Below are 181,484 nucleotides of genomic sequence, written 5' to 3'. Positions count from 1 at the left end.
GCTCCTTCGCTCAACTGCCTCTCCAAAGAATCCTTTCTCAGCCTAAACTCAACCCCAAAATCGCCATATGCGATTCCCCTGCCCTCAAGGGGGGAGATCGGCAGCCTCGATATCCCCGCCAAGCTTGCGACGTTGAAGATTGGCGAAAACAGACGCGACAGCCAATCTCCCCCCTGGAGGGGGAGATGTCCGGCAGGACAGAGGGGGGCGCGACAGGACGCCGGCTTTGTGGATTGGCGATCTTTCTTGCAGTCCTCTTTGCCTTCCTCCTCGCCACTCCCGCCTCCGCCGCAAAAATCGACGGCCAGTTCCACGCGTGGCTCAGCAACGACCTCTGGCCCGAAGCCAAGGCCAAAGGCATCTCCAGGAAAACCTTCGATGCCGCTTTCGACGGCGTCAAGCCGAACCTCAGGCTGCCCGACCTGGTGAAGCCGGGCGAGAAGGCGACGACGCCGCAGAAGCAGCATCAGGCCGAGTTCGGTTCGCCGGGCGCTTATTTCGCTGAAAAGATAGTCCGAGCGGTGACCGCCGGCGGCCGCACCCGCGAGGCGACCAACACTAGGACGCTTGCCGCGATCGAGAAACGCTACGGCGTGCCTGGCGAAGTGCTGCTGGCGATCTGGGGCCGCGAGAGCGGCTTCGGCGCGGCGAAGATGCCTTATGACGCCTTCGAGGTGCTGGGCACCAAGGCGTTCATGTCGACCAAGAAGGAATTCTTCCGCACCGAGCTCTTGGCTGCGCTCGAGATCGTCGAGCGCGGGCTTGCCCCGGTCGGCGCGATGAAATCGTCTTGGGCAGGCGCGCTTGGCCAGCCGCAGTTCATGCCGACATCGTTCCTCAAGCATGCCGTCGATTTCGACGGCGACGGCCGCACCGACATCTGGAATTCGACGCCCGATATACTGGCCTCGATCGCCAATTATCTCGTCCATTATGGCTGGGTCAGGGGCCGCGGCTGGGGCTTCGAGGTGACTGTGCCGGACAGCGTCCCGTGCTCGCTCGAAGGTCCGGACCAGGGCAAGAAGATTTCCCAATGGGCTGATATGGGCATCAGGCGTGTGTCGGGTAAACCGTTCCCGGCGAGCGAACTGAAAGCCGAGGGCTTTCTTTTGATGCCGGCCGGGCGTAGCGGCCCGGCCTTCATCGTCACCCCCAATTTCTATGTGCTGAAGCAGTATAACACCAGCGATCTCTATGCCCTGTTCATCGGCCATGGCGCCGATCGCATCGCCCATGGCGACAGCAATTTCTTGGGCAATTGGGGCGCGGTCGGCGGGCTCTACCGCTCCGACATCGCCGCCCTGCAGCGGGCGCTGGAAGCCAAGGGCTACGATGTCGGCAGCGCCGACGGCCTGCCTGGCTTCAAGACGCGCCGCTCGATCGGCAAATGGCAGGCCAGCAACGGCCGTTCCGCTACCTGCTTTCCCGACGCCGACCTGGTTACCGCGCTGAAATAGCCGGATTTTCGCACCGCCGGTCTGGCCCAATCGACCGTTCTGCAAATGCTCGTTGCCGCGCTCGAAACCGCCGGATATGGTGAACCGGAACCGCACAAAAAATTGCCAAGACAACGGTCCGGGGATCACCGTTCGACGCGGCAAGAAATGCCACAACCCTGAGCCGGGAACTCAGGTCAACAAAAACAGGGAACAGTTAAAATGATGATGGAAAAGTTTGCTCTACGCTCCCGCTTCTTGCTCGCGGGCGCGGCCATGTCCGCGCTGCTCCTGGCCGGTGCGCCTGCCTTCGCGGTCACGCCCGCCGACACGCTGGTCGAGGGTTTCGCCATCGACGACATCATCACCATGGATCCGGGCGAAGCATTCGAATTGTCGACCGCCGAAATCACCGGCAACACCTACGATCTTCTGGTACGCCTCGACCTCAGCGACACATCCAAGGTCAAAGGCGATCTCGCCGAAAGCTGGAGCGTCTCCGACGACGGCCTGACCTACACGTTCAAGCTCAAGCCCGGCCTCAAATTCGCGTCCGGCAATCCGATCACGGCGGCGGACGTCGCCTATTCGTTCGAGCGCGCCATCAAGCTCGACAAGAGCCCGGCCTTTATTATCGGCCAGTTCGGTATCGATGGCGGCAACGTCACCGAGAAGGCCAAGGCCGTTGATGACACGACGTTCCAGTTCACCGTCGACAAGGCCTATGCGCCGAGCTTCGTCTTGAACTGCCTGTCGGCGACGGTCGCTTCGGTCGTTGACGCCAAGCAGGTCAAGGAGCATGTCGCCGCGGTCACGCCGAGTGCCGACTACAAATGGGACAATGATTTCGGCAATGCCTGGCTGAAGACCGGCTATGCCGGCTCCGGTGCCTTCAAAATGCGCGAATGGCGCGCCAACGAGGCCGTCGTGCTTGAGCGCAACGACAATTACTACGGCGAGAAGGCCAAGCTTGCCCGCGTCATCTATCGCAACATGAAGGAAAGTTCGGGCCAGCGCCTTGCGCTGGAAGCCGGCGACATCGACGTTGCCCGCAATCTCGAGCCGAACGACCTCGATGCCATTGCCAAGAATGCCGACCTCACCACCACCAGCGCGCCGAAGGGCACGGTCTATTACATCAGCCTCAACCAGAAGAACGCCAACCTGGCCAAGCCCGAGGTTCGCCAGGCCTTCAAATACCTGGTCGACTACGACGCCTTGAGCTCGACCATCCTCAAGGGCATCGGCGAGATCCATCAGACCTTCCTGCCCAAGGGCGTGCTTGGCGAGCTGGACGAGAATCCGTTCAAGCTCGACGTCGCCAAGGCCAAGGAACTGCTCGCCAAGGCCGGCCTCGCCGACGGCTTCAGCGTCACCATGGACGTGCGCACCGGCCAGCCGACGACGGGCATGGCGGAATCGATCCAGCAGACGCTGGGACAGGCCGGCATCAAGCTGGAGATCATCCCCGGCGACGGCAAGCAGACGCTGACCAAATACCGCGCCCGCAACCACGACATCTATATCGGCCAGTGGGGCCAGGATTATTTCGATCCGAACTCCAACGCCCAGACCTTTGCCAGCAACCCGGACAATTCGGATGAAGGCAAGACCAAGACGCTGGCCTGGCGCAACGCCTGGGACATCCCGGACTTGACCAAGCAAACCGAAGCCGCCCTGCTCGAGAAGGACGCGGCCAAGCGCGCCGCAATGTACCAGGATCTCGAGAAGAAGATCCTCGATACCAGCCCCTTCGTCATCATCCACCAGCAGCTGGAAGTGGCCGGCCTGCGAAAGAACCTCAAGGGTTTTGCGCTCGGCCCGAGCTTTGACACCAACTTCGTCGGCCCCGTCTCGAAAGAGTGACGCCGGGGAGTGATGCCGGCGGACGCGCCGTATGAGCGTAGTTGAAAGCGAAGTGACGGCAGGGCGCGGCGGCGCCCGCGCCGTTGCCGTGGCCTCATCTATCGCCCGGTTCCTGGTCATCGCGATAACGACCTATCTCGGTCTGCTCGCGGTGACCTTCTTCATCGGCCGCGTGATCCCGATCGACCCGGTGCTGGCGGTGCTCGGCGACCGGGCGCCGGCCAACGTCGTCGAACGAACGCGCCGCGAGATGGGCCTCGACCTGCCGCTGGTCGAGCAGTTCTACATCTATGTCAAACATGCCCTGAACGGTGATTTCGGCACCTCGGTGCTGACCACCAATCCGGTGATGACCGATATCCGCCGCGCCTTTCCGGCGACGCTCGAACTGGCGACGTTGGGAACATTGATCGGTTCGGTGATCGGCGTGCCGCTTGGCGTGCTGGCCGCCGTGCGGCGCGGCAGCGTCATCGACCAGATCGTGCGCATCATCGGCCTCGTCGGCTATTCCGTGCCGATCTTCTGGCTGGGGCTGCTGGCGCTGGTGCTGTTCTACGCCAAGCTGCAATGGGTCGCCTTTCCCGGCCGGCTCGACGTCGTCTACGAATACACCTTCACGCCGATTACCGGCTTTTACCTGCTGGATGCACTCTGGCAGCGGCAGTGGGACGTATTTGCCGATGCCTTCCGCCACATCATCCTGCCGGCCTCGCTGCTCGGCTATTTCTCGCTCGCCTACATCAGCCGCATGACGCGCTCGTTCATGCTGAACGAACTCACCCAGGAATACATCGTCGCAGCGCGCGCCAAGGGCCTGTCGGAAACGCGCATCATCTGGGGTCACGCGCTGCGCAACGCCGCGGTGCCGATGGTCACGGTGATCGCTCTGTCCTATGCCGGGCTGCTCGAAGGCTCGGTGCTGACCGAGACAGTGTTTTCGTGGCCGGGCATCGGCCTCTACATCACCAACTCGCTGCAGAACGCCGACATGAATGCCGTGCTTGGCGGCACGATCATCATCGGCTCGGTCTTCATCGCCATCAATCTATTCTCCGACCTGCTCTACCGGCTGCTCGATCCAAGGACCAAGGCAGGATGAGGACCAAGGCAGGATGAGCACAGAAGCGATTCAAACCCGCCGCGACTGGCTGCTCAGCGAGCGGCCGGCGTCGCGCGTGCAGGCGAGGCTCGGCCGCGCCTATGTGGCGTGGCGGCGCTTTTCCGCCAACCGGCTGGCGTTTGCCGGCCTGCTCATCATCGTCGCCCTGCTGGTGGTCGCGGCATTCGCCGATGTGCTGGCGCCCTATTCGCCGACATTCGGCGACCTCAAGGGCTCGCGGCTCCTGGCGCCGGGTGCGGCGCACTGGTTCGGCACCGACGATCTCGGCCGCGATATCTATTCGCGCATCATCTTCGGCTCGCGCTGGACACTCTACGTCGTCATTCTGGTTGCCATCATCGCCGCGCCCATCGGCTTGCTGGTCGGCACCGTCGCCGGTTACGCCGGCGGCTGGACCGATGCGATCCTGATGCGCATCACCGACATCTTTCTCGCCTTTCCGAAGCTGATCCTGGCGCTGGCCTTTGTCGCGGCGCTCGGCCCCGGCATCGAAAATGCCGTGCTTGCCATCGCCATCACCTCGTGGCCGCCCTATGCCCGCATTGCCCGCGCCGAAACGCTGACGGTGCGTAATTCCGATTACATCAAGGCGGTGCAATTGATGGGCGCCTCGCCGTTTCGCATCGTGCTTCGCCACATCATGCCGCTCTGCATCTCCTCGCTGATCATCAGGGTGACGCTCGACATGGCCGGCATCATCCTGACCGCGGCCGGCCTCGGCTTCCTCGGCCTCGGCGCGCAGCCGCCGCTGCCCGAATGGGGCGCGATGATCGCGTCGGGCCGCCGCTTCGTGCTCGACCAGTGGTGGGTGGCGGGTGCTCCGGGCTTTGCCATCCTCATCGTCAGCCTCGGCTTCAACCTGCTCGGCGACGGACTGCGCGACGCGCTCGATCCCCGAAGCGGTGACCAATGAGTGGCGACCAATGAGCACGCTTCTCGAAGTCGACGACCTGCGCGTTACCTTCCCGACGCGCACCGGCCTGATCGAGGCGGTGCGCGGCGTTTCCTTCTCGCTCGGCCGCGAGCGGCTCGGCATCGTCGGCGAGAGCGGTTCGGGCAAGTCGCAGACCGGCCGCGCCATCATGGGCGTCACCCCGCCGCAGGCCGAGGTGACCGCGACGACGCTCGCTTTTGACGGCATCGACCTGCTGGCCGCCTCGCCGCGCGAGCGCCGCGCGCTGCGCGGCAAGCGTATCGCCATGATCCTGCAGGATCCGAAATATTCGCTCGACCCGGTGATGAGCATCGGCCGCCAGATCGTCGAGACGCTGCGCACGCATGAGAAGGTCTCCAAGGCCGAAGCCCGCGACCGCGCGCTGGCCATGCTCGAGGCGGTGCAGATCCGCGATCCGGCCCGTGTCTTCGACCTGCATCCGCATGAGGTTTCCGGCGGCATGGGCCAGCGCGCCATGATCGCCATGATGCTGATCGCCGGGCCGGAGATGATGATCGCCGACGAGCCGACCTCGGCACTCGACGTCACTGTCCAGCTCGACGTGCTCGGCATCCTCGACCGGCTGGTCAGCGAGCGCGGCATGGGGCTGATCTTCATCTCGCACGATCTGCGCCTGGTCTCGTCCTTCTGTGATCGTGTCATCGTCATGTATGCCGGCAAGGTGGTCGAACAGCTCAAAGCCTCGGAGCTCGGCCGCGCCCAGCATCCCTATACGCGCGGCCTGCTCAACTGCATGCCCAAGATCGGCGCCGACCGTCACCCGCTGCCGGTGCTCGACCGCAAGCCGGAGTGGGCAGCATGACGGCAGCGCTTTCCGTCGACAGGCTGGAGGTGGTCTTCGACCGCTTCCGCGCGTTGAAAGGCGTCAGCCTCGAGGTCGAATCCGGTGAATCCTTCGGCCTGGTCGGCGAGTCCGGCTCCGGCAAGTCGACGTTGCTCAGGGCAATCGCCGGCCTGGCGCCGGCCGCATCTGGCACCATCGCCGTCAACGGCAAAACGCTCGGCGCGCGTCGCGACAAGGCGTTTTACCGCGAGGTGCAGATGGTCTTCCAGGACCCGTACGGTTCGCTGCACCCGCGCCAGACCGTCGACCGCCTGCTGCAGGAGCCGCTCGCCATTCACGGCTTCGCCGACGGTGAAAAGCGCATCCAGCGGGCACTCGACGAGGTCGGCCTCGGCACCGGGTTCCGTTTTCGCTATTCGCATCAATTGTCCGGCGGTCAGCGCCAGCGCGTGGCGATCGCCCGCGCCCTGATTCTGGAACCGTCGATCCTGCTGCTCGACGAGCCGACCTCGGCGCTCGACGCTTCGGTGCAGGCGGAGGTGCTGAACCTGCTGGAAGAGATCAGGCGCCGCCGCAAGCTGACCTTCCTGATGGTCAGCCATGACCTCGCCATCATCACCCACATGTGCGAGCGGCTGATGGTGATGCAGAACGGCGAGGCGATGGAGAATCTGACCGCGGACGATCTTGTCGAACGCCGTGTCACCAAGGATTATACGCGCAATCTGCTGAGGGCCAGCGAGGGATTCGTGCGGACGGCGTGAGTAGGCTTGCTTTCAATTCCCCGCGTCGTGTTCTTTCGCGCCCCCCTCTGGCCTGCCGGCCATCTCCCCCACGGGTGGGGAGATTGGCTGTCACCACTGATTTCGCCAATCGCCAACGTTATAGAAGGAACGCTGCCGACGAAGCTGCCAATCTCCCTCCTTGTGGGGGAGATGTCCGGCAGGACAGAGGGGGGCGCGAAGGAACGGGACTTGGCAACTTTGTGTCAGGTCGCCCGCCGGACGGGCAGGCCCAATCGCCCGCCGCCAGTGCCAACTTGAGGAAAACCTGAAATAAGCCCAGAAGAGTCTCAACAGCCATCAAACGAGAGCGGGCGCCGGCCCGGTGAGGGATACGATGACAAATTCAGCCATTTCCGAACGCAAGAGCCAGTCGATTTCGCGCGGCGTCGGCATGACCACTCAGATCTATGCCGATCGCGCCGAAAACTCGGAGATCTGGGATGTGGAAGGCCGCCGCTACATCGATTTCTCGTCCGGCATCGCCGTCGTCAACACCGGCCACCGTCACCCCAGGGTGATCGAAGCGGTCAAGGCGCAGCTCGACCGCTTCACCCACACCTGCTATCAGGTCGTGCCCTATGAGAGCTATATCAGGCTGGCCGAACGGCTGAATGGCATGCTGCCCGGCAAGTTCGACAAGAAGACGATTTTTGTCACCACCGGCGCCGAGGCGGTCGAGAACGCGATCAAGATTGCGCGCAACGCCACCGGCCGGCCGGCCGTCATCGCTTTTTCCGGCGGCTTTCACGGCCGCACCTTCATGGGCATGGCGCTGACCGGCAAGGTCGTGCCCTACAAGGTCGGCTTCGGCGCCATGCCGGCCGATGTCTTCCATGCACCGTTCCCGGTGGCGCTGCACGGTGTCTCGGTCGCCGATTCGCTGGCGGCGCTCGACCGGCTGTTCAAGGCCGATGTCGATCCGGCCCGCGTTGCCGCGATCATCGTCGAGCCGGTGCAGGGTGAGGGCGGCTTCTACGAGGCGCCGCGCGACTTCATGACCGCATTGCGCAAGATCTGCGATCAGCACGGCATGCTGCTGATCGCCGACGAGGTGCAGACCGGCTTTGCCCGCACCGGCAAGATGTTTGCCATGGACCACCACGAGGTGGCGGCCGACATCACCACCATGGCCAAGAGCCTGGCCGGCGGCTTCCCGTTGGCGGCGGTCACCGGGCGCGCCGAGGTCATGGATGCGCCGAACCCCGGCGGACTCGGCGGCACCTATGGCGGCAGCCCGATCGGCGTCGCCGCGGCGCATGCCGTGCTCGACGTCATCGACGAGGAGAAGCTCTGCGACCGGGCCAACACGCTGGGCAACCGTCTGAAGCAGCGCCTGCAAGCGATCCGCGACGAAGCCCCGGAGATCGTCGATATCAGAGGCCCCGGCTTCATGAACGCGGTCGAGTTCAACGATGTGGCGAAGGGCCTGCCGTCTCCGGAACTCGCCAATGCGGTCCGGCTGAAGGCGCTCGACAAGGGCCTGATCCTGCTGACCTGCGGCGTCTACGGCAACGTCATCCGCTTCCTCGCGCCGATCACCATCCAGGATGGCGTCATGAACGAGGCGCTCGACATTCTGGAAAGTTCGATGCGCGAGGCCCGCGCCGCCTGAGCGATACGATTATTCTGCAGCGCGGACAGGCTCTCCTTCCTGGAAGGCGGCGAGCGCCGCCTTCAGCCCGTCGGGCCCGGTCGCGACAATCTGCGGCGACGGCGAAAAGCCGGCGCCGAGCATCTTGCGGCCAAGCATGTGGTCGCCCGGCCGGTTGACCGATTCGATGCCGAGCAGCCGGCTTCCGGCATAGTGGTAGATGGAGAATTTGTTCTCGGCCACGTCGCCCAGCACGACATGGCTGTCGCCACCCGCAATCAGGCCGACCATCTGCAGCTTCATGTCGCCGATATCGGACCAGAACCACGGCACCGCCGAGTAATTGTCGGTGTGGCCGGCGATGGTGCGTGCGGCGAGCCGCGCCTGGTCAGTGGCGTTCTGTACCGATTCCAGCCGCACGTCGCCGCCGGTGAACCAGTGCCGGTAAGACGCCGCGTCGCCGATGGCGAGGATTTCCGGCACCGACGTGCGCATCTGCTGGTCGACGCGGATGCCGTTGGCGATGGCAATGCCGGCGGCTTCGGCCAATTCGACATTCGGCACGACCCCGATACCGATGACGACCATCTGCGCCGGCAATGTCTCGCCGGATGAGGTGATTGCAGCCGAAACACGGCCGTTCTCGTCCTCCAGCCGTTCGATGGTGGTGCCGGTAAGGATGCGCACACCGGTGGCCTCCAGCCGCTGGCGCACATGGCCGGCGATGACCGGTGCCACGGCGCGGCCGAGCAGCCGGTCGACCGCCTCGACCACCGTAACCTTGCGGCCTGCCGCGGTGAGCGTCGCGGCAATCTCCAGGCCGATGAAGCCGCCGCCGAGGATGACGACCTCCTCGCTTTGCGCGCTCAATTCGCGGATCAGGCGGGCATCGCCGAGCGAGCGCAGCGACACAACGCCAGAAAGCTCCGAACCCGGCAGCGGCAGCAGGCGCGGCCGCGCGCCGGTGGCGAGGATCAGCCGGTCAAACGGCAACACACCGCCGCCCGATATCTCCAGCCTGCGGCCGCCTACGTCGATCCGCTCGACCCGGATGCCTGGCCGGAAGTCGATGGCGCTGCCGGTATAAAAAGCCTCGCCGCGCAACGGCTGCGGCTTTGCTTGCTGATCCTTGATGAAGGTCTTCGACAGCGGCGGCTTGTGGTAGGGCAATTCGTTTTCGTCGCCGACCAGGATCACCGGGCCGTCATAGCCTTCTTCGCGCAGGCTGGCGGCCGCTTGCACGCCCGCATGACCCGCACCGACAATGACGACCCCGTTCTTCATAACAGCCCGATTCCTCATCCAAATCTAGGACGTCTCGCCAGGTGGCGATTGTCCGGCGCCGCCGCAAGAGCGCCGATCCGGGTCGCACCCGGAACGGCCGCCTGTCAACTGCGTCATGCGCCGGCATTCCTCATATGTCGGTGTTAAAGTTGACAGTTCTAGTTTAGAATAATTCTAAACTATTGTTTCAATTGAATTTTTTCTACGCCACCAGTTGACATCCGGCGTCTTCGCCGTTTTATGGAAGCTCGCGCGTCAGCGCATCCCTTTGATGTCTGGGCCTTGAACCCTTTCGATTGGAGGCATTTCGGTGTCTTTCTTCCGCGAACCGCGCGATGGCGCGACCCTTCTTTGCCCGCCGGCACTGCCCGCCGCGGCGCCGGCATTTCATTGATTCCCGAGGAGAGACAATCATGAGAACGATGATCACGGCGCGGTATGGCGGCAGGCTTGCGGCGATCGGCGCCACCGCGATGCTGACGGCGGCCGTGTTCGTGCTGCCGGCCAAGGCGCAAACCGATGCCAAGGCGGTCATCAAGACCTATTCCGACATTGCGCTCGCCAAATACGAGGATTCGCTGATCACGGCCGAGGCGCTCGACAAGGCCGTCGATGCGCTGCTCGCCAAGCCATCTGCCGAAACGCTGAACGCCGCCCGCGAGGCCTGGAAGGCATCGCGCGTTCCCTATCAGCAGACCGAGGTCTATCGCTTCGGTAACGCGATCGTCGACGACTGGGAAGGCAAGGTGAACTCCTGGCCGCTCGACGAAGGCTTGATCGACTATGTCGCCAAGAGCTACGGCACCGAGTCGGACGCCAACGCGCTCTACACCGCCAATGTGATCGCCAACAAGTCGATCGAGATCAACGGCAAGAAGATCGACGCCACCGACCTGACGCCGGAGTTCCTCTCCGGCACCCTGCAGGAGGCCGGCGGTATCGAGGCCAATGTGGCGACCGGCTATCACGCCATCGAGTTCCTGCTTTGGGGCCAGGACCTGCACGGCACCGGTCCGGGCGCCGGCGAACGGCCCTACACCGATTACGACCTCGCCAATTGCACCGGCGGCAATTGCGACCGTCGCGGACAGTATCTGAAATCGGCGAGCGACCTTCTGGTTTCCGATCTAAAGGATATGGTCGACGACTGGAAGGAAGGCGGCGCCGCCCGCAAGAACCTTGTCGATGGCGAGCCGAACGCCGCCATTTCGACCATCTTCACCGGCATGGGCTCGCTGTCCTATGGCGAGCTTGCCGGAGAGCGGATGAAGCTCGGCCTCTTGTTGCACGACCCGGAAGAGGAGCACGATTGCTTCTCCGACAATACCTACAACTCCCATCTTTACGATGCGATCGGCATCCGTGCCGCCTATCACGGCAGCTACAAGCGGCTCGACGGCACTGTCGTCGAGGGGCCGTCGGTGGCCGACATGGTCAAGGCGGCCGACCCGGCGGTTGACAAGGAATTGTCGGACAAACTGGACGTCACCGTCGCCAAGATGGAGGCCATCAAGGCGCGGGCGCTTGCCGGCGAGGCCTATGACCAGCAGATCGGAGAAGGCAACACGGAAGGCAATGCCACTGTGCAGGCGGCGATCGACGCGCTGGTCGATCAGACCAAGTCGATCGAACGCGCCGTCGGTACCCTGAAGCTCAATGCGATAGCCTTCGAGGGCTCGGACAGCCTCGATTCACCGGACAAGGTGTTCCAATAGACTATCGAAACCACCAGCCACGCGACGCAACGAAGCGACGTTAGCCAGAGCGACAAATGCTGATCTGCCATTGCAACATCATCACCGAAAAGGAGATAGAGCAGACGATCGTCGGACTGCTGGATGAGGACCCCTGGCAGCTGATCGTGCCGGCGAAGGTCTATCACGCCATGCACAAGCGCGGTCGCTGTTGCGGCTGCTTCCCAAATGTGGTCGAAACGATCATTCGGGTCACCGAAAATTACCATGCCCGCTCGGCGGCGAGTGGCGTGGACATCGTTTCACACCTGGATCGCGTCAGAGGCCTGCGCGTCCAATACGGGAGCAGAACCCATGAAAGGCGAACAGCAGATCATAGAGCGGCTTAACGAGGCTCTGTTTCTGGAACTTGGAGCGGTCAATCAATATTGGGTGCATTTCCGGCTGCTGGAAGACTGGGGATACGCCAAGCTGGCTAAGAAGGAACGCGCCGAATCGATCGAGGAAATGCACCATGCCGACCGGCTCGTGGCGCGCATCATCTTCCTCGAGGGCCATCCGAACCTGCAGTCCGTGGCGCCGCTGCGCATCGGGCAGAATGTCAAGGAAGTGCTCGAATCCGATCTTGCCGGCGAATATGACGCGCGCACCGCCTACAAGCGTTCGCGCGAGGTTTGTAACGAAGCAGGCGACTACGTGACGATGAAGCTGTTCGAGGAATTGTTGGCTGACGAGGAAGGTCACATCGACTTCCTCGAGACGCAACTCGACCTGCTCGCCTCGATCGGCGAAGAAAAGTACGGCCAACTCAACGCAGCGTCGGCCGACGAGGCGGAATAAGGACATGCCGGAATGCGGCGCCCCCTAGATTTCATGCGCCGCTTGCGGCCGGCCGAGCATTGTGGCCTGCCGCCTCAGAAGAAGCCGCGATACGGTATCCTTCGCGGCGCCTTTCTTGCCGTGGTGGCGACGCTCACAGCCTCGGCGCTGGCCGGGGCGCCGCAACCGGCGGGGCTTGCCACCAGCCGCACGGATCTGACGCCGAAGGATCTGGCGCGCGTCATCGCCATCACCAGGCCGACCAGCGATTTCTCCAAGCCCGAGCAATTCGAGCTGATGCAGGGCGGCGCCGGCACCTCGAAGAAGGACGTCAACAAGGACGCCTTCTCGCAATCCTCCGCCAACATCAGCTTCGAGGAAGAGGGCACCTTCAAGCTCGGCAACGCCATTTTCCGCAAGAACTGGGTGTCCTCGCCATCCTCGACACAAGCCTCGGATGGGCTCGGTCCGTTGTTCAACGAGCGCGCCTGCCAGAACTGTCATCTGAAGGACGGTCGCGGCCATCCGCCCCAAGGCGACAGCGGCACCACCTCGATGTTCCTGCGCCTGGCAAGGGAAGCCAGTACCGAGGAGGAGAAAGCCGCGCTCGCCGATCACAAGGTGCTCAACTTTCCCGACCCGGTCTATGGCACACAACTTCAGGAGCTAGCCGTTCCCGGCCTGCAGGGCGAAGGCAGGATGCATGTCGATTATCAGGAGCAAAAAGTAAAACTGGCGGACGGCAGCGTCGTGTCGCTGCGCAAGCCGAGCTATTCGGTCGAGGGTCTCGCCTACGGGCCGCTCGATCCGCACACCACGCTGTCGCCGCGCATGACACCGCCGATGATCGGCCTTGGCCTGGTCGAGCAGATCGCTCCCGCCGACATCCTTACGCGTGCCGATGCGGCCGACCGCGATGGTGACGGGATTTCCGGCAGGCCAAACATAATACGCGACGCCAGCAGCGGTGAACTGACGCTCGGCCGTTTCGGCTGGAAGGCGCAGGCGGCATCGATCCGCCAGCAATCGGCGGACGCTTTTGCCGGCGATATTGGCATTTCGACGCCCGAAGTGCCGAAGCACTGGGGCGATTGCAGCGCCGCGGAAAAGACCTGCCTTGGCCTACCTAACGGTGTACAGGAGCGCCTCGGTCCGGTCGAAGCGCCGCCGCCGGTCATGGACCTCGTGACCTTCTATTCGCAAAACCTTGCCGTGCCGGCCCGGCGCGATCTCGACAGACCGGACGTGCTCGCCGGCAAAAAACTATTCTACGATGTGGGCTGCATCTCCTGCCATACGCCGAAATTCGTCACCCGTCGCGGCACCCCGAACAAGGCGCAGGCATTCCAGCTGATCTGGCCTTATTCCGATTTCCTGCTGCATGACATGGGACCCGGTCTTGCCGACGGACAGGCGGTGGGCGAGGCCACGGGAAGCGAATGGCGCACGCCGCCACTGTGGGGCATCGGGCTCACCCAGACCGTCAGCGGCAACACCTTCTTCCTGCATGACGGGCGCGCACGAAGCCTGGCCGAGGCGATTCTGTGGCATGGCGGCGAGGGCCAGAAGGCGCGTGACCGCTTTGCCGCTGCCGATGCGGCCGACCGCGCCGCGCTGATCAAGTTTCTGGAGTCGCTCTGATGCGGAAGCGTCTTGCATTCGCTCTGATGCTGGTCCTCGCCGGTGCGCTGCCGGCATCCGCGGCGGTGAAGGCTTCGGATGTGATCCAGCGGGCGATCGACGGCTTCGTCCGCCCGGCCTATGCCAGACTGCATGACCATGCGGACAGCTTGGCCAAGACCATGCACGCGCTTTGCCAGGCGCCTTCGCAAGACACTCTCGATGCGGCACGCGCCGAATTCTCAGGCGTCGTGGATGCCTGGTCGGTGGTGGAAATCATCCGTTTCGGGCCGATCGCGGAAAACAACCGGCTTGAGCGCATGCTGTTTTGGCCGGATCGCAAGAGCATCGGCCTGAAGCAGGTGCAGGCAGCACTTGCCGGCAAGGATCCGACAGCCGCCGATCCGGCCCAGCTGGCTACAAAGAGCGTCGCCATGCAAGGGCTCGGCGCACTGGAATTCGTCCTCTACGGCGACGGAGCCGGTCAATTGGTCGGCAGGGACGACGCCTATCGCTGCGCCTACGGTGCGGCCATTGCCGGCAATGTCGAGACGATTGCCGGCGAGGTTGGCGATGCCTGGAACGAGCCCAACGGCTTTGCCGCGCTCTGGGCCAATCCGGGTCCGCAGAACGCGCTCTACCACGACGGCACCGAAGCGGTGACCGAACTGGTCGGCGTCTTCATCAACGAGCTGGAAATGGTCCGCGACGTACGCCTGAAAGGCTTCCTGGGCGCCAAGCCGGAGGCCGACAAACCGAAACAGGCGATCTATTGGCGCTCGCAAAACACCGCCCGCTCGCTGACCGGGAATCTGGCGGGCATGGACACGCTGTTCCAGGCCTCGCAGCTTGGCGACGCGCTGCCGCCCGATGCGCGCTGGATGGCAGAATCGGTCCACATCCAGCTCACCAACGGGATCGAGGCGGCCAAGGCGATCAGGGGACCGATCGACAAGGCACTTGCCGATCCGGCGCTGCGCCAGAAGCTCGACTATTTCTCGCTGGTGACATCCAGCCTGACGACCCTGATCGGCACCAGGCTGACCGCCGAATTCGGCCTGACCGCCGGGTTCTCGTCATTGGATGGTGACTGATCATGAGGACGCCGCTGATCGATCGGCGCGATTTCCTGAGGGCCGCAGGCGCTGGTTTCGTAGCGGCGATGGCGCCGTCGGCCTGGGCAAAGACAATCGACGCCGACGCGGTCTTCGCCACCGCTTTCGTCAAGCGCGACGGCAGCTATGGCGCGGCCGTCCTGTCCGAGGCCGGCAAGTTGTTGCACACGATCGATCTGCCCGATCGGGGCCACGACGTTACCTTCGACCCGGTGTCCAAGCGTTCGGTGGTGTTTGCCAGGCAGCCGGGCACCTTTGCTGTCGTCTTCGACCATACCGGCCGCGATAAACCCCACACCATTGCCAGCGTTGCCGGCCGGCATTTCTTCGGCCATGGTGTGTTCTCGGCCGATGGCACGCTGCTCTACGCAACCGAGAACGATTTCGACAATGCCGCCGGCGTCGTCGGCGTCTATGACGCGCATGCGAAATTCAAGCGCATCGGCGAGTTCCCGACCTACGGCGTGGGCCCGCACGAACTTCTGCTTCTCTCCGACGGCAGGACAATCGCTGTCGCCAATGGCGGCATCGAAACGCATCCGGATTATGGCCGCGCCGAGCTCAATATCGCAACGATGAAGCCTTCCTATGTTCTGGTCGACCGCCTTACCGGCGATCTCACCGAAAAGCACGAATTACCGCCGGCGCTGCACCAACTGTCGATCCGCCATATGGATGCCGACCGCTCCGGCACCGTCTGGTTCGGCTGTCAATACAGGGGGCCGGGTACCGATCGTCCGCCACTGCTCGGCCGCGCGGCGCGCGGCATGGACCTGAAATTACTCGACATGTCGCAGGACGTGCTCTCCGCCTTCAGGAACTATATCGGCTCGGTCGCCGCCAACCCTGCTGCCGGCACCATCGCGGTGTCTTCGCCTGAGGGCAATTCACTTGCCGTGATCGACGCGGCCAGCGGCCGCATCGTCGCCACCAAGGCGCTGGTCGAGGTTTGCGGCGTTGCAGCCGATGGGGAAAGCTTCATGGCGACGACCGGCGCCGGCGATATCGTCGAGTCCGGTGGCTCGATACATTCCGAGCCTGACTATGTCTGGGACAATCACGTGCTGCGTATCGAGCAGGTCGGCTAGTCCCGATACCTATTGTGGCGATTGCGTGCGTTGGAACTTACATTCTTGGACCCGCGCCGAAGCCAAGTCGCCTGACGATTTATCCATTATTCCCTTGCGGGGATCAGCCCTGGCGGGCAGAGGGAAGCTGTTTTCGAAACTGTCTCAACCGGCCGCTTCATGAAATTGCTTGCCATCGACTGTACCGCCAATCTCTGCGCCGCCTGCGTCTACGACGCGGCGGCCGGGAAAGAACTCGGCCGTTCGGTGCTCGATCTCGGTAAGGGTCATGCCGAGCATCTGATGGGTGTCATCGAAAAGGCGTTGGGGACCAGCAGAACCGACTATTCCGGCCTCGGCGCCATTGCCGTTTCGACGGGTCCGGGCTCTTTCACCGGTCTGCGCGTCGGCGTCTCGGCGGCGCGCGGCCTTGCGCTGGCGCTGAAAATCCCGGCGATCGGCGTGACGACTCTGGAGGCCCTGGCGGCGCAAGCGAGAGCGGCATTTCCCGGTCGCGCCGTGCTCGCCGCGCTCGATGCAGGTCGCGAGGAGATCCATGCGGCACTTTACGATGAGAGGTCGGTTCTGATCTTTGGTCCGGCCGTGACCACGCTCTCGCAAGCAGCCGCCATCGCGGTCGACAGATCTGCGGTTCTCGCCGGCACGGCGGCAACCCAAATTGCCGCGGCGGCCGGGCGCAGCTTCGATCTCGGCGGGACGGCGGCCACCGCCGACATCGCCGTCTATGCCCGGCTGGCCGCCGCCCGACGTGCCGGTAAAAAGGGCGAGGGCGAAAAGCCGAAACCGCTCTATCTGCGCGGCGCCGACGCCAAGCCGCAGGCCGGCTTTATTCTATCTAGGCAAAAAAACTGATGCGCATTCCATTCCTCCAGCCGCGTCGCAGGGACTATGCGATCGAGCCGCTGACGGTTGCCGACAGCGCGGCCATGTCGGTGCTGCATCGCGAGGATTTCGCGCGGCCGTGGACCGACGACGAATTCGCCGCAATGCTCGAGCAGGACACGGTGTTCGGCTATGCCGCGCGCGAGACCGGACAGGGTGCCAAGCCGCCGGTCGGCTTCGTGCTGGCTCGGCTGGCGGCCGGCGAGGGGGAGATCCTGACGGTCGCGGTGGCACGCTCGCATCGGCGCCGGGGGCTCGGCTGGCAATTGATGGATGCGGTGCTGCGTGAACTGCATGCACAGCGCGCCGAGGCACTTTTCCTCGAGGTCGACGAGACCAATGTCGCCGCGATCGCGCTCTACCGGCGGTTCGGCTTCCGCGAGGTCGGCAAGCGCGCCAACTATTACAAGTCGCCGGAGCACGGCCCGACCGGCGCGCTTGTCATGCGCCGCGATCTTCGCTAGCCAAACGCCGGGGTGGTGCGGATGATCGGAAAAATCAGGATTTTCCTGGCCCTGGGGCTGGTTGTCGTCGGCTCATTGGTGCTTGTGCCTTTGCAGATACTGTCGATGAGGACCGGACTCTGGCGCGAGACCTTCATCCTGAAGATCTGGCACAGAATGATCGTCAGGGCGCTGGGGCTGCGCATCCATGTCAAGGGAGCGCTGTCCGGCCAGCGCCCATTGCTGATTGCTGCCAACCACATCTCCTGGACCGACATCATGGTGCTGGGGTCGATGGTCGACGTGACGTTCATCGCCAGGGCCGATATGGCAGGCTGGCCGCTGATCGGCATGCTGTCGAAGCTGCAACGCACCGTCTTCATTGAACGTGAGCGCAAACGCTCGTCGGGCGACCAGGCGAGCGAGATCGCCGGCCGGATGGCCAAGGGCGACGCCATGGTGCTGTTCGCCGAAGGCTCGACCGGCGACGGGAACATGATCCTGCCGTTCAAGAGCACGCTGTTCGGCGCCGCTACAATGGCGATTGCGGAAGGGGCGACCGAACAGGTCTTCATCCAACCGGTGGCGATCGTCTATACGCGCCTGCATGGCGTGCCGCTCGGCCGCCGGCATCGGCCGGTTGCCGCCTGGATCGGCGATGAGGAGCTGATGCCGCACCTCAAGGTGCTGATGGCCGAGGGCGCCCTCGACGTCGAGGTGCATTTTGGCGAGGCGATTGCTTTCTCCAGGGGCTCGAGCCGCAAGGAGACGGCAAAGCAGATGGAACGCCAGGTTCGCGAGATGGTACAAGCGGCGCTCGCCGAACCGCGTCCGAGCCGGTAGGCTGAGCAGGTTCCGGCCAGATTCGTCTGTTTTTTGTCGGGGAAAGGCGCTAGAAGCCGCGAAATGGAATTGAACACGATAGAACGTGACGACATCGGCGCTGCCGCCGAAAACCTGGTCGTTCCGCCTGCCGCGACCAGAAAGGTCTTCGTCAAGACCTATGGCTGCCAGATGAACGTCTACGATTCGCAGCGCATGACCGATGCTCTGGCGGCCGACGGCTATGCCGCGACAGACGCCATCGGCGAGGCCGATCTGGTGCTGCTCAACACCTGTCACATCCGCGAGAAAGCGGCGGAAAAGGTCTATTCCGAACTTGGGCGCATCCGTGAGCTGAAGGCGGAACGTGCCAAGGCCGGGCGCGAAATGCTGGTCGGCGTCGCCGGCTGCGTGGCGCAGGCCGAGGGTGCCGAGATCATCCGCCGCTCGCCGGCTGTCGATCTGGTCATCGGTCCGCAGACCTACCACCGGCTGCCCGGGGTGCTGGCGAGGGCGCGGAGCGGCGAAAAGATCGTCGAGACCGATTATGCCGTCGAAGACAAGTTCGAGCATCTGCCGCAGCCGAAGCGCGCCGAACTGATCAGGCGCGGCGTGACGGCGTTCTTGACCGTTCAGGAAGGCTGCGACAAGTTCTGCACCTTCTGTGTCGTGCCCTATACGCGCGGCTCGGAAGTCTCGCGGCCGGTGGCACAGATCGTCGCCGAAGCCGAGCGCCTGGCGGATGCCGGCGTGCGCGAGGTGACGCTGCTCGGCCAGAATGTCAACGCCTGGCACGGAAGAGGTGAAGACGGCGAGGAATGGGGCCTTGGCCGGCTGCTGTTCAGGCTGGCAGAGATTCCAGGTCTGGCGCGGCTGCGCTACACGACCAGCCATCCGCGCGACATGGACGATGAATTGATCGCCGCCCATCGTGATTTGCCTACGCTGATGCCCTATCTACATTTACCGGTGCAATCCGGCTCCGACCGCATACTCAAGGCGATGAACCGCAGGCATATGGCCAAGGACTATCTGACGTTGATCGACCGCATCCGTGCCGCACGGAACGACATCGCACTGTCCGGCGATTTTATTGTCGGCTTTCCCGGTGAGACGGAAGCGGATTTCGAGGCGACGATGCAGTTGGTCGAAGACGTCAACTATGCCTCGGCCTTCTCGTTCAAATATTCTCCGCGCCCCGGCACGCCGGGCGCGGAGATGGGCGATCACGTGCCGGAGGCCGTCAAGGACGAGCGCCTGCAGCGGCTGCAGGCGCTGCTTCTGAAACAGCAGCAGCATTTCGGCGCAAGCCTGGTCGGCAGGACTATCGACACGCTGATCGAAAAGCCGGGCCGCCAGGCCGGCCAGAAGGTTGGCCGCTCGCCGTGGCTGCAGCCGGTTATTGTTGATGAAAAGGCCGGCGAAATCGGTGACATTATCCAGGTACGAATCACGAAGACGGGCTACAACAGCCTGTTCGCCGAATTGGCCTGAAGGCCTCGGCAGATGAGGAGAGACGGTTGAGCGCTGCTGAAGTCAAGAACCTGCCCCAGAATCTACCCTCCGGGGCCTCGGATATCGCGCACATCGTACTGACTTTCGACAATAACAAGCTTGCCAGCGCCCTTTACGGCCAGTTCGACGAGAATCTGGCCAGGCTCGAGCAGAAGCTCGGCGTCGATATCCGCTCGCGTGGCAACCAATTGACCATCAAGGGCTCTTCCTCGGCCGCCGAGCAGGCGCGCCGCGCCTTGGACAATCTTTACGGCATTCTGCAGAAAGGCACCGATATCGGCCAGTCCGATGTCGACGGCGCCGTGCGCATGGCGATCGCCACCGACGACCAGCTGACGCTGCCGACGCTGGAGCGCAAGGGCAAGGTGTCCGCCGCCCAGATATCGACGCGCAAGAAGACCATCTATGCCCGCTCGCTCAACCAGGACGCCTATATGCGCGCGCTGGAGCGGTCGGAACTCGTCTTCGGCATCGGCCCGGCCGGCACCGGAAAGACCTATCTGGCGGTGGCGCATGCGGCAATGCTGCTCGAACGTGGCATGGTCGAACGGATCGTGCTGTCGCGCCCCGCGGTCGAGGCCGGTGAACGGCTTGGCTTTCTGCCGGGTGACATGAAGGAGAAGGTCGATCCCTATCTGCGGCCGCTCTATGACGCGCTCTACGACATGATGCCGGCCGACAAGGTCGAGCGGGCGATTGCTGCTGAGGTCATCGAGATCGCGCCGCTGGCATTCATGCGCGGCCGTACGCTGGCGCACGCTGCCGTCATCCTCGACGAGGCGCAGAACACCACGCCGATGCAGATGAAGATGTTCCTGACCCGGCTCGGCGAGAACTCGCGCATGATCGTCACCGGCGATCCGACCCAGATCGATCTGCCGCCAAACACCAAATCCGGCCTGGTCGAGGCGCTGAGAATCCTCGACGGCGTCACCGGCATGGTGACGGTCCGCTTCAACGAAGGCGACGTCGTCAGGCATCCGCTGGTCGCCGAGATCGTCAAGGCCTATGACCGCGACGGCAAGCTGGCCAGGGGCCTGGGTGTCGAAAGCTGATATGATTATGCGGCCGCATGGCTGAGGAGCAAAAGGCGGGGGGACCGCTTCCCGTCGAAATCGATATCGCGATCGAGGCGGGCGACTGGCCCGACGAGGCAGCGCTGATGCGGCTTGTCGACGGTGCCGTCTCGGCCGCCTTTGCCGAAACCGGTGCGGACGGGCGTTCCGAGCTCAGCATCGTCTTTTCCGACGATGCCCATATCCGTACGCTCAATGCCGGCTGGCGCGGCAAGGACAAGCCGACCAACGTCCTGTCTTTTCCGGCTTTTCCGTTTGCCAGGGGCGGGCCTCTGCCGCCGATGCTCGGCGACATCGTGCTGGCCGCCGAGACTGTCGCGCGCGAGGCGGCACTGGAAGACAAGCCCATCGAGGACCATATCTCCCATCTCGTCATTCATGGCCTGCTGCATTTGCTGGGCTATGATCACGAAACGGATGCCGAAGCGGAACTGATGGAAGCGACAGAGCGCGCAGCACTTGCGAGGCTTGCCATTCCCGATCCCTACACGTAATTACAAAAGACCAATTGACCGGACGATGATGAACGACAAACCAGAGACTGCCGCCCGCTCCGACGCCGGCAGTGTGATCAAGCCTTCCGAAACGACGGAAGAGGGCTCGAGTCCGAGTACCACGACCGGCAGCTTCGCCAGCGAGGCATCGCCTGCCGGTCCTTCCCTGTTCGATCGCGTGCTCGGGCTTTTCAGGCACCGCAACGGCACCAGCCTGCGCGAGGAGATTGCCGGTGCGCTTGCCGAAACGGCGAGCGATGCAGAATCCTTCTCCCCCGGCGAACGCGCCATGCTTAACAACATCCTGCGCCTGCGCGAAGTGCGCGTCGAGGACGTCATGGTGCCGCGCGCCGACATCGAGGCGGTCGAGATCACCACGAAGCTGGGTGATCTTCTGGGGCTGTTCGAGCAGTCCGGCCATTCCCGCATGCCGGTCTATTCGGAGACGCTCGACGATCCGCGCGGCATGGTTCATATCCGCGACGTGCTGGCGCATATCACCAAGGTCGCCCGCGTCAGAAAGGGCAGGACGACCAGGAAAACTCCGGTCGCGACGGTTCTCGATCTCGCCCAGGTCGATCTGGCGCGCACCATAGGCGATCTCAGCCTGATCCGACCGGTGCTGTTCGTGCCGCCGTCGATGCTCGCCTCCGACCTGATGGGGCGAATGCAGACGACGCGCACCCAGATGGCGCTGGTCATCGACGAATATGGCGGCACTGACGGTCTCGTCTCGCTCGAGGATATCGTCGAGATGGTGGTCGGCGACATCGAGGACGAGCATGACGAAGACGAGCCGATGATTACCCAGGCCGGCGAAGGCGTCTTCATCGTCGACGGCAAGGCCGAGATCGACGACGTCGCCAAGATGATCGGCGAGGATTTCGCCGCCGGCGAGCACGGCGAATATGTCGACACGATCGGCGGCATGATCTTCAACACGCTTGGCCGGGTGCCGGCGCGCGGCGAAGTGGTGCAGGCCATACCCGGCTTCGAGTTCCATGTGCTCGACGCCGATCCGCGCCGCGTCAAGCGCGTGCGCATCGTCGAGACCCTGAAGGGCGAGCGCCGCCGCCGCGCCGTCCGCACCGAGCAGGCTTAGACGTCGAGTTTCGGCAAGCGGTGGAAACCGGTTAGCGTCTTAGCTGGCCGTTAGAGCCAACCCTGGACCATGGCTTGCAGCGAATGCGGTCCAAAGATCCGACACCGAAAGGGTTCCTTTCCAAGGCCGAGCCAGCGCGAACAGCAGGACTGCACTTGGGACGGAAACCATCAGCATGGCCAGAACGCCATTGAGCAGCGAATGTCGCCTCAAGTGAATTGTGCTCCCGTGATGACCAGCATCATCGCATCGCTGGGCAAGGTCTGCCAAGGTCGAGGCCGAAGTTAATGCTCGGCACCCCCAGCTGGGCGCCATTTGGAGCCAAGGCCGCGGCCTGATAAATCTTGCTTCCTGATTCGCACGACTCGGAAGCATAGATGGAGCGCCAGGCCGGCCGGATAATTCTGCTTTGGGGCTGGCGGCGCGCGCTGGTGGCGTTTCTTGCCGGCGCGCTGGCGGTTCTTGCCCAGGCGCCGTACGATTTCTTCGCCGTCTGTTTCGTTTCGTTTCCCCTGCTGGTGTGGCTACTCGACGGCGCGACCGGCGAAGCCTCGGACGGTTTTCTGCGGCGCTTGCGTCCGGCCTTCGCCATCGGCTGGTGGTTCGGTTTCGGCTACTTTCTTGCCGGTCTCTGGTGGGTCGGCTCGGCGCTTCTGGTCGAGGCCGACAGCTTTGCCTGGGCCTTGCCGTTCGCGGTGGTCGGCATCCCCCTCGCGCTCGCCTTCTTCTATGGTTTCGCCGCCGTGGTCGCCCGGCTGTTGTGGAGCAACGACATCGGACGCATCGCCGCGCTCGCCTTCGGCTTTGCGCTGGCGGAATGGCTGCGCGGCTTCCTGTTCACCGGCTTTCCGTGGAATGCCGTCGGCTATGCGGCGATGCCGGTACCTTTGCTGATGCAGAGCGTCTCGGTGACCGGCATGGTCGGCATGGACGCGCTTGCGGTCTTCGTCTTTGCGCTGCCGGCGCTGCTTGCGGCGCGCCGGCATCTCCGCCTCGGCGCGGCATTGCTTGTCGTGCTCGTCGCCGCCCATGCCGGCTTCGGCTATATCCGGCTCGCCGCCCCCGAAAAGCCGGCCGCCCGCAGCCTTGACGTCCGTATAGTGCAGCCTGCCGTCGACCTTACCGAAAAATGGGATACCTCGGTGCGTGACCGTATCTTCGCCACCATGATGGGGCTTTCGGCCAAGGCGCCGGAACCCGGCCATGACAGGCCGCAATTGATCCTGTGGCCGGAGACCTCCGTGCCGTTTCTGTTCACCGAACGTCCGGATGCCCTGCCTGCGATCGGAGAGATGCTCGGCGATGGCCAGATGCTGGTCGCCGGCGTCGTTCGCGAAGAAGGCGGCTCGGCGGCCGGCAGCCGTTACTACAACTCTGTGGTGGCGATCGACGAAAAAGGCGAAATCGTCGATGCCGTCGACAAGGTCCACCTGGTACCCTTCGGCGAATACCTGCCTTTTGCCGATCTGCTCGGCCGCTTCGGGCTTGAGCAGCTTGTTGCCGGTCCAATGACCTTCGCGGCGGGCAATGAGCGGCATCCGATCGCGCTGCCCGGCGGTATCCGGGCGCTGCCGTTTATTTGCTATGAGGTCATCTTTCCCGATCTGGTCGCAGTTGACGCAACGTCAGCCGAGCTTATTGTGAACGTCACCAATGACGCCTGGTTCGGCGACACGCCGGGGCCGTACCAGCACTTCAGGCAGGCGCAGATCCGGGCGGTGGAGAATGGGGTGCCCCTGTTGCGCGCGGCTAATAACGGCATTTCGGCCGTTGTCGACCCGCGCGGTCGCATCGTCGACGCGCTGGCAATCGATGCACGCGGCGCGATCGATGTGCGTGTGCCGATCTCCGACCAAGCCATCGTTTCATCCGGCCAACGACGCATTAACGGAATGCTGATCATGTTTTTGCTTGCCGTTGCGGCATGCATTTTGAACGTAAGGCAAAGGCTACGGGCGAATTGACAGCCGACACATTAGAAACTCATACTGTAAGCGCCTGAAAATTTTCGAAGTCGATAAGGTCGTTCTGTTGGGGCACGGGCCGCGGCGTCGTTTGGGCAGCAAAATAGAAAAAGCCGGAAAAATTCGGCGAGGAAAAAATGACAGAAGAAAACAAGAAAAAGCCGAATCCGATCGACATCCACGTCGGAAGCCGCATCCGGCTTCGCCGCAATATGCTGGGAATGAGCCAGGAAAAACTGGGTGAAAACCTCGGCATAACGTTCCAGCAGATCCAAAAGTACGAAAAGGGCACCAATCGCGTCGGCGCCAGCCGTTTGCAGGCAATCGCCTCCATACTCGGCGTCCCCGTCGCCTTCTTTTTCGAGGATGCGCCCGGTCAGGAGCCCGTGGGCAACCGTGGATTTGCCGAGGATGCTTCGATGACCTCCGCCGTCGAATTCTGCGGCAGCCCGGAAGGCCTCCAGCTGAATCGCGCCTTCGTCAAGATCGCCGATGTGAAAGTGCGCCGCAAGATCATCGAGTTGGTGAAGTCGCTTTCCACCGACGAAGTCGATTGACTGGCCCGTGAAGAGTTCAACAAGGAAGGGCTCGTCGTAGCTGGGCATGCAATTTCTCGCGGCTGCGCGCATTGAGGGATGTTCATTCCGCAGATGCGCTAAAGCGCAGATCGATTTCGCTCGACTCGCTTCCTGGAAGCCGTTTTCCTCAGTCTGTTGCGCAAGGGCTGATCGCAGTGCGCCCTGCCGCCGTCTCGGGATGCAAGGATAATAACGTCAAAATTCATGCCAGAACGGCTGCATGGCTTGACTAGCGACGCCCGGCACCGTTAACAACTGGCGCGCCAAAATCGGCGGCCTGCCGATATTTTTTTCAAGAGGGGACACCCGTGACGCGGCACAATTACTTCTTCACCTCGGAATCCGTTGCCGAGGGCCATCCCGACAAGGTCTGCGACCGCATCTCCGACGAGATTGTCGATCTCGTCTATCGCGAAGCCAGAAAGACCGGCATGGACCCGTGGAAGGTCCGCGTTGCCTGCGAGACGCTTGCGACGACCAATCGCGTTGTCATCGCCGGCGAGGTGCGCGTCCCCGAGACGCTGCTCAAGAAGGACAAGGAGGGCAACGTCCTGAAGGATGCGGCCGGCCATCCGATCGTCAACCCGGCCAAGTTCAAGTCGGTCGCTCGCAAGGCGATCCGCGAAATCGGCTACGAGCAGGCCGGCTTCCACTGGAAGACAGCCAAGATCGAGGTCCTGCTGCACGGCCAGTCGCCGGATATCGGCCAAGGCGTCGACAACGCCTCCGACCGGCAAGGCGAGGAGGGAGCCGGCGACCAGGGCATCATGTTTGGCTATGCCTGCCGCGAAACCCCGGACTTGATGCCGGCGCCGATCTATTACAGCCACAAGATCCTCGAATTGCTGGCGGCTGCGCGCCATGAAGGCAGCGGTGATGCCGGCAGGCTCGGGCCGGATGCCAAGAGCCAGGTCACCGTCCGCTATGTCGACGGCAAAGCGGCGGAAGTGACGCAGATCGTGCTGTCGACCCAGCATCTCGATGAGACGTGGGATTCGAAGAAGGTGCGCAACGTCGTCGAGCCCTATATTCGCGAAGCACTGGGCGACCTGAAGATTGCCGACAATTGCAACTGGTACATCAATCCGACCGGCAAGTTCGTCATCGGCGGGCCTGATGGCGACGCCGGCCTGACCGGCCGCAAGATCATCGTCGACACTTATGGCGGGGCTGCGCCTCATGGCGGCGGCGCTTTTTCTGGCAAGGACACCACCAAGGTCGACCGCTCGGCGGCCTATGCGGCGCGTTATCTCGCCAAGAACGTGGTTGCCGCAAAGCTCGCCGATCGCTGCACCATCCAGCTTTCCTATGCGATCGGTGTCGCCCAGCCGCTGTCGATCTACGTCGACCTGCACGGCACCGGCAAGGTCGACGAGGCAAAACTCGAGCGTGCACTGCGCGCCGTGATGGACCTGTCGCCGTCCGGCATCCGCCGCCACCTCGATCTCAACAAGCCGATCTATGCCAAGACGTCGTCCTACGGCCATTTTGGCCGCAAGGCCGGCCGCGACGGATCCTTCTCCTGGGAGAAGACCGATCTCGCCAAGGCGCTCAAGGATGCTCTCGCCGAACCGGTCGCCGAAGCAGTCGCCGCCTAACCGCGGCGCCTATGGATCCGAAGGACCGGCCAAGCCGTGCGACCGAGGCCTTTTTCGGTCGCCGGCGCGGCAAGACCATTCGACCACAACAGGCAGCGGCGCTGGAGAGCGGCTTCGCCGCCTACAGGCTCGATCTGACGGTTGAACCGCCGGCCGACCTGCGCAGCCTTTTCGAAGCCGAAGTTTCGGCTGTCCAGCTCGAAATCGGTTTTGGCGGCGGCGAACATCTTCTGCACCGTGCTACGGCAAGCCAGGCGACCGGCTTTATCGGCGTCGAGCCTTTCGTCAACGGCATGGCCAAGATGATGATGGCGGTCCGGGAGCGGCCGCTTGCCAATCTGCGCGTCTATGACGACGACGCCACACGTCTGCTGGACTGGCTGCCGCAGGCTTCGCTTGACGGCATTGACCTTCTCTATCCGGATCCGTGGCCGAAGAAGAAGCACTGGAAGCGGCGCTTCGTCAGCCCGGTCAATCTCGACCGCTTCGCGCGCGTCCTGAAGCACGGCGGAAAGTTCCACTTTGCGTCCGATATCGACAGCTATGTGAACTGGACGCTCCTGCATTGCCGGGCGCACGACGCCTTCACGTGGCAGGCAAGCGAAGCAGCCGACTGGCACCGGCCCTATGATGGCTGGCCGGGGACGCGCTATGAGGCCAAGGCCATTCGCGAAGGCCGACGGCCCGCCTATCTCACCTTCGTGCGGAAATAAGCGGGAAATTAGAGCTGAGCACAAGGCGAGCCGGCCGAAGGCTCTCGGCGGCCACCTGGCTCAGAAGCGACGGATCTTGTTGAAGGCTGCCGGCTCCATGCCGAGATTGCGCAGATCATGCGCACGCGGCTTGCGACCGCGTTCCACAGCCCGCGACGCGGCTACGGCGCTGCCGAACACGCTAAAGACATCGCCTATGGCTGAAAAAAATCCACGATTGTTCATGATGGGATCCTTTCGAGCGCAGTGAGCGCTCCAATTGTGCAATGCAACGTAGATAGTCGTGCGTGGCCGGTGCTCAAACGGTGATCACTGCATGGGCGCCATGCATTTGGAGCAGCGCTGCGGACTCGGAGCCTTGCCGTCATGCAGGACGGGCTTGAAACGAGGACCACGATCGTCTATATCAGCTTCAAATTCTTGGTCGGTATGACGAAGAGTGGGTCCACCCGGTCCCGCTCTTTTTTATTACCTGCCGACCAACAGAAATCGAGTGACAGGACCGAATGACAGTGACGGCAAGCGAAGGCGACGACCGCATCATCCGCGAAAGCGGCATCGATGCGCGCATCGCGCTGATCGTTCAGCCGGTACTGCGCGCCATTGGCTTCCGCTTGGTACGTGTGCACCTGTCGGGCCAGAACGGGCTGACGCTGCAGATCATGGCCGAGCGCGAGGACGGCACCATGACGGTCGAGGATTGTGAAGAGGTCAGCCGGGCGGTGTCGCCGGCGCTCGATGTCGATGATCCGATCGAGAAGACTTATCATCTCGAAGTGTCGTCGCCGGGCATCGACCGGCCGCTGGTCCGCAAATCGGACTTTGCAGCCTGGACCGGCCATCTGGTGAAGATGGAAACGTCGGTTCTCGTCGCCGACCGTAAGCGCTTCAAGGGCAAGATCGCCGACAGCGACGCGGACGGCGTGCTGATCGAGCGTGACAAGGCCGCTTACGGCGAGGAGCCGACGGTACGTGTTCCTTACGATGCGATTGCCGAAGCGCGGCTGATTCTGACCGACGACCTTATCCGCGATGCGCTGTCGAAGGACAATCGGGCGCGCAAGGAAGCCAGGAAACGCCGCGGCGAACCCGAAGACGCACCAGAGGGTGCGGAAGACGAAACCGAACAGGAAATGTGATTGGGCTGCCGGCCGTAAAGGGTCGGCAACAAGCTCGGGAGAAAGAAGATGGTTGTAAGCGCCAACAGGCTTGAACTGCTGCAGATCGCCGATGCGGTCGCGCGTGAAAAGTCGATCGATAAGTCGATCGTCATCGCCGCCATGGCCGATGCGATCCAGAAGGCCGCGCGCTCGCGCTACGGCCAGGAAACCAATATCCGCGCCGACATCAATGCCAACACCGGCGAGATGAAGCTGCAGCGGCTGATGGAAGTGGTCGAGAAGGTCGATGACTACGCGACGCAGATTGCCATTTCCTCGGCGCGCGAGCGCAATCCGGACGCCCAGCTCGGCGATTTCATTGCCGAACAGCTACCGCCGATGGATTTTGGCCGCATCGCCGCCCAGTCGGCCAAGCAGGTCATCGTGCAGAAGGTGCGCGAGGCCGAGCGCGACCGGCAATATGACGAATACAAGGACCGTATCGGCGAGATCGTCAACGGTACCGTCAAGCGCGTCGAATACGGCAACGTCATCGTCGATCTCGGCCGCGGCGAAGCGATCATCCGCCGCGACGAGCTGATTCCGCGCGAAAACTACAAGTATGGCGATCGCGTCCGTGCCTATGTCTATGACGTGCGCCGCGAACAGCGCGGCCCGCAGATCTTCCTGTCGCGCACCCATCCGCAGTTCATGGCGAAGCTGTTCACCATGGAAGTGCCGGAAATCTACGACGGCATCATCGAGATCAAGTCGGTCGCCCGCGATCCGGGTTCGCGCGCCAAGATCGCTGTCATCTCGCGCGACAGCTCCATCGATCCGGTCGGTGCCTGCGTCGGTATGCGCGGCAGCCGCGTCCAGGCGGTCGTCGGTGAATTGCAGGGCGAGAAGATCGACATCATTCCTTGGTCGCCTTCGGCGGCGTCCTTCATTGTCAATGCATTGCAGCCGGCGGAAGTCGCCAAGGTCGTGCTCGACGAGGATGCTGAGCGCATCGAGGTCGTCGTTCCCGACGATCAGCTGTCGCTGGCCATCGGCCGCCGCGGCCAGAACGTCCGTCTTGCCTCGCAGCTCACCGGCTGGGATATCGACATCCTGACCGAGCAGGAAGAGAGCGAACGCCGCCAGAAGGAATTCGTCGAACGGTCGTCGCTGTTCATGGAAGCCCTCGACGTCGACGAGATGGTCGGCCAGGTGCTCGCTTCCGAAGGCTTCACCAGCGTCGAGGAGGTCGCGTATGTCGACTCCGGCGAAATCGCGTCGATCGACGGCTTCGACGAGGACACGGCTTCGGAAATCCAGACCCGCGCCCGCGAATATCTGGAGAAGATCGAAGCCCAGCATGACGAGAAGCGCAAGGCGCTCGGCGTCAAGGACGAGCTGCGCGAGATCCCCGGCATCACCACCGCCATGATGGTGACGCTCGGCGAGGACGGCGTGAAGACGATCGAGGATTTCGCCGGCTACGCCGCCGACGACCTGACCGGTTGGAAGGAACGCAAGGACGGCGAGACGAAGGTATTCCCGGGTGTGCTCGCCAACCACGGCGTATCACGCGCCGATGCCGAGCAGATGGTCCTGGCCGCTCGCCTGAAGGCTGGCTGGATCACCGAAGACGAGCTTGCCGCCGAGGGCGTGCCGGCTGACGAAACCGTCGGTGCGTGAGGTGAAACCGCATCGCACCGAACCCGCCCTTGGACGAGATGAACGATCGCACCTGCATCGTCACCCGCAGGCAAGCCGAACCGGATGAACTGATCCGTTTCGTCGTCGGCCCGGGTTCGGCCGTCGTTCCGGACATCAAGAGAAACCTGCCCGGCCGCGGTTGCTGGGTGACGGCCGACCGCCTACATATAGAAAAGGCAGCGGCCAAAAATCTGTTTGCCCGTGCTTTTAAGGCGCAGGTGAGCGTGCCGGCCGATCTTGGCGGCATGGTCGACGCGCTACTTTCCAGGTCCGCTCTGGGCATGCTTGGCCTGGCCCGCAAGGCGGGCGCCATAGCGCTCGGAGCGACCAAGGTCGAGAGCGCCGTGCGCGGCGGACTTGCACTTTTCGTGCTCCACGCGACCGAGGCTTCCGACGATGGCGTCCGCAAGATAAGCCAGGCGCGACGGGCAACCGTCCACCTTGGCGGGCCTGCGATCCGCGCTTACAAACTTTTCTCCGAGGCCGAGTTGAGCTTGGCATTGGGGGGTACAAATGTGATACATGCTGCCGTTCTCGCGGGAGACGCGGGCAGGGCGGTCCAGAAGCGCATGGTTGCGCTCGACCGATATCGGGGCGGTTCCCCGGACGATCTGGCAATGCTTGCGGCCGTTGCTGACGAAGATGATGCCGCAGAGGATATGGAATGAGCGATACGAAATCGGGCGACGACAAGACGCTGAGTGTTACGCCGAAGAAGACCTTGACGCTGAAGCGCCCCGGCATGGAACAGGGCACGGTGCGCCAGAACTTCTCGCACGGCCGCACCAAGTCGGTGGTCGTCGAGACCAAGAAGCGCAAGTTCTCGCTGCCCGGCGACAAGCCGGAGCCGGCGGCAGCGCCTGTGTCCGTCTTCACGCCGAAGCCGGTCGCGGCAGCGCCTGCCGTGCAGGAAGCTCCCAAGGCGCCTCCCCCTCCGCCGCCGGTCGAACGCGGCGGCATGGTGCTGAACGAGTTGTCGCGCCAGGAAATGGAAGCACGCCGCCGGGCTCTCGAGGGCTCGAAGGTCCGCGATGTCGAGGATCGCCAGCGCGCCATCGAGGAAGCCAAGCGCCGCAGCGAGGACGAAGAGCGCCGCCGCCGCGAGCGCGAGGAATCGGCTCGCCGTCAGGCCGAGGAAGAGGCACGGCTGCAAGCCGAGGCCGAATCCCGCCGCCGTGCCGAGGAAGAGGCGCGCCGCCGTGCGCCGCTCGCCGCCGAACTGGCAACAGTCGATGACGAGGAAGAGGTCAAACCGAAGCGGACCGGTGCCGGCGCACCAGTGCGCCGTCTGGTTACGCCGGAAGTGGCGCGTCCGGCCAAACCGACCAAGGGCGAGGAAGACCGCCGCCGCGGCAAGCTGACTCTGAATTCGGCGCTTTCCGACGAGGATGCGCGCGCCCGCTCGCTCTCGTCGATGCGCCGCCGTCAGGAGAAATTCAAGCGCGCGTTGCATAACGAGCCACGCGAGAAAGTCATGCGTGAAGTGATCCTGCCCGAAACCATCACCATCCAGGAGCTGGCGCAGCGCATGTCCGAGCGCGCTGTCGACGTGGTCAAGTTCTTCATGAAGCAGGGCCAGATCCTGAAGCCTGGTGACGTCATCGACGCCGACACGGCCGAACTCGTCGCCACCGAATTTGGCCACACGGTCCGCCGCGTCGCCGAGTCAGACATCGAAGAGGGCTTGTTCAACATCGCCGATCGTCCCGAGGACCTGCGGCCGCGTCCGCCGGTGGTAACGATCATGGGCCATGTCGATCACGGCAAGACCTCGTTGCTCGATGCCATCCGCAATGCCAACGTCGTCTCCGGCGAGGCCGGCGGCATTACCCAGCATATCGGCGCCTATCAGGTCGAGAAGAACGCTCACAAGGTTACCTTCATCGACACGCCCGGCCACGCCGCCTTCACGGCGATGCGTGCCCGCGGTGCCCAGGCGACCGATATCGCCATCCTCGTGGTGGCAGCCGACGACAGCGTCATGCCGCAGACGATCGAATCGATCAATCATGCCAAGGCGGCCGGCGTTCCGATCATTGTGGCGATCAACAAGATCGATAAGCATGACGCCGACCCGCAGAAGGTGCGTTCGGAACTGCTGCGCCACGAGGTGTTCGTCGAATCGATGGGCGGCGAGGTGCTGGATGTCGAGGTGTCGGCGACCAAGGGCATCAATCTCGACAAGTTGCTCGAAGCGATCCTGCTGCAGGCCGAAATCCTCGACCTGAAGGCCAATCCGGACCGCACCGCGGAAGGCGTGGTCATCGAAGCCCAGCTCGACAAGGGCCGCGGCCCAGTCGCTACCGTGCTGGTGCAGACCGGCACGTTGATGCCGGGCGACATTCTCGTCGCCGGCAACGAATGGGGCCGGGTACGCGCGCTCGTCAATGATCGCGGCGAGCAGGTCAAGGAAGCGCCGCCGGCAATGCCGGTGGAAGTCCTCGGTCTGCAAGGTACGCCGCTGGCCGGCGACCGCTTCGCCGTTGTCAACAACGAAGCCCGCGCCCGCGAGATCACCGAATATCGCCAGCGTCTGGCGCGTGAGAAGGCGGTGGCCAGGCATGCCGGCCAGCGCGGCTCGCTTGAACAGATGATGTCGCAGTTGCAGACCAGCGGATTGAAGGAATTCCCGCTGGTCATCAAGGGCGACGTGCAGGGCTCGATCGAGGCGATCAACGCCGCGCTCGACAATCTCGGCACCGACGAGGTGCGCGCCCGCATCGTCCATGCCGGGGCCGGCGGCATCACCGAAAGCGACGTGTCGCTGGCGGAAACTTCCGGGGCTGCGATCATCGGCTTCAACGTTCGCGCCAATGCGCAGGCCCGCGCAGCCGCGGCTGCGGCAGGCATCGAGATCCGCTACTATTCGATCATCTACAATCTGGTCGATGATGTGAAAGCGGCGCTCTCCGGCCTGCTCTCGCCGGAGCGTCGCGAGACCTTCATCGGCAATGCCGAGATCCTCGAGATCTTCGACATCACCAAGGTCGGCAAGATCGCCGGCTGCCGTGTCACCGAAGGCAAGGTCGAGCGTGGTGCGGGCGTCCGCCTGATCCGCGACAACGTCGTCATCCACGAAGGCACGCTGAAGACCCTGAAGCGCTTCAAGGACGAGGTTTCGGAAGTTCCGGGCGGCCAGGAATGCGGCATGGCCTTCCAGAACTACGAGGACATGCGCGTCGGCGACGTCATCGAGTGCTTCCGCGTCGAGATGGTGACCAGGACGCTCTGAGCTCGAACGTTCGAGTTCGGGCATCCATCGAGACCGGGCGGTGGTCGAAAGACCGCCGCCCAAACCATATGAGACATGTGGTGCGGTCCTATCCCGCGCCCCACGATTTCAGGATAGAGAAAAAAATGCCCCGTTCAATCACATCAGGCCCATCCCAGCGCATGCTTCGCGTCGGCGAGCAGGTGCGCCATGCCCTGTCGGAAACCTTGCAACGTGGCGAGATCCTCGATCCGTTGATCGAGAATGCCGTGGTGTCGGTCTCGGAAGTGCGCATGTCGCCCGATCTCAAGATCGCCACCGCCTTCGTCTCGCCGCTCGGCGCCAAGGATGCCGGCGTGGTGGTCGAAGCGCTCAACAAGCATGCGAAGTTCGTCCGCGGCCGTGTCTCCGGCGCGCTGCGGCAGATGAAGTACATGCCGGAATTCCGCTTCCGGCTCGACACCAGCTACGACAATTTCCAGAAGATCAACGAATTGCTGCACTCGCCCGAAGTGGCGCGCGATCTCAGCGCCGACGACAAAGACAAAGACGACCGGAAGGACAGCGAATAGTGGCGCGTCGCGGCAAGAAGAAGGGCCGGCCGATCTCGGGCTGGCTGGTACTGGACAAGCCGGTCGGCATGGGCTCGACTGAAGCCGTCTCCAAGATCAAATGGCTGTTCCAGGCGGAAAAGGCCGGCCATGCCGGCACGCTCGACCCGCTGGCGTCCGGCATGCTGCCGATCGCGCTCGGCGAAGCGACCAAGACCGTGCCATACGTCCAGGACGGCGCCAAGGTCTACCGCTTCACGGTTGCCTGGGGCGAGGAGCGTTCGACCGACGACCTCGAAGGCCCGGCGACCAAAAGCTCGGACCGCCTTCCGGCGGAATCCGAAGTTCTGGCGCTGCTTTCGAAATATACCGGCGTGATCATGCAGACACCGCCGCAATTCTCGGCGATCAAGATCGCCGGCGAGCGCGCCTACGACCTTGCCCGCGATGGCGAGACGATCGACATTCCGGCACGCGAGGTCGAGATCGGCCGGCTCGATCTGGTCGAGCACATGGCCGATCGCACCATCTTCGAGGTCGAATGCGGCAAGGGCACCTATGTCCGCTCGCTGGCGCGCGACATGGGCCGCGACCTTGGCTGCTTCGGTCACATCGCCGAGCTGCGGCGGGTCGAGGTCGAGCCGTTCACGCAGGAAGATTTCGTTACCCTGGCCGAGCTGGAAGCCGCCCGCTTCGGCGAGCAGGGCGAGCCGCAAGCAGCAGACGCGCCGATCGACTTCGATGCCATCGATGCACTTCTGGTCGACACCGCCGCGGCGCTCGAATGCCTGCCGCAGGTCGCGATCAGCGATGATGCGGCAACCAAAATCCGCCTCGGCAATCCGGTCATCATTCGCGGCCGTGACGCGCCGGTAGAAGCGGAGGAGGCCTGCGCCACCGCGCGCGGCAAGCTGGTCGCCATCGGCGCCATCGAGCAAGGCATGTTCAAGCCAAAGCGGGTCTTTGTCGGGTAACAGCTGTCGCCCGGCGCATGATCTCCAAACCGGATTCTATTTTGGGAAAGGATCATGCGCTAAATCAACAGGCCTACGGCGTCGTTTGCCGTCCGAAAGGATGCGCTGTAGTGCCGTTCGACGCTGCACTCGAGGGGGCACATGGCAAAGGCTGACACGGTCAACAAACGAGCGGCGCTCAAAATACGGAGGCCGCCGGTCGGGGCTTCGCCCGGCACGCTGATCGCCGACCCGGCGGCACGCCGTTCCGAGCTCAGGCTGACATTGATCTCGCCCGAAAAGTTCAAGACCATCGACAATGCCAGCATCGACGACGTCAACACCCATTGCCACAATTGGCCGGTTATCTGGCTCGATTGCACAGGCCTCGCCAACATCCAGCTGATCGAGGAGATCGGCCGGATCTTCAACCTGCATCCGTTGGCGCTGGAAGATGTCGTCAACACCGGCCAGCGGCCGAAGGTGGATTTCTTCGAGGACCATGCCTTTGTCGTCGTCAGGATGATCGACGATGTCACCGCGCATCGCTACGAACAGATCGCCGTCTTCTTCGGCAGGAACTTCGTCGTCACCTTCCAGGAGCGCGAAGGCGACCCGTTCGATCCCGTGCGCAAGCGGATCGCAAGCTCGGTGCCCAACCGCTTGCGCTCGCGCGGCGCCGACTATCTCGCCTATGCTTTGATCGACGCCATCGTCGACAGCTATTTCCCGCCGATCGAGGCTGCCGGCGAATTGGTCGACAGCATTGAGGATCAAATGCTGAACCAGGCGCACAAGCATCAGATGCGGCAGCTTCACGAATTGCGGCGCGATGCCAATGTGCTGAAGGGCGTGCTTTGGCCGATGCGCGACGCGCTGGCGACCATGATCCGCAATGACGTCTCTTATGTGAAGGCCGAAACCAAGATATTTCTGAACGACACGCTCGATCATTCGCTGCGATTGATCGAACTGGTCGAAACCCAGCGCGACATGCTGACCGGCCTGATCGAGATGCACTTGTCGCTCAGCCAGGCGCGCACCAACGACGTCATCAGCTATCTGACGATCGTCTCGGTGATCTTCATGCCGCTTACCTTTCTCGTCGGCGTATGGGGCATGAATTTCGACCCCGACACCTCGCCCTGGAACATGCCGGAGCTGAAGGCCTATTACGGCTATCCGCTGTCGCTCGCCTTCATGGCGCTTGTGGCGGTCGGGCTCTTTGCGTACTTCAAATGGAAGAAATGGCTCTGACTAGGCGGAAGTGCCCGTTTATGCAGCAAAAAGCCGGCTTGTGAATTAGGCTGGCCTTTTTGTCGGAATTGCACTATATGCGCCGCAGCCTCGCGCTTTGACGCGTTGCTTGCACCGGCCCCTGCTGGACGACATCCCGGCTGAGGGCGTCCCGTTTCCTCAAACAGACAAGGAAAAACACGATGTCGATTACTGCCGAACGCAAGAAGGAATTGATGGGCGAATTCGCTACCGCCAAAGGCGATACCGGGTCTCCGGAAGTCCAGGTGGCCATCCTTTCGGAGCGCATCAAGAACCTGACCGACCATTTCAAGGACCACAAGAAGGATAACCATTCCCGCCGTGGTCTGCTCGCTCTCGTTTCCCAGCGCCGCAGCCTGCTTGATTATCTCAAGCGCAAGGACGACGCGCGCTATCAGACGCTGATCGAGAAGCTCGGTCTGCGCCGTTGACGAATTGACCGGCGGGTTCTTTCGAGAGCCCGCCGGTCGCGCATTGGAGCATCGGGTCATCCAAGGCTCCATGAAGGAAGTAGGAAGGAACTAGAGCGCCGCGCATCGGTTTGGATGCGCAAAGGACGCTCTGAAGTTTAGATTTGCGCAGGATATTTTCCGAAAACCTGGTTTTCGGGTTCACGCGCAAGGCCACTCGGATCGATTGGCCAACCCGGTTTCGAAACAGCAGAGGGCCGCTCGAAACCGCCCATGGACGGTCATGGGGCAGGATTGCAGGACGCTCGTGCGGCACCGCGCCGAATAAACCGAGCCTCCCGTTGTCTTGCCCGTGGCTGCCCGAGAAAGGAAGCCAAGGGAAAGGGGCATCCGCGCACGCTGAAACGGCGCGGCCCTTTCCGCATATGAAGGACAAGACATGTTCAATTACCACAAAGTGGAAATCGAATGGGGCGGCCGTCCGCTCATTCTCGAAACCGGCAAGATCGCACGTCAGGCTGACGGCGCGGTGCTGGCCACCTATGGCGAAACCAAGGTTCTCGCCACCGTCGTCTCGATGAAAGAGCCGAAGCCCGGCCTCGACTTCTTTCCGCTGACGGTCAACTACCAGGAAAAGACTTACGCCGCCGGCAAGATCCCGGGTGGCTATTTCAAGCGGGAAGGCCGTCCGAGCGAGAAGGAAACGCTGGTTTCCCGCCTGATCGACCGCCCGATCCGCCCGCTCTTCGCCGAAGGCTACAAGAACGACACCCAGATCGTCGTCACCGTCGTCCAGCACGATCTCGAAAATGACCCGGACATCCTGTCGATCGTCGCCACCTCCGCCGCCCTGACCTTGTCCGGCGTGCCGTTCATGGGCCCGGTTGGCGGCGCCCGCGTCGGCTACATCAACGGCGAATATGTGCTCAACCCGCATGTCGACGAGATGCAGGAATCGAAGCTCGACCTGGTCGTCGCCGGCACCGCCGACGCCGTGCTGATGGTCGAGTCCGAAGCCAAGGAACTCGGCGAGGACCTTATGCTTGGTGCCGTCATGTTCGGCCACAGGGGCTTCCAGCCGGTGATCGACGCGATCATCAAGCTGGCTGAAGTCGCGGCCAAGGACCCGCGCGACTTCACCGCGCCGGACTATTCCGCACTTGAAGCCGAGATGCTCAAGATCGTCGAAGGCGAGCTTCGCGACGCCTACAAGATCACCGACAAGCAGAAGCGCTATGCCGCCGTCGACGCCGTCAAGGCGAAGGTCAAGGCCGCGTTCGCGCCGGCAGAAGGCGAAGAAGCCAAATACACGTCCGAACAGATCGGCACCGTGTTCAAGGAGCTCCAGGCCAAGGTCGTGCGCTGGAACATCCTCGACACCGGCTCGCGCATCGACGGCCGCGACCTGAAGACGGTCCGCAAGATCGTCTCGGAAGTCGGCGTCCTGCCGCGCACGCACGGCTCGGCGCTGTTCACTCGCGGCGAGACCCAGGCGCTGGTCGTCGCCACGCTCGGCACCGGCGAGGACGAGCAGTATGTCGATTCGTTGACCGGCATGTACAAGGAGAAGTTCCTCCTGCACTACAACTTCCCTCCCTATTCGGTCGGTGAAACCGGCCGCATGGGTTCGCCGGGCCGCCGCGAAATCGGCCATGGCAAGCTCGCCTGGCGCGCCATCCGGCCGATGCTGCCGACCGCCGACCAGTTCCCCTATACGTTGCGCGTCGTTTCGGAGATCACCGAGTCCAACGGCTCGTCGTCGATGGCTACCGTCTGCGGCACCTCGCTGGCTCTGATGGACGCGGGCGTGCCGCTTGCCAAGCCGGTCGCCGGCATTGCGATGGGCCTGATCAAGGAAGGCGAGCGCTTCGCCGTGCTCTCCGACATCCTTGGCGACGAGGACCACCTCGGCGACATGGACTTCAAGGTTGCCGGCACCGCCTACGGCATCACCTCGCTGCAGATGGACATCAAGATCGAGGGCATCACCGAGGAGATCATGAAGATCGCCCTCGACCAGGCCAAGGATGGCCGTCAGTACATTCTCGGCGAAATGGCCCACGCGCTGTCCGGCGCACGTGCCGAGCTCGGCGAGTTCGCGCCGCGCATCGAGGTCATGCACATCCCGACCGACAAGATCCGCGACGTGATCGGCTCGGGCGGCAAGGTCATCCGCGAGATCGTCGAAAAGACCGGCGCCAAGATCAACATCGAGGACGACGGCACCGTCAAGATCGCCTCGGCCAATGCCAAGGAGATCGAGGCGGCGAAGAAGTGGATACACACCATCGTCGCCGAGCCGGAAGTCGGTGAAATCTACGAAGGCACGGTCGTCAAGACCGCCGACTTCGGCGCTTTCGTCAATTTCTTCGGTCCGCGTGACGGCCTCGTCCACATCTCGCAACTCGCCAATGACCGCGTCGCCAAGACCTCCGATGTGGTCAAGGAAGGCGACAAGGTCTGGGTCAAGCTGATGGGTTTCGACGAGCGCGGCAAGGTCCGCCTGTCGATGAAGGTCGTCGACCAGGCCACCGGCAAGGAAATCGTGCGCGACAAGAAGAGCGAAGGCGAAGAAAACGCCGCCTAAGCTGATCTAACTATGCAATCGAAGCGGGCGCGCCGGAAGGTCGCGCCCGTTTGCGTTTCAACAACAGCCTTGCAGTTCAAGAGTGGTGAATGTCCGCCGAGCCGCTGAAAACGCTTTTCCATCCGTTCGAGGCCGGTGCTGTCTCCCTGCCACGAAAGGATGAACGCATACTCTTTCTCGGTGCCGAGCCCGGCTTTCGCTTGCCCGAAAGTTTTGATGCCAAGCTTCATCTTGTCCAAGGCTTCAGGCCGCACTTTCGCGCCTTGCAGGCGTCCGGCTTCGCGGTCACGCCGCAGGTCGAAGGCGAGGCTTTCGACGCGGCATTTGTGCTCGCTGGCCGCCATCGCGGCCAAAACGAGTTGCGCGTTGCCGAAGCGGTCGAACGCGCAGCACCAGGCGGGTTGATCGTCGTCGCCGGCAGCAAGGACGATGGAATCGCCAGCCTGCGCAAGCATGTCGGCGCCCTTGTGCCGCTCGAAGGCCACCTGCCGAAGCATCACGGCATTGCCTTCTGGTTTCGCCGGCCGGCCGATACCGTTGCCGCGGCAACGCTTCGCGCCGCCAATCCGGACTTGGTGGTCGAGGACCGCTTCCGCACGGCCCCAGGCATGTTTTCCTTCGACAAGATCGATGCCGGATCGAAGCTGCTGGTCGAAAATCTGCCCAACGATCTGCGTGGCAGCGTTGCGGATTTCTGTGCCGGTTGGGGCTATGTCGCCGCCGAAGTCGCCGCCCGCTCACCCGGCATATCGGCGCTTGACCTTTACGAAGCGGATTTCGAGGCGCTGGAGGCGGCCAAGGCCAATGTCGGCAACACAGGCGTGGAGCCACATTTCTTCTGGATAGATCTTTTGAGCGAACCGGTCGAGCGCCGCTACGACGTGGTCGTCATGAACCCGCCCTTTCACCGCAGCCGGGCGACTGAGCCGGAAATCGGTGCCGGCATGATCCGCGCGGCAGGCAAGGCGCTGAAGCCCGGCGGCCGGCTGTTCATGGTGGCAAACCGTCAGCTTCCCTACGAACCGGTGCTGGCGGCCGCCTTCTCCAGCCATGCGGAGCTCGCTCGCGACGGCATGTTCAAGGTCTTATCGGCGCGACGCTGAAATCCTGCGGGGCAAGCCGGCGATACGTCGCTCGCGCTATTCCCGCCCGCCGTCGGTCTGCTTCAATTCGTCAAGCGTCGGCATGGAAACGATGTGATAGCCGGAATCGACATAGTGGATTTCGCCGGTGACGCCGGAGGACAGGTCGGACAGCAAATAGAGCGCGGAGCCGCCGACTTCGTCGATCGTCACTGTACGGCGTAGCGGCGAGTTGCGCTGCTGGTAGGAGAACATGTGGCGTGCGTCGGAAATCCCGGCGCCCGCAAGCGTCCGTACCGGTCCCGCCGATATGCCGTTCACCCTGATGCCGCGCGGGCCGTAGTCGTTGGCGAGATAGCGGACGCTGGCCTCCAGCCCCGCCTTAGCGACACCCATAACGTTGTAGTTCGGCATGACACGGACCGAGCCGGCATAGGTCAGCGTGATCATCGAACCGCTATCCTTCATCAATGTGGCGGCGTGACGGGCGATCTCGGTGAAGGAGTAGCAGGAGATCACCATGGTGCGGATGAAGTTGTCGCGGCTCGTGTCGGCGTAGAGGCCTTTCAGCTCGTTCTTGTCGGAAAAGCCGATGGCATGGACGACGAAATCCAGCCCGCCCCACGCCTTCCCCAAAGTCTCGAAAGTCGCGGCGACCGACACGCTGTCCTCGACGTCGCAAGGCACCACCAGGGATGCGCCCAATTTCTCGGCGAGCGGCTTGACCCGGCGCCCGAAGGCCTCGCCCTGATAGGTGAAGGCGAGGTCCGCGCCATGTTCGGACAGTTTGCGGGCGATACCCCAGGCGATCGAATGATCGTTGGCAACACCCATGACAAGCCCGCGCTTGCCCTTCATCAATCCGTCCATGGTCGGCAAATCCTTATGCGGAATAGCGCTGGAAAATCAGCGTTGCGTTGGTGCCACCGAAACCGAACGAATTGGACAAAACGGTGTCGATCCTTGCATCGTCGATGCGCTTGCGCACGATCGGCATGCCCTCGAATTCCGGATCGAGGTTCTCAATGTGGGCGCTCTCGCCGATGAAGCCGCCTTGCATCATCAGGATCGAGTAGATCGATTCCTGCACGCCGGCGGCGCCCAGAGAATGGCCGGTTAGCGATTTGGTCGACGTGATGAAAGGCATCTTCTCGCCGAACACCTCGCGGATGGCGCCCATTTCCTTGGAGTCGCCGACCGGCGTCGAGGTGCCGTGCGTATTGATGTAGTCGACCGGCGAGGACACCGTTGCGAGCGCCTGCTTCATGCAGCGCGTCGCGCCTTCGCCCGATGGCGCCACCATGTCGTAGCCGTCCGATGTAGCGCCATAGCCGACGATCTCGGCATAGATCTTGGCGCCGCGTGCCTTGGCATGCCCGAGCTCTTCAAGAATCAGCACGCCGGCGCCGCCGGCAATGACGAAACCGTCGCGATCGACGTCGTAGGCGCGTGAGGCGACCGACGCCCTGTCGTTGAACTTGGACGACATGGCGCCCATGGCATCGAAGAGATCCGACATCGTCCAGTCGAGATCCTCATGGCCGCCGGCGAAGACGATGTCCTGCTTGCCCCACTGAATCAGCTCGTAGCCATTGCCGATGCAATGCGCAGACGTCGAGCAGGCCGATGAGATCGAATAGTTGACGCCGTGGATCTTGAACCAGGTGGCAAGCGTCGCCGACGCGGTCGACGACATCGCTTTTGGCACCGCGAACGGCCCGATCCGCTTGGGGCTGCCGTTTTTGATCGTGGTCTCGGCCGCCTCGACGATTGCACGGGTCGACGGTCCGCCGGAGCCCATCACGATACCGGTGCGCTCATTGGTGATGTCGGCCTCGTCGAGGCCGGCGTCTGCGATCGCCTGGTCCATTGCGACATGGTTCCAGGCAGCACCCTGCGACAGGAAGCGCATGGCGCGACGGTCGATCATGCCCGATGGGTCCAGCGTCGGCGCACCCCACACCCGGCAACGGAAGCCATGCTCGGCGAAAGAGTCGGAGAAGCTGATGCCGGATCTGGCATCGTGCAGCGAGGTCTGCACCTCGTTGGCATTGTTGCCTATCGACGACACGATGCCGAGACCTGTGACTACGACCCGTCTCATTCGCAACTCCTTCCAGCGGACCCCGAACCTGAAATCAATTTCCGGAATGGAACCATGCGCAAAATTAAAGTGCTACAGCGTTCATCAGACGTCCAAGACGTCGTACTGCAGGGTCTTCGTTCAGACGGCGGCCGATTGCTTGGACAGACCGACCTTCAGATCCGTTGCCGCGTATATGGGCTCGCCATCTGCCTTCAGCCAGCCATCGGCGATGCCAAGCACAAGCCGACCGCGCATCACGCGCTTGAAGTCGACGCCATACTCCACCTTCTTGACCGAAGGCGTGACCATGCCTTTGAACCTCACCTCACCGGTCGACAGCGCCATCCCCTTGCCGGGTTCACCGAGCCATCCGAGATAGAACCCCGTCAACTGCCACATGGCGTCCAGGCCCAGGCATCCTGGCATGATCGGATTACCGATGAAATGGCAGGCGAAAAACCACAAATCCGGCTTGATATCGAATTCCGCGCGGATGAAACCCTTGTCGAACGCACCACCGGTCTCGCTGATCTCGGTGATGCGGTCGAACATCAGCATCGGCGGATAGGGCAGCTGCGCATTTCCCGGTCCGAACAGCTCGCCGCGGGCGCAGGCAAGCAATTCCTCGTAACCGTAGCTGGATTTCGAACCCGCCATCAATCTCGTCCCCGTGATCGTCCCGGGCGATAGGCGCCCTTGTCGGTGGTTTCCTAACACAATCTGTTTCAGGCCGGAAACCGGCGCTTGCGCTTAACCTGCCCGTCTGCCCGGGTCAATGCGCGCTATTGATCGCATTCGGTCGACAGAATATATGTCAGGACACGTCCAGTTTCGGCAGATGCTCAATTTCTGCCATTTTGGACCTGTCTGAGGCGGAACTGTGAGCGCGACGGATAGATGGATCTGGGTTGCCGGAAGGATAATGTCGCTGTGGACAAGCGGGTTCGCGAGGCCGGTCTGAGGCCGACACGCCAGCGCATCGCGCTGGCCGATCTGCTTTTCGCCAAGGGCGACCGCCATCTTTCGGCCGAGGAACTGCACGAGGAGGCGCTTGCCGCCGGGGTGCCGGTGTCTCTGGCCACCGTCTACAATGCTCTGCACCAGTTTACCCAGGCCGGTCTTCTGCGCATCCTTGCCGTCGAGGGATCGAAGACTTATTTCGACACCAACACCTCCGATCACCATCATTTCTATATCGAGGGCGAAAACAGGATCTTCGATATCGACAGCGGCCCGGTGACGGTTTCCAACCTGCCGGAACCGCCGGAGGGCATGGAGATCGCCAATGTCGATATCGTGGTGAGACTGCGTCCGAAACGCTGCGACTGACCGGCGCCTTATGAAATTCCTGGATTTGACGCTCCGGCTCGAATGGGTCGCTGTCGCGGTGGCGGCTCTTGTCTTCTATGCAATCGCCGGTGTTTCCTGGTGGCTGTTCGCCGTGCTCATTCTGGCGCCCGACCTGTCGATGCTGGGTTACATGGCCGGGCCGCGCGTCGGGGCGGTCGCCTACAACGCCTTGCACATACTGATCTTGCCCGTTCTGCTGGCGCTTGTCGGCAGCGTCTTTGACAATGCAATGGCGGTAGCTGTCGCGCTGATCTGGATCGCCCACATCGCCATCGACCGCGCTCTGGGCTATGGTTTGAAGCTGTCAAGCAGTTTCCAGGATACCCATCTCGGCCGCATCGGCCGCTAAACCATCCCCGAACCGAAGATCAGCGGAACAAATGCCGGATCCGGCGCTTGCAGCGCTGGCCCGACCTCCGGTTCGGAAAGTCAGTTCTTGACCTTTTCGCCGGGATAGGCACCCCAGACCAGCGACTGCGCGAGCCAGCCGGTATGGCCGTCGAAGGTCATTTCGCACCACTGGCCATCGCAGGACTTGATCGTGCCCATCACCCCCGGTTCGAGGATCGCGATGACGCCTGCATCTTTTGCCGGGTCGTCAAGGAGGTTGACGCGAGCGTCCTTGCCGCGCTGCCAGGGGGCGACGATCGCCGTGCGACGGCCCGAAAGCAGCGACTGATTGATCCAGCCCTCCGAGCCGTCGGCATCGCGCACACGGCGCCACGTATCGAACTCCTGGATGATCTCCATCGGCAGGCCTGGCTTCATATACATCCAGTCGACGGAATAATTGACGCCCGGCCCAACGCGCGAGTTGACGCGGCCGGATTTCAGGCTGACGAAGCGCGGCAGCGGCAAGCCGCTTGGTCCGAGCGTGACGCTCTGGGCGGGTGCGGCGGCACTTTGCGCCATCACCAGTGGGCTATGGATGAGAGCGCCGAGGAATGCTGCACTGAGGGTCAGGCGGAGCGACGCGAAACCAGACACTTTCGTTCCTTTCGGCGCCCGCCCATCGGCCTTCGCGCCCATTTTTCTTTGTCTTCGGCGGAACCGCTTGTTACATGGATGACGGTACCGCGATCGGCTCTCAGTTTCGCCGTTCTTGGTTAAAGAGGTCTCAACGAGATCGGGTTCGAGGAAACAATGACAGGCAAAAAGAAGCCCCTCGTCGTCATCACGCGCAAGTTGCCCGACGTAGTCGAGACCCGCATGCGCGAGTTGTTCGACGCCCGCTTGAATGTGGAGGACAGGCCGATGACGCAGCCGGAACTGGTGGCGGCGGTCAAGGAGGCCGACGTGCTGGTGCCGACTGTGACCGACAATATCGACGCGGCGCTGATTGCCCAGGCCGGCGACAACCTCAAGCTGATCGCCAACTTCGGTAATGGCGTCGACAAGATCGACGTTGCGGCAGCGGCCAAGAAAGGCATCACCGTCACCAACACGCCGAACGTGTTGACCGAAGATACGGCCGACATGACCATGGCGCTGATGCTGGCCGTACCGCGGCGGCTGGCCGAAGGCGCCAACGTGCTGACCGGCGATAAGAAATGGGCGGGCTGGTCGCCGACCTGGATGCTCGGCCGGCGCATTTGGGGCAAACGGCTCGGCATTGTCGGCATGGGTCGCATCGGCACCGCTGTCGCCAGGCGCGCCAAGGCGTTTGGCCTCTCGATCCACTACCACAACCGCCACCGCGTACTGCCGGCAATCGAGGACGAGTTGGAAGCGACGTATTGGGAAAGCCTTGACCAGATGCTCGCCCGCATGGACATTATCTCGGTCAATTGTCCATCGACACCGGCAACCTTCCACCTGCTTTCGGCACGGCGGCTGGCGCTTCTGCAACCGTCAGCTTACATAGTCAACACCGCGCGCGGCGATATCATCGATGAGGAATCGCTGGTCAAGCTCATCCATGACGGCAAGATCGCTGGCGCCGGCCTCGACGTCTACGAGCACGAGCCGGCGCTGAACAGCAAGCTGCTGAAGCTTGCCCACAAAGGCAAGGTCGTGCTGTTGCCGCATATGGGTTCGGCGACGCTCGAAGGCCGTGTCGACATGGGCGAGAAGGTGATCATCAATATCCGCGCCTTCTTCGATGGTCATCGCCCGCCCGACCGCGTGCTGCCGTTGAGGGCCTGACCTGCCGTCACGCCGGCACGGTCTTGCCGCGGCAACCGCGCGTTCGTCGTTGGATAGCTTTGGCTTACGAAAACGCCTTGCGCATGGTGATTGAGGTCGGCCGGTCGTAGCCCTTGTGCGCTGTCCGTTCGGTTTCACGAAAACCGAGGCGGGCAAAGGCTGCGTGATTTCCGGTCAGCTCGACCCGCGTCTGGAGCTCGATGGCGGTCCTGTTGTGGCTGCGGGCAAGATCTTCGACGGCCTGCATCAGCTGTTTTCCAATGCCTTGTCCCTGAAGAACCGGCTCGACCGCGAGCTTTCCAACATAGAGCTCGTCTGCGCGCTTCAGGATGAAGACGCAACCGACGATCTCGTTTTCCTTCAGCGCCAGGAATGCTGTTTCCTCCAGCGCTCTAGCCCTGAGATTTTCAACGGTGAGCCGATGCACCGAGGACGGCGGGTCAATAACCCCGTCCATAAAGGCGAAGGCGCGCATGACCAGCGCCAGCACCTCGTCCCAACGGTCGAAATCGGCCGCAAGCTGCACGATGGAAACGTCGGCAGGCAGGCTCACGGGCTGGTTCGCTTGTAGCGGATCGTGTCGAAGCGTGCCGCCAGCGCATCGTAGAGCAGCAGTCGTCCGACCAGCGGCTCGCCAATCCCGGTGATCAGCTTGATCGCTTCCATGGCTTGCAGCGTGCCGATGACCCCGGTCAGCGCGCCGACAATGCCGGCCACCGCGCAGGATGGCACCAGTCCCGGCGGCGGCGCCTCGGGAAAGAGATCGCGGTAGCTTGGGTTCAACTTGCCGTCCGGGCCGGTTTCGAATGGCTTCAGTACGGTGACCGAGCCGTCGAAGCGGCCAACGGCGGCATGCACGAGCGGCCGGCTTTCCGCGGCGCAGGCGTCGGCCACCGCGTAGCGTGTCTCGAAATTGTCGGAGCCGTCAACGATGATGTCATAACGGGCAATGAGGGTAGGGGCGTTGTCCACGGTCAGCCTGAAATTGTGCTCTTCCACGACGACGTTTGGATTGATGCGGATGATCGCCGCTCTGGCGCTGTCGGTTTTCGCCATGCCGACCATGTCCGTGGCGTGGATCACTTGTCGTTGCAGGTTGGAAAGCGAAACGATGTCGTCGTCGACGATACCGAGAGTGCCAATCCCTGCGGCGGCGAGATATTCGAGCACCGGCGCACCCAATCCGCCGGCGCCAATGACGAGCACCCGCGCCCGCTTCAGCCGCTGCTGGCCGGCGCCGCCGATCTCGGGCAGCACGATGTGGCGGGCGTAGCGTTCGAGCTCTTCATCGGTGAGGGCGGCTGTGATCATCGCCGGACCATATAGCGGAGGAAAAAGCTTGTCAGGTATCAATGCATGCCGCTCAGAAGTGCGCCATCAACCAAGTTCAAATGGTCGGCCTGACCGTGCCGTGATCGACGGTCAGGAATTGCGCGCGTCCCTTGAGGCTGTCAAACAACGCGGCATCGGTCCCGGTCATGAAGGCCTGGCAGTTTAGTTCCTCCAGGATCGAGAACAAGGCCGCCCGTCGACCGCCGTCGAGATGGGCGGCGATCTCGTCGAGCAGCAGGATCGGTGTCATGCCCGACATCTCGCCGGTTAGCCGCGCATGCGACAAGACAATGCCGACCAGCAGCGCCTTCTGCTCGCCGGTCGAACAGAGCTCGGCCGGCATCGCCTTGGGCCGGTGGCGCACCACGAGGTCGGAACGGTGCGGGCCGTCGAGCGTGCGTCCGGCGGTGCGGTCGCGGTCGCGCCCCTGGGCAAGCGCACGACGGAACCGTTCCTCTACGTCGACGGCCGGCAAAATACCGAGTTCGCCTTCCAGTTCGCCAGAGATGCCGATGTCGGCTTGCGGAAACGGTCCGTCGCCGGGCAGCCGGTCGATCATGGCGGCGAGCAGGCGCACCAGTTCGGCACGCGCCGCGGCAATCGCCACGCCGGTCTCGGCCATTTGCATCTCGATCGCATCGAACCAGGCACCGTCGCGTGAACCGTCGGCGAGCAGTCTGTTGCGGCCGCGCATTGCCTTTTCGTAGTCAAGCGCGCGCTGGCCGTGGCCAGGATCGATCGCCAGCACCAGCCGGTCTAGGAAGCGCCGGCGGTCGGCAGCCGGCCCGGGGAACAGGCCGTCCATGGCCGGTGTCAGCCAGACCACGCGCAGCCATTCCAGCATGTCTTCGGCTGAGCGTGCCGTCGCGCCGTTGATCCGCACCCGCCGGCCGGCTTCGCCGTCGCTGCCCGATATTCCGGTACCGATCTCGACCTGGCCTTCCGGCCCGTCAAGCCGGGCATGCAGCGCAAACCCACCGTCGCCGCCTTCGCGCGCCACCTCGGAATAGGGTGCGCGGCGCAGGCCGCGGCCCGGCGTGAGCAGCGAGATCGCTTCAAGCAGATTGGTCTTGCCGGCGCCATTGTCGCCGGAGAAAACGACAGCGCCGGGATCAAGGTCTATTGCCAACGCCGCATAGTTGCGGAAATTAGTAAGTGTGAGCTTACTTATGTGCGTCTGCTGCGGTTTTGCAGATCTGGTCACGACAGCAAGATGGCCCCGTTCGGGCCCTACACCCGCATCGGCATCAGCACGTAGAGCGCGGTCTCGTCGGCCATGTCGTGGATCAGCGTCGGGGAACCGGCATCCGCCAGCATGAACTTCGCCTCCGTGCCGGTCAGTTGCGCGGCAACGTCGAGCAGGTATTTGGCGTTGAAGCCGATTTCGATCGGATCGGACGAATAGTCGGCCGCCAGTTCCTCGGTGGCACTGCCCGAATCCGGGTTGTTGACCGCAAGCGTGACCTGCCCTTCGGCGATCGAAAGCTTCACCGCCCGGCCGCGTTCGGACGAAATGGTCGAAACGCGATCGACGGCAGCGGCGAAACTCTGGCGATCGATAATCAGCTTCTTGTCGTTGCCGGTCGGAATGACGCGCTGGTAGTCCGGGAAAGTGCCGTCGATCAGCTTGGAGGTCAAGATAACGCTGCCGATGGTGAAACGGATCTTGGTGTCGGACAACTCGGTAGTGACTGCAACATCGGGATCGTCGACCAGCTTTTGCAGCTCGCTGACCGTCTTTCGCGGGATTATGACGCCAGGCATGCCCTCAGAGCCTGCCGGCGCATCGATCTCGGCGCGCGCCAGCCGGTGGCCGTCGGTCGCGACAGAGCGCAGCTTCAGCTTGCCGCCGGCCTCGTGCGTGTGCAGATAAATGCCGTTCAGATAATAGCGCGTCTCCTCGGTCGAGATGGCGAACTGGGTCTTTTCGATGAGGCCCTTTAGTCCGACGGAATCGAGCCGGAAAATATGCGAGAACGACCCGGCTGAAAGCTCGGGAAAGTCGGACTGCGGCAGGCATTGCAGGCGGAAGCTCGAGCGCCCCGACGTCACCGTCATGGCGTTGCCGTCTTCGTCGGTCTTCAGCGCCACCTCCGCGCCGTCGGCAAGCTTGCGCACGATGTCGTAGAGCAGATGTGCCGGGACCGTCGTCGCCCCGCCACGTTCGACCTTTGCCGGCGTTGCTTCGGTCACCTCCAGGTCGAGGTCGGTCGCCTTCATTTCAAGGCTGGCCCCCTCGGCGCTGAGCAGCACGTTCGACAGGATCGGAATGGTATTGCGCCGCTCGACCACGCGGTGAACATGGTTGAGCGACTTCAGGAGATTTGACCGTTCCAGGATAACACGCATGACGAAACAGGCTCGCTTGAATGAATGAACGGGTCTCCGGCAAGCGGCGCCCCGCGAAAGGTCTGAACAGGCTCAGAATCTGCGTAAACTGACAGGAAAAACCCGGCAAACGCAAGCCCGCGCCACCGGTTCGGACCGGCTGCACGGGCTTTCCGGGGATAAAGGGGATAAAAAGGCCGGAGTCCGCGAGCCGGCGTTTTTCGGGCCGTCAGGCCTGGTCGTTGATCAGCCTTCTCAGCAATTCGAGTTCCTGCGCCAGTGTGTTGTCGGCACCGGAAAGATCCTCGATCTTGCGCACCGCATGCAGCACGGTCGTATGGTCACGACCGCCGAACCGCCGCCCGATCTCCGGCAGCGAGCGCGGCGTCATCACCTTCGACAGATACATGGCGACCTGCCGTGGCTTGACGATGGTGCGTGTGCGCCGGTTGGACAGAAGTTCGGTCTTCGACACGTTGTAGTGGCGCGCGACGATGCGCTGGATGTCCTCGATACGCACCCGCTTGGGTTCGCCCGAACGATAGATGTGGCCAAGGATCTCGTCGATGCGGTCGATGGTGATCTGCGGTTCGAAGGATTGGCGAAACAAAAGCTGGTTGAAGGCACCTTCGAGCTCGCGTCCGCTGCCGGTCACCGTGCGGGCGACGTGGTTGAGGATCTCTTCGGAAATATCGAGCGACGCATCGTCGAGCTTGGCGGTGGCAAGCCTGAGCTTGAGCATACCGATACGCATGGCGAAATCCGGGGCTGACATTTCCAGCGCGACGCCGCCGTTGAGGCGCGAGCGGACGCGTGGCTCCAGCGACTCCAATTCCGACGGCGGCCGGTCGGCAGCGACCACCACTTGCTTGGCGCTGTCGAGCAGCATGTTGATTAAATGGCAGAATTCGTGCTGGATCGACTTGCCCTGCAGGAACTGCATGTCGTCGATGATGAGGAGGTCGATGTCGCGCAGCTGTTCTTTCAGCGTCAGTGCGTTGTTGTCGCGGATCGCGGTGGCGAACCGCCACATGAAATACTCAGCCGTCAGATAGACGACCCGCGATTTCGGATTCTGCTTCAGCGATTCTGCGGCGATCGCCTGCAACAGGTGCGTTTTGCCCAGCCCGACCGTCGCGTGAAGAAAGAGCGGATTAAAACGCACCGCGCTCGACTGCGATTCCGCGACCGCCTTGGCGGCGGCAAAAGCCACTCGGTTCGATGGTCCTTCGATGAAGGAGGTGAAAGTATAGCGTGGATCGAGTGGCGAACCGAGAACATTGTGCCGGAACTCGGTTTCTGCGGGCATCCCCGGGCGGGGTACCGGGACCCGTTCGACCCTGCTGGGGCTCGCCGTGCCCGCAGAGAGCGCGGTTTGCGTCTGTCTGGTCATCTTGCGCGCCGGGGCCACTTCTGGCTCGACGCTGTTGCGGCCCTGCCGTGTGGCGGTGCGAACCACGATCTCGATCTTGAGGATCTCCGGATCCTCGTGCTTCCACAACTCGGTGATGAGATCGAGATAGTGGCCGTTGATCCATGAACGCAGGAATGCGGTTGGCACTGAGATGCGGACAATGCCCTTAGAGGATTCAGCGACCTTCATGCGCCCGAACCAGCTCGAATAGACCTCGGTTCCCAGACGCGCCTTCAACTGGGCCTTGACCCGATCGAACTTCTGTTCAGCTTCATTGGAAGCCGCCATGTCGTTCCTTCCGATTAACGTTCCAGGAAATGGGAGGTCGCCTGTAAGCTCCCTTTCGATGCCGCCGCTCTGCATGATCGAGTTCCTTGTCTCTTGTACCTGTTTTCCGCCGGGGATGCGCCTCCTGCATCCATGTTTCCGGCGACCGTGTCTTCGCTGCGACACCATCGCCGCCGCCGGGCTGATGAATCGCCTCGTTGTCGGTCCGGCGCCGAAGAGCCGATCCGCTTTGGTCATGTTAGGGCAACAAAATGCCGTCCGGCGAAAAACCGCCGGCGCACCGTCGACCTGCCATGTACAATTACGCCAGTCCCCTACCGTATCGAAAAGACAAACCAACCCCGTCCGCGGAGTTGAATCCGCGCTGTAAACTCTGCCAATTTGAGCTGGCCGGTTTCAGGCTGGTCAAGGGCCAAGGGCCCGTCCCTTCGATGGACAGACATTACCGAAATCGCTGTGGATAGGGCAAGGCCACCCCTAACGGATTTTTAAGGAATCTGACTAGCAAGGGACGTTTCGAACGCCATGCCGCAACAGTTGATTTTGACAAAGCCATTGTGATTCAAACCCTTTTCCGGCGAATGTGAAAAAGGCCACACAACGCGAAATTTTCTGAAATAATTCACTTGACAGCCAATTGCCGCCTATCGGCCACAGCCGATGTGAACAAGCTGTGGATCACCATCGGTAAGCCTCTGAAAAAAAACAGTAATCTGTGACGCTCGGAAATTTTCGCATTGACGGTTTCGAAGGCTGCGAATATCAGCGGGTATGTATACGCCGGCAAAGCATTTCGAACTTTGAAGTGCACCCGGAGCGCCATTTTGCGGGCTTTCTTTTAAGTACTTGCCGGCAAACGAAAAAAACCCGGCGCGATTGGCCGGGTTTGAAGAAGCGCAGTTCAGGAAAAGATATATTAGGCCGACAGCACCTTGACCCGTTGGGCCAGCCGCGACACCTTGCGCGATGCCGTGTTCTTGTGCACCACGCCCTTGGTCGCGGCGCGCATCAATTCCGGCTCGGCCACCTTGAAGGCAGCCTGTGCGGCCGCCTTATCGCCGGCCGCGAGCGCCTCTTCGACCTGGCGGATGTAGGTCCGGACGCGGGAGCGGCGGTTCTTGTTGATCGCTGCGCGACGGGCGATCTTGCGCGTTGCCTTTTTGGCCGAGGAGGTATTGGCCATGGTGCCTCTCTTCTGATCTGGTGGGCGCTTGCGGGATACCGCAGGGCGCAAAAAACAAACGGGCAGCCACAGGGCCGCCTCGGTTGGTGCGGCTTATAGTTCAGCTTTTCCGGCGCGTCAACGCTGCAGCGCTTTCTTTTTGACCGGCGCCTTCGTCATCTCATCGGTTCGTGAAATTCGGCTTCCGCTTGCCGGTGAAGGCCGCCATGCCTTCCTTCTGGTCATCCAGCGCAAACAGCGAATGAAACAGCCGGCGCTCGAACCGCAGACCCTCGGTGAGCGTCGTCTCATAGGCGCGGTTGACGGCCTCCTTTGCCATCATCACCGACGGCAAGGAAAAACCAGCGATCTTGGCCGCTGCCTTAAGCGCTTCCTCGATCAACTCGCCGGCTGGCACCACGCGCGAGACAAGGCCGGAACGCTCGGCCTCGGCTGCGTCCATCATTCGACCCGTCAGGCACATATCCATCGCCTTCGACTTGCCGACAAAGCGGGTCAGGCGCTGCGATCCGCCCATGCCGGGCATGACGCCCAGCGTGATCTCGGGTTGGCCAAACTTGGCGGTGTCGGCGGCGATGATGAAGTCGCACATCATCGCCAGTTCGCAGCCGCCCCCCAGTGCATAGCCCGCCACCGCCGCGATGATCGGCTTTCGTGCCCGCGTAAATTCTTCCCAGCCGACGAAGAAATCCTGCAGATAGGCATCCACATAGGAGATGGACTGCATTTCCTTGATATCGGCACCTGCCGCGAAAGCCTTTTCCGAACCAGTGATGACCATGGCGCCGATGTCGGCATTGGCGCCCATGCTATTCACCGACGCGACCAGTTCCGCCAGCACTTGTGAATTCAGCGCGTTGAGCGCCTGCGGCCGGTTCAGCGTAATCAGCCCGACCTTGCCGCGGGTTTCGACGATGATGGTTTCATAGCCCATGCTTTGCTCCTCCTCGCTTCTTGTTCAAGCCTGACAGGCCCGGCAGTGGAAAGTCGAACGACCGCTTTGCACGATACGCTCGATGTGGCCGCCACAACCAGGCTTGGAGCAGGCTTCCCCCTCGCGATCGTAAACCGCGAAGGAATGCTGGAAGTAGCCCAGTGATCCATCGGTCTTCATATGATCGCGCAACGACGAGCCGCCGGCGGCGATCGCATCGGCGACGACCGAGCGGATTGCTTCGGCCAGGCGTTCGCTCTGCTCTTTGGCTTTCTTGCCGGCTCTCGCGAGGGTGCCCGCTTCGCGCAGCGGCGACAGGCCGGCCCGCCAAAGCGCTTCCGAGACGTAGATATTGCCTAGCCCGGCAATCAGCCTCTGGTCCAGAAGTGCCGCTTTCAGCGGTGACTTGCGACCTTTCAGCAACGAAGCGAGCAGCGCGCCGTCCAGTGCGTTGCCTGTAGGCTCGACGCCTAATCCCGCCAGCATCGGATGCATGTCGGGCTCGCCTTCCGAAAACAGCATGAACCCGAAGCGGCGCGGGTCGTTGAAGATCACGCGAGAGCGGACGCCGGCAGGGGATGCGATGTCGAAGACGACGTGATCGTGAGCAGTGTTTTTCGAGCGTTCGTGGTGGAACACGCCGGGCGTTGCGCTCTCGTCGGCCGTTTCGATGCGAAACGAACCCGACATGCCGAGATGGCAGATCAGAACCGGGCCGTTGTCCATGTGCATTGTCAGATATTTGGCACGGCGGCCGAGCGCCGCAATCGTCTTGCCGGTCAGCCGCTCCGGAAATCTCTCGGGGAACGGAAACCGCAAATCCGGCCGGCGTGCCTCGACACCGACAATGCGGGCACCTTCAAGGGCCGGCTGCAGACCGCGCCTGACTGTCTCTACCTCCGGCAGCTCAGGCATGGCCACCTATCGTGGCATGGAAGGAGGTGCCGTGACGGCCGCGCGCCAGCCCGAGATGTTCGGCCACGGTTTCGCCGATGTCGGCAAATGTTGTCCTCAGTCCGATGTCTGCGCCTTTGAAACCCGGCCGTGTCCCGATAATCGGAATACGCTCGCGCGTGTGGTCGGTGCCGCGCCACGTCGGATCATTGCCGTGATCGGCGGTCAAGATGAGCAGATCGCCTGGCCTCAGCCGTGCGAATGCCTCGGGCAGGCGCCGGTCGAAAGCTTCGAGTGCGGCGGCATATCCCGCAACGTCGCGCCGATGCCCGAACTCGGTGTCGAAGTCGACAAAGTTTGCGAAGACGAGGTCGCCGTCGCGGGCGTCTTCCATGGCACCAAGCGTTTTGTCGAACATCGCCATGTTGCCGGCAGCCTTGCGGACTTCCGAGATCCCCCGATGGGCGAAAATGTCGCCGATCTTGCCGATCGCGATAACCCGGCTGCCGCGCGCCGTCAGCCGGTCGAGCAGCGTCGGTTCCGGTGGCGGTACGGCATAGTCGCGACGATTATGCGTTCGCTCGAACGTGGCGGCGGTTTCACCGATAAACGGCCGAGCGATGACGCGGCCGATATTCAGCGGATCGACGAGCCTGCGCACCACTTTGCAGAACTCGTAAAGCCGTTCCAGGCCGAAATGAACCTCATGCGCGGCGATCTGCAGGACGGAGTCGATCGAAGTGTAGCAGATCGGCTTGCCGGTGCGGATATGGTCTTCGCCGAACCGTTCGATAATCTCGGTGCCCGGAGCATGGCAATTGCCGAGGATGCCAGGCACCTTCCCTTCACGCACCATTGCTTCGGTCAACTCGGCCGGAAAGGCAGGAATCTTGTCTGGGAAGTAACCCCAGTCGAAACGGACCGGCAGGCCGGCTATTTCCCAATGGCCCGATGGCGTATCCTTGCCGCTCGAAACCTCTTGGGCCGCGCCGTGAAAGGCGGCGGCAAGCGGTGCACTGCCGGCATTCTCAAACCTGAAACCCGTTGCCGTTGCCGCGGCCTGGCCGAGACCGAGCGCGAGCATGTTTGGTACAAGAAGGGGTCCGGCACGCAGGCCTTCGCGGTCGGCGCGGCCTTCTGCGCAGGCCCGCGCGATGTGTGCGAACGTATTGGAGCCGGTGTCGCCATAACGTTCGGCATCGGCCGCGCCGCCGATGCCGAAGGAGTCGAGGACAAAAAGGAAGGCGCGTGCCATCGAAAGGTTCATCATTGCCTGTGTGTTGGCTCAGACATAGGGTTCCGCGCCGCCATTGGCAATTCGGAAACCCAAACAGCACGGCTTGGCGTGCTGGTCCCGGAGAGACGAATCGCGGCATGGTCGATCTGCGGATGGAAATGCGCGGCGCGGAGCTCGCATGAGGCTTGCCCTGACAGCATTCGCCGACGTACTGGCTTTGCTGCTGGATGCGTCTTGCACAAACCTGGCGCGAGCCGGTGGCGCGATATTATCGGAACGTTCCGTATCGGTATCGTCGTCGAACCGTTGCCGGTCCGAGGGATGTGCTGGCTGCAGCCATAGTGCGTCTAGTCTCGGCCCGCGGTCGCAAGCAATAGCAACAGACCGGTTAGCGGGCTTCAGGCGTCAGCAATCGCTGCACGGAATGGTCGGGCTCCTGCGCGGCCGCAGATAATATGTTTCCGCCATCGATATCGAATTGAAGACCGAGCTCAACCCGAACCGGCTTTGGCCGTCCGCCGACCAGGTGATGATTGGCTTGTAGGCGAGATCGCTTTCGACCCGGATGAGGAACGTGCCTTTGATCTTGAGCGCGCTCGGGACCGTTGTGGTGGAATCCTTGACAGCGTCGACGCTAGAGACGCCATCGACCAGTTTGCGCGACCACACGACCAGGACTTTCGGCGTCGTCTCGTTGGTCACCTGTATCGCCGTGATAATGATCTTCGGTTTCGAGCGGTTGTAGGGCTGGAGCGTGGAACTGCCGATCGCCATGATGGCATCGACATCGGCCGCCTTGACGGTCTGCTGCTGCGTGACGAGGTCCGCTACCATGCTGCCGATGCGGCTGACCTTCTTGCTGGTCTCGATGGCTTGCGAGGCCTCCATTGTCATAAAGTACATGATCAACAGGACAGGCACGATGAGGGCAAACTCGACAGCCGCAATACCGCGGCGGTCCGAGCAAAGCCGGACTGCTCTTGTACAAATCCCTGCGATGCCCAGCTGTGCCCCCGCACGAATCATGGCTTTGCCCTTTTCAAGCGACTACGTGGTTCAGTTGTCGAACGGCTCGTTCTGCCAAGTGATCGAAGCAAAATGCAGCGTTTTGCCGTCCTTCAGGTTGGCCATCGATTTGGCCATGAAGTCGGTCATCACCGGCCATTTGTAAAAAACACGCAGCATGTTTCTCGACTCCGCCAGGCCAGGTGCGACGGTGAAGGTCTGTGTGCTCGTGCCTTTGGTCAGCACGACGTCGCCATCCTGGATCTTGAAACCGGCCAGCGCCGCATCGGCGAAGGTCGGATATTCGCGCAAGTCCACCAGCAATCCGGGACAGGTCTTCGCGACCATGATCTCCAATTTGGTGCAGATCATATCCCGCAGCTTGGTGCCGGACACATCGGTCGGTCTTAATTGGCCGGTACGCAGCTGGCGCGCGATGTCGTCGGTTGCGTTTGCCATCACTTCCTGTGCGGCAAAAGAAATGCAGCTCTCCAGGATGGCGAAGACAAGAAGCGCGAAAGGAATTGCAAGCATGGCGAATTCGATCGCCGTGCTTCCGCGGCGGTCGCCCAAAAACCGTCTTGGAGAGCCTGCTCGTCCTGCCTTGCTCATGTCCGCTGCCCGCCGATGCCGCTTCTGTATCGGTCCACCCTTAGTCGGAACCGATTGAAGTCCGGTTGGAATGACCGTTAAATTCAACGGGAAGGCCTTAACCCGGCGATAACCGAAGCACGTTCCCGCCAAAGACGGAGACGTCGGCTAGCTAATGCACGGCGCTCATTTCGGCTTCAGAGGCCTTCTCGGCATCGCTCTTATACGAGCTTTCGCAATATGGCGCGCAGGACATGGTCTGTACTTCGGAACGCCGATAGATGCGCACCGACGACGCTGCCTGGCGCACGACGGTTATTTGCTCATCGACGATCGGATTGCCCTGCTGGTCGAGGACGACGAGATTGGTGACGCCAAATCCCTTGCCGGTCAGTACGATCGTCGATGCGTCCTGCACGGAGGCGTCGGCGATCGCCGGATTGCCGACGACAATCGTATCGGCGGCGCGCGACAATTTGATGATCTTTGCCTGGTTCATCGTCACCTCGATGCCGGCGCCGGCCTTGGCTGGAAAGGCGAAAGCCGCTGCGGCAAAAAGCACGGCAACTGGAAATGATGATCTCGGCCCGGCCATTGAGGCGCCCCCTGGCAAACTGTTCAACGGAACATGAACGAGATTGGTGAACCAACCGTTAAGCGGCTGGAATTCAGGATCAAGCCGGAACCGGCATTGGGCCTAGCCGGCACGGCTGAAACGTCTTTGCCGAATTGCGCCTGTTGCGCCTTTTGTCGGCCGAGGCCCTGGCGGCGGGTATTTTAGTTCTGGGTTAACCACGCAATGTCGTCGAAGCGGGAAAGGAATCGGTAAGCCTGTTTATTAAGCCGATTGAAACAGCTTCTCCTTAGATTCGCAGTATCCGATCAGCCACCAAGAGAAGTTGACGGAAGTGCTGTAACAATTGGAGTAGGAGCTCGAATGTCTAACCTCATCGCACGTTTTGTGAAGGACGAATCCGGCGCGACCGCTATCGAATACGGTCTGATCGCCGCTCTTATCGCACTCGCCATCATGGTCGGCGCCGGCCAGCTCGGCAACTCGCTGAACGCCAAGTTCACCGCCATCTCCACTAAGGTGAACGGTAGCTGACCGTAACGGGTTCGGTTGTTCTGAAATAAGGGCCGCCGCACTGGCGGCCCTTATTTAGTCCTGGTATGAATTGAAATTTGCGCCTCATCAGTCGTTAGTCGAATAGGATTGGGTTGGGGGCCAGATGCAATTGGGTCATAGGCGCGCCGATGCTTGAAGCCGTGATCTTCGTCGTATTTCCGTTCTGCATGCTTTTTGCCGCGATCTCCGACATGCTTTCGATGACGATCGCCAATCGCGTGCCGGTGTTGCTTGTGGTCGTCTTCGCCTTGGTTGCGCCTTTGACCGGTATGGACTGGGCCACCTATGGCTGGCATTTCGCCGCCGCCGGCCTGGTTCTCGCGGTGACGTTCGGCCTGTTCGCGCTGGGCGGCATGGGCGGCGGCGACGCCAAGCTTCTGGCTGCCACTGCCATGTGGATGGGACTGAACATCCATCTCATCGAATACCTCGTCGCCTCGACATTCATCGGCGGCCTGCTGACGCTAGCCATCCTCGCCTATCGAAAATCGCCGCTTGCCGCCGTCACAAGCCATAATCCGTTCCTGCGCCATTTCGCCGATGAGGCGACCGGCGTTCCGTACGGCATCGCGCTTGGCATTGGCGGTCTGCTCACCTATTCCGACTCGCCATTGATGGCCTGGGGACTTACCAGGCTGGCGGGCTGAAGTTCACTTTACGCGGTTGGCGCCGAGCAGGCGAGTTGGCCACGTTTTCCTTCGGGCCGGGCTTGTCGATCCAATTTATATAAACGTTAAATTAATCACGATCGTAAGTATAACATTAACCTTGTTTTGACGATTGCCGCTGCAAAGTCCCGCTTGGCTACGTGGTTTGCCAAGGCGAGGTTCGGACAGATGCCAGCATCCCGATTGATTATTCTGAGCGTGGCGATAGCCGCGGCCGGTGGTGCAGGCTATGTCGCGAAGAACATGGTCGTGGCTCCGCCGCCTCCGGTTGTCGATTCCGGTCCTCAGGCGCCGGCGATCGCGCTGCAGGATGTGCTTGTTCTTTCCGGCGACGTTCCGATGGGCAGTCCGCTTGAAAACAACATTTCCTGGGAGTCATGGCCGTCCGCAGGCATCAACGCAAATTTCATCACCCGCGCCGCCGAGCCTGAAGCGCTGGACAAGCTGAAGGGCGCCGTCGCTCGCGTGGCGCTCTACGCCGGCGAGCCGCTGCGGCGCTCGAAGCTGATCGGTGAAGGGCAAAGCTTCATGTCGTCGATCCTGCCCTCCGGCATGCGGGCCGTTGCCACAAGCATCTCGGCCGACACCTCGGCCGGTGGCTTTATTCTTCCCAACGATTTCGTCGACGTCATCATGACCCGCAGAGCCGATCCCGCCAACGGCGGTGGTCCGGGCTTCACGACCGAAACTATCCTGAAGAACATTCGCGTCCTGGCGATCGACCAGACCATTCAGGAGGACGAGGAAGGTAAGAAGACCAGGGTTGGCCAGACCGCCACCCTGGAACTGACGCCGCAGCAGTCCGAGATCATCACCGTCGCACAGCAGATGGCGGATCGCCTGACATTGGCGCTGCGCTCGATCAAGGACAGTCAGGACAAGAATGTGGGCGAAGCCGATTACCTGGTTTCCGGCAATGGCCGGCGCGGAACCGTGCGGTTGATCAAGTCGGGCGAAGTTTCCGAAGTGGGGGCAAGGAAATGAGGCTAAAGACCAAACTGCCGCCCATCCTGGCTGCGGCGATCGGCCTGTTTCTCCTTGGAACGAGTGCATATGGCATTGTCGATGCCAATGCGGCAGGCAATGCCAGGGTGACGGCTTCGACCGCCACCCAGCGGGTTAAGCTCGGACTGAACAAGTCGGTGGTCATCGACCTCCCGAGCGATGCCTACGACATTCTCGTCGCCAACCCCGCTGTAGCCGACGCGGTGACCCGCACCGCCAGGCGCATCTATCTGTTTGGAAAGGCGGTCGGCGAGACAAATATCTTCGTCTTTGGCCCGAATGGCGAGCAGATCGTCAGCCTTGACCTAGCGGTCGAACGTGACGTCGCCGGGCTGGAGGATTATATCAAGCGCTTCATCCCGTCATCGGAGGTCAAGGTCGAGTTGCTGAACGACAACGTCGTCCTGACCGGAACCGTGGACACTCCTCTGGACGCCAAGCGCGCGGCCGATCTGGCAACTATTTTCGTGTCCGGCGGCGAGGCAACCACGGGTCAATATTCGCAGACCGCTGCCGGCGGTTCGGCTGAAGCCGGCGTCGCGATCGATAACCCGGATGCCGAGCGCCGCGTCAGCAAGATCGTCAACCTGCTGCAGATCATCGGCGACGACCAGGTGACGCTGAAGGTGACGGTCGCGGAAGTCAGCCGCTCGGTGATGAAGCAGCTCGGCGTCAACATGGTGGGCAACGGCAGCAGCAACGGCATCAGCTGGGGCGCGGTAAGCGACAATTTCACTGGTTTGGGCAAGTCGCTGTCGAACTCGGGCCTCTCTATCGGGAGCTCGACGCTGCAGGCCTACATCAATGCCATGGAACAGTCCGGTGTCATGAAAACCCTCGCCGAACCAACATTGACGGCCGTATCCGGCGAGAAGGCGACCTTCAAGGTTGGCGGCGAATACAACATGGTGACCAGCGTTTCCCAAGCCGTATCAAACGATAACCAGACCGGTCTGAAGACGTATTCGGTCGAGAAGATCGAATACGGCATTGGCCTGGAATTCCAGCCTGTGGTGCTGTCTCCCGGCCGTATCAGCCTGAAAGTCAGAACCTCGGTTTCCGAGCCGACAACGGAGGGATCTGTGTCTTTGTCCGAAGGCGTAACGAGCCCGGGCATGAATGCCCTGTCGCTCCGCAAGCGCTTGGCCGACACAACAGTGGAACTGCCTTCGGGCGGCTCGATGATGATTGCCGGCCTTGTCCGCGATGATCTCAGGCAAGCTGTCAACGGCTTGCCCGGTCTGACAAAGATTCCAGTGCTTGGCGCGCTGTTCCGCAGTAGGGATTTCGTTCGCAACGAGACCGAGCTCGTCATCATCATTACGCCCTATCTGGTGAAGCCGGTGGCGCGCAACGATCTTGCCAAGCCGGATGACAATTTCAACGCCGCCAGCGATGGCGCCGGCATTTTCCTTGGCCGCGTCAACCGTGTCTACGGCACCATGCAGACCGACAAGCCCAACGGCCGTTACCACGGCGTTGTCGGCTTTATCTACAAGTAAGCGGGGAAGCGGTCATGTCTAAGGCAACATCGAAGGCACGGGCGATCACCGCGACGCGGTCAGTCCATTCGCGAATCTGGCGGCCGGCCGTTCCCATTATGGCGATCGCGATGGCGGCATTGCTGGCCGGCTGCGCCAATCGCGACAGCGTCACGGTGGGTGCCATACCGGACGATTATCGCACCACCCATCCGATCGTCATAGCCGAGAAGGTACAGAAGATCGACCTTCCGGTCGGCGCCGGCGACCGTGGCATGACCAGATCCCAACGTGACACGCTCCTGGGCTTCCTGGACGGATACGACAGGAGCGCGGCTCCGGTGCTGACGATCGAGATTCCGAGCGGCTCAGCCAACGAAATCGCAGCGGCCGCGGCCGGCCGCGATTTCGCCAGGCTGGCCATAGCCAGCGGCATCAGCCGGAAGCGGATCGACATGCGGTCCTATCAGTCTGTTTCGGCCGAAGCGTCTGCACCGGTTCGTGTTGCCTACGTCTCGGTGAAGGCTCAGACGGATAAATGCGGGCGCTGGCCCGAAGACCTGCTGCAGACTTCGGAAAACAAGCACTATGCCGATTTCGGCTGTTCGTATCAGAACAACCTGGCTGCCCAGATGGCCAATCCGTCCGATCTGATCGGGCCACGCAAGCCGACGCCGATCGACGCGGAAAATCGCGGCGCGGTGATCGACGTCTATCGTGACAGAGGTATTTCGGACGAATTCCTCGGCAATTCGGAAGTCGAATATTAACGAGTGTTGAGGCTCAACAAACCCTAAGCCGCGCAAGTCACGGAAAGTGATGACAATGAGCAATCTTGCCTATGACACAGAGGTACCGGGCGGCGAAACCTCGGAGCAGGATATTGCCGCGATGCAGGCGTTGCGGCCGATCCCGCGCATTTCGATCCAGGCATTTTGCGAGACCGAAGGCGTAGCCAATCCGGTCGAGCGCGCCGGCGAGGATCGCCGCATGGCCAAGGCCCATTTGAAGGTGCATATGGGGGGCATCCCCACCGCTATCGAATTCTATCAGTCGGCGCCGACGCCGAACCTGATCCTGCTTGAATCGCGCAGCGAGCCGAAGCTGTTGCTGGAACAACTCGCCCAGCTCTCCGAGCATTGCGACCCGACCTCCAAGGTGGTGGTTGTCGGCCACTACAACGATGTCGGCCTGTATCGCGAACTCATCCGTTCGGGCATTTCCGAGTATGTCATCGCGCCCGTATCGATGGCCGACATAGTCAGCGTGGTGTCTTCGATCTTCGTTGATCCGGAAGCTGAGCCGATCGGCCGCTCGATTGCCTTCATCGGCGCCAAAGGCGGCGTCGGCTCCTCGACCATAGCCCATAATGTGGCCTGGGCCATGTCGTCCCTTTTCAAATCCGAAGTGGTTGTCGCCGATCTCGACCTCGCCTTCGGAACGGCCAATATCAATTTCGACCAGGATCCGGCGCAAGGCATTGCCGAGGCAGTCTTCTCGCCGGAACGCGTCGACGAGGTCTATCTCGACCGGCTGCTCGCCCAATGCGCCGAGCACCTGTCGCTGCTTGCGGCCCCTTCGACCCTGGAGCGGGTCTACGATTTCGATCCCGACGCCTTCACCCAGCTTATCGACATAGCCCAGCGTAGCGCGCCGCTCCTCGTGCTCGATGTTCCCCACGTGTGGGCCGGCTGGACCAAGAACACGCTGGTCAAGGCCGACGAGATCGTCATCACGGCGACGCCCGAACTTGCCAATCTGCGCAACACGAAGAACCTGGTCGACATGCTGAAGCGGCTTCGTCCGAACGACCCCGCGCCAAAGCTTGTGATCAACCAGGCCGGTGTGCCGAAACGTCCTGAGATTACGCCGTCCGACTTCTCCGAATCGCTCGGCCTTTCGCCGATGTCGGTCATCCCGTTCGAGCCGCTTTTGTTCGGAAATGCTGCCAACAACGGACGTATGCTCGGTGAGATGGATGCCAAGAGTCCGGTTGTCGCCACGATCAACGAGATCGCCCATGTGCTGACAGGGCGCAGCGAAATCAAGGTGAAGAAAAAGGCTGGCCTCGGCAATCTGATCGGCAAGCTTTCGCGCAACAAGAAGTGATGCCTCAGCGGTGGAATTGGTAAGCGATCATGTTTGGTAAAAGAGGCAGCGACGACGGCAACCGGACCATTCCGGAATTCCGTCAGCCAGCACCCGCGCCTGCTGCGCCGGCGGCCGCAAACCCTGTGGAAGCGGCTGTAACTGCCAGGCCGGCGGCGCTGCCGCCATCCGGCGCGCCTGCCGCGCCGGCGGTTCGCCGTGCGGTCGAGCCGCCGCCATTGGCGCCGGAGCCGAAAAGTATCCAGCGCCAAAAGAGCGAAACCTACTACGACACCAAAAGCCAGGTCTTCGCCGCACTCATCGATACGATAGATCTGTCGCAGCTCGCCAAACTCGATCCCGAAAGCGCGCGCGAGGAAATCCGCGATATTGTCAACGACATCATCGCGATCAAGAATTTCGCGATGTCCATCGCCGAGCAGGAAGAGCTTCTCGAGGATATCTGCAACGACGTTTTGGGCTACGGGCCGCTGGAGCCACTGCTTGCCCGCGACGATATTGCCGACATCATGGTCAATGGCTCCAAGAACGTCTACATCGAAGTCAACGGCAAGGTCGAGCAGACCGGCATCCGTTTCCGCGACAACCAGCAGCTCCTCAACATCTGCCAGCGTATCGTCAGCCAGGTTGGCCGCCGCGTCGATGAATCAAGCCCGATCTGCGATGCGCGTCTTCCTGATGGCTCCCGTGTCAACGTCATCGCACCGCCCCTGGCTATCGACGGCACCGCACTTACCATCCGCAAGTTCAAGAAGGACAAGCTGACGCTCGACCAGCTGGTCAAGTTCGGTTCGATTTCTCCGCAAGGGGCCGAGATTCTCAAGATCATCGGGCGTGTCCGCTGCAACATTGTCATCTCGGGCGGTACCGGCTCAGGCAAGACGACGCTGCTCAATTGCCTGACCAACTATATCGACCGCGAAGAACGCGTCATCACCTGCGAGGACTCAGCTGAGCTGCAATTGCAGCAGCCGCATGTGGTGCGTCTCGAAACCCGTCCGCCCAACCTCGAAGGCGAGGGCGAAGTGACCATGCGCGACCTGGTCAAGAACTGTCTGCGCATGCGCCCCGAACGTATTATCGTCGGCGAAGTGCGCGGACCCGAAGTGTTCGACCTGCTGCAGGCGATGAACACCGGCCATGACGGCTCGATGGGAACGATCCACTCGAACAGCCCGCGCGAATGCCTCAACCGCATAGAGTCGATGATCGCCATGGGCGGCTACACGCTGCCGCAAAAAACCGTGCGCGAAATCGTCGTCGGCTCCGTCGACGTGATCATACAGGCTGCACGCCTGCGCGACGGATCGCGGCGTATCACCCACATCACCGAGGTGATCGGCATGGAAGGCGACGTCATCATCACCCAGGACATCGTTCTCTATAACATCAAGGGCGAGGACGCGAACGGCCGGCTGCTGGGCGAGCACGTGTCGACTGGCATCGGCCGTCCGCATTTCTGGGAGCGCGCCCGCTACTACGGTGAGGAGCAGCGCCTCGCGGTTGCGCTCGAGGCGATGGAGAAACGCGCTGATTGATCCGTCTGGAAGCGTGGGGGCCAGGGTCGATGTTCGGAATTGACGGCACCGTATTGGCATTCGTCGTGCTCGCCGGCTTCAGCGCCGGCGCGGTGGCCTATGCTTTCCTGTTCAACCGGATCAGCACCGAGAAGCAGGTCGGCAAGCGGCTTGAATCGATCAAGACCGCCGAGACGGATCGTTCCGTCGTCAAGGCGTCGCGCGATCGCGTGGCGGAAGCGGCCAAGCGTCGCAAGTCCGTCCAGGATTCGCTGAAGGATCTCGATCAAAAGCAAAAGTCCAATCAGAGCCTGGTCAAGAAGCCACCGCTGAAGATCCAAATCCGCCAGGCCGGCATGAAGATCTCGCTTGAGCGCTTCTATGTCTACTCGGCGGTCTGCGGCGTCGTATTGACGGCTCTTGTATATTTCATCGGCGCACCGTTGCTGATCTTGCCGGCTGCGCTGCTGGTCGGCGTCTTGGGTCTGCCCCGCTGGTTCGTCTCGTTTCGCCGCGCGCACCGCGTCAAGGCGTTCCTCAACGAATTTCCGAACGCGCTCGACATCATCGTGCGTGCGGTAAAATCCGGCCTGCCGCTGAACGACGCCGTGCGTCTGATCGCCAACGAATCCCCCGAGCCGGTCAAGACCGAGTTCCGCCGCATAGTCGATTCGCAGCAAATGGGTTTGTCGATCCCTGACGCGGCCATGCGCATGCCAGAAACGATGCCGTGCACCGAGGCGAGCTTCTTCGGCATCGTCATCCAGATTCAGTCTCAGGCCGGCGGCAATCTTTCCGAAGCGCTGGGCAATCTTTCGCGCGTGCTTCGCGACCGCAAGAAAATGAAAGCCAAGGTCCAGGCATTGTCCATGGAAGCCAAGGCATCCGCCGTGATCATCGGCGCGTTGCCTTTCGTCGTCGCCTTTCTCGTCTATTTGACGAGCCCGAACTACATCATGCCCCTCTTCATCACCAGCACCGGCCATCTGATCCTCGGTTGTTCCGGCATCTGGATGTCGATGGGCGTCCTGGTAATGCGCAAGATGATGAATTTCGAAGTCTAGGACTCGCTATGACCGATCACGTCATCAGAACTCTCACCGACCCGTCCCTGCTGATCGCACTGCTGGTCGGCATCGCGGTGTTTGCGACCGTCTTCACGCTGCTGCCCGCTTTTGGCGGGAACCAGCTCAAGGCGCGCATGAAATCCGTAGCGCTGGAGCGCGATGAGCTGCGCGCCAAGCAGCGCGCGCGGCTGGCAGTCGAAGCCGACCGCCGCCGCAAGGGCCTGCGCGAAGAACAGTCGGTCGGCATGCGCAATATTGTCGATCGCCTGGATCTCAGGCGTGCGCTGGCGGATGAAGGTACCTTGCAGAAATTGAAAGTGGCGGGTTTTCGCGGGCAAAATCCGCTGACGCGCTTCCTTTTCTTCCGTCTCGTCCTGCCCTTCATCGGCTTTGCATTGGCGGCGATGTATCTGTTCGTGCTCGGCGGATTGCCCGAGCAGCCGCTTTTCGTGAAGCTGTTCGTGTGCATCGTGGTAGCCTATGCGGGATTCTACGCGCCGGTGCTCTACGTCAACAACCGCGCTACCAAGCGCAAGCAATCGATTCAGATGGCGTGGCCGGACGCGCTCGACCTGTTGCTGATATGCGTCGAGTCCGGCATGTCGGTGGAAGCGGCGCTTCGCAAGGTCGCCGATGAGATCGGCGCGCAATCGGTGGCATTGGCGGAAGAATTCATCCTGACAAACGCCGAGCTTTCCTATCTGCAGGAGCGCAAGCAGGCCTACGAGAACCTTGCAAGCCGAACTGGCCTGGAATCCGTCAGGTCGGTGTCTCAGGCGTTGGTTCAGGCCGAGCGCTACGGCACGCCCGTGGCGCATGCGTTGCGGGTGCTTGCCAGTGAGAGCCGCGACATGCGCATGAATGCCGCCGAGAAGAAAGCGGCCGCGCTGCCGCCGAAGCTCACCGTGCCGATGATCCTGTTCTTCCTGCCGGTGCTGTTCGCCATCATTCTGGGTCCCGCCGGCATCCAGGTGAGCCAGCGCGGCATCTTTGGCGACCAGCCGAAATCCAGCAGCGAGTAGCGCCAGCGGCGTTGCCAGAAACGCTGATACGATTCAGGGCCACGCTGCCGGTGCAGCGCGGCTTTGCTAGACATGTTGCGGAATTCGCGCGCCGGTTCGGCGCTCGAAGCGGTCAGTTGGTGGCGGGCTTTGCCTTGTCCTGGTCCTTGAGCTGGCTCCAGGCATTCTGCTGCGCCAGCATCTGGCGAAGGTAAGCGACGTTAGCCTGCGCCTGATCCGGCGACAGCTCTTGCGAGGCGATCTTCTCGGCCTCGTCGAAACGGCCTTGCAGACCGACGACCAGCGCAAGGTTCTGGCGGACGCGGCTGTCTGCATTCGGCTGCTGGGCGGCTGAGCGCATATAGGTTTCGGCCGTGCGCAAATCACCTTCCAGCACGTACGACATGCCGAGATTGGAAAGGATCGACGGTTCGTTCGGCCTGAGATCCAACGCCTTGCGATAGCCTTGGCGCGCCTCGTCCTTTTGGCCGAGCTGGTCGAGAATGGCAGCTTCCGCCGACACCAGTTTCCAATCAGGATATTCAGGGGTCTGCGCGCGGCGCACGGCATCGAGAGCCGGTTCGAACTGTCCGTTGGCGGCAAGCGCCTTGCCATAGGCGGCGAGCACGTCGCGGTCCTTCGGCAGGGCGATCGCCAGCTTGCGCATCACCGCAAGCGATTGGTCTGCGTCGCCGTCCATCTGCAGCGCCGCGGCATAATTTGTCGCGATCCGCTTGTCGCTGGGGTTTTTCGAATAGGACTGGCCGAGCGCCATCGTAGCGTTGTGCAGTTCGCCCGCCGACATTGTTTCCAGCGGCTTGCCGCTTGGACGAGAAATCGAGCCAGTCGTCAATTTGCTGGTTCCGCAGCCGGCGACGCCTGCGGCAAGCGCCATCATCAACGCCGTGCTGATCAGCCTGTTTGCGCTGGCGTTCATCCTGCGGTTGGTCGGCATCGGCACCAGGGCTCCGTTCATGCGCGTGACCATTTGCGAGGTCATCTTTCCTCCCGCAGAAATATTCTGTTAACCCTAACGGAGAGTTAAGAAACGCCGACTCGGAAGCCGGAGGCCAGCGAATGCCTGTCGAACTCGTCGAGAAAGAATTGAGCAATGCGCTGCCGGTCCATCTGGTGGCGAAGGATGCTCTGGCGGCGGCGGGCCTTGCGCCATCGTCGGTCGCCTGGGCCAAGGCCAACGGCTTTTCCGGCGAGGCCGGCAGGACGCTGATCGTGCCTGGCGACAACGGCGCGATTGCCGGAGCCCTGTTCGGCACCGGTGATGGCGAGGGCGCACTGGCCATCGGCGCACTAGCGAGAGCCTTGCCCGCAGGCGAGTGGCATTTTGCGTCCGCACCGGCCAAGCCGGAGCTTACGGCACTCGCCGTGGCGCTCGGCGGCTATGTCTTCACCCGCTACGGCAAGAAGCCAGGCAAGACGCTTCGCCTCGCGCTGCCGGCAGGCACCGACATTGCCCGCATCCGCCGCATCGCCAATGGCATTTTCCTGGCGCGCGATCTGGTTAACACGCCGACCAGCGATATGGGCCCCGGGCAGTTGGAGAAGGCCGCCCGGACCTTGGCCGCGACGCACAAGGCCGAAATATCGGTGACCAAAGGCGACGATCTTCTTACCGCCAACTTTCCGATGATCCACGCCGTCGGTCGGGCTTCTGCCGACGCGCCACGCCTGATCGACATGATTTGGGGGCCGAGCAATGCCCCCAAGATAACGCTGGTCGGCAAGGGCGTCTGCTTCGATACAGGCGGTCTCGACATCAAGCCGTCCTCGGGCATGCTTTTGATGAAGAAGGACATGGGTGGCGCTGCCAACGTGCTGGGTCTCGCTTCCATGATCATGGCCACCGGGTTGAAGGTTCGGCTGCGCGTGCTCATCCCGGCTGTCGAGAATTCGATAGCCGGCAACGCCTTCCGGCCAGGCGACGTGCTGGTGAGCCGCAAGGGCATTACCGTCGAAATCGGCAACACCGACGCCGAAGGACGGCTGGTGCTCGCCGATGCCCTGGCCTTGGCCGATGACGAAGAGCCGCAGATGCTGGTCGATATGGCAACGCTGACAGGCGCTGCCCGTGTTGCGCTCGGTCCCGACTTGCCGCCGTTCTATACCGGTGACGAGACGCTTGCATCCGAGCTGGCGGACGCCTCCGTTGCGGTCGAGGATCCGCTATGGCGGATGCCGTTGTGGAAGCCCTATGACGCCAAGCTGGCGTCGAAGGTGGCCGACGTCAACAACGTCACGCCGGACGGTTTCGCCGGCTCGATCACGGCGGCGCTTTTCCTGAAGCGCTTCGTGGAAAAGACCGCCGGCTGGGCGCATGTCGACATCTTCGCCTGGAACCCGTTCGACCGCCCGCACGGCCTTGCCGGTGGCGAAGCGCAAGGCATCCGGGCGCTGGAGCAGGTCATTTCGAACCGCTACGGCTGATTCTAGGACATAGCCGACGAAGGTATTGACTGAAACGGAACCGAAACAATTTTCCGACATGCTGGACGGATGTCGATTATCATGCGTCCAAGCCAAGCGTTGCGACTATGGCAACAGGTGGTGCTGTCGGAGGTGCGCGACGACGCGCCCGATCTCACCATGCGCCAGACGGCGATCCTGTTCACCATCTATCTCGATCCGCCGCCGCACACGGTGCGGGGGTTAGCCGCCCGCCTAAACGTCACCAAGCCGGTGATCACCCGTGCGCTCGACACGATGGGGGCGCTGAAACTGGTGTCGCGCCACCGCGACGAGCTCGACAAGCGCAACGTGCTGGTCAGGCGCACAGTCGAAGGCGCGCTCTTTGTCGAGCGCTTTGGCGATGTTATCATTGCCAGAGCCCAAGAGTTGCCCATTTGAACGAGTTGCCGATTTGACCGCCAGGGATGCCCGCCTCCATGCCTTCCGCTCCGATCTCGCCGACGCCAGGCTGCGAGGCGAGGTCGCCGCCGACCGTTTCGTCGCCGGCCGGCCGGCTCGCATATCAGCCTCCGTCGCCGACATCCGCAAGGCGCCGCGGCGGGACGCCGGCGTCGATACCCAGCTTCTGTTCGGCGAAGACGTCCTCGTCTTCGAGGACGTTGAGGGCTGGGCCTGGATACAGGCCGAGCGCGACGGCTATGTCGGCTATGTCGCCGACACCGTGCTGGGCGGTCGGGAGCATGCGCCCACCCATGTTGTCTCGGTGCCGCGCACTTTCCTCTATCCGGGACCGGATTTGCGGTTCCCGGTGAGCGGGGAGCTCTCGATGGGGTCATTGGTGGCGGTGACGGGCTCAGCGGAAACGCGCGGCACGCATTATGCTCTGCTGCCGTCCGGCCAGGCGGTCATCTCGGGTCATCTCAGGCCGGTCGCCGAGGTTCATCCCGACTACGTCGCGGTCGCCGAGGCGTTTCTCGGCACGCCCTATCTGTGGGGCGGCGTCTCCGGCTTCGGCATCGATTGTTCCGGTCTCGTGCAACTTGCAATGCACATGGCTGGCAGGCAAGTGCTGCGCGACACCGACATGCAGGCGGCGACCGTCGGCGAGCCGCTCGAACCCGGGCCGGATTTTGCCGGGTTGCGGCGCGGCGACCTAGTCTTCTGGAAAGGCCACGTCGCGATCATGACAGATCCGGAGACCATGATCCACGCCAACGGCCACACCATGCTGGTGTCGCGTGAAGGACTGAGGGAGGCGGTCGCCCGTATCGGCTATCTCTATGGCGGACCGACCGGGTTTCGCCGGCCGTAGCGCGAATCGATCACCTTTTGTTCTGATTCTGCTTGGCGATTGCGCGCCGCCGCGCTACGTCTGGCGCGTGACAGAGCAGCCGCGCCTTGCCGAACAGAATGCCGCCGTCGTCCTGCCCGAGCCATTTGTCAAATGGTTTGCGGAAAAGGGCTGGTCGCCGCGCGCCCACCAGATCGATTTGCTGGCCAAAGCCCAGGGCGGCCGGTCGGTATTGCTAATCGCCCCGACCGGCGCCGGCAAGACGCTGGCCGGGTTCTTGCCATCGCTGACCGAACTGGCCGGCCGGCCGAGGAGAAGGCCGGGGCAGGCGCATCGAGGCATCCACACACTCTACATCTCGCCGCTGAAGGCGCTGGCCGTCGACATCGAGCGCAATCTCGGCAAACCCGTCGAAGAAATCGGGCTGCCGGTCACCGTCGAGACGCGCACCGGCGACACGCCCGCACACAAGCGCCAGCGGCAGAAGCTGGCGCCGCCCGACATTCTCCTGACCACGCCCGAGCAATTGGCGCTGCTGATTGCCGCGCCCGATGCCAGGCGCTTCTTCGAGGACCTGCGCTATGTCGTGCTCGACGAATTGCATTCGCTGGTGACCTCGAAGCGCGGGCATCTCCTGTCGCTCGGGCTGGCCCGGCTGCGCTCGTTTGTGCCCGCCCTGCAGACGATAGGCCTGTCGGCGACGGTCGCCGAGCCTGATGAATTGCGGCGCTGGCTGGTCAGCCAGAATCCACCGGGGCCGATGGCCGAACTAATCGTCGTCACTGGCGGCGCCAAGCCCGACATCTCCATTCTCGATTCGGAGGAGCGCGTGCCGTGGGCGGGACATTCGGCCCGCTACGCAACGCCGGAAATCTACAACGAGATCAAGCGCCACAAGACAACCCTGCTGTTCGTCAACACGCGCAGCCAGGCGGAGTTGCTGTTCCAGGAGTTGTGGCGGGTCAACGAGGAGACCTTGCCGATCGCGCTGCATCACGGCTCGCTCGACGTCGCGCAGCGCCGGCGTGTCGAAAAGGCAATGGGCGAGAACGCCCTGCGCGCCATCGTCGCCACGTCGACGCTCGACCTCGGCATCGACTGGGGCGATGTCGACCTGGTCGTCCATGTCGGCGCGCCGAAAGGTGCCAGCCGGCTGGCGCAGCGCATTGGCCGCGCCAACCACCGTATGGACGAGCCGTCCAAGGCGATCCTGATACCGGCCAACCGCTTCGAGGTGCTGGAATGCAGGGCGGCGCTCGACGCCAATTATCTCGGTGCCCAGGATACGCCGCCGCTGGTCGATGGCGGGCTCGACGTCCTGGCGCAGCACGTGCTGGGCTGTGCCTGCGGTGCGCCGTTCCATGCCGATGCGCTGTTCGAGGAGGTGCGGACGGCAGCACCCTATGCCGATCTCGATCGCCCGACATTCGATCGCGTCATCGATTTCGTCGCCACTGGCGGCTATGCGCTGAAGAACTATGAACGCTACGCCCGTATTCGTCTCAACAAGGACGGGCTGTGGCGGGTCTCAAATCCTCGCGTCGCCCAACAATACCGGCTCAATGTCGGCACCATCATCGAAGTGCCGGCGCTCAACGTCCGCTATGTCCAGGCCCGCAGCAGAGGCGCGGCTTCGCGTGGCGGCCGGGTTCTGGGCAAAATCGAGGAGGCGTTCCTCGAAACGCTGACGCATGGCGACACCTTCATGTTCGCCGGCAAGGTGCTGCGCTTCGAAGGTATCCGCGAGAATGAGTGCTTTGTCTCGAATGCACCCGGCAGCGACGCCAAGGTGCCGTATTACGGTGGTGGCAAATTCCCGCTTTCGACGTACCTGGCCGAACAGGTCCGCGCCATGCTGGACGATCCGCAGCGCTGGAAGAAGCTGCCGGAGCAGGTCGCCGACTGGTTACGCTTTCAGGCCGACAAGTCGGTGCTGCCGAAACGCGACGATCTGCTGATCGAGACCTTTCCGCGCGGCAACCGCTACTATCTGGTGGCCTATCCGTTCGAGGGCAGGCTGGCGCACCAGACGCTCGGCATGCTGCTCACCCGCCGCCTCGACAGGGCGGGAGCCAAGCCGCTCGGCTTCGTCGCCACCGACTATGCGCTTGCCATATGGTCGCTGGCCGATATGGGCCATATGTTCAGGGCGAAGAAACCGTCGCTGGCTGCGCTATTCGATCAGGACATGCTGGGCGACGACCTCGAAGCCTGGCTCGCCGGCAGTTGGTTGTTGAAGCGCACCTTTCGCAATTGCGCGCTGATCTCGGGATTGATCGAGAAACGCCACCCAGGGCAGGAGAAGAGCGGCCGCCAGGTAACCGTGTCGACGGATCTCATCTACGACGTGCTGCGCAGCCACGAGCCCGACCATATCCTTTTGCAGGCGACGCGTGCCGATGCCGCGACCGGTCTCTTGGATGTCAGCAGACTTGCCGAGATGCTCTCGCGCGTCCAAGGTCGAATCATGCATAAGAACCTCGAGCAGATATCGCCGCTCGCCGTGCCGATCATGCTCGAGATCGGCAAAATGCCGGTGCACGGCGAGGCCGATGACACGCTGCTGATGGATGCAGCCACGCTGGTCGAGGAGGCCATGGGGACGAAATGACTGTCGCGCTCGCCATGGCTGCGCCTCTGGCGGATGCGGGCGCTGTCCGTATCGCCGGCGAACGCGCGATCTGCGACCGTCGCGGCGTGCTCTATTTTCCCGAATTCCGGCTTCTGACCGTATCCGACCTGCATCTGGAAAAAGGTTCATCACTGGCCAGGCGCGGCACGCTGGTCCCACCTTACGACACCGGTGCGACGTTGCTCCGGCTGCAGGCGGTGATCGGCGATTATCAGCCTGCGATCGTTATCAGCCTGGGCGACAGTTTTCACGATGGCGGCGGCGCCGCACGTATGCACGCGAGCTTTCGCCAAAGGCTGGAGGGGCTGATGGTCGGGCGCGACTGGTTCTGGGTCGCCGGCAATCATGACCCGGAAGCACCGGCCGACCTGCCGGGCGAAACCGTGCGCGAATTGGCCATCGGTTCTCTGCTCTTCCGGCACGAGCCTTCGGCGGTGAGGGCGGAAGGCGAGATATCAGGTCACCTGCATCCTTGCGCCCGCATCGTGCAGCAAGGCCGTTCGGTGCGGCGTCGTTGCTTTGCCGGCGATGGCGGCCGCATGATCATGCCGGCTTTCGGCGCCTATACCGGCTCGCTCAACGTGCTCGATCGCGCCTATGCCGGGCTGTTCCGCCGCGAAACGCTGATGGCCTATATGCTTGGCACAGAGCGCATTTTCGCGATTTCCCACGCGATGCTCAGGCCGGGCTGAACCTACCTGCCGTAGTACAAAGTAACCGTGTGCTTGGCCTCGGCGAAGAACAGCCAGCGCTCGACCAGCATTCCGGCGAGTTGGGCGATTGGGGCGAGTATCGACAGTGCTGCCGCATAGGGCCACGGCAAGGCGAACGCCACCACCAGCAGCAACGCGGGCAAAGCAAAGGCCAGCACCTGCGTGATCTGGCGGAGTTTAGCGCTGTGCTTGCGCGCAATGCGAAAACCCATCTCCTTGAGCAGATAGTTTTCCTCGGTATGCGGCCATTCCAGCGACCGCACCGTGCCGCCGGAAAGCCCGGTTGCGGTGTTGGCGTTGGTCGGGATCTCCAGCCTGTCATTGTATCGCCAGGTCGCCAGCTTCAAACCCCAGCCGAGCGCGGTCAGCAACAGGGCAGCCGCCAGAAGCATATTCGAGCCTGCGGCAAATCCCTGCAGCAGGGCGTTGAGCAGTACGCTGCCGGTCATCGCCGAAAAGACCAGGTAGGCGGGCAGGGTGAAGCGGCTGTGCCACTGGGCAATCGGCTTCAACGACGCGTAGATCATGCCGGTGGTGCAGACGGTTGCGACCGCGCCGACGGCAGCGAGCAGCCCGGCGACAGCCGCCCAGCCGCTCGTACGGCCGAGGACCACCCAGCCAATACCGAACAGTCCCGCCGGCACGAAGGTGGCGACCGAGGCAACACCTTCGCGCGACAGCCATGAGCTACGCCATTGCGAGAAGGCACGCCAGGCGCGTTCGGGCCGGCCGAGATGGCCGGCCGACGACAGCAGGCCTGTCGAGATCAGGCCAAGCGCCAGCCCCATGCCGGTGAGGCCAAGCCAGAAATCGGGCGGGATAAAGCCCTGTCCAGCGAGCACGCCAAGCAGCGCGAGCAGGCCGTAACCGGCGCCCGTGGCCGTGGTGAAAAAGACGACGGAGAAGGCTGGATGCATGAAGGCACGGGTCAGTTCGAGAGCATGCGGTCGACCCAGCCGAGGAAGCCGCCTTCGGCCCGCACCGCTTCAAGCGCTGGCGCCGGCACCGATGCGGCGCGGGTGGTGTGGGCACGTGGCGGTAGATATTTGTTGGTCGGCTTATAGCCCATTTCCGGCATCAGATCGACACCGCCACGCTCGGCCACCAGTTGCGAGATAGCGGATGCCGGATCGCCCAGATCGCCAAAATGCCGCGCGCTGGTGGGGCAAGCAGCGACGCAGGCCGGCACGCGATCTTCTTCCGCCAGATTGTCGTTGTAGATGCGGTCGACGCACAACGTGCATTTCTTCATCACGCCGACATCGGTGTCGAACTCGCGCGCTCCGTAGGGACAGGCCCAGCTGCACAGTTTGCAGCCGATGCATTTGTCCTCGTCGACCAGCACGATGCCATCCGACGCCCGCTTGTAGGAGGCGCCGGTCGGGCAGACCGTGACGCACGCCGGCGTCTCGCAGTGCAGGCAGGAGCGTGGGAAATTGACCGTGCGCCCACCCATCTCGGTCATGTGCTCATAACTGTGCACGCGGTTGAACCAGACGCCGTCGACATTGCCGCCATAGGGGTCGATGTCGGTTAGCGGCGCCATATGGCCGCCGGTGTTCCATTCTTTGCAGGCGGTAACGCAGGCCTGGCAGCCGACGCAGGTGTCGAGATCGATGACAAGGCCGAGCTTCTTGTCGGTATGGGCGGGAAGGCAAGTCATTCCGCGGCTTCTCTTTTCATGCGGAACTCGGCGCCGAAACTGAGCTTGTCGGGCGAGAGCTCAGAGTCCGGCAGCTGGCGGAACCGCTCGAACTGCGGTTCGGTGAAGCCCGCTTCCTCGGGCGCGCATTTGACGATGCGCACGCGGAGGTCGAACCATGCGGCCTGGCCCGTTACCGGGTCGGAATTCGAATAGCGTTTGCCGTTGGCATCGGCGGAGGTCTGGTCGCCGATGATGTGGTTGAGCAGGAAGCCGCGATTGGATTCGGCCGCGTCGTCCTTGAGCCCCCAGCTGCCGCGCCGTTTGCCGATCGCGTTCCAGGTCCACACCGTATCGGCGTTGACGCCGTCGGCCAGCTTGATCTGCCCCTTGACCTTGCCGTTGATGCTCTCGATCCAAACCCAATCGTCGTCGACAAGGCTGAGGCCGGCTGCCGTCCGGTAGTGCACGAACAGTCGGTTCTGGCTGGTGATCTGCCTTAGCCAGGCATTCTGCCCGCCCCAGGAATGGTACATGTGCATCGGCCGCTGCGTCAGCGCGTGCAGCGGATAGGCTTGGCTGTCGACCGCAGCCTCTTCGAAGGGCGCATACCAGAACGGCAGCGGATCCATATAGGTCTCGATGCGGCTGCGCTCCGCCTCCGGCGGCAGCACCCCGCCATGGCCGCGCGCCGCAAGGCGAAAGCGCTGCATCGGCTCCGAATAGAGTTGGAAGACGATCGGCTCGGCCTTCGGCATGAAGCCCATGCTCTCAGCCAATTCGAGATACGAGCGGTTGGCCATCTTGTAGTAGCGCTGATCGGCGGCGAAATCCTGGTGCCAGAAGCCGCCATTATCTATGTAGCGCTGCAACTGGTCGGGATTGACCTCGCCCTTGCCAACCGAGGCCCCGTCCTTGCCGCGCCAGCCGGCGAGCGGACCGACACCTGGCGTGCGCTCGTGATTGACGATGTAGTCGGCATAGTCGCGGTATTTGGCGGAGCCGTCGTCATGAACGAAGCCGGGCAGACCGAGCCGCGCGCCGAGTTCGATCAGCACCGTCTGGAACGGCCTGACGTCGCGGTCCGGCTCGACGACCGGATGGCGGATGGCGTCGCCCGGACCGTCGGCATGGCTGATCGGCCGGTCGAGCAGACTGATACAGTCATGACGCTCGAGATAGGTGGTGTCCGGCAGCACCAGATCGGCAAAAGGCACGGTCTCGGCATAATAAGCGTCGGAATAGATGATGAACGGGATCTTGTACTCGCCCGACGCATCGATATCGGTCAGCATCGCCATCGTCTCGACCGTATTCATCGACGAGTTCCAGGCCATGTTGGACATGTACATAAACAGAGTGTCGATCTTGTAGGGATCGCCGGCCCAGGCGTTGCGGATAACCGTGTGCATGAGCCCGTGTGCGGCCAGCGGCGCATCCCAGGAGTAGGCCTTGTCGATACGAACAGGCTTGCCGCCTTCATCGATCAGCAGGTCCTCCGGTCCGCAGACGAAGCCGAGCGGCATGCCTTCGAGCGGTGTCATCGGCTTTACATTCTTGCCGGCGGGCATTGGACCCGGCGGCGCGGACCGCGGATAAGGCGGTTTGAAGCGGAAGCCGCCCGGCACGTCCACCGTGCCGAGAAGCACCTGAAGCAGATGAATGGCGCGGCAAGTGTGAAATCCGTTCGAATGGGCCGAGATGCCGCGCATCGCATGCATCGACACCGGGCGACCCTTGATGGTCTCGTGCCGGCGGCCGGCCCAGTCCGTCCAGGCCACCGGCAATTCGATTTGCTGTTCGAAGGCGACATGGGCGAGTTCTGCGGCAATGCGTCGGATGGTGTCGGCGGAGATGCCGCACCGGTCAGTGACGGCGTCAGGTGAATAGCTCTCGTCCAGATAACGGTCGACGACGAGTTGGAAGACCGGCACGCAGCGGCGGCCGTCGACGAGAACGCTGCCGGTCAATGCGGGCTTCGCGTCCGCATCGCTGGCATTGACAGGCGTCTTCGCCACCCTGTCCCAAGCCAGCGGATTGCCGTCGCCATTGCGCATGAACAGCCCGTCATCGACAGCTCCAGGCTCCTGAACGACCAGGATGTGGGCATTGGTGTAGCGCAAGAGGTACTCGAGATCGATGCGGCCAGCCTTCAGCAATTCATGGATGAGGGCGAATACGAACAGGCCGTCGGTGCCGGGCCGGATGCCGATCCAGTCGTCGGCAATTGCATTATAGCCGGTGCGGCAGGGATTGATTGAAACCACCTTGGCGCCGCGCGCCTTGAGCTTGCCGAGTCCGATCTTGATCGGATTGGAATCATGGTCTTCGGCAACCCCGAACAGCATGAAATATTTGGTGTTGTCCCAGTCGGGCTCGCCGAACTCCCAGAACGAGCCGCCAATCGTGTAGAGGCCGCCGGCTGCCATGTTCACCGAGCAGAAACCGCCATGGGCGGCGAAGTTCGGCGTGCCGAACTGGCTCGCCCACCAGCCGGTCAGCGATTGCGACTGGTCGCGCCCGGTGAAGAAGGCGAGTTTCTTCGGATCGGTCTGGCGGATGTTCGAAAGCCGTTCTGTCGCGATCGACAAAGCTTCCTCCCACTCAATCTCGCGGAACTCGCCCGAGCCGCGCAGTCCGGTGCGCAGCAATGGTTTCGTCAGCCGCGCCGGGCTGTAATGCTGCATGATGCCGGCGCTGCCTTTGCCGCACAGCACGCCGCGATTGACCGGATGATCCTTGTTGCCGTTGATATACCGAACCTTGCCGTCTTTGATATGGACGTCGATGCCGCAGCGGCAGGCGCACATATAGCAGGTGGTCTTGGCGATGCTGTCGGAGACATCAGGCGACGTATCGACGCCGTCGCGTTCAGCGGGCGCGCGCGTATCGGCAAGCGGCCGTTGTGATGGTGCCGAATTGGCTCCGCGCAGCAGGTTGTTGGTCATGATCCGGTGATGCTCTTGCGCTCCGCTAACTTGGCTCTCGTCTTCGGACCTGGGCCGCGCATGTAATGTTGTTCCGGACGATAGCGTTCACCGACGAGCCGCCACCGCAGGCTGCGGGTCCAGTGCGCAAACACGGATTTGAACCGCCCCACCAATTCTACCCTCGACTGCTCTGGCGCGACTTTTTTCCAATTTCGGGCCAAAATTTAGAACAAAGCGACCGATCCGTCTAACAAATTGCTCTTGTAATTCCAATCGGATTTGCTTCTTAGTATCGGAATGACCCTGGACCAGTTGCGGATCTTCGTCGCCGTCGCCGAACGGGCGCACATGACCAAAGCGGCCGAGTTGCTGGGCATCTCACAGTCGGCCGCATCCGCCGCGATCCGCTCGCTCGAACAGCAGCATGGCGTCCAGTTGTTCAACCGCGTCGGCCGCAACATCGAACTCGCCGAGACCGGACGCCGATTCTTGCCCGAAGCCAAGGCGGTCCTCGAGCGGACTGCGGCCGCCCACAATGTGCTGGAGCATGTCGCGCAGACGATATCAGGCAGTCTCTCGATCGCTGCCAGCCAGACCATCGCCAGTTATTGGCTGCCGCGCCGGCTCGCCTCTTTCCACGAAGCCTATCCTGCCGTCAGGCTGAGCGTGAGCATTGGCAACACCAGGCAGGTCGAGACCAATGTACTTGATGGCGCAGCCGATTTTGGCCTGGTCGAGGGGCGCACCGAATCCGACATTTTGCGCCGTGCCAAGGTCGATATCGATCGCATGATGCTGGTCGTGGCGCGCTCGCACCCTGAGATCGCAGAAGTTTCGCCTGGACATCCCGACCTTGGCGGGCTTCGCTGGATCATTCGCGAAGGCGGGTCGGGCACGCGCGAGGTGCTGGAGGACCTTGCCCGACGCGACGGGATTTCGTTCGCGGACCTGCAGATATTCCTGGTATTGCCGAGCAATGAGGCTATTCGCCAGGCAGTCGAGGCCGGCGCCGGCGCCAGCATCATTTCGGAACTCGTCGTCGCGCGCGCGGTCGCCGAAGGCAGTCTGCGTTCCGTGCCGGTCGATCTGCCGAAGCGCGAATTTGCCATGATCACGCATCGCGACCGGCAGCCAAGCCTGGCCCAGATGGCGCTCAAGGCGCATCTTGGCGGCAAAGCTGAGAGATTCGCGCCGCTTTAAGCCGATCAGCCGAACTTCCGCTGCGCGTCGAGCGCCAGCCCAAGCCCGACCGAGCCGAACACATCGCCTTCGATTACCGACGCCTGCGGCACCAGCGCCAGGATCTGCTGCCTGGCCAGCGGGATCGCGGTCGATCCGCCGGTCAAGAACACCGCGGTGATATCCGAGGCCTTCACCTGTGCGTCGCGGATGGTCTGCTCGACCGTAGCCGCAACACGCTCAATGTCCCTGGCTATGGTGGCTTCGAGACTCTTGCGCGTGATTTCTGCCGTGAACCTCACCTCCGGCAGCGCGACCTCGACATCGGCCGACGATCGGTCCGTCAGCTCAATCTTGGCCTTTTCGACCAGTGCCGCCAGCGCGTGGCCGTAACGATGCTCGACGATGTGGATGAACCGGTCGACCAGGTCTGCGCGCTCCGCCTCATAGCGGATCTGGCGCAGATGCGTCATCGCCCTTGCGGTATAGACCAGGTTGATGCGCTGCCACGTCGCCAGGTCGATGAAGTAGCTCGCCGGCAGATTACGTTTGCCATCCTTGGTCGGTGAGAGATGGCCGAGCTGCGGCATCACATGGGCGATGCTCAGCAGCCGGTCGAAGTCGGTGCCGCCGATGTGGATGCCGCGGCTGGCCAGGATGTCGTCCTTGCGGTCAAGCGAGCGGGCGCGCTCGGGCGAGACCCGCACGATTGAGAAGTCGGACGTGCCGCCGCCCATGTCGACGATCAGCGCCAGTTCCTCGCGCGTCACCTTTTGTTCGTAGTCGAGCGCCGCGGCAATCGGTTCGAACTGGAAGGCGATCTGCTTGAAGCCGTGGGCACGAGCGGCGTTTTCGAGTTCGTGCTCCGCCTTGGCATCGGCCTCGGCATCGTCGTCGACGAACTGCACGGGCCGTCCCAGCACGACGCTGTCGACCGCGTCATGGGCTTCTTCTTCCAGCTTCTTTTTCAGATGGCCGACGAACAGGCCGACAATCTCCATGAAGCCGATCGAGCGCGCCTTGATGCGCGTCTTTTCGTGGGCGAGCGAGCTGCCGAGCACACTCTTCAACGAGCGCATCAGGCGGCCTTCGATACTGTCCGTATAATTGGCAAGGGCGCGTCGCCCGAAATAGGTGTGGTTGTCCTCGAAATTGAAGAATACCGCACTGGGCAGCGTGACCTGGCCGTCTTCCAACGCCACCAGCCGCGGCTGCCCGTTCCTGACCACGCTTACGGTGGAATTCGAAGTGCCGAAGTCGATCCCGGCGAATGCTGGTCGCATCGTGCGTTCCTGTATTTCTGATTTGGGGAGCAGCAGCTCGTGTCCGGTCGGGCCGGGGGTCGCGGTCTAACCCATACCCTCGGAAAGGGAAACCACTTTTACGAGAGTTCAGTCTTTCCTGAACACCAGTCTTCCGAGCCAGCCGGTCAGCATGGCAAGCGATACGGCAAAGACACCGTAGAGGAAGGAATAGTCGTGCGCGACGCGGAAGATCGACTGTTCGAAACCGGACTTGCGGATTTCGAGCTGGGCGGAGCTTTCCTTGATGAACAAGCCGCTCTTGAACAGGAAGGCGCGGGCCTTATGGGTGCCGACCGGAACGTTTGGGGCGAGCCTGACGGTGGCGCGGAACAGGTTCTGCGACAGGAACTGCACACCGCCGACATTCTCGCTGTAGAGGCCGGTCGCCGCCTTGCGTTCGCGCAGCGCGGCGGTGAACTCCTCGATTGTCGCCGGGCTGTCCTCCGCGTCGGCCGGCTGCAAATAGAGGTTGGAGGCGCCAAGCGACAGCTGCTTGTAGCTGTTCGGATCGGTGACGTCCTGCAGCGGCCGCGTCGTCGCCACCGAATAGGAGACAGGTACGTTTTTGAAGGTCTCCGACTCCAGATTGACCCAGACGCCGAGCACCCGGTCCTTGCGGCGCACGACGACCGGCCGAGCCGGGCCTTCCAGCACGACGATCACGTCGTAGCGCCCTTGCCGCGCGACAAGCGGATCGGCATTTTCCAGTGAGCCGAAAATGGTCAGGTCGGCGCCGGAAAAGCCGGCGGTAATCGAGACATTGTCGGTGGAAAGGCCGATCTGGATGTTTTCGGTTAGTGGCGCCTGCGCCTTCGCCGGTGGCGCAGCAGCCAGCAGCGACAGCAAGACGGCGGCCGCGAGCGTCCTTAGGCCGGCCATCAGCTCAGGCCCACGCCGGACAGAGAATAGAGATTGGGCGGCGTGACGAAAAGATCGATGGCAAGCCGGATGGCTACCGCCAGCACGAGCAGCGCCAGCAGTGCCCTGAGTTGCTCGCCCCGCAGCCTCTGACCAGCCTTGGCGCCATATTGCGCGCCGGCGACGCCGCCTGCCATCAACAGGAAGGCGAGCATGACGTCGACCGTCTGATTGGTGGTGGCGTGGACCAGCGTGGTGTAAGCCGAGGTGAAGATGATCTGGAACAGCGAGGTGCCGATGACGACGTTGGTCGGCACTTTCAAAAGGTAGATCAGGGCCGGCACCATGATGAAGCCGCCGCCGACGCCCATGATCGAGGACAGGAAGCCAATCGCCGCGCCCAGCCCAAGCACCGGAATGACGCTGACGAAGAGCTTCGAGGCCCTGAACCGCATCTTCAGCGGCAGGCGGTGGATCCAATTATGCTGGCCGGATTTCTTCAACACCGGTGCGGCGCCGCTGCGAGTAGCGCGCAGCGCATTGACGCTCTCGACCAGCATCAGTCCGCCGACGGTGCCGAGCAGCACGACGTAGAGCAGCGAGATGAACAGGTCGAGCTGGCCGAGCCGGCGCAGGAGCGCAAAGACATAGATACCACCAGTCGAGCCGACGATGCCGCCGGCTAAAAGCACGCCGCCAAGCTTGAAGTCGAGCGTGCCGCGCTTCATGTGCGACAGGGCGCCGGAGAAGGAGGAAGCGATGACCTGGTTGGCGCCCGTGGCGACCGCGATTGCCGGCGGTATGTTGTAGAAGATCAGCAGTGGCGTAATGAGAAAGCCGCCGCCCACGCCGAACATGCCCGACAGGAAACCCACCGCCGCACCCATGGCCAGCAGCACGAAGATGTTGACGGAAATTTCCGCGATCGGGAGATAGATGCCCACCCGTCAGTCTCGATCAGTTTGCCTCCTGGCGAATGCAACCGTTGCGGGCATTTTGCGTCAGAAGGCTATCTCGTTCTTGCGCCGGCCGGGCCGTGAAGTCAAACTTCGCCGCACCGCCGAAACAAAAAACAACTCAATCAGTTAACAGGCAAATCTGTGGCAAGGGCGTCGCGGAAACGACGCATCCGCCGTTATTTACGCGCAAGCAGCGCCTTGACCAGCTTTTCGTCGATCGCGCCGGTTGCCTTCATATCGTTGTCGGCCTGGAAGGCCATGATCGCGTTCTTGGTTTTCTGGCCCATCATCCCGTCGGGATTGCCGGCCTCGTAGCCGTTCTTGTTGAGAATGCGCTGGATGTTCTGGACCGCTTTCGTCATGTCGATGCCGGCGGTCGTCTGCGGTGTGCCGTCCTGCCACGATTCAGGAACGTCGGCCGAATTGGCGGTTGGATCGAGCGGCTTGGCCTTCCACAGTTCAGCCGCGGCCCGCGCACGCTCCAGCTGCTCGGGCCTCAGTGCTTTGGCGATCTCGTCGCGCTTGGCCGCCGCATCCTTGTCGCCGGTATTGGCGACGAGTGCGAACCATTTGTAGCTCTCCTCGAGGTTCTGCTTCATGCCGACGCCCTTCGCCGCGAGGATGCCGAGATTGAACTGGCTATCCTTGACACCGAGATCCGCCGCCGCCTGGAACCAGCGCGCTGCCGATTCATTGTCGGTCACGCCATCCGCCGCCATCGCAAACAGCACGGCAAGATTGTGCATCGCGCTGGCATTGCCCTGCGCTGCGGCAAGCTGGTACCAGGTTTTCGCTTTCTTGATGTCGCGTGCGACGCCGATGCCCTTCTCGTAGAAATTGCCGATGCGGTATTCTGCCGGCGCGAAACCGAGTTCGGCAGCTTTCTCATACCATTTGGCCGCCGCCGCCATGTCTTCTTTGACGCCGCGAGACTCGGCGTAGCGCGAGCCGATCTCGAACAGCGCCTTGGCGTCGCCGCCCGCCGCTGCATCGCGCAGGGCGGCCGGACCGGCATCGGCCGGAACGTCGATCTTGGCAACGCCTGCCGCGGCAGCATCCGCCGGTGGCACCGTGCCGGTCGAGTCCTGCGTCGCAGCGGTGGCTATAGCAGGCGCGGCAGCCATTGGCTCGGCGTCGCTGGCCGTCGCCGCTGCCGGCGTGGGCACTGCGGCCGCGGAGTCTTGCGCCGCCAGGTCAGCGGGCTCCGCGGAAGCCGAGGGCGCCGTCGATGTCTCGGCTGCCGGTGTAGCGGGGCCGGTTTGCGCCGCCGTGTCGTCCTTGGTCATCGATGCGGATGGCTCTGCCTGCCTGACGGTGGGCGACGGCGCGCTCTCCTGTGGTGTCGTCTGCGCGTCCGCCTTCGGCTCGCTGGCAACGCTGGCCAAATTGGTTTCCACCGGCTGTACGGCCACGGCCGGTGCCGCCTCATTGTTGGTAACTTCGACCGGGTCGGAGAAGAAGGCTTTGCCCAGTTGCAGGCCAGCAAGCGCCAGCATGATGGCGATTGCCCCCATCAGGATCGGCTTGCGCCGCGCCTTGAGCAGGTCGCCGATCCTGAGTGCCTTGACCGGGCCTTTCATCGTCGACTGGCGCTTGAGGGCGTCCGCCTCGGCAGCCGCCGCTTGCGCAGCCCGTCTGGCTGCCGCAATGAAGTCCGATTTTGCCGCCTCAGCGCCGCCTTCCCGGGTCGGCTGCCCGCGCTCGTCGCGCACGCGCTTCATGATGGCGCTGAGGTCGGGTGCGCCGGAGCCGGGTTCCAGTGGCCGGTTGGCGAGCTTGGGGTCGAGGGGCTCGTCGAGATCGACGCTCGGTATCTCGGCGCTCTGCGCCGAGCCTGCAAGCGGCGGCATCTCGGCGTCCTTCTTGCCCTTCAAGGCGCGCGCCAGCCCGCCTAACATCGATTTCCTGCCGCCGCCTTGCTCGGATTTTTCACGCGTCGTGTCTGAACCGAGAGCCGCCAGGGCTGCTGCGGCGGCGGCCTCGGCTGGCGTACGCGGACCTGGCTCGTCGCGCACGAGCGCCGCGGCGCGGCCGTCGAGATCGGCCATGCTGCCTGTCAACGGCAGCGGCTGGTCGAGGTCCATCGACGGTGCGTCCTGTATCGAGATCTTGGATGGCCGGCCGAAACGCTTGCTCAACTCCGCGCTTGCCGGTTCGCCCGTCTCCAATGAACCAAGCCTGTCAACGATCTTGAGCAGCGTATCGTGGATAGCCTCGAACGTTCTCGAATTGCGCTCGTCCGAACGCCGCGTCAGTGCCTCGAGCGTCTTCAGGTCCTGGGCGAGGCCGGTAACGGCCGCCGTGTTGGCGCTTGATCCGGCCAGTGAGCGGACGGCGCTCTCAGCCGCCTCGCGCGCCGCGCCGAGGATGGAATCGCGGGTTCCGGCCAGCGACTTCTCGATTTCGTTGAGACGCGGGCTGATGTCGTCGAATTCCGGCAGCGGCGTGCCAGGCTTGGAAAGATGCGCCGTCAGGCCGGCGACCTGCGCTTCAAGACTGCGGATCAACGCCGGGTCGATGCTGGCGACCTGTGCCGCGGACGAATCCAGCCGGCTTGAGATGTCTTCGAGCCGGCTCTCCAGGCCACGGATCGCCGCCTCGTTGGCGGGATCTGGAACGCGCGTCTCAATCCGCTTGGCCAGCGCGGTGAAGCGGGCGTCGATGGCATCCATGATGCCGGCGCTATCGACCTGCGGCATGCGCTGGTCCAGCCTGTCGGCGACCTCGTCCAACCGGCGCTCAAGGTCGCGAAACAGCATGTTGCCTTGTTCGATTGCGTCGCCCTGGCGACGTTCCATCATGCTGGACAGCACGTCGAAGCGCTGCTCGAGCCCCTGGAAGATGTAGTCGGCGTCGGGCATGGCAGGTGCGTGGTCGATCTTGTCGGCAATAAGCGCGACTTGCCTGGCAAGGCGCTCCATCGCCTGTTCCGGCAGATTGGCTCGGCCGGCCAGTTCATCCACGCGGCTCGACAATGTGTTGAGACGGTCGATGACCTCCCGACCCGGACGATCCTGCGACACTTCTTCGATTTGCTGGGCCAGTGAATCGATCCGCTTCTCGATGCGTTCGAAGGGCTCGGGGTCGAACGAATTGGCTTGCGCGGCAACCGTCGAGGCGACGATCGCGCGGGAAATCTCGTCGAGCCGCTCGTCGATCTGACTGAATGTGTCGCCGCCGCGATTGTCCTGCTGGCGGGCGAAATGGTCGACCGCTCCGGCAAGCGTGCGGACCTTTTCCTCGAGCGAGCGCAGCGACAGCGATTCCGGCAGATTGCTGACGGCATTGCTGATCTGTTCGAGCCGCTCCGTTAGCGCCGACAGGCCGGGTGCATCGGAACGCTTGCGCTGATCGGCCTCGACGCGATCCTCGAAAGCGTTCCAGCGGCGGTCGAAATCGTCCCAGCGGCGTCCGACCGCCTGCACGCTCTCCTCGCGCGCCAGCGTATCGAGCGCGGCTTTGACCTGCTCAAGCTCGAGCCGCAGCATATTGACGCTTCTGTCGTCGCTTTTTTCGGCCAGTGTCTGGATGGCGCCGGAAAGCCGCTCGAATTCGACGCTGAGTTCGGCGCTGCCTTTGCCGCCGCCATTTGACTGGAAGGCTCGCTCAATATTCTTGCGCAGTACCTCGAACTCGCGTTGCAGGCCGGAGGTCATCTGCTGGCGCAACTCTTCGCGCAGGCCGCGCAATTCGCCGGCGATCTTGCCGGCTAGGGCGACGCCGTCCTCCTGGCCCCGCACCCGGTCGATATCGCGGGCGATCGCCTGGTAATTCTGGTCGAAAGCCGCTGCTGGACCTTTCGGCCGCTGCGCGCGTGGATCCTCATACCGGCGCTGCTGGCCATAGGGTTGGGCGCTGGGATAGCGTGGTTCTGCCGCTGGTCGGCGCGGATCGGCGTGGCTTGCCGTCTCCTCGCGCGTCCGCTCCAGCCGCTGCTCCAGAGTTTCCAGGGAGCGGTTGAGCTCTTCAAGCGTCGTGTGCGGCCGGCGTTGCCTGCCGGCGTTGAGTGTATCGAGGTAGGACCGCTTGCTGTTCATCAATGCGCCCGTTCAGAATTGCTGGCTTTCACCAGGTTCCCAAAGTCCTGCCGGGACGAAGGCGACTGCTTGGCTTGTTGCAGTGGAAGACGAGCTTCCCGGTCTCATCCGCGCTCCGAAAAACCGTGAAAAATTCAGTACAGGATAGACACGGGTAACCGACATGCGCACATTTCGCCCCAACGTGGTAAACAACGCGTTAACCAAGCTTAAGAAGTTGCAACTTTGTCGGCTGGCTGCCGACGGCGCGGGTGTCTTTTTTGGACGCGCAAAAGACGTTGTAGAATTTTGATCAGCCGCATGATCGCTCCCGAAATCGGCAACGACCTTTTAGGTTGTCCGCTGGTGCTGCGGCATAAAGTTGCAAGACCAGAACACTCTTGCGTGCTGAGGCGGCTATCGATATAGAATTGACGTAAACGTAAATGAGCGGATTACGCCGTTTGCGATTTGTTTGTTGAAACCACGAGTGGAAGCACGCCCCCGCTTTCACTCAGGCGACGCAAGGTCGGCGACCGCGACGCCACCAGACGGGGAAAGCCAGTGACCATGAAACTTATTTCGCCCGGCCAAGCCGCGGCCAACACCAACGATATGTCGAGCGAAGCCGGTGAAGAGCTTGTCCGCATCGGCGAAATGGCCAAGAAATACGGAGTGACGCTGCGTACGCTGCGTTTCTATGAGGACAAGGGTCTGCTCAACCCGCAGCGCGACGGCTCGACCCGTCTTTATACACGCCGCGACAGGGCCCGGCTGAAGCTGATCCTGCTTGGCCGCAAGGTCGGGTTCTCGCTGCGTGACGTCAAGCAGATGATGGACCTCTACGATCCGAACGGCTCCAACACCAAGCAATTGCGGCTGGCGCTCGACAAGTCGGAGAAGCAGCTTGCCCGCCTGCAGAAGCAGCGGGCGCTGATCGACGATGCCATCAGCGAACTGAGTGCTTCGATGTCGACCGTCCGGCAAATGCTGATCGAGCGCTCGACGCCGCAGGCCAGTGTGGCGAGCTAAACTAAGCTTTCGATTTGTGACGAATAAGAGCCGCGCGGCTTTCGCTGCGCGGTTTTTCGTCGTTTGCCGTGCTTTGTCGTTTGTCGTCCTGGCGCGCGGGAGAAAATTTACCTCAGCACAGAATTGACGTTTACGCAAACGTCAATATTTGTTATCTCGACCACAACGTTGGTCCGTCTGCCATCCTCATATGCTGGGGCTGATTTCGGGGCCAAGACCGCATGGTGGAGGAAACGCATGCCGATCTACAGAGCGCCGGTCCGGGACACGCTGTTCGTGCTGAACGAAGTGCTGGGATATCAGCGTTATTCCAATCTTCCCGGATTTTCCGACGCCACACCGGATGTGCTCGAGGCCATCCTTGCCGAGGGCGCGAAGCTCGCCGAAAACGTGATGCAGCCGCTGAACCGCGTTGGCGACGTGGAAGGCTGCATGCGCCATGACGACGGTTCGGTAACGACGCCGAAAGGCTTCAAGGAAGCTTTCGACCAGTATCGCGAAGGCGGCTGGATGGGGCTCGCGGCACCTGTCGAGTTTGGCGGGCAAGGCTTGCCCTACGCGGTGCACACTGCGGTTGCCGAATACATGGTGTCGGCCAATATGTCGCTGATGATGTATGCCGGCCTGACGCAAGGCGCGATCGCTGCGATCATCACCCATGGCACCAAAGAGCAGAAGGCAACATGGTTGCCGAAGCTGGTCGAGGGCGCCTGGACCGGCACCATGAACCTGACCGAGCCACACTGCGGAACCGATCTTGGCTTGCTGCGCACCAAGGCCGTCCCAAATGGCGACGGCACCTACAGGATCTCCGGTCAGAAGATCTTCATCTCTGCCGGCGAGCATGACATGTCGGACAATATCGTCCATCTGGTGCTGGCCCGTATCGAGGGCGCGCCGGATGGCGTGAAGGGCATCTCGCTGTTCATCGTGCCGAAGCTCAAGCTCGATGCCTCAGGCAATCCGGACGAGAAGAACACCGTCTCCTGTGGCTCGATCGAGCAGAAGATGGGTATCCACGGCAACTCGACCTGCGTCATGAATTACGACGACGCTGAAGGCACGCTGCTCGGCGAGGCCAATGGCGGGCTGAAAGCAATGTTCACCATGATGAATGAGGCGCGGCTTGGCGTCGGCCTGCAGGGCCTCTCGCTATCGGAGGTCGCCTATCAGAATGCGGTTTCCTACGCCAAGGACCGTCTGCAGGGCCGCTCGCTGTCAGGACCGAAGGCGCCGGACAGGAAGGCCGATCCGATCATTGTCCATCCGGACATCCGCCGCAGCCTGATGACCATGAAGGCGTTCAACGAGGCCGGGCGCGCGCTGGCGCTGTGGACGGCAATCAAGTCAGACATCGCTCACCGCTCCGGTGACGACAAAGATCGCCAGGTCGCAGACGACTATACCGGCCTGATGACGCCGGTGGTCAAGGGCGTGCTCACCGACAAGGGTTTCGATCACGCGGTAATGGCGCAGCAGGTGTTCGGCGGCCACGGCTATATAGAAGAACACGGCATGAGCCAGTTCGTCCGCGATGCCCGCATAGCCATGATCTATGAGGGTGCCAACGGCATCCAGGCGCTCGATCTCGTCGGCCGCAAGCTGGCCTTGAATGGCGGCCGCGCGGTCCAGGCCTTCTTTAGGGAAGTCGGAGAGTTCTGCGAGGAGAACCGCACCGACGAGACGATGGCGCCCTTCACCAAGGCGCTTAAAAAGGGCCTCAACGATCTGCAGGCGGCGACGATGTGGCTGGTGCAGAACGGCATGGCCAAGCCCGACAATGCCGGTGCCGCCTCGACCGACTACATGCATCTCTTCGGCCTGGTGGCGCTGGGCTATATGTGGGCCCGGATGGCCAGGGTGGCCGCAGCGAAATTGGCTGATGGCGCTGACGGCGCTTCGTCTTTCTACGACAACAAGCTGGTGACGGCGCGCTTCTTCATAGAGCGGATCATGCCGGAGACGTCGGCACATCTTGCCCGCATCTCCAGCGGTGCCGACACATTGATGGCACTGCCGGCGGAAGCGTTCTAGCTTCGGCGTTCCCCTCCCCTCGAGGGGAGGGTGGCCCGAAGGGCCGGGAGGGGTCCTGCGTGCAGTGCGCCGACCTCCATTCTGGTGCATGCCTTGGAGGAAAATGATCGCAATGCCGTGGCACATGGCGCAGGTTGTAAAAGATAAGGTCGAGCAAGTCATCGGCGACCCCACCCGGCCGCTTCGCGGCCACCCTCCCCTCGAGGGGGAGGGGAACGTCGGCGCGAGGGAGAAACCATGACCCACCCCGCCGAAATCCTTGGCCTTCCCAAGCCCGCCTGGGCGGCGGACGAGGTCGGCATGCTTTACGACATGGCGCACCGCTTCATGTCGGAAGAGATCGCGCCGCGTTACGACGAGTTCGAGAAGAACGAAATGGTCGACCGCGAGAGCTGGCTGAAGGCGGGTGCTGCCGGCCTGCTGTGCGCCTCGATGCCGGAGGAATATGGCGGATCGGGCGGCACCTTCGCGCATGAGAGCGCCATTATCGAGGCGATCGGCCATGTCGGCGTCGACGGGTTCGGCATTGGCCTGCACAATTCGATCGTTGCCCCCTACATCCTCCATTACGGCTCGGACGAGCAGAAGAAGAAATGGCTGCCGAGGCTGGCGACCGGCGAGCTGATCGGCGCCATCGCCATGACCGAGCCCGGTGCGGGCTCCGACCTTCAGGGCGTCAAGACGCGCGCCGAAAAGGACGGCAACCAGTACAAGCTCAACGGCTCGAAGACCTTTATCACCAACGGCCAGCTCGCCAATTTCATCATCGTCGTTGCCAAGACCGATCCTGAGAAGGGCGCCAAGGGCATCTCGCTGATCGTCGTCGAGACCGACGAGCTGGAGGGTTTCGAGCGCGGCCGCAACCTCGACAAGATCGGCCTCAAGGCCAACGACACGTCGGAACTGTTCTTCAACGACGTACGTGTGCCGACCTCGAACCTGCTCGGCAACCACGAAGGCCAGGGCTTCGTCCAGTTGATGCAACAATTGCCGCAGGAGCGGCTGCAGATCGGCACCACTGCTATTGCCATGGTCGAGCGGGCGCTGGCGCTTACCATCGACTACGTCAAGGAGCGCAAGGCCTTCGGCAAGGCCATCATCGAATTCCAGAACACCCAGTTCAAGCTTGCCGAATTGAAGACCGAGGCGACCATCGGCCGCGTCTTCTATAATGACTGCGTTGCCCGCCACATTAACGGCGGCCTCGACCCGGTGACCGCTTCGATGGCCAAATACTGGCTGTCAGACCTGCAAGGAAAAGTCGTCGACGAATGCCTTCAATTGCATGGCGGCTATGGCTACATGAATGAATATCCGATTGCGCGCATGTTCCGCGACGCCCGCGTCCAGCGCATCTACGGCGGCACCAACGAGATCATGAAATTGCTGATCGGGCGCTCGCTCTGAGCGAGTTTCAGCAAACCCAAGGAGCAGGAAAATGGCCGAAGCTTATGTCTATGATGCCGTGCGCACGCCGCGCGGCAGGGGCAAGAAGGATGGCTCGCTGCACGAAGTGCCGGCGGTGCGGCTCGGCGCCAAGGTGCTCGAGGCCATCCGCGACCGCAACGGGCTGGACACCGGCACCGTCGACGACATCATCTTCGGTTGTGTCGATCCGGTTGGCGAGGCGGGTGCGGTCATTCCACGTGCCGCCGCTTTCGAGGCCGGCTACGACACCAAGGCGCCTGGCATGCAGATATCGCGTTTCTGCGCCTCGGGCCTCGACGCCATCAATTTCGGCGCCGCCAAGATCGCGCAGGGCGCCGACGAGGTCGTCATCGCCGGTGGCGTCGAATCGATGTCGCGCGTCGGCATGGGCGCCTCCGGCGGCGCCTGGTTCATGGACCCATCGGTCGGCCTACCCGGCTGGTTCGTGCCGCAAGGAATCTCGGCCGACCTGATCGCCACCAAATACGGCTTTTCGCGCGACGACGTCGATGCCTACGCAGTCGAAAGCCAGAAGCGTGCCGCCAAGGCGTGGGGCGAGGGCCGCTTCAAGAATTCGGTGATCTCGGTCAAGGACCAGAACGGCCTGACCATCCTCGACCATGATGAACATATGCGGCCCTCGACCGACATGCAGTCGCTTGCCGCGCTCAACCCGTCCTTCGTCATGCCCGGCGAAATGGGCGGCTTCGACGCCGTCGCCGTGCAGAAGCATCCCGAGGTGGAACAGGTCAACCACGTCCACCATGCCGGCAATTCCTCCGGCATCGTCGATGGCGCGGCGGCCGTGCTGCTCGGCTCGAAAAAGGCGGGAAAGACGCTCGGCCTCAAGCCGCGCGCACGCATCCGTGCGTTCGCCAACATCGGCTCCGAACCGGTGCTGATGCTGACCGGCCCCGTCGACGTCACCGAGAAGCTGTTGAAGCGGGCGAAGATGAAGCTGTCGGACATCGACCTGTTCGAGCTCAACGAGGCCTTCGCTTCGGTGGTGCTGCGCTACATGCAGGCTTTCGACATTCCGCATGACCGGATCAACGTCAATGGTGGGGCCATCGCCATGGGCCATCCGCTCGGCGCCACCGGTGCGATGATTTTCGGTACGGTGCTGGACGAATTGGAACGCCGCGACCTCAACACCGCGCTGGTGACGCTTTGCATCGGCGCCGGCATGGGCACTGCAACGATCATCGAACGCGTCTGACGGAGAGAGATGATGAGCTACACCAATTTCACCCTCGACATCGACGCCGACGGCATTGCGCTGGTCACCTGGGACATGCCGGACCGTTCGATGAACGTCTTCACCGAGGAGGTGATGCTCGAACTGAATACCATCGTCGACAAAGTGGCGAGCGATGCAGCGATAAAGGGCGCGGTGATCACCTCCGGCAAGGATACGTTCTCGGGCGGCGCCGACATCACCATGCTGCAGAAGATGCTGGCGACCCTCGCCGCCGACAAGGCGAAGGACCCGGAGAAGGCGACCAAGGCCCTGTTCGACAATGCGGGCACCATGAACGGCCTATTCCGCAAGCTGGAAACTTCGGGAAAGCCATGGGTTTCGGCGATCAACGGCACATGCATGGGTGGCGCGCTCGAATTGTCGCTCGCCTGCCATGGCCGTGTCGCGGCCGATTCAGACAAAGTGAGGATGGCGCTTCCCGAAGTGAAGATCGGCATTTTTCCGGGCGCCGGCGGCACCCAGCGCGTGCCGCGGCTGACCGACCAGCAGCAGGCGCTGCAAATGCTGACGTCCGGCCAGACGCTGTCGCCTCAGAAGGCCAAGTCGATGGGCCTGATCCATGAGATTGCCGAGCCGGACAAGCTGGTCGAAACCGCCAAGGCGATGATCAGGAACGGCTTGAAACCGGTGGCGCCATGGGATGAAAAGGGCTTCAAGCTGCCCGGCGCCCCGATCTATTCGGTGGCCGGTGCCAATCTGTGGCCCCCGGCCATCGCCATTCTGCGCCGCGAGACCTATGGCAATTATCCCGCCGCTGCCGCCATCCTGAAATGCGTCTATGAGGGCCTGTTGGTGCCGTTCGACACCGCCTTGCGGATCGAGCAACGCTATTTCACCGAGATCATGCAGACCAGGGAAGCGGCAGCGATGATCCGTTCGCTGTTCGTGTCGCTGCAGGAACTGAACAAGGGCGCGCGCCGCCCGGCCGGTGTGCCGGAAACGAAGTTCAAGAAGATCGGCGTGCTCGGTGCCGGCTTCATGGGCACCGGCATCGCCTATGTGACGGCCAAGGCCGGCATTCCGGTGGTGCTGCTCGACCGCGACATAGAGTCCGCCGCCAAGGGCAAAGCGCATTCCGACAACCTGATCTCGGATCAGGTCAGGAAGGGCCGCGCCAAGCCAGAGGACAAGGAAAGATTGCTGTCGCTGATCACGCCGACGGCCGATTACGCCGATCTTGCCGGCTGTGATCTTGTGGTCGAGGCGGTGTTCGAGGACTCGGCCGTCAAGAAGGATGCCACCGAACAGGCCGAGGCTGTGCTCAAGCAGTCGGCGATCTTCGCCTCGAATACGTCGACCATACCGATCACATCGCTGGCCAGGAATTCGGCGCGGCCAAAGAATTTCATCGGCATCCACTTCTTCTCGCCGGTCGACAAGATGATGCTGGTCGAGATCATCCTCGGCAAGAAGACCGGCGACAAGGCGCTGGCCACCGCGATCGACTTCGTCCGCGCCATCAAGAAGACGCCGATCGTCGTCAACGATACGCGCGGTTTTTACGTCAATCGCTGCGTACTGCGCTACATGTCGGAAGCCTACAAGATGCTGATCGAAGGTGTTCCGGCGCCGATGATCGAGAATGCGGCGAAAGCCGCCGGCATGCCGGTCGGTCCTCTGGCGTTGACCGACGAGACCGCGATCGACCTTGCCCAGAAGATCATGAAGCAGACCATGCGCGACCTCGGCGACAAGGCGGTCGATCCGAAGCAGATGGCGCTGATCAACACGATAGTCGACACGCATGGTCGCTTGGGCCGCAAGAACGGCAAGGGCTTCTATGACTATCCGGCAAAACCGGCCAAGAAGAAGCTGTGGCCAGGCCTCAGGGATCTCTACCCGCAGCTGGCGCCGGAGCAGGTCGATTATGAGGAACTGAAGCAGCGGCTGCTGGTCACCATCGCGCTTGAGGCGGTACGGGTGATGGAAGAGGGCATCGTTACCGACCCACGCGAGGCCGATGTCGGCTCGATCCTGGCCTTCGGCTTCGCGCCCTATACAGGCGGTGCACTGTCCTACATCGACGGCATCGGCGCTAAGAAATTCGTCAAAATCGCCAAGCGCCTGCAGAAGAAATACGGCACCGAGTTCAAGGCGCCGAAGCTGCTGCTTGATATGGCCGAGAAGGGCGAGACCTTCTACGAGCGCTTCGATCCCTATACCAGGGACGAGGCCAAGGAGGCGGCCTGACGCCGTCTTCGGCGGTGGACAAGATGGCGGCCAAGGGGTAGAACAGAGAAGGTATTTTTTCCTGTTTCGAAGGAGAGCAAGGTGCTCTCGCACGACCGCGTTTGGGCCGCCATCGACGCTCTCGCCGAGCGTTATTCGCTTTCGGCCTCCGGACTGGCCAGGCGCGCAGGCCTCGACTCGACCGCCTTCAACAAATCGAAGCGGCTGTCCTCAGATGGACGGCCGCGCTGGCCGTCGACCGAATCGCTGGCCAAGATCATTGAGGCGACCGGCGCCTCGCTGGACGAATTTGCGGGGCTGGTCGAGGGTCGGGGTAATTCCGGCGCACTACCCGTGCAGAGATCGTCGGTGCCGCTGCTCGGCTTCGCCCAGGCGGGCGCCGGTGGCTTCTTCGACGACGCCGGGTTCCCAGCGGGGCAGGGATGGGACCTTATCGAGCTTCCGGCACGGGCAACCGAAACCTCCTATGCCTTGAAGGTCCAGGGCGATTCCATGCTGCCGCTCTATCGCAATGGCGATGTCCTGATCGTCGAGCCAGGGGCTACCATACGAAAGGGTGATCGCGTCGTCGTCAAGACCAATGCCGGCGAGGTGATGGCCAAGGTGCTCGACCGCCAGACACCGAGGTCGATCGCGCTGGTCTCCCTCAATCCCGATCACCCGGACCGCGACATCCCCATGCACAATATCGAATGGGTGGCGCGGATTGTCTGGGCAAGCCAGTAGGCGCGGGGCCGGTGCGTCTGCCTCACCTTGCCTGGGCTGTTCTGGCGATCCCGGCGATGGCCACGGCAATTGTCGCCGGCGGCCGCGCCGTCCAGAGCGAAGGCGGCGGCCCCTGGGAGCAAATCCAGGTCGGCGCTGAACCTCAGCCCGCCGCGCCGGCTACGTCGGCCATCCCGAAACCAGTTCCGGCCAAGCAGGCGGCGCATTCGAGGGCAATCGATCCAGAAATCGTGGTGCCGCCGCAGCCCGGTTCCAACGAGCTTGAACGGATAGAGCCGCGCGCCCCGTTGAGCGATCTGGCATTGGCCGCACCGCCCAAGCCGCCAAAAACGAAAATGCCTGACGACTGGAAAGGCACGAAACTATTCCAGCCCGTCGCGTCGGCCGCCGGGGTCATCGAAGCAAAGGGCTATTCGATTGCGGTTTCCGGTATCGACATCGTCAAGCAGGAGGAGACTTGCACCGACGGCGGCGAGTCCTGGAATTGCGGCATTCGGGCGCGAACGGCCTTCCGCGCCTTTCTCCGCAGTCGTGCGGTGGTCTGTGCCGTGCCGCCCGAAGGCGGTCGTGATCTGATCGCCGCCGAGTGCCGGATCGGCAATCAGGATATCGGCCAATGGCTGGTCGAAAATGGCTGGGCGCGCGCCGCCAAGGGCGGCCCTTACGCAGAAGCCGGCGAGAAGGCGCGTGCAGCAAAAAAAGGCGTCTTCGGGCCGGCGCCGAGCGTTTCAGGCCTGCCGCCGCTCCCGGCTGCTGCGTCGCGATCCGCGCCTGTAGCGCCTAGCTCGATCCTGGAGGAGCAAGACGGCGTCCTCATGCCGCCAGTTGACCAGCCAGCGCCCGCTGAATGAGCTCGCGCGTTTCGGCGATGCCGTAGAGCGCGGCGAAGGAGCCGAAGCGCGGTCCGCGTTCCTGACCTATCAGCACCTGATAGATCATCTGGAAGAAGGCGACGGAGACACCGGGTCCGCCCTCCGGGCTCTGCTTGGAATGGTCCTGGTAGCGCTCGATCTTGCGCGCAACATTGAGGGCAGCGTTCTGGATTGCCTCGCTGTCGGCATCAGCCGGCAGCGCGGCGAGCGCTACCGAAAGCTTGGTCAGCGCCTCGCGCTCGACCGCGTCGGCAGCACGGTACACTTTCGCCGGCTTCACGAAATCGTCGAAATAGCGGATGGCATATTCGGCCAGCCGGTCGAGCTCGGGATGGGTTGTCGGCGTCACACCCGGCGCGTGGCGCGAAATGAAACCCCACAGCACGTCCCTGTTCTGCGCATTCGAGGCGCTGACCAGGTTGAGCAGCAGCGAGAACGGAACCGGCAGGTCGACTGCCGGGGGATTGCCGTCATGCATGTGCCAGACCGGATTGCCCAGCCGCTCCTTCCAGTCCTGCCTCTGATAGGCAGAGAGGAACGTGTAATATTCGTCTACCGCCTTCGGGATGACGTCGAAATAGAGCTTCTTCGCGGTTCGCGGGCGCTGGAACATATAAAGGCTAAGGCTCTCGGTCGGCGCGTAAGTCAGCCACTCGTCAATGGTCAGCCCATTGCCCTTCGACTTCGAGATCTTCTGGCCGTTCTCATCGAGGAACAGCTCGTAATTGAAGCCCTCCGGTGCCGGAGCATCGAGCGCGCGGCAAATCTGCCCGGCGAGCTTGACGGAATCGATCAGATCCTTGCCGGACATCTCGTAATCGACGCCGAGTGCTGCCCACCGCATCGCCCAATCTGGCTTCCATTGCAGCTTGGCATGACCGCCGGTCACCGGCGTCTCGAAGCGCTCGCCGGTGTCCGGGTCGCGCCACACGATGGTGCCGGCGTCGAGCTTGCGCTCGTCGATCGCGACTTGCATGACGATGCCGGTCTTGGGATGGATCGGCAGGAAGGGCGAATAGCTCAGCGCCCGCTCCTCGCGCAGCGACGGCAGCATAATTGCCATCACCTTATCGAAGCGCTCGAGCATCTTGAGCAGCGTCGCGTCGAAGCGGCCGGAAGTATAATAGTCGGTCGAGGAAGCGAATTCGTAATCGAAGCCGAAACGGTCGAGGAAAGTGCGCAGCCGTGCGTTATTGGCGGCGCCGAAGGACGGATACTCATTGGAGAACGGGTCCGGTATCCTGGTCAGCGGCTTGCCGAGGTAGGCGCGCAGCATGTCCTTGTTAGGCACATTGTCAGGCACCTTGCGCAATCCGTCCATGTCGTCGGAGAAGCACAGCAGCCGCGTCTTGACCTTGTCTTCAGTCAGCACGCGGAAGGCGTGGCGCACCATAGATGTGCGCGCCACCTCGCCGAACGTGCCGATGTGCGGCAGGCCGGACGGGCCGTAGCCGGTCTCGAACAGCACCGTTTCCGGGTAGCCGCTGCTCGCGTAGCGGGCGGCGATCTTTTTCGCTTCCTCGAATGGCCACGCCTTGCTTTCGGCGGCGGCGGCGAGGACTTCCGGGCTGAGATCGATCGGCTGTTGTTCGGCCATGATGCTATTCCTGCAACGTTGCCAGCATCGATGCCGGCAGCCGCATGCTCTAGACCATGATCCCGAAAAGTGGAACCCGGTTTTCGGGCAGGACCGTGATCAGGCAAGAAGCCCCCGTCCCGATAGTCAGGATGGATCAACTTCCAAGGCGTGATCGGAGCGCCAACGATCGCGGCTGTTTTTCCTTGCGGCGCCGGTCCCTCGTTCCTAACTTCGGGACCATCTCAAGGAGTTGTAAATGCCATTGTCGCCACACGAAGCCATGATCTACCTGATGGTCATCACCTCGGCGTCAGACCGCGACATGACCGACGTCGAACTGGCGCGGATCGGCGACGTCGTTCGATCCTGGCCGGTGTTTGAGGATTTCAACCAGGAGCGGCTGGTCGAGGTCGCCCAGGCCTGCCAGAAAATGCTGCATGAAAAGGATGGGCTGGAGGGCGTCCTGGCGCGCGTCGCCGAGGCGCTGCCCGAACGCCTGCGTGACACCGCCTATGCCGCCGCCTTCGAGGTCGCAGCTGTCGATCTCGAAATGCGCCTGGAGGAGGTACGCGTTCTGCAGCTCGTCCGCCGGGAACTCGACCTCGATGCGCTGACGGTCGCCGCCATTGCGCGAGCCGCCAAGGCCCGCCTTCGCACGCTGACCTGAGCCGGCGGCCAAGCTCAGAAAAAACTGACGGGAAAATAGCGCAGATAGAACTCGGCGAACGTGCCTTTCACCGAGATTTCCTGCAGCGCGTAGTCGAAAGCGGCGGCCAGTGCCGGATCGTCGGCCCTGGTGGCGATTGCCATGCCTGAGCCGAGATATTCGGGCGCCAGATAGGGGCCGCCGGCAAAGCGGCAGCAGCCCGCTGCATCCGAACCGCCGAGCCAGAAGGCGAAACGCATGCCGTCGCCGAAGGCGGCGTCGATCTTGCCGGCTTTCAGCTCGCCATAAAGCTCCTCCGGCTTTGCGAACGGGACGATTTGGACGTCGCCGAAATAATCGCGCAGCACCCGCTCGTGCGCGGAGCCGGCGATCACGCCGACACGCTTGCTGCGCAGCTTGTCGAACATTGGTTCGGTCAGCGCCTGTGTCTTCAGCATGATGAAGCGGGCCGGAAATTGCAGGTAGGAGCGTGAAAATGCGTATTTCGACCGCGACTCCGGCGTCGCGGCGATGCCGGCAATGATCGCTTCGCCCTCGCCTTTCCCGAGCGCACCTTCGAGCTCGGCCCAGGGCAGCGCCTGGATCTGGCATTTTTCGGCAACGCCGAGCTCGGCGCAGATGGCGCGCGCCAGGTCGACATGGAAGCCCGACAGCCGGCCTGCCCCATCGAGGAAATTGAACGGCGGGAAATCCGTGGTGGTCAGGAATCGCAGCCGCGGCAGCATCGAAAGGTCCGGCTTTGGCAGCCGCTCCTTGGCGTCCCAGAACACGGGCACCTGCGGCTCCGCGGCGAGCGCAGCAGCCGCAAGCGATTGCGCTCCGATCAATATCGAGATCAATGAAATGGATATGCGCCGAAACGCCACGCGACGACTCCGTTCGGTCTTGCCCCGGCTTTCGTACGAAATAACACAGGTTTTTGTACGAAAAAAACACAGGTGCGACGGTTTTTGGTTTCATCATTGCAATTTAGGGATATTGTTTAGTGAGTTTGCAAGTGACTGCGTGATGCCGGCTGAAGAGGAGCAGTAGGACGCACGGGGGAGGCAGCTTTGCAGTCCGGGGTTGATGGCGTGGTGCGGGTTGATCACTGCCATTGGCCTCAAGAGCGGAAGGCAACATGGGGTAGATGTTGCGATGGGTCATTTCGATCGTACGCTGGAGTTGATAGATCAGTTGCAGCACGCCGGCACAGCCGCCGCCGTCTGCGAAAAGCTGTTGGGGGTAACAAGCGGGTTCGGGCTGACGGCGCTGATGGCCGGGACGGTTCCGCAACCTGGCACGCCGAGAAACCAGCAAAAGGACCATGTGCTGCTCTGCGACTGGCCGGCTGAATGGCTTGAGCGCTACGTCGCGCGCAACTACGTCGATCACGACCCCGTCGTCAGCCACATGAAGCAGCTTCAAGCGCCATTCCAGTGGCGGGAAGCATCTCAGGGCATCCGCATCGGCAAGAGCGGCGGCGAGGTGATGGGCGATGCCGGGGAATTCAAGCTGCGCGACGGGTTGGCCTTCCCGCTAATCACGCTCGATGGCCAGATCGTCATGGTGTCGCTAGGCGGCGAGGCTGTCGAATTGTCGAGCGCCGAGTTCGGGTTGGTGTCGCTGGTCTCGACTTATGCGATTGGCCGCGCAATGCAGCTCCACACCATGGCGGGCAAAACCATCGATCATGTCGAATTAACGCCGCGTGAGCGCGAATGCCTGCAATGGGCTGCTGTTGGCAAGTCCGAATGGGAGATTTCACAAATTCTCGGCATTTCGGAACACACGTCAGAGAAACACCTTCTTAACGCCAAAAGCAAACTCGGTGCCGTCAACCGGGTCCAGGCCGTCGCGGAAGCGATAAGGCGCGGCTATATTAACTAGGTCGGCCGCGCCGGCCTAGAAATTCTTGCTTGCGTGATCGCGTAATTTTTTTGGGAAAGCACGGCCGTATCTTCCTATTGAAACTAGGAGACGGCAAATGCTTTTTTCCCTCACAACCCAGGAATTGATGGAACGGCCCGACCTCTGGGAGGCAGTTCATCGTTTGCGTTACAGAGTTTTCGTCGAAGAGATGGGATGGACCGATCTGCAGCGCCCTGATGGCCTCGAGATCGATCAATTCGACCACGACGAGGCAGTGCACCAGATCGTCATCCGCAATGGCGAGCTCGCCGGTTATCAGCGGATGTTGCCGACAACCCGGGCCCATCTTCTAACCGATGTGCTGGCGGACCTTTATGAGGGAACCCCACCGTCGGGCCCGAATGTCTATGAACTGACCCGCTATGCGGTTGCGCCGGGATTCCGCGACGGTCGGCGCGGCGTGTCGACGGTCGGCACCGAGCTGATCGCCGGCTTCGTCGAGTGGGGTCTGAAGCGCAACGTCAACCAGGTGATCATCGAATTCGAGCCGATGTGGGTGCTTCGCGCGCTGCAGCTGCATTTCCTGGCAACGCCGCTCGGTTACCAGCGTACCTATGGCAACCAGCAGGTGGTTGCCACACTGCTCACCTTCAACGAGCACACGCTCGACGTGGTGCGTTCGCGCCGCAACCACTTTGCGCCGGTGCTGGCCAGAGGGTATCCGGACATGCTCGGACAGAGACGCGCCTCGTGAGATTGGAGAGAGGCCATGAACGTTCACTCAAAAGCAGAATTCCGCAATCACACGCTGATCGTCACGGTATCGTCGGGTGACGGCCGCCCGGTGCTGGACAGGCGGGCCTATGAAAGCCTGGCCAGGACATTCCACGAAGCCGCTGTCGACGACGACGTCCGCGTAGTGGTCCTGCGCGGCTTGGCCGGGTGCTTCTGCCTCGGTGCCGATTTCTCCGAATTTCTCGACGCCACCAAACATCGGCGACTGATCGCCGCCGTCACCGATATGTTCCGCACGCTGGCGACGTTTCCGAAACCGGTCCTTGCCTGTGTCGACGGCGACGCCGTCGGCGTCGGTTGCACCATCCTGTTCCACTGCGACATGGTGATCGCCTCGAGCAAGAGCACGTTTCGGGTGCCGTTCGTCGATTTCGGCCTGGTGCCGGACGCGGCGACCAGCATTCTGGCGCCGCAGAAGCTCGGCTATGCCGGGGCGTTCCGCTTCTTCTGCCTGGGCGACACGCTCGCCGCCGAAGATGCCAGGGCACTGGGCCTTGTCGGCGAGATTGTGACGGACGGCAGCGTCGAGGAAGCCACGTTGGCAAGAGCCAGGCAACTCGCCAAGAAGCCTGTCGCGGCGCTGCTACAGACGCGCGACCTGCTTAGGGGCGACACCGGCGCGCTCTGCGACCGCATCGATCAGGAGATCTCGCTTTTCCAGCAGGCGCTGCAGGACGACACCACGCTGAAGCGACTGCAGCGGATTGCCCGGCTGGCGGCATGAGAGCCGCGTATCGATGAGGTGAGCTTATTTTTCGAGGAAAGTCGGCCCTTCGCCGATGATCTTCTTGTCCTCCTTGCCGATGACGTCGAGGTCGCGGCCGTCATAGGGAAGCGAAAGGAGAATGCGCTGCATGACGGCCAGCCGCGCGCGCCGTTTGTCGTTCGCCCGCACAATGATCCAGGGCGCGAACTCCTTGTGCGTGCGCTCGACCATCAGGTCGCGCGCTTTGGTGTATTCGTCCCATTTGCTGATGCCGGCGATGTCGATTGGCGAAAACTTCCAGCTCTTCAGCGGGCTCCAGCGGCGGTCGTGGAATCGCTCGAGCTGCGTTTCCCGGCCGATGTTCAGCCAGAATTTGAAGAAATGTATGCCCTCGTTGCGAATCATCCGCTCGAAATGCGGAACCTCGTCCAGAAATTGCTCGTGCTGCTCGGGCGTGCAGAATCCCATCACCGGTTCAACGCCGGCGCGGTTATACCAGGAGCGGTCGAAGGTGACGAATTCGCCCGACGTCGGGAAGTGGTCGACGTAGCGCTGGAAGTACCATTGTCCAAGCTCGGTGGGCGTTGGCTTGGTCAGCGCCACGTTGCGCGCCGTGCGAGGATTCAGATACTGGCGCAAAACGAAGATCGTGCCGCCCTTGCCGGCAGCGTCGCGCCCCTCGAACAGCGACATTACCCGCCTGCCTGTCGACTGCAGCCACGCCTGCGCCTTGACCAGCTCGATCTGCAGCTTCTCTAGCCTCTCGTCATACTCCTCGCTCTTCATCTTCTTGTCGTAAGGGTAACCGCCGGCAGTGAGCTTGCGGTCCTCGACCCAGTCGGGAAGCGCGGGGGCCTCGATGTCGAACGCCCTCTCCTTGCCGTCGATCATGATCTTCAGCGGCCCCGATGAGGGTGCGGCGGGGCTTTCGTTGGCGTTTTTCATCGAGGCGAACCTTTCCAGCTTCCGGACTCGTGCTATTGGGAGCCTTACTGCATCGGCCCGAAAATCGGAATCGATTTTCGGAAAGAACGATGCAGCAGATAAAGAGGTAGAGCGTCCTTTGTGCGCCCAATTGGACGCACTGCGCTCTAGCGCCGGTCCAGCAAGAAGTTCTTGAAGTGGCCGCAGACGGAGCGCAAATGGCCGACATCGGCACAGAGCGGAGAGGCAGGGCGCAAACCGTCGCCATGCGGCTGTGGAACAGCCGCTGGCTGCTGGCGGCCGGTCTCGTTGCGGTTCTGATGGTCTATGGTTTTGCCGGCATGTCTGGCTATGTGGTGCTGCTGGCTGGCGCCGTGCTGGTTGCCGCTGCGATGCTGCCGGCCGGCATCGCCCGCCAATCGACCGAAAATGCCGCGGCCATCGAGTCGGGCGTGCAACAACTTTCCGGCGAATATCTCGCGGCGGCGGTTGCCGATCCGCTGATCATTTTCGATCGCTCCGCCGCCATCGTCCACGCCAACGCCGCTGCCTTTGCCGCCTTCGGTGGGATTGCCCCCGGCATGTCGCTGTCGCTGAAATTCCGCGCGCCGGAAATGCAGGCCTTGCTGGATAGCATCTTGGCGGGCAACGTCGCTTCGGACAGCGTCGACTACATAGAAAAGCTGCCGGTCGAACGAGCCTATCGGGTGAGCGCGTCTTCAGTCGGCCATGCCACGGATCTCTACGTGCTGGTGTTCAAGGACCAGAGTGAGGCGCGCCGGATCGACAGAATGCGTGCCGACTTCATTGCCAATGCCAGCCACGAGCTGCGCACGCCTCTCGCCTCGATCGCCGGCTTCATCGAGACGCTGCGCGGGCCGGCCCGCAACGACCCCGCGGCGCGCGAGCAGTTCCTGCAGATCATGCAGAACCAGACCAGCCGCATGGCGCGCCTCATCGACGACCTTCTGTCGCTGTCGCGCCTGGAGATGAAGCCCTATCTCAAGCCGGGAACCGAGGTCGATCTGCGCCAGGCCATCGACAGCGTCATCGATTCGCTTGGGCCGCTCGCAAAGGAAAACGGCGTCGTCATCGAGCGTGATTTCGCGGAAGGGCCGCTCGACGTGCCCGGCGATCGGGACGAGCTTTTCCAGGTCTTCGAAAACCTGCTGGAAAACGCCTGCAAATATGGTCAGTCGGGCGGACGTGTCGTGGTGTCGATCATACGCAGCGACAGCGATCCCGAACCGGGCATCGACGTCACCATCAGGGATTTCGGCCCCGGCATCCCCGAAGAGCACATCCCGCGCATCACCGAGCGCTTCTACCGTGTCGACGTCGAGAACAGCCGAACCCAGAAGGGCACCGGCCTTGGCCTGTCCATCGTCAAGCATATCCTGACCCGCCACAACGCCAGACTCTCCATCAGGTCGGAGGTCGGCAAGGGTGCGGCGTTCACGGTCCATTTGCCGGCTCGCTAGCGTAGTACTATCTCTAGCACATAATGGGCCGTTTCTTTTTTCTGTCATCCGGCTAGCGTATCAGCGGGGATTCGAGGGAACGACTCAACCACGAGATCCCGGGAAGGCATTTCGTCCATGCAGTCCGTGCATATCGTCAGCGCCTATGACGAGGAGCTGAAATATCTGTCGAAGCGCATCGCGGCGATGGGCGGGCATGCCGAGCGCATGGTCGAGCAGGCCGTCGCGGCGCTGGTCAATGCTGATCCGGGGCTTGCCCAGAAAGTCATTCGGGACGACCTGGTTCTGGATGAGGGACAGCGCGAGATCGACGACAAGGCGATCATCATCATCGCCAAACGCCAGCCGATGGCGACGGATCTGCGCGAAATCGTCGGCGCGATCCGCATCTCGGCTGACCTCGAACGGGTAGGCGACCTCGGCAAGAACGTCGCCAAGCGGGTGGTTGCCGTCGCAGACGGGCGCCAGCCGAACAGTCTGTTCCGCGGCCTCGAGGCTTTGGCCAATCTGGCACTGACCCAGCTCAAGGAAGTACTCGACGTCTATGCGTCGCGGTCGGTGGAGAAAATCGGTTTCGTGCGCGACCGCGACGACCAGATCGACGCCATGTACACCTCTCTGTTTCGCGAATTGCTGACCTACATGATGGAAGACCCACGCAACATCACCCCCTGCACACATCTCCTGTTTTGCGCCAAGAACATCGAGCGCATCGGCGACCACGCCACCAACATCGCCGAGACGATCTACTATATCGTCACCGGCGATCAGATGCCGGCCGATCGTCCGAAGGGCGATAAGACGGACAAGATTATTCTTCCCGCAACCCAACCAGCGAAGTGAGTTCTCTCAGCACTGATGCGAATTTCGGATTCGCCACCCGACAGAAAATTGCGCTAAGCTTTCGACGCGCCGACTTCTCAGTTCCGCGATGAAGGCCCCGCCTTCAGGAGGCTGCGATGGAATATGTCCGCGAGTTTGCTCCTGCGCCGCCGATGTCGGGTATAATCGCTTGCGGCGTCTATACGGCTGGGCGGCGCATCGCCGACATTCCGATCGAGGAAGCCGGCGAATGGGCCGGGAAGCCGGGCCACGTGGTCTGGATCGGACTGCTGGAGCCCGACCGCAATTTGTTGCTGCGCGTCCAGGCGCAATTCCATCTGCATGAGCTGGCGATCGAGGACGCCGAGCATCCGCACCAGCGACCGAAGATCGAGCAATATGGTGATGCCCTGTTCATCGTTGCCCGCACGGCGCAGCTGATCGACAGCCGCGTCACCTTCGGCGAGACGCATCTGTTCGTCGGCGCGGGCTACATCGTCAGCGTCAGGCATGGCCCGTCGACCTCCTACGCCGCCGTTCGCCAGCATTGGGAAAGCTGCCCGCATTCCCTTGCCAAGGGCGAGGATTTCGTCCTCTACGCCATTCTCGATTTCATCGTCGACAACTATATGCCGGTGCTTGAGCAGATCGAAAACGAGGTCGAGGCGATCGAGGACAAGGTTCTGCTGAAACCGATGACCGGCTCCGATATCGAACGGCTTTACATGCTGCGCCGCGATCTCTTGCGCCTGCGTAATGCGGCCCTGCCGCTGGTGGAGGTCTGCCGGCGGCTCACCAGCGCCGATCTGCCGCAAATCCACACAGCCATGCACCCGCTGTTTCGCGACGTCACCGACCACATCCGCACTGTCCAGGAAAAGATCGACAGCCTGCGTGAGGTTCTCGCCTTCGCCTTCGAGGCGAGCCTTCTGGTCGGTCAAAGCCAGGAGACGGCGATCTCCAAGAAGCTTGCCTCATGGGCCGCAATCTTGGCCGTGCCGACGGCATTCGCCGGCATTTACGGCATGAATTTCAGCGACATGCCGGAACTGAGGATGGAATATGGCTACCCGGCCGTCCTGGCGGCAATTGCCCTGATCTGCACGTTTCTTTACTGGCGGTTTCGCAAGAATGGGTGGCTTTGAAGCGAGGGCAGTAGGGCAGTAGGGCAGTAGGGCAGTAGGGCAGTAGGGCAGTAGGGCAGTAGGGCAGTAGGGCAGTAGGGCAGTAGGCTATCGCTTCGGGAGCGCGCTTCTCTACAATTCACCTACTGCCGTACTGCCTTACTCCCCTATTCCCCTAACTATCTGCTCCGCCGCCGCTCCGATGCCGGCTGGAACGCCACGCGGGCGTGGTACTTGCAGTAGGGGCCGGTTTCGGCGGCGTCGTTGCCGCAGAAATGGAAGTCTTCCGAAAGCGGATCGCCGTTCGGCCATTTGCAAGTGCGCTCGTTGAGTTCGACAAGTTGCAGATGCCGCGAGATCGGCACGACGACGTTCTCGACCGGGCGGATATAGTGGCGCGCCACCGGTTCGGCATCGAACTGCGCCTTGAGCGCGGTCGCACCGATCGACATCGAGGTGGTGGCATGGCGCGTGGCGCTTGCTGCCCGGGACACCGATTTCTGGATCGTCGATCCCTGCACCGTCTTCTTCTGGCGTGCCGGTGAGGCGGTCGTGCGTCCGCGACCGGACAGTTTCAGCCGGTGCACTTTGCCGATGACCGCATTGCGGCTGACCCCGCCAAGCTGTGCGGCGATCTGGCTGGCGCTGAGGCCCTCCGACCACAATTTTCTGAGAAGTTCGACTCGCTCGTCAGTCCAGTTCATGAGACCGCGCTCCTGCTGAAACGTGCGGCAATCGGAATCCATTCCCGACCCGGCTTCTGCCGGGCAGACACCACATATATCGGGTGATTAGGTCCGCCGCACGAAATCTAGTTATTTCTCTGCTACAATTACCTTATGCGCTGACTCGGTGACAAGAGTCCCAAGGCCAACACGAATCGGTTTTTTCGGTTTTCCCCAACTTGCCCGGTCGCTTAGGAGCCGGCGTTATGCTGGGGGGCTTGCCGCGCGACCTTGCGCGACCTTTTCGTTGACTTCACGGCCGAAAAACACGATAAGCCACAAGGGCCGCCGCTTTGGCGGCTTTTTGATTTTTCCGGTTCCGGAGACGCATATAATGAGCGGTTCGGCGCTTTTCGAGACCTTTGTTCGCGCACCCCTGGCTTTCGACCACGGTGAAGGCACCTGGCTGGTCACCGACAAGGGCGAGCGATATCTCGATTTCGCCGGCGGCATCGCCGTGAATTCGTTGGGCTACAGCCATCCGCATCTGGTCGCGGCCCTCACCGAGCAGGCCGCCAAGCTCTGGCACGTCTCTAATCTGTACGAGATTCCGGGACAGAGCCGGCTCGGTGAGCGGCTGGCCGACGCAAGCTTTGCCGACAAGGTGTTCTTCACCAATTCCGGCGCAGAGGCGCTCGAATGCGCCATCAAGACGGCGCGGCGCTACCACTTCGTCAAGGGCCATCCCGAGCGCTACCGCACAATCACCTTCGAAGGCGCCTTCCACGGCCGCACCCTGGCGACCATCGCCGCCGGCGGGCAGTACAAGTATCTGGAAGGTTTCGGCCCCAAGGTCGACGGCTTCGACCAGGTCGGTTTCGACGATGTGGATGCCACCGAGAAGGCGATCACGCCTGAAACCGCGGCGATCCTGATCGAGCCGGTGCAAGGCGAGGGCGGCATCAGGCAAGTGCCGACGCAATCGCTGAAGCGGCTCAGGCAGCTCTGCGATCAGCACGGACTGCTCCTGATTTTCGACGAGGTCCAATGCGGCGTCGGCCGCACCGGAAAGCTGTTCGCGCATGAGTGGGCGGGTGTCACCCCCGACCTCATGGCGGTGGCCAAAGGCATCGGCGGCGGCTTCCCGATGGGTGCCTGCCTCGCCACCGACGAGGCAGCGGTCGGCATGACCGCCGGCGTGCACGGCACCACCTTCGGCGGCAATCCGCTGGCAATGGCGGTCGGCAACGCCGTGCTCGACGTGGTACTGGAAGACGGCTTTCTCGAAGACGTCCAGCGCAAGGCACTGCTGTTGAAGCAGGGGCTCGCTGGCGTCGCCGACGAATTTCCGGATGTTATCGAAAGCATCAGGGGCACCGGCCTGATGCTCGGGCTTAAATGCGCGATGCCCAACACCAAGGTCACGGTGGCACTGCGTGACCAGCATCTCTTGACGGTTCCGGCCGGCGACAACGTTATCCGCCTGCTGCCGCCTCTCACCGTCACCGACGCCGAGATCCACGAAGCGCTCGAGCGCATTCGTGCCGGCGCCAAGAGCCTGGCAGATGCCATCGTCGCTGCCGCTGCGAAGTAATCCTGGAATTCCTGATGTCCCTTCGCCATTTCACCGATCTTTCCGCCGTTTCCGAAGGCGATCTGCGCTTCATGCTCGACGACGCAGCGGTGCGAAAGGCAAGGCTCAAGGCCGGCGAACGCAGCAAGCCGCTCGAAGGCAAGGTGCTGGCGATGATCTTCGACAAGCCGTCGACGCGCACGCGCGTGTCGTTCGACGTCGGTATGCGGCAGTTGGGTGGCGAGACGATCATGCTGACCGGCACCGAGATGCAGCTTGGCCGCTCGGAGACCATTGCCGACACGGCCAAGGTGCTGTCGCGCTACGTCGATGCCATCATGATCCGCACCACCTCGCATGACCGGCTGCTGGAACTGATGGAAAACGCTACGGTCCCCGTCATTAACGGGCTGACCGACGAGACCCATCCCTGCCAGCTGATGGCCGACATCATGACCTTCGAAGAGCACCGCGGTCCGGTGGCCGGTAAAACGATCGCCTGGACCGGCGACGGCAACAACGTGCTGCATTCGCTGCTGGAGGCATCCGCGCGGTTCCATTTCAAGCTGAATGTCGCCGTGCCCGAGGGCAGCGAACCGGCCCAGAAGCATGTCGACTGGTCGAAAGCCAATGGCGGCAAGCTGAAATTCACCCGTTCGCCCGAGGAGGCCGTTCACGAGGCCGACTGCATCGTCACCGACTGCTGGGTGTCGATGGGCCAGGAGCACCGTGCCCGCGGCCACAATGTCTTCCTGCCCTATCAGGTCAATGCGGCACTGATGGCGAAAGCCAAGCCGGATGCGCTGTTCATGCACTGTCTGCCGGCGCATCGCGGTGAGGAGGTTACCGACGAGGTCATCGACGGACCGCATTCGGTGGTGTTCGATGAGGCCGAGAACCGGCTCCATGCCCAGAAGGCGGTCCTGGCCTGGTGCCTGGGCGCTTGATACGAGCCGCGGTGATCCGGGCCGGCCTGATCTGCGCCGCCTTGATCTGGGCCGCCTTGATCCGGGAGTTGGTGGTGCCTATCTCAGGCGCATCACGCAAATCGAGCGCGTCTCGTCGCATGCGCCCCGGAGGGCGGCATCGCCGCGCCCCGGAGCTTTGTCATGTTGGAAACTCATCAATTGGCTGAACATAAACCCAAGCTCGGCGAATTCGGCTACGCCGGCGACGACCATGTCGTGCCGTTCGAGGTCGGCCCGCTCGACGTGCGCGGTCGCACCGTCCAGCTCGGGCCGATGCTCGATGCTATTCTCAGCCGCCACGACTATCCCGAGCCGGTCGCCCGGCTCCTGGCTGAAGCCTGTGTGTTGACGGTATTGCTCGGAACTTCGCTGAAGTTCGAGGGCAAGTTCATTCTGCAGACCCGCACCGACGGGCCGGTCGACATGCTGGTCGCGGATTTCTCCACGCCGCACGCGCTGCGCGCTTATGCCCGCTTCGATGCCGACCGGCTGCAGGCTTTGACTTCTGCCGGCGAGACGTCACCGCAGACGCTGCTCGGCAGCGGCGTCCTGGCGCTGACCATCGACCAGGGCGCTCACACACAACGCTACCAGGGCATCGTCCAGCTCGACGGCGTCACACTGGAAGATGCCGCACGCACTTATTTCCGCCAGTCTGAGCAGATTCCGACCGACCTCCGGCTTTCGGTTGCCAAGCTTCTGACGCCCGGCGTCGGCGGTGCCCGCGAGCAATGGCGGGCCGGTGGCCTGCTGGCACAATTCCTGCCGCAATCGGCGGAGCGCATGCGCGTACCCGACCTTCCAGGTGGCGACGGCGATCCGCGTGAGGAAATCCACGACCCGACCGACAATTCCTGGCAGGAGCTGCTGGCGCTGCTTGGTACTATTGAACCGACCGAGCTGATCGATCCGACGATCGGTGCCGAACGGCTGCTTTACCGGCTTTTCCACGAGCATGGCGTCCGCGTGTTCGGCGGGGTGCCGGTCGCCGACCAGTGCTCATGCTCAAGGGAGAAGATCCACGGCATCCTTGAAGGCTTTTCCGCCGAGGAGATCAGGGACAGCACCGAGGATGGCAGCATTCACGTCGCCTGCGAATTCTGCTCGAAGCAATATGACTTCGACCCGGCGGAGTTTGCAGCGGCCGGATGACGGCCGTCAATTGACGGTGCGCCGCATTCCCGGCAAGTCGAGCGAGAAGGCGGGGATGGCGACGTCGAACGTCTCGCCCCGCCTGTTGCGCATGGTGTAGTGCCCGACCATGATGCCGGATGGCGTCGAGAGCGGGCATCCAGACGTATACTGATAGCTGTCGCCGGGGTTGAGTCCGGGTTGCTCGCCGACGACCCCGGGGCCGCGCACTTCCTCGACCTTGCCGGTGCCGTCGGTAATGTGCCAGTAGCGCGACAGAAGCTGCACGAACTCATCCGACTGATTGTCGATGGTCACCTGATATCCCCAGACATAGCGGTTTTGCGGCGGGTCGGAGTGATCCTCCAGATAGAACGGCCTGACCTGCACTTCGATGTTGCGGGTGACGGCACTGTACATAAACTGCTCCAAAGCAATGTAGATGGAACTTTCGACGCTCAGCGCAGTTTGATCAACGATGCGCGTCATCTCCTTGCCCGACTCGAGCGCAGGTGCCGAAAAACAATGTCATTTAAGTGACACATGACAATGATGGTGTGCAGGCTTGTGCCGGGCGACTCAGCGTTCTGTCGAATTGTTGAAAACGGCCGTCATGCGGCCGGCACTTCTGGAGTGACCAGATCTCGATGGAACCGACATTCGCAGCCGCCCTCCTTTCCATAGCCCTCCTTCTTTCAAATCTCGCCAGCATCCTGTTAGCTTCGCTGAAGCTGAAGCGACCAGCCAGGATCGCACCGCCCGCCAACGCGCCGCCGGTATCGATCGTCATCCCGGCACGCGGCGTCGAGCCGTTTGCCGAAGAGACGCTGGAGCGCGCCTTCTCACTCGACTGGCCGCGCTACGAACTCATCTTCTGTGTCGCCCATGCCGACGACCCGGTGGTCAAGCCGATCACCGCAGCAATGGCGCGCTTTCCAGCTATTCGCGCCCGCCTTCTAGTCGGTGACGACCGCATCAGCGGCAATCCAAAACTCAACAATTGCGTGAAGGGTTGGGAGGCGGGGCGTTATCGCTGGGTCATCCTTGCCGATTCCAATGTGCTTATGCCGAGCGACTACGTCCAGCAGCTGATGGCGGCATGGCGGCACGACACCGGCCTCGTCTGCTCGACGCCGATCGGCTCGCGGCCGGACGGCTTCTGGGGGGAGGTCGAATGCGCCTTTCTCAACACGCTGCAGGCACGCTGGCAGTACGCCGGAGAGGCGCTCGGCCTCGGCTTCGCGCAGGGCAAGAGCATGTTGTGGAACAAGCCGATGCTCGACGCCAATGGCGGCATCCGCGCGCTTGCCGCCGAGATCGCCGAGGACGCGGCCGCGACCAAGCTGGTCAACGGGCTCGGACTGCGGGTCAATCTTGTCGCCTCGCCCTTCGAACAGCCGCTCGGCCGGCGCACGCTTGGCGAGATCTGGTCGCGGCAGGCGCGCTGGGCGCGGCTGCGCCGCGTCACCTTCGCGCTGTTCTTCGCCCCCGAGATCCTGATCGGCGCGGCGCCGCCGCTGGTGTTTGCGCTGATCGCGGCGGCTGACGCCGGCGTCAGCCTGCCGGCAACCGCCATCGCCGTGCTGGTCGCGGCCTACCTGCCGGAATGCGCCTTGGCCTCGGCCAAGGGATGGCACCTGTCGCCGCGCACGATCCCGGCGATGATGGCGCGAGACCTGATGCTTCCCGCCATTTGGGCGCGCGGATGGCTGAGCGGCGCCGTCGACTGGCGCGGCAACGTGATGACTATCCAGACAAAGACCGTCGCGGAGCTGGAAGAGACCCCGTCCGGCGCCTGATCGGGCGCGTTCCCGCTCGCCTCTGTTCGGCCAGCCCTTATCCGGCAACTCTCAGTGCCTGCTCGATGTCTTCGAGCAGGTCGTCGGCGTCCTCAAGGCCAACTGACAGCCTGAGCGTTCCCGGTCCGATGCCGAGCTCGGCGCGGGCCTCATCGGTCAAGTTCTTGTGCGTCGTCGTCGCCGGATGGGTGATCAGGCTCTTGGCGTCGCCGAGATTGTTGGAAATGAGCACGACGTCGAGTGCGTTCTGGAAGGCAAAGGCCGCCTGCTTGCCGCCCTTCACATCCATGCAGATCAGCGTCGAGCCACCCGACATCTGCCTCTTGACCACGGCCGCTTGCGGGTGGTCGGCACGGCCGGGATAGATGACACGGGCGATTTGCGGGCGCTCGGCCAGGAAATCCGCGATGCGGCCGGCACTTTCCGTCTGCTGGCGTACGCGTAGCGGCAGCGTCTCCAGGCCTTTCAGCAGCGTCCAGGCATTGAAGGGCGAGAGGCTTGGGCCGGTGTGGCGGAAATAGTCATGCAGGTTCTCGTCGATCCATTTCTTGTCCGACAGAACGATGCCGCCAAGACAGCGCCCCTGGCCGTCAATATGCTTCGTGGCCGAATAGACGACGATGTGGGCGCCGAGCTGCAGGGGTTTCTGCTGCAAGGGCGTGGCGAACACATTGTCGACGATCAGCCTGGCGCCGATCGCATTGGCAAGTGCCGCGACGGCGGCAATGTCGATCACTTCCAGCGTAGGATTGGTCGGGCTTTCCAGGAAGAACAGTTTGGTGTTTGGCTTGACCGCCTTTTCCCAATTGGCGATGTCGGTGCCGTCGACCAGCGTTGCCTCAATGCCGTATTTCGGCGCCAGCGTCTCGACCACCCAGCGGCAGGAGCCGAACAGCGCGCGCGCCGCCACGATATGGTCGCCCGCCTTGGCGCTGCACAGCAGTGCTGCCGTCACCGCCGCCATGCCGGATGCCGTGGCGCGCGCGTCTTCGGCTCCTTCCAGCGCGCACATGCGTTTTTCAAACATGTCGACCGTCGGATTGGCATAGCGCGAATAGATGAAGCCCGGCTCCTCGCCCTTGAAGCGGGCCTCCGCCGCTTGCGCCGTCTCGTAGACATAGCCTTGGGTGAGATACATCGCCTCGGAGGTCTCGCCGAAGCCGGAACGCAGCGTTCCGGCATGCACGAGTGCGGTCTGAGGCTTCCAGTCGCGCTTCTTGGTCATCATTCCATCCAAACACCAAAATTGGTCCAAACAACAAAAAACCGGTCGCGAAAGTCGCAACCGGTCCATATGGCCTTGCGGCCCGACGGTCCTTTAGCGACTTGTTTAACGTGGCTGCAAGCCGACCGGCCAAATCACCACGGGATAACGAGCTTTAGACCCGCGCCACGCTTGCGTCAATTGCCGGCATGATTAAGAGGGTTGTACCAAGCAGGTGCCAAACGCGTCCACGGTCGGACCTGCGACAGAACAAGACCTCGCCCGGCGTTCGAACGGAGCCAGACCCTTGCGGCAGACAGGCATTCTTCCCGATCAGGATATTTCCGCGCTGTTCCAGACGGGCGCGCTGAAATCGCCGCGCACGCTCGATGCCGATCAGATCCAGCCGGCCAGCCTTGACCTCAGGCTCGGCGACAAGGCCTGGCGGGTGCGTGCTTCCTTCTTGCCCGGCCCGGACCACAGGGTTGTCGACAAGCTCGACCGGCTGAAGCTGCACGAGATCAACCTCGCCGAAGGTGCCGTGCTGGAAACCGGCTGCGTCTACATCGTGCCGCTGCTCGAGAGCCTGGCGCTGCCCGCCCATATTTCCGCCTCCGCCAACCCGAAAAGCTCGACCGGACGGCTCGATATCTTCACCCGGGTAATGACCGACCGTGGCCACGAGTTCGACAAGATCGCCGCCGGCTATGAAGGCCCGCTCTATCTGGAGGTCAGCCCGCGCACTTTCCCGATTGTCGTGCGGACCGGCTCGCGGCTGTCGCAGGTCAGGTTCCGCACCGGCAATGCGCTCTTGTCGGAAAACGAGCTGCACGAGTTGCACCACGCCGAAATGTTGGTCGCCACCGAACCACCCAACATCTCAGGCGGCGGCATCGCGCTGTCGATCGACCTCGACGGCGACAAGGATGGGCTTGTCGGCTATCGCGGCAAGCACCACACCGGCCTGGTCGACGTCGACAAGCGCGCCGCGCAGGATGTCGTCGATTTCTGGGAGCCGCTCTACAAGAGCGGTGCCGGCGAGCTGGTGCTCGATCCGGACGAATTCTATATTCTGGTGTCGCGCGAGGCGGTGCATGTGCCGCCGCTCTACGCGGCCGAAATGACGCCCTTCGATCCGCTGGTCGGCGAGTTCCGCGTCCATTATGCCGGTTTCTTCGACCCGGGTTTCGGCCATTCGGCGTCGGGCGGCACCGGCAGCCGGGCGGTGCTCGAGGTACGCAGCCACGAAGTGCCGTTCATCCTCGACCACGGCCAGATCGTCGGACGGCTGGTCTACGAGCACATGCTGAAACGGCCGCAGGCGCTCTACGGCACTGATCTCGGCTCGAATTATCAGGCACAGGGCCTGAAACTGTCCAAGCATTTCCGCGCCGCCCGCTGAGCTTGTTCGCAATTCCGTCAGCCGCGAAACAGATATTCTTTCGCGGCGCCAAGGCAGCCATGAAACTGACCGATAAAGAGCAGTTCTCGCACTGCCAATCGCTTCTTCCCCCAAAATCCTCTGGTTTGCTTCTCGTCGTCAAGTGAGGCGCTTGAGCTGGACTGCAAGGGGAACAACTGCTTGTCGATACATCCCAGCACATGGGCTCTGGCGGAGTCGACACCGCAGGCTCTGCCATTGTCGTTCAGTCTGTCAGCGCGGAGTGCGGACGTCATGCGATCCGCGTTGCGCATCAGAAAGCTCACTTGCGATTTCGAATAGCCGGTGGCCAGAAGCCGGTTAGTCATCAACATCCGGGCCTCGCGATAGGATTTTGCGCTGCATTGTCCGGCGCTGTAAGCCGCTGGGGAGAAATAGGCGAGGAACAGGACTAAACTTACGAACACAGTGCCAATCCGCAGGCCGTTCATTTCTCGCCCCTGAATTATGTCACCAGTTTACAACGCCTTCACCACCACCTTCACCGGCTGCTCGATTTCAAGCGGGTTGCGCAAAGGCAGGCCGAAATCCTGCGCCTCGATTTCGAATACGTCGCCGGCCTCGGTCCTGATGCCGTCGGCGAAGGACAGCGTCGCCGTGCCGAACATGTGCACATGCACGTCGCCCGGCTGGCGGAAGGCCGAGTATTTGAAGTGGTGATGCTCGAGATTGCCAATGGTGTGCGACATGTTCGCCTCGCCCGACAGGAACGGCTTTTCCCAAAGCAGCTTGCCGTCGCGCAGGATGCGTGAAGCGCCGCGGATATCGGACGGCAGATCGCCGATCAGGATCTCCGGCCCGAACGAAGCGTTGCGCAGCTTGGAATGGGCAAGGAAGAGATAGTTCACACGCTCGGTGACATGGTCGGAAAACTCGTTAGACAGCGTGAAGCCGACGCGGAACGGGGCGCCGTCGTCGCCGATCACATAGATACCGGCGATTTCCGGCTCCTCGCCGGCATCCTGGGCGAAGGCCGGCGACATAAGCGCCGCCCCGGGCGCCACCGCCATGGTGCCGTTGCCCTTGTAGAACCATTCCGGCTGCACGCCGATCTGGCCCTTCGCCGGCTTGCCGCCCTCAAGCCCCATGCGGAACATCTTCATGGAATCGGTCAGCTGTTCCTCGCCGTCCGTGCTGAGCTTCTTGTGCATGGAATCGCGGGTCGCGGCGGAGCCGAGATGCGTCAGCCCGGTGCCGGTGAGATGGAGATGCGCCGGATCGGGATGGTTGATCGGCGACAGCAGCCGGCCCTTCTTGTAGGCAGCGTCGAGGTCGACGGTTTCGCCGAAGCCCTTGCGCTCGATCAGGGCGACAAGCCCGCTGCCGGTACGCGCGGCTTCCATCGCCAGCGAATAGACGCTGCGGGCGCCGTTGATGACGCGGGTCTTGCCGCCGTTGCGGGCAACGACGCGGATCGTCTCGGCGTCGTCGAGGATTTGTGAGATCAGCATGGTAACCCTCTCTGAATTGTGGGCTGGCCTGCCCTTTCTCGGCAAACCCTACCCTGCGCGGCCCGGACCCTGTCCGCGCCTCGGTTGAAATTCTTCGTCCGGATTGCGCTCGCGGATCAGGTCCCTCGGGGGACTTCTTTGCGCCGCCCGGCAACGTGCGATGTGACCCGTATGCCTCCTGGTTGCCTCTCAAGCCTTGTTCTTGTTGTAGACGTCGAAGACGACGGCGCCGAGCAGCACCAGGCCTTTGACCACCTGCTGCCAATCGACATTGACGCCCATGATCGACATGCCGTTGTTCATGACGCCCATGATGAAGCCGCCGACCACCGCGCCGATCACCTGGCCGACGCCGCCCATCGCCGAAGCGCCACCGATGAACACCGCGGCGATGACGTCGAGCTCGCTGCCGAGGCCGGCCGCCGGCACAGCCTGCCCCAGGCGCGCTGCGATAATCAGGCCGCCGAGTGCCGACAGCACGCCCATATTGATGAACACCATCAACGTCAGCCGTTCGGTCTTGATGCCCGATAGCTGGGCTGCCTTGGCATTGCCGCCCATCGCATAGATGCGACGGCCGATCGTCATGCGTTTGGTAACGAAGACGAACAACGCGATCAGCACGCCCATCACCATGAGAACGATGGGGAGGCCCCTATAGGTGGCGAATTGGTAGACGAGAAACAGCGCCAGCGCGCTGATCACCAGGGTCTTGACGACGAACAGCGAGAAGGGCTCGGCTTCGTAGCCATGCTTCTCGCGGGTGCGCCGTGCCCTGAGCCCGAAATAGGCATAGGCGAGCACGGCGACGAGGCCGATCACGATCGTCGTCAGGTGCAGCGTCAGGCCGCTGCCGACAATGGTTTTGCCGGCGGCGTTCACGGTTGGCGGTATCAGCGTCAATGGGCCGATCAGGTCCGGAATGAAGCCGGAACTGAGCGCCTTGAAGCCGACGGGAAGCGGCCCTACCGAAGACCCGCCACCCAGCAGCGCCTGGCAGATGCCGCGGAAGATCAGCATGCCCGCCAGCGTGACGATAAAGCTCGGTATTCGGTGATAGGCAATCCAGTAGCCTTGTGCCGCGCCGATCGCACCACCGACGATCAGGCAGATGATCGACACCACCAGCGGATTGCTCAATGGGCCAAGCGGCCAGATGACCATCATCATCGCCGCCAGCGCGCCGATGAAGCCGGCGACGGAGCCGACGCTGAGATCGATGTGGCCCGAAACGATCACCAGAAGCATGCCCAGCGCCATCACGATGATGAAGCTGTTCTGCTGCACGAGATTGCTGAGGTTCACCGGCTTGAACAGCGTTCCGGACGTGGTGAACTGGAAGAACACCATGATTGCGATCAACGCCAGCACCAACCCGTATTCGCGCAGGTTGGTGACCAGCGCCGAGACGGCAATGCGAGGTCCCTGTTGTAGATCCTGGGCAACGCCGGTCTGCGGCCCGGGAGCGCTTTCGGTGCTCATGATGCTTTTCCTTCTCCGCGGACGATGGCGCGCATTATCTTTTCCTGGCTGGCGTCGCTTGCCGCCATTTCGCCGACGATGCGTCCTTCGTTCATGACGTAGATGCGGTCGGTGATGCCGAGCAGTTCGGGCATTTCCGACGAGATGACGATGATTGCCTTACCCTCGGAGGCGAGACGCGCGATGATCGTATAGATTTCATACTTGGCGCCGACGTCGATACCGCGTGTCGGCTCGTCGAGGATCAGCACTTCCGGATTGGCGAACAGCCATTTCGACAGCACCACCTTCTGCTGATTGCCGCCAGAAAGGTTGCCGGTCATCTGGTAGACGCTCGAGGCGCGGATATTGGTCCTGCCGCGATAATCGTTGGCGACCGAAAGCTCGCGCAAATCGTCGATCACGCCGTGGCGCGACACGCCGGGCAGGTTGGCCAGCGTGATGTTGTGCTTGATGTGGTCGATCAGGTTGAGCCCGTAGGTCTTGCGGTCCTCGGTAACGTAGGCGATGCCGTGTTCCACCGCCTTGCTCACCGAAGAGACGTCGATCGGCTTGCCGTTGAGGAACACCTCGCCGGTGATGCGACGGCCATAGGACCGGCCGAACAGGCTCATGGCAAACTCGGTCCGGCCGGCACCCATCAGCCCGGCAATGCCGACCACTTCGCCCTTGCGGGCGTTGAGGTTGATACCCTTGATGACCTGCCGCTCGGCATGGATGGGGTGGTAGACCGACCAGTTTTTCACTTCGAGAACGGTCTCGCCGATCTTCGGCTCGCGCGGCGGATAGCGGTCGTCGAGCGAACGGCCGACCATCGAGGTAATGATGCGGTCCTCCGAGATGTCCTTCTTGGCCAGCGTCTCGATAGTCCGCCCGTCACGGATGATGGTGACCTTGTCGGCGACCCGGTTCACCTCGTTGAGCTTGTGCGAGATCAGGATCGAAGTGATGCCTTGCCGCTTGAATTCGAGCAGCAGATCGAGCAGCGCCTGGCTGTCCTTTTCGGACAGGCTCGCGGTCGGCTCATCGAGAATGAGCAACTTCACTTCCTTGCTGAGCGCCTTGGCGATCTCGACCAGCTGCTGCTTGCCGACGCCGATATTGGTGATCAGCGTGTTGGGGTCTTCCTTGAGGCCGACCTTCTTGAGCAGGGCGCTGGTGCGCGCCTCATTGGCATTCCAGTCGATGACGCCGTATCTGGCGTGCTCGTTGCCGAGAAAGATGTTTTCGGCGATCGACAGCATCGGCACCAGCGCAAGCTCCTGGTGGATGATGACGATGCCCTTGCGCTCGCTGTCATGGATGCCTTTGAAATGGCACTCATCGCCGCGATAGATGATCTGGCCATCATAGGTGCCGGACGGATACACACCCGACAGCACCTTCATCAGCGTCGACTTGCCAGCGCCGTTCTCGCCGACCACGGCATGGATCTCGCCTTCCTCGACCATGAGCTTGACGTTCGACAGCGCCTTGACGCCGGGAAACGTCTTGGTGATGTCGCGCATCTCCAAAATCGTCGATGCCATTGAGAATACCACTCCTGCGAGGTCCGCAAACAATACCGGGCTGGCTCGCCAACGAAAAGGGGCCCTGCCTGCGCAGGACCCCAGGCTTTGTAACCGCGATTACTTCAGCTCTTCGGCCTTGATGTAGCCGGAATCGACCACCAGGGCCTGATAGTTCGACTTGTCGACGTCGTGCGGTGTCAACAGGATCGAGGGAACGACCTTGACGTCGTTGTTGTAGGTCGTGGTGTCGAGGCCTTCCGGCTTGCCGCCCGAGAGCACCTTGTCGACGAGTTCGACCGTCGCCTTGGCGAGTTCGCGGGTGTCCTTGAACACGGTCGAATACTGTTCGCCGGCGATGATCGCCTTGACCGAAGCGGTCTCGGCGTCCTGTCCGGTGACGATCGGCCATGGCTGATCGGCGGTGCCGTAGCCTACGGCGCGCAGCGAAGCGATGATGCCGCGCGACAGGCCGTCATAGGGCGAGAGCACGCCATCGACGCGGCTGCCGTCCGAGTAGTTGGCGGAGAGCAGATTGTCCATGCGGGCCTGGGCGGTTGCCGCCAGCCAGCGCAGCGTGCCGACCTTGTCCATGCCCATCTGGCCGGACTTCACGACGAGGGTCTTGTCGTCGATCAGCGGCTGAAGAACCGACATGGCGCCGTTATAGAAGAAGAACGCATTGTTGTCGTCCGGCGAACCGCCGAACAGCTCGATGTTGAACGGGCCCTTCTTCTCGGGATAACCGAGACCCTTGAGCAGCGATTTGGCCTGGATGACGCCGACGCCGAAATTGTCGAAGGTGGTGTAGTAGTCGACATTTGGCGTCTTCTTGATCAGGCGGTCGTAAGCGACGACGACAACGCCGGCGTCATTCGCCTTCTGCAACGCATCGCCCATCGTGGTGCCGTCGATCGAAGCGATGATCAGCGCCTTCGGGCCCTTGGTGATTTCGTTTTCCAGCTGGCTGAGCTGGTTCGGAATGTCGTCCTGCGCGTACTGCAGGTCGACAGTGTAGCCCAGAGCCTCGAGCTGGGACTTGACGGCGTCGCCGTCGTTGATCCAGCGCTGCGAGGTCTTGGTGGGCATCAGCACGCCGATCAGGCCTTCGCCCGCCTGCGCCGGCAGCGTCATGGCCGCGATGCCTAGGGCCGCGACGGCGGCCAGTGTCTTGATAATCTTCACATTAACTCTCCCTGGTTGATGGACGCGTACCCTTGGGTTTCGTGGGCCGCGCAATCGTGCAGGAGCGCCAAACGCGCCGCTGCCGTCAATCGATCTCCGGTATCCTCCCAATCGGCCCCGAGACTCTGGTTTCAATCGATACGAGTTTTCCCTCGTCACCGACCGTCAAGCCTCAGGACGCGCGAAGGGTGTGTCGCTTTGCCATAACTGTCAAATGCGATCTTTGATGGTTGCTATATCGAGACTGATATGGCTTAGGCTAGTGACGACGCTGCCGGATCCTGCCAGGGCGCCGGGCGTAAGAGTAGGGAAGAATCATGGCAGCGCTGCGAAATCCTGGCGGAATATCAGCCAGTTACGATGAAATCCCGGGTGATGGCGGAACCTTGCTGCGCAGCGGCTTGAGCCTGCGTCACATGCGTATGATCGCAGCCCTCGACGAGCACAGCCGAGTGAGCGCCGCGGCCCAGGTCATGAACATCTCGCAGCCGGCGGCCTCGCGCATGATCGCCGAGATGGAGGCCGTGCTCGACGTCAAGCTCTGCGAAAGGCTGCCGCGCGGCATCACGCTGACACCCTATGGCAAGGCGTTGGCACGGCGCGCGCGATCGATCCTGCTCGAGATGCGTGAGGTCGACCGCGAGATTTTCGAGCTCAAGGCGGGCAAGGGCGGCTCGGTATTCCTGGGCGCGGTGACAGCACCGGCGATCGAGCTGGCGGTGCCGGCGATCCGCGAGATCCGGCGCCTTTATCCGCGCATCGAAATCACCATGCAGGTCGAGACCTCGAACGTCCTGGCACGCGAGCTGATCGCCTCGCGCCACGATTTCATCATCGCCCGCATCCCCGACGACCTCAATCCGCGGCTGTTCGAAGCGCGCGTCATCGGCGTCGAGAAAGCCTGCCTGATCGTGCGCCGCGGCCACCCGCTGACCAAGGGCAAGGCGGTGCGGCTGGAAGACACCGCCGCCTATGACTGGGTTTTCCAGTCGGGCGGCTCGCCGCTGCGCCAGGCGATGGAAAGCAACTTTTTGAACCGCAACATCGCGCTGCCGGACCGCATCCTCAACACCAGCTCGCTGCTATTGACTCTGGTCATGGTCGCGCAATCCGACGCCATTGCGCCGGTTTCGATCCAGGTCGCGAAGTTCATCCAGAACCCCGAAGGCCTGGCCGGCGCCATCGATGTTGTCCAGACTGAATTCGACATCGAGGTCAGGCCCTACAGCCTGATCACGGTGAAGAACCGCGCGCTGTCACCGGCAGCCAAGATGCTGCACGACTTTATTCTGCGGGAGGTGGGATAAGGGCTGGAGCGGCAAGCGGAGCGCATCCCGTGGCCGGCCAGACGACCAGACAGGCCCGCCAGCAGCGGCGCCGATGCACGTCGGCCACTACTGCCTGATGCTCAAAAAAGGCCCGCCAGCAGAAGCCAGCGGACCAAGGGTAGACTTTCCGGTTGGGGTCATTCGAGGCCCCGCCGACCCTCAATGTGAGATATTCCACGAACTGGCACATCGGCCAAACAGATGAAAGACGGCCAGCCCGGGCTGTAAAACTGCCTATAAATCCGCTGGTTTTTCAGCTTGGCCAGAACAAGTGCAATGCACCGGGGGGCAAAAGCTGGAGCGGGTAGCGGGAATCGAACCCGCGCGTTCAGCTTGGGAAGCTGACAAGCTACCATTACATCATACCCGCGCTGGTTCCTCCGATATCATGGCCCGGCGCCGATGCGCAATCCGGTTTGAGGGCTCGGCTTGATGCCGGACGACCAACTGCGTATTTCTAGGCATGTGCCCGAATCGCGGCACCCGACTGTGGAGACAGCCTTGTCCGCACTGAACCGCTTTCTCGGCGATACGCCGCTCCGGGTGATCCTGAAGCTGCTTGTGGTGTCGTTCCTCGTCGGGCTGGTCATGAATGCCTTCGGCTGGTCGCCGATGGATGTGCTTTACGGCATCCGCAAATTCTTCACCGACCTGTGGAATATGGGCTTCCACGCCATCGACCGCTTTCTCGGCTACATCCTGCTCGGTGCCGCGATCGTCGTGCCGGCCTTCATCCTGCTCAGGATCGCTAACTACCGGAGGTGAATTTTCAGGCGTAGCCCGCCGCCACCTCGAACAGGATGGCGTGCCGTGCAGCAAGTGCTGCGACATCCGTCGAATAGCCGCCGCCGATAACGCCACATACCGGTATGCCAAGCGTGCGGAAATGGCGGATCACCATATCATCGCGGGCGCGCAGCCCGTCATCCGTGAGCGACAACCTGCCGAGCCGGTCCTCGATATGGACATCGACGCCGGCATTGTAGAAGGCGAGGCCCCAGCGCCTCCGGGCCGACAGCTCCGGCAGGATGGCGTCCAGCCGCTCCAGATAGGCTGCATCGCCGGCGCCGTCGGGCAGGGCGACATCGAGATCGGAGGCGATCTTGCGCGCGGGGTAGTTGCGGTCGCCATGCATGGAGAAGGTAAACACGCGCGGCTCGTCGTTCAGGATATCCGCCGTGCCGTCGCCCTGATGCACGTCGAGGTCGACGACCAGGATGTTTTGGACAGCAGCTTCGGCGAGCAGCACCAGCGCGGCAACGGCTACGTCGTTGAAGGTGCAGAAGCCGGCGCCTTGCGCGCGCCGTGCATGATGGCTGCCGCCGGCGGTGTTGCAGGCGATGCCGTTCAGCAACGCCAGCCGCGCCGCCAGCACCGTGCCGGCCGTTGCGAGCTGCGCCCTCAGCGAAACCCGCGGCCCCACGGGAAAGCCGATCTCGCGCTCGATCGCCACCGGCACTTTGCAGGCAAGCACCTGGTCGACATAGTCGACCGCGTGGGCAAGCTTCAGCCATGATGGCCGCGCCGCCTCCGGCATGTTGAGCGCTTCGGGCTGCGCCAGGCCGCGTGCCCGCAACGCATCCATCAGCCGCGGATATTTGCTCATCGGGAAGCGGTGGTTGACGGCGAAGCCGGCGTCGTAGTCGGGATGATGAACGATCTGCAGGGGCATGGGGCGGCCGGTGCGCCAGAGGCGGATTTCGGTTGACCATAGCGGCGTGGATGGTTGCGCGAGGTCCGCAAACTGGGGCACATCGGCTGGCCGATCAAGCCGCAACAGGAAGCAACACGCGTTTGGAGCAGGCTTTACCCATCGAAGCCCACACCACCGAAGCCGGGGCCTTCGTCGTCACCAACCGCTCGGTGCTCGCCATCGCCGTGCCGATGACGCTTGCCTATCTGACGACGCCGCTGCTTGGAATTGTCGACACGGCGGTGGTTGGGCAGTTCGGCGACGCCGCCCTTCTCGGCGGCCTGGCGGCCGGCGCCCTGATCTTCGATGTCGTCTTCACCACCTTCAATTTCCTGCGCTCCGGCACCACCGGCCTCGTCGCCCAGGCCTTCGGGCGCGGCGATGCGCTGGAGGAGCAGGCGGTGTTTTGGCGCGCCGTGCTGATCGCGGTCGTCGCCGGCTTCGTGCTTGCCGCGCTTGCGCCGCTGGTCTCCACCGCCGGGCAATGGTTCATAGGCGCCGAACCGCGCGTCAGCGCGGCGATGGACGTCTATATCCGCATCAGGATGCTCGCGGCACCGTTCTCGCTGATCAATTACGCCATCCTCGGTTACGTGCTTGGGCGCGGCGAGGGCGGGCTCGGGCTGATGCTGCAGTTGATGCTGAACGGCATCAACATCGCCCTCTGCTTCCTGCTTGGCCTGGAGCTCAGCTGGGGCGTTGCCGGCGTTGCCTGGGCAACGGTCACCGGCGAATTCGTCGCCATGCTGCTTGGTCTCGCCATTGTCGGCCGGCGCTTTTGGGCGGCGCCCAGGCTGCCGCGCCACCGCGTCCTCGATCTGCCGGCATTCCTGCGCATGATGTCGCTCAACCGCGATATCATGATCCGCTCCTTTTCGCTGCTCGCCGCCTTCGCGCTGTTCACGCGCCAGGGCGCACAATTCGGCACTCTGACGCTGGCCGCCAACGCCGTGCTGATGAACCTCTTCCTGGTTGCCGGCTATTTCCTCGATGGTTTCGCCACCGCTGCCGAACAGCTCGCCGGGCGCGCCATCGGCGCCCGTGCCGCCACGGCGTTTGATCAGGCGGTGCGTCTGACGCTGCTTTGGGGGCTCGGTCTGGCCGGCGCGGCGACGCTCTTCTTCCTGCTGGAGGGCACGGATCTGATCGCCCTGATCACGACCTCGACGGACGTCCGCGCCATTGCCGACATCTACCTGCCCTGGGCGGCGTTCACCGCGCTCAGCGGCGTGCTGGCTTTCCAGATGGACGGTGTCTTCATCGGCGCAACATGGTCGCGCGACATGCGCAACATGATGCTGTTGTCATTCCTGGCGTTCAGCGCCGCGCTGCTGATCCTGGCGCCGGCCTTCGGTAATCACGGCTTGTGGGCGGCGTTGCATGTCTTCCTGCTGGTACGCGGCTTCAGCCTGCTCGCCATATTGCGGCTGCGGGTGCGCACAGCCTTTAACTGATCGCTAAAGCGGTTTCGCCGCCCAGTGATCGAGGCGGCTGTCGCGAAGCTCGCACAGCGACTTCAGCCCTTGATTGTCCATGAAACGGGCCATGCCGGAAAGAATGCGCCCCGGCAGCGCGGGCCCGGCATAGATCATGCCGGTATAGAGCTGGACGAGATCGGCGCCGGCACGGATCTTTTCCAGCGCCGTCTCGGCGGAATCGACGCCGCCGACGCCGATGATAGTAGGATCCGGGCCAAGCAGTTTTCGCATCCTTGCCAGCACGATAGTCGAGCGCTCGAACAAGGGTTTCCCCGAAAGCCCGCCGGTCTCGCCGGCAAGGCCGGCGCTGCTCAGGCCGGCTCGCGCGATCGTTGTGTTGGAGACGATGACGCCGTCCATTTGCTTGTCGCTGATCTCGGCAGCGATGTCCTCAAGCTCGGCCTCGACCAGATCCGGCGCGATCTTGAGGAACACGGGCGGTTTTGCCGGTGCCGCCGCACGCGCGGCCATGACCCGCGACAGGAGCTCGCCAAGCTGTTCGCGCGCCTGCATATTGCGCAGGCCCGGCGTGTTCGGCGAGGAGATATTGATTGTCAGATAGCCGGCGTATCGCGCGAACCGGATCACGCCGCGCTCATAATCACTGACGCGGTCGGCGCTGTCCTTGTTGGCGCCGATGTTGATGCCGATGATGCCGGGGCGGCCTTTTCGGGCGGCAAGACGCTTCTCTGCGGCGGCGTGGCCTTCATTGTTGAAGCCCAGCCGGTTGATCACCGCCCCGTCCGAAGGCAGCCGGAAGATGCGCGGCTTCGGATTGCCCGTCTGCGGCAGCGGCGTGATCGTGCCGACCTCGGCGAAGCCGAAGCCGAGGCCGAGCAGCGCGTCCGGCACTTCAGCATTCTTGTCGTAACCCGCGGCCATGCCGAGCGGGTTCGGGAAATCCAGCCCGCAACGGCTGACCTTTAACCTGTTGTCCTGCGGCGGACGACCGGCGACCGGCAGCCCGCATCGCAGCGCGGCAATCGACAGCCCATGCGCGGTTTCCGGATCGAGCGTGAACAGCAGTTTCTGGCCGATCCGGTCGAACGCGCTCATTCGGCCTCCAGCGCCGGGAATTCATGCCGGCCGTCAGCGCCGAGCGGCAATGCCTGCACCGAAACGATCGCATCGAGGCCGAGCCCGCCATAGAGATGCGGGAACAGGGCGCCGCCGCGCGAGACCTCATATTTCAGCGCATCGCCGAGGCGCGCGCTGTCGACGGCAACCAGCAGCAACCCGGCCTGGCCGGCGAAATGTTTTACTGCCGTTTCCCGAACCTGCCCGGCGGTGGAAAAATGGATGAAGCCGTCGGCAACGTCGATAGGCGCGCCGGTGAAGCGGCCTTCTCTTTCAGCCTCGCGCCACAGCGCCTTGGGAACTATCTTGTAGATGATCTCGGACATGGTTGCGCTATAGTCCGAACCGACCACGCGGGGAAGGGCAGGCCCGTGTTCTTCCCCATTTCAGGTTCGTCCCCATTTCAGGCGCAAACTGTGATAGATTGCGCTGACTGGCTCATGGAGGAAAACATGCGTCTGAAACACGTCTTGATCCCCGCAGCAGTGGTGTCGCTTATCGCGGCGTCGGCCTTTTCCGAGGAAGCCGATCGCTACCGGTTGGAGAAATCGGCCAATGGCTATGTCCGCATGGATACGCAAACCGGCGCCATGTCGCTCTGCGAGGAACGCTCCGGCCAGCTCGTCTGCAAGACGGCGGCCGACGAACGTGCCGCCCTCCAGGATGAGGTCGACCGGCTGCAAAATTCGGTGAAGGCGCTCGACGAGCGCGTCGCCAAGCTCGAAAATTCGCTTGCCGCGCGTTTCGAATCGACTTTGCCCAGCGAGGAGGATTTCAACAAGACGATGGGCTACATGGAGCGCTTCCTGCGCAGCTTCATGGACATCGTCAAGGACATGGACAAGGACGAAGACGGCGCCAAGCCCAATTCGCAAAAGACCTAGGCAATTCGCAAAAAGACCTGGGGCGGGAATAGCAAGCCGGCCACGCCGAACAGCAGGCGTAGCGTTATGATCGTTCAGATCCTGCAAGGCGGAAAATCGCCAACGGGATTCGGGGAGGGATATCACCGTTGGGCTACACATTCGTCATTGCCGACGATCATCCGCTTTTTCGCGGTGCATTGAGGGAGGCACTCGCGGGCATCGGAGACGTTGCCGCCATTCACGAGGCCGGCGATTTCGAAAGCGCCAAGGCGCTGGTCCTGGCCAATGAGGACGTCGATCTGGTGCTGCTCGATCTCTCGATGCCGGGGGCAAGCGGCCTTTCCGGCCTGATTTCGTTGCGCGGCATCCATCCGGCGGTGCCGATGATGGTGGTCTCGGCGCATGACGATCCGGTGACGATCCGGCGCGCGCTCGATCTCGGCGCCTCCGGCTTCATCTCCAAATCGGCCAGCATGGAGGAGATCCGCAATGCGGTGCAGTCGGTGCTCGCAGGTGATATCGCGGCACCCGCCGGGGTCGATCTCGGCGTCGAGCGCGATCCCGAGATTTCCGACCTGATCAAGCGACTGCAGGCGCTGACCCCACAGCAGACGCGCGTGCTCGGCATGCTGGCTGAGGGACTGCTCAACAAGCAGATCGCCTATGAGCTCGGGGTCTCCGAAGCAACGATCAAAGCGCATGTCTCGGCTATCCTGCAGAAGCTCGGCGTCGACAGCCGCACCCAGGCGGTCATCCTTTTGTCCAAAATCGGCAGCGACCCGGTTCAGGCGGCCGGCTGATTCCTATTCGGCCGCCGGCGCCAGCGGCCTGACCCTGGCCATCATCGAGCGCAGCATCGCCGGTTTCAGTGGTTTGCTGATCACCGGCACGTCGAGCCTGCCGGCAGCGGCGCGAACCTCGCTGGAGCGGTCGGCGGTGACCAGCACGGCCGGCAGGTCCTCGCCATGGATCGCACGCAACTGGGCGATCAATTCGAGGCCGGTCCTGTTGTCGAGATGATAGTCGGCAAGCACGATGTCCGGCCGATGCACGCCGGACCTCTCGAGATCCTCCGCGCCGGAAAGCGTGTCGACGCTGCAGCCCCAGCCCTCGAGCAGCAGCCGCATGCCGTCGAGGATGCGGGCGTCGTTGTCGATGCAGAGCACATGGAGCCCGGCAAGCGAGGCCGCGGCACGGGCAGGCGGCTTCGCCTCGGCCTCGCGCCGCGGTGCCTGCACGGCCACCACCGGCAGCAACACGGAAAAGCGTGTGCCCTTGCCTGGGTTGGAGAAGATCCGGATTTCGAGGCGCAGGACGCGGGCGATGCGGTCGACAATGGAGAGCCCAAGGCCGAGGCCTTCCGCCTCGCGTGCGCCCTCGTCGAGCCGGGTGAATTCGCGAAACACGGTGTTGAGCTTGTCGCCGGCAATGCCGATGCCGGTGTCGATAACCTGGATCTCGGCCAGTTCGCCGCGCCGCCGCGCGCCGACCAGGATGCGGCCACGGCGCGTATATTTAATGGCGTTGGAAACCAGGTTCTGGATCAGCCGGCGCAGCAGATTGCGGTCCGTCATGACGCTGAGCGACGACGGCATGATCGAGAGTTCGAGCTTCTTTTCGGCGGCAAGCGGCCGGAAGTCGTTGCCGATCTGGCGCAGCAGCCCGTCGAGGCCGAAGCTCGTATCGTCCGGCTTCATCGCGCCGGCATCGAGGCGCGAAATGTCGAGCACTGCGCCGAGGATGGTCTCGACCGATTCCAGCGACGATTCGATGTTCATCGCCGCCTTGCCGGCAGGTCCCTTGCCAGTCTTCTCGATCAGTGACGAGCAATAGAGGCGGGCGGCGTTCAGCGGCTGCAGGATGTCGTGGCCGGCGGCAGCGAGGAAGCGGGTCTTGCCGAGATTGGCCTCCTCGGCCAGCATCTGCGCCTGCGCCAGCTCCTCATTGACGCGGGTGAGCTCGGCGGTGCGGCTCTTCACTCGCTGTTCCAGGGATTCGTTGGCGCGCTTCAGCGCCAGATCCTGCTCGACGCGTCCAGAGATGTCGGCGTAGGTGGCGACGATGCCGCCGTCCGGCATCGGATTGGAGCGCAATTCCAGGATGCGCCCGCTGGTCTTCAGCTCCATCTGCCATGGGCTGACGAAGCTGGTCAGGCGGTTGAGCATGGTGACGCGCTGGTCTGCCGGTATGTCACCGCGCTCGGCAAGGTGGCGCAGGATACGATCGAGTGAGACGCCGACCTGGCCCATCTCGTCGGGCAGGTCGAACAGCGCCCGGTACTGGCGGTTCCAGCAAATCAACCGGAAATCGCGGTCGAAGACAGTGATGCCCTGTTCCATCTGGTCGAGTGCGATCTGCAGCAGATCGCGATTGTGCTGCAGCGCCTCCGTGGCGTCATCGAGCAGGCGGAAGGCGTCCTTGGATTCGCGGTCGTTGCGTCGCAGCAGCAGCGACAGGATCAGCCGCGCCGAAGAGGAGCCGACGGCACTGGCCAGAAGCTGCTCGGAGAAGCGGATGACATCCATGCTGGCCTGTTCGTTGCCGTGCAGTGAAGTGCCGCTGCTCTTTTCGAACGACTGAAACGACCGCTCGGTGCGTTCGACACCGAGATAGCGCGCGATCGTGTCCTTGAGGTCGTTGACGGTTATGGTGGTGCGGAAGCGGCGCAGGCTCGGCAGCGGGCCCGCCTCGCGCGGGACGAAGATCGATGCCTGGATGCGTTCCAGCGGCACTGAGGCGCGCGACAGCGAGCCGAACACAAAAAACAGCGTGTTGATCGACAGGCTCCACAGCACGCCATGGTTCAGCGGCTCGGCGACGGTGCCGAAAAGAGCCTGCGGCCGCAATGCATCGAAGCCGAACAGGCCGTGGACGAGGATGCCGGTATCGGGCGCGATGAGCGAGGGAAGCAGCAGCGTATAGCTCCAGACGACGATGCCGGCGACCATGCCAAGTGCGGCACCCCTTCCGTTGGCGCCGCGCCAGACCAGGCCGCCGATCATTGCCGGCGCGAACTGCGCGATCGCGGCGAACGACATCAGGCCGATCGAGGACAGCCGCGCGCTGTTGGTGCTCTCGCGATAGTAAAGAAAGGCGATGAACAGCATGATGAAGATCGCCGCCCGCCGGACATTGAGGATGAGCGTTGACCAGTCCTCGTTCTCGGATGTCGTGGTCCGCAGCAGCCGGCGCACGAACAGCGGAATGACCAGGTCGTTGGAGATCATGATCGACAGCGCGACGCTTTCGACGATCACCATTGCGGTCGCCGCCGACAGCCCGCCGATGAAGGCGGCCATGGCCAGCACGTCGTGGCCGCTGAACAGCGGCAGCGACAGCACGTAAAGGTCGCTGCTGGTCCTGGGGCCGACCAGTTCCAGGCCGGCTAATGCGATCGGCAGCACGAACAGGTTGATTGCCACCAGATAGAGCGGAAACACCCATGTCGCGGTGCGCAGCTCGGCCTCGCTGCGGTTTTCGACGATGGTGACGTAGAACTGGCGCGGCAGCATGAGGATGGCAAAGCCGCTCAGGCATGTCAGCACCAGCCAGGTAGCGAGCGAGGTGTTGTAGCCCATCGCCTGGCGCACCTGCGTGTTTTCGGCGAGCTGGTCGAACATATCGCCTGGCCCGCCGAAGATCAGGAACGTGACCATCAGGCCGATCGCCAGGAAGGCGGCGAGCTTGACCACGGTTTCGACCGCCACAGCCAGCACCAGCCCGTCCTGGTGCTCGGTGGCATCGGCATGGCGCGTGCCGAACAGCACCGCAAACAGCGCCAGCAGCATGGCCACGACCAGCGAGATGTCACTGACGAACGGATCGAACGACGGCGGCGAGCCGGTATAGTGCTCGACCATCAGGCTGACCGAGCCGGAGATCGCCTTCAATTGCAGCGCGATATACGGCACCGCACCGATGGTCGCGATCAGTGTGGCGATCGCCGCGACAGCAAAACTCTTGCCGTAGCGGGCACCGAGAAAGTCGGCGATCGAGGTGATCTTCTCGGTCTTGGCCAGCCTGACGATGCGCTGCAGCAGCGGAAAGCCGAACACGAACACCAGCACCGGTCCGATATAGATGCCGAGGAACTCCAGGCCGCGCTCGGAGGACAGCCCGACCGAGCCGAAGAAGGTCCAGGAGGTGCAGTAGATGGCGAGGCTGAGCGCATAGATGAAGGGCCGGGCGCGGCCAGGCCCCGATGACGTCGAGCGCCGGTCGCCCAGGCTGGCGATAGCAAACAGCAACGTCACATAGGCGATCGCGATGATGACGATGAACCAGCCCTGCACGCCTCGAACTTCCTCCCTGCGCCGGTTTTTTCATCCGGCCTTGCAGACGCAATCACAGCTTGGCGATCAAGTCCATCGCGGCTTTCGGCGTATTATATCGGCTGCGTCGGGCAATCGTGACCGGCTGAAACCAGCTTTTGATCCTGTTGCAACCGCAGGTTTTTGCTATTCTGCCCGCCGGTCGATGCCGGAGGAGCGGCAGAACGGCCGGTCAGGACAAGGAGGGTCGAATGCTGAAAGAATTTCAGGAATTCATTTCCAGGGGCAATGTGATGGACCTGGCCGTCGCCGTCATCATTGGCGCTGCCTTCGGCAAGATCGTCACCTCGCTGGTCGACGACATCATCATGCCTATTGTTGGCGCGATCTTCGGAGGACTGGACTTCAACAACTACTTCATACCCCTGTCTTCTGCGGTGAATGCAACTTCGCTGGCGGATGCGAAGAAACAGGGGGCGGTCTTCGCCTATGGCAGCTTCATCACCGTGGCGCTGAATTTTCTTATTCTCGCCTTCATCATCTTCCTGATGGTCAAGGCGGTGAACAATCTGCGCAAACGGCTAGAGCGCGAGAAACCGGCCGCCCCGGCCGCTCCGCCGCCGGCCGACGTCGCGCTGCTCACCGAAATTCGCGATCTCCTCGCCAGAAAATAGCGCCTGCGGCAACTTTCTGGACCAAAACCCCGGTCGCTTGCGGCCGGGGTTTTCTGTTTTCGTCCGCCCTGAAACACGCTAGCAGTCGAGCAAACGAAAACGGACCCATCCATGACCCTGATCGATACTTTGCGCGCCGAAGCGCGGGCGGCGCCTGAAAGCGGCATTGTCGCCGTCATGAACCGTGGCCGCGGCCGCGACGGCATGATCCCGCTCTGGGCCGGCGAGGGCGACCTGCCGACGCCTGCCTTCATCACCGATGCAGCCGCCAAGGCACTCGCCGGCGGCGAGACCTTCTACACCTGGCAGCGGGGCATTCCCGAACTCAGGCAGGCGCTCGCCCGCTACTACACCAGGCATTTCGGCAAGACTTTCGCCGACGAGGAATTCATCGTCACCGGCTCCGGCATGCACGCCATCCAGATGGCCATCGATGCGGTGGCCGGCAAGGGCGACGAACTCGTCTACCTGTCGCCGGCATGGCCGAACTTCGCCGCCGCCGCCGGCGTCGCGGGCGCCGTGCCAGTCGCGGTCACGCTCGACCAGTCGGGCAATGGCTGGTCTTGCGATGTCGACAAGATCGCAGCGGCGATCACGCCACGGACCAAGGCGCTGTTCGTCAACACGCCGTCCAACCCGACCGGCTGGACCGCCGACAAGGAGACGCTGCAGGCGATCCTCGACCTTGCCCGTGAAAGGGGCCTGTGGATCATCGCCGACGAGATCTACTCGCTGTTTCATTACGGCGATAGTCGCGCGCCGTCCTTCATCGACATCATGGTCGATGAGGATCGCATCCTGTTCGTCAATTCCTTTTCCAAGAACTGGGCGATGACCGGCTGGCGCATCGGCTGGATCAAGATCCATCCCGCCTTGCAGCAGGTGTTCGAGAACCTGGTCCAGTATTCGACTTCCGGCGTTGCGCAGTTCATGCAGCGCGGCGCCGTTGTTGCCCTCGATGAGGGCGACGCCTTCATCGTCGAGCAGGTGGAGCGGGCGAGGGCGGCACGCGACCTGGTCTGCGGCATTCTCGCCGAAACCGGCAGGGCGCGGTTCACCGTGCCGCAGGGCGCATTCTATCTGTTCTTCGCGGTCGACGGCATCACCGATTCCCGCGCCGCCGCCTTCGACATGGTCGACCGCGCCAATGTCGGCCTGGCTCCCGGCACCGCCTTCGGCCCCGGCGGCGAAGCCTTCCTCAGGCTGTGCTTCCACCGCCGTCTCGACCAGCTCGAGGAAGCCGCACACCGGCTGGCGAAATGGATGAAGAATGTGTGAGCTGCCTCGAAGCCCGAGTTGAAACTCGCTCCGGCGAGTCAGCTGGCGTGGGTTCGAGAACCGGAGCGCAGCGGACATTTGGGTCCGTGAGCACCGGAAGCGCAGAAAGCCGCGTCAGATGGCCGCCGGAGTAGAGTTTCAAACGGGCTTCAGCCGCCCGACTTCGGCACCAGCAACGGAATGACGCGGTCGCTCTTGGCGACCGACGGTCGGCCCGCCGAACCGTAGGGAATCCCCAACGCGTCCCATGTCTCGACCAGCGCGTCCTGCAGGGACGCAATCAACGCGTCCGAATGGAACGGTGTCGGCGTGATGCGCAGCCGCTCGGTGCCGCGCGGCACTGTCGGGTAGTTGATCGGCTGGATGTAGATGCCGTGCACACCGAGCAGGCGGTCGCTGGCCATCTTGCAGAGCTCGGGATCGCCGACCAGAAGGGGCACGATGTGGGTAGGCGACTCCATCACCGGCAGGCCGGCCGCGGCCAGCACTTGCTTGGTCCGTGTCGCCTGACGCAGCTGCGCATCGCGCTCGGCCTGCGAGCGCTTGAGATGGCGGATCGAGGTGGTTGCCGCGGCAGCGATCGCCGGCGGCAACGCCGTGGTGAAGATGAAGCCCGGCGCATAAGAGCGCACCGCGTCGATCACCGCAGTGTTGCCGGCGATGTAGCCGCCAAGCGTGCCGAACGCCTTGGCCAGTGTGCCCTCGATGATGTCGATGCGGTCGGCCAGCCCTTCGCGCTCGGTGATGCCGCCGCCGCGCGGCCCGTACATGCCGACGGCGTGGACCTCGTCGATGTAGGTCATGGCGTTGTAGCGCTCGGCGAGGTCGACGATCTGCTTGATCGGCGCGATGTCGCCGTCCATCGAATAGACGCTCTCGAAGACAATCAGCTTGGCGCGCTCGCGGCCGGCCGTCTGCAGCAGGCTTTCGAGATGCGCGACGTCGTTATGGCGGAAGATCTTCTTCTCGGCGCCCGAGCGCCGCACGCCCTCGATCATCGAAGCGTGGTTGAGCTCGTCCGAGATGATCAGGCAATTGGGAAGCAGCTTTGCAATGGTCGAGATCGACGCCTCGTTGGAAACGAAGCCGGAGGTGAAAACCAGTGCGGCTTCCTTGTCGTGCAGGTCGGCCAGCTCCAGTTCGAGCTCGACCAGCGGGTTGCTGGTGCCGGAGATGTTGCGGGTGCCGCCGGCCCCCGACCCCATCTTGCCTGCCGCCTTCTGGAACGCGGCAATGACGTCGGGATGCTGGCCCATGCCGAGATAGTCGTTGGAGCACCAGACGGTGATTTCCTCGGCGCGGCCATTGGCGCGCCAGATGGCGCGCGGGAATTTCCCGACGATACGCTCAAGGTCGGCGAAGACGCGGTAGCGACGCTCTGCATGGAGCTGGTCGATCGCTTCCTCGAAAAACCGCTGATAGTTCATGTCGCCTTCCCATTTTTGCGCGGGATCATAGTCATTGGCCCATTCGTCGTCCACCTGGCCTTTTTGGTCAAAATGCCACGCCCCGAGCCTGTTCCTAACGACCACGGAACGTGGCCTATTCCCTTGATGTGGATCAATCTTGTTTCAGGACAATGCCACGCGCCGATGAGACTGGTTACCGCAGGTTTTAATGGCCTGGCGGCGGATTTTCCAGTACGGCGACGATTGAGACAGTTCCGACAAATCATGAATAGCGAGGATGCGGATGACGGTTTTGGTGACAGGCGGGGCCGGCTATATCGGTAGCCATATGGTCTGGGAATTGCTGGACACGGGCGACAGCGTCGTCGTCCTCGACCGGCTTTCCACCGGCTTTGAATGGGCGGTGGCCCCGGAAGCAAAGCTCGTCGTCGGCGACGTCGCCGACAGGGAACTGGTCGCCTCGATCATTCGCGACAATAAGGTCGACGCGATCATCCATTTCGCCGGCTCGATCGTGGTCCCCGAATCGGTCGCCGACCCGCTTGCCTATTACGAGAACAACACCTGCAAGACGCGCACCCTGATCGAGACCGCGGTGCGCGAAGGCGTGCCCAATTTCATCTTTTCCTCGACCGCCGCCGTCTATGGCGGCGCCGGCCTGGAGCCGGTGCGCGAGGATGCCCGGCTTGCGCCGGAATCGCCCTATGGCCTGTCCAAGCTGATGAGCGAATGGATGCTGCGCGACGCGGCGATTGCCCACGGGTTGCGCTATACGGCGCTGCGCTATTTCAACGTCGCCGGCGCCGATCCGAAGGGCCGCACCGGCCAGTCGACGCCCGGTGCCACGCATCTGATCAAGGTCGCTTGCGAGACGGCGCTCGGCAAGCGCCCCTTCATGCAGGTGTTCGGCACCGACTATCCGACGCCGGACGGTACCTGCATGCGCGACTATATCCACGTCAGCGACCTGGCGGCGGCGCATCGGCTGGCGCTTCAGCGGCTGCGTGCCGGCGGATCGAGCCTGGTCGCCAATTGTGGTTACAGCCACGGCTATTCGGTGCTCGAGGTCATCGACAGCGTCCGCCGCGTCTTCGGCCATGATTTCGACGTGCGGGTGGGCGATCGCCGCGCCGGCGACGCCGCCGCGGTCGTCGCCAATTCGGAGCTGGCGCGCGGCGAGCTCGGCTGGACCCCGCAGCGCGACAACCTCGACCAGATAGTTGCCGATGCGCTTGCCTGGGAGCGCATCCTGACCAGCAAGAATTCGGCTCTGGGGTGAAGTGGGCTCTCCGCAAAGGTTGGTTCAGCGGGCTGGGGGCGGAATGAAAATCCTGGTGCTTGGGGCCGGCGTCGTCGGTACGGCGGCGGCCTATTATCTGGCCAGCGACGGCCATGAGGTGACGGTGATCGAGCGCCATCCGGCGGCGGCACGCGGCACCAGCCAGTCGAATGCCGGCCTTGTGTCGCCCGGAGACGCCACCGCCTGGGCCTCGCCCGCCGCGCTGAAGACGTTCCTGCGCGGCCTCTACAACCACGATCTCGGCATCAAGGTGCGGCTGCGCTTCGATCCGTATTTTTTCGCCTGGAGCCTGCGCTTCCTGCGCCAGTGCACGCATAAGCGCATGCGCGCCAACAGCGACGTCAAGCTGCGTCTGGCGCTCTATTCGCGCGACTGCATCAACGCCGTCTCGGCCGAGACCGGCATCCACTATGACGAGCGCAAGAAAGGCATTCTCTATTTCTTCCGCTCGCAGCAGAGCTTTGATACCGGCACCGACAATTATCGCTATCTCGGCGAACACGGCCTGCCGATCGAGATCGTCGGCCGCGACCGGCTGGTCGAGCTCGAGCCCGGCCTTGCCGGCGCCAAGGACAAGATAGCCGGCGGCGTCTATTCGCCGATCGACCAGACCGGCGACTCCAGCCAATTCACGCAGCGCCTCGCTGCCTACGCCGCCGAGAAACTCGGCGTCCAATTCCTCTACGGCACCACTGTCGAAGGCCTCGACATCGACGGTGGCCGAGTGCGCGCGGTGATGACCTCGGCCGGCCCGATAATCGGCGACGCTGTGGTCATCTCGATGGGGCCGGAGAGCGGTCTGCTCGGCCGCCGCTACGGCATCGACCTGCCCGTCTATCCCGTGAAGGGCTATACTGTGACTGTTCCGCTGGAAGATGAAAGCAAGGGGCCGATCATTGGTGGCGCCGACGAGGACCGGCTGATCGGCTATTCCAGGCTGGGAAATCGGCTGCGGATGTCCTCGACGGCGGAGTTCACCGGGTTCGACCGCACGTTCAAGCTACGCGATTTCAACTCGATCCTGAACACCGGCAAGGACCTGTTCCCCGGCGCTTTCGACGAGAGCAAGGCTGAGCTCTGGGCTGGACTTCGCCCGATGATGCCGAACTCTGTGCCGGTCATCGGACGGGCGCGGTACGACAATCTCCACCTCGACACCGGCCACGGCCATCTCGGCTGGACCATGGCCTGCGGTTCGGGAAAATTCCTTGCTGACGTGGTCGCCGGCCGCAAGCCGGAGATCGATCCGCAAGGATTGCTCTACAGGAACTAGGCATCTCCGGACATCAGGGCGCCATGAGCTCGGCGGTCAGGCTCGTTCGTCGACCGCCGAACGCCAGGAGCGCACGTAACTTGTCCAGAGTGGATCGGCCGACGGTTCGGTCCTTTCGCCTCTGCCTTGCGGTGTCCCGTGGTCCGACGCCAGCAAGGCGGCGCCGATGCTGGTGCCTGTCGCAGCCTCGGAGGCAATGACGGCGCGCGCCGCCGCCGCAGCCAGCATGCGGGTGAACAGCCGGTTGCGGGCGAAGGGTCCTTCGACGATGGTGGGACCGTCCGCGCCGATCAGGTCGAGGCAGGTCGCGGTCATCAGCGCCAGGTAGAACGAGATGGTGACAAAGCGCTGGCCGACGCTCATACCGTCCGCGTTAAGCCATGATGCGGTATGATGCGGAAACGGGCCCGAACCCTGTTGGGTCGAGGGCAACAGGGACGTCTTGCGCGCCAGCACCGTGGCAACATCGTCTTCCGTCCAGTTCTCCGATTGGCCCTCGGTCAGCACGGAAAACTCGCGGCCACCCATGAAGCGCGCCGACGGCACGGGATCGCCGAGCGCGTTGACATTGACCAGCGTATCGCAGGCCGGGTCGAGCGCGATCTTGTTGCCGCCAACCGCCATCGACACCACCCAGGTGCCGGTCGAGACCACGGAGAAAGGCGGTCGGTCGGACAGGAGATGTGGCAGCAGCGAGGCGTTGGAATCGTGCAGGCCGCAAAACACCGGCGTTTGCGGGTCGAGCCCGGTCCGTGTCGCAAGCGCGGGCAGGATCGGGCCCAAGCGGTCCTTGGCCTGCCGCACCGGCGCCATTAGCCGGCGCCATTGCAGCCGGTCGACCAGCGACGAAAAATCCGCTTTCCACGGGTTCCACAGATCGGTGTGGCAGCCGAGCGAAGTCACCTCGCTGGCGGCGACGCCGGTCAGGCGCAAGGCCCAGTATTGCGGATACATCAGGATCGCGGCGGTTCTGGCGAAATCCGCCGGAAAGCGCTTCTGCTGCCAGAACAGCTGCGCGCCGAGATTGAGGCCGGCCGGCAGGCGCGGCGTGCCGGTCTCGGAGAACGCCGGACGGATCGTGTCATAGTCCCCGGCAAGGGCATCCGGACCGTCGAATTCGTAGTCGAGCACCGGCAGCGCCAGCTCGCCTGATGCGTCGACCAGCACGGACGTTGCGCCATGGGTGGTGATCGATATCGCATTGATGCGCTGCTCGCAGTCGATCTCGGCCAGGCTGCCAAGGATAAACGCCCATAACCGCTCGACGTCATGGTGCGGGTATGGGCCTTGCCGAACCGGCTCGTTCACCATCCTGCGCAGCGTGACTTCGCTTGCTGCGGCAAGATCGACCAGCGCCACCTTGGCGTTGGTCTTGCCGATATCGATGACGGCGACGTGGCGGGTCATTCCATATGGAACATTGTTTCCAGCGGCACCGCCACCGGCTCGTTGTTCGGCTTGGTCTCCATGATGTCCGCCATCCCGGCCCACCAACGCTGCATCACCGGATGCTTCGGCAATTCGTCCATGCCGTGGTCGTCACGGCGCCACAGCACGCCGAACAAGGTGTTGGTCTCTTCGTCGAGATGGATCGAGTAATCGGAGATACCGGCCTGCTTGAGCAGCGCGACCAGCGACGGCCAGATGTCGTCGTGGCGCTTCTTGTATTCGGCCTTCATGCCCGGATTGAGCTTCATCTTGAACGCGTATTTCTCCGGCATCAGGCAAAGCGCTCCCGCCGTACTCGCCGCCACAGGATCGGCAGCGCGATGACGATGATCAGCAGCAGGCCGATGAAGATCGACATAACGATCCCTGGCACATTGAGCAGGCCGAGGCCGAAGGTCACCAGCCCCATGATGAAGGCCGCGAGCACCACGCCCACTATGCTGCCGGCCCCGCCCAGGATGCTGACGCCACCAAGCACCACCATGGTGATGACTTCCAGCTCGTAGCCCTGCGCGATCGACGGCCGGGTCGAGCCGAGCCGCGATGTGATCAGCACTGAGGCGATGCCCGCCATCAGGCCGGTCAGGCAAAACAGGATGAATTTGATACGGCCGACGCGTACGCCGGAAAACTGCGCCGCGACCGGGTTGTTACCGATGGCAAAGACCCGGCGGCCGAAGCTCGTCCGGTGCAGAAGGAACCAGTAGACGACTGCCGCGACCAGGAAAAGCGTCAGTTCGAACGACACCACCCACCAGACATAGCCCTGGCCGAAGAAGGCGAAGCTCGCGGGATAGCCCTTGTAGGCCTGGTCGCCGAGGATGATGAAGGCAATGCCGCGAAACAGGCTCATCGTGCCGATGGTGACGACGATCGACGGCAAGCCGAGCCTGGTGACGAGCAGTCCGTTGAAGGCGCCGCAGCCGAGCCCGGCGACGAGGCCGATTGCCACCAGTTCAGGCATGCCGGCGCCGGCCTGCACCGCCATGCCCATCATTGTTGACGCCAGCGCGATGATGGCGGCCACCGACAGGTCGATTTCGCCGGAGATGATCAGCAGCGCCATGGCCAGCGCGATCAGCGCCTTTTCCGTGAAGTTGAAGGTCAGGTCCGACAGCGACCACGCGTCGAGGAAGTAGGGCGAGGCAAAGCTGTTGACGGCAAAGATGGCAACCGCCACGACGACCAGAAGCGCCTCCCAGGAGAAGACCGCCGACGTCAACGGCTTGTCGAGCCGATCGGGAATGTGGCGTGGGGCAGGGGTGTCGGTCATGCCGCTTCCGCTTTCTTGAGGATGATGCGGCCTTGCCGGCGTTCGCCGCGCGCGTTGAGCACCACAGCCAGGATGATGGCGCTGCCTGAAATCGCCATCTGCCAGAAGGGCGAGATATTGATGACCGGCAGCGCGTTGGAGATGATGCCGAGGAACAGCGCACCGAGCACGGCGCCGCCGACCGAGCCGATGCCGCCGGCGATCGAGATGCCGCCGATGACGCAGGCGGCGATGATGTTGAGCTCATAGCCGTTGGCGACCTCGACCGAGGCGATGACGTAGCGCGAAATCCATAGATAGCCGCAGAGGCCGCCGATCATCCCCGAAATGCAGAAGACGATGAATTTCGTCCGGCCGACATCGATGCCGGCATAGACCGATGCGGTCGGGTTGACGCCGATGGCATAGATCGAGCGGCCGAGCGCGGTGCGCGTCATCACCAGGAAAAACAGCGCAATAACCAGCAGGGCGATCCACGACAGTACCGGAATGCCGAGGAAAGCCGCGCGCTGCAACCCGATGAAATCAGCGCTCATCTGGTCGGCGTTGACCCAGGCGCCGCCTGAAATAACGAACGTGGCGCCGCGGTAGATGGTGAGGGTGCCGAGCGTTACCACGATCGAGGGAATGTTCAGCCGCCATACCAGCAGGCCGTTGATGGCGCCGAGCACCAGGCCGACCAGCAGTGCGATGACGATCAGCAGCGGGATCGGGATCGCCGGATGCGCGGCGTTCAGCATTGCCACCACCATGCCGGTGAAGCAGAGATTTGAAGCCATCGACAGGTCGATCGAGCGGGTCAGGATGACGACCATCTGGCCGAGCGCCAGGATCATCAGGATCGACGTGTCGTTGAACACCTGGCGCAGGTTGGCCGGATCGGCAAAACCTGGAAACCGCGTGGAGATCAGCCCGATCAGCACGACGATTGCCGCCAGCAGCCAGACCTCGCGGTGTTTGAGAAGAGCCTTCATGCCGCGATCCCCGCTGCCGTCCTGACCAAGGTTTCGGCGTCGAGCCCTTTATTGTCGTAGACCGCGGCAATGCGGCCCTCGCGCATAACGACGACGCGGTCCGACATGCCGAGGATTTCCGGCAATTCGGACGACACCATGATCACCGACAGGCCTTGCGCGACGAGCTCGGCCATGAAGCCGTGCACGGCCGCCTTCGAGCCGATGTCGATGCCCTTGGTCGGCTCGTCCAGGATGATCACCTTGGGCGCGGTCGCCAGCCATTTGGCGATGACGATCTTCTGCTGGTTGCCGCCCGACAGCGTGCCGACGTCCTGGCTGAGCGAGGAGGCGCGCAGATCGAGCCGCTCGGTGTAGGAGCGGGCCAGCGCGAACTCTTCGGCCAGCCGCAATATGCCGGACTTGGATGTCCGTTTGAGCGAGGGCAGCGAGACATTCTGGAAGATCGGCAGGCCGATCACCACGCCTTGCTTGCCGCGCTCCTCCGGCACATAGACGATGCCGGCGTCGATCGAATCCGCCGCCGATTTCGGCGCGATTGCCTTACCCTCCAGCGTGATCGTGCCGCCGCTGGTGCGGGTGATGCCTGATATCGCCTGCATCACCTCGCTGCGCCCGGCGCCGACAAGGCCGTAGAAGCCGAGGATTTCGCCCCTGTGCAGCTCGAAGCCTATGTCGTCGAACTCGGTCGGGTGCGACAGGCCGGAGACGGCCAGCACCGGCGCGCCGATCTCGGCCTTGCGCTGCGGAAAGATGTGATCGACCGAGCGGCCGACCATCATGCGCACGATCTGGCTCTGGCCGGCGTCCTTGATCAGGCCTTCGCCGACCATCTCGCCGTCGCGGAACACGGTATAGCGGTCGGCGATGCGGTAGATCTCATCGAATTTGTGGCTGATGAACAGGATCGCCTTGCCGTCGCTCTTGAGGAATTCGATCAGCAGGAAAAGCTCTTCGATCTCCTTCATCGAAAGCGCTGCCGTCGGCTCGTCCATGATGACGATCCGCGCGTCGATGGACATGGCGCGGGCAACCGCGACTAGGTGCTTGTTGGCAATGCCGAGATCCTTCAGCCTGGCGTCGGCGTCGATATGGCCGGCGCCCATCGTGTCGAGCACCTCGCGGGCATTCTTGCGCATGGTGCGCCAGTCGATGGTTTTGAAACGCGTGCGCGGCGCATGGCCGAGGAAGATGTTTTCGGCCACCGTCAGGTCGTCGAACAGCACGGTTTCCTGGTGGATGGCGGTGATGCCGTGCCCGAACGCGGCGTGGGCGCTGGGCAGTATGACCGGCTGGCCGTCGATGCTGATCGTGCCAGCATCCGGCTGGTAGATGCCGGTCATGATCTTGACCAGCGTCGACTTGCCGGCGCCGTTTTCGCCGATCAGCGCGGTTACCTGGCCGGGATAGAGCGACAGGCCGACATTGTGCAGCGCCCGCACGCCGGGAAAGCTTTTCGAGATGCCGGACAGCGTCAGGCGCGGTCCGGATGACAAAGGCGCTTCATGTGCCACTTCGTGCTGGGCTGTCGTGTCCATAATCGTATCAAGCCCTGTAGCAAGGTTCGTTTGAAAGCGCGGCGGGACCTGAGCCCCGCCGCACCGTTTCGAAGGTCCCAGGATCAATAGATCTTGGAGAACTTTTCGATGTTCGACTTGTCGAACTGGAAGGGCGGAGCCATCGCAGCCGAGTTGGTGTCGTCGAGCGTGACCTTGCCGACGCGGCCGATCGACAGCGTAGCACCGGGCTTGGCCTCTTCCTTCTTCACCGCCAGGTCGTGGGCGAGGTAGACGGCGGAGTAGCCGAGATCGATCGGGTTCCACAGCGCAACCGCCTGGCTGGCGCCATTGTCGATGAACTTTTTGAACTCCGACGGCAGCGCCAGGCCGGTGACGTTGACCTTGCCGATCAGGCCTTCATCGGTCACCACCTGCGCGGCGGCAACGACGCCGACCGTGGTCGGTGCGATGATCGCCTTGAGGTTCGGATAGGACTTCAGCAGGCCCTTGGCTTCGTCCGTGCTCTTGGCCGAGTCGTCGTCGCCATAGACGGTGGCGACGAGCTTGATCTTGGGGAACTTCTCCGGCAGCACCTTCTTGGCCGCGTCGATCCAGGCATTCTGGTTGGTCGCGGTCGAAGAAGCCGACAGGATGGCGACATCGCCGCCTTCCGGCAGGTAGTCGGCGGCCAGCTTGATGATGGTCTCGCCGATCAGGTTGGTATCGGAGGGGTTGAGGTGAAGCTGGCGTCCTTCCGGCGCGACGCCTGAATCCCACGAGATGACGGTAATGCCGCGCTGCATCGCCTTCTTCAGCACTGGCACCAGCGCGTCGGCGTCGTTCGCCGAAATGGCGATGGCATTGACCTTCTGGGCGATCAGCGAATTGACCACTTCGATCTGCGCTTCGGCGGTCGCCTTGGTCGGGCCGGTGTAGATGATGTCGACATCGCCGAGCTCCTTGGCCGCCTCTTCGGCGCCCTTGTTGGCGGCGTCGAAGAAGCCGTTGCCGAGCGACTTCACCACCAGCGCGATCTTGACGTTTTCGGCGTAGGCGGCATTCACGAACATGGCGGCGGAGAACGCCGCCGTAACCATCAGTTTCTTCAGAAAGCTCATCGAATATCCTCCCTTGAGCGTTGCATTCCATCGCCGCTGCGGGCGTGAGTGGTTCTCAGGCCTGCAGCGAAGATTCTTCCTTGTTGGTTGCCGTTGTGCGGGCGATGATCAGCGTCACGCCGGCAGTCTCCAGCATGTTGGCTTCGCGATCCTCGATGGCGTCGTCGGTGATCACCGTGGCGATGCGCGACAGGCCGCACAGGATCAGGCTCGAGCGTTTGCGGAACTTCGAGGAATCGACCAGCACCACCAATTCGTCTGCCTGGTCGATCAGTTTCTGCTCGGCCTGGATCAGCAGCGGGTCGCCTTCCATAAGACCGAGCGGCCCCAGCCCTTGCGCGCCCATGAACATGCGGCGCGCGTAGAAATTGCGCGTCACGTCATTGTCGAACGGCGACAGGATGATGTTCTGCTCGCGGTAGATGGTGCCGCCCGACAGCATCACCGTGTTCTTGGAGTGCCTGAGCAAGTGCTCCGCGATCGGGAAGGAATTGGTGAAGATCGGCATGCGGCGGCCGGTCAGGAAATGCACCATCTGGAAGGTGGTGGTACCGCCATTGATGATGATCGGCTCGCCGTCCTTGCACAGATCCACGGCTTCCCGCGCGATTGCCCGCTTCTGCGAAGCGTTGATGGTTTCGTTGACGGAAAAGGGCCGGCCGGCAAGGCCGATGAACTGCGGCGGCGAAAGCGCCTCGGCGCCGCCGCGCACCCGGCGCAGCCGTTTTTGCACATGCAATGCCGCGATGTCGCGCCGGATCGTCGCCTCCGACGACTCCGTCAGGTCGACCATCTCCTGCACCGTCACCACAGGCTTTTCCTGGACGGCGGACAGAATGATCCTGTGGCGCTCTTTCTCGTGCATGGTTCCTCCCTGCCGGAGCATCTAGTCACCCAAAGCGCGCAGTGTCAATCATTTCCGATCAGATAATTTCATTGTGCAATGCAATATGACTGATATTGATCGTTTGTGATTGACAAGGCCGCCGCTTGCGTAGAAATTCGTACAAAAGGGACCCGCGCCGTTTGCGTGTCCCAAAGGGAGGATACCTATGCTCGACAAGCGCTCCGGCACGCGCCTCGCCAATCTTTGGGATGACGCAAAAGCGCAAGCAATGAGCGAGCCCGAACGTCTGGTCTACCGCTCGAATGTTCTTGGCTCCGACAAGCGCGTCACCAATTATGGCGGCGGCAACACCTCCTCCAAGATCTGGCAAAACGATCCGCTCACCGGCGAGAGCGTGGAAGTGCTGTGGGTCAAGGGCTCGGGCGGCGACAGCGCCTCGATCAAGCTCGACGGCTTCGCCACGCTCTACATGGACAAATTGCGCGCGCTGAAAGGTCTCTATCGCGGCCTCGAACATGAAGACGAGATGGTCGGCTATCTGCCCCATTGCACCTTCAACCTCAACCCGCGCGCGGCTTCCATCGACACGCCGCTGCATGCCTTCGTGCCGAAGCCTTATGTCGACCATATGCATCCCGATGCCATCATCGCCATTGCCGCCGCCAAGGATTCGCAGGCGCTGACCAAGGAGATCTTCGGCGACACGATCGGCTGGCTGCCATGGAAACGTCCGGGCTTCGAGCTCGGCCTGTGGCTGGAGAAATTCTGCCGCGAAAACCCCGAAGCCAAGGGTGTCGTACTGGCCAGTCATGGCCTGTTCAGCTGGGGCGACACGCCGAAGGAATGCTACGAGACGACGATCTCGGTGATCAACCAGGCGATCGACTGGTTCGAGCGCAAGAGCAAGGGCAAGCCGATTTTCGGCGGCGAAGTCGTCAAATCCCTCGATGCGCCTGCGCGTCGCGCCGTGGCCGCAAAACTGATGCCGAGGATCCGTGGCCTGATCTCGGAGAACAGCCACAAGCTCGGCCATTTCGACGATTCCCCTGCCGTGCTCGAATTCGTCAATTCCAGGGATTTGCGGCCGCTGGCGGCACTCGGCACGTCCTGCCCGGACCACTTCCTGCGCACCAAGATCCGGCCGCTGGTCATCGAGTTCGACCCCCAAAATCCCGACGTCGATGCCGTCATTGCCCGTCTTGCCGATGATGTGGCGGAGTATCGCGTCGGCTATCAGGCCTATTATGACCGCTGCAAGCACGCGGATTCGCCACCGGTGCGCGATCCGAACGCCGTCGTCTATCTGATGCCCGGCGTTGGCATGTTCACCTTCGCCGGCGACAAGGCGACGGCGCGCATATCGGGCGAATTCTACGTCAACGCCGTCAACGTCATGCGCGGTGCCTCGACGGTCTCGACCTATGTCGGCCTGCCCGACCAGGAAGCCTTCGACATCGAATACTGGCTGCTCGAAGAGGCAAAGCTGCAGCGCCTGCCGAAACCAAAGGCTCTTGCCGGCCAGATTGCGCTGGTCACCGGCGGCGCCGGCGGCATCGGCCGGGCCACCGCCAGCCGGCTGCTGCGCGAGGGCGCGTGCGTCGTGCTGGCCGATATCGACGAAGCAGCCCTTGCCGGCGCCAATGACGAGCTTGCCAAGGCCTATGGCAAGGATTTCGTGCGGCCCGTAGTCATCAACGTCACGTCCGAGGATCAGGTGATCTCCGGCTTTGCCGAAACGGCGGTCGAATTCGGCGGCATCGATATTCTGGTCTCCAATGCCGGCCTGGCCTCCTCGGCGCCGATCGAGGACACCACGCTGACGCTGTGGAACAAGAACATGGACATCCTGTCGACCGGCTATTTCCTGGTTTCGCGGGAGGCGTTCCGGCTGTTTCGGGCGCAGAAGATCGGCGGCAACGTCGTCTTCGTCGCCTCCAAGAATGGGCTTGCCGCATCGCCAAACGCCGCCGCCTATTGCACTGCCAAGGCCGCCGAAATCCATCTGGCACGCTGCCTGGCGCTGGAAGGCGCGGAAGCGCAGATCAGGGTCAATGTCGTCAACCCCGACGCCGTGCTGCGCGGCTCGAAGATCTGGAGCGGCGAATGGAAGGAACAGCGCGCCGCCGCCTACAAGATGTCGACCGACGATCTCGAGGAGCACTACCGCTCGCGTTCGATGCTGAAGCGGTCGGTGTTCCCCGAAGACATCGCCGAGGCGATCTATTTCTTCGCCTCCGATATGTCGGCCAAATCGACCGGTAACATCATCAACGTCGACGCCGGCAACGCACAGAGCTTTACGCGATAAGCAGTCGTTTGAGGGTTGGCGCCGACGCCGGAGCTTTACCCTTCTCCCCGTTACCATACGGGGAGAAGGTGCCGGCAGGCGGATGAGGGGCAGCGCCAACCGAACGCATTTGGGAGGAAACTTTAGTGTCCGAAACCATCATCTCCGCCGATGTTGTCGAGAAAGATAATGCCGCGCGCAACGCCAATCTCAAGCGCGACTACGAGTCCCTCGGCGAGCGCCTCGACCGCCGCGGCATCGCCATCGACGCCATCCGCGACAAGGTCGAGAAATTCGCCGTCGCCATCCCGTCCTGGGGCGTCGGCACCGGCGGCACCCGCTTTGCCCGCTTTCCCGGCGCCGGAGAGCCGCGTGACATTTTCGACAAGATCGAGGACTGCGCCGTCATCCGGCAATTGACGCAGGCGACGCCGACCGTCTCGCTGCATATTCCCTGGGACAAGGCCGATCCGAACCGGCTGAAGCAGGCGGCATCCCGCTTCGGCCTCGGCTTCGACGCCATCAACTCCAACACCTTCTCCGACGCCAGGGACCAAAAACTGTCCTATAAATTCGGCTCGCTGTCGCATGCCGATGCAGCAACACGCCGGCAGGCGGTCGAGCACAACCTCGAATGCATCGAGATCGGCAGGACGCTGGGCTCCAAAGCGCTGACGGTATGGATCGGTGACGGTTCGAACTTTCCCGGCCAGGTCAATTTCGCCAAGGCATTCGAGCGCTATCTCGACGCGATGAAGGAGATCTATGCCGGACTGCCGGACGGCTGGAAACTGTTCACCGAGCACAAGATGTACGAGCCGGCCTTCTATTCGACCGTCGTGCAGGATTGGGGCACCAACTACATCATCGCCAACGAGCTTGGCGACAAGGCGTTCTGTCTGGTCGACCTTGGCCATCACGCCCCCAACGTCAACATCGAGATGATCGTGTCGCGACTGATCCAGTTCAAGAAACTTGGCGGCTTCCATTTCAACGATTCGAAATATGGCGACGACGATCTCGACGCCGGCTCGATCGATCCCTACCGGCTGTTCCTCGTCTTCAATGAACTGGTCGATGCCGAGCTTGCCGGTGCCGAAGGTTTCGATCCGGCCCACATGCTCGATCAGAGCCATAACGTCACCGATCCGATAGAAAGCCTGATGTTGTCGGCGGTCGAGGTGCAGCGCGCCTATGCCCAGGCGCTGCTGGTCGACCGCAAGGCGCTCGAAGGCTTCCAGGACGCCAATGACGCGCTGATGGCGACGCAGACGCTGAAGACAGCCTATCGCACCGACGTCGAGCCTATCCTTGCCATGGCGCGGCTGAAGACCGGCGGCGCCATCGATCCGGTCGCCGCCTACCGCGCCGCGGGCTACCGGGCGAAGGTCGCAGCCGAACGGCCGGCGGTGGCAAGCGTCGGCGGTGGGATTGTTTGATATTGGCTGAAAAACGAAAACCCGCCTAAGGCGGGTCGTCGGTGCGAATCAATTGCGATTGTTGCGTTTATAAGCCCAGGCTTGGGCGGATCGCATTCCAGTCTTCCCAAGCATTCTCAAGCCTGATGTCATCATAGCCGCGCTTCTCCGCCACCTGCGCGGCGACGTCGTATGGCATCGCCATGCATGCGGCGCTGTCCCTGATCGCCACGACTTCGTCCTCAGTCAAAGGCGAGCCCTTTTGCTGTTCGCGATTGAGCAGAACCGCCACAAGCGATGGGATCGCTACCAAAACCAACTGCTCGTCGGTCACGTCAAATTCTCTGTCGGCTTGTACTTCACCAGCTTCTTGAGCCGCTCGCCCAAGGGCTTCTCGCCGACGCGTTCAGGCCCGCGGGCTACGTCCTTGAAGTTGTGGATCTGGGATTGCTTCGGATCAGCCATGCTTGCGCCTGTACCATGCTCAGTGGCTGCGGCCTATCCTTGCCATGGCGCGGCTGAAGACCGGCGGCGCCATCGATCCGGTCGCCGCCTACCGCGCCGCCGGCTACCGAGCGAAGGTCGCAGCCGAACGGCCGGCGGTGGCGAGCGTCGGCGGCGGGATTGTTTGATGTTGAGGGTGAAAATGAAAACCCGCCTCGGGAGGGCGGGTCGTCGGAGCCAATTAGCACCACACGCAGATTAGTAGCATAGCTGCCGGCACAAAGCAAGAACAAAATTGCTGTAACGTGAAAATTCTGGGAGCCGCGATGAAGCGTGGCCTTGTTTCCAACGCTGCGGCGCTCAGAAGTAACGGCATGGATCCTAGGGTCTCCGCGACGCAGCGGAGACCCTAAGATCCATGCCGTTGCAGTCGCCGAAGATTGCAACGGCGGTTGCGAGGCGAACCGGCACAGGCGTGCGAACCCTCCCGATTCTTTCGATCTTCGCAGTAGACTCGACCTCCCCAAACCGCTTTCCTAGGCCCACCCCAAGCCTCGGAGAACGGCCATGCACAATTTCCGCCGGACGCTGATCGCCGTCAGCCTCTCCCTCACCTTGGCCTTTATCCCGTTCCTTGCCCTTGCCGCCTCGCCGCAGCCGGCGAAGGGCGAGCACGGCATGGTGGTGACCGCCCAGCATCTTGCGTCTGAGGTCGGCGTCGAGGTGCTGAAGCAGGGCGGCAACGCGGTCGATGCCGCGGTCGCCGTCGGCTATGCGCTGGCCGTGGTCTATCCGACCGCCGGCAATATCGGCGGTGGCGGCTTCATGACCATCCGCTTCAAGGACGGCCGCTCGACCTTCCTCGATTTTCGCGAGCGCGCGCCGCTGGCCGCGACCAAAACCATGTATCTCGACAAGGACGGCAAGCCGGTAAAAGGCGCCAGTCTCGACGGCTATCTGGCGGTCGGCGTGCCGGGCTCGGTCGCTGGTTTCGAGATGGCGCGGGAGAAATACGGCACGCTGTCGCGGCAGGGCTTGCTGGCGCCGGCCATCCGCTTTGCCAAGGAAGGCTTCGTGCTGGAGCAGGGCGATGCGGCCTCGCTCCAGGGCGGCGCCGAGCGGTTGGCAAGGGACCCAGCGGCGGCGGCCATTTTCCTCAAGCCGGACGGCAAGCCCTATGCTGTCGGCGAGCGGCTTGTTCAGCCCGATCTCGCGGCTTCGCTGGCCGCCATTTCCGACCGCGGGGCGGATGCCTTCTACAAAGGCGCGACCGCCGACGCCATCGTCAAGGCGAGTGGCGAGAAGGGCGGCATTCTGGCCAGGGCTGATTTCGAAAGCTATGCGGTGCGCGAGCTCAAGCCGGTGACCTGCAATTATCGCGGCTACGAGATCATTTCCTCGCCGCCGCCGAGCTCCGGCGGCGTCATCATCTGCGAGATCCTCAACGTGCTTGAGTTCTATCCGTTGTCCTATCTCGGCGCCGGTTCGGCCGAGACGGTTCACGTCATGGTCGAGGCGATGCGCCACGCCTATGTCGACCGCAATTCGGCGCTCGGCGATCCCGGCTTCATCGACAATCCGGTCGCAAAACTGCTCGACAAGAATTACGCCAGGGAAATTCGTGAAAAGATCGATCCGTTCCGGGCCGGCGTCTCGCAGGAATTGATGCCGAAGGGTTTTGGCGAGAGCAAAGAGACGACGCATTTTTCGATCATCGACAATGATGGCAATGCCGTCGCGGTAACCTACACGCTGAACGGCTCTTTCGGCGCCGGCGTTGTCGCCGCCGGCACCGGCATCCTGCTCAACAACGAGATGGACGATTTCACCCAGAAACCCGGCGTGCCCAATCTCTATGGCCTCGTCCAGGGCGAGGCGAATGCGATTGCGCCGAAAAAGACGCCGCTGTCGTCGATGAGCCCGACCATCCTCGCCAAAGACGGCAAGCCGTTCATGGTCATCGGCAGCCCCGGCGGTTCACGCATCATCACCATCACGCTGGAGGCGATCGTCAACGTCGTCGACCACGGTATGAACATCCAGCAGGCCATCGACGCACCGCGCATCCATCACCAATGGTTGCCCGACACGGTCTATATCGAACCTTTCGGCCTGTCGCCCGATACCGAAAAGCTGCTTACCGGCATGGGCTACCGCCTCGATCTTGCCGACACGACGTGGGGCCAGGCGGCCGGCATCCTGGTCGGCGGCAAGAGCCTGGCGGAAATCGAGAAGGGTGGCGGCGCCCGCTACAATGGCGCCATCGACAGCCGCGCCGCAGCCGGCAAGGCTATCGGGTATTAGACCCCAAAAGTGGGAATCGGTTTTTCGGATAAGATCATGGTCAACAATAAGATTTCGCTCTGAATCAGGTGACCAGCGCGATCGTGGACGCTATCAGCATCAGCGCCGCGATGCCGACGAACAGGGCGTAGATGCGTGGCCGGTCGAGCAGAAGCGCATTGCCGGATATCCATGCCGCGGTGGCGCCACCAAGCGCGAAAAAGAAGGTGCTGCGGCGCCCGAAGCTCAAGCCGGCAGCCATCAGGCCACCGATGATCAGGGCGCCGAACACGATGATCACGGCGACCGCGTATTTCTCGAAATCGTTGCTGCCGGCGCTCGGGCCGATTGCGTTCAACCTTGACAGATCGTCCGGATCGAACGGGCTGGTCGACCCATATTCGTCTTGACCGACAGGCTCATGCATTATTCGTTCTCCGCAAACCGACAGCAAATCATCAAGCCTCGCCGAGCGCAACCGCTCGCCGAATGTGATCGGCACGGTGTTCAACACTTTCTGGCGGCGGCTTGCCAGAGATTTTTGAATTCGCGCTTGGATCGCCGCCCCGCTGCGCGGCCTGGTCAAGCGCCTTGCCCGAGCTGAACCTTCATGCCGCCCTGGCCAAGGACTGCGTTGCCTGAACGGAAGCCCCAAGCACCGCCTGTGCGCTGTCTGCCTGCCTTTCATCGACATGCGCCAGCACCAGGATCACACCTTGTGCGGCATCTGGCTTGCCTAGCTGCTTGCCGATATCGGACAATGCGCCGAAAAGTCTGCCGGCAACGCAGCCCAAGGCTGCACCGACGAGGGCCGATGCCAGCCATCCCGCGCCGAGGGGATCGATGCCGGGGATATCGAAGGCGCCGAGGCCGGCCAACAAACCCGCCGCGCCAAGGGCGGCACCGGTGCCTGGACCGCGCAAGACGGCGCCGATTTCGTCGTCGTAGGGTCCGATGATACTGATCTGGTGGCGCGCAATTCCTGCCGCCTGAAGTGCTTCGACGGCTCGCGCCGCCTGGTCATGGGAATCAAAAAGTCTGCTGATTGTTCGCATTGAAACTGCCTGTGAGGCCCCCCGGCCCTCGACGGTGCGGCGGGTTCCTGCTGAGCGACGACTGCCCGAGCTTTCACGTCAATCGATGATCTTGACGATCTTGCGCGTGCCTGGGTCGACCACGACCGTGCGGTTGTCGACGACGACATAGCGGTACTTGACGTTGGGAACTTCATGAAGCTCGACGGTATCGGGGAGCGTCGAGCCGATATTGAGCTCCACCCCAGGGATTTTCACCGAGGCTAGCGGCTGCTTCTTCACGTACTCCTTGATGACCGTTTCCTGCTGCGGTTCGATGACAACGTCTTGCGCCGCAGCGGCGCCGATGCCTGCCAGCAGCAAAAATCCCGCCACCGCGGTGGAAAGATGCATTCTCATGGTCGTCTCCTTTGCGAACTCGGTCCGCTCTTCACGCCAAGGCTCACTCGAACGGAAGGCAGCTGAAAACGTTCCGTCGACGGGGCTTCGGTCCCGCCCGGCAGGGACCAACCGACGTGTTGCCGCAGGACCTAAGTCTGATCCTTGCGCGCAAAGGGTGGGTTTGCCGCGTGACCCGGAACCGTGGCGGCGCGTGGCCGTTGCTGGCTGCACGTTCCGGGAGGATTCCATGGAAAAGGTCGACGGTTGCTCGCACCGGTCCTGGCTGTTTCCATTCCGATCGAATCCGGCATCTGCGCAGCACTGTCCCTTCCTGCGCCGATAAGGGTTCGCGCGTCACTTTGTGGCGGGCGAACCCTCAAATTGCTGCGTGCACCAAAGTTGACCCCCTGAAGCGAAGAGAAGGGGCGAGGAGAGCGGAAATGGCCGATGACAAGAGCAAGCGAGACTTCAGCGACCGCAATCGCGTTTCGGCGGATGAATATTATGAGGTCGAATATTTCGCGCGGGAAAATGGTGTTTCGCCCAGCCAGGTGAGCAAGCTGATCAAAAGGACCGGCGGCGACCGGATGATCCTCTCGCAGGCGGTGAAGGCATTGCGCGAGCGGCGAAGCCAACGGTGAAAAGGCACTGATCGCGATCGGCCGAGATCCGGCCAGCTATCGACAACGTGCCCGGATGCCGCCGCTTCGGCCAAGCGCAATGCCCCGCTACTTCCTCGATTCCGATGAAGACGGAATTGTCTATTCCGACGATCAGGGAACGTTATATGACGATCTCCCGCTAGTCAGGAAAGAAGCCCTTCGCACACTGGCCGAGATGGCCAGGGATGGCCTTCCTCATCGCAGGATTGCAATCAAGGTCCGGGACGACCGTGGCGGTCTGGTCCTTGAAATGGCTTTGACCTTTGCCGTTGAAACGCGGCACTTCGACGAGCGGATTTTCCGGATCGACTTGCGCACGAACTGACGGCTCGATCATCATCGCGCCGACCATCAGATTTCTGGTGCAGCGGCATCTTCCCCTGGCGTGGAACATTAGAAATCTCTAATTGTTATCTTAAGCAGCGGGAACCTCCCAGGTTTCTGCTGCAGATCGGGTGCAACCCGATCGGCCCGCGCCCTCCGCCAGAGGCGCGGGCTTCGTTTGTTTAGCCGATGCGGAACGCCGTTCGGCAGCAGCATATTGGAGGCCTGCGGGAGCATTAGTAACATCTGTCGCTACCGCGGCGCCCTGGCGCCCAGGCAACGGAGCCCGTCGTCCGACAGGGCGGCGGGCTTTTTTGACGCGGGTCGGTCATCACGCAATCGATGGAATTCTGGCCGGCGCCGCTTCGTGTGGCATGGGGTAAGGTGCCCTGACGCAGCGCCGGCCAAGCGGAAATCAGGTCCGCCGCAGCCAGATTGTAGCCGCGCTGGCGCAGCAGGTAATTGCGTGATCGCGGAAGCCGCACCATTGCAGAGCCCTCCCCAGCAGTTCGGCCTGCCCAGCGGCTGAACCGCGGCATTCATTCATTCTGACGATGCATCGGACGCCCCGACGGCGGAAATTGGACACCGCGCTCGCTCGCGACTATGGCGGCCGATGCTCCCTGCAGATTTCGGATGAAAGGCTATTCTACCCTTGTCGCGCCTGGATTCTTATCAGATCGTGGCAAGGGTTGCTTTTCCGGCCGCGTTTGCCGGCGTTCTGCTGTTCGCCCTTTTGCCGGAGCAACTCCTGCGGGGCCTTGGCCTGGCTTTCACGTCTGATCACGACAAGCTCAATCACGCCGCCGCCTTCGTCGTCCTGGCGGCTCTCGGAAGTTTCGGCTGGCCGGAACGCAAGGCGAAGCTGATCGTACTCCTCGTTCTCACGGGTGCGGCGATCGAGGGGCTTCAAGCCGTGCAACTGATAGGGCGCGACCCGGATTTATTCGACTGGGTGGCCGACTGCGCGGGAATCGCGTGCGGACTGATGGTTGCGGGCTGGACAAGGCGGCTCGCCGGCGGATTGCCATAGCTCGAAAGCGCATAACGGAATCGGCGCGCCCGTGCCCCAATAAGAGGAAATTGGCCGGCGCCACTGGGGGGCGCGTTGGGGTAAGTTGCCTGATGGGGCGCCGGCCAGGCGGAAAAATTACGTCCGCCGCAAAGCAACATAGCAGGAACGGCAAAGCGCGGCAGTAGCGTGATCGCGGAAGGTCCGCGTTGGCGCCTCCGGTGCGGTGACCCGTTTTGGATCAACAAATCTGGCACCTGAATTGCACTGCAGGCAATGCCGGGAAATCCCGGCAATCGTCCCCGAATATGGGGCCTCGCCGCTTCGCAAATGGAGCGGCGGGCCTTTTTGCCGGACGTTGAAAAGTAGGCCGATCAGCGGCTTAGCCGATCACGGTGTGCTTAGCCCGATTTCCCCTGCCAAGTGCTTATTCTCACAAGAGAAATTCTAAAGCGCCCAAGCATCGGTGCTTGACACAGGTTTCGATAACTGGATAAGTGGATACACAGATACGCTCTGATCGGACCAGGGACATGGCAGCTGACGCAATCGAGCCGTTGGGCATCACGACCGCCGAGGAGGAGGCTTATCGCCACATTCAGCGGGCCCTGAGGATGGGGCGTTACCGGGCCGGGGACCGGCTGATCCCGGAAGAGATCGCGACGGAAATCGGCATGAGCCGCATGCCGGTTCGCGAAGCATTCCGCCAACTGGCCGCGGAAGGTCTTGTGGTCATTCGCCCGAACCGTGGCTGCATCGTCGCCGGGCTTACCCTCGATGAGATCTACGAAACCTTTGAAATACGCTCGGTGCTCGAAGGGCTGGCGGTGAGGCTTGCCATGCCGCACATCGATGCCGAAGTGCTTGAAGAACTGGAACGCCAGCTGGACCGCATGGAGCGCGCCAGCCAGACCGGCAGCAGCGACTGGGTCGTGCGCCATCAGGCCTTCCATTTGCAGATTTGCCAACTGAGCAACCGACCCAAACTCGTCCGGCAGATTGCCAGCCTGCACGTCGTGATCGAACCCTACCTGCGCATCTGGTTCGACTATGTCGACAAGCCCGCCAGCGCGCGTGCCGAGCACGAGATCCTGATCGACGTGCTGCGGTCAGGTGACGCCGGCAAGGCTGAGATCGTCATGCGGGATCATATCGTCGAGACAGCGCCGCTTCTGGCCAACTTCGCAAGTCCCGGCCGCCGCTAGGGAATACCATCTAACTCGTTGAAGCCGGAAGATAATCCGGCACGACGAAAGGGAACTGCCGTACCGGCAAAAAAGAGGAGAATGACATGAAAATTAGCCGCATCGCAGCCATTGCGTCGGTCCTGTTCGGCCTGGTCCAGGCCGCCGTTGCACAAGAAACACCAAAGGCAATTACCATTGCCACCGAAGGAGCCTACGCGCCCTGGAATTTCACCACAGCCGACGGCAAGCTGGACGGCTTCGAAGTCGATCTCGCCAACGATCTGTGCGGGCGAATGAAGATCGAGTGCAAGATCGTCGCACAGGACTGGGACGGCATGATCCCCGCGCTGACCGTCGGCAAGTTCGACGTGATCATGGCGAGCATGTTCATCACTGAAAAACGTCTGAAGGTCATTGATTTTACCCAGCCATATGCGGTTGACCCCTCAGGTTTCGCGGTCGCCAAGGATAGCGAACTGGGCAAGCTCGGCATTTCCAACGAGCGGTTCAAGCTGGACAATGAAGCCACTTCGCAGGCGGCAATCGACAAGCTCAAGCCATTGCTGAAGGGAAAGATCATTGGAGTTCAGGCTGCAACGGCGAACCTGGAATTCCTGAAAAAATACTTCTCGGACGTCGCCGAGATTCGCGAATACAAGACCACCGAGCAACACGATCTCGATCTTGCCGCGGGTCGCATCGACGCGCTCTTCGCGCAACAGACAGCGCTGGCCGCCACGCTGAGCAAGCCGGAGTTCAGCGACTATACGCTTGCAGGACCAGGATTTGTCGGGGGTCTCTTCGGTCTTGGCTCCGGGGCCGGCATCCGCAAAGAGGACACCAAGCTGAAAGACATGCTCAACGGCGCCATCGACGCCGCGACCGCCGACGGCACGATCAAAACCCTGTCGCTTAAATGGCTCAAGAGCGACGTTACTCCAGTCAAGTAAGCGCTTGCCGGCGAACGGCCATTCCTGACCACGTTCCGGAGCTGAGCCGTTCGTCCTGCCGGGGGCATCAATGCCGGGGGCATCAATGCCGGGGGTATCAATGCCGGGGGTATCAATGGTTGACGCATTCCGGCTGCTTGGTTTCCAGCACGGAGGTTGGGGGGCTGCTCTTCTCATGGCGGCCTCGGTCACAGTGCTCCTGTCTATGCTGGGCTTTGCGCTTGGCGCTGTATTTGGCGGGCTGGCAGCGGCCGGGCGTCTCCGCAACTCCAAAATATTGAGGTTCTTGGCCCTTGGCTATTGCACGGTTTTCAGGGGCGTGCCCGACCTTCTGACCATTTATCTGCTTTACTATGGAGGTAGCGTCGCCCTGACCTCGCTTGGTCATAGCCTGGGCGGGTCCGGATTCGTCGGCGTTCCGGCCTTTGCCACCGGAACCTTGGCTATCGCGATCATCTCGGGCGCCTATCAAGCCGAGGTCTATCGAGGGGCTTACGTCGCCATCGACCAGGGACAGCACGATGCCGCTTGCGCGCTTGGTCTCAACCGGCTGCAGCGGCTGCGACAGGTTATTTTTCCCCAGCTCCTGAGATACGCGCTGCCAGGTCTCGGCAATGTGTGGCAGTTGGTTCTGAAGGACTCGTCGCTGATATCGGTAATCGGCCTCGTTGAACTGATGCGCCAGGCGCAGATCGCTGCAGGTTCGACCCGTGAACCGTTCATTTTCTACATTGCTGCAGCCTTGCTCTATCTGGCTATCGCTTCCGTCACGGGCCACGCCTTTTACCGTCTGGAACGGAAGGCGCCGTGGCGCGTCCGGTCGGCATGATAGATTTCAGTTTTTTCCTCGAAATCCTGCCGAAGCTACTCGCCGGCCTGCCGCTCACGGTGGAACTGGCCCTGACTTCCATCGTTGCCGGCTTCGTTCTTGCCGTCACATTGGCGCTTGCCCAGCAATCGGAATCGCCCTTCGTCGTCTTGCCGATCCGTGGCTTCGTTGCCGTGTTCAGGGGCACGCCTCTGCTGGTGCAGATTTTTCTGACCTATTATGGCCTTGGTCAGTTCCGGCACCAACTGTCGGCAATTGGATTATGGACCGCTTTCCGCGAACCCTACTGGTGCGCAATCATCGCGCTGACCCTCAACACCACCGCCTATGGCAGCGAAATCCTCCGCGGCGCGATTCAATCGGTGCCACGCGGCCTTGTCGAGGCGGCCCGGTCTGTCGGCCTGTCCACCTATTTGACGTATCGGCACGTTATCCTGCCGCTGGCCTTTCGCCAGGCGCTGCCGAGTTACGGCAATGAAATCATCCTGATGATCAAGGGCACGTCTCTGGCTTCCATCGTGACCTTGATGGAGGTGACTGGAATTGCCCAGGGATTGATCTCCCAGACCTACCGCGCCTTTGAAGTCTTCATCTGCGCGGGCGCCATTTATCTCACTTTGAACTTCGCGATCATTCGGGCCTTGGCGGCACTCGAATACTGGATGTCGCGGCATCTGCGGCACCGCCCCTCGACGATGAGCGACGCCGCCTCTTGAGCACGATCAGAAGGGCATAGCATGCGAAATTTTGAGAAACCAACGCGCTCGGTCGTCGTTTCACGCGAGGCCATGGCCGCCACCTCTCATCCGTCGGCGACCCTGACGGCGGTCGAGATCATGGCGGCCGGCGGCAACGCCATGGATGCCGCCATCGCAGCCTGCGCGGTGCAATGTGTCGTCGAGCCAGCCTCGACCGGCATTGGAGGCGACTGCTTCGCTCTTCTGTCGCGAAACGGATCCGGCGAGGTCATCGCCTACAACGGATCGGGCAGGACACCCGCCGCCCTGACAATTGACTGGTTCCTCGAACGTGGCATGGCCGAGGTGGCCCGCAATTCTCCCGGCTCCGTCACCATCCCGGGAGCCATCGATGCCTGGACCAGATTGCACGCTGATCATGGACATATGCCCTTCGATCAAATCCTGGCCCCCGCTATACGTTTCGCCGAGGAAGGCTACGCCATTTCACCGCGGGTCCATCGTGACTGGGCGTTGGAAGAAGAACTTCTGGCCTCCGATGTAGCCGCGAAACGGATTTTCCTGCCAAACGGCCGCGCGCCACGTGTTGGCGAAGTGCATCGCCAGCCTGAGTTGGCTGCAACGCTGCGGCTGATCGCCAAGAAGGGACGAGAGGCCTTCTATACTGGCCCTGTGGCCGACGACATGGTCGCCTATCTTCGTGGGCTCGGCGGATTGCACACACTTGAAGATTTCGCCTCGGCAACAGGCGAATACGTGACCCCGATCAGCACGGCGTTCCGAGGCTGCGATGTGTTCGAATGTCCGCCGAATGGCCAGGGTGTGATCGCGCTGCTCATTCTAAACATCCTCTCGCGCTTCGAAGCGCACGGCGACCCGCAATCCGCGGACCGGCTTCACCTGGAAATCGAAGCAACACGCCTCGCTTACGCCGCGCGTGACCTGCTCGTCGCCGATCCCGACACTTCCGAGGTCCCGGTGGCCGACATGTTGTCGAATGCCTGGGCCGATCGTCTGGCCGGCATGATTGACCTAAAGCGCGCCCGCGCGGACCTGCCGGCGTTCGATATGCCGCTGCACAGCGACACGGTCTATATTTCCGTTGTCGATAAGGACCGCAATGCGGTCAGTTTCATCAACTCGGTCTTCGACAGCTTTGGCTCGGGTCTGGTCTCGCCACGCTCCGGTGTCGTCTTGCACAATCGCGGGCAAAGCTTTTCGCTTGACCCCAGGCACCCCAATGCAGTGGCGCCGAACAAGCGACCTTTGCATACTATCATACCCGGGATGCTTGCGAGAGACGGCCGGGCAGAAATGCCTTTCGGCGTTATGGGCGGCTACTACCAGGCAATGGGCCACGCGCACCTGCTGACGAAGGTGCTCGATTTCGGGATGGATCTGCAGGAGGCGATTGATCTGCCGCGGGTCGCCCCCGTCAGCGGCACCATGAACGTCCAGGCCGAACACGGGCTCGCTGGCGAAACCGTAGCTGAACTTAGCCGACGCGGTTTCGAAATCATTCCCGCCACGGACCCGATCGGCGGTGCGCAGGCCATTCGCATCGATTGGGCAAACGGGACCCTGCTGGGCGGTTCTGAACCGCGCAAGGACGGCTGCGCCCTCGGTCTGTAGAGCGGTTATGGCCAGAGCGGGATGCAAGATGCCGAAGATGCTCTCCATTGACATTTGGCCGAGCAGGAGCCGCTGGCGCCATGGTCCCGATAATTCTTGCACGCCATCGACAATCCGATCGGCGCGAGGTTGTCACCCATGTCTTAGGTACAAACTGTTACCCATGTCTCCGAGCCGTACAGGGAAAAAATGGTGCCCAGAGGCGGATTCGAACCACCGACACGCGGATTTTCAGTCCGCTGCTCTACCAACTGAGCTATCTGGGCCTGCTCCGGTAGGCGGCAATCTGCACACCGGGTTCATGAAAGCGCCGTCGGCACCCCTTGAAAGCGCGTGGGTTATAGCACGGGAATCCGGCCTGTCCAGCGCTTAGAGCATGATCCCGAAAAGTGGAATCCGGTTTTCGGAAAAGATCATGCTCAGACAAAACGCCAGAACCTGTTCCGTCCGACAGTGCCCGGATGGAACAGGTTCTGGACATTGATCGCAGGCGGGAAACGACAGGCAGTCCGCAAGGCCGATCATCGGTCACGATCGCGGCTGCGAAACCGTCCCAAGCCTGTGGAAAACCGCAGGTGGACGGTGCTATTTCTGGTCGTCGTTCTGATCCTCGTCGTCGCGGCCCGGGATGACGTAGACCCCCTTCAGCCAGCGGTTGAGGTCGATGTCCTTGCAGCGCGTCGAGCAGAACGGGTAGGTTTCGCGCGCCGATGGCTTGCCGCATTCGGGGCAGGGCCGCTTGGGCCGCAACGGCGTGACCTTGTCGTCCGGGCTCATATCCGCGCACCCGACAGCCAGTTGGCGTGCACCTTAAACCCTTCGCCGCTCAAAAGCGCTACCGTCTCGTAGAGTGGCAGGCCGACGACGTTGGTGTAGGAGCCGACAAGCTTGACGACGAAGGCGCCGGCAAGCCCCTGGACGCCATAGCCGCCGGCCTTGCCGCGCCATTCTCCGGACGCGATGTAGGCCTCGATCTCCTCGCGCGGCAGCCGCTTGAAGCGCACCCTGGTCTCGACCAGCCGCAAGCGCTGCTTGCCGCCAGGTGTGATCAGGCAGATGCCGGAATAGACGCGGTGCGAACGGCCGGACAAAAGCCCAAGGCAGTTGGCGGCGTCGTCGAGCGTCTCGGCCTTGGGCAGGATGCGTCGCCCGACGGCAACCACCGTGTCGGCCGCCAGCACGAAGCTCGGCGCGTAGTCCGTCTCGGTTTTCAGCGAGGCCAGCGCTTTCTCGGCCTTCTGCGTCGCCAGGCGCTTGGCCAGCGAGCGCGGGTGTTCGGCGCGCAGCGGCGTCTCGTCGACATCAGCCGGCAGCACACGGTCCGGCTCGATGCCGGCCTGCTGCAGCAGCTCGATCCGGCGTGGCGAACCCGAGGCAAGCACGAGCTTCTGCAAAATGCCCATCGCGATCCCGGCCGGGTCCTTGAACTTACTTGAAGCGGTAGGTGATGCGGCCCTTGGTCAGGTCGTAGGGCGTCATCTCGACCAGGACCTTGTCGCCGGTCAAAACGCGGATGCGGTTCTTGCGCATGCGGCCGGCCGTATGGGCGATGATTTCATGTTCGTTTTCGAGCTTGACCCTGAACATCGCGTTGGGCAGCAGTTCCGTCACGACACCCGGAAACTCGAGGACTTCTTCCTTCGGCATTCGATACCTTTGCTTGGATGGGTACTTCCAGCGCCCCGGCCGGAAAGTTGCGCGGAACCTATATGATAAACGCCCGCTTGTGAACATGCTTAATCCGCGGCGTTTTCAGCCCCGTTGCCGAGGAAACGGCGGCCGATCCGCCCCTTCAGCCGCTCGCGCACGTCGCGGTAGGCGGCCATGATCTGCTCGCGCGTGCCGCTGACGCCGGTCGGGTCGGGCATCGGCCAATATTCGACCTCGACGGCCAGCGAGCGGGTGAGTTCGAGCGCGATGTGGTGGGCTTCCGGCGCCAGCGTGACGATCAGGTCGAAATAATCGTCCTCGAGGTCATCCATCGTTCTCGGGTGCCGTTCGCCGAGCGACAGCCCTTCTTCGGCCAGCACGGCATCGACGAACGGATCGCGTTCGCCGCCGCGCACTCCCGCCGAGGCGACGAAGGTGGTAGGCGGGAGCACCTTGCGCGCCAGCAATTCGGCCATCGGCGAGCGCACGGCGTTCATGCCGCAGACAAACAGGATCGAGCGGGGCAGGATCTGGCGGGGCAGCGGGGCGGCCAGTTTCAGCCTCGCCAGTGCAGCACGCAAACCAGCGTGAACAGCCGGCGCGCCGTGTCGAAGTCAATCTCGATCTTGCCGGCAAGCCGGTCCATCAGCCTCTGCGAGCCTTCATTGTGCAGGCCGCGCCGGCCCATGTCTATCGCCTCGATATGGCTTGGCGTCGCGGTGCGGATGGCATCGTAATAGCTTTCGCAGATCATGTAGTAGTCCTTGACGATGCGCCGAAGCGGCGTCAGCGACAGGATGTGGGTGACCACGGCTGCGCCGTCCTCGCGCGCCACCGCGAACACCAGCCGGGATTCGGCCAGCGACAGTTTCAGCCGGTACGGCCCGGCGCCGTCGTCATTGACCGGCTGGAAGCGGTTCTCCTCGATCAGGTCGAAGATCGCCACCGCCCGCTCATGCTCGACATCGGGCGTCGAGCGGCCGATCGTCTCGTCGAGCTCGACATCGATCAGCCTGGCGCGGGTTTGGTCGTAGTCGGACATTTCTACATGTTCAGCCGGATGGCGACGGAGCGTCCATGTGCATCGAGGCCTTCCGCCTTGGCGAGCGTGATCGCCGCCGGCGCCAGTGCCCGCAACTGCTCCGGCCCGAGCTTCAGGATCGAGGTGCGCTTGACGAAATCGAGCACCGAAAGCCCGGACGAAAAGCGCGCCGAGCGCGCCGTCGGCAGCACGTGATTGGAGCCGGCGACATAGTCGCCGATGGCTTCCGGCGTATGACGGCCGAGAAACACCGCACCCGCATTGCGCATCCGCGCCAGGAAGCCCTCTGGGTCGTCGATGGCAAGCTCGACATGTTCGGCCGCGATGCGGTCGACCAGCGGCAGTGCTGCCTCGATCGTCGGCACCAGGATGACGGCGCCGAAATCGCGCCAGCTCGCCGCCGCCGTTGCTCCGCGCGGCAGGTTCTGCAACTGCCGCTCCACCGCCTGTTCGACCGCTGCGCCAAAGGCACGGTCGTCGGTGATCAGGATCGACTGCGCCGACACATCGTGTTCGGCCTGGGCGAGGAGGTCGGCGGCGATCCAGTCCGGATCGTTGCTGCCGTCGGCGACAACCAGCACTTCCGACGGCCCGGCGATCATGTCGATGCCGACCGTGCCGAACACCTGGCGCTTGGCCGCCGCGACATAGGCATTGCCAGGGCCGACGATCTTGGCGACGGGCTTTATCGTTTCGGTACCATAGGCAAGGGCCGCGATCGCCTGGGCGCCACCAACGCGGTAGATTTCGGAGACACCGGCAAGATCGGCTGCCACCAGCACCAGCGGCGGCACCTCGCCGCCAGAGGCCGGCACCACCATGGCGATGCGCTCGACGCCGGCGACCTTGGCCGGTACCGCGTTCATCAGCACCGAACTCGGATAGCTCGCCGTGCCGCCCGGCACGTAGAGCCCGACGGCCTCGATTGCCGTCCAGCGCGAGCCGAGCTCGACGCCGGCGGCATCGGTGTAGCGGTCGTCCTGCGGCAGCTGCCGCTGGTGATGGGCGCGGATGCGCTCGCGCGCGAATTTCAGAGCCTCGACCGTCTGCGGATCGGCGGCCTCGTAAGCCTTGGCAATGTCGTCCCTGGAGACGGCGATGCCGAGCCTGGCCAGGTCGCCGCCGCCGAATTTCTGCGTGTACCCGACCAGCGCCGCGTCGCCCTCGGCGCGCACCTTGGCGATGATCTCGCGCACCACGGCGTCGACATCGGCCGAGACTTCCCGCTTGGTCAGCAGGAACGCGGCAAAGCGCTGCTCGAAATCGGCGTCGGACTGGCGAAGCGTGATAGCCATTACATCAGACCCTGTGGACCGGGCGCGACGTCGCTTCCCAGGCGCCGCCGACATCGGCAAGCCGCGCCTCGATGCATTCGACATCGAGCATGATCGCGCCGCCGCCCGAAAAGATCAGCTCGACGATGCCGGCCGGTTTGTCGAGCGCGAGAAAGCTGATCGCCAGCAGCGACAGCACCTCGTCCGGCTTGTCGCGGGCAATGCCGCTGGTCTTGGCGCCGAGCACCCGGTCGAAATGCAGCACGGCCTGCCGCCGCTCATTGTGCTGGCGGAAGAAGCCGGATTTCGCCTCCCAGACGAAGCGGTTCATGGTCAGCACGAAGCGCTTTACCGAAGGCAGGTACTCGAGATCGCTGACCTTCATGACGGCATCCTGGACATGCGCCGAGATGATGCTCAGATCCTGATCGTCGAGCGCGACAAGCTTGAGGCCATTCATGCGGAATTCGCACCTGCGAGTTGATTATTCGACCTTCTGTTAGGCGGTCTTTCCTGCTCGTGCAACCGCGCCGGAGGTCTTGTCCAGGCAATCGCCCCGGTCAGCGCTGCCCCTCATCCCCCTGCCGGGACCTTCTCCCCGTATAGGGACGGGGAGAAGGGGCTGGCCGCAACCTCGGCACCCTCCCGCAACGCTGGAGATTGGCGAAATCCTTCGCGAGGCGTCCCTTCTCCCCGTCCCTATACGGAGAGAAGATGCCGGCAGGCAGATGAGGGGCAGCGCCGACCTGAGCCTGCTATGGTCACCCCGAAATGCGCTCGATCTCCGCGCCGCAGCCAGACAGCTTTTCCTCCAGCCGCTCGAAGCCGCGGTCGAGATGGTAGACGCGGTTGACCGTGGTTTCGCCTTCGGCAGCAAGGCCGGCAATGACCAGCGACACCGAGGCGCGAAGATCGGTCGCCATGACTGGCGCGCCCTTCAGCTTCGCTACGCCGTCGACGATCGCCGTCTGGCCGGACAGCGTGATGTGGGCGCCGAGCCGGGCGAGTTCCTGGACGTGCATGAAGCGGTTTTCGAAGATCGTCTCGGTGATGCGCGACTTGCCCTTGGCCATCGTCATCAGGCCCATGAACTGCGCCTGAAGATCGGTCGGGAACGCCGGGAAGGGCGCCGTCGTCACATCGACCGGCGAAATGCCGGCGCCGTTGCGCCTGACGCGGATGCCGGAATTAGTCTGCGTGATCTCGGCGCCGGTCTGCGAAATGATGTCGAGCGCCGTCTGCAACAGGTCGGGCCGCGCGCCTTCCAGCACGACGTCGCCGCCGGTCATCGCCACCGCCATCGCATAGGTGCCGGTCTCGATGCGGTCGGGGATCACCCTGACGCGAGCACCCGACAGCGCCTCGACGCCGTCGATGGTGATGGTCGCCGTGCCGGCGCCCGAGATCTTCGCGCCCATGGCGTTGAGGCATTCGGCGAGGTTGACGATCTCCGGCTCGCGCGCGGCGTTTTCGAGCACCGTCTCGCCCTTGGCCAGCGAGGCCGCCATCATCAGCACATGGGTGGCGCCGACCGAAACTTTCGGGAACACATAACGGTTGCCGACAAGCCGGCCGTTCCTGGTCTTGGCGATGACGTAGCCGGTGTCGACGTCGATATCGGCGCCCAGCGCCTGCAGGCCTTCGAGGAAGAGGTCGACCGGCCGCGTGCCGATGGCGCAGCCGCCGGGCAGCGACACCTTGGCTTCGCCCATGCGGGCCAGCAGCGGTCCGATCACCCAGAACGACGCCCGCATCTTCGACACCAGCTCGTAAGGCGCCGTCGTGTCGACGATGTTGCGGGCCGAGAAAGTGATGGTGCGCGAATAGCCTTCCTGCTGCTTTTCGCGGCGGCCATTGACCGAATAGTCGACGCCGTGATTGCCGAGGATGCGGATCAGCTGCTCGACATCGGCCAGATGCGGCACGTTTTCCAGCGTCAGCGTGTCATCGGTCAAAAGCGCGGCGATCATCAGCGGCAGCGCAGCGTTTTTCGCGCCCGAGATCGGAATGCTTCCGGCAAGCTTGTTGCCGCCAACAATTCTGATGCGATCCATGAAGAGCGTCCCCTCGGCGCCAAGGCCGGTTTAAATCGGTTGAGTCTGTTGCGGCCATCTAGACCATTGGCCGGCTTGGTTCAAGAAACAGGCTACTCCCCACTTTGGCCCACGCCGACTTGGCCAAAGTACCGGCGACCAACATAGCCGATTCGCGTTAATCTTTTTTCATCACCGCTTGCAGCCCCTCCGGCCGCTTATCGGCGTCGCCGGTCCGTCGCGACCGCGATTGCGCCTTGCGCTTCTGCAGGTTGGCGCGCAACTGCTCGGCCAGCCGGTCCTTGCGGCCCGTTCCGGCTTTTTTCGCTGAACCATCCTTCTTCGGTGATCCATCCTTGTTCGGAGAAACTGTCTTGCCGTTCATCGTTCTGTCCCCGGCCGGCGACCCGCCGGTGCGGATCAAGGGATAGCCAACATTTGTGGCACGGCCATGTCCGCAACGATCGCCCGGTGCGGCCTTTCAACCCGTCTTTGTCTTGGCCTTGCGCTTGCCGGTTCGATATGGCAGAAGCCCCGCCATCGGCGGCTGCGGTAGCTCAGTGGTAGAGCACTCCCTTGGTAAGGGAGAGGTCGAGAGTTCAATCCTCTCTCGCAGCACCAGTCTATCCGCACCATGCAGAGCTATGGCCATCGCCGCGCATGACCGACTGAGCAAATAGAGGCTATCAGGGCAGATCGCGACGCATACCGGCTGAATGATACGGAGCCGAGCTGCCTTGTGCCCGGCTCCTCCGGCTTTGACGGGAACCTATGCAGCGTCGCCTGTTAGTTGCCGACGTCGCCGCTCCGGAGCCGCTTCACGCACAAAGCGCGAAGGACCAGAGCGGCATCGGCGTAAGTGATCGCCTTTTCGCCGCCGAAAACCAGTGCATTGCCGACAACCTCTAGGACATCGCCCTCGATGCGCCAAGGAAGAATATCGGTGCAGGTCCGCATGCGGCCGAAGACCGAACTGATCGGCACCATCTGGTCCTCAAATTCCACGTGCGGCTCGTCCGTTCCCGGAATCCAGGTTTGGTAAGCTTCCAAGGCATCGTCGAAGGCTCCGTGCAAATGAATCGGAGCATGGCCCTCATGCAGTGCGGGTAAAAGGCGTGTGGTCATCGGTCTCCTCCTGGATCGCGGCAGCCAGCCAATGCTGCCAGGTAACCCCCGCATTTCGATGATTGGTCTATGGCCGGATGCGACGGGCGCCTACCCAATAGCCGCAAGTGCCGATGCCCCAATAGAAGGCTTCATCCCGTCCTGAGCGGCGAAATTTCGCCTCGGAGTCAGAAGCGTCGTCCGCCTGCGCCTGATCCGGCGCATAACGTGAACGCTCCATGGGCGGGAAAAGGGCGCCGATCACGATCCTGATACAGCCCGGAACGGCTTCCAGAAATGTCTGCGTCATCGTCATCTCCTGATCCTGCGAACATGGACGGCGAAAAGTCAGGCACTTGAAGCGGGCAGTATGACCGGCTTCTTAGCAAATGTCTATCAAACTTGTAGACATTGGCTTGTAAGGAGCGAGCCTCAGACGAAATACCATGCGAGCTTGCCTGTGACTACGGTGGATGCTTGATCGCCAAGCTTCCTGCTATCCGCGCCTCGAACGGCCGCAGCTCCCGGTCTCTTGGCACTTTGCGACGGGGATCAGCTCCATCGCGCCTTCCTCGCGAGCGCGACGGATCTTCAGAATGATGATCCGTCCTTCATGAACCTTGGTCGAGCCGCCAACATGCGATCAGGTGCTCGTCGCCAGCTTGGCTGAGGGGCGGTTCGGCTTTCCAGCAATCGGCAACAGCGAGCGAGCAACGGCCGGCGAAGGCGCATCCCTGGCTCGGGCCCGCCGCGATGTCGGCCTGAGAGATGATCTTCGGCGCTGCATCGTCTGAAGACGCCGCCAGCAGCAGTTTCGTATAGGGATGATTGGGTCCGTGAAAAATCTGGTCGGATGAGCCGGTTTCGACCAGGCGGCCGCGGTACAGCACGCCGATCCTGTCGGCCATGTAGCGCACGACCCTGAGATCGTGGCTGATGAACAGATAGGTCGTGTCCTTGTCGCGCTGCAGGTCGTTGAGCAGGTTGAGAACAGTTGCCTGGACGGAAACGTCGAGCGCCGAAGTGGGTTCGTCGAGCACGACGACCTGCGGCACGCCGGCGAAGGCCCGTGCGATGGCCGCCCGTTGCCGCTGGCCGCCGGATAGTGATCGCGACTTCTGCTCGGCTGTGGCGCCGGCAAGGCGAACCGATTGCAGCAAATCGCTGACGCGGGCCTTTATCTCACTGCTGCGCAGGCCGGCGAGCCGGCGCAGCGGGCGGCCGAGGATCCTGCCGATTCGCTTACGCGGATTGAGCGTGCGATCCGGCGACTGGAAAACCATCTGCACATCGCGGCGTTCGCCAAGACTTCTCTTCTCGACGCGCGGTGCGACCTTCCTGCCGAACAGTTCGACCGATCCGGCGTCTGGCATCTGTAGGCCGGTGACGATCCTTGCCAGGGTCGACTTGCCGGAACCGGACTCGCCGATCAGCCCGAAGGTCTCGCCGTGGCCGATATCGAGATCGACATTGCTGAGCACCGGTTGGCTGCCGAAGGCATGGCTGATGCCTTTACAGGCGATCGCGATTCGGCGTTCTTTGCGCTCGCCGGCATCTTCATTCTGGACCGCCGAGTGCGATGGCAGGCCGTCCGTCTCCGCCAGTCTTCCATTCCGCTTCGTGTAGTTGAGCGCCGGGATCGAGGCGATCAGCGCCTTCGTATAGGCGTGAGAGGGGTTGTCGAAGACATCGCCGGCGGCGCCGCTTTCGACCACGGTTCCCGACTGCATCACCGCCACCCGGTCGCAGGAGCGGCGGATCATGTTGATGTCGTGGCTGATCAGCAGAATGCTGGTTTTGTGGTCCTTGCGCAGGCCGGAGAGGATAGCGATGATCTCGGACTGGACGCTGGCGTCGAGCGCCGTCGTCGGCTCGTCCAGCACCAGCAGCGACGGGTCGAGCGCAATCGCGATGGCGATGTTGGCGCGCTGCTGCATGCCGCCGGAGAGTTCGTGTGGATAGAGCCCCAGCACCCGCTCCGGATGGCTCACCCGAACGCACCCGAGCAGTTCGCAAGCCCGCTCGCGCGCCTCGTCATGGCGCACCGGGCGATGCCGCATGATCGTCTCGGTGATCTGGCGGCCGATCGTCATGCTTGGGTTGAGGGCCGCGCCCGGGTGCTGGTAGACGGCGGCGATATGATTTCCCCTGAGTTGGCGCAACTGCTCGGCGGAGAGGTCGCGGATTTCGCGGCCCTGGAACTCCAGCGCTGACGCCGCGATGCGGGCATTCTTCGGCAGATAGCGCAGGATGGCGAGCGCCACCGAGCTTTTCCCCGATCCGGACTCGCCAACAAGGCCGAGTGCTTCGCCTTCGCCTATGCGCAGGGAGACGCCACTGACGGCGGGATGCGATCCATTGCGCCCGTCATAGGCGATGGAAAGCTGGTCGACGTTCAGAACCGAGGAGGACATTGGGAGCTTGAAACCACTTTCTTCCAGCGTCGCGATCGAGGGCAATCGCTTCCACTTTTGCAATGCTTTATCTCTATAAAATTACTAGAATTAAGCCGGAGCGCAATCTAACTTTCATGGCTCAAGAGCGATTGTCGCCGCTTGCCGAAGCAGCGCGACAATCTCCGGAGCAGATTTGGCTCCAGGGCAGATCTGGAAGGAGACTGGCATGGCTCGAGACCACATGATCCTCAGCGCATTTTTCTTCAACCCGCAGGGCGATCATCGGATGTCGTGGCGCCATCCGCGGGCGCCGGGCCGGGAGGTGCTGGACTTCGAGTTCTACCGTGATCTCGTGCAGGCGGCCGAGCGGGCCAGGATCGACACCATCTTCGTCGCCGACCACGTTTCGATCTGGGATTCGGTCAAGAGCGGTGTCGCCCACTACGCCAATGCCCGCCTTGAGCCGTTGACGCTGCTGTCGGCACTGGCCAGCGTGACCAAACACATCGGCCTGATCACCACGGCGTCGAGTTCGTACAGCGAGCCCTACAATGTTGCGCGCATGTTCGCCTCGCTCGACCATATCAGCAAGGGCAGGGCGTCGTGGAACGTCGTCACATCGGCCATGGACGAGGAGGCGCGCAATTTCGGCCGCGACGGCAACATAGAACATGCGTTCCGCTATGAGCGCGCGGCCGAATTCCTCGATATCGTCAAGGCGCTTTGGGACAGCTGGGAAGACGAGGCGCTGCTGATCGACAAGCAGACGGGCTATTTCGCCGATCCCGACAAGGTCCACCCCATCGATCACAAGGGCAAGCACTTCAAGGTGCGCGGGCCGCTCAACGTCTCGCGGCCGCCGCAGGGCCACCCGCTGATCGTCCAGGCCGGCTCGTCCGAGGACGGCAAGAACTTCGCCGCCGCCCAGGCCGACGTGCATTTCGCCATCTACAGCACCAGGGAAGACGGCATCAAATACCGGCAGGACATCAACGAGCGCCTCGCCCGCTATGGCAGGAAGCTGGAGAGCTTCAAGATCCTGCCGGGCATTCTGCCGATTGTCGCCGCTTCCGAGGCGGAAGGCCGCGAAAAGCAGGAATACCTCCAGACCCTGTTGCCCGATCAGGTCGGCATCGACCTTCTGTCCAGCTGGAGCGGCATCGATCTCTCCGTCTATCCGCCAGACGGGCCGCTGCCGCCGCTGCCGGACGAGAGCACCTTCAATGGCGGACGGACATCGCTCAACCGGGTCAAGGAATGGTCGAAGCAGAATCTCAGCCTACGCGACATCGCCCGCAAGCTCGCCAACAGCGGTTCGGTGCCGACCGTCGCCGGCACGCCCAAACAGATCGCCGACCAGTTGCAGGACTGGTTCGTTTCAGGCGCCGCCGACGGCTTCAACCTGATGTTCCCGCTGCTGCCCGAGGACTGGGTGAATTTCGCCGAGCAGGTGGTGCCGGAGCTGCAGCGTCGCGGCGTGTTCCCGACCGAATACGCGCCAGGAACGCTGCGCGACCGCTTCGGTCTGGCGCGGCCGGCAAACCGCTTCGCCGAGCAGCGCGACAACGCACGCGCCGTGTCCTGACCGGGAGAACGATCATGACCGTCGCGCCAAGATTGCAGCCTCGCGAAGCCACCGCGCCGCAGCTCGTCAATGTCCTGCACAGTCCCAAGCGTGTGCGCGTCAAATTCGGCGGCCGCACGATCGCCGACAGCCGCAACGTGCTGGTGCTGCGCTCCAACCATTTCCTGCCGATCTATTTCTTCCCGCCGTCAGCGGTAGACCCGTCGGTGCTGAAGCCCTCGCTGCATCGCGAACCGCATCCAGTCGGTGGCGAGACGGCCTATTGGGATATCGACAGCGGCGACAGGCGCAGTGCCAACGCGGCGTGGGCGTTCATCTCGCCGCCGGACGAAGCGCTGGCGTCCCTGGCCGGGCGGATCGCCTTCACCTGGAAGGCCGTCGACCAATGGTTCGAGGAGGACGAAGAGGTCTTCGTCCATGCGCGAGACCCTTATGCGCGCATTGATGTGCTGCAAAGCACGAGCCATGTGCAGGTCTGGTTCGACGGCGAGCCGATCGCCGACAGTCACCGCCCGGTGCTTTTGTTCGAGACGCATCTGCCGACGCGTTTCTATCTGCCGGCGGAAGACATCCGGCTGGAGCGGCTGACGGCGTCCGTTACAACGACGCGATGTCCCTACAAGGGCATCGCCTCCTACTGGTCGGGGCTGCTGAGCGACGGAACGGTGCGCCCGGACATCGCCTGGAGCTACCGGGAACCAATCGCCGAAATGCCGAAGATCAAAGGCCTCATCGCCTTCTATCCGCAGGCCGTTGACCGCATCCATCTCGACGGCGAACCCGTCGCATAGGTTTTCAATTTTCATTTCAAAGCAGGGTTTTAACATGACCAAACGCAGGGATATCGACGCACTTCGCAGCCTGTCGGGGGACATCTGGAATGTCGCCGTCGACGAATATCAGGGCGGCTTTCTCAAGCGCCGCGATCTCCTGAAATACGCCGCACTGCTCGGCCTGACAGGCTTTGCCATCTCGCAGGGGTTCGGAGCCGCGCGCGCCGCGGCCGCCGGCGGTACGGTCCGTGTCGGGCTCGGTCAGCCGACCAAGGCGATCGATCCGGTTTCGGTGACCGATCCGGCCAGCATCGGGGTGATCAGCCAGGTCGGCGAATATCTGATCCTCGACGATCCGAAGGACGGTCTCCAGCCGAAGCTCGCTTTGTCCTGGGAGGCCGACGAGACAGCCAGCCGCTGGACCTTCAAATTGCGGCAAGGAGTGAAATTCCACGATGGCCGCGCCGTCACCGCCAAGGACGTGGTGGCGAGCTTCGAGCGGCTGGTCGATCCCGCCAGCGGCTCGTCGGCGCTCTCAGCCTACAAGGGCATCCTGTCCAAGGGTGGCGCCAAGCTGGTCGATGACGAAACGGTCGCCTTCGATCTGGACGGTCCGAACAGCAATTTCCCTTTCTATGTCTCTTCCGACGTCTATAACGCCGTCATCCTGCCGGCCGACTATGCCGGCGATTTCGAGAAAAATTTCAACGGCACCGGCCCGTTCAAGCTCGAATCCTTCCGTCCCAAGCAAGGCGCCAGCTTCGTGCGCAATCCGGATTACTGGGGCGAGAAGGCACTTCCCGACCGCATCGAGATCAAGTTCTTCGACGACGAGCAGGCGCAGGTGCTGGCGCTGCAGGCCGGCCAGCTCGACGTCATCCCCAGCACGACGCGGTTGGAACTGGCGATCGAGGGCAACCCCAACTTCAAGCTGCTCAGCGTGCAGGCAAGCTCGCATGACCAGGTGCATCTCAGAACCGACCAGGCGCCGTTCACCGACAAGCGCATCCGCCGTGCGCTGGCACTCACCATCGACCGCGAGGCGGTGGTCAAGGGGCTGCTGAAGGGCCGCGCCATCGTCGGCAACGACACCCCGTTCGCGCCGATCTTCCCTTCGGCCGATCCGTCGGTGCCGCAGCGCAAGCACGATATCACGGAAGCCAAGCGGCTGCTTGGCGAGGCTGGCGTGCCGAACGGCTTCGAGGTGACGCTGACCACCGAACGCGCCTATGACATTCCCGACTATGCGGTGATCATCCAGAACTTCGCCAAAAAGATCGGCATCGATGTCAAGCTCAATGTCCTGCCGCAGGACGCCTATTACGGCTCGGCGACCTTCGGCAGCTCGCCTTGGCTGGATTCGGTTCTCGGCATCACCGACTACGGCCATCGCGGCACGCCCGACATCTTCCTCAACGCCACGCTGAAGAGTACGGGAGCCTGGAACGCGGCGCATTTCAACAACCCCGGCTATGATGCGCTGCTGCTCGACTACTCGAAGGCGCGTGACCTCAATGCCCAGCGCCTTGCTGCCGGCAAGATCCAGACGCTTTTGCTTGACGAGACGCCGGCGATCATCAGCTACTTCTCGCAATACAGCCGGATTGTCAGCTCGAAGGTCGAGGGCGTGCGCTTCACCGCAATCTCGCATCTGCTGCTAGATCGCGTTTCCTTCGTCCAGGCATGATCGCGACATGCTGACCGGCCGCATTCTGTCAGCGCGTGTGGGCACTCTTGTCCTCACGCTGTGGCTTGTCAGTGTCCTGGTTTTCTTCGCCGGACAGGTTTTGCCCGGCGATGTCGGCCGCGTGATGCTCGGGCCGTTTGCCGACGCGCAGGCGGTGGCGGAGCTGAACAAGCGGCTGGGCGCCGACCAGCCAGTTCTCGTCCAGTATTGGCTCTGGTTCAGCAAGGCGGTGTCAGGCGATTTCGGCACCTCGCTTTCGATGCGCGCGCCGGTGGCCCCGTTCGTGCAGGAGAGCCTGAAGCGCTCCGCATCCCTTGCCGGCATTATTTTGGTCTTTCTCATTCCGCTCGGGGTTGGCGGCGGTGTCATCGCCGGTCTCAACGCCGGCCGCCTCATCGACCGGCTGATCGTGGTGGCGGGCGTCTCCTTCGGCATCGTGCCGGATTTTGTGTCCGGCCTGGTGCTGCTCATCGTTTTCGGCCTGTGGCTGAATTGGTTCCCGATCTCAGGCGTTGCGCCGGATGGCGCGGGCTTCTGGACGCAAGGCTATTATCTGATCCTGCCGGCGCTGCCGCTGGTGCTCAATCTTGCCGGCTACATCGCCCGGATGACGCGGGCCGGCGTGATCGAGGCGATGGCCGCCGACTACGCACGCACCGCCGTCCTGAAAGGGCTTGAGCGGCGCGAGATCATCCTTCGGCACGTGCTGCGCAATGCGCTGACCCCGACCATCGCGGTGCTGGCGACGCAGACCGGATACATGCTTGGCGGGCTGGTTGTGATCGAAGCGCTGTTCGGCATCCAGGGACTTGGCAATCTGGTTCTGAACGCAGCCAAGGCGCGAGATTTCCCGATGCTTGAAGCGGGGGTGCTGGTGATGGCGGCAATCTTTGTTCTTTCGGCGGCGGCGGGCGACTTCGTGCTGGCTTTGCTCGATCCGCGGCAACGCCGTCGGACCTCGCCATGACCGATCTGACGGAGTTTCCCGCATCACGGCGCGCCGTGGCCGGTTTTCCGGCGGTGCGCAGGATCGGCAGTGCCTTCTCCGGACTGCCCCTATCGGTCGTGATCGGAACGCTGCTGCTACTGTTCTGGGTCGTATGCGCGGTAGCAGGCAATCTTTTCGTTCCGTATGATCCCTATGCCGAGGATTTTCTGGCGATGCTGACGCCGCCCGATGCCTCGCATTGGTTCGGGACCGATCAGCTCGGCCGCGACGTGCTGTCCCGCATTATCGTCGGATCGCGCGATATCCTGCTGGTTGCGCCGCTGGCGACGCTGGTCGGCGTTGCCGCCGGCAGCATCATCGGCCTGGTGCTCGGCTATTTCGATGGCCTCACCGATGCCATCGGCGCGCGGCTGCTCGATACACTGATGGCGTTTCCATTCATCGTTCTCGTCACCATGACGCTGGTGGCGATCGGGCCGTCGAACCTGACCGTCGTCCTGGTGATCGGCATCGCCTATGCGCCGCTGGTGGCGCGCACCGTCCGCGCCGCCGTGCGCGAGCAGAAGCAGCGCGACTATGTCAGCGCCGCCCGGCTTGGCGGCGAAGGCGCGCTCGCCATCATGTTCCTGGAGATATTGCCCAACATCAGGGAGACGATCCTCATCGAGTTCGTCACTCGGCTGGGCTACGGGTTCTTTTCGATCGCGACGCTGAGTTTTCTGGGCCTCGGCATCCAGCCGCCGTCGGCCGATTGGGGGCTAGCCGTCGCCGACGGCTACGGTTTCCTGTCCGGCGGTAAATGGTGGGTCGTCGTTTTCAATTCCGGCGCGATCGTTTCACTGGTCATGGCAACGAACCTAATTGCCCAAGGCTTAGGCGCGTTTGAAAATGGTGATGGATGAATGCGAAGCCGTATTGATGGCCTGAGCTTCGGTCTGCTCGCTATACGGACATTGCTACGTCCATTAGCAGAACGGCATTTTTCTCCGCGAGGCCGAAAAATCGGAACGTAGTTCCTTATCTCTATAGATTTTGTCGAATATCGTCTGCCCCGGTTTGGAAATGACCCGATGCGCATGCAGGGTCCGGGAGATTGACGAGTTGGCAAGGCTATCGGTTCTCGGAATATCCGGCGGCGTAAGCACACCATCGCGCACTACCGCGGTGGTCAACGCGCTGGTCAAGGCAGTCGCCTTGCGCGTCCCGGCAGACACCGGCGTGATCGAAATCACCGAGGCGGCGCCTTCGATTTTCGCCGGGCTGTCTCGTCGTGCGCTCGGCGCGTCTGGCGAAGCGATCATCCAGCGTGTCGAGAAGGCCGACCTGCTCGTGGTCGGAACGCCGGTCTATCGGGCGTCCTACACCGGCGCTCTCAAGCACCTGTTCGACCTCGTCGATCATCGTGCACTGACGGGCAAGACCGTGCTTCTCGCGGCAACCGGCGGAAGTCCATACCATGGCCTGGTTCTCGAACATCAGCTCCGGCCATTGTTCGGTTTTTTCGGGGCCGTCACCGTCCCGACCGGCGTCTACGGCGCGCCCGACGATTTCGTCGATGCCAAGATCGTCGGCGCGGCGATTATCGAGCGCATCTCACGGGCCGCTACCGAAGCGATTTCCTTGCTTAATTCCAGTCATGCAAATGCTGCCGTCGCCACGCGCGTCGGTTGAAGCCAATCAAAAAGGGGAAACGAAACGAAATGACCTCGAATTCCGACAACGTGAAGTTCGCCTACTGGGTCCCGAACGTTTCGGGCGGCCTTGTCATCTCCAACATCGAGCAGCGGACAGGCTGGGACATCGATTATAACCGCAAGCTCGCCCAGATCGCCGAGGCCAACGGCTTCGACTACGCGCTGAGCCAAATACGCTTCACGGCCGGCTATGGCGCCGACAACCAGCACGAATCCGTCTCGTTCAGCCATGCCTTGCTCGCTGCCACCACAACGCTGAAAGTCATCGCGGCGATCCTGCCCGGCCCATGGAATCCAGCGCTGGCGGCCAAGCAGATAGCCACCATCAATCACCTGACCAATGGCCGTGTCGCCGTCAATGTCGTGAGCGGCTGGTTCCGCGGTGAGTTCGCCGCCATCGGCGAGCTGTGGCTCGACCATGACGAGCGCTATCGCCGCTCGGAGGAATTCATCCGTGCGCTGCGCGGCATCTGGACCGAGGACAATTTCACTCTGAAGGGCGACTTCTATCGCTTTACCAACTACTCGATGAAGCCGAAGCCGATCGATCCGCAGCCGGAGATCTTCCAGGGCGGCTCATCACGCGCGGCGCGCGACATGGCTGCGCGGGTTTCCGACTGGTATTTCACCAACGGCAACACGCCGGAAGAGATCAAGAAGCAGGTTGACGACATCAAGACCAAGGCGAAGGCCAATGGCCACAAGGTCAAGATCGGCGTCAACGCCTTTGCCATCGCTCGCGAAACCGAGGCAGAAGCGCGCACCGTGCTCGACGAGATCATCGCCAAGGCCAATCCGGAGGCGGTGCAGGGTTTCGCCGATCAGGTCAAGAACGCCGGCAAGGCCTCGCCGGAAGGCGAGGGTAACTGGGCGAAATCCTCTTTCGAGGATCTTGTCCAATACAATGACGGCTTCCGCAGCAATCTCATCGGCACGCCGGAACAGATTGCCGAACGCATCCTCAAGCTGAAGGATGCCGGCGCGGATCTGATCCTGCTCGGTTTCCTGCATTTCCAGGAAGAGGTGGAGTTCTTCGGCAAGCGCGTCATCCCTCTGGTGCGCGAACTGGAAGCGGCGCGCGACAGGGAGCTCGTCGCCGCGGAATAGGACAGGCGCGGCCTTCAGGCCGCCGCCCGCACGCCTTCAAAATCAGGGACGTTTCATGATTGGTGCTTCGCTGGGAGCCGCCGCATACGAGCGCGCGCCCGAAATCTCCGGGATTCTTGCTGGTGCTGGTCCCGTCGAGGACACGCGCCCGGCGCGCCTGTCGCCAAAGGCTGATGCGATCCTGGCGCTGGGCGGGATCAGCATTTCTTTTGGTGGCGTCATGGCATTGCGGGATGTCGACCTCGAGGTCAAAAGCCGCGAGATCCGCGCGGTGATCGGTCCCAATGGCGCCGGCAAATCCTCGCTGATCAACATCATCAGCGGCCTCTATCACGCCGATCAGGGCAAGATCGCGATCGATGGCCAGTCCTTCTCCCGGGTGTCGGCAAGCCGTCTGGCACGGCTCGGCGTCGCGCGCACCTTCCAGAACCTGGCACTGTTCGGTGGGCTTTCAGTGCGCGACAACATCGCGTCGGGCCGCGTCCACACCCGGCGCGCCAGCTTTGTCGAACATATCGCCGGTCTACCGCGCGCCCGGCGCGAAGATGCCGCGATCGCTGAAAAGGTCGACCAGACAATCGCCTTCCTGCATCTCGAGGCCGTCGCCGATCGCCTGGTCGCAACGCTGCCCTACGGCCTGCAGAAGCGGGTCGAACTGGCGCGCGCGCTTGTCGCCGAGCCGAAGATCCTGCTGCTCGACGAGCCGATGGCCGGCATGACGGCGACCGAGAAGGCCGAGATGGCCGGTTTCGTGCGCGCAGCGCGCGACCGGCACGACGTCACCATCATCCTCATCGAACACGACATCGGCGTGGTCATGGGGCTCTCCGACCGCGTCGCCGTGCTCGACTACGGCCGCAAGATCGCCGACGGGACACCGGCCGAGGTCAGGGCCAATCCGGCGGTGATCCAGGCCTATATCGGCACCGCCCAAGGCGAAGATGGCGAGGGCATCTGATGAGCTACTATGATTTCCTCTTCGTCATCGAGGTGCTGGTCGGTGGCTTGCTCTCAGGCGTCATGTATTCGCTCGTCGCCATCGGTTTCGTGCTGATCTACAAGACGTCGGGCGTGCTGAACTTCGCGCAAGGGTCGATGGTGCTGTTCGCCGCACTCACCTTTGTCAGCCTTGTCGAACGCGGCATCGCGTTTGCGCTTTCGCTGCTCATTACCCTCGCGATCATGGTTGCGCTGGGCTTCACCATCGAGCGAACTGTGCTGAGGCCGCTGGTCAATCGCTCGCCGATGACGCTGTTCATGGCCACGCTTGGCCTGTCTTACATCATTGAAGGCGCTGCCCAGTTGGTGTGGGGCACGCAGGTGCACGGGCTCGATCTCGGCATCGACGACACGCCGTTCGAGGTCGGCGGTATCCTGATATCGTCGTTCGATCTTCTTGCTGCAGGCATTGCCGCGGCGATGGTCGCCGGCTTGAGCGCATTCTTCTATTGGACCCGCATCGGCCTGGCGTTTCGCGCCGTCGCAGACGACCAGTTCGCGGCGCTCGCCGTCGGGCTGCGGCTGCCCCGGATCTGGGGGACGGTGTGGACGGCCGCGGGGTTCGTGGCACTGGTCGCGGGACTTTTGTGGGGCGCGCGCCTCGGCGTCCAGTTCTCGCTGTCGCTGATCGTGCTGAAGGCGCTGCCGGTACTGGTGCTTGGCGGCTTCGATTCCATCCTCGGCGCCATCGTCGGCGGCCTCATCATCGGCGCCAGCGAGAAGCTCGCCGAGGTCTACCTCGGACCCTTTGTCGGTGGCGGCATCGAAGGCTGGTTCGCCTATGCGCTGGCGCTGGTCGTCCTGCTGGTGCGCCCCTCCGGCCTGTTTGGCCAGAAGACTGTCGAAAGGGTCTGACCGATGGCCGTGCAAGCGCTCGATGCCGCAAGGCTTCCCATCGACTGGCAGAGGTTAGCTCTGCCCGTCGCCCTGATTGCCGTGGCCTACGGCCTGACCCCCGCCTATGCGTCGAGCTATCTCGTCGAGGCGATCCTGCTGCCGTTCCTTGCGCTCAGCCTGGCGGCGGTCGGCCTCAACCTTTTGACCGGCTATTGCGGCCAGCTTTCGCTGGGCTCCTCCGCCTTCATGGCGGTCGGCGCTTTCGCCGCCTACAATTTCAACCTTCGGGTCGAAGGACTGCCGCTGGCTGCGACCATGATCCTGGCCGGGATTTCAGCCGCCGGCATCGGCGTCGTGTTCGGATTGCCGAGCCTGCGCCTGCGCGGCTTCTATCTCGCCGTCTCAACGCTCGCCGCTCAGTTCTTCGTGCAGTGGGCGCTGACCAAGTTCGGGTGGTTCTCCAACGACAACCCTTCCGGGGTGATCTCGGCGCCGCACCTTGCCGTTGCGGGCTTCTCGCTCGACAGGGCGACGGGCCGCTACCTGCTCTCGGTGACCACGGTCATCGTGCTCACGGCGCTCGTCTGGCGCCTGGTCAACAGCGCGACCGGCCGCAATTTCATCGCCGTGCGCGACAACGAAACCGCCGCGCGGGTGATCGGCGTCCCTGTGCTGAAGACCAAGCTGCTCGCGTTCGCCATCTCGTCCTTCATCATCGGCGTCGCCGGGGTGCTGTGGGCCTTCACCTATCTGCGCACCGTCGAGCCGGCCGGCTTCAATCTCGACCGCTCGTTCCAGATCCTGTTCATCATCATCATCGGCGGGCTGGCCTCGATACGCGGCGCCTTTCTGGGAGCGGCGTTCATCGTCATCTTTCCGCTCATCCTGTCGCGGCTTGGCGCCTTCCTGTTTGGCGGACTGTTCGATTCGGGTGTTCTCGACATGAGCCAGCGCATCGTGCTCGGCGCGCTCATCATCATCTTCCTCATCGCGGAACCGAACGGGCTGTCGGCCCTCTTCGACCGCCTGAAACGACGGATCGGCTCAAGGTCCAGCTGAGCGCCGCTCGACATCCTCTCACGGACCACAACCTCAGGAGACGCAATCCATGACCTTCTTCAGTCACCTCAAGAAAGCGGCGATCGCCACGGCTTTCGTCCTCGGCGCGACGGCGGTCCACGCCGACGAGCAGTATTTTCCCCTGCAGAGCTACCGCGTCGGCCCTTATGCCGCCGGCGGCACCGGCTTCTTCGGCGGCTTCATCGACTATCTCAACCTGATCAACATCCGCGACGGCGGCGTCAACGGCGTCAAACTGACCTGGAGCGAGGGCGAGACGCAGTATGAGGTCGAGAAGGGCGTCGAGGTCTATGAACGATTGAAGAGCAATCCCGGCATCGCCGCCTGGAACCCGCTTTCGGTCGGCATCGCCTATGCCATGATCGACCGCATCACCGATGACAAGGTGCCGCTGATTACCATCAACCACGGCCGCACCGACACCACGGACGGACGCGTGTTCCCTTACGTCTTCCCGCTGCTGCTCAATCCCTACAGCGAGACCTCGGGCATCGTGAACTATATCGCCTCCAAGGAAGGTGGCCTCGACAAGCTCAAGGGCAAGAAGATCGTCGTGCTCTATCACGGCTCGCCCTATGGCAAGGAGACGATTCCGATCTATGAGCTGCTGTCGCAGAAATACGGCTTCGAGCTGTCGCAGATCGAGGTTCCGCATCCAGGCAACGAGCAGCAGGCGCAGTGGCTGACGATCCGTCGCGAGCATCCGGACTATGTGGTGCTGCGCGGCTGGGGCGTGATGAACCCGGTTGCGCTCAAGACCGCGCAGAAGACCGGCTTCCCGGCCGATCACATCGTCGGCAATGTCTGGTCGAATTCGGAAGAGGATGTGATCCCCGCCGGCGATGCCGCCAAGGGCTATACGGCCATCACCACCCAGGCGTCAGGCGAGCAGTATCCGGTGGTCCAGGAGATCGTCAAAACGGTCTACGGCGCCGGCAAAGGCAATATCGAGGAAAAGAGCCGTATCGGCTCGGTCTACCACAATCTCGGCATCGTCAACGGCATCCTCAATGTCGAGGCGGTCCGCATCGCGCAGGCCAAGTTCGGCAACCGCACGCTCACCGGCGACGAAGTCCGCTGGGGCTTCGAGCATCTCAAGCTCGATCCGGCACGCGTCGAGGCGCTGGGCGCCAAGGACCTGTTCCACTCGATCAACGTCTCCTGGGACAATCACGAAGGTGACGGCTACGTGACCTTCCAGCAGTGGGACGGCAAGAAGTGGAACGTCGTCTCCGACTGGATTGCGCCCGACTGGAAGCTGCTGCGTCCGATCATCGAGAAGTCGTCCGAGGCCTATGCCAAGGAAAAGGGCATCAAGATCCGCACGGCCGAAGACGCCGAAGCAGTGGTCAGCAACTGAAGTCCAACAACTCGCGGCCGGCCCCCGGGCCGGCCGCGCTTTGCGGGCTATTGGGGGGTCATAGCTGTGCAGCCCGGGAAATACGATCCGGTGGGGGAGTCGCGGGGGGGCCGGCTACAACGGCGCCCACGCCGC

168 protein-coding genes, 3 tRNA genes, 1 pseudogene and 1 riboswitch are annotated in these 181,484 nt (G+C 62.6%); of the genes and pseudogenes, 104 read left to right on the top strand and 68 right to left on the bottom strand.

Annotated elements, in window-relative coordinates:
* Positions 1-185 precede the first annotated feature (185 nt).
* From NKH33_RS17165 to NKH33_RS17135, 7 genes are all read left to right on the top strand, one after another.
* The gene (locus NKH33_RS17165; protein WP_352920699.1) at positions 186-1,457 is read left to right on the top strand and encodes a lytic murein transglycosylase; all 1,272 of its coding nucleotides are present in this window, start codon (positions 186-188) and stop codon (positions 1,455-1,457) included.
* Between the two features lie 201 nt (positions 1,458-1,658).
* Positions 1,659-3,302, top strand: a complete 1,644-nt coding sequence (locus NKH33_RS17160; protein WP_352920697.1) for an ABC transporter substrate-binding protein — start codon at positions 1,659-1,661, stop codon at positions 3,300-3,302.
* Positions 3,303-3,333: 31 nt separating this feature from the next.
* A complete protein-coding gene (locus NKH33_RS17155) occupies positions 3,334-4,401 on the top strand; it encodes an ABC transporter permease (RefSeq protein WP_352448583.1) in 1,068 nt (355 codons plus the stop codon).
* Positions 4,402-4,414: 13 nt separating this feature from the next.
* Positions 4,415-5,335: an ABC transporter permease gene (locus NKH33_RS17150; RefSeq protein ID WP_352920694.1), complete on the top strand. Its 921-nt coding sequence runs from the start codon at positions 4,415-4,417 to the stop codon at positions 5,333-5,335.
* Between the two features lie 10 nt (positions 5,336-5,345).
* The gene (locus tag NKH33_RS17145; RefSeq protein WP_352542928.1) at positions 5,346-6,179 is read left to right on the top strand and encodes an ABC transporter ATP-binding protein; all 834 of its coding nucleotides are present in this window, start codon (positions 5,346-5,348) and stop codon (positions 6,177-6,179) included.
* On the top strand, positions 6,176-6,925 hold the full coding sequence (locus NKH33_RS17140; RefSeq protein ID WP_352542927.1) for an ABC transporter ATP-binding protein: 750 nt from the start codon (positions 6,176-6,178) through the stop codon (positions 6,923-6,925). The genes NKH33_RS17145 and NKH33_RS17140 overlap by 4 nt, the downstream gene beginning before the upstream one ends.
* 355 nt (positions 6,926-7,280) lie before the next feature.
* Entirely contained in the window at positions 7,281-8,558 is a 1,278-nt protein-coding gene (locus tag NKH33_RS17135; protein WP_352819214.1) for a 4-aminobutyrate--2-oxoglutarate transaminase, read from the top strand.
* Positions 8,559-8,567: 9 nt separating this feature from the next.
* On the opposite strand, the gene NKH33_RS17130 is transcribed toward NKH33_RS17135, so the two are convergent.
* Positions 8,568-9,821 (bottom strand): NAD(P)/FAD-dependent oxidoreductase, encoded by a 1,254-nt coding sequence (locus NKH33_RS17130; RefSeq protein ID WP_352770755.1) that lies wholly within the window; start codon positions 9,819-9,821, stop codon positions 8,568-8,570.
* A 422-nt stretch (positions 9,822-10,243) separates the two neighbouring features.
* Here NKH33_RS17130 and NKH33_RS17125 point away from each other — a divergent pair, with 422 nt between their 5' ends.
* From NKH33_RS17125 to trmB, 17 genes are all read left to right on the top strand, one after another.
* Positions 10,244-11,536 (top strand): imelysin family protein, encoded by a 1,293-nt coding sequence (locus NKH33_RS17125; protein ID WP_502906738.1) that lies wholly within the window; start codon positions 10,244-10,246, stop codon positions 11,534-11,536.
* Between the two features lie 56 nt (positions 11,537-11,592).
* Entirely contained in the window at positions 11,593-11,904 is a 312-nt protein-coding gene (locus tag NKH33_RS17120) for a (2Fe-2S)-binding protein (RefSeq protein WP_023676882.1), read from the top strand.
* Complete coding sequence (gene bfr, locus NKH33_RS17115; protein WP_023676883.1) at positions 11,870-12,355, top strand: bacterioferritin; 486 nt, start codon at positions 11,870-11,872, stop codon at positions 12,353-12,355. The genes NKH33_RS17120 and bfr overlap by 35 nt, the downstream gene beginning before the upstream one ends.
* 12 nt (positions 12,356-12,367) lie before the next feature.
* Positions 12,368-13,975 carry a di-heme oxidoreductase family protein gene (locus tag NKH33_RS17110; RefSeq protein ID WP_352770758.1) on the top strand — a complete coding sequence of 536 codons (1,608 nt, stop codon included), beginning with the start codon at positions 12,368-12,370 and terminating at the stop codon, positions 13,973-13,975.
* Positions 13,975-15,048, top strand: coding sequence for an imelysin family protein (locus tag NKH33_RS17105; protein ID WP_352767057.1), 1,074 nt, complete (start codon positions 13,975-13,977; stop codon positions 15,046-15,048). The genes NKH33_RS17110 and NKH33_RS17105 overlap by 1 nt, the downstream gene beginning before the upstream one ends.
* Before the next feature lie 2 nt (positions 15,049-15,050).
* Positions 15,051-16,157 carry a DUF1513 domain-containing protein gene (locus NKH33_RS17100; protein ID WP_352767055.1) on the top strand — a complete coding sequence of 369 codons (1,107 nt, stop codon included), beginning with the start codon at positions 15,051-15,053 and terminating at the stop codon, positions 16,155-16,157.
* A gap of 159 nt (positions 16,158-16,316) precedes the next feature.
* Positions 16,317-17,009, top strand: a complete 693-nt coding sequence (tsaB, locus tag NKH33_RS17095; protein WP_352920691.1) for a tRNA (adenosine(37)-N6)-threonylcarbamoyltransferase complex dimerization subunit type 1 TsaB — start codon at positions 16,317-16,319, stop codon at positions 17,007-17,009.
* Positions 17,009-17,503 carry a ribosomal protein S18-alanine N-acetyltransferase gene (gene rimI / locus NKH33_RS17090; RefSeq protein ID WP_352920689.1) on the top strand — a complete coding sequence of 165 codons (495 nt, stop codon included), beginning with the start codon at positions 17,009-17,011 and terminating at the stop codon, positions 17,501-17,503. The genes tsaB and rimI overlap by 1 nt, the downstream gene beginning before the upstream one ends.
* 21 nt (positions 17,504-17,524) lie before the next feature.
* Entirely contained in the window at positions 17,525-18,325 is an 801-nt protein-coding gene (gene olsA, locus NKH33_RS17085) for a lyso-ornithine lipid O-acyltransferase (RefSeq protein ID WP_352613878.1), read from the top strand.
* A 63-nt stretch (positions 18,326-18,388) separates the two neighbouring features.
* Positions 18,389-19,798 carry a tRNA (N6-isopentenyl adenosine(37)-C2)-methylthiotransferase MiaB gene (gene miaB, locus NKH33_RS17080; RefSeq protein ID WP_352541252.1) on the top strand — a complete coding sequence of 470 codons (1,410 nt, stop codon included), beginning with the start codon at positions 18,389-18,391 and terminating at the stop codon, positions 19,796-19,798.
* Positions 19,799-19,824: 26 nt separating this feature from the next.
* Positions 19,825-20,874, top strand: coding sequence for a PhoH family protein (locus NKH33_RS17075; protein ID WP_352541253.1), 1,050 nt, complete (start codon positions 19,825-19,827; stop codon positions 20,872-20,874).
* 17 nt (positions 20,875-20,891) lie between these two features.
* Positions 20,892-21,389, top strand: a complete 498-nt coding sequence (gene ybeY / locus NKH33_RS17070; RefSeq protein ID WP_352920686.1) for an rRNA maturation RNase YbeY — start codon at positions 20,892-20,894, stop codon at positions 21,387-21,389.
* Positions 21,390-21,417: 28 nt separating this feature from the next.
* The gene (locus NKH33_RS17065; protein ID WP_352613880.1) at positions 21,418-22,491 is read left to right on the top strand and encodes a hemolysin family protein; all 1,074 of its coding nucleotides are present in this window, start codon (positions 21,418-21,420) and stop codon (positions 22,489-22,491) included.
* Positions 22,492-22,868: 377 nt separating this feature from the next.
* Positions 22,869-24,455 carry an apolipoprotein N-acyltransferase gene (gene lnt / locus NKH33_RS17060; protein WP_352470063.1) on the top strand — a complete coding sequence of 529 codons (1,587 nt, stop codon included), beginning with the start codon at positions 22,869-22,871 and terminating at the stop codon, positions 24,453-24,455.
* 137 nt (positions 24,456-24,592) lie between these two features.
* The gene (locus NKH33_RS17055) at positions 24,593-25,012 is read left to right on the top strand and encodes a helix-turn-helix domain-containing protein (protein WP_023676895.1); all 420 of its coding nucleotides are present in this window, start codon (positions 24,593-24,595) and stop codon (positions 25,010-25,012) included.
* A 329-nt stretch (positions 25,013-25,341) separates the two neighbouring features.
* A complete protein-coding gene (metK, locus tag NKH33_RS17050) occupies positions 25,342-26,631 on the top strand; it encodes a methionine adenosyltransferase (protein WP_023676896.1) in 1,290 nt (429 codons plus the stop codon).
* Between the two features lie 11 nt (positions 26,632-26,642).
* On the top strand, positions 26,643-27,344 hold the full coding sequence (trmB, locus tag NKH33_RS17045) for a tRNA (guanine(46)-N(7))-methyltransferase TrmB (RefSeq protein WP_352614602.1): 702 nt from the start codon (positions 26,643-26,645) through the stop codon (positions 27,342-27,344).
* 60 nt (positions 27,345-27,404) lie between these two features.
* On the opposite strand, the gene NKH33_RS17040 is transcribed toward trmB, so the two are convergent.
* Entirely contained in the window at positions 27,405-27,569 is a 165-nt protein-coding gene (locus tag NKH33_RS17040; protein WP_352470065.1) for a hypothetical protein, read from the bottom strand.
* Positions 27,570-27,850: 281 nt separating this feature from the next.
* Here NKH33_RS17040 and rimP point away from each other — a divergent pair, with 281 nt between their 5' ends.
* The 10 genes from rimP to NKH33_RS16990 all read left to right on the top strand — a co-directional run bounded on the left by rimP (position 27,851) and on the right by NKH33_RS16990 (position 40,241).
* Positions 27,851-28,483, top strand: a complete 633-nt coding sequence (gene rimP / locus NKH33_RS17035) for a ribosome maturation factor RimP (protein WP_352920685.1) — start codon at positions 27,851-27,853, stop codon at positions 28,481-28,483.
* Positions 28,484-28,531: 48 nt separating this feature from the next.
* Positions 28,532-30,127, top strand: a complete 1,596-nt coding sequence (gene nusA, locus NKH33_RS17030; protein ID WP_352681242.1) for a transcription termination factor NusA — start codon at positions 28,532-28,534, stop codon at positions 30,125-30,127.
* A 38-nt stretch (positions 30,128-30,165) separates the two neighbouring features.
* The gene (locus NKH33_RS17025) at positions 30,166-30,816 is read left to right on the top strand and encodes an RNA-binding protein (protein WP_352541262.1); all 651 of its coding nucleotides are present in this window, start codon (positions 30,166-30,168) and stop codon (positions 30,814-30,816) included.
* The gene (infB, locus tag NKH33_RS17020) at positions 30,813-33,380 is read left to right on the top strand and encodes a translation initiation factor IF-2 (RefSeq protein ID WP_352920683.1); all 2,568 of its coding nucleotides are present in this window, start codon (positions 30,813-30,815) and stop codon (positions 33,378-33,380) included. Before NKH33_RS17025 ends, infB begins: the two co-directional genes overlap by 4 nt.
* 125 nt (positions 33,381-33,505) lie before the next feature.
* Positions 33,506-33,931: a 30S ribosome-binding factor RbfA gene (gene rbfA, locus NKH33_RS17015; RefSeq protein WP_352470068.1), complete on the top strand. Its 426-nt coding sequence runs from the start codon at positions 33,506-33,508 to the stop codon at positions 33,929-33,931.
* Positions 33,931-34,884, top strand: a complete 954-nt coding sequence (gene truB / locus NKH33_RS17010; RefSeq protein WP_352920681.1) for a tRNA pseudouridine(55) synthase TruB — start codon at positions 33,931-33,933, stop codon at positions 34,882-34,884. The genes rbfA and truB overlap by 1 nt, the downstream gene beginning before the upstream one ends.
* A gap of 141 nt (positions 34,885-35,025) precedes the next feature.
* Positions 35,026-36,120: a magnesium/cobalt transporter CorA gene (gene corA, locus NKH33_RS17005; RefSeq protein ID WP_352920679.1), complete on the top strand. Its 1,095-nt coding sequence runs from the start codon at positions 35,026-35,028 to the stop codon at positions 36,118-36,120.
* Between the two features lie 140 nt (positions 36,121-36,260).
* Complete coding sequence (gene rpsO, locus NKH33_RS17000; protein WP_280940423.1) at positions 36,261-36,572, top strand: 30S ribosomal protein S15; 312 nt, start codon at positions 36,261-36,263, stop codon at positions 36,570-36,572.
* A gap of 418 nt (positions 36,573-36,990) precedes the next feature.
* Positions 36,991-39,138: a polyribonucleotide nucleotidyltransferase gene (pnp, locus tag NKH33_RS16995; protein WP_352681230.1), complete on the top strand. Its 2,148-nt coding sequence runs from the start codon at positions 36,991-36,993 to the stop codon at positions 39,136-39,138.
* Between the two features lie 89 nt (positions 39,139-39,227).
* Entirely contained in the window at positions 39,228-40,241 is a 1,014-nt protein-coding gene (locus NKH33_RS16990; RefSeq protein ID WP_352920676.1) for a class I SAM-dependent methyltransferase, read from the top strand.
* Between the two features lie 36 nt (positions 40,242-40,277).
* On the opposite strand, the gene fabI is transcribed toward NKH33_RS16990, so the two are convergent.
* The 3 genes from fabI to fabA all read right to left on the bottom strand — a co-directional run bounded on the left by fabI (position 40,278) and on the right by fabA (position 42,963).
* On the bottom strand, positions 40,278-41,090 hold the full coding sequence (fabI, locus tag NKH33_RS16985; protein WP_023676910.1) for an enoyl-ACP reductase FabI: 813 nt from the start codon (positions 41,088-41,090) through the stop codon (positions 40,278-40,280).
* Between the two features lie 13 nt (positions 41,091-41,103).
* Positions 41,104-42,324, bottom strand: coding sequence for a beta-ketoacyl-ACP synthase I (gene fabB / locus NKH33_RS16980; RefSeq protein ID WP_352920674.1), 1,221 nt, complete (start codon positions 42,322-42,324; stop codon positions 41,104-41,106).
* 120 nt (positions 42,325-42,444) lie between these two features.
* A complete protein-coding gene (fabA, locus tag NKH33_RS16975; RefSeq protein ID WP_023676912.1) occupies positions 42,445-42,963 on the bottom strand; it encodes a 3-hydroxyacyl-[acyl-carrier-protein] dehydratase FabA in 519 nt (172 codons plus the stop codon).
* A 240-nt stretch (positions 42,964-43,203) separates the two neighbouring features.
* Here fabA and irrA point away from each other — a divergent pair, with 240 nt between their 5' ends.
* Together irrA and NKH33_RS16965 are read left to right on the top strand one after the other, a co-directional pair.
* The gene (irrA, locus tag NKH33_RS16970; RefSeq protein ID WP_023676913.1) at positions 43,204-43,635 is read left to right on the top strand and encodes an iron response transcriptional regulator IrrA; all 432 of its coding nucleotides are present in this window, start codon (positions 43,204-43,206) and stop codon (positions 43,633-43,635) included.
* A gap of 10 nt (positions 43,636-43,645) precedes the next feature.
* Positions 43,646-44,005, top strand: a complete 360-nt coding sequence (locus tag NKH33_RS16965; RefSeq protein ID WP_352680480.1) for a DUF4260 domain-containing protein — start codon at positions 43,646-43,648, stop codon at positions 44,003-44,005.
* An 80-nt stretch (positions 44,006-44,085) separates the two neighbouring features.
* Here NKH33_RS16965 and NKH33_RS16960 read toward each other — a convergent pair whose 3' ends face one another.
* Positions 44,086-44,643, bottom strand: a complete 558-nt coding sequence (locus tag NKH33_RS16960) for an SH3 domain-containing protein (protein ID WP_023676915.1) — start codon at positions 44,641-44,643, stop codon at positions 44,086-44,088.
* Positions 44,644-44,799: 156 nt separating this feature from the next.
* On the opposite strand from NKH33_RS16960, the gene NKH33_RS16955 reads away from it, so the two are divergent.
* A complete protein-coding gene (locus tag NKH33_RS16955) occupies positions 44,800-45,801 on the top strand; it encodes a 2-hydroxyacid dehydrogenase (RefSeq protein ID WP_352455122.1) in 1,002 nt (333 codons plus the stop codon).
* A gap of 64 nt (positions 45,802-45,865) precedes the next feature.
* On the opposite strand, the gene NKH33_RS16950 is transcribed toward NKH33_RS16955, so the two are convergent.
* The 12 genes from NKH33_RS16950 to NKH33_RS16895 form a co-directional block, all read right to left on the bottom strand.
* Positions 45,866-46,354, bottom strand: a complete 489-nt coding sequence (locus NKH33_RS16950; protein ID WP_352744423.1) for a GNAT family N-acetyltransferase — start codon at positions 46,352-46,354, stop codon at positions 45,866-45,868.
* On the bottom strand, positions 46,351-47,112 hold the full coding sequence (locus NKH33_RS16945; RefSeq protein ID WP_352920671.1) for a molybdopterin-synthase adenylyltransferase MoeB: 762 nt from the start codon (positions 47,110-47,112) through the stop codon (positions 46,351-46,353). Before NKH33_RS16945 ends, NKH33_RS16950 begins: the two co-directional genes overlap by 4 nt.
* Before the next feature lie 76 nt (positions 47,113-47,188).
* Complete coding sequence (gene recF, locus NKH33_RS16940; RefSeq protein ID WP_352455124.1) at positions 47,189-48,337, bottom strand: DNA replication/repair protein RecF; 1,149 nt, start codon at positions 48,335-48,337, stop codon at positions 47,189-47,191.
* Between the two features lie 26 nt (positions 48,338-48,363).
* Positions 48,364-49,482 (bottom strand): DNA polymerase III subunit beta, encoded by a 1,119-nt coding sequence (dnaN, locus tag NKH33_RS16935; protein ID WP_023676920.1) that lies wholly within the window; start codon positions 49,480-49,482, stop codon positions 48,364-48,366.
* A 208-nt stretch (positions 49,483-49,690) separates the two neighbouring features.
* Positions 49,691-51,238: a chromosomal replication initiator protein DnaA gene (dnaA, locus tag NKH33_RS16930; RefSeq protein WP_031211816.1), complete on the bottom strand. Its 1,548-nt coding sequence runs from the start codon at positions 51,236-51,238 to the stop codon at positions 49,691-49,693.
* Positions 51,239-52,079: 841 nt separating this feature from the next.
* A complete protein-coding gene (gene rpsT, locus NKH33_RS16925; protein ID WP_023676922.1) occupies positions 52,080-52,346 on the bottom strand; it encodes a 30S ribosomal protein S20 in 267 nt (88 codons plus the stop codon).
* A 160-nt stretch (positions 52,347-52,506) separates the two neighbouring features.
* Positions 52,507-53,280 (bottom strand): enoyl-CoA hydratase, encoded by a 774-nt coding sequence (locus tag NKH33_RS16920; protein WP_023719544.1) that lies wholly within the window; start codon positions 53,278-53,280, stop codon positions 52,507-52,509.
* 24 nt (positions 53,281-53,304) lie between these two features.
* Positions 53,305-54,195: a bifunctional DNA-formamidopyrimidine glycosylase/DNA-(apurinic or apyrimidinic site) lyase gene (gene mutM, locus NKH33_RS16915; RefSeq protein WP_352920669.1), complete on the bottom strand. Its 891-nt coding sequence runs from the start codon at positions 54,193-54,195 to the stop codon at positions 53,305-53,307.
* Positions 54,188-55,429 (bottom strand): phosphopentomutase, encoded by a 1,242-nt coding sequence (locus NKH33_RS16910; protein ID WP_352685693.1) that lies wholly within the window; start codon positions 55,427-55,429, stop codon positions 54,188-54,190. The genes mutM and NKH33_RS16910 overlap by 8 nt, the downstream gene beginning before the upstream one ends.
* A gap of 387 nt (positions 55,430-55,816) precedes the next feature.
* The gene (locus tag NKH33_RS16905; RefSeq protein ID WP_023676926.1) at positions 55,817-56,437 is read right to left on the bottom strand and encodes a TadE/TadG family type IV pilus assembly protein; all 621 of its coding nucleotides are present in this window, start codon (positions 56,435-56,437) and stop codon (positions 55,817-55,819) included.
* A gap of 30 nt (positions 56,438-56,467) precedes the next feature.
* On the bottom strand, positions 56,468-57,028 hold the full coding sequence (locus NKH33_RS16900; protein WP_352541276.1) for a TadE/TadG family type IV pilus assembly protein: 561 nt from the start codon (positions 57,026-57,028) through the stop codon (positions 56,468-56,470).
* 151 nt (positions 57,029-57,179) lie between these two features.
* Positions 57,180-57,602 carry a pilus assembly protein N-terminal domain-containing protein gene (locus NKH33_RS16895; protein WP_352613897.1) on the bottom strand — a complete coding sequence of 141 codons (423 nt, stop codon included), beginning with the start codon at positions 57,600-57,602 and terminating at the stop codon, positions 57,180-57,182.
* Between the two features lie 342 nt (positions 57,603-57,944).
* On the opposite strand from NKH33_RS16895, the gene NKH33_RS16890 reads away from it, so the two are divergent.
* The 9 genes from NKH33_RS16890 to NKH33_RS16850 all read left to right on the top strand — a co-directional run bounded on the left by NKH33_RS16890 (position 57,945) and on the right by NKH33_RS16850 (position 67,005).
* Positions 57,945-58,115, top strand: coding sequence for a Flp family type IVb pilin (locus NKH33_RS16890; RefSeq protein ID WP_023676929.1), 171 nt, complete (start codon positions 57,945-57,947; stop codon positions 58,113-58,115).
* A gap of 149 nt (positions 58,116-58,264) precedes the next feature.
* Positions 58,265-58,783 carry an A24 family peptidase gene (locus NKH33_RS16885; RefSeq protein ID WP_352541278.1) on the top strand — a complete coding sequence of 173 codons (519 nt, stop codon included), beginning with the start codon at positions 58,265-58,267 and terminating at the stop codon, positions 58,781-58,783.
* A 189-nt stretch (positions 58,784-58,972) separates the two neighbouring features.
* Positions 58,973-59,788, top strand: a complete 816-nt coding sequence (cpaB, locus tag NKH33_RS16880) for a Flp pilus assembly protein CpaB (protein WP_023676931.1) — start codon at positions 58,973-58,975, stop codon at positions 59,786-59,788.
* Positions 59,785-61,311, top strand: coding sequence for a type II and III secretion system protein family protein (locus NKH33_RS16875; RefSeq protein ID WP_352920667.1), 1,527 nt, complete (start codon positions 59,785-59,787; stop codon positions 61,309-61,311). Before cpaB ends, NKH33_RS16875 begins: the two co-directional genes overlap by 4 nt.
* A gap of 14 nt (positions 61,312-61,325) precedes the next feature.
* Positions 61,326-62,060 (top strand): CpaD family pilus assembly protein, encoded by a 735-nt coding sequence (locus tag NKH33_RS16870; RefSeq protein WP_352541279.1) that lies wholly within the window; start codon positions 61,326-61,328, stop codon positions 62,058-62,060.
* 55 nt (positions 62,061-62,115) lie between these two features.
* Positions 62,116-63,399, top strand: coding sequence for a CpaE/TadZ family protein (locus NKH33_RS16865; protein ID WP_352621909.1), 1,284 nt, complete (start codon positions 62,116-62,118; stop codon positions 63,397-63,399).
* Between the two features lie 29 nt (positions 63,400-63,428).
* Positions 63,429-64,937 carry a TadA family conjugal transfer-associated ATPase gene (locus NKH33_RS16860; RefSeq protein ID WP_352448622.1) on the top strand — a complete coding sequence of 503 codons (1,509 nt, stop codon included), beginning with the start codon at positions 63,429-63,431 and terminating at the stop codon, positions 64,935-64,937.
* A 29-nt stretch (positions 64,938-64,966) separates the two neighbouring features.
* A complete protein-coding gene (locus NKH33_RS16855; RefSeq protein WP_352685699.1) occupies positions 64,967-65,980 on the top strand; it encodes a type II secretion system F family protein in 1,014 nt (337 codons plus the stop codon).
* Positions 65,981-65,988: 8 nt separating this feature from the next.
* Complete coding sequence (locus NKH33_RS16850) at positions 65,989-67,005, top strand: type II secretion system F family protein (RefSeq protein ID WP_023676936.1); 1,017 nt, start codon at positions 65,989-65,991, stop codon at positions 67,003-67,005.
* Between the two features lie 112 nt (positions 67,006-67,117).
* Here the strand turns inward: NKH33_RS16850 and NKH33_RS16845 are convergent, their stop codons facing one another.
* On the bottom strand, positions 67,118-67,939 hold the full coding sequence (locus tag NKH33_RS16845) for a tetratricopeptide repeat protein (RefSeq protein ID WP_352448681.1): 822 nt from the start codon (positions 67,937-67,939) through the stop codon (positions 67,118-67,120).
* Positions 67,940-68,061: 122 nt separating this feature from the next.
* Here NKH33_RS16845 and NKH33_RS16840 point away from each other — a divergent pair, with 122 nt between their 5' ends.
* The 5 genes from NKH33_RS16840 (at position 68,062) to pdeM (ending at position 74,023) form a co-directional block, all read left to right on the top strand.
* Positions 68,062-69,426, top strand: coding sequence for a leucyl aminopeptidase family protein (locus NKH33_RS16840; RefSeq protein WP_352920664.1), 1,365 nt, complete (start codon positions 68,062-68,064; stop codon positions 69,424-69,426).
* A 69-nt stretch (positions 69,427-69,495) separates the two neighbouring features.
* Positions 69,496-69,846: a MarR family winged helix-turn-helix transcriptional regulator gene (locus NKH33_RS16835; RefSeq protein ID WP_023676939.1), complete on the top strand. Its 351-nt coding sequence runs from the start codon at positions 69,496-69,498 to the stop codon at positions 69,844-69,846.
* Entirely contained in the window at positions 69,809-70,720 is a 912-nt protein-coding gene (locus NKH33_RS16830; protein ID WP_502901244.1) for a C40 family peptidase, read from the top strand. The genes NKH33_RS16835 and NKH33_RS16830 overlap by 38 nt, the downstream gene beginning before the upstream one ends.
* A 67-nt stretch (positions 70,721-70,787) precedes the next feature.
* Positions 70,788-73,310 carry a ligase-associated DNA damage response DEXH box helicase gene (locus NKH33_RS16825; RefSeq protein ID WP_352920662.1) on the top strand — a complete coding sequence of 841 codons (2,523 nt, stop codon included), beginning with the start codon at positions 70,788-70,790 and terminating at the stop codon, positions 73,308-73,310.
* Positions 73,307-74,023 carry a ligase-associated DNA damage response endonuclease PdeM gene (pdeM, locus tag NKH33_RS16820; RefSeq protein WP_352770805.1) on the top strand — a complete coding sequence of 239 codons (717 nt, stop codon included), beginning with the start codon at positions 73,307-73,309 and terminating at the stop codon, positions 74,021-74,023. The genes NKH33_RS16825 and pdeM overlap by 4 nt, the downstream gene beginning before the upstream one ends.
* A gap of 2 nt (positions 74,024-74,025) precedes the next feature.
* Here the strand turns inward: pdeM and NKH33_RS16815 are convergent, their stop codons facing one another.
* Genes NKH33_RS16815 through NKH33_RS16805 form a run of 3 tightly spaced genes read right to left on the bottom strand, consistent with a single transcriptional unit; the run spans position 74,026 to position 78,634 of the window.
* A complete protein-coding gene (locus tag NKH33_RS16815; RefSeq protein ID WP_352920660.1) occupies positions 74,026-74,961 on the bottom strand; it encodes a dimethyl sulfoxide reductase anchor subunit family protein in 936 nt (311 codons plus the stop codon).
* An 11-nt stretch (positions 74,962-74,972) separates the two neighbouring features.
* Positions 74,973-75,707: a 4Fe-4S dicluster domain-containing protein gene (locus NKH33_RS16810; RefSeq protein WP_352470094.1), complete on the bottom strand. Its 735-nt coding sequence runs from the start codon at positions 75,705-75,707 to the stop codon at positions 74,973-74,975.
* Positions 75,704-78,634 (bottom strand): molybdopterin oxidoreductase family protein, encoded by a 2,931-nt coding sequence (locus NKH33_RS16805; protein ID WP_352819261.1) that lies wholly within the window; start codon positions 78,632-78,634, stop codon positions 75,704-75,706. The genes NKH33_RS16810 and NKH33_RS16805 overlap by 4 nt, the downstream gene beginning before the upstream one ends.
* Positions 78,635-78,913: 279 nt before the next feature.
* Between NKH33_RS16805 and NKH33_RS16800 the strand changes: the two genes are divergently transcribed.
* The gene (locus NKH33_RS16800) at positions 78,914-79,816 is read left to right on the top strand and encodes a LysR substrate-binding domain-containing protein (RefSeq protein ID WP_352770812.1); all 903 of its coding nucleotides are present in this window, start codon (positions 78,914-78,916) and stop codon (positions 79,814-79,816) included.
* Between the two features lie 5 nt (positions 79,817-79,821).
* Here the strand turns inward: NKH33_RS16800 and NKH33_RS16795 are convergent, their stop codons facing one another.
* From NKH33_RS16795 to NKH33_RS16780, 4 genes are all read right to left on the bottom strand, one after another.
* Positions 79,822-81,078 (bottom strand): Hsp70 family protein, encoded by a 1,257-nt coding sequence (locus tag NKH33_RS16795; protein WP_352613908.1) that lies wholly within the window; start codon positions 81,076-81,078, stop codon positions 79,822-79,824.
* A 108-nt stretch (positions 81,079-81,186) separates the two neighbouring features.
* Complete coding sequence (locus NKH33_RS16790; protein WP_352448631.1) at positions 81,187-81,978, bottom strand: TIGR02186 family protein; 792 nt, start codon at positions 81,976-81,978, stop codon at positions 81,187-81,189.
* Entirely contained in the window at positions 81,978-82,901 is a 924-nt protein-coding gene (locus tag NKH33_RS16785; RefSeq protein WP_023676949.1) for a sulfite exporter TauE/SafE family protein, read from the bottom strand. The genes NKH33_RS16790 and NKH33_RS16785 overlap by 1 nt, the downstream gene beginning before the upstream one ends.
* Before the next feature lie 191 nt (positions 82,902-83,092).
* On the bottom strand, positions 83,093-86,953 hold the full coding sequence (locus NKH33_RS16780) for a peptidoglycan-binding protein (RefSeq protein ID WP_352920658.1): 3,861 nt from the start codon (positions 86,951-86,953) through the stop codon (positions 83,093-83,095).
* 549 nt (positions 86,954-87,502) lie between these two features.
* Between NKH33_RS16780 and NKH33_RS16775 the strand changes: the two genes are divergently transcribed.
* From NKH33_RS16775 to NKH33_RS16745, 7 genes are all read left to right on the top strand, one after another.
* Positions 87,503-87,964 (top strand): MerR family transcriptional regulator, encoded by a 462-nt coding sequence (locus NKH33_RS16775; protein ID WP_023677331.1) that lies wholly within the window; start codon positions 87,503-87,505, stop codon positions 87,962-87,964.
* A gap of 237 nt (positions 87,965-88,201) precedes the next feature.
* Positions 88,202-89,998, top strand: a complete 1,797-nt coding sequence (locus NKH33_RS16770; RefSeq protein WP_352541292.1) for an acyl-CoA dehydrogenase — start codon at positions 88,202-88,204, stop codon at positions 89,996-89,998.
* A 237-nt stretch (positions 89,999-90,235) separates the two neighbouring features.
* Positions 90,236-91,405 (top strand): acyl-CoA dehydrogenase family protein, encoded by a 1,170-nt coding sequence (locus NKH33_RS16765; protein ID WP_352920656.1) that lies wholly within the window; start codon positions 90,236-90,238, stop codon positions 91,403-91,405.
* A 31-nt stretch (positions 91,406-91,436) separates the two neighbouring features.
* Positions 91,437-92,645, top strand: a complete 1,209-nt coding sequence (locus tag NKH33_RS16760; RefSeq protein WP_352541294.1) for an acetyl-CoA C-acetyltransferase — start codon at positions 91,437-91,439, stop codon at positions 92,643-92,645.
* 12 nt (positions 92,646-92,657) lie between these two features.
* Complete coding sequence (locus NKH33_RS16755) at positions 92,658-94,877, top strand: 3-hydroxyacyl-CoA dehydrogenase NAD-binding domain-containing protein (RefSeq protein ID WP_352920707.1); 2,220 nt, start codon at positions 92,658-92,660, stop codon at positions 94,875-94,877.
* Positions 94,878-94,958: 81 nt separating this feature from the next.
* Complete coding sequence (locus NKH33_RS16750; RefSeq protein ID WP_352813678.1) at positions 94,959-95,603, top strand: S24 family peptidase; 645 nt, start codon at positions 94,959-94,961, stop codon at positions 95,601-95,603.
* 11 nt (positions 95,604-95,614) lie between these two features.
* Positions 95,615-96,454, top strand: a complete 840-nt coding sequence (locus NKH33_RS16745; RefSeq protein ID WP_352920653.1) for a thermonuclease family protein — start codon at positions 95,615-95,617, stop codon at positions 96,452-96,454.
* On the opposite strand, the gene NKH33_RS16740 is transcribed toward NKH33_RS16745, so the two are convergent.
* Positions 96,417-98,072: a lysine--tRNA ligase gene (locus tag NKH33_RS16740; protein ID WP_352685723.1), complete on the bottom strand. Its 1,656-nt coding sequence runs from the start codon at positions 98,070-98,072 to the stop codon at positions 96,417-96,419. The genes NKH33_RS16745 and NKH33_RS16740 overlap by 38 nt on opposite strands.
* Before the next feature lie 238 nt (positions 98,073-98,310).
* On the opposite strand from NKH33_RS16740, the gene NKH33_RS16735 reads away from it, so the two are divergent.
* Positions 98,311-98,721 carry a tellurite resistance TerB family protein gene (locus NKH33_RS16735; protein WP_023677339.1) on the top strand — a complete coding sequence of 137 codons (411 nt, stop codon included), beginning with the start codon at positions 98,311-98,313 and terminating at the stop codon, positions 98,719-98,721.
* Between the two features lie 14 nt (positions 98,722-98,735).
* On the opposite strand, the gene NKH33_RS16730 is transcribed toward NKH33_RS16735, so the two are convergent.
* On the bottom strand, positions 98,736-99,587 hold the full coding sequence (locus tag NKH33_RS16730; RefSeq protein ID WP_352501702.1) for an ABC transporter substrate-binding protein: 852 nt from the start codon (positions 99,585-99,587) through the stop codon (positions 98,736-98,738).
* Positions 99,588-99,858: 271 nt separating this feature from the next.
* On the opposite strand from NKH33_RS16730, the gene NKH33_RS16725 reads away from it, so the two are divergent.
* The 3 genes from NKH33_RS16725 (at position 99,859) to NKH33_RS16715 (ending at position 102,091) form a co-directional block, all read left to right on the top strand.
* Entirely contained in the window at positions 99,859-100,590 is a 732-nt protein-coding gene (locus NKH33_RS16725) for a helix-turn-helix transcriptional regulator (protein ID WP_023677341.1), read from the top strand.
* Between the two features lie 97 nt (positions 100,591-100,687).
* The gene (locus NKH33_RS16720) at positions 100,688-101,326 is read left to right on the top strand and encodes an acyl-homoserine-lactone synthase (protein ID WP_023677342.1); all 639 of its coding nucleotides are present in this window, start codon (positions 100,688-100,690) and stop codon (positions 101,324-101,326) included.
* A 15-nt stretch (positions 101,327-101,341) separates the two neighbouring features.
* Entirely contained in the window at positions 101,342-102,091 is a 750-nt protein-coding gene (locus tag NKH33_RS16715) for an enoyl-CoA hydratase-related protein (RefSeq protein ID WP_023677343.1), read from the top strand.
* Positions 102,092-102,115: 24 nt separating this feature from the next.
* On the opposite strand, the gene ppk2 is transcribed toward NKH33_RS16715, so the two are convergent.
* Complete coding sequence (gene ppk2 / locus NKH33_RS16710) at positions 102,116-103,018, bottom strand: polyphosphate kinase 2 (protein ID WP_352766989.1); 903 nt, start codon at positions 103,016-103,018, stop codon at positions 102,116-102,118.
* A 197-nt stretch (positions 103,019-103,215) separates the two neighbouring features.
* Here ppk2 and NKH33_RS16705 point away from each other — a divergent pair, with 197 nt between their 5' ends.
* The 3 genes from NKH33_RS16705 (at position 103,216) to NKH33_RS16695 (ending at position 106,445) form a co-directional block, all read left to right on the top strand.
* A complete protein-coding gene (locus tag NKH33_RS16705; protein WP_352685727.1) occupies positions 103,216-104,478 on the top strand; it encodes a sensor histidine kinase in 1,263 nt (420 codons plus the stop codon).
* Positions 104,479-104,595: 117 nt separating this feature from the next.
* Positions 104,596-105,321: a phosphate signaling complex protein PhoU gene (phoU, locus tag NKH33_RS16700; RefSeq protein WP_023677346.1), complete on the top strand. Its 726-nt coding sequence runs from the start codon at positions 104,596-104,598 to the stop codon at positions 105,319-105,321.
* A gap of 116 nt (positions 105,322-105,437) precedes the next feature.
* Positions 105,438-106,445 carry a magnesium and cobalt transport protein CorA gene (locus NKH33_RS16695; protein WP_023677347.1) on the top strand — a complete coding sequence of 336 codons (1,008 nt, stop codon included), beginning with the start codon at positions 105,438-105,440 and terminating at the stop codon, positions 106,443-106,445.
* Positions 106,446-106,603: 158 nt separating this feature from the next.
* Here the strand turns inward: NKH33_RS16695 and NKH33_RS16690 are convergent, their stop codons facing one another.
* Positions 106,604-107,128 carry a GcrA family cell cycle regulator gene (locus NKH33_RS16690; RefSeq protein WP_023677348.1) on the bottom strand — a complete coding sequence of 175 codons (525 nt, stop codon included), beginning with the start codon at positions 107,126-107,128 and terminating at the stop codon, positions 106,604-106,606.
* A gap of 355 nt (positions 107,129-107,483) precedes the next feature.
* On the opposite strand from NKH33_RS16690, the gene NKH33_RS16685 reads away from it, so the two are divergent.
* The 3 genes from NKH33_RS16685 (at position 107,484) to NKH33_RS16675 (ending at position 110,782) form a co-directional block, all read left to right on the top strand.
* Positions 107,484-108,683, top strand: a complete 1,200-nt coding sequence (locus tag NKH33_RS16685; protein WP_352470110.1) for an aspartate aminotransferase family protein — start codon at positions 107,484-107,486, stop codon at positions 108,681-108,683.
* Between the two features lie 14 nt (positions 108,684-108,697).
* Entirely contained in the window at positions 108,698-109,609 is a 912-nt protein-coding gene (argF, locus tag NKH33_RS16680) for an ornithine carbamoyltransferase (protein WP_352470112.1), read from the top strand.
* 162 nt (positions 109,610-109,771) lie between these two features.
* The gene (locus tag NKH33_RS16675; protein WP_352501705.1) at positions 109,772-110,782 is read left to right on the top strand and encodes an Hsp33 family molecular chaperone; all 1,011 of its coding nucleotides are present in this window, start codon (positions 109,772-109,774) and stop codon (positions 110,780-110,782) included.
* 6 nt (positions 110,783-110,788) lie between these two features.
* Here the strand turns inward: NKH33_RS16675 and apaG are convergent, their stop codons facing one another.
* Positions 110,789-111,181, bottom strand: a complete 393-nt coding sequence (gene apaG / locus NKH33_RS16670) for a Co2+/Mg2+ efflux facilitator ApaG/CorD (protein WP_352470114.1) — start codon at positions 111,179-111,181, stop codon at positions 110,789-110,791.
* Between the two features lie 227 nt (positions 111,182-111,408).
* Between apaG and NKH33_RS16665 the strand changes: the two genes are divergently transcribed.
* Positions 111,409-112,560, top strand: coding sequence for a ceramide glucosyltransferase (locus NKH33_RS16665; protein WP_352541306.1), 1,152 nt, complete (start codon positions 111,409-111,411; stop codon positions 112,558-112,560).
* Between the two features lie 37 nt (positions 112,561-112,597).
* Here the strand turns inward: NKH33_RS16665 and NKH33_RS16660 are convergent, their stop codons facing one another.
* Positions 112,598-113,788 carry an O-succinylhomoserine sulfhydrylase gene (locus NKH33_RS16660; RefSeq protein WP_352541307.1) on the bottom strand — a complete coding sequence of 397 codons (1,191 nt, stop codon included), beginning with the start codon at positions 113,786-113,788 and terminating at the stop codon, positions 112,598-112,600.
* 70 nt (positions 113,789-113,858) lie between these two features.
* Positions 113,859-113,936, bottom strand: a riboswitch (SAM riboswitch).
* A gap of 135 nt (positions 113,937-114,071) precedes the next feature.
* On the opposite strand from NKH33_RS16660, the gene NKH33_RS16655 reads away from it, so the two are divergent.
* Positions 114,072-115,166 carry a 2'-deoxycytidine 5'-triphosphate deaminase gene (locus NKH33_RS16655; RefSeq protein ID WP_352541308.1) on the top strand — a complete coding sequence of 365 codons (1,095 nt, stop codon included), beginning with the start codon at positions 114,072-114,074 and terminating at the stop codon, positions 115,164-115,166.
* A 17-nt stretch (positions 115,167-115,183) separates the two neighbouring features.
* Here the strand turns inward: NKH33_RS16655 and NKH33_RS16650 are convergent, their stop codons facing one another.
* The 5 genes from NKH33_RS16650 to chvE form a co-directional block, all read right to left on the bottom strand.
* A complete protein-coding gene (locus NKH33_RS16650; RefSeq protein WP_352920649.1) occupies positions 115,184-115,636 on the bottom strand; it encodes a hypothetical protein in 453 nt (150 codons plus the stop codon).
* Between the two features lie 27 nt (positions 115,637-115,663).
* Positions 115,664-116,656 (bottom strand): AraD1 family protein, encoded by a 993-nt coding sequence (araD1, locus tag NKH33_RS16645; RefSeq protein WP_352920647.1) that lies wholly within the window; start codon positions 116,654-116,656, stop codon positions 115,664-115,666.
* A gap of 189 nt (positions 116,657-116,845) precedes the next feature.
* Entirely contained in the window at positions 116,846-118,138 is a 1,293-nt protein-coding gene (mmsB, locus tag NKH33_RS16640; protein ID WP_292659525.1) for a multiple monosaccharide ABC transporter permease, read from the bottom strand.
* Positions 118,135-119,667, bottom strand: coding sequence for a multiple monosaccharide ABC transporter ATP-binding protein (mmsA, locus tag NKH33_RS16635; RefSeq protein WP_023677359.1), 1,533 nt, complete (start codon positions 119,665-119,667; stop codon positions 118,135-118,137). Before mmsA ends, mmsB begins: the two co-directional genes overlap by 4 nt.
* A gap of 99 nt (positions 119,668-119,766) precedes the next feature.
* Positions 119,767-120,831, bottom strand: coding sequence for a multiple monosaccharide ABC transporter substrate-binding protein (chvE, locus tag NKH33_RS16630; RefSeq protein ID WP_254816339.1), 1,065 nt, complete (start codon positions 120,829-120,831; stop codon positions 119,767-119,769).
* A 317-nt stretch (positions 120,832-121,148) separates the two neighbouring features.
* Between chvE and NKH33_RS16625 the strand changes: the two genes are divergently transcribed.
* Positions 121,149-122,138: a LysR family transcriptional regulator gene (locus tag NKH33_RS16625; RefSeq protein WP_352685289.1), complete on the top strand. Its 990-nt coding sequence runs from the start codon at positions 121,149-121,151 to the stop codon at positions 122,136-122,138.
* Between the two features lie 317 nt (positions 122,139-122,455).
* On the opposite strand, the gene NKH33_RS16620 is transcribed toward NKH33_RS16625, so the two are convergent.
* Positions 122,456-122,529: transfer RNA gene (locus NKH33_RS16620), tRNA-Gly, on the bottom strand.
* A gap of 131 nt (positions 122,530-122,660) precedes the next feature.
* Here NKH33_RS16620 and NKH33_RS16615 point away from each other — a divergent pair.
* Positions 122,661-122,924, top strand: coding sequence for a DUF6460 domain-containing protein (locus NKH33_RS16615; protein WP_352920645.1), 264 nt, complete (start codon positions 122,661-122,663; stop codon positions 122,922-122,924).
* 4 nt (positions 122,925-122,928) lie between these two features.
* On the opposite strand, the gene NKH33_RS16610 is transcribed toward NKH33_RS16615, so the two are convergent.
* On the bottom strand, positions 122,929-123,831 hold the full coding sequence (locus tag NKH33_RS16610) for a histone deacetylase family protein (RefSeq protein WP_352920643.1): 903 nt from the start codon (positions 123,829-123,831) through the stop codon (positions 122,929-122,931).
* Positions 123,832-123,881: 50 nt separating this feature from the next.
* Here NKH33_RS16610 and NKH33_RS16605 point away from each other — a divergent pair, with 50 nt between their 5' ends.
* Positions 123,882-125,306, top strand: coding sequence for an MATE family efflux transporter (locus tag NKH33_RS16605; RefSeq protein WP_352920705.1), 1,425 nt, complete (start codon positions 123,882-123,884; stop codon positions 125,304-125,306).
* 3 nt (positions 125,307-125,309) lie between these two features.
* Here NKH33_RS16605 and NKH33_RS16600 read toward each other — a convergent pair whose 3' ends face one another.
* Positions 125,310-126,386, bottom strand: a complete 1,077-nt coding sequence (locus tag NKH33_RS16600; RefSeq protein WP_352685291.1) for a quinone-dependent dihydroorotate dehydrogenase — start codon at positions 126,384-126,386, stop codon at positions 125,310-125,312.
* Positions 126,383-126,733, bottom strand: coding sequence for a DUF952 domain-containing protein (locus NKH33_RS16595; RefSeq protein ID WP_352685292.1), 351 nt, complete (start codon positions 126,731-126,733; stop codon positions 126,383-126,385). The genes NKH33_RS16600 and NKH33_RS16595 overlap by 4 nt, the downstream gene beginning before the upstream one ends.
* 126 nt (positions 126,734-126,859) lie before the next feature.
* Here NKH33_RS16595 and NKH33_RS16590 point away from each other — a divergent pair, with 126 nt between their 5' ends.
* Positions 126,860-127,291 carry a hypothetical protein gene (locus tag NKH33_RS16590; RefSeq protein ID WP_352685293.1) on the top strand — a complete coding sequence of 144 codons (432 nt, stop codon included), beginning with the start codon at positions 126,860-126,862 and terminating at the stop codon, positions 127,289-127,291.
* Between the two features lie 119 nt (positions 127,292-127,410).
* Entirely contained in the window at positions 127,411-128,073 is a 663-nt protein-coding gene (locus NKH33_RS16585) for a response regulator (protein ID WP_502893818.1), read from the top strand.
* A 3-nt stretch (positions 128,074-128,076) separates the two neighbouring features.
* On the opposite strand, the gene NKH33_RS16580 is transcribed toward NKH33_RS16585, so the two are convergent.
* Positions 128,077-131,565 (bottom strand): PAS domain-containing hybrid sensor histidine kinase/response regulator, encoded by a 3,489-nt coding sequence (locus tag NKH33_RS16580; RefSeq protein ID WP_352920640.1) that lies wholly within the window; start codon positions 131,563-131,565, stop codon positions 128,077-128,079.
* A 230-nt stretch (positions 131,566-131,795) separates the two neighbouring features.
* Here NKH33_RS16580 and mscL point away from each other — a divergent pair, with 230 nt between their 5' ends.
* Together mscL and NKH33_RS16570 are read left to right on the top strand one after the other, a co-directional pair.
* Positions 131,796-132,218 carry a large conductance mechanosensitive channel protein MscL gene (gene mscL, locus NKH33_RS16575; RefSeq protein ID WP_352920703.1) on the top strand — a complete coding sequence of 141 codons (423 nt, stop codon included), beginning with the start codon at positions 131,796-131,798 and terminating at the stop codon, positions 132,216-132,218.
* Positions 132,219-132,329: 111 nt separating this feature from the next.
* The gene (locus tag NKH33_RS16570; protein ID WP_352920638.1) at positions 132,330-133,496 is read left to right on the top strand and encodes a pyridoxal phosphate-dependent aminotransferase; all 1,167 of its coding nucleotides are present in this window, start codon (positions 132,330-132,332) and stop codon (positions 133,494-133,496) included.
* A 149-nt stretch (positions 133,497-133,645) separates the two neighbouring features.
* Here NKH33_RS16570 and hemA read toward each other — a convergent pair whose 3' ends face one another.
* Positions 133,646-134,923 carry a 5-aminolevulinate synthase gene (gene hemA / locus NKH33_RS16565; protein ID WP_352448656.1) on the bottom strand — a complete coding sequence of 426 codons (1,278 nt, stop codon included), beginning with the start codon at positions 134,921-134,923 and terminating at the stop codon, positions 133,646-133,648.
* A gap of 265 nt (positions 134,924-135,188) precedes the next feature.
* Between hemA and galE the strand changes: the two genes are divergently transcribed.
* Both galE and NKH33_RS16555 read left to right on the top strand, forming a co-directional pair.
* Positions 135,189-136,184, top strand: a complete 996-nt coding sequence (galE, locus tag NKH33_RS16560) for a UDP-glucose 4-epimerase GalE (RefSeq protein WP_352920636.1) — start codon at positions 135,189-135,191, stop codon at positions 136,182-136,184.
* 43 nt (positions 136,185-136,227) lie between these two features.
* On the top strand, positions 136,228-137,478 hold the full coding sequence (locus NKH33_RS16555; RefSeq protein WP_352920634.1) for a D-amino acid dehydrogenase: 1,251 nt from the start codon (positions 136,228-136,230) through the stop codon (positions 137,476-137,478).
* Between the two features lie 36 nt (positions 137,479-137,514).
* Here the strand turns inward: NKH33_RS16555 and NKH33_RS16550 are convergent, their stop codons facing one another.
* From NKH33_RS16550 to NKH33_RS16520, 7 genes are all read right to left on the bottom strand, one after another.
* Positions 137,515-138,885 (bottom strand): FGGY-family carbohydrate kinase, encoded by a 1,371-nt coding sequence (locus NKH33_RS16550; protein ID WP_352920632.1) that lies wholly within the window; start codon positions 138,883-138,885, stop codon positions 137,515-137,517.
* Positions 138,882-139,199, bottom strand: coding sequence for an L-rhamnose mutarotase (gene rhaM, locus NKH33_RS16545; RefSeq protein ID WP_352819301.1), 318 nt, complete (start codon positions 139,197-139,199; stop codon positions 138,882-138,884). The genes NKH33_RS16550 and rhaM overlap by 4 nt, the downstream gene beginning before the upstream one ends.
* On the bottom strand, positions 139,199-140,200 hold the full coding sequence (locus NKH33_RS16540) for an ABC transporter permease (RefSeq protein ID WP_352819303.1): 1,002 nt from the start codon (positions 140,198-140,200) through the stop codon (positions 139,199-139,201). The genes rhaM and NKH33_RS16540 overlap by 1 nt, the downstream gene beginning before the upstream one ends.
* Entirely contained in the window at positions 140,197-141,174 is a 978-nt protein-coding gene (locus NKH33_RS16535; protein WP_352448662.1) for an ABC transporter permease, read from the bottom strand. Before NKH33_RS16535 ends, NKH33_RS16540 begins: the two co-directional genes overlap by 4 nt.
* Positions 141,171-142,712 carry a sugar ABC transporter ATP-binding protein gene (locus NKH33_RS16530; RefSeq protein ID WP_352920629.1) on the bottom strand — a complete coding sequence of 514 codons (1,542 nt, stop codon included), beginning with the start codon at positions 142,710-142,712 and terminating at the stop codon, positions 141,171-141,173. Before NKH33_RS16530 ends, NKH33_RS16535 begins: the two co-directional genes overlap by 4 nt.
* A gap of 83 nt (positions 142,713-142,795) precedes the next feature.
* Positions 142,796-143,791, bottom strand: a complete 996-nt coding sequence (gene rhaS / locus NKH33_RS16525; RefSeq protein WP_352448664.1) for a rhamnose ABC transporter substrate-binding protein — start codon at positions 143,789-143,791, stop codon at positions 142,796-142,798.
* Between the two features lie 55 nt (positions 143,792-143,846).
* Positions 143,847-144,656, bottom strand: a complete 810-nt coding sequence (locus NKH33_RS16520; RefSeq protein ID WP_352920627.1) for a DeoR/GlpR family DNA-binding transcription regulator — start codon at positions 144,654-144,656, stop codon at positions 143,847-143,849.
* 187 nt (positions 144,657-144,843) lie between these two features.
* Here NKH33_RS16520 and NKH33_RS16515 point away from each other — a divergent pair, with 187 nt between their 5' ends.
* Positions 144,844-146,946, top strand: coding sequence for a bifunctional rhamnulose-1-phosphate aldolase/short-chain dehydrogenase (locus tag NKH33_RS16515; RefSeq protein ID WP_352920625.1), 2,103 nt, complete (start codon positions 144,844-144,846; stop codon positions 146,944-146,946).
* Between the two features lie 125 nt (positions 146,947-147,071).
* Entirely contained in the window at positions 147,072-148,364 is a 1,293-nt protein-coding gene (gene rhaI, locus NKH33_RS16510; RefSeq protein ID WP_352470137.1) for an L-rhamnose catabolism isomerase, read from the top strand.
* A 67-nt stretch (positions 148,365-148,431) separates the two neighbouring features.
* Here the strand turns inward: rhaI and NKH33_RS16505 are convergent, their stop codons facing one another.
* Together NKH33_RS16505 and NKH33_RS16500 are read right to left on the bottom strand one after the other, a co-directional pair.
* Positions 148,432-148,677 carry a hypothetical protein gene (locus tag NKH33_RS16505; protein WP_352470138.1) on the bottom strand — a complete coding sequence of 82 codons (246 nt, stop codon included), beginning with the start codon at positions 148,675-148,677 and terminating at the stop codon, positions 148,432-148,434.
* On the bottom strand, positions 148,674-148,808 hold the full coding sequence (locus tag NKH33_RS16500; protein ID WP_352920623.1) for a hypothetical protein: 135 nt from the start codon (positions 148,806-148,808) through the stop codon (positions 148,674-148,676). Before NKH33_RS16500 ends, NKH33_RS16505 begins: the two co-directional genes overlap by 4 nt.
* A gap of 26 nt (positions 148,809-148,834) precedes the next feature.
* Between NKH33_RS16500 and NKH33_RS16495 the strand changes: the two are divergent.
* Both NKH33_RS16495 and ggt (NKH33_RS16490) read left to right on the top strand, forming a co-directional pair.
* Positions 148,835-148,975 (top strand): annotated as a pseudogene (locus NKH33_RS16495) (sugar isomerase); the annotation flags it as partial.
* Between the two features lie 379 nt (positions 148,976-149,354).
* A complete protein-coding gene (gene ggt, locus NKH33_RS16490) occupies positions 149,355-151,091 on the top strand; it encodes a gamma-glutamyltransferase (RefSeq protein ID WP_352772603.1) in 1,737 nt (578 codons plus the stop codon).
* Positions 151,092-151,155: 64 nt separating this feature from the next.
* On the opposite strand, the gene NKH33_RS16485 is transcribed toward ggt (NKH33_RS16490), so the two are convergent.
* From NKH33_RS16485 to NKH33_RS16475, 3 genes are all read right to left on the bottom strand, one after another.
* Positions 151,156-151,497 (bottom strand): hypothetical protein, encoded by a 342-nt coding sequence (locus NKH33_RS16485; protein WP_292663955.1) that lies wholly within the window; start codon positions 151,495-151,497, stop codon positions 151,156-151,158.
* Between the two features lie 181 nt (positions 151,498-151,678).
* Positions 151,679-152,125 carry a hypothetical protein gene (locus tag NKH33_RS16480; protein WP_352470141.1) on the bottom strand — a complete coding sequence of 149 codons (447 nt, stop codon included), beginning with the start codon at positions 152,123-152,125 and terminating at the stop codon, positions 151,679-151,681.
* 78 nt (positions 152,126-152,203) lie between these two features.
* Complete coding sequence (locus NKH33_RS16475; protein ID WP_352775780.1) at positions 152,204-152,503, bottom strand: DUF1236 domain-containing protein; 300 nt, start codon at positions 152,501-152,503, stop codon at positions 152,204-152,206.
* Between the two features lie 422 nt (positions 152,504-152,925).
* Between NKH33_RS16475 and NKH33_RS16470 the strand changes: the two genes are divergently transcribed.
* From NKH33_RS16470 to ggt (NKH33_RS16435), 8 genes are all read left to right on the top strand, one after another.
* On the top strand, positions 152,926-153,126 hold the full coding sequence (locus tag NKH33_RS16470; RefSeq protein ID WP_352775783.1) for a DUF3606 domain-containing protein: 201 nt from the start codon (positions 152,926-152,928) through the stop codon (positions 153,124-153,126).
* Between the two features lie 79 nt (positions 153,127-153,205).
* Positions 153,206-153,472, top strand: coding sequence for a DUF6894 family protein (locus tag NKH33_RS16465; protein WP_352920620.1), 267 nt, complete (start codon positions 153,206-153,208; stop codon positions 153,470-153,472).
* Between the two features lie 654 nt (positions 153,473-154,126).
* A complete protein-coding gene (locus tag NKH33_RS16460) occupies positions 154,127-154,504 on the top strand; it encodes a VanZ family protein (protein WP_352920618.1) in 378 nt (125 codons plus the stop codon).
* A 512-nt stretch (positions 154,505-155,016) separates the two neighbouring features.
* A complete protein-coding gene (locus NKH33_RS16455) occupies positions 155,017-155,688 on the top strand; it encodes a GntR family transcriptional regulator (protein ID WP_352470145.1) in 672 nt (223 codons plus the stop codon).
* A gap of 86 nt (positions 155,689-155,774) precedes the next feature.
* A complete protein-coding gene (locus NKH33_RS16450) occupies positions 155,775-156,620 on the top strand; it encodes a transporter substrate-binding domain-containing protein (protein ID WP_352470146.1) in 846 nt (281 codons plus the stop codon).
* Positions 156,621-156,735: 115 nt separating this feature from the next.
* A complete protein-coding gene (locus NKH33_RS16445; RefSeq protein ID WP_352925214.1) occupies positions 156,736-157,449 on the top strand; it encodes an ABC transporter permease in 714 nt (237 codons plus the stop codon).
* On the top strand, positions 157,446-158,165 hold the full coding sequence (locus NKH33_RS16440; protein WP_352920701.1) for an ABC transporter permease: 720 nt from the start codon (positions 157,446-157,448) through the stop codon (positions 158,163-158,165). Before NKH33_RS16445 ends, NKH33_RS16440 begins: the two co-directional genes overlap by 4 nt.
* A 21-nt stretch (positions 158,166-158,186) precedes the next feature.
* The gene (gene ggt, locus NKH33_RS16435; protein WP_352501729.1) at positions 158,187-159,779 is read left to right on the top strand and encodes a gamma-glutamyltransferase; all 1,593 of its coding nucleotides are present in this window, start codon (positions 158,187-158,189) and stop codon (positions 159,777-159,779) included.
* Between the two features lie 190 nt (positions 159,780-159,969).
* Here the strand turns inward: ggt (NKH33_RS16435) and NKH33_RS16430 are convergent.
* The 10 genes from NKH33_RS16430 to NKH33_RS16385 all read right to left on the bottom strand — a co-directional run bounded on the left by NKH33_RS16430 (position 159,970) and on the right by NKH33_RS16385 (position 166,163).
* Positions 159,970-160,045: transfer RNA gene (locus NKH33_RS16430), tRNA-Phe, on the bottom strand.
* Between the two features lie 319 nt (positions 160,046-160,364).
* Complete coding sequence (yacG, locus tag NKH33_RS16425; protein ID WP_352470149.1) at positions 160,365-160,556, bottom strand: DNA gyrase inhibitor YacG; 192 nt, start codon at positions 160,554-160,556, stop codon at positions 160,365-160,367.
* Positions 160,553-161,182 (bottom strand): Maf-like protein, encoded by a 630-nt coding sequence (locus tag NKH33_RS16420; protein ID WP_352470150.1) that lies wholly within the window; start codon positions 161,180-161,182, stop codon positions 160,553-160,555. The genes yacG and NKH33_RS16420 overlap by 4 nt, the downstream gene beginning before the upstream one ends.
* A gap of 25 nt (positions 161,183-161,207) precedes the next feature.
* Complete coding sequence (infA, locus tag NKH33_RS16415; protein WP_006200926.1) at positions 161,208-161,426, bottom strand: translation initiation factor IF-1; 219 nt, start codon at positions 161,424-161,426, stop codon at positions 161,208-161,210.
* A gap of 89 nt (positions 161,427-161,515) precedes the next feature.
* A complete protein-coding gene (locus NKH33_RS16410) occupies positions 161,516-161,998 on the bottom strand; it encodes an arsenate-mycothiol transferase ArsC (RefSeq protein WP_502906737.1) in 483 nt (160 codons plus the stop codon).
* Positions 161,986-162,471 (bottom strand): UPF0262 family protein, encoded by a 486-nt coding sequence (locus NKH33_RS16405; protein ID WP_352613943.1) that lies wholly within the window; start codon positions 162,469-162,471, stop codon positions 161,986-161,988. Before NKH33_RS16405 ends, NKH33_RS16410 begins: the two co-directional genes overlap by 13 nt.
* Before the next feature lie 2 nt (positions 162,472-162,473).
* Positions 162,474-163,766: a histidinol dehydrogenase gene (gene hisD, locus NKH33_RS16400; protein ID WP_352920616.1), complete on the bottom strand. Its 1,293-nt coding sequence runs from the start codon at positions 163,764-163,766 to the stop codon at positions 162,474-162,476.
* 4 nt (positions 163,767-163,770) lie between these two features.
* Complete coding sequence (locus NKH33_RS16395) at positions 163,771-164,205, bottom strand: DUF2948 family protein (protein WP_352470153.1); 435 nt, start codon at positions 164,203-164,205, stop codon at positions 163,771-163,773.
* A gap of 301 nt (positions 164,206-164,506) precedes the next feature.
* Positions 164,507-165,799 (bottom strand): UDP-N-acetylglucosamine 1-carboxyvinyltransferase, encoded by a 1,293-nt coding sequence (gene murA, locus NKH33_RS16390; protein ID WP_023677408.1) that lies wholly within the window; start codon positions 165,797-165,799, stop codon positions 164,507-164,509.
* A gap of 157 nt (positions 165,800-165,956) precedes the next feature.
* The gene (locus tag NKH33_RS16385; RefSeq protein WP_352920614.1) at positions 165,957-166,163 is read right to left on the bottom strand and encodes a hypothetical protein; all 207 of its coding nucleotides are present in this window, start codon (positions 166,161-166,163) and stop codon (positions 165,957-165,959) included.
* A 161-nt stretch (positions 166,164-166,324) separates the two neighbouring features.
* Between NKH33_RS16385 and NKH33_RS16380 the strand changes: the two genes are divergently transcribed.
* Positions 166,325-166,399, top strand: a tRNA-Thr gene (locus NKH33_RS16380).
* Between the two features lie 165 nt (positions 166,400-166,564).
* Here the strand turns inward: NKH33_RS16380 and NKH33_RS16375 are convergent.
* From NKH33_RS16375 to NKH33_RS16365, 3 genes are all read right to left on the bottom strand, one after another.
* Positions 166,565-166,903: a BRA0787 family protein gene (locus NKH33_RS16375; protein ID WP_352613946.1), complete on the bottom strand. Its 339-nt coding sequence runs from the start codon at positions 166,901-166,903 to the stop codon at positions 166,565-166,567.
* A 67-nt stretch (positions 166,904-166,970) separates the two neighbouring features.
* Positions 166,971-167,198 carry a hypothetical protein gene (locus tag NKH33_RS16370; RefSeq protein ID WP_352541336.1) on the bottom strand — a complete coding sequence of 76 codons (228 nt, stop codon included), beginning with the start codon at positions 167,196-167,198 and terminating at the stop codon, positions 166,971-166,973.
* A gap of 295 nt (positions 167,199-167,493) precedes the next feature.
* Entirely contained in the window at positions 167,494-169,296 is a 1,803-nt protein-coding gene (locus NKH33_RS16365) for a dipeptide ABC transporter ATP-binding protein (protein ID WP_352774727.1), read from the bottom strand.
* Between the two features lie 208 nt (positions 169,297-169,504).
* Between NKH33_RS16365 and NKH33_RS16360 the strand changes: the two genes are divergently transcribed.
* The 11 genes from NKH33_RS16360 to NKH33_RS16310 all read left to right on the top strand — a co-directional run bounded on the left by NKH33_RS16360 (position 169,505) and on the right by NKH33_RS16310 (position 181,349).
* A complete protein-coding gene (locus NKH33_RS16360; protein WP_352920611.1) occupies positions 169,505-170,863 on the top strand; it encodes an LLM class flavin-dependent oxidoreductase in 1,359 nt (452 codons plus the stop codon).
* Between the two features lie 14 nt (positions 170,864-170,877).
* The gene (locus NKH33_RS16355) at positions 170,878-171,654 is read left to right on the top strand and encodes a DUF427 domain-containing protein (protein WP_352541339.1); all 777 of its coding nucleotides are present in this window, start codon (positions 170,878-170,880) and stop codon (positions 171,652-171,654) included.
* Between the two features lie 34 nt (positions 171,655-171,688).
* On the top strand, positions 171,689-173,323 hold the full coding sequence (locus NKH33_RS16350; protein WP_352470161.1) for an ABC transporter substrate-binding protein: 1,635 nt from the start codon (positions 171,689-171,691) through the stop codon (positions 173,321-173,323).
* Between the two features lie 7 nt (positions 173,324-173,330).
* On the top strand, positions 173,331-174,290 hold the full coding sequence (locus tag NKH33_RS16345) for an ABC transporter permease (protein WP_352920609.1): 960 nt from the start codon (positions 173,331-173,333) through the stop codon (positions 174,288-174,290).
* Positions 174,287-175,174: an ABC transporter permease gene (locus NKH33_RS16340; RefSeq protein WP_352920607.1), complete on the top strand. Its 888-nt coding sequence runs from the start codon at positions 174,287-174,289 to the stop codon at positions 175,172-175,174. Before NKH33_RS16345 ends, NKH33_RS16340 begins: the two co-directional genes overlap by 4 nt.
* 199 nt (positions 175,175-175,373) lie before the next feature.
* Positions 175,374-175,943 (top strand): FMN reductase, encoded by a 570-nt coding sequence (gene msuE, locus NKH33_RS16335; RefSeq protein WP_352772567.1) that lies wholly within the window; start codon positions 175,374-175,376, stop codon positions 175,941-175,943.
* A 29-nt stretch (positions 175,944-175,972) separates the two neighbouring features.
* Entirely contained in the window at positions 175,973-177,073 is a 1,101-nt protein-coding gene (sfnG, locus tag NKH33_RS16330; RefSeq protein WP_023722893.1) for a dimethylsulfone monooxygenase SfnG, read from the top strand.
* A 55-nt stretch (positions 177,074-177,128) separates the two neighbouring features.
* Complete coding sequence (locus NKH33_RS16325; RefSeq protein WP_352920605.1) at positions 177,129-178,031, top strand: ABC transporter ATP-binding protein; 903 nt, start codon at positions 177,129-177,131, stop codon at positions 178,029-178,031.
* Positions 178,031-178,927 carry a branched-chain amino acid ABC transporter permease gene (locus NKH33_RS16320; RefSeq protein ID WP_352827163.1) on the top strand — a complete coding sequence of 299 codons (897 nt, stop codon included), beginning with the start codon at positions 178,031-178,033 and terminating at the stop codon, positions 178,925-178,927. Before NKH33_RS16325 ends, NKH33_RS16320 begins: the two co-directional genes overlap by 1 nt.
* Before the next feature lie 3 nt (positions 178,928-178,930).
* Positions 178,931-179,968, top strand: a complete 1,038-nt coding sequence (locus NKH33_RS16315; protein WP_352920602.1) for a branched-chain amino acid ABC transporter permease — start codon at positions 178,931-178,933, stop codon at positions 179,966-179,968.
* A gap of 49 nt (positions 179,969-180,017) precedes the next feature.
* Positions 180,018-181,349 carry an ABC transporter substrate-binding protein gene (locus NKH33_RS16310; RefSeq protein WP_352920600.1) on the top strand — a complete coding sequence of 444 codons (1,332 nt, stop codon included), beginning with the start codon at positions 180,018-180,020 and terminating at the stop codon, positions 181,347-181,349.
* Positions 181,350-181,484: the final 135 nt, after the last annotated feature.

Source organism: Mesorhizobium sp. M1182, assembly GCF_040318335.1.
Lineage (GTDB): Bacteria > Pseudomonadota > Alphaproteobacteria > Rhizobiales > Rhizobiaceae > Mesorhizobium.
The sequence above is the reverse complement of the archived record's forward strand: the minus strand, read 5'-3'. Positions and strand labels throughout refer to the sequence as shown.

Bases quoted from the DNA above. Each gene is read 5' to 3' on its own strand.
- NKH33_RS16360 (WP_352920611.1), top strand. From the start codon at position 169,505: ATGGCTCGAGACCACATGATCCTCAGCGCATTTTTCTTCAACCCGCAG.
- NKH33_RS16665 (WP_352541306.1), top strand. From the start codon at position 111,409: ATGGAACCGACATTCGCAGCCGCCCTCCTTTCCATAGCCCTCCTTCTT.
- miaB (WP_352541252.1), top strand. From the start codon at position 18,389: ATGGAATTGAACACGATAGAACGTGACGACATCGGCGCTGCCGCCGAA.
- NKH33_RS16595 (WP_352685292.1), bottom strand. From the start codon at position 126,733: ATGTCCGAGATCATCTACAAGATAGTTCCCAAGGCGCTGTGGCGCGAG.
- NKH33_RS16530 (WP_352920629.1), bottom strand. From the start codon at position 142,712: ATGGACACGACAGCCCAGCACGAAGTGGCACATGAAGCGCCTTTGTCA.
- NKH33_RS16555 (WP_352920634.1), top strand. From the start codon at position 136,228: ATGAAAATCCTGGTGCTTGGGGCCGGCGTCGTCGGTACGGCGGCGGCC.
- NKH33_RS16660 (WP_352541307.1), bottom strand. From the start codon at position 113,788: ATGATGACCAAGAAGCGCGACTGGAAGCCTCAGACCGCACTCGTGCAT.
- NKH33_RS16695 (WP_023677347.1), top strand. From the start codon at position 105,438: ATGGAATATGTCCGCGAGTTTGCTCCTGCGCCGCCGATGTCGGGTATA.
- ggt (WP_352772603.1), top strand. From the start codon at position 149,355: ATGCACAATTTCCGCCGGACGCTGATCGCCGTCAGCCTCTCCCTCACC.
- NKH33_RS16540 (WP_352819303.1), bottom strand. From the start codon at position 140,200: ATGACCGACACCCCTGCCCCACGCCACATTCCCGATCGGCTCGACAAG.
- cpaB (WP_023676931.1), top strand. From the start codon at position 58,973: ATGCCAGCATCCCGATTGATTATTCTGAGCGTGGCGATAGCCGCGGCC.
- NKH33_RS16570 (WP_352920638.1), top strand. From the start codon at position 132,330: ATGACCCTGATCGATACTTTGCGCGCCGAAGCGCGGGCGGCGCCTGAA.
- NKH33_RS17100 (WP_352767055.1), top strand. From the start codon at position 15,051: ATGAGGACGCCGCTGATCGATCGGCGCGATTTCCTGAGGGCCGCAGGC.
- NKH33_RS16790 (WP_352448631.1), bottom strand. From the start codon at position 81,978: ATGGCCGGCCTAAGGACGCTCGCGGCCGCCGTCTTGCTGTCGCTGCTG.
- NKH33_RS16480 (WP_352470141.1), bottom strand. From the start codon at position 152,125: ATGCGAACAATCAGCAGACTTTTTGATTCCCATGACCAGGCGGCGCGA.
- nusA (WP_352681242.1), top strand. From the start codon at position 28,532: ATGGTTGTAAGCGCCAACAGGCTTGAACTGCTGCAGATCGCCGATGCG.
- NKH33_RS16605 (WP_352920705.1), top strand. From the start codon at position 123,882: ATGGTTGCGCGAGGTCCGCAAACTGGGGCACATCGGCTGGCCGATCAA.
- NKH33_RS16780 (WP_352920658.1), bottom strand. From the start codon at position 86,953: ATGAACAGCAAGCGGTCCTACCTCGATACACTCAACGCCGGCAGGCAA.
- NKH33_RS16310 (WP_352920600.1), top strand. From the start codon at position 180,018: ATGACCTTCTTCAGTCACCTCAAGAAAGCGGCGATCGCCACGGCTTTC.
- NKH33_RS16370 (WP_352541336.1), bottom strand. From the start codon at position 167,198: ATGACGATGACGCAGACATTTCTGGAAGCCGTTCCGGGCTGTATCAGG.
- NKH33_RS16860 (WP_352448622.1), top strand. From the start codon at position 63,429: ATGTTTGGTAAAAGAGGCAGCGACGACGGCAACCGGACCATTCCGGAA.
- NKH33_RS17165 (WP_352920699.1), top strand. From the start codon at position 186: ATGTCCGGCAGGACAGAGGGGGGCGCGACAGGACGCCGGCTTTGTGGA.
- lnt (WP_352470063.1), top strand. From the start codon at position 22,869: ATGGAGCGCCAGGCCGGCCGGATAATTCTGCTTTGGGGCTGGCGGCGC.
- NKH33_RS16420 (WP_352470150.1), bottom strand. From the start codon at position 161,182: ATGGGCATTTTGCAGAAGCTCGTGCTTGCCTCGGGTTCGCCACGCCGG.
- NKH33_RS17145 (WP_352542928.1), top strand. From the start codon at position 5,346: ATGAGCACGCTTCTCGAAGTCGACGACCTGCGCGTTACCTTCCCGACG.
- NKH33_RS16315 (WP_352920602.1), top strand. From the start codon at position 178,931: ATGGCCGTGCAAGCGCTCGATGCCGCAAGGCTTCCCATCGACTGGCAG.
- NKH33_RS16590 (WP_352685293.1), top strand. From the start codon at position 126,860: ATGCGTCTGAAACACGTCTTGATCCCCGCAGCAGTGGTGTCGCTTATC.
- NKH33_RS16340 (WP_352920607.1), top strand. From the start codon at position 174,287: ATGACCGATCTGACGGAGTTTCCCGCATCACGGCGCGCCGTGGCCGGT.
- NKH33_RS16385 (WP_352920614.1), bottom strand. From the start codon at position 166,163: ATGAACGGCAAGACAGTTTCTCCGAACAAGGATGGATCACCGAAGAAG.
- NKH33_RS16535 (WP_352448662.1), bottom strand. From the start codon at position 141,174: ATGAAGGCTCTTCTCAAACACCGCGAGGTCTGGCTGCTGGCGGCAATC.
- NKH33_RS16885 (WP_352541278.1), top strand. From the start codon at position 58,265: ATGCTTGAAGCCGTGATCTTCGTCGTATTTCCGTTCTGCATGCTTTTT.
- NKH33_RS17110 (WP_352770758.1), top strand. From the start codon at position 12,368: ATGCGGCGCCCCCTAGATTTCATGCGCCGCTTGCGGCCGGCCGAGCAT.
- sfnG (WP_023722893.1), top strand. From the start codon at position 175,973: ATGACCTCGAATTCCGACAACGTGAAGTTCGCCTACTGGGTCCCGAAC.
- NKH33_RS16485 (WP_292663955.1), bottom strand. From the start codon at position 151,497: ATGCATGAGCCTGTCGGTCAAGACGAATATGGGTCGACCAGCCCGTTC.
- trmB (WP_352614602.1), top strand. From the start codon at position 26,643: ATGGATCCGAAGGACCGGCCAAGCCGTGCGACCGAGGCCTTTTTCGGT.
- NKH33_RS17120 (WP_023676882.1), top strand. From the start codon at position 11,593: ATGCTGATCTGCCATTGCAACATCATCACCGAAAAGGAGATAGAGCAG.
- NKH33_RS16610 (WP_352920643.1), bottom strand. From the start codon at position 123,831: ATGCCCCTGCAGATCGTTCATCATCCCGACTACGACGCCGGCTTCGCC.
- tsaB (WP_352920691.1), top strand. From the start codon at position 16,317: ATGAAATTGCTTGCCATCGACTGTACCGCCAATCTCTGCGCCGCCTGC.
- ggt (WP_352501729.1), top strand. From the start codon at position 158,187: ATGCGAAATTTTGAGAAACCAACGCGCTCGGTCGTCGTTTCACGCGAG.
- NKH33_RS16365 (WP_352774727.1), bottom strand. From the start codon at position 169,296: ATGTCCTCCTCGGTTCTGAACGTCGACCAGCTTTCCATCGCCTATGAC.
- NKH33_RS16440 (WP_352920701.1), top strand. From the start codon at position 157,446: ATGATAGATTTCAGTTTTTTCCTCGAAATCCTGCCGAAGCTACTCGCC.
- NKH33_RS16405 (WP_352613943.1), bottom strand. From the start codon at position 162,471: ATGTCCGACTACGACCAAACCCGCGCCAGGCTGATCGATGTCGAGCTC.
- NKH33_RS16625 (WP_352685289.1), top strand. From the start codon at position 121,149: ATGGCAGCGCTGCGAAATCCTGGCGGAATATCAGCCAGTTACGATGAA.
- NKH33_RS16375 (WP_352613946.1), bottom strand. From the start codon at position 166,903: ATGACCACACGCCTTTTACCCGCACTGCATGAGGGCCATGCTCCGATT.
- infB (WP_352920683.1), top strand. From the start codon at position 30,813: ATGAGCGATACGAAATCGGGCGACGACAAGACGCTGAGTGTTACGCCG.
- mmsB (WP_292659525.1), bottom strand. From the start codon at position 118,138: ATGAGCACCGAAAGCGCTCCCGGGCCGCAGACCGGCGTTGCCCAGGAT.
- mscL (WP_352920703.1), top strand. From the start codon at position 131,796: ATGCTGAAAGAATTTCAGGAATTCATTTCCAGGGGCAATGTGATGGAC.
- NKH33_RS17105 (WP_352767057.1), top strand. From the start codon at position 13,975: ATGCGGAAGCGTCTTGCATTCGCTCTGATGCTGGTCCTCGCCGGTGCG.
- olsA (WP_352613878.1), top strand. From the start codon at position 17,525: ATGATCGGAAAAATCAGGATTTTCCTGGCCCTGGGGCTGGTTGTCGTC.
- NKH33_RS16350 (WP_352470161.1), top strand. From the start codon at position 171,689: ATGACCAAACGCAGGGATATCGACGCACTTCGCAGCCTGTCGGGGGAC.
- NKH33_RS16720 (WP_023677342.1), top strand. From the start codon at position 100,688: ATGCTTTTTTCCCTCACAACCCAGGAATTGATGGAACGGCCCGACCTC.
- apaG (WP_352470114.1), bottom strand. From the start codon at position 111,181: ATGTACAGTGCCGTCACCCGCAACATCGAAGTGCAGGTCAGGCCGTTC.
- NKH33_RS16945 (WP_352920671.1), bottom strand. From the start codon at position 47,112: ATGATCACAGCCGCCCTCACCGATGAAGAGCTCGAACGCTACGCCCGC.
- NKH33_RS17150 (WP_352920694.1), top strand. From the start codon at position 4,415: ATGAGCACAGAAGCGATTCAAACCCGCCGCGACTGGCTGCTCAGCGAG.
- NKH33_RS16895 (WP_352613897.1), bottom strand. From the start codon at position 57,602: ATGGCCGGGCCGAGATCATCATTTCCAGTTGCCGTGCTTTTTGCCGCA.
- NKH33_RS16450 (WP_352470146.1), top strand. From the start codon at position 155,775: ATGAAAATTAGCCGCATCGCAGCCATTGCGTCGGTCCTGTTCGGCCTG.
- ybeY (WP_352920686.1), top strand. From the start codon at position 20,892: ATGGCTGAGGAGCAAAAGGCGGGGGGACCGCTTCCCGTCGAAATCGAT.
- NKH33_RS17040 (WP_352470065.1), bottom strand. From the start codon at position 27,569: ATGAACAATCGTGGATTTTTTTCAGCCATAGGCGATGTCTTTAGCGTG.
- NKH33_RS16345 (WP_352920609.1), top strand. From the start codon at position 173,331: ATGCTGACCGGCCGCATTCTGTCAGCGCGTGTGGGCACTCTTGTCCTC.
- NKH33_RS16355 (WP_352541339.1), top strand. From the start codon at position 170,878: ATGACCGTCGCGCCAAGATTGCAGCCTCGCGAAGCCACCGCGCCGCAG.
- NKH33_RS16795 (WP_352613908.1), bottom strand. From the start codon at position 81,078: ATGCGACCAGCATTCGCCGGGATCGACTTCGGCACTTCGAATTCCACC.
- NKH33_RS16475 (WP_352775780.1), bottom strand. From the start codon at position 152,503: ATGAGAATGCATCTTTCCACCGCGGTGGCGGGATTTTTGCTGCTGGCA.
- galE (WP_352920636.1), top strand. From the start codon at position 135,189: ATGACGGTTTTGGTGACAGGCGGGGCCGGCTATATCGGTAGCCATATG.
- NKH33_RS16890 (WP_023676929.1), top strand. From the start codon at position 57,945: ATGTCTAACCTCATCGCACGTTTTGTGAAGGACGAATCCGGCGCGACC.
- NKH33_RS16765 (WP_352920656.1), top strand. From the start codon at position 90,236: ATGACCCACCCCGCCGAAATCCTTGGCCTTCCCAAGCCCGCCTGGGCG.
- rhaM (WP_352819301.1), bottom strand. From the start codon at position 139,199: ATGCCGGAGAAATACGCGTTCAAGATGAAGCTCAATCCGGGCATGAAG.
- hisD (WP_352920616.1), bottom strand. From the start codon at position 163,766: ATGGCTATCACGCTTCGCCAGTCCGACGCCGATTTCGAGCAGCGCTTT.
- rimI (WP_352920689.1), top strand. From the start codon at position 17,009: ATGCGCATTCCATTCCTCCAGCCGCGTCGCAGGGACTATGCGATCGAG.
- NKH33_RS16840 (WP_352920664.1), top strand. From the start codon at position 68,062: ATGCCTGTCGAACTCGTCGAGAAAGAATTGAGCAATGCGCTGCCGGTC.
- NKH33_RS16675 (WP_352501705.1), top strand. From the start codon at position 109,772: ATGTTGGAAACTCATCAATTGGCTGAACATAAACCCAAGCTCGGCGAA.
- yacG (WP_352470149.1), bottom strand. From the start codon at position 160,556: ATGAGCCCGGACGACAAGGTCACGCCGTTGCGGCCCAAGCGGCCCTGC.
- mutM (WP_352920669.1), bottom strand. From the start codon at position 54,195: ATGCCTGAGCTGCCGGAGGTAGAGACAGTCAGGCGCGGTCTGCAGCCG.
- infA (WP_006200926.1), bottom strand. From the start codon at position 161,426: ATGCCGAAGGAAGAAGTCCTCGAGTTTCCGGGTGTCGTGACGGAACTG.
- NKH33_RS16395 (WP_352470153.1), bottom strand. From the start codon at position 164,205: ATGAATGGCCTCAAGCTTGTCGCGCTCGACGATCAGGATCTGAGCATC.
- NKH33_RS17130 (WP_352770755.1), bottom strand. From the start codon at position 9,821: ATGAAGAACGGGGTCGTCATTGTCGGTGCGGGTCATGCGGGCGTGCAA.
- NKH33_RS16740 (WP_352685723.1), bottom strand. From the start codon at position 98,072: ATGGCCGAACAACAGCCGATCGATCTCAGCCCGGAAGTCCTCGCCGCC.
- NKH33_RS16550 (WP_352920632.1), bottom strand. From the start codon at position 138,885: ATGACCCGCCACGTCGCCGTCATCGATATCGGCAAGACCAACGCCAAG.
- rpsT (WP_023676922.1), bottom strand. From the start codon at position 52,346: ATGGCCAATACCTCCTCGGCCAAAAAGGCAACGCGCAAGATCGCCCGT.
- argF (WP_352470112.1), top strand. From the start codon at position 108,698: ATGTCCCTTCGCCATTTCACCGATCTTTCCGCCGTTTCCGAAGGCGAT.
- NKH33_RS17065 (WP_352613880.1), top strand. From the start codon at position 21,418: ATGAACGACAAACCAGAGACTGCCGCCCGCTCCGACGCCGGCAGTGTG.
- NKH33_RS16685 (WP_352470110.1), top strand. From the start codon at position 107,484: ATGAGCGGTTCGGCGCTTTTCGAGACCTTTGTTCGCGCACCCCTGGCT.
- NKH33_RS16705 (WP_352685727.1), top strand. From the start codon at position 103,216: ATGGCCGACATCGGCACAGAGCGGAGAGGCAGGGCGCAAACCGTCGCC.
- NKH33_RS17125 (WP_502906738.1), top strand. From the start codon at position 10,244: ATGATCACGGCGCGGTATGGCGGCAGGCTTGCGGCGATCGGCGCCACC.
- NKH33_RS16520 (WP_352920627.1), bottom strand. From the start codon at position 144,656: ATGCACGAGAAAGAGCGCCACAGGATCATTCTGTCCGCCGTCCAGGAA.
- NKH33_RS16500 (WP_352920623.1), bottom strand. From the start codon at position 148,808: ATGGCTGATCCGAAGCAATCCCAGATCCACAACTTCAAGGACGTAGCC.
- NKH33_RS16910 (WP_352685693.1), bottom strand. From the start codon at position 55,429: ATGGCACGCGCCTTCCTTTTTGTCCTCGACTCCTTCGGCATCGGCGGC.
- NKH33_RS16800 (WP_352770812.1), top strand. From the start codon at position 78,914: ATGACCCTGGACCAGTTGCGGATCTTCGTCGCCGTCGCCGAACGGGCG.
- NKH33_RS16990 (WP_352920676.1), top strand. From the start codon at position 39,228: ATGTCCGCCGAGCCGCTGAAAACGCTTTTCCATCCGTTCGAGGCCGGT.
- NKH33_RS16470 (WP_352775783.1), top strand. From the start codon at position 152,926: ATGGCCGATGACAAGAGCAAGCGAGACTTCAGCGACCGCAATCGCGTT.
- corA (WP_352920679.1), top strand. From the start codon at position 35,026: ATGGCAAAGGCTGACACGGTCAACAAACGAGCGGCGCTCAAAATACGG.
- pdeM (WP_352770805.1), top strand. From the start codon at position 73,307: ATGACTGTCGCGCTCGCCATGGCTGCGCCTCTGGCGGATGCGGGCGCT.
- NKH33_RS17025 (WP_352541262.1), top strand. From the start codon at position 30,166: ATGAACGATCGCACCTGCATCGTCACCCGCAGGCAAGCCGAACCGGAT.
- NKH33_RS16600 (WP_352685291.1), bottom strand. From the start codon at position 126,386: ATGAGCGCGTTCGACCGGATCGGCCAGAAACTGCTGTTCACGCTCGAT.
- fabA (WP_023676912.1), bottom strand. From the start codon at position 42,963: ATGGCGGGTTCGAAATCCAGCTACGGTTACGAGGAATTGCTTGCCTGC.
- hemA (WP_352448656.1), bottom strand. From the start codon at position 134,923: ATGAACTATCAGCGGTTTTTCGAGGAAGCGATCGACCAGCTCCATGCA.
- NKH33_RS16830 (WP_502901244.1), top strand. From the start codon at position 69,809: ATGTTATCATTGCCAGAGCCCAAGAGTTGCCCATTTGAACGAGTTGCC.
- NKH33_RS16455 (WP_352470145.1), top strand. From the start codon at position 155,017: ATGGCAGCTGACGCAATCGAGCCGTTGGGCATCACGACCGCCGAGGAG.
- NKH33_RS16810 (WP_352470094.1), bottom strand. From the start codon at position 75,707: ATGACTTGCCTTCCCGCCCATACCGACAAGAAGCTCGGCCTTGTCATC.
- pnp (WP_352681230.1), top strand. From the start codon at position 36,991: ATGTTCAATTACCACAAAGTGGAAATCGAATGGGGCGGCCGTCCGCTC.
- NKH33_RS16320 (WP_352827163.1), top strand. From the start codon at position 178,031: ATGAGCTACTATGATTTCCTCTTCGTCATCGAGGTGCTGGTCGGTGGC.
- NKH33_RS16515 (WP_352920625.1), top strand. From the start codon at position 144,844: ATGCTCGACAAGCGCTCCGGCACGCGCCTCGCCAATCTTTGGGATGAC.
- fabB (WP_352920674.1), bottom strand. From the start codon at position 42,324: ATGAGACGGGTCGTAGTCACAGGTCTCGGCATCGTGTCGTCGATAGGC.
- NKH33_RS16445 (WP_352925214.1), top strand. From the start codon at position 156,736: ATGGTTGACGCATTCCGGCTGCTTGGTTTCCAGCACGGAGGTTGGGGG.
- araD1 (WP_352920647.1), bottom strand. From the start codon at position 116,656: ATGCTGATCTCACAAATCCTCGACGACGCCGAGACGATCCGCGTCGTT.
- rhaS (WP_352448664.1), bottom strand. From the start codon at position 143,791: ATGAGCTTTCTGAAGAAACTGATGGTTACGGCGGCGTTCTCCGCCGCC.
- NKH33_RS16770 (WP_352541292.1), top strand. From the start codon at position 88,202: ATGCCGATCTACAGAGCGCCGGTCCGGGACACGCTGTTCGTGCTGAAC.
- NKH33_RS16760 (WP_352541294.1), top strand. From the start codon at position 91,437: ATGGCCGAAGCTTATGTCTATGATGCCGTGCGCACGCCGCGCGGCAGG.
- NKH33_RS16650 (WP_352920649.1), bottom strand. From the start codon at position 115,636: ATGAACGGCCTGCGGATTGGCACTGTGTTCGTAAGTTTAGTCCTGTTC.
- NKH33_RS17140 (WP_352542927.1), top strand. From the start codon at position 6,176: ATGACGGCAGCGCTTTCCGTCGACAGGCTGGAGGTGGTCTTCGACCGC.
- NKH33_RS16905 (WP_023676926.1), bottom strand. From the start codon at position 56,437: ATGATTCGTGCGGGGGCACAGCTGGGCATCGCAGGGATTTGTACAAGA.
- murA (WP_023677408.1), bottom strand. From the start codon at position 165,799: ATGGATCGCATCAGAATTGTTGGCGGCAACAAGCTTGCCGGAAGCATT.
- rbfA (WP_352470068.1), top strand. From the start codon at position 33,506: ATGCCCCGTTCAATCACATCAGGCCCATCCCAGCGCATGCTTCGCGTC.
- NKH33_RS16775 (WP_023677331.1), top strand. From the start codon at position 87,503: ATGAAACTTATTTCGCCCGGCCAAGCCGCGGCCAACACCAACGATATG.
- irrA (WP_023676913.1), top strand. From the start codon at position 43,204: ATGGATCTGGGTTGCCGGAAGGATAATGTCGCTGTGGACAAGCGGGTT.
- NKH33_RS17055 (WP_023676895.1), top strand. From the start codon at position 24,593: ATGACAGAAGAAAACAAGAAAAAGCCGAATCCGATCGACATCCACGTC.
- NKH33_RS16715 (WP_023677343.1), top strand. From the start codon at position 101,342: ATGAACGTTCACTCAAAAGCAGAATTCCGCAATCACACGCTGATCGTC.
- NKH33_RS16735 (WP_023677339.1), top strand. From the start codon at position 98,311: ATGCCATTGTCGCCACACGAAGCCATGATCTACCTGATGGTCATCACC.
- NKH33_RS16855 (WP_352685699.1), top strand. From the start codon at position 64,967: ATGTTCGGAATTGACGGCACCGTATTGGCATTCGTCGTGCTCGCCGGC.
- NKH33_RS16690 (WP_023677348.1), bottom strand. From the start codon at position 107,128: ATGAACTGGACTGACGAGCGAGTCGAACTTCTCAGAAAATTGTGGTCG.
- NKH33_RS16325 (WP_352920605.1), top strand. From the start codon at position 177,129: ATGATTGGTGCTTCGCTGGGAGCCGCCGCATACGAGCGCGCGCCCGAA.
- fabI (WP_023676910.1), bottom strand. From the start codon at position 41,090: ATGGACGGATTGATGAAGGGCAAGCGCGGGCTTGTCATGGGTGTTGCC.
- NKH33_RS16805 (WP_352819261.1), bottom strand. From the start codon at position 78,634: ATGACCAACAACCTGCTGCGCGGAGCCAATTCGGCACCATCACAACGG.
- dnaN (WP_023676920.1), bottom strand. From the start codon at position 49,482: ATGCGTGTTATCCTGGAACGGTCAAATCTCCTGAAGTCGCTCAACCAT.
- NKH33_RS16845 (WP_352448681.1), bottom strand. From the start codon at position 67,939: ATGCCGACCAACCGCAGGATGAACGCCAGCGCAAACAGGCTGATCAGC.
- NKH33_RS16815 (WP_352920660.1), bottom strand. From the start codon at position 74,961: ATGCATCCAGCCTTCTCCGTCGTCTTTTTCACCACGGCCACGGGCGCC.
- NKH33_RS16955 (WP_352455122.1), top strand. From the start codon at position 44,800: ATGACAGGCAAAAAGAAGCCCCTCGTCGTCATCACGCGCAAGTTGCCC.
- mmsA (WP_023677359.1), bottom strand. From the start codon at position 119,667: ATGGCATCGACGATTTTGGAGATGCGCGACATCACCAAGACGTTTCCC.
- ppk2 (WP_352766989.1), bottom strand. From the start codon at position 103,018: ATGAAAAACGCCAACGAAAGCCCCGCCGCACCCTCATCGGGGCCGCTG.
- NKH33_RS17160 (WP_352920697.1), top strand. From the start codon at position 1,659: ATGATGATGGAAAAGTTTGCTCTACGCTCCCGCTTCTTGCTCGCGGGC.
- NKH33_RS16835 (WP_023676939.1), top strand. From the start codon at position 69,496: ATGTCGATTATCATGCGTCCAAGCCAAGCGTTGCGACTATGGCAACAG.
- NKH33_RS16870 (WP_352541279.1), top strand. From the start codon at position 61,326: ATGTCTAAGGCAACATCGAAGGCACGGGCGATCACCGCGACGCGGTCA.
- dnaA (WP_031211816.1), bottom strand. From the start codon at position 51,238: ATGCAGAGCGGCGGCATCGAAAGGGAGCTTACAGGCGACCTCCCATTT.
- NKH33_RS16465 (WP_352920620.1), top strand. From the start codon at position 153,206: ATGCCCCGCTACTTCCTCGATTCCGATGAAGACGGAATTGTCTATTCC.
- bfr (WP_023676883.1), top strand. From the start codon at position 11,870: ATGAAAGGCGAACAGCAGATCATAGAGCGGCTTAACGAGGCTCTGTTT.
- NKH33_RS16920 (WP_023719544.1), bottom strand. From the start codon at position 53,280: ATGGGCTATGAAACCATCATCGTCGAAACCCGCGGCAAGGTCGGGCTG.
- NKH33_RS16755 (WP_352920707.1), top strand. From the start codon at position 92,658: ATGAGCTACACCAATTTCACCCTCGACATCGACGCCGACGGCATTGCG.
- NKH33_RS16965 (WP_352680480.1), top strand. From the start codon at position 43,646: ATGAAATTCCTGGATTTGACGCTCCGGCTCGAATGGGTCGCTGTCGCG.
- phoU (WP_023677346.1), top strand. From the start codon at position 104,596: ATGCAGTCCGTGCATATCGTCAGCGCCTATGACGAGGAGCTGAAATAT.
- NKH33_RS17155 (WP_352448583.1), top strand. From the start codon at position 3,334: ATGAGCGTAGTTGAAAGCGAAGTGACGGCAGGGCGCGGCGGCGCCCGC.
- NKH33_RS16865 (WP_352621909.1), top strand. From the start codon at position 62,116: ATGAGCAATCTTGCCTATGACACAGAGGTACCGGGCGGCGAAACCTCG.
- rimP (WP_352920685.1), top strand. From the start codon at position 27,851: ATGACAGTGACGGCAAGCGAAGGCGACGACCGCATCATCCGCGAAAGC.
- NKH33_RS16850 (WP_023676936.1), top strand. From the start codon at position 65,989: ATGACCGATCACGTCATCAGAACTCTCACCGACCCGTCCCTGCTGATC.
- NKH33_RS17135 (WP_352819214.1), top strand. From the start codon at position 7,281: ATGACAAATTCAGCCATTTCCGAACGCAAGAGCCAGTCGATTTCGCGC.
- NKH33_RS16725 (WP_023677341.1), top strand. From the start codon at position 99,859: ATGGGTCATTTCGATCGTACGCTGGAGTTGATAGATCAGTTGCAGCAC.
- NKH33_RS16875 (WP_352920667.1), top strand. From the start codon at position 59,785: ATGAGGCTAAAGACCAAACTGCCGCCCATCCTGGCTGCGGCGATCGGC.
- NKH33_RS16900 (WP_352541276.1), bottom strand. From the start codon at position 57,028: ATGAGCAAGGCAGGACGAGCAGGCTCTCCAAGACGGTTTTTGGGCGAC.